The organism is Devosia sp. Leaf64, from assembly GCF_001421945.1.
GTDB lineage: Bacteria > Pseudomonadota > Alphaproteobacteria > Rhizobiales > Devosiaceae > Devosia.
Genome location: NZ_LMLO01000021.1, coordinates 288170 through 516662, shown reverse-complemented (window position 1 = coordinate 516662; position 228493 = coordinate 288170). Strand labels below are relative to the sequence as shown.

The 228493-nt window shown below is 60.6% G+C and carries 209 protein-coding genes, 2 tRNA genes and 2 riboswitches (1 of these 213 only partly in view); of the genes, 104 read left to right on the top strand and 107 right to left on the bottom strand.

From position 1 onward, the window contains the following. Positions 1-3: 3 nt before the first annotated feature. The 3 genes from rpsI to ASE94_RS15380 all read right to left on the bottom strand — a co-directional run bounded on the left by rpsI (position 4) and on the right by ASE94_RS15380 (position 2388). Positions 4-486 (bottom strand): 30S ribosomal protein S9, encoded by a 483-nt coding sequence (gene rpsI, locus ASE94_RS15390; RefSeq protein ID WP_061906984.1) that lies wholly within the window; start codon positions 484-486, stop codon positions 4-6. Between the two features lies 1 nt (position 487). Next, complete coding sequence (rplM, locus tag ASE94_RS15385; RefSeq protein ID WP_061906985.1) at positions 488-952, bottom strand: 50S ribosomal protein L13; 465 nt, start codon at positions 950-952, stop codon at positions 488-490. A 374-nt stretch (positions 953-1326) separates the two neighbouring features. After that, on the bottom strand, positions 1327-2388 hold the full coding sequence (locus tag ASE94_RS15380; protein WP_062631127.1) for a COX15/CtaA family protein: 1062 nt from the start codon (positions 2386-2388) through the stop codon (positions 1327-1329). Positions 2389-2466: 78 nt separating this feature from the next. Here ASE94_RS15380 and ASE94_RS15375 point away from each other — a divergent pair, with 78 nt between their 5' ends. Beyond that, on the top strand, positions 2467-2682 hold the full coding sequence (locus ASE94_RS15375; RefSeq protein WP_162236107.1) for a DUF2842 domain-containing protein: 216 nt from the start codon (positions 2467-2469) through the stop codon (positions 2680-2682). Positions 2683-2746: 64 nt separating this feature from the next. Here ASE94_RS15375 and ASE94_RS15370 read toward each other — a convergent pair whose 3' ends face one another. Then, positions 2747-3781, bottom strand: a complete 1035-nt coding sequence (locus ASE94_RS15370) for a polysaccharide deacetylase family protein (protein WP_062631125.1) — start codon at positions 3779-3781, stop codon at positions 2747-2749. 18 nt (positions 3782-3799) lie between these two features. Further along, a complete protein-coding gene (locus ASE94_RS15365) occupies positions 3800-6073 on the bottom strand; it encodes a GumC family protein (RefSeq protein ID WP_156352173.1) in 2274 nt (757 codons plus the stop codon). Positions 6074-6224: 151 nt separating this feature from the next. Between ASE94_RS15365 and ASE94_RS15360 the strand changes: the two genes are divergently transcribed. Genes ASE94_RS15360 through ASE94_RS15345 form a run of 4 tightly spaced genes read left to right on the top strand, consistent with a single transcriptional unit; the run spans position 6225 to position 10775 of the window. After that, the gene (locus ASE94_RS15360) at positions 6225-6776 is read left to right on the top strand and encodes a polysaccharide biosynthesis/export family protein (RefSeq protein WP_062631123.1); all 552 of its coding nucleotides are present in this window, start codon (positions 6225-6227) and stop codon (positions 6774-6776) included. A gap of 4 nt (positions 6777-6780) precedes the next feature. Next, positions 6781-7908 carry a glycosyltransferase family 4 protein gene (locus ASE94_RS15355; protein ID WP_062631122.1) on the top strand — a complete coding sequence of 376 codons (1128 nt, stop codon included), beginning with the start codon at positions 6781-6783 and terminating at the stop codon, positions 7906-7908. 54 nt (positions 7909-7962) lie between these two features. Next, the gene (locus ASE94_RS15350; protein ID WP_244484055.1) at positions 7963-9498 is read left to right on the top strand and encodes an undecaprenyl-phosphate glucose phosphotransferase; all 1536 of its coding nucleotides are present in this window, start codon (positions 7963-7965) and stop codon (positions 9496-9498) included. Positions 9499-9557: 59 nt separating this feature from the next. After that, complete coding sequence (locus ASE94_RS15345) at positions 9558-10775, top strand: O-antigen ligase family protein (protein ID WP_062631120.1); 1218 nt, start codon at positions 9558-9560, stop codon at positions 10773-10775. A 36-nt stretch (positions 10776-10811) separates the two neighbouring features. Here ASE94_RS15345 and ASE94_RS15340 read toward each other — a convergent pair. The 7 genes from ASE94_RS15340 to ASE94_RS15310 form a co-directional block, all read right to left on the bottom strand. Continuing rightward, a tRNA-Pro gene (locus tag ASE94_RS15340) sits at positions 10812-10888 on the bottom strand. Between the two features lie 171 nt (positions 10889-11059). Beyond that, a complete protein-coding gene (locus ASE94_RS15335; protein WP_062631119.1) occupies positions 11060-11806 on the bottom strand; it encodes a ribonuclease activity regulator RraA in 747 nt (248 codons plus the stop codon). A gap of 23 nt (positions 11807-11829) precedes the next feature. Then, positions 11830-12990 carry a mandelate racemase/muconate lactonizing enzyme family protein gene (locus ASE94_RS15330; RefSeq protein ID WP_062631118.1) on the bottom strand — a complete coding sequence of 387 codons (1161 nt, stop codon included), beginning with the start codon at positions 12988-12990 and terminating at the stop codon, positions 11830-11832. A 12-nt stretch (positions 12991-13002) separates the two neighbouring features. Beyond that, on the bottom strand, positions 13003-14100 hold the full coding sequence (locus tag ASE94_RS15325; RefSeq protein ID WP_062631117.1) for an ABC transporter ATP-binding protein: 1098 nt from the start codon (positions 14098-14100) through the stop codon (positions 13003-13005). Positions 14101-14111: 11 nt separating this feature from the next. Next, positions 14112-15005, bottom strand: coding sequence for a carbohydrate ABC transporter permease (locus tag ASE94_RS15320; RefSeq protein ID WP_062631116.1), 894 nt, complete (start codon positions 15003-15005; stop codon positions 14112-14114). Then, on the bottom strand, positions 15002-15943 hold the full coding sequence (locus ASE94_RS15315; protein ID WP_244484112.1) for a sugar ABC transporter permease: 942 nt from the start codon (positions 15941-15943) through the stop codon (positions 15002-15004). The genes ASE94_RS15320 and ASE94_RS15315 overlap by 4 nt, the downstream gene beginning before the upstream one ends. A gap of 93 nt (positions 15944-16036) precedes the next feature. Further along, positions 16037-17452, bottom strand: coding sequence for an extracellular solute-binding protein (locus tag ASE94_RS15310; protein WP_244484110.1), 1416 nt, complete (start codon positions 17450-17452; stop codon positions 16037-16039). 351 nt (positions 17453-17803) lie between these two features. Here ASE94_RS15310 and ASE94_RS15305 point away from each other — a divergent pair, with 351 nt between their 5' ends. The 4 genes from ASE94_RS15305 to ASE94_RS15290 all read left to right on the top strand — a co-directional run bounded on the left by ASE94_RS15305 (position 17804) and on the right by ASE94_RS15290 (position 22254). Next, positions 17804-18508 carry a GntR family transcriptional regulator gene (locus tag ASE94_RS15305; RefSeq protein WP_061906999.1) on the top strand — a complete coding sequence of 235 codons (705 nt, stop codon included), beginning with the start codon at positions 17804-17806 and terminating at the stop codon, positions 18506-18508. Between the two features lie 49 nt (positions 18509-18557). Further along, positions 18558-19919, top strand: coding sequence for a mandelate racemase/muconate lactonizing enzyme family protein (locus ASE94_RS15300; protein WP_062631115.1), 1362 nt, complete (start codon positions 18558-18560; stop codon positions 19917-19919). Between the two features lie 76 nt (positions 19920-19995). After that, positions 19996-21195, top strand: a complete 1200-nt coding sequence (locus ASE94_RS15295; protein WP_062631114.1) for a mandelate racemase/muconate lactonizing enzyme family protein — start codon at positions 19996-19998, stop codon at positions 21193-21195. Positions 21196-21207: 12 nt separating this feature from the next. Beyond that, complete coding sequence (locus ASE94_RS15290) at positions 21208-22254, top strand: aldo/keto reductase (RefSeq protein WP_062631113.1); 1047 nt, start codon at positions 21208-21210, stop codon at positions 22252-22254. Positions 22255-22274: 20 nt separating this feature from the next. Here the strand turns inward: ASE94_RS15290 and ASE94_RS15285 are convergent, their stop codons facing one another. Further along, complete coding sequence (locus ASE94_RS15285; protein WP_156352172.1) at positions 22275-22754, bottom strand: hypothetical protein; 480 nt, start codon at positions 22752-22754, stop codon at positions 22275-22277. A gap of 56 nt (positions 22755-22810) precedes the next feature. On the opposite strand from ASE94_RS15285, the gene ASE94_RS15280 reads away from it, so the two are divergent. The 3 genes from ASE94_RS15280 to ASE94_RS15270 are packed head-to-tail and all read left to right on the top strand — an operon-like array spanning position 22811 to position 24700. Beyond that, positions 22811-23572: a hypothetical protein gene (locus ASE94_RS15280; protein ID WP_156352171.1), complete on the top strand. Its 762-nt coding sequence runs from the start codon at positions 22811-22813 to the stop codon at positions 23570-23572. Next, the gene (locus ASE94_RS15275; RefSeq protein WP_062631110.1) at positions 23572-24132 is read left to right on the top strand and encodes a hypothetical protein; all 561 of its coding nucleotides are present in this window, start codon (positions 23572-23574) and stop codon (positions 24130-24132) included. The genes ASE94_RS15280 and ASE94_RS15275 overlap by 1 nt, the downstream gene beginning before the upstream one ends. Then, on the top strand, positions 24122-24700 hold the full coding sequence (locus tag ASE94_RS15270; RefSeq protein WP_062631109.1) for a hypothetical protein: 579 nt from the start codon (positions 24122-24124) through the stop codon (positions 24698-24700). The genes ASE94_RS15275 and ASE94_RS15270 overlap by 11 nt, the downstream gene beginning before the upstream one ends. Here the strand turns inward: ASE94_RS15270 and ASE94_RS15265 are convergent. Then, positions 24697-26013: a hypothetical protein gene (locus ASE94_RS15265; protein ID WP_156352170.1), complete on the bottom strand. Its 1317-nt coding sequence runs from the start codon at positions 26011-26013 to the stop codon at positions 24697-24699. The two genes, ASE94_RS15270 and ASE94_RS15265, sit on opposite strands and share 4 nt — an antisense overlap. Positions 26014-26168: 155 nt before the next feature. Here ASE94_RS15265 and ASE94_RS15260 point away from each other — a divergent pair, with 155 nt between their 5' ends. The 8 genes from ASE94_RS15260 (at position 26169) to ASE94_RS15225 (ending at position 33697) form a co-directional block, all read left to right on the top strand. Continuing rightward, complete coding sequence (locus ASE94_RS15260; RefSeq protein ID WP_061907008.1) at positions 26169-26438, top strand: DUF2312 domain-containing protein; 270 nt, start codon at positions 26169-26171, stop codon at positions 26436-26438. Positions 26439-26725: 287 nt separating this feature from the next. After that, positions 26726-27883, top strand: coding sequence for a diguanylate cyclase (locus ASE94_RS15255; RefSeq protein ID WP_062631107.1), 1158 nt, complete (start codon positions 26726-26728; stop codon positions 27881-27883). A 193-nt stretch (positions 27884-28076) separates the two neighbouring features. Continuing rightward, entirely contained in the window at positions 28077-29414 is a 1338-nt protein-coding gene (locus ASE94_RS15250) for an extracellular solute-binding protein (protein WP_062631106.1), read from the top strand. Between the two features lie 65 nt (positions 29415-29479). After that, the gene (locus ASE94_RS15245) at positions 29480-30364 is read left to right on the top strand and encodes an ABC transporter permease subunit (protein ID WP_061907011.1); all 885 of its coding nucleotides are present in this window, start codon (positions 29480-29482) and stop codon (positions 30362-30364) included. Between the two features lie 10 nt (positions 30365-30374). Continuing rightward, complete coding sequence (locus ASE94_RS15240) at positions 30375-31292, top strand: ABC transporter permease subunit (protein ID WP_062631105.1); 918 nt, start codon at positions 30375-30377, stop codon at positions 31290-31292. A gap of 7 nt (positions 31293-31299) precedes the next feature. Next, positions 31300-32412: a sn-glycerol-3-phosphate ABC transporter ATP-binding protein UgpC gene (gene ugpC / locus ASE94_RS15235; protein WP_062631104.1), complete on the top strand. Its 1113-nt coding sequence runs from the start codon at positions 31300-31302 to the stop codon at positions 32410-32412. 15 nt (positions 32413-32427) lie between these two features. Beyond that, complete coding sequence (locus tag ASE94_RS15230) at positions 32428-33339, top strand: TIM barrel protein (protein ID WP_062631103.1); 912 nt, start codon at positions 32428-32430, stop codon at positions 33337-33339. A 97-nt stretch (positions 33340-33436) separates the two neighbouring features. Then, complete coding sequence (locus ASE94_RS15225) at positions 33437-33697, top strand: hypothetical protein (protein ID WP_062631102.1); 261 nt, start codon at positions 33437-33439, stop codon at positions 33695-33697. Between the two features lie 298 nt (positions 33698-33995). Here ASE94_RS15225 and ASE94_RS15220 read toward each other — a convergent pair whose 3' ends face one another. Then, the gene (locus ASE94_RS15220; RefSeq protein ID WP_062631101.1) at positions 33996-34910 is read right to left on the bottom strand and encodes a helix-turn-helix domain-containing protein; all 915 of its coding nucleotides are present in this window, start codon (positions 34908-34910) and stop codon (positions 33996-33998) included. Positions 34911-35103: 193 nt separating this feature from the next. Between ASE94_RS15220 and ASE94_RS15215 the strand changes: the two genes are divergently transcribed. The 8 genes from ASE94_RS15215 (at position 35104) to iolB (ending at position 45725) form a co-directional block, all read left to right on the top strand. Beyond that, on the top strand, positions 35104-37107 hold the full coding sequence (locus ASE94_RS15215) for an aldo/keto reductase (RefSeq protein ID WP_062631100.1): 2004 nt from the start codon (positions 35104-35106) through the stop codon (positions 37105-37107). A 200-nt stretch (positions 37108-37307) separates the two neighbouring features. After that, a riboswitch (FMN riboswitch) is annotated at positions 37308-37453 on the top strand. A 95-nt stretch (positions 37454-37548) separates the two neighbouring features. Next, positions 37549-38520, top strand: coding sequence for a DMT family transporter (locus ASE94_RS15210; RefSeq protein WP_062631099.1), 972 nt, complete (start codon positions 37549-37551; stop codon positions 38518-38520). A gap of 98 nt (positions 38521-38618) precedes the next feature. After that, positions 38619-39449 carry a MurR/RpiR family transcriptional regulator gene (locus tag ASE94_RS15205; protein ID WP_244484054.1) on the top strand — a complete coding sequence of 277 codons (831 nt, stop codon included), beginning with the start codon at positions 38619-38621 and terminating at the stop codon, positions 39447-39449. Positions 39450-39533: 84 nt separating this feature from the next. Further along, positions 39534-41435, top strand: coding sequence for a 5-dehydro-2-deoxygluconokinase (iolC, locus tag ASE94_RS15200; RefSeq protein WP_244484053.1), 1902 nt, complete (start codon positions 39534-39536; stop codon positions 41433-41435). 210 nt (positions 41436-41645) lie between these two features. Then, positions 41646-43493 carry a 3D-(3,5/4)-trihydroxycyclohexane-1,2-dione acylhydrolase (decyclizing) gene (gene iolD / locus ASE94_RS15195; RefSeq protein WP_062631366.1) on the top strand — a complete coding sequence of 616 codons (1848 nt, stop codon included), beginning with the start codon at positions 41646-41648 and terminating at the stop codon, positions 43491-43493. Between the two features lie 278 nt (positions 43494-43771). Next, a complete protein-coding gene (iolE, locus tag ASE94_RS15190; protein ID WP_062631096.1) occupies positions 43772-44689 on the top strand; it encodes a myo-inosose-2 dehydratase in 918 nt (305 codons plus the stop codon). A gap of 39 nt (positions 44690-44728) precedes the next feature. Beyond that, positions 44729-44980: a hypothetical protein gene (locus ASE94_RS15185; RefSeq protein ID WP_061907022.1), complete on the top strand. Its 252-nt coding sequence runs from the start codon at positions 44729-44731 to the stop codon at positions 44978-44980. Then, complete coding sequence (iolB, locus tag ASE94_RS15180; protein WP_062631095.1) at positions 44925-45725, top strand: 5-deoxy-glucuronate isomerase; 801 nt, start codon at positions 44925-44927, stop codon at positions 45723-45725. The genes ASE94_RS15185 and iolB overlap by 56 nt, the downstream gene beginning before the upstream one ends. 102 nt (positions 45726-45827) lie before the next feature. Here the strand turns inward: iolB and ASE94_RS15175 are convergent, their stop codons facing one another. From ASE94_RS15175 to ASE94_RS15140, 8 genes are all read right to left on the bottom strand, one after another. Further along, on the bottom strand, positions 45828-46295 hold the full coding sequence (locus ASE94_RS15175; RefSeq protein ID WP_062631094.1) for a hypothetical protein: 468 nt from the start codon (positions 46293-46295) through the stop codon (positions 45828-45830). Positions 46296-46415: 120 nt separating this feature from the next. Continuing rightward, the gene (gene iolG, locus ASE94_RS15170) at positions 46416-47453 is read right to left on the bottom strand and encodes an inositol 2-dehydrogenase (RefSeq protein WP_062631093.1); all 1038 of its coding nucleotides are present in this window, start codon (positions 47451-47453) and stop codon (positions 46416-46418) included. A 430-nt stretch (positions 47454-47883) separates the two neighbouring features. Next, positions 47884-48339 (bottom strand): MerR family transcriptional regulator, encoded by a 456-nt coding sequence (locus tag ASE94_RS15165; RefSeq protein ID WP_061907026.1) that lies wholly within the window; start codon positions 48337-48339, stop codon positions 47884-47886. 27 nt (positions 48340-48366) lie between these two features. Further along, the gene (locus ASE94_RS15160) at positions 48367-48678 is read right to left on the bottom strand and encodes an integration host factor subunit alpha (RefSeq protein ID WP_061907027.1); all 312 of its coding nucleotides are present in this window, start codon (positions 48676-48678) and stop codon (positions 48367-48369) included. Positions 48679-48889: 211 nt separating this feature from the next. Further along, positions 48890-49867, bottom strand: coding sequence for a beta-ketoacyl-ACP synthase III (locus ASE94_RS15155; protein ID WP_062631092.1), 978 nt, complete (start codon positions 49865-49867; stop codon positions 48890-48892). Next, positions 49864-50934, bottom strand: coding sequence for a phosphate acyltransferase PlsX (gene plsX / locus ASE94_RS15150; protein WP_061907029.1), 1071 nt, complete (start codon positions 50932-50934; stop codon positions 49864-49866). The genes ASE94_RS15155 and plsX overlap by 4 nt, the downstream gene beginning before the upstream one ends. Positions 50935-51016: 82 nt before the next feature. Beyond that, positions 51017-51562, bottom strand: coding sequence for a YceD family protein (locus tag ASE94_RS15145; protein ID WP_062631091.1), 546 nt, complete (start codon positions 51560-51562; stop codon positions 51017-51019). After that, positions 51559-52083 (bottom strand): ubiquinol-cytochrome C chaperone family protein, encoded by a 525-nt coding sequence (locus ASE94_RS15140; protein ID WP_162236105.1) that lies wholly within the window; start codon positions 52081-52083, stop codon positions 51559-51561. Before ASE94_RS15140 ends, ASE94_RS15145 begins: the two co-directional genes overlap by 4 nt. 162 nt (positions 52084-52245) lie before the next feature. On the opposite strand from ASE94_RS15140, the gene bamE reads away from it, so the two are divergent. Continuing rightward, positions 52246-52695: an outer membrane protein assembly factor BamE gene (gene bamE / locus ASE94_RS15135; RefSeq protein ID WP_061907032.1), complete on the top strand. Its 450-nt coding sequence runs from the start codon at positions 52246-52248 to the stop codon at positions 52693-52695. A 111-nt stretch (positions 52696-52806) separates the two neighbouring features. Here the strand turns inward: bamE and ASE94_RS15130 are convergent, their stop codons facing one another. The 5 genes from ASE94_RS15130 to glyA form a co-directional block, all read right to left on the bottom strand. After that, positions 52807-54618, bottom strand: a complete 1812-nt coding sequence (locus tag ASE94_RS15130) for a hypothetical protein (RefSeq protein WP_156352169.1) — start codon at positions 54616-54618, stop codon at positions 52807-52809. A 582-nt stretch (positions 54619-55200) separates the two neighbouring features. After that, the gene (nusB, locus tag ASE94_RS15120; protein WP_061907035.1) at positions 55201-55695 is read right to left on the bottom strand and encodes a transcription antitermination factor NusB; all 495 of its coding nucleotides are present in this window, start codon (positions 55693-55695) and stop codon (positions 55201-55203) included. Between the two features lies 1 nt (position 55696). Then, positions 55697-56170, bottom strand: coding sequence for a 6,7-dimethyl-8-ribityllumazine synthase (gene ribH, locus ASE94_RS15115; RefSeq protein WP_062631087.1), 474 nt, complete (start codon positions 56168-56170; stop codon positions 55697-55699). A gap of 80 nt (positions 56171-56250) precedes the next feature. Next, on the bottom strand, positions 56251-56730 hold the full coding sequence (nrdR, locus tag ASE94_RS15110; protein WP_061907036.1) for a transcriptional regulator NrdR: 480 nt from the start codon (positions 56728-56730) through the stop codon (positions 56251-56253). Between the two features lie 63 nt (positions 56731-56793). Continuing rightward, complete coding sequence (gene glyA, locus ASE94_RS15105; RefSeq protein WP_061907037.1) at positions 56794-58092, bottom strand: serine hydroxymethyltransferase; 1299 nt, start codon at positions 58090-58092, stop codon at positions 56794-56796. Between the two features lie 119 nt (positions 58093-58211). Next, a riboswitch (ZMP/ZTP riboswitch) is annotated at positions 58212-58295 on the bottom strand. A gap of 160 nt (positions 58296-58455) precedes the next feature. Between glyA and ASE94_RS15100 the strand changes: the two genes are divergently transcribed. Further along, positions 58456-58911 (top strand): BA14K family protein, encoded by a 456-nt coding sequence (locus ASE94_RS15100; RefSeq protein ID WP_062631086.1) that lies wholly within the window; start codon positions 58456-58458, stop codon positions 58909-58911. Positions 58912-58941: 30 nt separating this feature from the next. Here ASE94_RS15100 and ASE94_RS15095 read toward each other — a convergent pair whose 3' ends face one another. From ASE94_RS15095 to ASE94_RS15080, 4 genes are all read right to left on the bottom strand, one after another. Then, positions 58942-59154 (bottom strand): hypothetical protein, encoded by a 213-nt coding sequence (locus tag ASE94_RS15095; RefSeq protein ID WP_062631085.1) that lies wholly within the window; start codon positions 59152-59154, stop codon positions 58942-58944. Positions 59155-59420: 266 nt separating this feature from the next. Continuing rightward, positions 59421-60629 carry a L,D-transpeptidase family protein gene (locus ASE94_RS15090; RefSeq protein ID WP_162236104.1) on the bottom strand — a complete coding sequence of 403 codons (1209 nt, stop codon included), beginning with the start codon at positions 60627-60629 and terminating at the stop codon, positions 59421-59423. Positions 60630-61013: 384 nt separating this feature from the next. Then, positions 61014-61523: a winged helix DNA-binding protein gene (locus ASE94_RS15085; RefSeq protein WP_061907041.1), complete on the bottom strand. Its 510-nt coding sequence runs from the start codon at positions 61521-61523 to the stop codon at positions 61014-61016. Between the two features lie 339 nt (positions 61524-61862). Then, positions 61863-62252 (bottom strand): hypothetical protein, encoded by a 390-nt coding sequence (locus ASE94_RS15080; protein ID WP_062631083.1) that lies wholly within the window; start codon positions 62250-62252, stop codon positions 61863-61865. Positions 62253-62453: 201 nt separating this feature from the next. Between ASE94_RS15080 and hemB the strand changes: the two genes are divergently transcribed. Next, positions 62454-63467 carry a porphobilinogen synthase gene (gene hemB, locus ASE94_RS15075; RefSeq protein WP_156352168.1) on the top strand — a complete coding sequence of 338 codons (1014 nt, stop codon included), beginning with the start codon at positions 62454-62456 and terminating at the stop codon, positions 63465-63467. Here hemB and ASE94_RS15070 read toward each other — a convergent pair. Both ASE94_RS15070 and ASE94_RS15065 read right to left on the bottom strand, forming a co-directional pair. Beyond that, positions 63464-64402 carry a DMT family transporter gene (locus ASE94_RS15070; protein ID WP_062631082.1) on the bottom strand — a complete coding sequence of 313 codons (939 nt, stop codon included), beginning with the start codon at positions 64400-64402 and terminating at the stop codon, positions 63464-63466. The genes hemB and ASE94_RS15070 overlap by 4 nt on opposite strands. A gap of 105 nt (positions 64403-64507) precedes the next feature. After that, positions 64508-65305 (bottom strand): class I SAM-dependent methyltransferase, encoded by a 798-nt coding sequence (locus tag ASE94_RS15065; RefSeq protein ID WP_062631081.1) that lies wholly within the window; start codon positions 65303-65305, stop codon positions 64508-64510. Between the two features lie 122 nt (positions 65306-65427). Here ASE94_RS15065 and ASE94_RS15060 point away from each other — a divergent pair, with 122 nt between their 5' ends. Next, entirely contained in the window at positions 65428-65937 is a 510-nt protein-coding gene (locus tag ASE94_RS15060) for an RDD family protein (protein ID WP_062631080.1), read from the top strand. 58 nt (positions 65938-65995) lie between these two features. Next, entirely contained in the window at positions 65996-66727 is a 732-nt protein-coding gene (locus tag ASE94_RS15055) for an arginyltransferase (RefSeq protein WP_062631079.1), read from the top strand. A gap of 19 nt (positions 66728-66746) precedes the next feature. Here ASE94_RS15055 and ASE94_RS15050 read toward each other — a convergent pair whose 3' ends face one another. The 11 genes from ASE94_RS15050 to rpoZ form a co-directional block, all read right to left on the bottom strand. Beyond that, the gene (locus ASE94_RS15050; protein WP_062631078.1) at positions 66747-67055 is read right to left on the bottom strand and encodes a Dabb family protein; all 309 of its coding nucleotides are present in this window, start codon (positions 67053-67055) and stop codon (positions 66747-66749) included. 237 nt (positions 67056-67292) lie between these two features. Then, entirely contained in the window at positions 67293-69593 is a 2301-nt protein-coding gene (gene parC, locus ASE94_RS15045; RefSeq protein WP_062631077.1) for a DNA topoisomerase IV subunit A, read from the bottom strand. Positions 69594-69813: 220 nt separating this feature from the next. Next, positions 69814-70524, bottom strand: coding sequence for a DNA repair protein RecO (gene recO / locus ASE94_RS15040; RefSeq protein WP_062631076.1), 711 nt, complete (start codon positions 70522-70524; stop codon positions 69814-69816). Positions 70525-70533: 9 nt separating this feature from the next. Next, the gene (locus ASE94_RS15035; RefSeq protein ID WP_062631075.1) at positions 70534-71139 is read right to left on the bottom strand and encodes a Pr6Pr family membrane protein; all 606 of its coding nucleotides are present in this window, start codon (positions 71137-71139) and stop codon (positions 70534-70536) included. Positions 71140-71157: 18 nt separating this feature from the next. Next, entirely contained in the window at positions 71158-72090 is a 933-nt protein-coding gene (era, locus tag ASE94_RS15030) for a GTPase Era (protein WP_061907050.1), read from the bottom strand. Next, the gene (rnc, locus tag ASE94_RS15025; RefSeq protein WP_062631074.1) at positions 72087-72794 is read right to left on the bottom strand and encodes a ribonuclease III; all 708 of its coding nucleotides are present in this window, start codon (positions 72792-72794) and stop codon (positions 72087-72089) included. Before rnc ends, era begins: the two co-directional genes overlap by 4 nt. After that, entirely contained in the window at positions 72791-73615 is an 825-nt protein-coding gene (lepB, locus tag ASE94_RS15020) for a signal peptidase I (RefSeq protein ID WP_061907052.1), read from the bottom strand. Before lepB ends, rnc begins: the two co-directional genes overlap by 4 nt. 30 nt (positions 73616-73645) lie before the next feature. Beyond that, complete coding sequence (gene acpS, locus ASE94_RS15015; protein WP_061907053.1) at positions 73646-74065, bottom strand: holo-ACP synthase; 420 nt, start codon at positions 74063-74065, stop codon at positions 73646-73648. A 179-nt stretch (positions 74066-74244) separates the two neighbouring features. Further along, complete coding sequence (gene pyrE, locus ASE94_RS15010; RefSeq protein ID WP_156352167.1) at positions 74245-74835, bottom strand: orotate phosphoribosyltransferase; 591 nt, start codon at positions 74833-74835, stop codon at positions 74245-74247. Further along, positions 74822-77107: a bifunctional (p)ppGpp synthetase/guanosine-3',5'-bis(diphosphate) 3'-pyrophosphohydrolase gene (locus tag ASE94_RS15005; RefSeq protein WP_062631072.1), complete on the bottom strand. Its 2286-nt coding sequence runs from the start codon at positions 77105-77107 to the stop codon at positions 74822-74824. Before ASE94_RS15005 ends, pyrE begins: the two co-directional genes overlap by 14 nt. 324 nt (positions 77108-77431) lie before the next feature. Next, positions 77432-77800: a DNA-directed RNA polymerase subunit omega gene (gene rpoZ / locus ASE94_RS15000; RefSeq protein ID WP_061907277.1), complete on the bottom strand. Its 369-nt coding sequence runs from the start codon at positions 77798-77800 to the stop codon at positions 77432-77434. 216 nt (positions 77801-78016) lie between these two features. Here rpoZ and ASE94_RS14995 point away from each other — a divergent pair, with 216 nt between their 5' ends. Further along, the gene (locus tag ASE94_RS14995) at positions 78017-78568 is read left to right on the top strand and encodes an NYN domain-containing protein (protein ID WP_061907056.1); all 552 of its coding nucleotides are present in this window, start codon (positions 78017-78019) and stop codon (positions 78566-78568) included. Between the two features lie 164 nt (positions 78569-78732). On the opposite strand, the gene smpB is transcribed toward ASE94_RS14995, so the two are convergent. Beyond that, complete coding sequence (smpB, locus tag ASE94_RS14990) at positions 78733-79233, bottom strand: SsrA-binding protein SmpB (protein ID WP_062631071.1); 501 nt, start codon at positions 79231-79233, stop codon at positions 78733-78735. A gap of 6 nt (positions 79234-79239) precedes the next feature. Then, the gene (gene dapA, locus ASE94_RS14985) at positions 79240-80115 is read right to left on the bottom strand and encodes a 4-hydroxy-tetrahydrodipicolinate synthase (protein WP_156352166.1); all 876 of its coding nucleotides are present in this window, start codon (positions 80113-80115) and stop codon (positions 79240-79242) included. A 224-nt stretch (positions 80116-80339) separates the two neighbouring features. On the opposite strand from dapA, the gene ASE94_RS14980 reads away from it, so the two are divergent. Further along, entirely contained in the window at positions 80340-81281 is a 942-nt protein-coding gene (locus tag ASE94_RS14980; RefSeq protein ID WP_162236103.1) for an alpha/beta hydrolase, read from the top strand. On the opposite strand, the gene ASE94_RS14975 is transcribed toward ASE94_RS14980, so the two are convergent. After that, positions 81282-82982 (bottom strand): OmpA family protein, encoded by a 1701-nt coding sequence (locus tag ASE94_RS14975; RefSeq protein WP_062631068.1) that lies wholly within the window; start codon positions 82980-82982, stop codon positions 81282-81284. It lies immediately after the preceding gene. Positions 82983-83127: 145 nt separating this feature from the next. Next, complete coding sequence (locus tag ASE94_RS14970) at positions 83128-84540, bottom strand: hypothetical protein (RefSeq protein WP_062631067.1); 1413 nt, start codon at positions 84538-84540, stop codon at positions 83128-83130. Positions 84541-84943: 403 nt separating this feature from the next. On the opposite strand from ASE94_RS14970, the gene ASE94_RS14965 reads away from it, so the two are divergent. After that, positions 84944-85684, top strand: a complete 741-nt coding sequence (locus ASE94_RS14965) for an SDR family oxidoreductase (protein ID WP_062631066.1) — start codon at positions 84944-84946, stop codon at positions 85682-85684. On the opposite strand, the gene nagA is transcribed toward ASE94_RS14965, so the two are convergent. From nagA to ASE94_RS14950, 3 genes are read right to left on the bottom strand one after another with little or no spacing between them, the layout of a single operon-like run. Next, entirely contained in the window at positions 85685-86845 is a 1161-nt protein-coding gene (gene nagA / locus ASE94_RS14960; RefSeq protein ID WP_062631065.1) for an N-acetylglucosamine-6-phosphate deacetylase, read from the bottom strand. Further along, the gene (locus ASE94_RS14955; RefSeq protein ID WP_062631064.1) at positions 86842-87870 is read right to left on the bottom strand and encodes an SIS domain-containing protein; all 1029 of its coding nucleotides are present in this window, start codon (positions 87868-87870) and stop codon (positions 86842-86844) included. The genes nagA and ASE94_RS14955 overlap by 4 nt, the downstream gene beginning before the upstream one ends. Beyond that, the gene (locus ASE94_RS14950) at positions 87867-88655 is read right to left on the bottom strand and encodes a GntR family transcriptional regulator (RefSeq protein ID WP_062631063.1); all 789 of its coding nucleotides are present in this window, start codon (positions 88653-88655) and stop codon (positions 87867-87869) included. The genes ASE94_RS14955 and ASE94_RS14950 overlap by 4 nt, the downstream gene beginning before the upstream one ends. Positions 88656-88846: 191 nt before the next feature. Here ASE94_RS14950 and ASE94_RS14945 point away from each other — a divergent pair, with 191 nt between their 5' ends. Continuing rightward, complete coding sequence (locus ASE94_RS14945; RefSeq protein WP_062631364.1) at positions 88847-89743, top strand: N-acetylmuramic acid 6-phosphate etherase; 897 nt, start codon at positions 88847-88849, stop codon at positions 89741-89743. Positions 89744-89902: 159 nt separating this feature from the next. On the opposite strand, the gene ASE94_RS14940 is transcribed toward ASE94_RS14945, so the two are convergent. Then, a complete protein-coding gene (locus tag ASE94_RS14940) occupies positions 89903-92323 on the bottom strand; it encodes a glycoside hydrolase family 2 protein (protein ID WP_244484052.1) in 2421 nt (806 codons plus the stop codon). A 138-nt stretch (positions 92324-92461) separates the two neighbouring features. Between ASE94_RS14940 and ASE94_RS14935 the strand changes: the two genes are divergently transcribed. Continuing rightward, entirely contained in the window at positions 92462-92935 is a 474-nt protein-coding gene (locus ASE94_RS14935) for an SRPBCC family protein (protein ID WP_062631061.1), read from the top strand. Positions 92936-93061: 126 nt separating this feature from the next. Here the strand turns inward: ASE94_RS14935 and ASE94_RS14930 are convergent, their stop codons facing one another. The 3 genes from ASE94_RS14930 to ASE94_RS14920 form a co-directional block, all read right to left on the bottom strand. Then, positions 93062-94162, bottom strand: coding sequence for a Xaa-Pro peptidase family protein (locus tag ASE94_RS14930; RefSeq protein WP_062631060.1), 1101 nt, complete (start codon positions 94160-94162; stop codon positions 93062-93064). Between the two features lie 134 nt (positions 94163-94296). After that, entirely contained in the window at positions 94297-95883 is a 1587-nt protein-coding gene (locus tag ASE94_RS14925; protein WP_062631059.1) for an ABC transporter substrate-binding protein, read from the bottom strand. Then, positions 95880-96554 (bottom strand): XRE family transcriptional regulator, encoded by a 675-nt coding sequence (locus ASE94_RS14920; RefSeq protein WP_062631058.1) that lies wholly within the window; start codon positions 96552-96554, stop codon positions 95880-95882. Before ASE94_RS14920 ends, ASE94_RS14925 begins: the two co-directional genes overlap by 4 nt. Positions 96555-96683: 129 nt before the next feature. On the opposite strand from ASE94_RS14920, the gene ASE94_RS14915 reads away from it, so the two are divergent. From ASE94_RS14915 to ASE94_RS14895, 5 genes are read left to right on the top strand one after another with little or no spacing between them, the layout of a single operon-like run. Then, positions 96684-97757 (top strand): ABC transporter permease, encoded by a 1074-nt coding sequence (locus ASE94_RS14915; RefSeq protein WP_062631057.1) that lies wholly within the window; start codon positions 96684-96686, stop codon positions 97755-97757. After that, positions 97757-98659 carry an ABC transporter permease gene (locus ASE94_RS14910; protein ID WP_062631056.1) on the top strand — a complete coding sequence of 301 codons (903 nt, stop codon included), beginning with the start codon at positions 97757-97759 and terminating at the stop codon, positions 98657-98659. The genes ASE94_RS14915 and ASE94_RS14910 overlap by 1 nt, the downstream gene beginning before the upstream one ends. Next, a complete protein-coding gene (locus ASE94_RS14905) occupies positions 98656-99492 on the top strand; it encodes an ABC transporter ATP-binding protein (RefSeq protein ID WP_061907073.1) in 837 nt (278 codons plus the stop codon). The genes ASE94_RS14910 and ASE94_RS14905 overlap by 4 nt, the downstream gene beginning before the upstream one ends. Next, positions 99489-100220, top strand: a complete 732-nt coding sequence (locus ASE94_RS14900) for an ABC transporter ATP-binding protein (RefSeq protein ID WP_062631363.1) — start codon at positions 99489-99491, stop codon at positions 100218-100220. The genes ASE94_RS14905 and ASE94_RS14900 overlap by 4 nt, the downstream gene beginning before the upstream one ends. 23 nt (positions 100221-100243) lie before the next feature. Then, entirely contained in the window at positions 100244-100735 is a 492-nt protein-coding gene (locus tag ASE94_RS14895; RefSeq protein WP_062631055.1) for a hypothetical protein, read from the top strand. A 57-nt stretch (positions 100736-100792) separates the two neighbouring features. Here ASE94_RS14895 and putA read toward each other — a convergent pair whose 3' ends face one another. Further along, a complete protein-coding gene (gene putA / locus ASE94_RS14890; RefSeq protein ID WP_062631054.1) occupies positions 100793-104164 on the bottom strand; it encodes a bifunctional proline dehydrogenase/L-glutamate gamma-semialdehyde dehydrogenase PutA in 3372 nt (1123 codons plus the stop codon). 119 nt (positions 104165-104283) lie between these two features. Here putA and ASE94_RS14885 point away from each other — a divergent pair, with 119 nt between their 5' ends. The 7 genes from ASE94_RS14885 to ASE94_RS14855 all read left to right on the top strand — a co-directional run bounded on the left by ASE94_RS14885 (position 104284) and on the right by ASE94_RS14855 (position 110989). Next, entirely contained in the window at positions 104284-104751 is a 468-nt protein-coding gene (locus ASE94_RS14885; RefSeq protein ID WP_062631053.1) for an Lrp/AsnC ligand binding domain-containing protein, read from the top strand. 117 nt (positions 104752-104868) lie between these two features. Continuing rightward, positions 104869-105903 (top strand): ABC transporter substrate-binding protein, encoded by a 1035-nt coding sequence (locus tag ASE94_RS14880; RefSeq protein WP_046141457.1) that lies wholly within the window; start codon positions 104869-104871, stop codon positions 105901-105903. 152 nt (positions 105904-106055) lie between these two features. After that, positions 106056-106880: an ABC transporter permease gene (locus ASE94_RS14875; protein WP_061907078.1), complete on the top strand. Its 825-nt coding sequence runs from the start codon at positions 106056-106058 to the stop codon at positions 106878-106880. Further along, on the top strand, positions 106877-107668 hold the full coding sequence (locus ASE94_RS14870) for an ABC transporter permease (RefSeq protein ID WP_062631052.1): 792 nt from the start codon (positions 106877-106879) through the stop codon (positions 107666-107668). The genes ASE94_RS14875 and ASE94_RS14870 overlap by 4 nt, the downstream gene beginning before the upstream one ends. Positions 107669-107677: 9 nt before the next feature. Further along, on the top strand, positions 107678-108739 hold the full coding sequence (locus ASE94_RS14865) for an ABC transporter ATP-binding protein (protein ID WP_062631051.1): 1062 nt from the start codon (positions 107678-107680) through the stop codon (positions 108737-108739). After that, positions 108736-110058 (top strand): amidohydrolase, encoded by a 1323-nt coding sequence (locus ASE94_RS14860; protein WP_062631050.1) that lies wholly within the window; start codon positions 108736-108738, stop codon positions 110056-110058. The genes ASE94_RS14865 and ASE94_RS14860 overlap by 4 nt, the downstream gene beginning before the upstream one ends. Before the next feature lie 37 nt (positions 110059-110095). After that, positions 110096-110989 carry a nucleoside hydrolase gene (locus ASE94_RS14855; protein WP_062631049.1) on the top strand — a complete coding sequence of 298 codons (894 nt, stop codon included), beginning with the start codon at positions 110096-110098 and terminating at the stop codon, positions 110987-110989. Here the strand turns inward: ASE94_RS14855 and ASE94_RS14850 are convergent, their stop codons facing one another. Beyond that, complete coding sequence (locus ASE94_RS14850; RefSeq protein ID WP_062631048.1) at positions 110990-112159, bottom strand: M20 aminoacylase family protein; 1170 nt, start codon at positions 112157-112159, stop codon at positions 110990-110992. It abuts the gene before it with no gap. A 55-nt stretch (positions 112160-112214) separates the two neighbouring features. On the opposite strand from ASE94_RS14850, the gene ASE94_RS14845 reads away from it, so the two are divergent. Next, the gene (locus ASE94_RS14845; protein ID WP_062631047.1) at positions 112215-112919 is read left to right on the top strand and encodes a phosphoribosyltransferase; all 705 of its coding nucleotides are present in this window, start codon (positions 112215-112217) and stop codon (positions 112917-112919) included. A 2-nt stretch (positions 112920-112921) separates the two neighbouring features. Here the strand turns inward: ASE94_RS14845 and ASE94_RS14840 are convergent, their stop codons facing one another. After that, entirely contained in the window at positions 112922-113713 is a 792-nt protein-coding gene (locus ASE94_RS14840) for a creatininase family protein (RefSeq protein ID WP_062631046.1), read from the bottom strand. A gap of 8 nt (positions 113714-113721) precedes the next feature. After that, positions 113722-114111 carry a RidA family protein gene (locus ASE94_RS14835; RefSeq protein WP_062631045.1) on the bottom strand — a complete coding sequence of 130 codons (390 nt, stop codon included), beginning with the start codon at positions 114109-114111 and terminating at the stop codon, positions 113722-113724. Positions 114112-114323: 212 nt separating this feature from the next. On the opposite strand from ASE94_RS14835, the gene ASE94_RS14830 reads away from it, so the two are divergent. The 11 genes from ASE94_RS14830 to ASE94_RS14775 all read left to right on the top strand — a co-directional run bounded on the left by ASE94_RS14830 (position 114324) and on the right by ASE94_RS14775 (position 126979). Then, the gene (locus ASE94_RS14830; protein ID WP_062631362.1) at positions 114324-115325 is read left to right on the top strand and encodes an ABC transporter substrate-binding protein; all 1002 of its coding nucleotides are present in this window, start codon (positions 114324-114326) and stop codon (positions 115323-115325) included. Positions 115326-115458: 133 nt separating this feature from the next. Continuing rightward, complete coding sequence (locus ASE94_RS14825; protein WP_062631044.1) at positions 115459-116223, top strand: ABC transporter ATP-binding protein; 765 nt, start codon at positions 115459-115461, stop codon at positions 116221-116223. Next, positions 116220-117089: an ABC transporter permease gene (locus ASE94_RS14820; RefSeq protein WP_082461231.1), complete on the top strand. Its 870-nt coding sequence runs from the start codon at positions 116220-116222 to the stop codon at positions 117087-117089. Before ASE94_RS14825 ends, ASE94_RS14820 begins: the two co-directional genes overlap by 4 nt. A 345-nt stretch (positions 117090-117434) precedes the next feature. Next, positions 117435-118748 carry a cytosine deaminase gene (locus ASE94_RS14810; protein ID WP_062631042.1) on the top strand — a complete coding sequence of 438 codons (1314 nt, stop codon included), beginning with the start codon at positions 117435-117437 and terminating at the stop codon, positions 118746-118748. Further along, the gene (locus ASE94_RS14805; protein WP_062631041.1) at positions 118745-120145 is read left to right on the top strand and encodes an FAD-binding oxidoreductase; all 1401 of its coding nucleotides are present in this window, start codon (positions 118745-118747) and stop codon (positions 120143-120145) included. Before ASE94_RS14810 ends, ASE94_RS14805 begins: the two co-directional genes overlap by 4 nt. Further along, positions 120145-120735, top strand: coding sequence for an NAD(P)H-dependent oxidoreductase (locus ASE94_RS14800; RefSeq protein WP_062631040.1), 591 nt, complete (start codon positions 120145-120147; stop codon positions 120733-120735). The genes ASE94_RS14805 and ASE94_RS14800 overlap by 1 nt, the downstream gene beginning before the upstream one ends. A 111-nt stretch (positions 120736-120846) precedes the next feature. Beyond that, complete coding sequence (locus ASE94_RS14795; protein ID WP_062631039.1) at positions 120847-121842, top strand: BMP family protein; 996 nt, start codon at positions 120847-120849, stop codon at positions 121840-121842. Positions 121843-121963: 121 nt separating this feature from the next. Further along, complete coding sequence (locus tag ASE94_RS14790) at positions 121964-123505, top strand: ABC transporter ATP-binding protein (RefSeq protein ID WP_062631038.1); 1542 nt, start codon at positions 121964-121966, stop codon at positions 123503-123505. Beyond that, positions 123502-124575, top strand: coding sequence for an ABC transporter permease (locus ASE94_RS14785; RefSeq protein WP_062631037.1), 1074 nt, complete (start codon positions 123502-123504; stop codon positions 124573-124575). The genes ASE94_RS14790 and ASE94_RS14785 overlap by 4 nt, the downstream gene beginning before the upstream one ends. Before the next feature lies 1 nt (position 124576). Beyond that, positions 124577-125524, top strand: coding sequence for an ABC transporter permease (locus ASE94_RS14780; RefSeq protein WP_062631036.1), 948 nt, complete (start codon positions 124577-124579; stop codon positions 125522-125524). Between the two features lie 165 nt (positions 125525-125689). After that, positions 125690-126979, top strand: a complete 1290-nt coding sequence (locus tag ASE94_RS14775) for an amidohydrolase family protein (RefSeq protein ID WP_062631360.1) — start codon at positions 125690-125692, stop codon at positions 126977-126979. 168 nt (positions 126980-127147) lie between these two features. Here ASE94_RS14775 and ASE94_RS14770 read toward each other — a convergent pair whose 3' ends face one another. From ASE94_RS14770 to ASE94_RS14730, 9 genes are all read right to left on the bottom strand, one after another. After that, positions 127148-127366, bottom strand: a complete 219-nt coding sequence (locus tag ASE94_RS14770) for a hypothetical protein (RefSeq protein WP_156352164.1) — start codon at positions 127364-127366, stop codon at positions 127148-127150. A 70-nt stretch (positions 127367-127436) separates the two neighbouring features. Beyond that, positions 127437-128459: a sulfate ABC transporter substrate-binding protein gene (locus tag ASE94_RS14765; RefSeq protein WP_062631034.1), complete on the bottom strand. Its 1023-nt coding sequence runs from the start codon at positions 128457-128459 to the stop codon at positions 127437-127439. Positions 128460-128607: 148 nt separating this feature from the next. Beyond that, entirely contained in the window at positions 128608-130800 is a 2193-nt protein-coding gene (locus ASE94_RS14760) for a bifunctional diguanylate cyclase/phosphodiesterase (RefSeq protein ID WP_062631033.1), read from the bottom strand. Positions 130801-130959: 159 nt separating this feature from the next. Then, positions 130960-131976, bottom strand: a complete 1017-nt coding sequence (locus ASE94_RS14755; RefSeq protein WP_062631032.1) for an ABC transporter ATP-binding protein — start codon at positions 131974-131976, stop codon at positions 130960-130962. Beyond that, entirely contained in the window at positions 131958-132929 is a 972-nt protein-coding gene (locus ASE94_RS14750; protein ID WP_062631031.1) for an ABC transporter ATP-binding protein, read from the bottom strand. Before ASE94_RS14750 ends, ASE94_RS14755 begins: the two co-directional genes overlap by 19 nt. After that, positions 132919-133956 carry an ABC transporter permease gene (locus ASE94_RS14745; protein ID WP_244484051.1) on the bottom strand — a complete coding sequence of 346 codons (1038 nt, stop codon included), beginning with the start codon at positions 133954-133956 and terminating at the stop codon, positions 132919-132921. Before ASE94_RS14745 ends, ASE94_RS14750 begins: the two co-directional genes overlap by 11 nt. A 3-nt stretch (positions 133957-133959) precedes the next feature. Continuing rightward, a complete protein-coding gene (locus ASE94_RS14740) occupies positions 133960-134934 on the bottom strand; it encodes an ABC transporter permease (protein ID WP_062631030.1) in 975 nt (324 codons plus the stop codon). Positions 134935-135075: 141 nt separating this feature from the next. After that, complete coding sequence (locus ASE94_RS14735; protein WP_162236102.1) at positions 135076-136668, bottom strand: ABC transporter substrate-binding protein; 1593 nt, start codon at positions 136666-136668, stop codon at positions 135076-135078. Positions 136669-136863: 195 nt separating this feature from the next. Then, entirely contained in the window at positions 136864-137886 is a 1023-nt protein-coding gene (locus tag ASE94_RS14730) for a LacI family DNA-binding transcriptional regulator (RefSeq protein ID WP_062631028.1), read from the bottom strand. A 630-nt stretch (positions 137887-138516) separates the two neighbouring features. Between ASE94_RS14730 and chvE the strand changes: the two genes are divergently transcribed. Beyond that, on the top strand, positions 138517-139587 hold the full coding sequence (gene chvE, locus ASE94_RS14720) for a multiple monosaccharide ABC transporter substrate-binding protein (protein ID WP_061907106.1): 1071 nt from the start codon (positions 138517-138519) through the stop codon (positions 139585-139587). A gap of 86 nt (positions 139588-139673) precedes the next feature. Here chvE and ASE94_RS14715 read toward each other — a convergent pair whose 3' ends face one another. Then, positions 139674-140705, bottom strand: coding sequence for a LacI family DNA-binding transcriptional regulator (locus ASE94_RS14715; RefSeq protein WP_061907107.1), 1032 nt, complete (start codon positions 140703-140705; stop codon positions 139674-139676). Positions 140706-140873: 168 nt separating this feature from the next. Between ASE94_RS14715 and ASE94_RS14710 the strand changes: the two genes are divergently transcribed. From ASE94_RS14710 to ASE94_RS14665, 10 genes are all read left to right on the top strand, one after another. Further along, a complete protein-coding gene (locus tag ASE94_RS14710) occupies positions 140874-143255 on the top strand; it encodes an alpha-L-rhamnosidase (RefSeq protein ID WP_062631026.1) in 2382 nt (793 codons plus the stop codon). A gap of 112 nt (positions 143256-143367) precedes the next feature. Next, positions 143368-144603: an extracellular solute-binding protein gene (locus ASE94_RS14705; RefSeq protein WP_244484106.1), complete on the top strand. Its 1236-nt coding sequence runs from the start codon at positions 143368-143370 to the stop codon at positions 144601-144603. 70 nt (positions 144604-144673) lie between these two features. Then, a complete protein-coding gene (locus tag ASE94_RS14700) occupies positions 144674-145564 on the top strand; it encodes a sugar ABC transporter permease (protein ID WP_062631024.1) in 891 nt (296 codons plus the stop codon). Continuing rightward, complete coding sequence (locus ASE94_RS14695; protein ID WP_061907111.1) at positions 145561-146391, top strand: carbohydrate ABC transporter permease; 831 nt, start codon at positions 145561-145563, stop codon at positions 146389-146391. Before ASE94_RS14700 ends, ASE94_RS14695 begins: the two co-directional genes overlap by 4 nt. A 44-nt stretch (positions 146392-146435) precedes the next feature. Then, positions 146436-147515 carry a sn-glycerol-3-phosphate ABC transporter ATP-binding protein UgpC gene (ugpC, locus tag ASE94_RS14690; protein ID WP_062631023.1) on the top strand — a complete coding sequence of 360 codons (1080 nt, stop codon included), beginning with the start codon at positions 146436-146438 and terminating at the stop codon, positions 147513-147515. Positions 147516-147599: 84 nt separating this feature from the next. Then, a complete protein-coding gene (locus tag ASE94_RS14685; protein ID WP_061907282.1) occupies positions 147600-147887 on the top strand; it encodes a PRC-barrel domain-containing protein in 288 nt (95 codons plus the stop codon). 227 nt (positions 147888-148114) lie between these two features. Further along, positions 148115-148882, top strand: a complete 768-nt coding sequence (locus ASE94_RS14680) for an amino acid ABC transporter substrate-binding protein (RefSeq protein WP_062631358.1) — start codon at positions 148115-148117, stop codon at positions 148880-148882. A 73-nt stretch (positions 148883-148955) separates the two neighbouring features. Next, positions 148956-149636: an amino acid ABC transporter permease gene (locus tag ASE94_RS14675; RefSeq protein WP_062631022.1), complete on the top strand. Its 681-nt coding sequence runs from the start codon at positions 148956-148958 to the stop codon at positions 149634-149636. Further along, positions 149633-150391: an amino acid ABC transporter ATP-binding protein gene (locus tag ASE94_RS14670; RefSeq protein WP_062631021.1), complete on the top strand. Its 759-nt coding sequence runs from the start codon at positions 149633-149635 to the stop codon at positions 150389-150391. The genes ASE94_RS14675 and ASE94_RS14670 overlap by 4 nt, the downstream gene beginning before the upstream one ends. A gap of 33 nt (positions 150392-150424) precedes the next feature. After that, positions 150425-151576 carry a M20 aminoacylase family protein gene (locus ASE94_RS14665; protein WP_062631020.1) on the top strand — a complete coding sequence of 384 codons (1152 nt, stop codon included), beginning with the start codon at positions 150425-150427 and terminating at the stop codon, positions 151574-151576. Position 151577: 1 nt separating this feature from the next. Here ASE94_RS14665 and ASE94_RS14660 read toward each other — a convergent pair whose 3' ends face one another. The 10 genes from ASE94_RS14660 to ASE94_RS14615 form a co-directional block, all read right to left on the bottom strand. Further along, positions 151578-152333, bottom strand: a complete 756-nt coding sequence (locus ASE94_RS14660) for an amino acid ABC transporter ATP-binding protein (RefSeq protein WP_062631019.1) — start codon at positions 152331-152333, stop codon at positions 151578-151580. Between the two features lie 66 nt (positions 152334-152399). Continuing rightward, a complete protein-coding gene (locus ASE94_RS14655) occupies positions 152400-153236 on the bottom strand; it encodes an amino acid ABC transporter permease (RefSeq protein WP_062631018.1) in 837 nt (278 codons plus the stop codon). Further along, complete coding sequence (locus tag ASE94_RS14650) at positions 153233-154057, bottom strand: ABC transporter substrate-binding protein (RefSeq protein WP_062631017.1); 825 nt, start codon at positions 154055-154057, stop codon at positions 153233-153235. Before ASE94_RS14650 ends, ASE94_RS14655 begins: the two co-directional genes overlap by 4 nt. 219 nt (positions 154058-154276) lie before the next feature. Beyond that, a complete protein-coding gene (locus ASE94_RS14645) occupies positions 154277-156076 on the bottom strand; it encodes an adenine deaminase C-terminal domain-containing protein (RefSeq protein ID WP_062631016.1) in 1800 nt (599 codons plus the stop codon). Positions 156077-156079: 3 nt separating this feature from the next. Then, positions 156080-157465, bottom strand: a complete 1386-nt coding sequence (locus ASE94_RS14640; RefSeq protein ID WP_062631015.1) for a M20/M25/M40 family metallo-hydrolase — start codon at positions 157463-157465, stop codon at positions 156080-156082. 103 nt (positions 157466-157568) lie between these two features. Continuing rightward, complete coding sequence (locus tag ASE94_RS14635; RefSeq protein WP_062631014.1) at positions 157569-157949, bottom strand: response regulator; 381 nt, start codon at positions 157947-157949, stop codon at positions 157569-157571. Between the two features lie 180 nt (positions 157950-158129). Continuing rightward, entirely contained in the window at positions 158130-160817 is a 2688-nt protein-coding gene (locus tag ASE94_RS14630) for a DUF4344 domain-containing metallopeptidase (protein ID WP_062631013.1), read from the bottom strand. Between the two features lie 233 nt (positions 160818-161050). Continuing rightward, the gene (locus tag ASE94_RS14625; protein ID WP_062631012.1) at positions 161051-161416 is read right to left on the bottom strand and encodes a YciI family protein; all 366 of its coding nucleotides are present in this window, start codon (positions 161414-161416) and stop codon (positions 161051-161053) included. 135 nt (positions 161417-161551) lie between these two features. Beyond that, entirely contained in the window at positions 161552-162532 is a 981-nt protein-coding gene (locus tag ASE94_RS14620; RefSeq protein ID WP_062631011.1) for an SDR family oxidoreductase, read from the bottom strand. A 99-nt stretch (positions 162533-162631) separates the two neighbouring features. Beyond that, positions 162632-162892: a hypothetical protein gene (locus ASE94_RS14615; RefSeq protein ID WP_062631010.1), complete on the bottom strand. Its 261-nt coding sequence runs from the start codon at positions 162890-162892 to the stop codon at positions 162632-162634. A gap of 236 nt (positions 162893-163128) precedes the next feature. Between ASE94_RS14615 and ASE94_RS14610 the strand changes: the two genes are divergently transcribed. Then, entirely contained in the window at positions 163129-165453 is a 2325-nt protein-coding gene (locus ASE94_RS14610; protein ID WP_062631009.1) for a glucose/quinate/shikimate family membrane-bound PQQ-dependent dehydrogenase, read from the top strand. A gap of 74 nt (positions 165454-165527) precedes the next feature. Here ASE94_RS14610 and ASE94_RS14605 read toward each other — a convergent pair whose 3' ends face one another. The 3 genes from ASE94_RS14605 to ASE94_RS14595 all read right to left on the bottom strand — a co-directional run bounded on the left by ASE94_RS14605 (position 165528) and on the right by ASE94_RS14595 (position 169232). Beyond that, the gene (locus ASE94_RS14605) at positions 165528-167822 is read right to left on the bottom strand and encodes an EAL domain-containing protein (protein WP_062631008.1); all 2295 of its coding nucleotides are present in this window, start codon (positions 167820-167822) and stop codon (positions 165528-165530) included. 32 nt (positions 167823-167854) lie between these two features. Then, entirely contained in the window at positions 167855-168928 is a 1074-nt protein-coding gene (locus ASE94_RS14600) for a FecR family protein (RefSeq protein ID WP_162236101.1), read from the bottom strand. 214 nt (positions 168929-169142) lie between these two features. Beyond that, positions 169143-169232, bottom strand: a tRNA-Ser gene (locus ASE94_RS14595). A 163-nt stretch (positions 169233-169395) separates the two neighbouring features. On the opposite strand from ASE94_RS14595, the gene ASE94_RS14590 reads away from it, so the two are divergent. Then, positions 169396-169929, top strand: coding sequence for a DUF2147 domain-containing protein (locus ASE94_RS14590; protein WP_062631006.1), 534 nt, complete (start codon positions 169396-169398; stop codon positions 169927-169929). A gap of 52 nt (positions 169930-169981) precedes the next feature. Here ASE94_RS14590 and ASE94_RS14585 read toward each other — a convergent pair whose 3' ends face one another. Both ASE94_RS14585 and ASE94_RS14580 read right to left on the bottom strand, forming a co-directional pair. Then, a complete protein-coding gene (locus ASE94_RS14585) occupies positions 169982-170686 on the bottom strand; it encodes a glutathione S-transferase N-terminal domain-containing protein (protein ID WP_062631005.1) in 705 nt (234 codons plus the stop codon). 107 nt (positions 170687-170793) lie between these two features. Beyond that, positions 170794-171234, bottom strand: coding sequence for a glyoxalase superfamily protein (locus tag ASE94_RS14580; protein WP_062631004.1), 441 nt, complete (start codon positions 171232-171234; stop codon positions 170794-170796). Positions 171235-171515: 281 nt separating this feature from the next. Between ASE94_RS14580 and ASE94_RS14575 the strand changes: the two genes are divergently transcribed. Next, positions 171516-172286 carry a sulfite exporter TauE/SafE family protein gene (locus tag ASE94_RS14575; RefSeq protein WP_061907131.1) on the top strand — a complete coding sequence of 257 codons (771 nt, stop codon included), beginning with the start codon at positions 171516-171518 and terminating at the stop codon, positions 172284-172286. Between the two features lie 469 nt (positions 172287-172755). Here ASE94_RS14575 and ASE94_RS14570 read toward each other — a convergent pair whose 3' ends face one another. The 3 genes from ASE94_RS14570 to ASE94_RS14560 form a co-directional block, all read right to left on the bottom strand. Then, complete coding sequence (locus ASE94_RS14570; RefSeq protein ID WP_062631003.1) at positions 172756-174849, bottom strand: molybdopterin-dependent oxidoreductase; 2094 nt, start codon at positions 174847-174849, stop codon at positions 172756-172758. Between the two features lie 322 nt (positions 174850-175171). After that, the gene (locus ASE94_RS14565; protein WP_156352163.1) at positions 175172-175789 is read right to left on the bottom strand and encodes a hypothetical protein; all 618 of its coding nucleotides are present in this window, start codon (positions 175787-175789) and stop codon (positions 175172-175174) included. Positions 175790-176059: 270 nt separating this feature from the next. Next, positions 176060-177634, bottom strand: coding sequence for an MDR family MFS transporter (locus ASE94_RS14560; RefSeq protein WP_062631001.1), 1575 nt, complete (start codon positions 177632-177634; stop codon positions 176060-176062). A gap of 139 nt (positions 177635-177773) precedes the next feature. Here ASE94_RS14560 and ASE94_RS14555 point away from each other — a divergent pair, with 139 nt between their 5' ends. Then, complete coding sequence (locus tag ASE94_RS14555) at positions 177774-178388, top strand: MarR family winged helix-turn-helix transcriptional regulator (protein WP_162236100.1); 615 nt, start codon at positions 177774-177776, stop codon at positions 178386-178388. Between the two features lie 76 nt (positions 178389-178464). Beyond that, on the top strand, positions 178465-179679 hold the full coding sequence (locus ASE94_RS14550; RefSeq protein WP_062630999.1) for an MFS transporter: 1215 nt from the start codon (positions 178465-178467) through the stop codon (positions 179677-179679). Positions 179680-179746: 67 nt separating this feature from the next. Here the strand turns inward: ASE94_RS14550 and ASE94_RS14545 are convergent, their stop codons facing one another. From ASE94_RS14545 to ASE94_RS14535, 3 genes are all read right to left on the bottom strand, one after another. Continuing rightward, complete coding sequence (locus ASE94_RS14545) at positions 179747-181651, bottom strand: DEAD/DEAH box helicase (RefSeq protein WP_062630998.1); 1905 nt, start codon at positions 181649-181651, stop codon at positions 179747-179749. A gap of 418 nt (positions 181652-182069) precedes the next feature. Continuing rightward, entirely contained in the window at positions 182070-182492 is a 423-nt protein-coding gene (gene ndk / locus ASE94_RS14540; protein ID WP_061907138.1) for a nucleoside-diphosphate kinase, read from the bottom strand. A gap of 208 nt (positions 182493-182700) precedes the next feature. Then, a complete protein-coding gene (locus tag ASE94_RS14535) occupies positions 182701-183081 on the bottom strand; it encodes a hypothetical protein (RefSeq protein ID WP_062630997.1) in 381 nt (126 codons plus the stop codon). 214 nt (positions 183082-183295) lie between these two features. Here ASE94_RS14535 and ASE94_RS14530 point away from each other — a divergent pair, with 214 nt between their 5' ends. From ASE94_RS14530 to ASE94_RS14520, 3 genes are all read left to right on the top strand, one after another. Continuing rightward, positions 183296-185167 carry an ABC-F family ATP-binding cassette domain-containing protein gene (locus ASE94_RS14530; RefSeq protein WP_062630996.1) on the top strand — a complete coding sequence of 624 codons (1872 nt, stop codon included), beginning with the start codon at positions 183296-183298 and terminating at the stop codon, positions 185165-185167. Further along, the gene (locus ASE94_RS14525; protein WP_062630995.1) at positions 185164-185592 is read left to right on the top strand and encodes a cupin domain-containing protein; all 429 of its coding nucleotides are present in this window, start codon (positions 185164-185166) and stop codon (positions 185590-185592) included. The genes ASE94_RS14530 and ASE94_RS14525 overlap by 4 nt, the downstream gene beginning before the upstream one ends. Positions 185593-185672: 80 nt before the next feature. Next, positions 185673-186524: a DUF4344 domain-containing metallopeptidase gene (locus ASE94_RS14520; protein ID WP_062630994.1), complete on the top strand. Its 852-nt coding sequence runs from the start codon at positions 185673-185675 to the stop codon at positions 186522-186524. A gap of 134 nt (positions 186525-186658) precedes the next feature. On the opposite strand, the gene ASE94_RS14515 is transcribed toward ASE94_RS14520, so the two are convergent. Together ASE94_RS14515 and ASE94_RS14510 are read right to left on the bottom strand one after the other, a co-directional pair. Then, positions 186659-187276 carry a YitT family protein gene (locus ASE94_RS14515; RefSeq protein WP_062630993.1) on the bottom strand — a complete coding sequence of 206 codons (618 nt, stop codon included), beginning with the start codon at positions 187274-187276 and terminating at the stop codon, positions 186659-186661. Further along, entirely contained in the window at positions 187273-187722 is a 450-nt protein-coding gene (locus ASE94_RS14510; RefSeq protein WP_061907144.1) for a DNA polymerase III subunit chi, read from the bottom strand. Before ASE94_RS14510 ends, ASE94_RS14515 begins: the two co-directional genes overlap by 4 nt. Before the next feature lie 237 nt (positions 187723-187959). Here ASE94_RS14510 and ASE94_RS14505 point away from each other — a divergent pair, with 237 nt between their 5' ends. The 7 genes from ASE94_RS14505 to ASE94_RS14475 all read left to right on the top strand — a co-directional run bounded on the left by ASE94_RS14505 (position 187960) and on the right by ASE94_RS14475 (position 196029). Then, positions 187960-189030, top strand: coding sequence for an LptF/LptG family permease (locus ASE94_RS14505; RefSeq protein ID WP_062630992.1), 1071 nt, complete (start codon positions 187960-187962; stop codon positions 189028-189030). Further along, positions 189027-190094: an LptF/LptG family permease gene (locus ASE94_RS14500; protein ID WP_062630991.1), complete on the top strand. Its 1068-nt coding sequence runs from the start codon at positions 189027-189029 to the stop codon at positions 190092-190094. Before ASE94_RS14505 ends, ASE94_RS14500 begins: the two co-directional genes overlap by 4 nt. 29 nt (positions 190095-190123) lie before the next feature. Then, a complete protein-coding gene (gene lptD / locus ASE94_RS14495; RefSeq protein WP_062630990.1) occupies positions 190124-192382 on the top strand; it encodes an LPS assembly protein LptD in 2259 nt (752 codons plus the stop codon). 96 nt (positions 192383-192478) lie between these two features. Further along, positions 192479-193375 (top strand): SurA N-terminal domain-containing protein, encoded by an 897-nt coding sequence (locus ASE94_RS14490; protein WP_162236099.1) that lies wholly within the window; start codon positions 192479-192481, stop codon positions 193373-193375. Between the two features lie 89 nt (positions 193376-193464). Further along, positions 193465-194463: a 4-hydroxythreonine-4-phosphate dehydrogenase PdxA gene (gene pdxA / locus ASE94_RS14485; RefSeq protein WP_062631357.1), complete on the top strand. Its 999-nt coding sequence runs from the start codon at positions 193465-193467 to the stop codon at positions 194461-194463. Beyond that, entirely contained in the window at positions 194460-195305 is an 846-nt protein-coding gene (gene rsmA / locus ASE94_RS14480) for a 16S rRNA (adenine(1518)-N(6)/adenine(1519)-N(6))-dimethyltransferase RsmA (protein WP_062630988.1), read from the top strand. The genes pdxA and rsmA overlap by 4 nt, the downstream gene beginning before the upstream one ends. Positions 195306-195390: 85 nt before the next feature. Continuing rightward, positions 195391-196029 (top strand): outer membrane beta-barrel protein, encoded by a 639-nt coding sequence (locus ASE94_RS14475; protein WP_062630987.1) that lies wholly within the window; start codon positions 195391-195393, stop codon positions 196027-196029. A 66-nt stretch (positions 196030-196095) separates the two neighbouring features. Here ASE94_RS14475 and ASE94_RS14470 read toward each other — a convergent pair whose 3' ends face one another. From ASE94_RS14470 to fabD, 8 genes are all read right to left on the bottom strand, one after another. Continuing rightward, entirely contained in the window at positions 196096-197328 is a 1233-nt protein-coding gene (locus tag ASE94_RS14470; RefSeq protein ID WP_062630986.1) for an MFS transporter, read from the bottom strand. A 2-nt stretch (positions 197329-197330) separates the two neighbouring features. Beyond that, positions 197331-197969, bottom strand: a complete 639-nt coding sequence (gmk, locus tag ASE94_RS14465) for a guanylate kinase (RefSeq protein WP_061907152.1) — start codon at positions 197967-197969, stop codon at positions 197331-197333. A 10-nt stretch (positions 197970-197979) separates the two neighbouring features. Beyond that, a complete protein-coding gene (locus ASE94_RS14460) occupies positions 197980-198864 on the bottom strand; it encodes a YicC/YloC family endoribonuclease (RefSeq protein ID WP_244484050.1) in 885 nt (294 codons plus the stop codon). Beyond that, the gene (mltG, locus tag ASE94_RS14455) at positions 198861-199979 is read right to left on the bottom strand and encodes an endolytic transglycosylase MltG (RefSeq protein WP_061907153.1); all 1119 of its coding nucleotides are present in this window, start codon (positions 199977-199979) and stop codon (positions 198861-198863) included. The genes ASE94_RS14460 and mltG overlap by 4 nt, the downstream gene beginning before the upstream one ends. 147 nt (positions 199980-200126) lie before the next feature. After that, the gene (gene fabF / locus ASE94_RS14450; RefSeq protein ID WP_062631356.1) at positions 200127-201389 is read right to left on the bottom strand and encodes a beta-ketoacyl-ACP synthase II; all 1263 of its coding nucleotides are present in this window, start codon (positions 201387-201389) and stop codon (positions 200127-200129) included. A gap of 27 nt (positions 201390-201416) precedes the next feature. Further along, positions 201417-201653, bottom strand: coding sequence for an acyl carrier protein (locus ASE94_RS14445; RefSeq protein ID WP_035083768.1), 237 nt, complete (start codon positions 201651-201653; stop codon positions 201417-201419). Between the two features lie 227 nt (positions 201654-201880). Then, a complete protein-coding gene (gene fabG, locus ASE94_RS14440) occupies positions 201881-202618 on the bottom strand; it encodes a 3-oxoacyl-[acyl-carrier-protein] reductase (protein ID WP_061907154.1) in 738 nt (245 codons plus the stop codon). A 30-nt stretch (positions 202619-202648) separates the two neighbouring features. Beyond that, positions 202649-203599 (bottom strand): ACP S-malonyltransferase, encoded by a 951-nt coding sequence (gene fabD, locus ASE94_RS14435; RefSeq protein WP_062630984.1) that lies wholly within the window; start codon positions 203597-203599, stop codon positions 202649-202651. Positions 203600-203823: 224 nt separating this feature from the next. On the opposite strand from fabD, the gene ASE94_RS14430 reads away from it, so the two are divergent. The 11 genes from ASE94_RS14430 to ASE94_RS14380 all read left to right on the top strand — a co-directional run bounded on the left by ASE94_RS14430 (position 203824) and on the right by ASE94_RS14380 (position 214847). Next, complete coding sequence (locus ASE94_RS14430) at positions 203824-205272, top strand: GGDEF domain-containing protein (RefSeq protein WP_062630983.1); 1449 nt, start codon at positions 203824-203826, stop codon at positions 205270-205272. Positions 205273-205527: 255 nt separating this feature from the next. Further along, the gene (gene rpsF / locus ASE94_RS14425) at positions 205528-205926 is read left to right on the top strand and encodes a 30S ribosomal protein S6 (RefSeq protein ID WP_061907157.1); all 399 of its coding nucleotides are present in this window, start codon (positions 205528-205530) and stop codon (positions 205924-205926) included. Between the two features lie 24 nt (positions 205927-205950). Continuing rightward, positions 205951-206199, top strand: coding sequence for a 30S ribosomal protein S18 (gene rpsR, locus ASE94_RS14420; protein WP_152565849.1), 249 nt, complete (start codon positions 205951-205953; stop codon positions 206197-206199). A gap of 214 nt (positions 206200-206413) precedes the next feature. Then, positions 206414-206980, top strand: a complete 567-nt coding sequence (gene rplI / locus ASE94_RS14415; protein WP_061907158.1) for a 50S ribosomal protein L9 — start codon at positions 206414-206416, stop codon at positions 206978-206980. Positions 206981-207117: 137 nt separating this feature from the next. Then, the gene (locus ASE94_RS14410; protein WP_062630982.1) at positions 207118-208272 is read left to right on the top strand and encodes a hypothetical protein; all 1155 of its coding nucleotides are present in this window, start codon (positions 207118-207120) and stop codon (positions 208270-208272) included. A 102-nt stretch (positions 208273-208374) separates the two neighbouring features. Next, positions 208375-209010, top strand: a complete 636-nt coding sequence (locus ASE94_RS14405) for a hypothetical protein (protein WP_156352162.1) — start codon at positions 208375-208377, stop codon at positions 209008-209010. A gap of 146 nt (positions 209011-209156) precedes the next feature. Further along, on the top strand, positions 209157-210641 hold the full coding sequence (locus ASE94_RS14400; protein WP_061907161.1) for a replicative DNA helicase: 1485 nt from the start codon (positions 209157-209159) through the stop codon (positions 210639-210641). A gap of 2 nt (positions 210642-210643) precedes the next feature. Next, the gene (alr, locus tag ASE94_RS14395) at positions 210644-211771 is read left to right on the top strand and encodes an alanine racemase (RefSeq protein WP_062630980.1); all 1128 of its coding nucleotides are present in this window, start codon (positions 210644-210646) and stop codon (positions 211769-211771) included. A 94-nt stretch (positions 211772-211865) separates the two neighbouring features. After that, the gene (locus tag ASE94_RS14390; RefSeq protein WP_162236098.1) at positions 211866-212396 is read left to right on the top strand and encodes a DUF1697 domain-containing protein; all 531 of its coding nucleotides are present in this window, start codon (positions 211866-211868) and stop codon (positions 212394-212396) included. A gap of 2 nt (positions 212397-212398) precedes the next feature. Next, entirely contained in the window at positions 212399-213799 is a 1401-nt protein-coding gene (gene radA, locus ASE94_RS14385) for a DNA repair protein RadA (RefSeq protein ID WP_062630978.1), read from the top strand. Positions 213800-214127: 328 nt separating this feature from the next. Beyond that, positions 214128-214847: a LuxR family transcriptional regulator gene (locus ASE94_RS14380; protein WP_062630977.1), complete on the top strand. Its 720-nt coding sequence runs from the start codon at positions 214128-214130 to the stop codon at positions 214845-214847. 10 nt (positions 214848-214857) lie between these two features. Here ASE94_RS14380 and ASE94_RS14375 read toward each other — a convergent pair whose 3' ends face one another. Both ASE94_RS14375 and ASE94_RS14370 read right to left on the bottom strand, forming a co-directional pair. After that, positions 214858-215736: a CheR family methyltransferase gene (locus ASE94_RS14375; RefSeq protein WP_062630976.1), complete on the bottom strand. Its 879-nt coding sequence runs from the start codon at positions 215734-215736 to the stop codon at positions 214858-214860. A 98-nt stretch (positions 215737-215834) separates the two neighbouring features. Then, positions 215835-217919, bottom strand: coding sequence for a methyl-accepting chemotaxis protein (locus ASE94_RS14370; RefSeq protein WP_244484049.1), 2085 nt, complete (start codon positions 217917-217919; stop codon positions 215835-215837). A gap of 576 nt (positions 217920-218495) precedes the next feature. On the opposite strand from ASE94_RS14370, the gene ASE94_RS14365 reads away from it, so the two are divergent. The 3 genes from ASE94_RS14365 to ASE94_RS14355 all read left to right on the top strand — a co-directional run bounded on the left by ASE94_RS14365 (position 218496) and on the right by ASE94_RS14355 (position 221501). Next, positions 218496-219128, top strand: a complete 633-nt coding sequence (locus ASE94_RS14365; protein WP_061907169.1) for a CvpA family protein — start codon at positions 218496-218498, stop codon at positions 219126-219128. Positions 219129-219276: 148 nt separating this feature from the next. Then, on the top strand, positions 219277-220767 hold the full coding sequence (gene purF, locus ASE94_RS14360) for an amidophosphoribosyltransferase (RefSeq protein ID WP_061907170.1): 1491 nt from the start codon (positions 219277-219279) through the stop codon (positions 220765-220767). Then, the gene (locus tag ASE94_RS14355) at positions 220767-221501 is read left to right on the top strand and encodes an SDR family NAD(P)-dependent oxidoreductase (RefSeq protein WP_062630974.1); all 735 of its coding nucleotides are present in this window, start codon (positions 220767-220769) and stop codon (positions 221499-221501) included. The genes purF and ASE94_RS14355 overlap by 1 nt, the downstream gene beginning before the upstream one ends. A 55-nt stretch (positions 221502-221556) precedes the next feature. On the opposite strand, the gene ASE94_RS14350 is transcribed toward ASE94_RS14355, so the two are convergent. The 3 genes from ASE94_RS14350 to ASE94_RS14340 all read right to left on the bottom strand — a co-directional run bounded on the left by ASE94_RS14350 (position 221557) and on the right by ASE94_RS14340 (position 225382). Then, positions 221557-222849, bottom strand: coding sequence for a hemolysin family protein (locus ASE94_RS14350; protein WP_082461226.1), 1293 nt, complete (start codon positions 222847-222849; stop codon positions 221557-221559). A 173-nt stretch (positions 222850-223022) separates the two neighbouring features. Continuing rightward, positions 223023-224468: a ribosome biogenesis GTPase Der gene (gene der / locus ASE94_RS14345; protein WP_062630973.1), complete on the bottom strand. Its 1446-nt coding sequence runs from the start codon at positions 224466-224468 to the stop codon at positions 223023-223025. Between the two features lie 23 nt (positions 224469-224491). After that, complete coding sequence (locus ASE94_RS14340; protein ID WP_062630972.1) at positions 224492-225382, bottom strand: tetratricopeptide repeat protein; 891 nt, start codon at positions 225380-225382, stop codon at positions 224492-224494. Between the two features lie 161 nt (positions 225383-225543). On the opposite strand from ASE94_RS14340, the gene ASE94_RS14335 reads away from it, so the two are divergent. Then, a complete protein-coding gene (locus tag ASE94_RS14335; RefSeq protein ID WP_062630971.1) occupies positions 225544-226806 on the top strand; it encodes an MFS transporter in 1263 nt (420 codons plus the stop codon). On the opposite strand, the gene ASE94_RS14330 is transcribed toward ASE94_RS14335, so the two are convergent. Next, on the bottom strand, positions 226796-227494 hold the full coding sequence (locus ASE94_RS14330; protein ID WP_244484048.1) for a hypothetical protein: 699 nt from the start codon (positions 227492-227494) through the stop codon (positions 226796-226798). The two genes, ASE94_RS14335 and ASE94_RS14330, sit on opposite strands and share 11 nt — an antisense overlap. Before the next feature lie 378 nt (positions 227495-227872). On the opposite strand from ASE94_RS14330, the gene ASE94_RS14325 reads away from it, so the two are divergent. Beyond that, positions 227873-228493, top strand: the 5' portion of a protein-coding gene (locus tag ASE94_RS14325) for an AraC family transcriptional regulator (RefSeq protein ID WP_062630970.1). The gene runs 333 nt beyond the window's last position; the window shows 621 of its 954 coding nt (coding positions 1-621); its start codon is at positions 227873-227875; its stop codon lies off the right edge, out of view.

The window sequence follows — 228493 nt, the reverse complement described above, 5'->3', positions numbered from 1 at the left end:
AGCTTAGCGCTTCGAGAACTGGAAGGAGCGGCGGGCCTTGGCCTTGCCGTACTTCTTACGTTCGACGACGCGGCTGTCGCGGGTCAGGAAGCCACCCTTCTTGAGGGTTGGGCGCAGGGCTGGCTCGAAGTAGTTCAGCGCCTTGGAGATACCGTGACGAACGGCACCGGCCTGACCCGAAAGACCACCACCGGCAACGGTGACGTTGACGTCGTACTGGTCGAGACGGTCGACAGCAACGATCGGCTGCTTGACGATCAGCTGGAGAACCGGACGCGCAAAGTAAGCGGCGAATTCGCGGCCATTGATCGTGACCTTGCCCTTGCCGGGCTTGATCCAGACACGGGCGACGGCGTTCTTGCGCTTGCCAGTGGCATAGGCGCGGCCGAGGGAATCAAGCTTCTGCACATGAACCGGAGCCGAGGAGGCAGCGGGAGCAGCGGCGGAAGTGCCCAGGGCTTCGAGAGAGTTGATGGTTTCAGCCATATTACTTCACCCGGACGTTCTTGGGGTTCATAGCGCCGACATCGAGCTTGCTCGGGTTCTGCGCTTCATGGGGGTGCTCGCCGCCAGCGTAAACGCGGAGGTTCTTGAGCTGAGCGCGGGTCAGCGGGCCGCCCGGCATCATGCGGCGAACGGCGTTTTCGAGGACGCGGTTCGGGAAACGGCCTTCGAGCAGTTCGCGAGCAGTGCGGTCCTTGATGCCACCGGGGTAGCCGGTATGCCAGTAGAAGCGGTGCTGGTCGAGCTTACGACCGGTCAGCTTCACCTTGTCGGCATTGATGACGATGATATTGTCACCCATGTCCATGTGAGGCGTGAAAGTGGCCTTGTGCTTGCCGCGCAGACGCGAAGCAATGATCGAAGCCAGACGACCCACGACAAGCCCTTCGGCGTCGATGAGGATCCACTGCTTTTCGATCTCGCTCGGTTTTGCCGAGTAAGTGGTCATTGTTGGAATTCCCTAGAAAAAGCTGGGATGCCATGCTCCCAAACGAGGGAAAACGGCATGTTCGGCGGCTCGTTTAGGGGGGATTCTAGCAGGCGTCAATAGGGTTGATTTAGGTCAACGAAATCAACACGTTACGAATGCGGTATCATATTACCGCAAAGTATTGCCCGCTTTTTCAGTGCGATAGGCGAAGAGCGCCTTAAAGAGCGGATAGCAGCTTGCCGCGATGATCGCACCACTCATCATCCACCCGATTGCGCCGCCACCCATGAGCTCCTGGCCAATATAGACGCCTATGACGGAGCCGATGATGGCAAGAACGGTCTACCTGATCCAAGCAGTCACCTTGCGGCTAACTCCTCAGCAAGCCGGACTCACCTGGCCCGGCGCATATCGGCAATATAGCCGAAAATCGAACCGGCGAGCATGAAAGCGAGGCACTGGTGGCCGACTGCGAGCGAGATCGGGACGCTGGTGAGCAGCGTGGCAATGCCGAGGGCAACCTGGAGGAGGACGAGGAAGCCGATGCGCGGCAGCCAGCCATGGACGCCGCCAAAGCCGCCATCCTTGTTCCGGCGCCAGATGAGATAAGCGACATAAGCGGTGATGCCATAGGCGATGCAGCGATGGATGAACTGCACCGTCAGGGCATTTTCGAAGAAATTGCGCCAGGCGGGGTCCATGACCAGGAGGCCTTTGGGGATGATCGCGCCATCCATCAGCGGCCAGGTGTTGTAGCCCATGCCGGCATCAAGACCGGCGACAAAGGCCCCTGCCCCGATCTGAATGATCAGCAGCACGCCGAGGATGACGCCTGTTACCAGATGCCAACGGGTAACGCGGCCAAGCACCCTCCCCGGCTCAAGGCTGCGCGCGACATAGATGAGCGCGACGAAGAGCAGCGAGGCGGCCGTGAGGTGGGCGGCGAGGCGGTATTGGGACACCGAGGTCAGTTCGGATAGGCCCGAGGAGACCATCCACCAGCCGAGCAGGCCCTGGAAGCCGCCGAGAATGAAGAGCGTGAACAGTGGCCAGGCGAGCTGGCGCGACAGACGCTTCTGGACGAGAAAAACCAGGAATGGGACGATGAAGATGAGGCCCAGTGTGCGGGCCAGCAGGCGATGCAGCCATTCCCAGAAGAAAATGTATTTGAAATCGCCCAGCGACATCCAGGAATTGAGCACAGTATATTGTGGGATCTGCTTATAGGCGTCGAATTCGGCCTGCCACTGCGCATCGTTGAGCGGGGGAATGATGCCGGAGATCGGCTTCCAGCTCGTGATCGAGAGCCCCGATTCCGTAAGGCGCGTGATCCCGCCGACGACGACAATCAGCAGGACGAAGCTCGCGAGCGCATAAAGCCAGATGCGGACGGGCCGCAGGAGGTCGCTGGCGTAGCTGATCTGGCCCGGTGCGGCATTGTGCTGGGTGGTCACGGTAATATTCCGGTATCGATGGGGCTGGCGGAGTGGTAATCCCCGCTTCGCTCCGTCGCAACAGTCCAGATGCCGCACATGACCCAACGTTCTCGCAAATTGATCGGCGCTTTCCTCTGCGTGATCTCCATTTTCGTCTGGGCGTGCATCGCGACCTCGATCTATTTGATGTTTCCCGAGGGGCTGCCGGGGCTGGTGTTGATCGTCTATTTCATCGTCGCGGGGATGGGCTGGGTGTTTCCGGCGATGTGGATCATTCGCTGGATGGCGCGGCCGGATGAGCGGGGGCTTTAAGGCCCCCTCACCCGGCGCTGCGCGCCGACCTCTCCCCCAGAGGAAGAGGTGAAGACATTCACATTCAGCCCGTCAGCTTGCCGATGGCGGTGAAGAGGCCGCCGCTGGCGAAGATGTCGACGTAACGACGTGATTGGAAATAGCCGTTGAGGGAGACGCGCGGCAGGGCTGTGGGGGTCTGCACATGGTGCGGGTAGAGGCCACCGGGGCGGGTGGTGACGGCGGTTTTGAAGCCGAGGTCGCGGACCATGTCGAACTCGCGCGAACCACAGGAGAGTGGGCCGCCGAGAGGATAGGAAAAGTGCTGTGGGCGTAGGCCGAACTGGGCTTCGATGACGTCGACGGACTGGGAGATTTCCTGGCGTGCGTCATCGGCGGAGAGTTTTGCCAATTCGTAATGGTGCACCGTGTGGGCGCCTATGGTGCAGAGCGGATCGCCGGCGAATAGCCGGAGCTCCTGCCAGGTCATGATCAGATCGCGGCACTGTTTTTCGAGATCGTAGCCGTAGTTTCTGCAGAACTCCGCGAGGAGGGCGCGGCGGGCGGCCTCGGGCATTTTGCGCATATGCCAATAGAGGCGCGAGAAGGCGTCCTTTTTCTTCGCCGTGGTCGAGGTGTCGACATATTCGACGTCGCCATTTTCGGTGAAGGCGACGGCTTCCTGGCGCGCAATGATGTCTTCGATCGCCTGCCACCAGATTTCGCCAACGCCATCGGCAAAGGCCGTGGGCACGTAGAGCGTGAATGGCGCTTCGTGGCCGCTGAGTATCGGCAGGGCATATTGGAGATTGTCGCGATAGGCATCGTCGAAGGTGAGGACGACGAAGGGGCGCGGCTTTTGAGGCGCGGCGAGGCGCTCCATGGCTTCATCGAGCGTAACGATGTCTATGCCCAGATCGCGAAGGCGCTCGATGGTGTAGTCGAGAAAGTCCGGCTCGATCTGGAGGATCGCATTCGGGGAGAAGGACGGGGGCGATTCAGGCAGGACGCGATGGAGCGTAAAAATGACGCCTCGGGACTTCGACAGCGCCCGCGAAAGCGATGGCAAGCGCGAGAGCCAGATCAGCTCGAAGGCGGCACGGATGGCGGCGTATTTCATTAGATCTCGCTCAGCGGATCAGGCTGCAACGGCATCGTCCACGGCGGAAATCTCGACCCGCGGCAGGCCAGCATCGATAAGCTGACGGCGGACGCTATCGGCTGAATCGATATCTTCGTCCTCGGCTGTGACCAGGACCACTCGACCGCCGAGATCGGCGAAGATGGGAAGTGTCGAGCGGCCGCCGACCTTGCCCGTGAGGACGAGAACGACTTCGTAGATATCGCCTAGGGCTTCGACCAGTGTCGATGGCTTGGTGGAGCTGCGCTCGATCGTTTCGCCCTGCCCCCAGGCAACTTCCGCATAGCTTTGGTCGGTAGATTTTTGCACGACATCGCCGAAGCCAGCGCGATTGAGGCTGAGATCGGAGAGGCCGGGGTTCTCGCCGACATAGCCGCTGCCGGCATCGATAAGGACGACGCTCAATCCCTTGCCAAGCGCGTCGGCGACGAGGGCGTCAGCCATGCGACGGCCGGGCTCGGCGCTGCCGTGATCGGCGAGCAGGAGCAGATGGGTCTTGCCGAGGACGAGGTCGGCCGCAAGATCGGAATAGCGGACGATGCCCGTGACCTGTTGGGTCTTGGGGCGCATGGTCGCGACTTCAGCAGCTTCTTCTTCGGACGATGTCGCGACGGCTGCACGGGCCGCTTCGCGCTCGGCGCGGCGTTCGGCGAGATCACGGAGAAGATTGCGGGCATTGGCGGAGGCGACAGCGGTTTGGTCGACCGGCTCGGGCTCGGCGACCGACGCAGCTTCATGGTCATTTTCCGCCGCGGCCTCGTCATAGGCGACCCCGGTTTGGACCGGTTCCTCGACAGGCTCAGGCGGAGCTGCGGCGCGGATAGGTTGCGTCACGACAGGGACCGGCTGCTGGGCAGCGGCGTAATAGGGCTCGATCGGGCGCAGCGCGCGGCCCGACATCAGCTCGCCAAAAACCACGGCGCCAAACTGGACTGAGAAGGTGACAATACCAATGCCGGCGAGAATGAGCGCGGTCTTGGGAAAGGCGGGGATGACCGAAGGCACCGCCTCCGTCACGACGCGGACGTCGGGCAGCGTCGAATTGGAGTCGACGCGCGATGAGGCTTCATTATAGCGCAGCAGGTAGGACTCGAGCAGATCGCGCTGGGCCTTGGCTTCGCGCTGCAGGCTATCGAGCGCGACAGTGTCCTGGGTTGCGGTCGACGCAGTCTGCTTGAACCGGGCAAGATCGGACTGCATGGACGCTTCGAGATCGGCCTCGACCTGGGCTTCGGCTTCGAGCGCCGCAGCGACGCGGTAGCCCTCCTGGTTGATGCGGGTATCGAGCTCGGCGATCTGCGCATTGAGCGCGCGTACCGTGGGGTGGTTGGAAAGCAGCGTTGCTGAAAGCTGGGCGAGCTGGCCCTGGAGCCGCGCTTTTTCCTGGCTCAGCTGCTGGATGACGGTCGAATTTCTCGCGTCAGCAATGCTCTCGATCGGCTGGCCACGCTCGAGCAGGCCACGGATAACAGCGGCGCGCGATTGCGCCGTGTTCTTGCGCTCCTGGGCAGAGGTGATCTGGGTGGTCAGCGTCGAGAGTTGCTGATCGAGTAGGGTGGTGTTGTTGGTACCGACGAAGAGGTCATTGTCGACGCGGTACTGGGCGACCTTGGATTCAGCGTCGCGCACGGCAATGCGCAGACGGTCGATTTCCTGATTGAGCCATTCCGAGGCCTCGGCGGTATCAGCCAGCGAAAGCTGGGCACGGCGGGCGACGTGAGCGGCAGCGACGGCATTGGCAATGTCGGCGGCCAGTTGCGGATCGGTCGAGCGCACGAGAATGGAGATGATGCGGGAATCGCGCTCCTGAATGACCGTCATACGATCATAAAGCGTGGTCATGACGCGCTCGTCGACGCTGACTGGTGTCGAGCTGCGGCCGATAAGCTGCATGATGACGCCAAGCGGCGAGAAGCCTGACTGACTGCCGTTGAATTCTGGTTTGGAGCGCAAATCGAGTTTGTCGATGACGCCAAGCAGGGTATCGCGCGATTTGATGAGTTCGATCTGGCTCGAGACGACGCTGGCATCGCCGGCCGTGCTCGACGGCGCCTGTTCGTTGGCGGCGCGCGCATAAACATTGGAGCGCGGTTCGACGAGAATAGATGCCGAGGATTCATAGAGCCGCGGCATCATCATCAAGACAAGAAAGGCCGCTGCCAAGACCAGCAAAGTTATGATGATGATGCGCGGCAGTCGCCGGCCGACGGCGGAAAAGACAGCAGCTACATCAATTCGCGCATCGCGCATCGTCGGGGCGTATTCGCTCACGGCAAATCCTCATCATCCGCCGCACTATCGGTGTTCGCTATCAAAATTCAGTTAATCGCAGGATCACATTCGAATTGCCCCGCAAGGACATAAGGGAAATCTTAACCATAAACGGGAAGACTGAGGGTCAATTCAAACGCGCGGATTCACCATGCGCTGGCTTCCCATACTCGCCGTCACATTGATGCTCCCCCTTGCTGCGTGCGCTACGACGCGGCCGGCCAGCTATTTCGTAGAGCCCTCCGGGCCCTATACGCTCGACACGGGCGATCTCGTACGGGTGACCGTCTACGGCGATCAGGAGCTGAGCAACAGCTACCGCGTCGGCGACAACGGCACGATATCCTTCCCGCTTGTGGGACAGGTGCAGGTGCGTGGACAGACCACTTCAGTCGCCGCCAACCGGCTCGCCGGGGCGCTGGCCAATGGCTATCTGCGCAATCCCAATGTAGCGGTGGAAGTGGCGCAATATCGCCCCTTCTTCATCCAGGGCGCTGTGCGGACATCGGGCCAGTTCGCCTATGTGCCGAACATGACGGTGCGCGCTGCGATCAGCACGGCCGGAGGCTATGGCGAAACGGCAAACCGCAATAATGTCACCGTCTATCGCCGCCAGGGCAATGAAATGGTGCGCGGTGACGTCGATCTCGACTTCCCGATCTATCCCGGTGACACTGTCGTCGTTTCCGAACGCTGGTTCTAACTCGATGACGAGGCCGCTGCGCATATTGCAGGTGATGCGCGCGCCTGTCGGCGGACTTTTTCGCCATGTGGCCGACCTCACCCGCATGCTCAATGCGCGCGGGCATAGCGTCGGGCTGATCGTCGATGCGCTCGCAAGCGATGCGCAGACGACGGCGCGTCTCGAAGCGCTGCGCGACCATGCGACGCTTGGCATTCATGCGATGCCTATGCCACGCGTGCTGGGCAAAGGCGATTTGACGGCGCCTTTTGCAGTGCGGCGGATCGCTCAGCGAGTTTCTGCCGATATTCTCCACGGGCACGGCGCCAAGGGCGGGCTTTATGCACGGCTGGCGCATTTGGGACGCAAGCTGCCAGCGGCGGTCTATACGCCGCATGGCGGGGTTCTGCACTTTTCGGCGCGCTCGCGGAGCGGGCAGGTGTTTCACTGGCTGGAGCGAAAGCTGCTGAACCAGACTGGCGCCATCGTCTTCGAAAGCCAATTTGCGCGCGACACCTATAGCCGGTTGATCGCGCCGCCCAGTTGCCGGACCGAGATCATCTATAATGGGCTCGATCGCGCTGAATTCGAGCCCGTTGCGAAGGTTGGCGATCCGGCTGATTTTGTGTTTGTTGGCGAGTTGCGCGAACTCAAGGGCATTTTCCCGCTTGTCGATGCGCTAAAGCAGTTGAAGCGGACAGACGGAAGGCCGGTGACGCTGGTGATGGCCGGTGATGGGCCACAGCGCGATGAGCTTGAAGCGTGTATTGCAGCACTCTCGTTGAAGGATCAGGTTCGACTGGTCGGATCGCAACCTGCGCGCAGTGTCTTTGCCATGGGCAATTATGCCGTAATCCCCTCCCTGGCGGAGTCCTTGCCCTATGTGGTGCTGGAGGCGACGGCTGCTGGACTTCCGGTGGTGACGACGCGGGTTGGCGGCATCCCGGAAATCTTTGCCGGCACTACAGAGACATTGGGTGAGCCGGGGAATGCAGACGCTCTGGCCGTGTCGATGCAGCGGATGCTCGATGAGCCGGGGGCTGCAATGGCTGAGCTTGCCACCCGGCGGCGGCGCGTCGAGACCGAATTTTCGCTCGACACCATGGCGACGCGCATCGAGGCGCTCTATCGCGATATCCTCTACAAAGCCTGAGCTTTCGTTTCATCGAGTATAAACCCCTTGGCCCCATGATGCAGCCGGGAGTAGGTGAGTACCGGTAGCATCATGTTTCGTGTCGATCCAAAGCAGGCCATCGCGGACCATGCCGCGCGCAAGCCCGAGGGGGATGGCGCGACGCTGTCGGCCGCTGCCGTCGAAATCGCGGCGCGCCCTGTCGAACGCACCTATTCCGGCACCGTTATCGTCGGCGTGGCGCAGGTCGCCGAAGCGCTGCTGCTGATTATTCTCGGCTACGGCATTCACGCGGTCTATGTGCCATCGGGACAGGAGGGCTTTTACCTCTCCGTTGTCGTCGGCACGTGCCTCGCGACCAATATCGGGCTCAACCTGATCCGCGCGCATCGCATCACCACCTATCGCCGCGTGGTCGGGCAGTTCGGCCAGGTATTGGCGGTGTGGCTTTGCGTGATGGCGGTGATGACCGCTGCCATCTTCTTTTTCAAGGCGGGGGACATGCTCTCCCGCGTCTGGCTGCTGACCTGGTTCATATCGGGCGCAGTGGTGCTCATCGCCTATCGGCTCATGCTGCGTTTTCTCGTCCTGCGCTGGACAGATCTCGGACGGTTGAAGCGCCGGGCCGTAATCGTCGGCGGTGGACGTGATGCGGAAATTCTCATCGAGCAGATTCAGAACGGCGCGGACAAAGACATTGAGCTGCTGGGGCTGTTTGACGATCGCTATGACTCGCGGTCGCCGGAATCGGTGGCGGGGCTGAGCAAGCTTGGCCGGGTGTCGACGCTGATCGATTTTGCGCGACTGACCCCGGTCGATCTCGTGATCGTGTCGATGCCGCTTTCGGCGGAAAAGCGCGTGCTTGATATGCTGACCCAGCTTTGGGTGCTGCCGGTGGACATCCGTCTCTCGGCTCACATGAGCAAGCTCAAGTTCACTGACCGGGCCTATTCCTATGTCGGTGGCGTGCCCGTGCTCGACATGGCCGATCGGCCGATCTCGGACTGGAATCTCGTTTTCAAGTGGGTGTTCGACAAAATCGTCGCAATCACGGCGCTGCTGTTGCTCTCGCCGGTAATGATCGTCGCCGCCATCGCCATCAAGCTCGAGAGCAAGGGGCCGGTCTTCTTTGTGCAGAACCGGCACGGCTTTAACAACCAGCTGATCCGCATCTACAAATTCCGCTCGATGCGGACCGACATGCTCGATGCCGGTGCCGCCAAGCTCGTGACCAAGAACGATCCGCGCGTGACACGCGTTGGCAAGTTCATCCGCAAGACCTCGATCGATGAATTGCCGCAGCTTTTCAACGTGTTGAAGGGTGAGCTTTCGGTAGTGGGCCCCCGCCCCCATGCGCTTCAGGCCAAGGCCGATAACCAGCTCTATTATGAGGCCGTCGAGGGTTATTTCGCGCGGCATCGCGTCAAGCCCGGGATGACCGGCTGGGCGCAGATCCACGGCTGGCGCGGGGAAACCGACACGATCGACAAGATCATGCAGCGCGTGAACCATGATCTCTATTATATCGAGAACTGGAGCCTCTTGCTCGATCTCTACATCGTCTTGATGACGCCGGTTTCGCTCATCGCCAAGAACGAGAATGCGTATTGAGTGTCTCTGGCACATTTGACCCAGGCCTTGTGAGGCCTAGTGTCTCGGGCCGGGATTATGTGCGGCAGCGCGCCGAGAAACTGCTCGATGTTGTCGTCGCCCTTTGGATCTTTGCCGGCGGCATCGTCATCATCGAGCCATCGCCCTACGAGGTGATGTTCCTGCTGGTATTGCCCGTGGCGGTCATGGCCGGGCTTGGGCTCTACCGATCAACGTTCGGGCTCCTCGCCATCATTCTGGGCTTCATACCCTTCGCCCTGATCGCGGCCATCCAGGTTCGGATAACGCCGATATCGGAAGCGATCATCTTCACGGCCGTGACCATCTTCCTGATGATCACGAGCTATTTCCTCGCAAATTATCTCGCCGAAGCGACCGAGCGGCGCATGCGCGTGATCATGCGCGCCTATACCTGGATTGCCGTGATCCTCGCGCTGGTCGGCACTCTCGCCTATCTCCGGGTTATGCCGGGCGGCAGCTTTTTCCTGATCTATGATCGCGCCAAGGCGACGTTCAAGGATCCCAACGTTTTCGCGCCGTTTCTCGTCCTGCCGGCGATGTTTGCGCTGCAGCGCATTCTCCTCGGGCGCGGCTGGCAGGTGATCCTCGCCTGCGCGGCCTATTTCATTCTGTTTCTGGGGGTCTTCGTCAGCTTCTCGCGTGGCGGCTGGGGGCATTTTGCGGCCTCGTCGCTGATCACGCTGGTGCTGGTCTTTCTGTTCGAAGCCAATGCGCGAGACAAGGTGCGCATTTTGCTGATGAGCCTGATCGGCGCGGGCCTTCTCGTCGTGGCGCTGGGCGGTTTGCTCTCGGTGCCGGCCGTAAGCAAATTCTTCGAGATGCGCGCCTCGGCCCAGCACTATGACGAGGGGGAGACCGGGCGCTTTGGCCGACAGGGATATGCGTTCGAGCTGGCGCTCGATCATCCATGGGGTATTGGGCCGGCAGAGTTCCGCCACCTGCGTGTCCGAGAAGAACCGCACAATGTTTATGTAACGGTGCTGCACGTCTATGGCTGGGGCGGCGGGCTCTTTTACTACCTGATGATCCTGCTGACCCTCTGGAAGGGCTTTGGGACGATCATGCGCCCCTCACCCTATCGGCTGATGGCCATTCCGGTCTTTGCGACATTCACCATGGTGGTCGCGGAATCAGCGATCATCGATTCCGATCACTGGCGGCATTTCTTCTTGCTGATCGGGCTCACCTGGGGCCTATCGAGCGCCATCAACAATGAGCGGCGTACGACAGCAAGCCGCGAGCGAATGCTGATCTGAAGATCAGCGTCGCATCACGCGCGGATTTTGGTGAAATGGTCGGAGCGACAGGATTTGAACCTGCGACCCTTTGTCCCCCAGACAAATGCGCTACCAAGCTGCGCTACGCCCCGACTGCGCGGAGACATAGAGAAACCGGGGTTTGGGTGCAACCCTCAATTTGGAGGGTTGTGTGAGCAAAGTGCAGATTTTTGCGCCACCCGATCTGAGCTGGCGCAGATGCTGGCGGTGAAACCCCGAGATTTTGAAGGGGTTTCACGCCTTTTTCCAAGGGCTTCAGGTGGTCAAGCCGGGTTGATCGGATTGAGTTTCCGCCAAGCTTGGTATTCGTCCTCGGCGTCGGGATGCAATGGATAGTACCGCTGTAGCGGTTCGCCCTGCATCAGCTTCATGCGCGAAAATTCTTCCCATTCAGCGTGCTTCTTGCCGTCTTCGATGACATGCTCAGCCATCGAGACCGGCACAACGACGGCGCCATCGTCATCGGCAACGATGATATCGCCCGGGACGACCGTGACGCCACCGCAGGCAATGGTGACGTTGACGGCATTGGGGAAGATGTCGGTCTGGACGTGATAGTTCGGCGACCACCCCTTGAGCCAAAGCGAGAGATCGAGCTTTTCGACATTGGGGCGATCGCGCATCACCCCATCAATGATCATGCCGGCGCCGCCGCGACCCTTGAAATAGGTGGACATCATGTCCCCGAAAATGCCCGAGCGCATGTCGCCGCGCGCATCGACCACGACCACGTCGCCATCCTGAACATGATAGAGCACATGCCGGTGGAGCTGGATTTCGGGATTGGCGTATTCGCCTTCGCTGAAGAGGTCTGGACGCTGTGGGAGGCACTGGAGGGTAAGCGCCGGGCCGCAGATCGACTTGCCCTTGGTCTGGGGCAGGATGCCGGTCATGTGCGGGTTCTTGAACCCCATGTGGCCGAGGGTGCCGGCAATGGTGGCGGCGCCGAGATTTTTGAGGCCCTCGATGAGGTGCTTGGACGGACGCGTGATGTCGTGTGTCTCGATCATGGTTTCTCCTCGGGGCCCTTGGCCTACCAGTTGGTCACCGAACCGTCGGTGCGTTTGAGATGGGGCGCTTCCCAGAACTTGAAACTTTGCTTGGCGAGCAGCGCCTCGTTGACTTCAACGCCCAGGCCCGGCGCATCGCTGACAGGATAGACCGCGCCCTCGAGTTTGAGCTGGACCGGGAAGAACTCGGAATTGTCAAAGCCGAGCGCAGTTTCAGGAGCGCGCGTTTCGAGCCAGGCGAAATTGGGGACGGCGGCCGCGAAGTGAACCGTGGCGGCGGTGCAGATCGGGCCGAGCGGGTTGTGGGGCATGAGGTCGACGTAGTGCGCCTCGCTCCAACCGGCGACTTTCATCGCTTCGGTGAGGCCGCCGACATTGCAGACGTCGAGGCGATTGAACTGATGGATGCCGCGCTCGATATAGGGAATGAATTGCCACTTGCTAGAGAATTCCTCGCCGATGGCGAAGGGAATGTCGGTCATGGTGCGGAGGGTTTCATAGGCTTCGGGCGCCTCGTCGCGGATCGGCTCTTCGAGGAAATCGAGGACGCCCTTGTCGAGCTTGTTGCAGAAGCTGGCAGCCTCGGCGACCGAAAGGCGATGGTGGTAATCGATACCGAGGACGACCTCGCTGCCGAGTTCTTCACGTGCTCGATTGAGAATGCGGGCGGTTGCGGCGATGGATTGGCGCGGCTCGAAGACGTCTCGACTGTCCTGCCCGATTGGGAAGAAGCGGATGGCATCAAAACCCATTGCGCGCAGTTCATGGGCGCGTTCGACGGCCCCCTCCCCCGCCGCATCGCCGGTTGAGGCAAAAGCGGGCACGACATTGCGCTGCTTGCCGCCAAGGAGTTCATAGACCGGCACGCCGAGCGCCTTGCCCTTGATGTCGTGGAGGGCGATATCGATGGCCGAGATGGCGGCCTGGAGTACGCGGCCGCCCTCGAAATACTGGCTGCGATACATTTCCTGCCAGATGCGGCCGATCTGCATGGCATCCTGGCCGATGAGGAATTTGGCATAATGCTCGATGGCGCCGGCCACCGCCTTCTCGCGGCCCGAAAGGCCGCTTTCGCCCCATCCGACAATCCCCTGATCGGTTTCGATCTTGAGAAGGAACTGATTTCGTATGCCGACCCATACGGGATAGGGCGTAATGGCGGTAATCTTGAGTTTTAAGGACATAATGATTTCTGGTTAGTCGGCGCGCAGGGCCATTTCGGTCTGGCCATCGAAGAGGTGAATGCGGTCCTGGTCGAATTCGAGCCAGACCTGTTCATCGGGCGCAACGACGACCGAAGGTGGAAAGCTGATATTGACGATGGCGCCGGAGAGGAAGGCTTGCACGAAGGTAATGTCGCCGGTGGGCTCGACCGTATAGACGCGCGCCGGGACGGTGCCGGGCATCTGAGACTTGTGTAGTTTGATGGTCGAGTGGCGGGCGCCGAGGACGACTTTGCTGGACGTGGCGCCGGCAACTTTTCGAGCGTTTTGTTCAGAGAGCGGCAGGCTCCAGCCTTCGGGGCTGGTAAGGACGCTCTGGCCATTGGCGGTCGAGAGTTCGAGCGGCACGAGGCTCATGGCGGGGCTGCCGACGAAGCTGGCGACGAACATGTTGACCGGATTGGCGAAGACGTCGGCCGGCGTGTCGTATTGCTGGAGAAGACCGCCATTCATCACTGCCATCTTGTCGGCCATGGTGACCGCTTCGAGCTGGTCGTGCGTGACATAGATGATGGTGGCTTTGAGATCCTGATGGAAACGCTTGATCTCTGAACGCATCTGCACGCGCAGTTTGGCGTCGAGATTGGAGAGTGGTTCGTCCATGAGAAAGACGGCAGGATCGCGGACCAGCGCACGGCCGAGGGCGACGCGCTGTTGCTGACCGCCCGAAAGTTCCCGCGGCTTGCGCTCGAGAAGATGGGTAATGTCGAGCACCCTGGCGGCTTCGCGCACCTTCCGGTCGATCTCATCCTTCGGGAGCTTCCGCATCATCAACGGGAACGCGAGGTTCTGGAACACCGTCTTTTGCGGATAGAGCGCGTAGTTTTGGAAAACCATGGCGATGTCCCGATCCTTGGGATCGAGATCGTTGACGACGCGATCGCCGATGACGATGTCGCCCGACGTGATCGGAATGAGCCCGGCAACGAGATTGAGCGTCGTCGTCTTACCGCAGCCGGAGGGGCCGACGAGAGCGACGAATTCGCCGTCATTGACCGTCAGCGACACGTCCTTGGCGGCATAGATGGAGCCGTAGGTCTTGACGAGATCCTTGAGAACCACTTGGGCCATGTGTACCCCCGTTAGTGTTTGACGGCGCCTTCGGTGAGGGCACGCACGAAGTATTTTTGCAGCACGAGGAACAGCACCACGACCGGCACGCTCATCAGGAAGGTGGCGGCCATCAGGCCCGGCCAATCGGTCGCGTTCTCCGAGAAGAAGCGTTGGATGCCGACCGGAAGCGTCATCTGATCGTGCCGCGTGAGGAACGTGTAGGCGTAGATGTATTCGTTCCAGGCGCCGATAAAGGAATAGATCGAGGTCGCGATGATCCCCGGGGTCGAGAGCGGCATGACGATATGGAAGAAGGCCTGGAACCGGGTCGCGCCATCGATGCGCGCAGCCTGTTCGAGCTGGATCGGGATATTGTCGTAAAAGCCCTTGAGCAGCCAAATGGCGAGCGGCAGACCAAAGGTTAGGTAGGTCAGGATCAGGGAGCCATGTGTGTTCACGAGGCCCAGAACCCGCATCAGGATAAAGAGAGGCACAAGGAACACGACCGCCGGAAACATGTTGCGCAAGAGAATAGCGAAGAACAGGAAGTTCCTGCCCGGAAACCGAAAGCGCGAGAACGCGTAGGCCGCCGGGACCGCGACGACAACGGCAATCACGGTCGTCGCTACGGACACGAACATGCTGTTCCAGAAATAGCGCAGGAAATCGCGGCCTACGCTGCCATTGGGATCGAGCAGCCGCCAGTAGTTGTCGAGTGTCGGCGCCGCCGGCCACCATTGCGGCGGATATTGCATGGCGGCAAAGCCGGTCTTGAGCGAGGTGATCACCATCCAGAACATCGGCATGATGGTGAAGCCGACCAGCAGCGTCAGGAAGATGCGGCCGGCCCAGCGCCAGCCGTCGATGCTGCGTCGTCGCGCCACCCGGATTGGTTCAGCGGCGGTTGTGATCTCGGAGGTCATGCGCCGGCCCTCGATTCATCGCCGCGGGTCAGTGCGCGGACATAGAAGTAGCCCAGCGTCATCATGATGATGAAGAGCAGGACGGCGTAAGCGGCGCCGACACCCCAGCGCTGGCGCAGGAAGGCGAGTTCGTAAATGTGGGTAATCCAGATCTGCGTCGAGCCAACTGGCCCACCCCCGGTCATAATGAAGGGGATGATGAACGAGTTGAAGTTCTGCACGACGAGCAGCAGGATCGTGACCGTCGACACGCCCGACAGATGCGGGAAGGTGACGTGCCAGAAACGTTGCCAAGGATTCGCGCCATCGACCTGGGCGGCCCGCAACAGCGAGTCCGGCACTGTCTGGAGGCCAGCCATCAGCATGATCATGGCAAAGGAAAACTCCTTCCAGACATTGACCACGATCAGCGAATACAGAGCGCTCGTCGAATTATCGATGAAGTTGATGGGCCTGTCGGTGATCCCAAGCTGCACCAGCGCCGCGCCGATCGCCCCGAAATCGGAATGGTAGAGCCATTTCCAGACATAGGAGGCGGCCACCGCACTGATCACCCAAGGGATAAGCAGCAAGCCACGCAAGAGCGCGCGCCCGACAAACTCGCGATGCAGTGCGAGCGCGGCACCCAGACCGAGCAGGAAGGCGAAAAGGGTCGAGAGCACAGTCCAGACAATCGTCTGCCAGGTCACTTTCCAGAAGACAGGACTGGTCAGAATTGTGACGTAATTGTCTATGCCGTTGAACTGCTTATCGGCCAGCGACAGGCTGGCTGGTGTGTTAAAGAAGCTCAGTTCGATAGTGTAGTAGATCGGATAGGCGATCACCACGATCATGGCCACAATGGCAGGCGCGACGTAGAGATAATCGGCGCGGCTCTTCCAGATTTTTTGACCTAGATTGGGTCGCTTGGGCACAACCCTAGGCACGTCGCGAAAGATGGCCTGCTTCTGAACGCTGCTCACCACATAACCCCTTTATACCGGCATCGCGGACCGGCAGCACGAGCTGCCGATCCTTGGAGTTGGTAGAGGTCAGAGGCCGCCGCCGCCGCCAATGATCGCTTCGATCTTGGTGGCCGCATCATCGGTTGCCTCGTCCACCGTCATGTTTTCCGTCAGAGCATTCTGCAGCATGTCCGGAACGATGATGTTCATGATCTCCGGCGCTTCCGGGATCACCGGGAACGGAATGCCGTTGGGCAGCATGGAGGTGGTGACATCCAGGAACTTGATGGTATCGAGACGTTCCTTCATGGCATCGGTGAGGAAGCCATTGATATTGCCGGGATTGGAGCCGACCCAAGCAAGCTTGGTGGACCATTCCGGGCTATTCCAGAAGCAGATCAGCGCCTTGACCGCCTGCTCGTCCGACTGTCCGCCTTCGACGAATTCGGGCTTGACCACATGGATGTTGGAGCCGCCGAACACGACGGCGCGCTTGCCATCGGGGCCCGTCGGCAGCAGGCCATAGCGCATATTGGCGACAACATCGTCGGCAACAGCCTTGTCTGCGCCGGTGGCCTTGGAAGCAAGGTCGACCATCTTGGCATATTCGGCAGGGTGGGCGATCATCATGCCGAGTTGCCCAGCGATGAACGGGGCCTGATTTTCCGCCTGAGTATTGGTCAGGGCCGAAACCGGGACGGATTTATCGACGACATACATCTGGTAGGCAGCCTCGAGTGCGGCCTTGGACCCGTCATTGTTGATCTCGACCGTGGTATAGGTCGGGTCAGCCGAGGTTTCGTCGAGCGCGCCGCCACCATAGGCCCAGAGCTGGGGCATGAAGCGGAACGGCGTATTGCCTGCATTCTGCTTGGCTACGAGGCCATAGCCGGCAATCCCAAGCTTGTCGTGGATGGTCTTGGAATAGGCCACCACGTCATCCCAGGTCGCTGGGGGATTTTCTGGATCGAGCCCGGCGTCCTCGAAAATCTTGGCGTTCCAGATCAGCGCCATGGTCTCGTTATTGGTAGGCAAGCCGTAGGTCGTGCCCTCGTAAGTGACAGACTTGAGAGCACCGGGCCAGAAATCGGCGGCCGTGTATCCGACATCCTCCGGCGCGAGCGGCTGCAGATAGCCTTTGGCGGCAAACTCGACGCCACCGAGGATCTGGAGGCGAATGACCATCGGAGCGGCATTGCCAAGTAGAGCCGTGCGGAACTTGTCGAGCAATTCGTTATAGGTAATCGACTGCACATCGGTCTGGATATTGGGATATGCTGCCTTGAAGGCTTCCCAGAATGCCTTGTCCTGATCGTGCGCGATCTGCGGATCTGCCTCGAATGGCCCGGTGTACCAGTAGCTGACCTTGCCAGCATAATCGTTGGGAACGACAGCGCCGCAATCCTTGGCGGCGTCGAACTGCTTCGTGCCGGCGATCGACTTGACGTAGTCTGGCGACCACTGGCTGAGATCGACGGTCTGAGCAAATGCGGTCGTCGACATCAGCGACGTAGTCGTCAGAGCTGCAACGGCATAGGCAACGGCCTGCCGACGAGTCAGCGAGCCCGGCCGCTGAGCGCGGCCCTGCATATTCGTCATCGATAGTCCTCCTCAAGCGGAAAGCCGCTCGACCCCATCGGTCTGACCTGGCTCTCCACGCAGCTTGCGCTGCGCCTCCTCTGCAGACGATCAGGTGGCGCCTGCTCCGGGGCCGGGCTTTTGCCCATGTCTCCCAAACAAGAACGTTACAGACGGGAAGTTGTGTGTCAAGCGCGCGAAAATCGTACATTATTTTGTGATTTATGCGTGCGAAGCAGCTTGGCTTACCGGTGAAAGGCGCATAAGACAGGCGCTATGACTGAGAGCAGCGCCACCCCTTCTTTGCCTGAAACGGCGAATGACCAGCCGGGCACTGTCTACGAATTGATCCGCGAGGATATCATTTCGGGACGGCTCGAGCCCAGTGCTCGCCTCAAGGTTGCCGACCTGGCCGCCACCTATAACACGTCGACCAACCCGGTGCGCGAGGCGCTGCAACAGCTGCGCGGCGAAGGGTTTGTAGTGATGGAAGCCAATCGCGGTGCGCGCGTGGTCGCCATCGACGAAGACTTCGTGCGCGACATCATCGAGATCGAAATGCTCATTGAGCCGGCGCTGACACGCTGGTTTGTCTCGATCGTCAGCGACGCCGACATTGCAGAACTCGAAGCCGCCCAAGCCGAAATCGAGGCGCTCAATTTTTCCGATCCGCGGCAGCATGGCAAGCTGGATACGAAATTCCATCAGCTCATTTACGACCGCCACTACAACAGGCACGCCGCTGAACTCTGGTGGAAGCATCGCGAGATCCTCCGCGCTATTAGCCGCCGTTTTCCGACTTCGCTGAGCCGTCGCGTTGCCGTGCTGAGCGAACATCGTGAGCTCATTGCCCGCATCAAGGCACAGGATGCCGACGGCGCTGCGGCTGTGGTTGCGCGGCATGTCGAAGGATCGGGACGTCACATCATCGAACAGATGGGCGTTGCCAAGCGCAATCTGGCGCGGAGGAGCGCCGGATAGAGCATCCGCACCGCTGGCGCGGTGAAAGCATAACAAGGGAGGGAGTTTCATGACCAGGGATTTGACCGCCGGCGAGCATATCGAAACCTATGTGCGCCGATCTTCCGCGCCAAGCGACTTGCGCATTACCGACCTGCGGGTCGCAGAGATCGTCGGCGCGCCCTTCACCTCAGCTTTGCTCAAGATCTACACCAACCAGGGCATTGTCGGCCTCGGCGAAATCCGCGACGGCGCGAGCGCGACCTATGCGCTGATGCTCAAAAGCCGGCTGCTGGGGGAAAATCCTTGCGACATCGATCGGCTCTTCCGCCGTATCAAGCAGTTTGGTGGCCATGGCCGGCAGGGCGGCGGGGTGTCAGCGATCGAGATTGCGCTCTGGGATCTTGCGGGCAAGGCCTATGGCGTGCCGATCTATCAGATGCTGGGCGGCAAGTTTCGCGACAAGGTCCGCTGCTACTGCGATACCGACGCCGACAAGCCAAGCGGCACCGAGACGGGCAAGCGGCTCAAGGCGCGCATGGATATGGGGTTCACCTTCCTCAAGATGGACCTGGGGCTGATGCAGATCGCCGATATTCCGGGGGCCGTGGTGTCGCCGGCGGGTTCGCTCGAAGCCTATCGCGTGCATCCCGATCGCGGGCCAGTGACGTCGATGGATGACCGCCGAGCGCGCAATGCGGTCTATGACACGCATAATGTGCGGCACCCATTCAGCGGACTCCATTTTACCGACAAGGGCATCGATCTCTTGGAGCAATATATCCACGAGGTGCGCGAGGTGATCGGCTACGAAGTGCCGCTCGCCATCGATCATGTGGGTCATATCTCGCTGCAGAACGGCATTCGGCTGGCCCGGCGGATCGAGAAATACGTCCCGGCCTGGCTCGAGGATGTCATCCCCTGGCAATATACCGAGCAATATCGGCAGCTTCAGGAAGCGACCACCGTGCCGATCTGCACGGGCGAGGACATCTACCTCAAAGAAGGGTTCGAGCCGCTCCTCAAGGCCGGGATTTCAGTGATCCATCCCGATCTTCTTACTTCGGGAGGCATCCTCGAAACCAAGAAGCTTGGAGATATGGCGCAGGATCATGGAGTGGCCATGGCCATCCACATGGCCGAGAGCCCGATCGCGGCAATGGCCGCCGCGCACGTGGCGGTGGCGACCGAGAATTTCATGGCGCTCGAATATCACTCGGTCGAAGTCGACTGGTGGGACGATATCGCCACGGGCCTGCCCAAGCCGTTGGTCAAGAACGGGTTTATCGAAGTGCCGGACAAGCCCGGGCTCGGGATCGACGATGTGGTGGATGAGGTCATCAGCCAGCACCTGCAGCCGGGTGTGAAGGGCATCTGGCAGCCGACGGATCATTGGGATCAGGAATATTCTTGGGATCGGACCTGGAGCTGACGTCTCTGGAAGGCCCCCTCACCCGACCTGCGGTCGACCTCTCCCCCAGAGGGAGAGGTGAAGAAAGGCAAAAGGCATGAAAATCACTGATCTGCGCTGTGCCGTTATTGGGCGGCATCCGATTGTTCGCATTGTTACCGATGAGGGATTGTATGGCTTGGGCGAGGTGGAGTTCACTAAGACCTATCTCAAACCCTGGGTGCTGCATTTCCGCGACGCACTGATCGGGGAAGACCCGACCGATGTCGAGCGATGCATGCTCAAAATCCGGCAGCGCGGGTCGTTCAAGCCCTATGGCGCGGCGGTGAGCGCCATCGAGCATGCGCTGTGGGACATTGCGGGCAAGGCGGCCAATGTGCCGGTCTATAAGCTCCTCGGCGGCAAGGTTCGGGACAAGGTGCGGGTTTACAATGGCTCGATCCGCCAGAAGCGCACCGGCGACCGACCGGAGGATTATGCGGCTGATGTGAAGTGGATGATGGAGCGGCCCGAAAAGTTCTTCATGGTGAAACAGGGCATCTCCTTCCACTCGAACATGAAGGATACGGTCGACGACTTCCACTATGGCGTGCGCCAGAACAAGGCCGGCTATCATGGCGCCATGGACCAGGGGCAGATTTCCGAGCGCGGGTTCAACCATATGCTCGACTGTGTTGCCGCGATGAAGGAAGTGCTGGGCGACAAGGTGAGCCTGGCGCTCGACTGTGGGCCGGGCTGGTTCCTCAATGACGCCATCCGCTTTGCGCGGGCTGTCGAGAAATATGATCTGATGTGGCTCGAAGATATGCTGACAGGGGACTATGTGCCTTGGATCAACCATCAGGCCTATCGCGAGCTGACCGTTTCGACCTCCACACCGATCCATACCGGGGAGCAGATTTACCTCCGGCACAATTTCAAGGAGCTGATCGAGACGCAATCGGTGCGGGTCGTCGGGCCAGACCCGGCCGATATCGGCGGGATCGCCGAGCTCAAATGGGTGGCGGAACACGCCTACATGCACTCGATCATGATGGCGCCGCATGGCACCGCCAATGGCCTTTTGGGGCTCGGGGCGCTGATCAATGTCTGCGCGACGCTGCCGGCCAACTACATCGCCTTCGAATATCCCAGCGCATCCGATCCGTGGTGGGAAGACATTGTCATCGGGCTACCGAAACAGATCGTCACCGATAGCCATGTCGATCTGCTCGAAGCGCCGGGCCTTGGGCTCGATATCGATGCCGAAGGCGCGAAAAAGTACCTGGCAGAAGAAGATGCCGGGTTCTTCGACTAGGAGGATTTCTCGATGAAGTATCGCTATCTCGGCCGCTCAGGGCTTTTGGTGTCGCGGCTCTGCCTTGGCACCATGACATTCGGCAATGCGCAATGGGGCTGCAACCAGGACGAGGCGAGCCGCATCGTCCGGCGGTTCGTCGAAGCGGGTGGCAATTTCATCGATACGGCGGACGGCTATAGCGGCGGCGAATCCGAGCGGATGTTGGGCACCGCGCTGAGCGAACTTAATCGAGACAACCTCATCATCGCAACCAAGTGCTGGTTTCCGACGGATCAGGCGGTGACGGCGCGGGGGCTTTCGCGAAAACACATCATCGAGGCCTGCGAGAAAAGCCTGAAGCGCCTGGGGCTCGACTATATCGACCTCTATCAGTTTCATGGGCCAGACCCTTACACACCGATCGAAGAAAGCCTGAGGGCCGCCGACGATCTCGTGCGGGCGGGTAAGGTGCGCTATCTCGGCTGCTCGAATTTCCACGGCTGGCAGATCGCCAAGGCGAATGCGCTTGCTGATGCGAAGGGGCATGAGCGGCTGATCTCGGCCCAACATCTCTACAATCTTATCCGCCGCGATGTTGAGCGCGAAATCTTGCCGGCCGCCGAAGATGCTGGCGTCGGGATGATCTGCTGGAGCCCGCTCGCAGCAGGCATGCTTTCGGGAAAATATCGCAATCAGTCGGCGCCGGACGCGCAATCGCGTATTGGCATTCAAGCCTCCGTCACCATGCCGCGCTACTGGTTCGATAATGCGCTGCGATTGATCGACAAGGTGGTCGAGGTTGCCGATCGGCAGGGACATACGCCGAGCCAGGTGGCGCTGAGTTGGCTCTTTGGCGATCGACGGGTGACTGCGGCGATCATCGGGGTGCGCACGGCGGAGCAGCTCGACGAAAATCTGGCCGCGGGCGACGTGGATTTGCCGCCTGACGCGAGGGACGAGCTGACGGAAGCTCTACCGTTTGCCTTGGGATATCCTGTCGAATGGACGGACAACAATCTCAAGGCCACATTCGGGAAGGCGGAGTTCGAGCCGAACCACCGCGTGCGTCTGCCGTGACCAGGCCGAATTGTGGGCGCCTAACCGCAGTCGGCGAGAACTTTGCCGATTGCTGCTGAGGAACCCACCGCGCCAAAACGATGACGATCGAAAAAATCCGGCCCGCCGCTGGCGGTGGATTTCACGAAGGCAAGTTCCATGGTTTCGCCGGCCTGCTGCGCGGTCCGTGCCCATTGCCGCGCTACCGGGCCGCGGATGATCAGCGAGCTGCCATCGTAGTGGATCATCGGAAAGTCTTGGGCGAAACTCGTATCTCCCCCGGCTGACACCCCGCCGCCTCGCGTGCTGATTGCAAGGCTGAGGGAAAGTGACTTGGCGACCGTCGCGCCGGGCTTACGCACCCAATACGCCATGGCCAGATCACCGCCGCGGCAGGCGAACTGGAACTGGGCCCCGCCATTGTCGGAATAGGCGATGGGCGTAGCGCCGCCTTCAAATTTCCAATCGGCAGCGATAGCTGGGGACGATAGCACTAAAACAAGCAACAACGCTCTGAGCATGGATCCATTCACGTTGGGAAAGGGCGCGTACGCAGTACTCGATCGCGCATCTCATCTTGGGCGATGATGGTGAATGGAATGATAAGATCGGCCATTGTGTCGACGAGCGTCAGCTCGCCCAGTCATTCAGTGCAGCACGGAAAATCGCAGTGTTGCAATGTCTTGGCCGTTCGGGGATGTTGCGCACGGCCAAAGCATCTGCACGCCTGAAGGAAATCAGCGGCTTGACGGAAGAAGATACAAAGACGGCCCGCAAGAGCTGGCGCACCAAGCTGTTGGCGGCTGTTGGTGGGGTATCGGCTGCGTTGCTTTCCCTGGGATATTCGGTATCTCAGCAGAAAGTGGCCACCGCAGTGCCTCAGGTGGACGTCGGCACTCCGATCTCTGCGGGTCGGTGGACCCTATCGGTTTTGAAGGCTCAAGTGACGTCTGAGCTACCCAATGGCCTGGCGGTGTCGCCAGACAAACGGGCGTTGGTCGTGGAGATGTCTTTGGAAAATATCTCGTCGGAAAGCTCAAATCTTTACGGCGACCTTCTCGTCCTCTCCGACATTCCCGATCTTCCAAAGCCTGATTTCTACCTTTTGCGGGACCGAAGCATATTGTGGGATTTGCAGCCCCGAATGCCTGAAACAGTCGCCGCGGTTTGGGAAGTGCCGGTGGATCTCCGACTGCCTGAGACGCTCACAGTTCATGTCCAGGGCGCCGCATTCAAACCGCGTGACAATCTCTATGCAGCGCCCGGCTGGTTCCCGACGGGTGACGTGGCGGAAGTCGTGTTTCCCCTTTCCGAGGTTGCCTCTGGGGATGGGAATTGATGGGGCACCTGCTGAGGATCTTTGCGCTGGGGATGACGGCGCTTGTGCTGGCCATGCTGCAAACGACGACGCCGCCCTATGCAATGCTGACCGGGCCAATCAAGACGGCGGGACCACAATCCGAGAGGGTGACGAGTGCGACGTTCGCCATCGACGTTGCCACGGTGAAGCAAGCGCGCGTCCTTGCCTATGATCAGTTCGGCAAGGCGGTGGAGCTGGACACCTCGGGGATGTGGGTAGTCGTTTCAGCCAAGCTGGAAGATTTCCGGCAGACCATGCCCGTTCGTGCAGCGACGCTTATCGGAGCCTCAGGCCGGCGTTATCGCCAATCGCAGCGGGCGGGAGGGGCGCCGGACGTTCTCGCTTCGAAAATCGTCCAGCCGGGGCTGCCGACGACGGGACTGTTCGTTTTCGAAATTCCCGAGGACGAACTGAGCAAGATGACCTTGGTCGTTTCCGAACAATACGACCCGCAACTTCAGGATGAAATTTCTGTCTCGCTCACTCCCCTCCCTGGTTCACCGCAAGACCGACTGGACATTGGCCCAGATGGCATCTGATCGCGAGAGAAAGATCCGATGGCTGTCGCTTGCAAGCCTTCCGGTGCTTGTCGCCGCGGCGATCGGTATCAATGCATGGCGCAATGTCGACGAATACCGGCATCGCATTGAAACCGATGTGCAGCCGGGGCCGACCGAACCTGACTATGCAGGCGCCACGTGGCGCATTGCGCAGGCACGCCTGATCGGCGACGGGAGAGACACGGAGGTTGTTCTTCCTGGCGAAATGCGACTTGTGATCGTACGGCTTTCAGCGACTGCAACGCAGACCATTGGCGAAGGATGGGGACAATGCGAAGTCAGCTTGGGCGACGGCACTGGTCGCCGCTGGCTGCCGCTCGACGTGGTTTTATCGGATGATCTCAGCCGGGATCTCGACCCGGTGGCCGAGCCGCTCGACGGCTGCGGCATCAAATCGCTCAACCCACCTGCTGCAAATGAGACTGCGACAATCGAAGAAAAGTTCGTTGTTCCTGCAAGTGCCGTTCCTGCGCTCTCCGTCACTCTAAGTGTCGGCGCCTTGAGGCCTGCAGCAATCGAGTTTCCGCTCGGCCTTGATCGCAGCTAGCCCACCGCTGGCGCTTGATTGCGGCCGCGCCATTGCCGGCCACGCGCGAAGCCAAGCTCCAATGTCGCGGCGAGGAGACAAATCTTGATCGGCGTCACCAAAAGGCCTTCGCCAGGATCACTCGGCGTGCCGATAAAAGGCGAGATGACCTGGGCGATGATTTGCCAAAGCGGCAGATCGTGCGGGCCGATAACTTGGGTGAGGCCATACCAGGCCCAGGCAGAGAGCCAGTCAAGAACGCGATATAGGACGATCGCGGTGACGATGAGCACAGAGCCTGATTTCAGCGTCAGTCCTATTCCTTCGGCAAGCGCTTGATAGCGCTTTACGGTTCCAGCACCGAAGCGCGCGATAAACTGGCGGACCGTCTTGGGAAGCGCCTTCCAGCGAGACACGACCCTTGCGAACCGCCCCTCTGCAATCGCGGGCGCAGCATTGATATCGTAGCCGTAGACAAGGGCAGCGATGGCGAGCCAGACCACGGGATAGAGGCTATAGAAAAAGAGGCTGATCAGCCGTGGGCCGGCCGGTGGCGATGCAAATTCAGGTGGCGTCGGAAGAACGGGCTGCGCCGCCGCTTCGCGAATGGGCGAGAGAGCGCCCAGGACCGAACCGATCATATCGGCCAATTGGCTGAACCAGGCGACAATGTCACCCTGCCACTGCGAAAGCGCGAAAATGCCGATGAAGGCCCAATTCGCCTCGCACAGCACTGTCAGCACCGGCCAAATCCGGGCCTTCGATCGTTTGTGCATGGCTTTGGCGAACCGTCGGACGGCCCAAGCGACCACGATGGGCACCGTCAACCAGGCACCACCAGTCACCTCCAAGAGGCTTTTTTGCTCACCGGCGAGAAAGAGGCTGAAGGCGAGGCGCGAATAATCGCGCAGCGTATCGCCCAGAAAGCCCCACGCAGCATAAAACGCAAAGAAGGGGACAAGGGTCAGCGTCAGTACGGTGATAAAATCTGTCGGTTCTTTGTCTTCGCTAGCGGTCTCAGCCCTCTGGTCCGCCACCGCCCTCGACGCTTTTTCAAGCGACGGCAGGGCCGGCCTCACCGTTTCAAAAAGCGCGACGATAATGATCAGCTTGAGCAGCACAACAACTGCTAGCACCGAAAGACCCGCCAGCGAATTCCAGCGCCCAAGCAGGGCGGCGAATTCATTCAACACGAGGTTGCCGATAAAGCCGAGCAGCCAGATTGCCGCGAGCTGAGGCCAGAAGCGCCACAGCAAAGCGGCCATCAGGCGAAACAGGTCTACCACGGTCTGAGCGCTGCCGCGGACAACGGCGGAGGAGTCTGGGTTAGGCATGGGAACTGGATAGCATTTAGCCAATGCACCACCAAGACCATCTCCGACGGCAAGGCCAATCCTGAACGAGCTGGTTCTGTGGATAGGCGAGGCAATTTTACCTTTCGTTTATCGGGCGACTTGATGATCTGCCTCGATTTAACAAAGGAGTCATCATGAGCGACGCAGGCATTGCAGGCGGCCGTATCCGGTCTTTCGTGGAACGCGTCGAGCAGATCGAGGCGGAGATCGCCGAGCTCAACGAGGGCAAGAAAGAGATCTTTGCCGAGGCAAAGGGCGAAGGCTTCGACATCAAGGTGATCAAGGAAATCATCAAGCTGCGCAAGCAAGACAGCAACGAACGCGACGAGCACGAAACGCTGCTCGACCTCTACATGCGCGCCATGGACAGTGCGCCAGACGGCGAGCAATCGAAGGCCGCCTAATCGAGATCAGACAGGAGCATCGCCAGACTAACGGCGGTGCTCGGACTAACTTTTGAATCCACCCAAATTCTGTGCCGGCACTTAAAACTTGTGTAGGCAAAGCATCCCGATGCCGTGCCACCTGCGCGTAGGCTCTTAACCGGGCATTGGGAAAATTCCGGATATAGATTGAAATTGCGCGAGCGGATTTTTGTCTCCGTCGCCCATGTTCGGTGTGTCGATCCGTGTTCGTCGATCAGTTCAGAGAGCAGGACTTTGAGCCGTCTCCTTTGGGAGATGCTCGTGCATTGACGCGCCTTGCTGCAGCGTTGGCTGTCGATGGCGCGGGCTTTGCCACGCCGGACGGTCAATGGCTCGCCTTTGGTGGCGCAGCGATTTTGCCCGTCCTTCCCGCTCTCGGTGAAGGCGTTCGCTGCTTCGACGTCGGCAAATCGACGGTCTTTGCAGCGCCCATCATGTCCTATGGCGATGCGGCGGACCGCTGGCTCGTGGTCTGGTTGACCAGGAAACCTCTGGCCACCAAGGCCGCGCAATTGCTCTTCAAGCTTGATGCTTTGACGGCGCAGATGTCATTGGCCCGCGTCCGCGCAGGGTCGATGGAGTATCGCCATAGGCTGCGGCGGGCGGCGAAGACGGCCGCGATCGGCTTCTGGTCTTGTGAGTTGCCGGGCGAGCAGATCGAATGGTCCGAAGGGGTTTACGAGCTTTTCGAATTGCCGGCGGGCTCTGCCGTGCCGCGTCAATTGATCCTCGAGATGTACGCGCCTGACTCGCGCTCGGCCATGGAGGCAGTCCGTCGCCAAGCGATCGAAACTGGTGGCTCGATGCGCTTTGACGCCAAGATAAAAACGGCCACCGGCAAGAAGCGTTGGATCCGGATTACCGGTACTGTCGATGTGGAAGACGGTAAGGCAACCCGCATCTTTGGCATCAAGCAGGACATCACCGAAGAAAAGGTGCTGGCGCAGGAAACGCGACGGCTGGCCAATACCGATCCCATGACCGGTCTAGCCAATCGCATGCATTTCCAGACCCGGCTCGAAGAGCCGGTCGGGGCGCTGCTTTTGCTCGATCTCGACGGATTCAAGGGTATCAACGACACGCTCGGCCACGCGGCGGGCGACGCGTGCCTGATCGAGACGGCTCAGCGCATGGCTGAGTGTTGTGGCCCCGACACGTTGATGGCCCGCATTGGCGGAGATGAATTTGCCGTGGTGCTCGATGACGAACGACCGGATGTGGCGCGCCTCCTCGCGCAGACGATCGTCGCGCGCTTGCAGGAGCCATACAGGTTCAACGGGACGACGCGAAAAGTGACAGCATCGGTCGGCATCGCCTATGGACACGTGTGCGTCGCCGATGAACTTTATGCCAGGGCTGATCAGGCGCTTTATGCTGCAAAGCGCGAAGGCCGCAATACCTGGCGCGAATTCACGCCAGCCTAAACTGCTATAAAACTTATATTTTTATGCCGAACACCCATGATCTGGGCTCGATTTTCGCGCTCAGTGAACACGTGCGCGTCATTGACCCGTCATAGAACTATTGGCGCCCCGTCATAATTCCGAAGTCTGATCGTCAAGGACCCGCTCTAGGACTCCGCCCGCCTCAGAAGGCCAAGTTCTCCGGAGCCCTACCATGACAAACATCAAGCTGCTGACTGCGGCTTCCTCGCTGACCCTCCTCGCGCTGGCCACTCCGGCTTTGGCGCAGACCAAGTTCGAATTCTGGTACGGCCTTTCGGGCGACCTGTCCGAGCGCGTGCAGGACATGTGCAAAGGCTTCAATGAATCGCAGACCGATTATGAGATCGTCTGCGTCAGCCAGGACAATTACGACGCCAACCTGCAGAACACGATTGCAGCGTACCGCGCCAACAAGCAGCCGACCGTTACCCAGATCTTCGACGCCGGCACGCTCGACCTGATGCTTTCGGGCGCCTATGTCCCCGTGCGCCAGCTGATGGAAGAAAACGGCTACCAGATCGATTGGGACAACTACCTCTCGGGTATCGCGTCCTACTTCTCGACCTCGAAGGGCGAGATGCTGTCGCTGCCCTTCAACAACTCGACCGCCGTCATCTATTACAATACCGACGCGCTCGAAAAGGTTGGCTTCGAAGGCACGCCCGAGACCTGGGAAGAAGTCGAAACCGTCGCCCGCGCCATGAAGGACGCTGGCTATGAATGCCCGATCGCGTTCGACCCGTCGGGCGCTTGGCAGTGGTTCGAGCAGTTCTCCGCCATCCACAACCAGCCGATCGCCACCAAGGGCAACGGCTTTGGCGGTCTCGATGCCGAAATGGTCGTGAGCCAGGGCAAGTTCGTCGATCAGCTCACCTGGATCAAGAAGATGTACGATGAAGGTATCATCGTTCACAAATCCAAGGATGCCGGCGAAACCGCCAACGACGCCTTCGTCAACGGCAAGTGCCAGATCACGTCGTCCTCGATCGCCGACCACGGCACTTTTGGCAAGCAGGCCGCCGAAGGCGTGCACTGGACCGACGCAATGCTGCCGATCTGGGCAGGCACCGAACGCACCAACTCGCTGGTGGGTGGCGCTTCGCTCTGGACCCTCAAGGGCAAGTCGGAAGAGGAATACAAGGGCGCTGCTGCGTTCTTCAACTACCTCGCCCAGCCAGAACAGGCCCAGACCTGGTCGACCATCACCGGCTACGTTCCCGTGACCATGGCTGGCTTTGAAGCCATGAAGGCCAATGGCTTCTATGACGAAGCCCCCTACAAGGGCCGCGAAGTCGCCATTGAATCGCTGACCTTCACCCCGCCGACCGAAAACAGCCGCGGTATCCGTCTTGGCAGCTATGCCTCGATCCGCGCCGAAATGGTCAAGACCATGCAGGACGTTCTCTTCAACGATCGTCCGGTTCTCGAAGCGCTCCAGGCGTTCGATGCCAAGGGCAACGAAATCCTTCGTCGCTTCGAGCAGACCTACAAGGGCGCCCAGCTCCCCTGATCGCTTGATCCGATTGCACGGGCGGCCCTCCGCCCGTGCTTTTTCTTTTTTCTTGGGAGACGGCGATGGAACGACGCGCCTATTACCGCAATGGGGTCCTGCCCTGGCTGTTGATCGGCCCGCAGCTCATCCTCGTCCTGGTTTTCTTCTACTGGCCGACATCGCAAGCGCTTTATTGGGCTTTTACGCTCGAACAGCCCTGGGGCGGCGGCAATAGCTGGATCTGGTTCGACAACTTCCTCGCGATCTTCCGGGATAGCGACTATTGGACGACCGTTGCGCGCAGTGCCTTTTATGCGCTTTGCACCACCGGCCTTTCGATGGCGGTTGCGCTCTTTCTCGCGTGCTTTGTCGATCGCTCGCTCAAGGGCACAAAGATCTTCCAATCGGTCTATGTCTGGCCATATGCGATTGCCGCGCCTGCTGCAGGGGTCGCCTTCCGGTTCATCTTCGCCCCGCAATCGGGGATCATCGGCTCGATCAACCAGATCTGGCCCGGCATTTGGGACCCGTCTACCAACGGCATGCACGCCCTTGCCATGATTATTATCTGCCACGCCTGGCTCGGCATCGGCTACAATTTCATCTTCTTCCTCGCCGCCCTGCAAATGATCCCACGCTCGATCACCGAGGCTGGGGCCATGGACGGCGCGCGGCCGGTTCGCCGCATGTTCGACCTGCAACTGCCGTTGATCGCGCCGACCGTCTTCTTTCTCCTGATCATGAACCTGATCTCGAGCTTCACCGACAGCTTTGGCCTCATCGACACGATGACCGAAGGTGGTCCGGTCGGCTCGACCGAGGTCATGGTCTACAAGATTTATTTCGACGGGTTCAAATCCCTCGACTATTCGGGCGCTGCGGCCCAGTCGATCGTCCTGATGCTCCTCGTCATTGCGCTCACTTTCGTCCAGTTCAAATGGGTCGAAAAGCGCGTTCATTACAATTGAGGGCGCCGAGATGATCGAACGTTCCCCCTTTTTCAATTTCGTCACTTATGCCGCGATGGTTCTGGGGCTGCTTGTGGTGCTGGTCCCGTTCTGGATCGTCATCGTGGCCGGCAGCCAATCGCTGCAGGAAGTCAGCCGAGTGCCCATCGTCCTCTGGCCCTCTTCCCACCTTTGGGAAAACGTCCAGGCGGCTTGGGCCCGGGCCGATCTTGGCCCGAAAATGCTCAATTCGCTCATCGTTGCGGTTGGCGTGACGACAGGCAAGATCGTGCTCGCCTCCCTTTCGGCTTTCGCCATCGTGTTCTTCAACTTCAAGGCACGCATGGTCTGCTTCTGGCTGATCTTCATCACCCTGATGCTGCCGCTCGAAGTGCGCATCGTGCCGACCTATGCGATCGCAGCTAACGCGCTGCTTCCGATGCAGGTCGTTCTCGATACGCTTGGGATCACCGGGCTCGTCGAGGCGGTTTCGAGCGTGCGCATCAGCCTCGAATGGAACCTCCTCAATTCCTATACGGGTCTGATCCTGCCGCTCGTTGCGACAGCCACCGGCACCTTCCTCTATCGCCAGTTCTTCATGACTATCCCGGATGAATTGGTGGAAGCCTCGAAGATGGATGGCGCCAGCCCGATCCGGTTCTTCTTCGATGTGCTCCTGCCACTCAGCCGCACCAATATGCTGGCGCTCGCGACCATCATGTTCGTGTCGAGTTGGAACCAATATCTCTGGCCCCTCCTCATCACAACCGACCGCGCCAATTACGGCACCGTCGTCATGCAATTGAAGGCCCTGATCCCGACCCAGAACGGTACGCCCGACTGGAACGTCACTATGGCAGGCGCCCTCATCATCATGCTGCCGCCGCTCCTCATCGTTGCCTTCATGCAGCGCTGGTTCGTGCGCGGCCTCATCACCAAGGACAAGTGAGACAACCATGGCTGCGATCAGCTTTTCCGGCGTGAAGAAGCGCTACCAGAAGAACGACGTGATCCATGGCGTCGATGTTGAAATCGAACCTGGCGAATTCGTCGTCATCCTCGGCCCCTCGGGCTGCGGCAAATCCACCCTGTTGCGCATGATTGCCGGGCTCGAAGAGATCTCGGACGGCACGATTGCCATCGACGGCAAAGTCGTCAACGAGCTCGAACCGCGCGAACGCGGCTGCGCCATGGTGTTCCAGAACTATGCGCTCTATCCGCATATGAGCGTGCGCCAGAACATCGGCTATGCGCTCAAGGTCGCGGGCATGCCAAAGGCCGAGCGCGAGGCCAAGGTGCTGAAGGTCGCAAAATCGGTCAGCCTCGACCCCTATCTCGACCGCAAGCCGGGCGAGCTTTCCGGTGGTCAGCGCCAGCGCGTCGCCATGGCCCGCGCCATGGTGCGTGAGCCGAAAGTGTTCCTCTTCGACGAGCCGTTCTCCAACCTTGACGCAAAACTCCGCGTCGCCATGCGCGCCGAAGTCCGCAACCTCCACCGCAGCCTGGGCGTCACCTCGGTGTTCGTGACTCACGATCAGACAGAAGCCATGACGCTGGCGGATCGGTTGATCGTCATGAACTCCGGCATAGTCGAGCAAGTCGGCAAGCCCTCCGAAGTCTATCATCACCCGGCGAGCCTTTTCGTCGCCGACTTCATCGGTTCGCCGGCCATGAATCTCGTGCGCGGCTTCTTTGCCGAAGACGGCTATTTCCGTCACGGCAATGGCGGGATGATCCGGTTGCCGGGCCTCGCGCCGCATCACCTCAGCCATGAAGTTTCCGTGGGCATTCGTCCCGAACTCGTGCGCCGGGTTGATGCCTCGCACAAGGACGCGATCCACGCGACCGTCGACTATACCGAAGAACTCGGCGCCTCACGCCTGATCTATGCCCGCGCCGATGGCAGCCAGATCATTGCCGTCGATACGCGCGGCGATGCGCTGGGCACCGGCATGCCGGTTCACTTCGCCTTCGACGAAGCCGATGTCCACGTTTTCAGCCACGACACCGGACGCCGCGTCGATGCGCCCGGCCGCACCCAACGCAGCTCCGCACCCGTTTCCGCCTGACCCCTGGAGATCATCTTGAGCAATATCATTGGTACCGGCTTCAATGTCGGCTCGACCGACGGCGAACTCGCCAGCTTCCACGACGACATGCGCGCCCTTGCCGATATGGGCGTCGATACGGTCGAACTGGGTCTCACCAGCCTAGACCTCATTTCGGGCGGCCGCATCATCCCCGAGCGCATGCAGCGGCTCGAAGCGATCACCAAGCAGTTCGACTTCCGCTACACCGTCCACGGTCTTGTCTCGTCGAACTTCATGGATCCGGTAACGCAACGGTACCAGATCGATGCCGCAAAGGCCCTGATCGAAGTCTGCGACCGCGTCGATGCCCGCGTCATCGTGCAGCACGGTGGATGCCTCCGCGCCGACCAGATCGCCGAGCGTAATGGTGCCGACCAGCGCGAACGCGAAGCCCTCACCGAACTCGCCGACTTCGCCCGCCCCTATGGCGTACGTATTGCGCTCGAGAACATTTTTACGACAGAACTCGGCCAGTATCGACAGACGCCGAGCCAGGTGGCCGAGACGGTCAAGGCCGTCAACCATCCGAACGTCGTGGCGCTGATTGACTTCAGCCACGCCTATATCGAGAGCACCTATCGTGGCCTCGATTTCTTCAGCGAAATCAGCGCCATGGCGCCGGTCACGGGCCATCTACACGTTCACGACAGTTTTGGTCGCCCACAGGGATTCTACAAGCCGTTCCATCCGCAGGAAAACACGGCCATGGGCATTGGCGATCTCCACATGCCACTTGGCTGGGGCGATATCGATTGGGATCGGATTTTCTCCGAACTCACCTTCCTGCCCGACACCGTCCTGATGATGGAAGTCGGCCATCGCTATCGCGCCGAGCAGCCGGAAAGCCTGCGCCGCGCGCGCGAACTGGCTGGGCTGGCGACGCCGGAAGCGGTTGCAGCGCAGTAAGCCCTTGGCGGGAGGGTGGTTTCCATCCTCCCAGCCTTTTCTCAGCCGTGTTTGTCCGGTTAATTCACGCCAGGACTTACAGCGCCTGGACCAGACCATGCCCATCACTATCCGCCCTGCCCGCGCCGCTGACCGGGATGCGATCATCGCCATGCATGTGGAGATGAGCCGCAAAGCCTATGGGCACATTCTCTCCGACTATTATTTCGCCGAAGTTTTGCAGGTGGAGAAGGACAAGCTCTGGACGGAGCGCTTTGCTGCGCCAGTCGACCCCAAGCGGCTATCGATCATGGTGGCGGATGCGGATGGTGTGCTGGCTGGATTTACCAGCGCCGTGTTCGACCCGAGCGACAAGTGAGGCACCTATCTGCACCACCTCTATGTCGGCACTGCCTTTCAGCGGCAGGGGCTGGCGCGGCGGCTTTGGCTTGCCATTCTCGACACCTTTCCTGCATCGTTCCAGGATGCGCCGATTTCCCTTCTTGCTCTTGAGGGCAATATGCCGGCACGGACGCTTTATGAGCGTGTGGGCGGCAGGGTTGAGGAGCGCATACTGGCACAGTATCCGGGCAGCCCGGATACGCCGGTGTTGCGATATACGTGGCCGCATCGCGATGTGTTGCGCCAAAGGCTTGCGCCACACACTGCTTGATCCCTCAGTTGTATGAAAGCGAGGCCGCGACCTTTGGCGGCAGGGCGGAAACGGGCCTTGAACGCAGATCGCGGCGGAAGTCGCTGGGGGACATGCCGGCGATCTTGCGGAAGAGCTTGTTGAAGGCGCTGAGCGAGCCGAAGCCGCTGTCCATGGCGATTTGCAGTACGTTTTCATCGTCGCGCATTAGCAGCGCCTGCGCGTAAGACAGGCGGATCAGGTTGACGTAGTCGTTGAGCGTCATACCCGTGCATTTCTTGAAGACGGTCATCGCATATTTGGGGTGCACGTCGGCTGCCACGGCGATGTCGACAGAGTCGATGTCCTCGCGGAAATTGTCGGCGATGAAATCGCAGATGCGCACAACGATCGGCGAAATATGCTGGTCGGTCGAGGAGCCGTCGGACTGGATTGGGTGGCTCGACAGCAGCTCATAAGGCGCGAAGCGGATGCGCTCGATCCGAAGGAGGAGTTCGTCCACTGCGACGCTGACGCGAAGCGGATCATTGGAGCGCACATAGTCGTTCCAGCGGGCGAAATTGAGCGTATCCGAAGGATCAGTTGCCTTGGTGACGAGAGAGGCGCCCTGCATCAGCCCAGCCTGGACGTCCTGCGGCAGGCGCAGGCGGAAGAAATGAACGAGCGGAAGATGGCCGCCTGTGTAAACGAGGTCGTCCGAGGCATCGTCGAGGCGATGGGGTTGGCCGCCCCAGAACAGGGCGAGATCGCCGGCGGAAAAGCGGACTTCGTAGCCGCTCATGGCATAATGCGCCCAGCCACGGACGATATAATTGACCTCGACCTGCGCATGCCAATGCGGCGTACGCATCAGCAGCGGAGACGCATGGAACATGTTGAGTTCGGTGGGGAGGCGTTCGACGCCATTGATTGACGGCTCATAAAAGCCGCGATCCACCATCTTACTATCCGCCAATTTGAAATACCCGATAAGAGCGACGGCTCTAATAGAGTCTCTAGCTTAGGTAGCGCTCGGCATAAGAGCAAGGGAGGAGAGAGCGCGGGGCCTTGTGTCAGCCGCGCCCACCTGATTCTGCCGACAGCAATAAGATCGAGCCAACCGGAAACGGGATGGCTCCTTGCGAGGAAAGAACATGACTGACAAGAAAATTCGCTGGGGCATTATTGGCCCAGGCAGCATCGCCAAGGCATTCCGCGGCGGCCTCGAGCATTCCAAGCATGGCGTTCTGGCAGCAATCGCTACCCGCGATCCAAGCAAGCCGAACCTGGTCGTAGATTTTCCGGGAGTGCGCGTGGTGAAGGGCTATGACGCCCTTCTCGCCGACAAGGACATCGACGCGGTCTATATCGCCGTGCCGCATACCGGCCACGCCGAATGGGCCATCAAGGCGGCGGAAGCCGGCAAACATGTGCTGGTCGAAAAGCCGCTGGCGCTTTCCGCTCATGAAATCGACGCCGTGTTCCATGCGCACAAGAAGGCCGGCACCTTTGCCGGCGAAGCCTTCATGTATCGCCTGCACCCGCAGGTGAAGCAGCTCCTCGACTTGATCAAATCCGGCGCCATCGGCGAAGTGCGGATGATTCAGTCGAGCTTTGGTTTCTCGATGGGCAAGTTCCAGCCGCAGCACCGCCTGTTCGCTTCGGAATTGGCTGGCGGCGGCATTCTGGACGTCGGCGGTTATCCGGTTTCCATGGCGCGGCTTATTGCCGGCGCGGCGCTCGGCAAACCGTTTGCTGATCCGGTTAAGGTGGCTGGCACGGCCAAGCTCAACGATGAAGGCACGGACGACTGGGCCGCGGCGCTGCTGACGTTCGAGAACGGTATCGTCGCGCAGGTGTCTTGCGCGGTGATGGCCAATCTCGACAATGTGCTGCGCATCCATGGCTCGGAAGGCCGGATCGAAGTGCCGGAATTCTGGTTTGCCAATGGCAACCGTGACCAGGGCCTTGGCCGCATCGACATCATCAAGGGCGGCAAGACCGAAACGGTTTCGGTCAATGAAACCGCCCATGTCTATTCGTTCGAAGCGGACGCCGCCTCGCTCGCCATTCTCGAAGGCAAGCAGGAATTCCCGGCGCCAGGCATGACCTGGGGCGATAGCCTTGGCAACGCACGCGTACTGGATCAGTGGCGTAAGGACGCCGGGATTGAGTACTCGGTCGAAAAATACACCAACCGTGTCAACACCTTGGACAATCGCAAGCTGGGACCGAACAGCGGCGTGATCACCAAGCGCTCGATTCCGGGGCTGAACAAGCCGGCTTCCGCAGTTGCCCTTGGCTTTGAAGATTTCCGCACCTTCTCCTCGGGCGCGATTCTGCTCGATGCGTTCTGGGAAAAGGGTGGCAATATCTTTGATACCGCCTTCATCTATGGCGGTGGCTACACCGAAAAGCTCTTTGGCGAATGGCAGAAGAGCCGCGGCGTGCGTGAAGACGCCGTGGTCATCGGCAAGGGCGCGCACTCGCCGCTCGTCTATCCCGACGTCATCGGCAAGCAGCTGACCCAGTCGCTCGATCGGCTTCAAACAGACTATGTCGACGTCTATTTCATGCACCGCGACAATACCGATGTGCCAGTGGGCGAATTCGTCGATGCCATGGATGCCGAGGTGAAGGCTGGCCGCATTCGTGGGCCGTTCGGTGGGTCGAACTGGACCAAAGAGCGTATGGACGAAGCAATTGCCTATGCCGAACGCACGGGCAAGGCCAAGCCACAGGCCCTAAGCAATAACTTTGCGCTGGCCGAAATGCTCGATCCGATCTGGGGCGGCTGCGTCACGTCATCGACGCCTGATTTCAAGCAGTGGCTGATCGACCGTCAGGTGACCAACTTCTCGTGGTCGAGCCAGGCTCGCGGGTTCTTCACCGACCTTGCTGGTCGCGACAAGACCGACAATGAGGAATTGGTTCGCGTTTGGTACAACGAGCAGAACTTTGGCCGTCGTGACCGGGCCATCGAGCTGGCCAATCAGATTGGCCACAACCCAATCCATGTGGCGCTGGCCTATGTGTTGGCCCAGCCTTTCCCCAGCGTACCGTTGATCGGGCCGCGTCGTCTGGTTGAGCTCGAAGACAGCGTCAAGGCTTTCGAGATCAAGCTGACGCCAGAACAGGTGAAATGGCTGGAAGGCTAAGCCTTAACAAAACCGAAACAGATCAAGGGGTCCGGCAACGGGCCCCTTTTTCAATGGCTGGAATGGCGTCGATAATTTCACACCGCCGCGTAGAGAATTCATCCGCGCTGTTCGGCGAAAGAAGACAGTTTGTGCCCTGAAGCGCGGTTGTCAGGTCAATTGGCCTGCCCTATGTTATCCATCGTGAGATTACGATCTCGCGCAATTCTCAGGGCGGGGTGCAATTCCCCACCGGCGGTAAGGCGGCGACGCCAAGCCCGCGAGCGCTTCCGGCTTCGGCTGGAGGGTCAGCAGATCCGGTTTGATTCCGGAGCCGACGGTATAGTCCGGATGAAAGAGAATGAGTTGGTAAGCGCTCGACGGCGCTCGCGTTTTTCCGCGAGCACTGTGTACGTCGCCTTCTCGTAACCCTGAGGAAACTGGTTACGGAAAGGACACCATATGAACCAGATTTCCTCTTCTAAATATGCCAGCGCCACTTCGGGCGCGCTTTTCATGCTCGTCGCGAGCTTGGCTTTTGCCGCTTCCAATACGCTACAATCCGTTTTGCCCACGCCGGTAGATTATGGCGGGTTTGGCATGAGCTCGACCGGCATGGCCTTCTGGCAATATGTCATTGCCTCCATTCTGGCGCTGCCGATCATCATGCGGATCGGCCTCAAGAATTTGCGCACCAGCTTCCCCCTTGCCCACGAAATTCGTGCATTCGCTTCGGCGCTCGGCGTGCATGTATTCGTCTATGGTTTCGCCTCGGGCGTGCCAATCTGGCAGATGGTGACGCTGCTCGCCACCGGGCCGCTATTCATCATTCTGGGATCGACGCTGCTTCTCGGCGAAAAGGCCTCCACGGCCCGGATTGGCGCCGCGCTGACCGGCTTTGCTGGAGCAATCATTGTATCGGGCATTGGGGCCGAAGGGTTTTCCTGGCAAACCCTTGTGCCGATTTTGGCGGCAGCGCTTTGGGCAACCACGGATATTCTAACCAAGTATTTGACGCATAAGGGCGAAAGCCCCGAGACGCTCACCATTTCACTGCTGGTGCTGATCACACCGAACCACCTTGCTATCCTGCTGCTGGTGACCGCCTTTTCCTGGGCGCTGCCGGTCGGTGCTGCTCCTGGCTTTCCGTTTGCCTTGCCGACGGGTACCGGTTTGCTCCTGCTTTTGTTGCTCGGTGCACTAACGGCCGCGGCGCAGTATCTGCTGAGCTTTGCCTATCGGGCCGCGGATGCAACCTTCCTCCAGCCATTCGGTGATTTGAAGGTCCCCCTGGGCGCGATCGTCGGCTGGATCGTGCTTGGTCAGGTGCCATCGGTATGGTTCTGGCCCGGTGCAGCGCTGATCATTCTGGCGTCGCTGTTCCTCTATCTTGTTGAAGGACGCGACCAAGGATCGAAATTCGTAGCGGCATAGCGTTCCGCGCGTAGAATAATTCTTCCAAATCGGGCGCCGGCAATGCGATATTGCCGGCGTTGCTATTTTGAGGGTGTTCGATGGACCGGGGAGAGATTTTGGCGGCGCCGAAAAATTTCGAGGCGCTGCGGGAGCTTATCCTTGAACGGCGGCGCGAACTGCCCAAGCGCCTGGCGCAGGTAGCGGCCTTTGCGCTTGATCATCCCGATGAGATCGCGTTTGGCACGGCGGCGAGTATCGCGCTCGCGGCGGAAGTGCAGCCATCTACGCTGGTTCGATTTTCGCAAGCCTTTGGTTTTGATGGCTTTTCGGCATTGCAGGCTGTGTTTCGTGAGCGGTTGCGAGAGCGAAATTCGAGCTATGAAGATCGCCTTGCAGAGCTTGAAAGCGGGGAATTGGCGCCGGCAGGATCGGCGGTCATCCTCAGTTCATTCATTGCTGCAGCCCATCGCAGCCTTGATAATCTGGGGACTGCAATCGACCCTAAACGCTTCGAATCTGCTACCATTACGTTAGCATCGGCGCGCACAATTCACCTTATTGCACGTCGGCGCAGTTATCCGATCGCGACCTACATGGCCTACGCGCTTTCGCAGCTCAAAATCCGCTGTCAGATCGCTGGGACCGCGTCGGGGATAGACGATGATCTGCTCGCAATGGCCGACCCGGGTGACGCGGCTTTTGCGATCAGCTTTTCATCTTATGCTCCGGAGACAATCGCGCAGGCATCGGCCTTGGCGGCGCGGGGTATCCCAGTCGTGTCGCTGACCGACTCAGCGTTCTCGCCGCTGGCGGAATGTTCGACGGTCTGGTTCGAACTGGTCGAAGCCGACCATGCCGGGTTCCGATCGTTATCTGCAAGCATGGCCTTTGCCATGGCGCTAGCGGTTGGCATTGCGGAAGAACGGCGGCGGACACAAATTTCATGAATGGAACAAGTATTCTATATTTGATCTGATTTAGAAGATGTGTTTCAATTCCTCCAACGATAAGCCGCCGCGGGAGGAATTTTGGTGAGCACGCAACAGACGCTCGATGTGATCACCATTGGCCGCGCCTCGGTGGACCTCTACGGCCAGCAGATCGGCACGCGACTGGAGGATATCGGTAGCTTCGCTAAATCCGTCGGCGGGTGCCCGACCAATATTTCTGTCGGCACGGCGCGGCTGGGGCTGAAGTCGGCGCTGATCACGCGGGTTGGCAATGAACAGATGGGCCGCTTCATTCGCGAGCAATTGCGGCGCGAGGGGGTAGAGACCCAGGGCGTTGTAACCGATCCCGAGCGGCTAACGGCGCTGGTGCTGCTTTCGGTCGAGAACGACAATTCGTTTCCGCTGATTTTCTATCGCGACAACTGCGCCGATTCTGCGCTGAATGAAGGCGACATCGACGAGGATTTTGTGCGCTCGGCCAAGGCGGTGCTGGTGACCGGCACGCACTTTGCCAAGCCCAATACAGACGCGGCGCAGCGCAAGGCAATGCGGATTGCCAAGGCGAATGGCGCCAAGGTTATCCTCGATATCGACTATCGGCCCAACCTTTGGGGGCTGGCGGGGCACGATGCGGGCGACAGCCGCTATATCGCGTCGGATGAAGTCTCCAAGCACATGCAGACCGTTTTGGCGGATTGCGATCTGATCGTCGGGACGGAAGAGGAAGTGCTTATCGCGTCGGGCGAGAGCGATCTGACAGCGGCGCTGAAGACCATTCGAAGCTTTTCGAGCGGGACCATTGTGCTCAAGCGCGGGCCGATGGGGTGCATCGTTTATGACGGGGCTATTCCGGATGATCTCGAGTACGGGATCGTCGGCAAGGGGTTTCCGATCGAAGTCTATAATGTGCTGGGGGCTGGCGACGCTTTCATGAGCGGATTTTTGCGCGGGTGGCTGCGCGGGGAACCGCATGCGACGAGTGCGACCTGGGCCAATGCTTGCGGCGCCTTTGCGGTGAGCCGGCTACTGTGTGCGCCGGAAATTCCGACCTGGACCGAACTCAACTACTTCCTCGATCATGGCAGCAAAGAGCGGGCGCTGCGCAAGGATGAGGCGATCAATCACGTGCACTGGGCGACGACGCGGCGGCGCGAAATCCCAAGCATGAAGGCGCTGGCAATCGACCATCGGCTCCAGATCGAAGAGATGGCAGCGGGCGACGCGGAAAAGCTCAAGCGCATTCCGGCGTTCAAGGTGCTGGCCGTGAAGGCAGCGGCGCAGGTGGCTGGTGGGCGCGACGGCTTTGGCATGCTGCTCGACGACAAATATGGGCGCGATGCGCTTTATGCAGCCAGCGCGATCGGCAATTTCTGGGTGGCAAAGCCTATTGAGTTGCCGGGGTCGCGGCCGCTGCAGTTTGAGTTTTCGCAGGATCTGGGATCGCGGCTGGTGGATTGGCCGGTGGATCACTGCATAAAGGTGCTGTGTTTCTATCATCCGGACGATGCGGCGGAATTGCGGGACGTGCAGATCGATAAGCTCCGCGCGGCTTATGATGCGGCGCGCAAAATCGGGCGCGAGCTATTGGTCGAGATCATTTCCAGCAAGCATGGCGCGCTGAGCGACGATACGGCGGCGCGGTCGATGCAAGCGGTATATGCGGCAGGGATCAAGCCGGATTGGTGGAAACTCGAGACGCAGCCGAGCGCGGAGGCTTGGCGCCAGATCGATGCCACGATCGAAGCGCATGATCCGCTTTGCCGGGGGGTCGTGCTGCTCGGGCTCGATGCGCCTGCGGAGCAGTTGATCGCTGGCTTTGCGGCGGCGAAGGCAGCAAAGTCGGTGAAGGGCTTTGCAGTCGGGCGGACGATTTTTGCTGATGCGGCGAGGGCTTGGCTCGATGGGCGCATTGGGGATGATGAAGCCGTGGCGATGATGGCGCAGCGGTTTGCGGGATTGGTTGAGGCTTGGGATGGGGCTTAAGCTCTAGGGAAACCTACCCTCCACCGCGTCATTCCCGCGAAAGCGGGAATCCCGGCTTCAGTGGCAGTGAGATTCCCGCTTTCGCGGGAATGACGCGGTGGGAAATGGATGGTGGCCCTCGGGGCAAGCCCGAGGGAAGCGCGGTGGCTTAACAGGCGGTAGCGCCACGAATTAGGGTCCGGCAAGGACCGAAAAATACGAGGAGTGGCCATGAGCCAGAAGACAGTTCGATTGACGATGGCTCAGGCTGTGGCGCGGTTTTTGACGGCGCAGAAGACTGTGATTGCCGGGGAGACGGTGCCGATCTTTGGCGGGGTTTTCGCCATCTTTGGGCATGGCAATGTGGCCGGGATCGGCGAGGCGCTTTATGGCGTCAAGGATACGCTGCCGACCTATCGCGGGCAGAACGAACAGGGCATGGCGCATGCGGCGATTGCCTATGCCAAGGCCAGCTTCCGGCGTCGGTTCATGGCGGTCACTAGCTCCATCGGGCCGGGCGCGCTGAACATGGTGACGGCGGCAGCGCTGGCGCATGTGAACAGGCTGCCGGTGCTTTTGCTGCCGGGCGATGTGTTTGCCAATCGTTTGCCCGATCCTGTCTTGCAGCAAGTGGAAGACTGGGGCGATGGCACGGTATCGGCCAATGACTGTTTTAGGCCCATCAGCCGCTATTTCGATCGGATCACGCGGCCGGAGCAGATCATTCCGGCGCTGCGGCGGGCCATGCAGGTGCTGACCGATCCGGCTGAATGCGGGCCGGTGACGCTGAGCTTGTGCCAGGATGTGCAGGCGGAAGCCTATGACTATCCCGAGAGTTTCTTTGCCGAGAAGGTGTGGGTACCGCGGCGGATCATGCCCGATGCGGACGAATTTGCGACGGCGGCGGCGACGCTGAAGCTGGCGAAGAAGCCGGTCATTATTGCGGGCGGCGGCGTGCTTTATTCGGAAGCGAGCGAGAGCCTGATGGCTTTTGCCGAGGAGCATGGCATCCCCGTTATGGAGACGCAGGCGGGCAAGAGCGCCCTGCCCCATGCGCATGAACTGAACATGGGCAGCGTGGGCGTGACGGGATCGTCAGCGTCAAACATTTTGGCTGGAGAGGCTGATGTGGTGCTGGCTGTCGGCACGCGGTTGCAGGATTTTACCACTGGGTCGTGGTCCCTGTTCAAGAACGAAGATCTCAAGATTATCGGACTCAATGTGCAGCCGTTTGATGCAGGGAAGCATGAGGCGCTGCCGCTGGTATCGGATGCTCGTGTAGGACTTGAAGCGCTGGATGCGGCGCTGCTCGGCTGGCAAGTCGATTCCGATTGGACGCATAAGGCTATGCGCGAAAAGGACAAATGGCTCCTGGATGCTGACGCAGCGACCGGGCCGACTAATGTGGAATTGCCGTCGGATGCGCAGGTGATCGGGGCGGTACAGCGGGCCCGGACCAAGGCGACGCTGGTTTGCGCGGCGGGCGGGTTGCCGGGCGAGTTGCACAAGCTCTGGAAGGCGGGTGCGCCGGGCAGCTATCATCTCGAATATGGTTTTTCGACCATGGGCTACGAGATTGCCGGCGGGCTTGGCGTGAAGCTGGCGCGGCCCGAGGACGACGTGGTCGTGATGGTTGGCGATGGCAGCTATATGATGCTGAACTCGGAGATTGTTTCGTCGATCATGCTGGGCGCCAAGCTGACGATCGTGCTGCTGGATAATGCGGGCTACGGCTGCATCAACCGGCTGCAGATGGCCACGGGCGGGGCGAATTTTAACAACCTGCTTAGGGATACGCATCACGTGACGCTGCCGGGCATCGACTTTGCGGCGCATGCAGCGGCGATGGGGGCGGTGAGCCGGAAGGTTGGGTCGATTGCCGAGCTTGAGACGGCGCTGATCGAGACGGCTGATGTCGAGCGGACGACGGTGATTGTGATTGATACCGATCCGCTGGTGACGACGGATGCTGGGGGAACCTGGTGGGATGTGGCGGTGCCGGAAGTGAGTGAGCGCGGGCAGGTGAATGCGGCGCGTGAGGGTTATGTGAAGGCGCTGATGGCGCAGCGGATTGGGTGAGGCATCCCCCTCACCGACTCGGCTTCGCCGAGCCACCTCTCGCCGATGGGGAGAGGAATAAGAGGGGCCGGACTATTCTTCTCCCCTTCGGGGAGAAGGTGGCGCGTAGCGCCGGATGAGGGGGTGGCCGAGTGATCCACAGACCCCTCTGCGGAGGATAGAACCCCTCACCCTGGAAATCTGCTGAACGCAGATTTCCTGTCCCTCTCCCGCAAGGGGCGAGGGAAGAGCGGTGGGTGGGGCGAGATTGGCGCGACGGCGCGGGAGAGACTAAAAGAATGAAAGCCAAACTTGGGATGTCGCCCATTGCGTGGTGGAACGACGATCTGGTGGAGTTGAGCGATGATGTGTCGCTCGAGGAGTGCCTGCGACAATCGCGGTCGGCTGGATTTACCGGGATGGAGAAGGGGCGGCGGTTTCCGGATGATCCGGAGGTGATGCTGCCGATCCTGCGCGCAGCCGACGTGACGCTGTGTGGCGGGTGGTTTTCGGGGACGCTAGTCGAGGAAGAGCTGGCGGCCAACAAGGACCGCATTCTGCCCATGATCGAGCTGTTCAAGGCCGTAAGCGCGCCTTGCATCGTTTATGGCGAAGTGGGCCGATCGGTGCAGGGCAAGCGCGAGATTCCGCTGGCGCAGAAGCCGAGGCTGACTGACGACGAGATGAAGGCTTATGGGCGGAAGGTGACCGAATTTGGCGAATGGTGCGCCGAGCAGGGCACGCCGCTGAGCTATCATCACCATATGGCGGCGGTGGTCGAGACCGAGGCGGAACTCGATGCGTTTATGGCGGCTTCGGGCGCGGGCATTCCGCTGCTGCTCGATGCGGGGCATCTGGCCTTTGCGGGCGGTGATCCACTGCGGGCGATTGATAAGCATCATGAGCGCATCAACCATGTGCATGTGAAGGATATTCGCCGGTCAGTCGTCGATGGACTCGATCGCTCCAAGCAGAGTTTCCTCGATGCCGTGGCACTTGGTGCTTTTACCGTGCCGGGTGATGGGTCGCTGGATTTTGGCGCCATCGTGCAGCGGCTGGCCGATCATGGCTATGAGGGGTGGTTTGTGGTCGAGGCCGAACAGGACCCGAAGGCCAATCCGCCGCTGAAAATGGCGCAGGTGGGCCACAAGGAGCTAATGCGCGTGATGACTGCGGCGGGTTACACCGTCGAGACGCAAGGTTTTCCGAACGCGTGAGTTTTGCTAGACCATGCGCCAACGAAGAAGGATTGGCGCATGGCTCTGAAAGAAAACGATCTCAACTGGTTCCGACCGCTTTGGCGCCGGGTGGCCATCGTGGTGTTTCTGGCGATCTGGCTTGCCTGGGAGGCGATCTGGACCAAGGAGACACTCTGGATCGTGCTGGTAGGCGCTGCGCTCGCCTATTCGCTCTGGAATTTCTTCTATGCCTTCCCCAAGGAGCAGCCCAAAAATGAGCAAATCCCCCCTGCTGGTCCGGTCGACGGCGACGAGCGGCAAGATCCATGATGTGACGCCGGCTTCGGCTGGCTGGACGCATGTCGGCTTCGGGCTGCATCGGCTCAAGCCGGGCGAGGCCTATGGCGAAGCGACGGGCGAGCGCGAGGTTTGCCTAGTGGTCGTTTCCGGCAAGGGGCGCTTTGCCGTCGATGGCGAGGATTTTGGCGAGCTTGGGGAGCGGATGAGCCCGTTCGAAGGGGCGCCATGGGCGCTCTATGTGCCGGCGGGGCGCGACTGGGCAGTCGATGCGACGACTGACCTGGAACTGGCTGTGTGCTCGGCGCCGGGCGGCGGGGATTTCCATACCCAAATCATACCGCCGGGGACGCACCCGCGGCTGAGCCGTGGCAAGGGCGCTAATGTGCGGCACGTCTACAATATCATGCCCGAGGATGACGGCTCGGCCAATGCGCTGCTGGTGGTGGAAGTAATCACGCCGCAGGGCAATACATCGTCCTATCCGCCGCACAAGCACGATCAGGACAATCTTCCGCACGAGAGTTTTCTGGAAGAGACCTATTATCACCGCATGAACCCGCCGCAGGGGTTTGCGTTTCAGCGGGTCTATACCGACGACCGGAGCCTTGATGAGGCGATGGCGGTCGAGGATGGCGATGTGACGCTGGTGCCGCGGGGATATCACCCGGTGGCGACCACGGCGGGGTATGATCTCTACTACCTCAACGTGATGGCCGGGCCGAAGCGCGTGTGGAAATTCCACAATGCGCCAGAGCATGAGTGGATGCTGAAGTAGGGTTTGTAGCCTTCCACTCCGTCATTGCCCGGCTTGTCCGGGCAATCCAGTTCCCGGTGGTGACGATGGAGTTGAGGCGTTCGAGCTTGACGCCGCGAAGTGCTAATCGAGCATATTTTCCGGCGGTGCGCCGTCGGTGAGCAAGGCGAACTTGTAGGTTTTGTCGGTGTCGTCGGTGGCTTCGCAGGTGTATTGCGCGGGGCCGGCGGTGGGGTCGCCGGCGAGCGTGCATTTTCCTGAGGCTTTGATCTCGACATTGTTGTTGCCACTGCCGTCCTTGCCTTCGGTGATCTGATCCACGGCGAGCGCGAGATTGCCGTTCTCGGCGCTGGCTGTGCCGCTGAGGACGAAGAAGCGGCCGGAGGGGGCGTCGGTCCAGATGGACAGGTCCATGCGGCTGTCGGTGTAAACCACTTGCATGACTTCGCCGGCGCAGAGGCTGGTGAGGTTTTCGGTGCCGACCAGAAAACTCTGGCAGGTGCCGCGGAGGGTGAAGACCGAATGGGGTTCGGCGCTTTGGGCGTTGGGGGACATCAGCAGAAGACCGGTTAGCAGGGGGAGGAATTTCATTGTGCCATCGGTGTTTGGGCTCGGACTAGACTAAACGAAAAAAGGGCGCCGTGGTGGCGCCCTTTTATTTTATAGACCTGAGGATGGGCCCCGGCTTTCGCCGGGGTGGATGGCTGAGGCTCAGCGGCCCTGGAAGACCGATTTGTCGGCCATGATGCCTGTGATTTCGCTGACTTTTACGGCGCGGCCCTCTTTGACGGATTTGAGGGCGGCGTCGGCGAGAGCGAGGGCGATGAGGCCGTCGGTGCCGCTGGGCGAAGCGGGAGTTTTGGATTCGACGAAGTCGATGAAGCTCGAGATTTCGCGGGCATAGGCTTCGGTGTAGCGGGTCATGAAGAAGTCGTGGAGCGGCGGGCGGGTGTAGCCGGCGGCGTTGGCAACTTCGATGGAAACCGGGCGCTGATTTTCGATGGCAACGGCGCCCTTGCTGCCATGGACTTCGACGCGCTGGTCATAGCCGTAAGTGGCGCGGCGCGAGTTGGAAATGGTGGCGTGCTTGCCCGAAGCGGTCGAGAGCATGACCGAGACGCTGTCATAGTCGCCGGCCTCGCCGATGGCGGGATCAACGAGGACCGAGCCCTGGGCGGTGACGGTTTCGATCTCTTCGCCGAGCATGAAGCGGGCCATGTCGAAATCGTGGATGGTCATATCGCGAAAAATGCCGCCGGAGCGCTTGATGTAGTCGACCGGGGGCGCACCGGGATCGCGAGAGGTGATGGTGACCATTTCGACGGTGCCGACCTGGCCTTCGTCGATCGCCTGCTTGACCGCCTGGAAGTGTGGATCGAAGCGGCGATTGAAGCCGACCATGAGGGTGGCGCCGGTTTCATCGACGACGCGAAGGCAGGCTTTGACGCGCTCGACGTCGAGGTCGACCGGCTTTTCGCAGAAGATGGCTTTGCCGGCGCGGGCAAAGCGTTCGATCAGGTCGGCATGGGTATCGGTTGGCGTGCAGACGACAACGGCGTCAATGTCAGCCGAGGTCAGGGTCGTATCGATCGTGCGGACTTCGGCGCCGTATTGGCTGGCGATGGCATTGGCGGCGTCAGCCATTGGGTCGGCGACAGCGACGAGCTTTGCCTTGGGATTGGAGCCAATGGCCTTGGCGTGAACCTTGCCAATGCGGCCGGCGCCGAGAAGGCCAAAACGAACGGTCATGAGGGTACCTCCACCCATAAAGTGTTGTGGAATGAATAGGCGATTTTTGGTGCGGATGGAATGAGAATTCTAGGTCATCATGCTGGGGTTTGTGCACTCATGGCACTTCGGATTTTGTCTTTGCCGAGTTTGGCCTAGCAATCCATATCGCCGCGCATGGACTACCCGGACAGACCGGGTAGTGACGACGGGGTGGAAGGTCGGGCCAAGGGTCCAAAAGACCACGGCATGCCGTCGTGCTTGCTGGCGGGCCCCCTCACCCGCCGCTTTGCGGCGACCTCTCCCCCAGAGGGAGAGGTGAAGATGGTGCCATGACCTAGCGGTTCGAGGCTTGCTGCGCAAGTACCTCACCATTACGGAGCAGGATTAGCAAAACAGAGATCCCCGCTTTCGCGGGGATGACGTTGTGAGTGCCTCGGCTTCTAAGAAACTAGTGCTCGCGCGCCCGCTCGAGGATGCGTTTGCATTCTAAAAGTTCGCGCAAAACTTCGGAGAGTTTTTCGCGCGATTCTTCGTCGAGGGCGGGGTCGGCCGTCATGACGGCTTCTTCGATCTCGGCTTCGTCGGCGGCGGCCTGCGCTTCTTCGATGAGGGGGATGATCTCGTCGAGGCCCTTGCCTTCGCCGACGGCGATGACATAGCGCGGGCCCTGATCCTTGAGGATCTTTTGGACGCCCTTGATGGTAAAGCCTTGATCGTAAAGGAGATGACGGATGCCGCGCAGCAGCATGACGTCTTCGGGGCGGTAATAGCGGCGGCCGCCACCGCGCTTGAGCGGTTTGATGGTGGCGAAGCGCGTCTCCCAGAATCGCAGGACGTGCTGAGGAAGATCGAGCTCTTCCGCGGCTTCAGATATCGTCCGGAATGCGTCTGGAGACTTGTCCAAACCGGTCGCCCCTCGAGTAAGAAAGCCTTACTTTTCAGCGGCAACCATAGACTTGTTGATTTTTGACTTCAACACATTGCTGGGTTTGAACACAAGAACCTGCCGGGGGGAAATAGGCACTTCCTCGCCGGTCTTCGGATTGCGGCCGATCCGCTCGTTTTTGGAGCGAACCTGGAATGATCCAAATGATGAGAGTTTGACATTGGCGCCGGTGATCAGCGCATCTGTGATGAGTTCTAGAACGCGTTCGACCAATTCGGCCGACTCGGTTCGCGACAGACCAACAGTGCCATAAACAGCCTCGGCAAGATCGGCCCGCGTTACCGTCTTCTGCGTCATTCGCACCCCCGTGGTTCAGAACTGATTTCCAAGCCAGCGTACTGTTTTTTTATTCCACTGTCGCCAGTTAGCAGTGCAAACCGGCAGGAAACCTTCCCTCGATCGACGCGGCCCTCGGAAATGCTCCGAAAAGGCCATTACGTCGGGCTTCTCCACCCAGGAAGGAGACTAACGCCTTGAAACGGTTGAGGTCAATCGGCTCAATCGCCGACTACCAGCGAATGAGCGAGGCTCCCCAAGTAAAACCGCCACCCATGGCTTCGAGCATGACGAGATCGCCCGACTTGATGCGCCCATCGGCGACGGCGACGCTCAAGGCGAGCGGCACGGAAGCGGCAGATGTATTGGCGTGAATATCGACGGTGGTGACGACCTTTTCGGGCGGCAGGCCGAGCTTGGCCCCTGCCCCATCGATGATGCGCTTATTGGCCTGGTGCGGCACGAACCAATCGAGATCGGCGACGGTGTGGCCGCTCTGTTCGAGCGTCGCGTAGACCACATCGGTGATCTTGCCGACGGCGTGGCGGAAGACTTCCGGGCCCTGCATATGGACATGGCCAGCCGTGCCTGTGGAGGACGGGCCGCCATCGACATAGAGCTTATCCCAATGATGTCCATCGGAGCGGAGAGCGGAGGCGATAATGCCGCGTTCTGGCTCGCCTTCGGCCAGTTCGGCACGCTCGAGAATCATGGCGCCGGCGCCATCGCCGAAGAGCACGCAGGTGGTGCGATCGGTCCAATCGAGAAGGCGGGTGAAGGTCTCGGCGCCGATGACCAGGGCGCGCTTAGCGAGGCCATTCTTGATGTAGCTATCGGCCGTCGTGACAGCATAGACAAAGCCGGAGCAGACTGCCTGGATATCGAAGGCGAAGCCATGGTGCATGCCAAGCTTCATCTGCACGAGCGCCGCCGCCGCGGGGAAGGTGTAATCGGGCGTGGTTGTCGCGACAATGATGAGGTCGATGTCTTCGGGCGTGAGACCGGCATTGTCGAGGGCAGCCTTGGCCGCGGCAACCGCGAGATCGGACGTGAACTCGCCCTCGGCAGCGATGTGCCTCTCCTTGATACCGACGCGCTGCTGGATCCACTCGTCCGACGTATCGACGGTCTTGGCCAATTCGGCATTGGTGACGACGTTTTGGGGAAGGTAGCTACCGACCCCGCGCACAATGGAACGAACTCTGCTCACGCGGACTTGGCCTCGGAATCGGAAGACGGCTCGGGAGCCGCTACAGTGACAGGGAAGCGCTGCATGGTGTCGCTGATCTTGTCGATCAGGCGGCTGCGCGCCATTTCATAGGCAAGGTTGAGTGCACTCTTGTAGCCCACTTCATCCGTGCCGCCATGCGATTTTATGACGATGCCATTGAGGCCCATGAAGACGCCGCCATTGACGGTGCGCGGGTCCATCTTGCGGCGCAGAGCATTGAGCGCGGACGAAGCGAAAAAGGCGCCGAGCATACTGACCCAATTGGCCTTGAGCGCCGAGCGCAAATAGGACGCGACTTGGCGGGCGGTGCCTTCGGCAGTCTTGAGCGCGACATTGCCGACAAAGCCTTCGGTGACGACGACGTCGACCGTGCCCTTGCCGATATCGGTGCCTTCGACAAAGCCGTGATAGGTGAAGCCGGCGCCGCTGGCCTGGCTCAGGATCTTGCCGGCATCCTTGATATAGTCGAGACCCTTGGCCTCTTCCGTGCCGATATTAAGAAGGCCAACGGTCGGCGACTCGGAATCAAACAGCGCGCGGGCGAGCGCGGAGCCGAGAATGGCGTAATCGACGAGCTGGCGGGCGTCGGCACCGATGGTGGCGCCCATATCGAGCACGATGATGTCGCTGCGGGTGGTCGGCCAGATGGCGGCGATGCCTGGACGGGAAATGCCTTCCATGGGGCGGAGGCAGAAGGTGGCCATCGCCATCAGCGCGCCGGTATTGCCGCCCGAAATGGCGACATCGGCCTCACCATCCTTCACGGCCTGGATGGCCATCCACATGGACGAGACGTTCTTGCCCTTGCGCAACGCCTGGCTGGGCTTTTCGTCCATGGCGATGACGGCTTCGCAATGGCGGACAGTGCACGCAGCCTTAAGCTTGGGGAATTCCTCGAGGAGCGGATCGATCTGCTCCTTACGCCCATGGAAGATGAAGCGGGTGTTCTTCCGCTCGCGAAGGGCCAGATCGGCCCCGTGGATGACTGCGCGCGGAGCGTGGTCGCCACCCATGGCATCCACGGAAATCGTTATAGTATCGGTCATTTCAGCCCGTTTTTCGGCCCGCTTGGGCAGGCATGACAACATATCCCATCAGGGGGTCGGTGCAAGCCCCGCCGGGAAAGGTTCAACTCTTGTCCTGGTCTTTGAGCTTGGCGAGCGCAGCAAAAGGGCCGCTTTCTTCGCCATCACCAATTGGTCCGAGCGCATTGAGATCTTCGCCTTCGCGCCGGGGATAGGGATCGATGGCGAGAGCAAGGGTTTCGAGGAGCAGCGCCGAAAGATCGACCTCGGGACCATCGATATGGTCAGGGAAATCATCGTCTTCAAGATCGATGAAGACTTCCGAGCCCGGCGCGGGCGCCTGATGGCCATGCGGAACGGGCAGGAAGACGCGATCGACTTCTTCGTCGATATCCTGGCTGATCGGTTCAAAGGTCACGACCGAGGGCTGCGTAATGCGGGCTTTCAACCAGCCTTGGGCGCGAAGGCCACCGCGCAGAGGCACGACGGTCAATTCGGCGACAAACCGTTCGACCGAGGTCAGCTTCATGTCTTTCGCGATCTTTTCGCGCGTCGATGCATCGGCATCAACGCTCACCGAGCGCCCGGAGGCGGGGAGTTTGTCGATGCGGACGATAGCGTCAAAAAGCGGTTCCGGCTGGTCTTTCATGCGGCGGGTCCGAAAGTGATGTTTCCGGCCGAAATATCGGCAGGCTGCTGGTCGGCGAGGGTCTGGTCCTGCTCGAACATATAGTCGGCGAGGATGCTGGAGTGTGAGAGGTCCGCGCCTTCGAAAAGATTGCGCGAGAGGACACCGGCGAGCGCCTCCCGATCGTTGCGATCCATCGCTTCATTGATGGCAGCAAGAAGGCCAAAAAAGAGATTGCCCATCTTCTGAATACGTTTTGGCACGCCAAGATCGCCCACGCCCATTTCGCGCAGCGAGCGGTCCATATCCTTGAAGAAGAGATCAAAGACAGCCTGGCTGAACTGACGCGTCGATTCCGTGCCGCGCATACGCCGGAACACCAGGGCCATATGCAAGCTAATCATATCAAAGCGCCCAGTGACCGTATCGGGCACCCCCCATTGTGCATAGAATACCGGCTGCCGGGATTGCGCCACAATGGCGTTATAGACGCCGTAAACGGCATCTGTGGCTGAGTTTTTGCGGAACAGAGACAAGATCATGGGATTGCGCTCAGCCTCGGGATGGGTCAAACACATGCATCGTTCGCCAACCCAATGTCAGCTTGCCACCGAGCCAAGTTGACAGCTAAACATTCCGGCGGCCAAGGGGCACGCGCCTTGTTGAGACGCCTATAGTCGAGAGCCATCGGGAAAGTCAAATTCATGCCCATGCGTATTGCTTCCGCTCCCATCGCACCGATCGCGGCTGCAGCCCTTCTGGCCGTGACCCTGGCGGCCTGTACGAGCAGCACATCGCTCGTGACCAAGCGGACCCAGGGCTACGAGATTTCCGATAGCGCGCTGCAGCAGATCCGCGTCGGCCAGAGCCAGGAGCTCGTGACGCTCGTGCTCGGCTCGCCACAGTCGACCAATACCTTCGGCGATCAAAGCGCCTGGTATTATGTGCAGACCAAGGTGCAGCAGACATCGTTTGGCATGACGACCGGCATGGAGCGCACGGTGCTCGCGGTCTACTTCGACAAGAACAAGAAGGTCGTCGACAAGGCGGTCTATTCGGCAGCCGACGGCAAGACGGTCGAAATCGAAAGCCGCCGTACGCCGTCCTTCGGCGAAGACCGCACGTTTATCGACCAGATCCTGCAGTCGTTCTGAGGTTTTTGGACGCAAAGAATTGGAAAAGCCCCGGTGCATGCCGGGGCTTTTTGTTTGTGCGGGGTACCCCCACCTAACCTCCCCCTGGTAGGGGGAGGAAGCGATCGAGCGTCAGGCGAAGCCGAGGCTTAGGGTGTAGGTCACCGGCGATTTGGCGGTGATGTAGACGCGGTGGCCTTTGAGGGTCAGGCTGCCATTGGTCCAGCTATATTGTTCGCCGGGACGCACCTCGATGAGGCCTTTGCCATTGCCGGGGCCGAAGGTGATCTTGTCCTGGCCGAGGGTGTAGGTCCCCTGCCCTTCGATCAGATGGAAGGTGCCATCTTCGAGGGCTTCGACGCCTGACAGTTCGCCGCCTTCGCGGAAGGTGAGTTCCCAGGTGAGTTCAACATCGTCTTCGCCCGAGACGTCAAAGGCGAGATCGAACCCATTTTCGGTTTCAGTGATGGCCACGTCGGTCTTGAGATCACGCGTTGAGACGGGGCGATTTTCGAAATCGAGCATGGAATTGAAGCGGCCATCCACAGAACGCGAAAGCGCATAGACGCCGTCGGGATCGCGGCGCTCTGGGGGCATGGGAAGGTAGTAAGGGACCTTGAGCTCATTGCCGAGCGTGATGGCGCCGTTGTCGTAGCCGATGCCGTTGGAGCGGAAATGGCCCATGGAGAAGAAGTTGGGCACGAGGCGCACGGCGTCGAGGATTGCAGCGCCGTTTGTGGCGCGGAAAAATGTGGGGTTTGTCGAGAGGCCAGAGCCGACAGTGTTGAAGAACTTGCTCTCTTGCCCGTTCACATACCAATCACTGCCGCCGAAGGCGGAGGCGGTAATTTTGCCGCGGCGGATGCGGACGAGGCCTGCGGTATTGTAGTGTTTCTTGAAATCGACGAGGGCTTCCTCGCTGGCCGGGAGGGCTGCGGCGAGTTCGGGACGTTCGATGAGATCGCCAAGATAATCGCCGAGTTCAGGGGCGAATTTTTCTTCGATAAGGCGGGCCATGGCAGCAAAACGGCCATTGGTATCGAGGAGAGCCAGTTCGCGGAACTGGACGTAGAAGGACTTTAGATTGGTGCCCTGCTGATGCTGATCCTGGCGGCGGGAGTGAACGGCTTCGATTTCGCCGTTCCGGTCAGCGTGCTCGATCGAGAGTTCGAGATTTTTGCGGACATAATCGAGGAGTTCTGGCCGATCGAGGACGTGGGCAACGACGAGCAGCGAAGGATTGGTGACCTCGGAATAGTAGATCGGGCTTCGCTCGGAATAGATGCCGTCTTCGTCGATATCCATGCCTTCGGCGAGCCATTGGTCTATGCGGGCAAGGTAGGATTTATCGCCAGTGACGTGGCTGATGCGCGCGAGGGCGGCGCAGATTTTCCAGCGGTGATTGGGCGTGTGGACGCCGCCGGTCGCGAGGCCTGGGCCGGCCTTGGTCAGGATGGCGCGGATCGTGTCAGCGATGGCGGCGCTATCGGCGTGATCATCAGCCTCAAGCAGCGAGACCATGAGACCGAAATCTTCGATGAGGAAGCCGGTATCGGGCGGGGAATGGCGATTGCCGACGCTGAAGGTGCCATCGTCATGCTGCGCCTGGCTGAGCTTTTCGAGCGCCTGGCGGATGTGGGGGAGCAGGGATTCGTCGTGGTGGTATTTCGAGTCCGCCCAGACAAAGGGCGTGACGAGGCGGCGAACCTGGCGCGTCAAGCCGCGTGGGGAACCGGTCATCGCCTCGGGCAGGCCCTCAATGGTCTTTTGGACCTGGCCGTCCGCGGATTTGGTAAGAAGAGCGAGACTAGCGGTATCGGCTTCGGCTGACATGGCGGTTCCTGTAAGACCAAGGGTGATGGCGGAGCCCGCGAGCCAGCGAGACTGGGCAACGGCTTGCGTGCAGAGCGCCGACGCGGCACCCAAGAAAAAACGGCGATTCATGATGTCCTCCTCAATGAGCGGAGGCCGGCGTTTATTATTGTACCGAAGGCTCAGCCGCTCTTGGTGATGATATGCAAATTCCACAATCGTAGATCGCGGAACAAACATTCCATCAGTCAGACGGAAACGTCAAGGCTAAGTAACCAGTTGGTGCATTGAATGCGGCTAGCGAGCTCACGGGATTACTTTGGCGAGCCGTTTTTGCCGAAGAGCTCTTGGAAGGCCGCCCTGGAGACAATGACCATGTTTTGCGATACCGGGCCCGACGGCGCTGACGCGACAGTAAGGGACTTCAGGACTGGGAACGCGCCGAGCGGGGGGCCGGTCCTTCCGGAGAGAGCAGATTCACGCTGTCGCCTTCAGTTACGCCGAGCGACAGTGGAACGTCGGGCGACAGCACAATGTCTTCGGCTGGAAGCTTGGCGTTCTTCGCGCTGCACTCGACGATGACGCCAACGCTCTCCGATGCCGTGCTCGCCAGCGCGTATTGTACTGGACACGGCGCCTCAGCCTGCACAGCAGGGGTCAACGCCATGGTTGCCAGCGGAAGGGCAGCAGGGTGGAGCGCTGTGCGGAAGGGGGTCAGGCCTTCTTTTCCATATCGACGCCGGCGGTGCGGGCGATGGAATCAAGGGCGGCGTTGACCATGCCGGAGGCGTCTTCTTCGAAGAAAGCGCGGGCAACATCGACATATTCGGTGATGACGACCCGGGGCGGGATATCGCGGCGGCGGAGCAGCTCGAAGGCAGCGGCGCGGAGGATGGCGCGGAGCGTCGAGTCGATGCGCTCCATCGGCCAGTCGTCAGCCAGAGCGGTATCGATCGCGGGGTCGATTTCGAGCTGGTTTTTGGTTACGCCACGAACGATCTGGCTGAAAAAATCGGCGTCGGCCGGGAGATATTGCTCGCCTTCGATCTCGCGGCCGAGATGAAAAGCGCCGAACTGGGCGAGCGTATCTTCAAGCGTCTGGCGGCCCACATCCATTTGATAAAGCGCCTGCACGGCGGCAAGGCGTGCAGCACCGCGCTGATTGGCGCTGCGTGCGGTCTGGGGTACGGGCTTCTGCGTGTCGTTCATACTATGCGTTCAACTTTGCCTTGAGAGCGGCGAGAGCGAGGGCGGCGCGGGCAGCATCGCCGCCACGGTCGCCATCATTGGTGCGGGCGCGGGCCCATGCCTGACCTTCATTCTCGACGGTAAGAATGCCGATGCCGAGAGGCAGTGCATCGACGACGGCCAATTCGGCCAGCGCGCGAATGCTCTCGCTGGCAACAGCGACGTAATGATTGGACTGGCCGCGGATGACACAGCCGAGGGCGACGAAGCCGTCATATCGTTCGGTTTCGAGCGCCATGGCGACGCCCACCGGAACTTCCATGGCGCCGGGGACGGCAATGACGTCGTAGGTCGCGCCAGCGGCGGTCAGCGCGGCAACGGCACCCGACTTCATTTCATCGGCAATGCCGGGATAAGCCCTACCCTCGACGATGAGGAAGTGGAGCCCAACTGCGGAATTGGCCTCGATGGGGAAACGTTCGCCGTAAGAATCCATTGCCGTCATCCTAAAACTTGCCAGCCAATCCCTTAGTCCGCCGGGCGAGTCCGCGCAACTGCAGGACTCCGGTGGGGAACTCAATCATCTTCGGGAGGCGGCGTATTGGCGTCGGCATCGAGGGTAGCAAGGAAATCCCGGAAATCGTCGGGACCGGCAAAGTTCTTGTAGACCGAGGCGAAGCGAACGAAGGCAACGTCATCGAGACCCTTGAGGCCCTCCATGACATACTCGCCGATCTGATCCGAGGTGATCTCCACATCGCCAAGGCTTTCAAGCTGGCGGACGATGCCCGAAATCATGCGCTCGACGCGTTCGGGATCGACAGAGCGCTTGCGGAGCGCTGTATTGACCGAGCGGGTGAGTTTTTCGCGATCGAAGGGGACTTTTCGGCCGGTTTTCTTGACCACGGTCAGATCACGCAACTGCACGCGCTCGAATGTGGTGAAGCGGCCGCCGCAGGCATTGCACACGCGGCGACGGCGGATAGCGCCCGAATCTTCAGTCGGGCGGCTATCCTTCACCTGGGTATCGTCATTGCCACAATAGGGGCAGCGCATTGGCTCTATGTCCTCTCATGGCAAAGAAGGGTTCCCGCTTGCGCGGGAATGACGAAGGGTGTTTTACCCGTAGATCGGGAAGCGGTCGGTCAGGGCTTTTACCTTGGCGCGGACTTCGGCTTCGACGGCACCATTGTTGTCGTCGCCATTGGTCTTAAGGCCATCGAGCACTTCGATGATCAGCTCGCCAATGGTCTGGAACTCGGCCGTGCCAAACCCGCGCGTCGTGCCCGCCGGAGTGCCGAGGCGGATGCCCGAGGTGATCGCCGGCTTTTCCGGATCGAAAGGCACGGCATTCTTGTTGCAGGTGATATGCGCGCGGCCGAGGGCATTTTCGGTCGCCTTGCCGGTGAGGCCCTTGGGACGGAGATCGACCAGCATTAGATGATTGTCGGTGCCGCCCGAAACGATATCGACGCCGCCCTTGACGAGGGTTTCGGCAAGAACCTGAGCATTGGCAACGACCTGAGCAGCGTATTGCTTGAACTCAGGCTGGAGCGCTTCCTTGAAGGCCACGGCCTTGGCCGCGATGACATGCATCAGCGGGCCGCCCTGGATGCCCGGGAAAATGGCCGAATTGATCTTCTTGGCGATGTCTTCATCGTTGGTAAGGATCAGGCCGCCACGCGGACCACGGAGGGTCTTGTGGGTGGTGGTCGATGCGACATGGGCATGGGGGAACGGGCTCGGATAAGCGCCGCCGGCAACGAGACCGGCCACGTGGGCCATATCGACGAACAGGATTGCGCCGACTTCGTCAGCGATCTGGCGGAACTCGGCCCAATCCATGACGCGCGAATAGGCCGAGAAACCGGCGACGATCATCTTGGGCTTGTGCTCGCGCGCGAGCTGGCGGACCTGGTCCATATCCACGCGGCCATCCTGCTTGCGGAGGCCATATTGGATGGCGTTGAACCACTTGCCGGACTGGTTGGGCTTGGCGCCATGGGTCAGGTGACCACCCGCGTCGAGCGACATGCCGAGGATGGTATCACCCGGCTGGATCAGGGCCTGATAGACGCCCTGGTTGGCCTGGGAACCGGAATTGGGCTGGACGTTGGCAAAAGCCACACCGAAAAGTTGCTTGGCGCGCTCGATCGCGAGGGTTTCGGCAACGTCGACATATTGGCAGCCGCCATAGTAGCGCTTGCCGGGATAGCCTTCGGCATACTTGTTGGTCAGCACCGAACCCTGAGCTTCGAGCACAGCCTGGGAGACGATGTTTTCCGAAGCGATCAGCTCGATTTCGTTCTGCTGGCGACCCAGTTCGTCCTGGATGGCCCGTGCGAGATCCGGATCCGTCTCGGCCACGGCGGCAGAGAAGAAATGCGGGAAGAGCGGAGTTGACGTTGCAGCGCTCATGGGAAGACTTCCTCAAAAAGGATCAGGTTGGCCGGCATGGCGGTGCCCATATCACGTCGAATGGCGCAAATAAAAGGCCGACAGACGGAAACGGGTGCATGGGGGCTCCCTTGATCGCGGATGGGTGCCCAGGCGAGCGGCTTCACAGAGGTTCGCGTTCCCCGGTGGTTGCCCACCTTTTCTCGCCAGTCGCGCGAACGGCACCCTTATGCCGCAAATGAGCGCCTGGGAAAAGAGGGCGCGTCACTCAACTGGGTGAAAGCACATATGAGGTGTTCATTATTTAGGCATCTCGCAACCAGTCGACAGGTCTCGACATTGTTTGCGCAAGGATCTTGTGGGCTGCGGCCCGGGAGTTGAGAAATGATGAACCTTGCACGTATCGTGAGTGGTGTGGCCCTGGGTGGCATGGCGATGCTGAGCGCCGCTGCCCCGACGCAGGCGCAATCGGTCAATCTAAGCTTTGGCCAGCGCTATAAGGTCGTCGAGACCTATTGCGACCGCAACCCATGGGACCGCGATTGCCGCGGCTTCTACAATGGTGGTTGGGACGATCGCGACTACTACAATTTTTACAATACCCGCCGCTCGTCGATCGACAATATCTCGGCCGGCATCTTCGGGATCGCTTTTGGTGCAGCGCTTGGCTCGATCATTGCCAATGGCGCGGCCAACAATAATCGCGGCGACGTGGTCGTCTATCGCGAAGGCAATGGCGGCGGGAACGTCAACGCGTGCTACGCCCGCTACAAATCCTATGATGAGCGGACCAATACCTACCTCGGCTATGATGGCATCCGCCACCAGTGCCGCCTTTGATTTCAGAGTAGCGCCGAGACCTTTCTGGTCTCAGGCATAACGTCCTGATGGACGCGGCGACGGCGGGGGCTCGGTTTCACCGAGTTTCCGCCGTAGCTTTGCGAGGGCCAAGCGTTCCATGTGAATGCGGGCAGCGTTGACCGGCGTGATGACGAAAACTTCCGTGCCGGTTTCTTCGTCGATGGCGGCGACACGCATGACCTGCCCCATCTGCACAAACTCGAAGAGAACCTTGCCCGCCATGGGACCTCCATTGATGGATGGAGTTTAGCAGGGATTTTCAGGCGGGGGAGTCGGAATAGATGGGACCGGCTGGCCGCATCGATGATCATCGATCAGCATCAACTCCGTTCGCCCAACTACGGCATCATTCCCGCGACAGCGGGAATCCATCTAAGGGGCAAGAGATTCCCGCTTTCGCGGGAATGACGCCGAGAGTGAGGGGAGAAAATTCAAAAACAAAAATCTCCGCTTTCGCGGGGATTTTTCGTATTTTCAGGACTTAACGCTTACGCATCAAAGCTCACTTTGCCCTGCTCGTCGAACTTGTAGACGTCGTCGCGGAAGCTGACGGTGCCCTGACGGTTGGCCCAGGCGGTGATGTAAGTCGTGTGGATCGGCACGCGGGCCTTGCACTCGACGTCGAGACGTTCAAGCGCTTCAAAGGTCGAGTCGACCTTGGTCTGGTCCCAATCGCCATTGTCGCGCAGCAGCCAATTGACCAACTGATTGACGCCATCGACGCGAACGCAGCCGGACGAGTGGAAACGAGCGTTTTCGCCGAAGAGGGCCTTGGACGGGGTGTCGTGCAGGTAGCAATCGTAGGGATTGTAGAAATTGATCTTGCAGTGACCCATGGAATTGGCCGCGCCAGGTTCCTGGCGATACATGTAATTCACCTGCTGATCGGTGATCGCGGCCCAGTTGATCGTCGAGGGATCAACCTTCTGACCCGAGCCGTCATAGATGAAAATGTTCTGTTCAGTCAGGTAGTTGGGGTTTTCCATCATGTACTTGGTCAGGTCCTGACGGACCAGCGACTTGGGCACATGCCAGTATGGGTTGAAGTTGATCTGGCTGATCTTGCTCGCCATGATCGGGGTGGCGCGCTCGACGCGGCCGACCACCGCGGTGTGGCGCTGCTCGACCATGCCGTCATTCACCGCTTCGATGGTCGCAGCCGGAATGTTGACGACGACATAGCGCGGGTTGAGATTGGCGGCCATGCTCTGGACGCGCGTGTAGTTGAGGTAAAGCTGCTGCAGGCGCTGTTGAGCCGGCACGGACATTGCGTACCAAGTGGCTTCATCGACCTGGCCGGTTACGACGAGACCATGGCGGGCCTGGAAAGCGCGGACGCCAGCATCGGTCTGTTCGTCGAAGACGTCGTTGACGTTTTCAACGAGCGCCATATCGCCCGAAGAAATCAGGCGGCGCTTGAGGGCAACGGCGGCGCGCGAAGACTTACCGAAGTTGAGGCCATAGGCTTCCTGCGGGATCTCTTCCCAGCCGCCGGCTGCGACGAATGGCTCGTATTGCGAGATGGCGAGCTGCAGGTTGTAGACCGTGTCGAACGACAGGATCGGCTCGTTTGTCGAAATGAGGGCTTCGGCAGCGGCGGTTGCCCCGCCCTTGGCAGCGTCGCCCAACACGCGATCGCGCGAGAACATGCCCCACATCGACTCGCTTTCCTGCGCCCGTGCCAAAGTCGGCAGCACTGCGGACGCGCCAACGAATGTCATGGATTGAAGAAAGGAACGTCGATTTACCCGCATATCGGTACCTCAGAAAAAGTCGCTCGCCACGTCATGGCGCGATATCACTGCTGAGGCGGATTCCACAACGGCTCTCAACGCCTTGTGAACCACGCTCGGCTCGACCTTGAATTAGCGAAAAATGGTTTAAAACCAGCAAAAATCGCTGCGCCCGGTTTGCGGCACAAATAAGAAAACGCCGGCTTGCGGCCGGCGTCTCTGCAAAGAGTGTGGCGTGGAGGCAACACATACCTACACCCGCATGCCATTTTCTTGATTCTGCGACGCACTGCCCCGCCCCGCATTTTTACGCGGTGACGGGTGCAGATCGCTTGCAAGGCTAAAGGATCAGAGCTTGTAGAGGATCTGGTCGACCCAGAAGCGCTCGAGACGGGCGAGTGCCTTATTGAGGTTGTCGAACTCTTCGTCGCCAAGGCCGCCGACCTTATCGATGGACTTGAGGTGACGATCATAGAGTTCGTCGATGACTTCCGCGACTTCCTCGCCCTTGGGGGTGAGGCGGATGCGGACCGAGCGACGATCGGTGCGCGAACGCTCCTGGAAGATGTAGCCGGTTTCGACCAGCTTCTTGAGATTATAGGAGACGTTCGAGCCAAGGTAGTAACCACGCGAACGCAGTTCGCCGGCGGTCAATTCGCTATCGCCGATGTTGAACATCAGCAGCGCCTGGACCGGGTTGATATCATCCCAGCCCATACGGTCGAACTCGTCCTTGATCAGATCGAGCAGACGGCGGTGCAGACGCTCCACGCGGGAGACGGCTTCGAGATAAAGGGGCTTCAGACTTTCCGGACGGTTCGGAACTAGGGTCTCAGCTGCGTTCGACTTGATTGCCATTTTTTGCCTCACTGTTTTTATCTGCGTGCGATTTTTCGCATCTCATGAGGCCAAACTACGACGGCCGGACTAAGATCCACCTAAGCAGCACGCTTAATGTCATCTTACTGGAAAGCAATGAGAATTTGGCTTAACGGATCGTCACACCGGTGCATAAAGTTGTAACCTTTCCGGGGCGTAAACGGCTTTGACGCAGGGTTGGGGCTGTTAGCGCGTTGGGCAAAAGTAGGGTCGTCGCGTAGACGGGCTGCGCGCCACGCACCCCTCCTTGCCTCATCGCAGCCACTGCGGACGGTTACCGCGATCCCAGCGATTTGAGCCGAATTGGAAGGCAAGAATTCAGTCCGCTGCCTGGGCGCGGGTGAAGCGGAAGCTGAGGGCAAAAATCACGAGAATGGCGACCAGCAGAATGACGCGGACGGCAAAGCCCGGAGCGGACATGTGGATATTGCCATTGCCGGCGAGATAAAGCGCGAGTTCGGCCGTGGTCGATCCAACGAGAAGCACGGCGCCCCAACTAGCCTTGAGCCAGAGCCCAACGCCCGCGAAAAGGCGCGAGAGCGAAAAGATCGCGAGAAATACAAAGCCCGATGAGCCAAGGACGGCGACGGGGCTGGTCGCACCAGAGTTGATGCCGAGAAGGCGCCCGGCATCGCTGAGCCCCAGAGCAAGGCTGAGCAGCGCGGTGATGCGGAGATAAAGACCGAGTTGGGGTGACTTGAACGACATGGCTTCTTACTATGCCATGGGACGGGGCTGCGACAAGCGGCGGCTTGGAGGCGATCACTCCGACTGTTATGACGCCCAAAGCCAAAGTGATTGTTGCCCCCTCCCAGCCGCCCCCATCACGGCGGAGGTGTCACCGAATTCGCTAGTGCGAATTCGGTTGGGTCCGGTGGATGCCTCCATCACGTAGCAAGGAATGAAAGAATGAGCGAAAGCTGGCCCAAACACGATATGTCCTTCCTCGCAGGCCGCAGGCCGCGGCGGTTGCGGCGGACGGGGTGGAGCCGGAACATGATGCGCGAGACGGAGCTCTTGCCGCGTGACCTGATCTGGCCGCTCTTTGCGATCGAGGGGCAGAACGAGCGGACGCAGATCAAGACCATGCCAGGCGTGGAGCGGCTTTCGATCGATCTCCTGGTTGAGGCGGCGAAGGCCGCACGCGATGCAGGCATTCCAGCGCTGGCGATTTTTCCCAATACGCCAGATCACCTGCGCAGCGAGAATGGGGCCGAGGCCTATAATCCGGACAATCTGATGTGCCGGGCGCTGACGGCGATCAAGTCCGCTGTGCCCGAGATCGGGCTGATTGCCGATGTGGCGCTCGACGAATATTCGAGCGACGGCCAGGATGGTCTGGTCCGGGACGGTCATATCCTCAACGATGAGACCGTGGCGGCGATGGTCAAATCGGCGCTGGTGCAGGCCAAGGCGGGCGCCGATATCATCGCGCCATCCGACATGATGGATGGGCGCGTTTCCGCTATCCGCACGGCGCTTGACGCCAATGGCTTCGAGGACGTGCAGATCATGTCTTATGCGGCCAAATATGCGTCCTGCTATTATGGTCCGTTCCGCGAGGCGGTGGGTTCGGGGAGCCGGTTGCGCGGCGACAAGCGCACCTATCAGATGGACTACGCCAATTCGGACGAGGCGCTGCGCGAGATCGAGCAGGATATCGCCGAGGGCGCCGATAGCGTCATGATCAAGCCGGGTCTGCCCTATCTCGACATCGTGCGGCGGACAAAGGACGCCTTCAACGTGCCGATCTATGTTTATCAGGTGAGCGGGGAATATGCGATGATCGAGCTGGCCGGGGCGGCCGGCGCAATCAACCGCGACGCGGCGGTGCTCGAAAGCCTTTGGGCGTTCAAGCGCGCCGGTGCGAATGGCATCCTTACCTATTATGCGCTCGAAATGGCGCGGAAGCTCGGGCGCTAAACCGACCCTTCCGGCGCGGCTGCAACTTCTTCCTTGGCGCGCGGGCTGCGGCGGCGCGCCATGGTCGCGCTGACGACGCCACCGCAGGCAACGAGCGCGATGCCGATCAGGGCGATCGAATCCGGGGCGTGGCCGAAGACCAGCCAGCCGAGCAGCGTTGCCCAGCCCAGGTGCAGATAGTTCATCGGCGCCAGAATGGCGGCGGGTGCATACCGATAGGACTGCGTAAAGAGATAGTGGCCCAGCCAAGCGGAGACGCCGAGACTGAGGAAGAGCACGATCTGCAATTGCGTGGGCGCAACGCCATAGAGTGTCCAAGGGAGAAGGATGCCGAACGCGATGGCGCCGATCAGCGCTGTATAGAACAGCATGGTGATGGTGCGCTCGGTGCGGGCGAGTACGCGCGAGAGCATGTTGTAGGCGACCGACACGACGACATTGCCGAGCGCAAAGGCAACGCCGAGCGGATCAAGCCCGCCGCCGGGACGCGCGATGAGCATCACGCCACCAAAGCCGAGCGCTGCTGCGAGCCAGGCGGCGGATCCAACCTTTTCATGAAGGATCGGGCCGGAGAGCAGGATGACTAGAACAGGGATGATGTAAACGATCGCCGTCGTCTCGGGGACAGGCATGCGTTGTAGCGCAAAGCCCATCAGGAGAGACGCCACCGCGAGGCAGGCGCCGCGGACGAGGACGAGACCGGTGCGCGTGGTTTTCACCATCTGCCGGCCGCGGAACGGCGCGACGAGCGCCAGCATCAGAAGTGTATGAGTGATGTAGCGAATGGCCGTGACCAGCGGCACGTTATATTCAGTGACCAGCAGTTTGTTGGTCGTGTCGTTGAGGGCGAAAAGCATCGTTGCCCCGATGATCAGGGCAAGGCCGCGCAATGGCTGATCGGTCAGCGGCGCGGGGGACGCAGAAGTGGTCGACATGGTTTAGTCCGAGGCGGCGAGCGCATCGGGGCGACTCGCAAATGGCAGGATTGGGTCGATAATAAGCACCAGGCCCCGCCAAGCCCAGCGGAAACGCCTCAATCGCTAAGCGGCTTTGCGGCTCACGACTAAGCCAACTTCCTTTGTAACGTCGACGCCACCGTTGCCGGCTTCGAAAGCGGAATGAATTGCAGCGCGGAAGGCGGCTTGCTGATCGGTCGGCGCGGTATCGCCGGGCGGATATGAAGTCATGGCGAGGTAGACGACTTCCGGATCGGTGACGCGCATGGTCGCGGGATAGATCTTGAGCGCGGCATTGCCGAACTGGGCTTTCAGAAGATGCTCGGCGCGGTCGAGGCCGAAGGCGTCGCCAGCGGGATCGCGCGGGGCGCTGCCGAAGACCGTGGTCAGGACATAGAGTTCGGCCATGTTGTTGCGGCCATTGGTGGTGACGAGAAGCGTCCCGCCTGGTTTGAGGACGCGATGGAACTCGGCGATGGCGGCAGCCTGGTCTTTGACATGGTAGAGCATGTGCATGGCGATGAGAGCGTCAAAGCTTTCATCGGCGAAGGGCAGGCTTGCGGCGTCGCCGACCTGGGTTGAGATGCTTGCGAAGGGTAGCGCGCGGCAGCGGGTTTCGGCTTCGGCCACCATGCCGGGGGATTGATCGAACAGTGTCACATCGAGGCCCTCTGGGAGCACCGACACGGCCTCCTGCCAGAACCAGGCGGGGCCGCAGCCAACGTCGAGGATTTTGGCGCCGGTAGAGACCGAAACATGTTGGGCAACCCAAGTGAACCACGGGACCTCCGCTTTGCTGAAGCCACCGGAGAGGCGAGCGCGGGCGGCGAGCTTTTCGCTATCGGAATATTGGCGATCCATGTCTTGGGTGATCTGGCTCATCGCGCCCTCCTCGTTTTTGGAAGGATAGGATGCTCGGGCGAGCGTGTCACCCTTGGCGCAGGCGGTTCCTTTTCTGTGCCTTGGGTCTTGCATTGCGGCGCAGGCGTGACAATTTCTGGACCATGACACAGGACCACGTTCGCCCCTATCTCCCAGACCCCGCCAACGCCCCCGAATTGTTCGAAGGCGTGTTGACGCGACGCGTCATGGCTTATTTCATCGACCTGATGATCATGGGCGCGCTGGTGCTGGCGGCGCTGATGATCGGCGGGGTGCTCGGCTTCTTTACCCTAGGGCTGGCCTGGATCGCCTTGCCGGCGGTGATTCCCGGCGCGATCGTCCTTTATTATGCTGCAACGCTCGGGTCGTCGCGACGAGCGACGGTCGGCATGCAGATGATGGATATCGTTTTGACGCCGACGCGGGGGCAGCCACTCGATGGCTGGATGGCTATTTTCCACGCGCTGCTCTTTTGGGTAAGCTTCTGGATTTCCTGGCCTATTTCGCTGCTCTTTGCGCTCTTCACGCCTCGACGGCAGATGATCCATGACCTGATCGTCGGCACACTGATGGTGCGTCGCTCGCCCATGGTGCGGCATTGGGGCGGTGCGCGCAGCGCGGCCTTTTCGTGAACATTGCGAGGCGACGGCTCTAAGGCTAGTATCGTCTGATTGCAGCAACGGGTCGTAGATGACCGACCAATCACCAGAGACAACGCAGCTTTTTCTGACTGCAGCCATGCCGTGTCCCTATTTGCCGGGCCACATGGAGCGGAAGCTCTTTACCCATTTGAGCGGGCGACGGGCCTCGGCGCTGCATCACGTGCTCAGCGACAATGGGTTTCGCCGCAGCCAGAACCTGATTTACCGGCCGGCCTGCGAGGGCTGCAATGCCTGCCAATCCGTGCGGATCGTGGCCGGTGAATTTGCAGCATCGAGCCGTTTTCGGCGCGTCTTGCGGAACAATGCGGATCTGTCCGTTACCGTCCGGCAGACGACCGCCACTAGCGAGCAATATGAGCTTTTCCGCCGCTATCTCGAATCCCGGCACGCGGGCGGCGGGATGACGCAGATGTCCTATCAGGACTATGAGTACATGGTGGAAGACACGCCAGTACAATCCATCCTGGTTGAATATCGTCTTCGTGACCACCCCGACGAGCAATTGGTCGCGGTGGCGCTCACCGATGTGATGCCCGATGGACTATCTATGGTCTATTCGTTTTATGACCCGGAACTGGCGCATCGCAGCCTCGGGACTTTTCTTATTCTCGACCACATCGCGCAGGTGCGCTCCTCGGCGCTGAACTACGTTTATCTTGGCTATTGGGTAAAGAACTCGCCCAAGATGGCCTATAAGGCGCAGTATCGGCCGCTGGAAGTGCAGCGCGGCCATGCCGGCTGGTGTCGGGTCGAGGATTGATACGACCGGCGTTTGCCGGTCACACAACCATATCGAACACGATCAGACCATCACGGCCGCCTTCGAGTGCCGCGACGAGTTTTGAGCCTGCGGCCTTATGGTCCGGGTGGACGAGGTAGGCGTCACGGGCCGCCTCATCCTCAAAATCCATGGTGAAGCCATCGACGAAGCCTTGATGGACGCCTTCGGGTGACACATTGGGGCCGGCGGACATGGCGAGAAAGCCGGGGACGACTTCACGCAATGATTCAAGTTCGGCGTAGAGCGCGGCGCGCTGCTCTTGCGTTACTTCAGGACCGAAACGGACGAGAACGCAGTGGCGGATCATTTTCGTGAGTCCTTCGAAGGGTTTGGGGTGGGAGCTTCATAAGCTTGTTGGTAATCCACCGCGCGTCATCCCGGCCTCGAGCCGGGATCCATCTTGAAATCTCAGGATGGGCCCGGCTTTCGCCGGGGTGGCAAGCGGTGGTCCGTGATGAGCACGTCCGGCCCTCGAGCATAGCTCTCCGGGCGTTCGGGCCTAAAATTGCTCCACTGGAGCAATTTTGCGCTGCGCGTTCGCCCCTCACCCAACAAACTTATTGTTCTTCGGGAAGCCAGTCGGGGGCTGACGGCCGGCGGTGGCGCGGTCGCTGAACCAGTCGGTGAGTTCTTCGGTGGGTTTGGAATAGGTGCGGCCCGAACTGTCTGTCCAGGTGAGACCGTCAGCGGCGTAGAAGGTTTTGATGTCGGAAATGCCGCCATCCTTATAGCGCTGGAGGCGGACGCCCTTGCCGCGGGACATCACGGCCAGTTGCGCCAAGGGGAAGACGAGGAGCTTGCGGTTTTCGCCGATGGTGGCCACGCGGTCGCCGTCGCAGGGGACGATGAGACGCGCTTCTTCGGGCAGGGAGACGTTGAGGATCTGCTTGCCCTTGCGGGTATTGGCAATGAGATCGTCTTCGGGAACGATGAAGCCATAACCGGCCGAGGAGGCGATGATGCGCTTGGCGCCGGGCTTGTAGACGAAGAGCGCAACGATATCCTGGCCTTCTTCCATATCGACCATGATGCGCACCGGCTCGCCCTGGCCGCGGCCGCCGGGGAGTTTGTCGACGCCGATGGTATAGACCTTGCCGCCAGTCGTCAGCATCAGGAGCTTGTCGGTGGTCTCGCAATTGATTGCAAGTTTCAGGCGGTCGCCGGTCTTGAAACCCTTCTCGTCGGCCGGGGCATTGTGGCCCTTGGGCGCGCGGATCCAGCCTTTTTCCGAGAGGATGACGGTGACCGGCTCGCGCTCGATGAAGGCTTCGGTGATTTCGGCGGCATCGGCGGTCGGCGCGTCGAAATAGATGGTGCGACGGGCGCCAAGGGCGTGGGGAGTCGTGCCATCGGCTTCGAAAAGCGGATAGGCCTTTTTCAGCGCTTCGACTTGCTTGGCGATTTCGCCCCACTGCTTCTTTTCGGAGGCCAGCAGCGCTTCGAGCTTGCCCTTTTCGGCCGTAAGGTTCCTGTGCTCCTTGCGGAGTTCGATTTCCTCGAGCTTGCGGAGAGACCGCAGGCGCATGTTGAGGATAGCTTCAGCCTGATTGTCCGTCAGGTCGAAGGTCGCCATCAGACTCTTTTTGGCATCGTCCTCCTCGCGGATGATGCGGATCACCTCGTCGAGGTTGAGATAGGCGACGATGTAGCCTTCGAGCACTTCGAGGCGATTGGCGATCTGTTCGAGCCGGTGCTCGGAGCGCCGGACAAGAACGATCTTGCGGTGATCGAGCCAGGCGCGCAACGCATCGGCAAGGCTCATGACCTTGGGCGTCGTGCCCTTGTCGAGAACGTTGAGATTGAGCGGGAAGCGCAGTTCGAGCTCGGTGAGCTTGAAGAGCTGTTCCATGAGAATGACGGCATCGACCGTGCCGGCGCGTGGTTCGAGGACGAGACGGATGTCGTCGGCGCTCTCGTCTCGTACGTCTTTCAGCAGCGGCAGCTTCTTGGCAAGGAGCAGCTCGGCGATCTTTTCGACGAGGCGGGACTTTTGCACGCCATAGGGAATCTGGGTGACGACGATCTGATAGACACCCCTGCCCTTTTCTTCCTTGGACCAGACGGCACGATGGCGGAAGGCGCCGCGGCCGGTTTCGTAGGAAAGGACGATGGAGGAGCGGGATTCAACCAGGTGCCCGCCGGTCGGAAAATCGGGGCCACGGACGAGGTCGTCCATGCTGGGCGGGGCCGAAAGATCGGCGTGGATCAGCTCTTCGGTCGTTGCCGCGGGATTGTGGATGAGCTTGAGCGCGGCATTGCAGAGTTCGACGACGTTGTGCGGGGGGACCGAGGTCGCCATGCCGACGGCAATGCCGGTCGAGCCATTGGCGAGAAGATTGGGGAAGTTGGACGGGAGCACGACGGGCTCTTCGTCTTCGCCGTCATAGGTCGGACGGAAGTCGATGGCGTTCTCGGTGATGCCTTCGAGAAGGCGCATCGAGACTTCGGTCATGCGGGATTCGGTGTAGCGCATGGCCGCGGCGCTATCGCCGTCGATATTGCCGAAATTGCCTTGGCCGTCGACGAGCGGGTAGCGCAGCGCAAAATCCTGCGCGAGGCGCACGAGGGCATCGTAGATCGACTGGTCGCCGTGGGGGTGGAACTTACCGATGACGTCGCCGACGATACGGGCAGACTTCTTGTAGCCCTGGCCGGGGTCGAGGCGCAGCAGGCGCATGGCGTGAATGATGCGGCGATGGACCGGTTTAAGACCATCTCGCGCGTCCGGCAGGGCGCGCTGCGTGATCGTCGAGAGGGCGTAGCTCAGATACCGTTCTTCGAGCGCCTGCTTGAGATCGACGATGCGCTGATCATCGGGTGGTGGCAGGGTATCGGCGTCGGACATGCGGTGCTCAGGTTCATGGAGAACGAATCAGGAAGACAGTATAGCGGGCGCGCGGGAAAGGGACAGGAAAGGCGCGGATTTCTTGGGGATTTCTGCCATTGGTTGCTCTGCGGAGGATGGACACCCCTCACCCGGGAATTTCTTCTGAACGAAGAAATTCCTGTCCCTCTCCCACAAGGGGCGAGGGGTCACCGAATTCGCCATGGCGAATTCGGCGGGGTCAGTGGCTCTCCTGGCTTAGGAGATCGATCAAGGACGCGCGAATGGCCGGTTGCTCCATGTCTCGGGCGGACCAGACGTGGCGGTCGAGAAAATGGCCGGTTAGCCGGAACGCGTTGCGGAGGTCGTCGGGGGAGGCGTTGCCGCGGGCGTTGAGGAAGCTTGGAAGTGGCAGGAGGCGGTCGCGATAGGGTTCGGCGGCGGTGCGGGAGACGGCTCGGCCGGATTTGGGGGAGACATGAGTCAGGTCGGTGGTGGCGCCAGTCGAAGCGCAGCTGGAGAGATCGAGGCCGAAGCCGAGTTCTTCGAGCAGGTTGAGTTCGAACCGCGCCAGCGCCACGCCATCGGGCGGATGGTCGAGCAACGACAGGGCCTGGCCCAGCAATCGATCATGGGGATCGCGCTCGGGCAGAAGGCGCAGGTGCTCGCAGACCAGTTGGGCGAGATAGAGCCGGGTCCGGTCGGTCATGAGGTCGGCGGCGCGGCCGCGCATCAATTCTACGGTGAAGGTACCCAGGTGGTCTTCGAGCCGGGCGCGCCAGGTGAGTTGGATCGTGTTGCCGACCTGGAGGGTCGGGGCGAGCTTTGACGAGCGGCCGCCGCGCACAAGGCCGATATTTCGCCCGCGCCCGGCGACCATGGCCTCGATAATGAGGCTGGTCTCGCCGTGGCGGCGGACGCCTATGAGAAGGGCTTCACCGGTCCATTCCATATGGGCTCGCTACCGTGCCAAACGCCGGTCGAGGAGGACCATCAGGGCGCCGACCGCGAGATAGGCCACGGTGATGACAATCACCGTCATCGTGACCTGCGGGATGCCATACTTAACGTAGTCGATGAACGGATAGGCGAAGTGGCCTTGGGCCGCGCCGCGGATGAGGGCGTAAAGGAGGTAGGCGATCGGATAGATCGCCCAGACGAGCGGATCGCGCATGTCGAGCGCGCCGCGCCGGACGCAGAACAGCCAGAATATCGGGACCAAGACCGGGGTAACCATGTGCAGCAGCACGTTGGCGACGGCCGCGCCTGCCGTCAGTTCGACAAGGCCGTGCAGCAGCAGGGCATAGATGACGCCGACCAAGGCAATGTTTATGGTGACGAAACCGAGGAGGCGCGGCCCCACGCCACCCTTGCGGAGGGCGTGGAGCGTGAAGGCCAGGGCCACGATCAGATTGGTCGTAACGGTGAAATAGTCGGCCAGCACCCAGAGCCCGCCAAGGAGCGAGCCGCTCAGGCGCCATTGGGCTCCGATGTGAATGCCGAGACCCACCCAGGCTATGGCGGCAATCACCGAGGAAAATAGCCTTACAACCGTAGCTGTCCGCATGCTTTCCTCGCGTTCGCCTTACTTTTTCTCGTGGGGAAATTCGAGGCCCATTTCCTGATAGCGCTCGGGGTCGTCGGCCCACTTTTCGCGGACTTTGACGAAGAGGAAGAGGTGGATCGGCACCTCATACATTTCCATCAGTTCCTTGCGGGCCTCCGCGCCGATCGCCTTGATGGTCTGGCCGCCGGCGCCAAGGACGATCTTCTTGTGGCTTTCGCGGGCGAGGTAGACCACCTGGTCGATCTTGTAGGAGCCATCTTTCTGGATCTTGAAACTCTCGGTCTCGACGGTCGAGGTATAGGGGATCTCGTCGTGAACGCGAAGGAAGAGCTTTTCGCGGGTCACTTCGGCGGCGGTGATGGCCATGGTGAGATCGGTGAGGTGATCTTCCGGGAAATGCCAGGGGCCGGGCGGCACGTGCTTGACGCACCAATCGATGAAATCGGTGACACCATCACCTTTGAGCGCTGAGAGCATGAAGGTGGCTTCGAAACGGAGACGCTCGTTGAGGTCCTGCGAAAGTTGGAGGAGCTTTTCGCGCTTAACCTGATCGATCTTGTTGAGAATCAGGACTTTTGGGTGCGGGATGTTATCGAGCCCTTCGATCAGAAGCTCGATATCGGGCGTGAGGCCGCGGTCGGCGTCGATGAGGAAGGCGACGATATCGGCATCCCCTGCCCCGCCCCAGGCGCTATCGACCATGGCGCGATCGAGCCGACGCTTGGGTGTGAAGACGCCGGGGGTATCGACGAAGACGAGCTGGGTCTGATCGAGCGTCAGGACGCCACGGACCTGGCTGCGAGTGGTCTGCGCCTTGTGCGTGACGATCGAGACCTTAGTGCCGACCAGCGAATTGAGCAGCGTCGACTTGCCGGCATTTGGTGCACCGACCAGAGCAATGAATCCGCAGGCGGTGTTGGCGAGATCGACGGGCGCGATTGGGTCGGTCATGAACGGTCCTTCCAAACATTCTGGCGCTTGAGGAAATCTTCGGCGGCCTTGTGTTCGGCTATTTTCTTGGATGGGCCAGTCGCCGAAATCCGCTCGAAACCGGCGAGATCTATGGCGATGGTAAATTCGGGGGCGTGGTCGGGGCCGGTGCGTTCGACGAGCGCATAGGTTGGCGGCTCAAGGCCGCGGGCCTGGGCCCATTCCTGCAGCGTGGTCTTGGCGTCGGCGCGATGGGTCTGGCCTTCGCCGATAAATTCTTCGAAATGCTTGCGCACGAAGTCCGCGGCGGGATCGAGGCCACCGTCGAGAAAAATTGCGCCGATGATGGCTTCGGTGACGTCGCCAAGAATGGCTTCCTTTTCGGCGCCGCCAGTGCGGGCCTCGCTTTCGCCAAGGATCATTTCCGGCCCGAGATTGAGCTGGCGGGCAATGATGGCGCAGGTTTCCTTACGCACGAGCGTGTTGAGCGTGCGGCTCAGCTCGCCCTCATTGGCCTTGGGGAAGCGGGCATAGAGCATATCCGCCACGACGAGGCCGAGGACGCGATCGCCCAGGAACTCAAGCCGCTGATAGGAGCGCTCGACGCGCTTGCCCGGCGAGACGGCGCTCGAATGGGTCAAGGCGCGCGAGAGAAGGTCCGGATCGGCAAAGTTATAGCCGAGACGGTTTTGAAGCTGTTCGTGGCTCTTGTCGCGCCGGCTCACGGGGCAGCCGTCGTGTCATATGGCGGGTTGCCATAGACGGACTGGAACATGCGATCCCAACGGACATTGGCCGGCCACTGCCATATCTGCCACGGCGGCAGGTTGTCGCGGATCGAGAAGAAGCGCGCTTCAGCCTTGGCGATCAGATTGACGGCAGGGACATAACCGACCTGGGAAAGGACGCGGCTATCGGCCGAGCGGTCGCGATTGTCGCCCATCATGAAATAATGGCCCGCGGGCACGACATATTCAGGCGTGTTGTCGAGCGGCGCGTTGTCCGAGATTTCCTGGATGATGTGGGTCGTGCCTTCGGGGAAGGTCTCGCGATAGACCTGGACCTCGCGGGCATCGCCCGTGCTGTCGGTATCGGTCGTCGTGCCAACCAGTTCGCGCTCGACCATGACGTCGTTGATGTAGAGACGCCCTTCCTTCATCTGGATGCGATCGCCCGGCAGGCCCACGACTCGCTTGATATATTCCTGGGTCTGCGGGACCGGACGGAACACGGCGATGTCGCCGCGGTTCGGTTCGCGACCAAGGATGCGATTGGAAATCGGCAACTCGAAATCGAGAAGGCTGAAATCGCCATAGCGGCCAAGCGAGAAGGAATGCTTGCCGTAACCCCAGACGAACTTGTTGGCGACGAAATAATCGCCGATCATCAGCGTCTGCTGCATGGATGCCGTCGGGATCGAAAACGGCTGATAGAGGAAAAAGCGCAGCACGATGGCGATCAGCAGCGCTTCAACAATGACCACGAAAGTATCCCACCACTCGCTGGCGGCTGATTTGTTCACTGTCTTATTGGCGGGTTGGGTCATTGCAATTCCAGTATAGCGCTGACGAGAGCGTTAGACGCTTGCCCGCGACGGGTCAATCGGCAGCGCTTCGATGATGACGAAAGCCTGCGCGAGGCCTGCATCGTCGGTGATGGTAATATGGATATGGGGCTCGTGGCCTGGCGGGATAAGGCGCTCAAGAGCGCGCAGGGCGCCATTGGTCAGTTTCATCGTGGGCTTGCCCGATGGCAGGTTTACGACGCCCATGTCGCGCCAATAAACGCCAAAACTAAGGCCGGTGCCAAGCGCCTTCGAGCACGCCTCCTTGGCGGCGAAACGCTTGGCATAAGAGGCGGCGCGCTGGGCCCGACGATCGGACTTTTTCCGCTCGAGCTCGGTGAAGCAGCGGTTGGTGAACCGATCGCCATAGCGCTCGATGGTGTTGGCGATGCGATGGATCTGTATGAGGTCGGAGCCGAGGCCGATGATCATTCTTTTGGCCTTTCTTCCTTCTCCCCTTGAGGGAGAAGGTGCCCGAAGGGCGGATGAGGGGTCTGCGAGCGCATTACATGCTCCTCTGCGGAGGATAGATACCCCTCACCTTGGATTTTTGCTGGACGCAAAATCCTGTCCCTCTCCCTCAAGGGGCGAGGGAAGAGAGGCTCCCAGGCTTATTTCACACCCTGAATACCACGGCTGCCTGGCTTTACTGCCGGGATCGCCGCCAGTTCGGGGGGAAGTTGATCTGCCGGATAGGCCGGGACCTTGAATTCGATCAGCGACACGAGCGGCACGCCGACATCGGCTTCGCCGCCTGAGCGGTCGATGAGGCAGGCGGCGGCCACGACATTGGCGCCAATGGCGCGGAGGGCTGCGACGCATTCGCGGATGGAAAGGCCCGTCGAGACGATGTCTTCGACGACGATCACCTTGTCATCGGGCGAGATCTCGAAGCCGCGGCGGAGTTCGAACTGACCTTCGACGCGCTCGGTGTAGAGAGCGGGGAGACCAAGTTGGCGCGCGGTTTCATAGCCGGGAATGATGCCACCGATGGCCGGCGAAACGACCTTGGTCACGCCGGGGACTTCGGCCTTGATCTTTTCGGCCAGCGCCTTGCAGAGCTTTTCGGTCTCGGCGGCGTATTGGAAGACTTTTGCTTTTTGCAGGAACAGCGGCGAGCGGAGGCCGGAGGACAGGATGAAGTGGCCTTCGAGCAGGGCCCCACATTTGCGGAAAATATCCAGCACTTCATCTTTCGTCACGGCGCGCACTCCTGTCGACTTTGCCATCCCATTCGAGGGTCGAAATCATGCTCGCTTCCCGAATGCCAGCCCGCTGGACGGCGGAAAGGCCGGGGCTGCGCTTGAGCGTTGCCAGAACATCGGTCAATTGCGCAAGATCGCGGACTTCGATTTCGAAAATCATCTGGTGGAAGTCGGGCGAAATCATCCGCATGACGAGATTGTTGATGTTGGCATCGCAGGCAGCGATGGCCGAGGAGATTTGGGCGAGGGAGCCGGGCTTATTGACCGATTCCATAGACACCACCGTCGCGTAGAGCCTATCCTCGGTGGCAGCGACATCCCAGCGGACATCGACCCAGGCGAGATCGCCATCGTGCTTTTCGATCAAAGCTTCCGAATGGATCGGATAGACCATGAGCGGAGCCTGTGGCTCAAGGATGCCAACCAGGCGATCGCCGGGCACGACGCCTTCACCCGAGATGGTGACTGGCGTGTGGAAATCGAGCTGGGCCAAGGCGGTCTTGGCTGCGGGGCCGGCGTGCTGACCACCGGGAACGCGGAACTTGAACTGATCGGTGGCGCGGAGGGCAAACCAGCCATCGGCAGTGTCAGCGACAGGCAGATCGAGCTTGCGGCGACGCTTGCGGATGCCTTTTACCTTGGCGAGCGCATTGCCAAGGTCTTCGCTGCCGATCTTCCCTTCGCCCACGGCGATGAGGAATTCGCGCTTGCCGGACTGACCCATCTCGTCGGCGAGCGTCTTTGTTTCGGAATCGTCGAGCATGACGCCTTCACGCTCGAGCATCATGTTGAGCACATGTTCGCCAAGCGCTAGTGCGCGCTGCATCGAGGATTGACGGACGGCACGGCGAATGGCGGCGCGGGCCTTGCCGGTGGCGGCGATGCCGATCCAGTTCGACGGCGGACGATGGTTCTGATCCCTAAGGATTTCTACCTCGTCGCCCGAGCGGAGCTGGGTAACGAGCGGCAGGATCAGGCCATTGATCTTGGCGCCGACACAGGTATCGCCGATGTCGGTATGGAGCGCATAGGCGAAGTCGATCGGCGTCGCGCCGCGCGGCAAGGCGATGAGGCGGCCGCGCGGGGTGAAGCAGAAGACCTGATCCTGAAACAGCTCAAGCTTGGTGTATTCAAGGAAATCCTCGGCCGAAATGCCCGAGGTCAGGTGGCTGATCGACTGACGCAGCGAGCCATAGGCATGGGACTCGTTTTCGATGCGCGTCAGGTTGGCCGAAGCGCCATCCTTATAAAGCGCATGTGCCGCGATGCCGAATTCGGCGATACGGTCCATTTCCTCGGTGCGGATTTGCAGCTCGACGCGCTGGCGGCTGGGGCCAACGATCGTCGTATGAATGGAGCGATAATCATTGTGCTTGGGGACAGAGATATAGTCCTTGAACCGCCCCGGCACGACCTTCCAGGTGGTGTGGACGAGCCCCACGGTGCGGTAGCACTGCTCCACGGAATTGACGATGACGCGGAAGCCGATCATGTCAGAGAGCTGTTCGAGCGCGATCGACTTTCGCTGTATCTTGGCAAAGATGGAATAGGGCGACTTGACCCGCGCCTTGACGCGAGTCGCGATCCCCTCGGCAGCAAGGCGCTCGGTTAGCTCGCGCGTGATGGTGTCGATGGCTTCCTTGTTCTCGGCCTGCAGAAAATTGAGGCGCTCGATGATCGCCTTGTAGTGGTCGGGCTGGAGAATGCGGAAGCTGAGATCTTCGAGCTCATTGCGCATATCCTGCATACCCATGCGACCGGCAAGCGGGGCATAGATATCCATGGTTTCCTGCGCAATGCGCTGCTGCTTGTCGGCGCGCATATATTGCAGGGTGCGCATATTGTGCAGGCGGTCGGCAAGCTTGACCAGGAGAACGCGGACGTCCTGGCTTATGGCGAGCAGAAGCTTACGCAGGTTTTCGGCCTGCGCCTCTTCGCGGCTGACGAGATTAAGGCGCTCGATCTTGGTCAGGCCATCAACGATGGTCGCGATCTCACCGCCAAAGATCTGATCGATTTCGGCGCGCGTCGCATCGGTATCCTCGACCGTGTCGTGCAAAAGGCCAACAGCGATCGAGGCATCATCGAGCTTGAGTTCGGTGAGGATGGCCGCGACTTCGAGCGGATGGTTGAAATAGGGGTCGCCGGAGGCGCGCTTTTGCGAGCCATGCTTTTGCATGGCGTAAACATAGGCCTTATTCAACAACTGCTCGTCGGCGTTCGGGTTATAGGCCTGAACGCGTTCAACGAGCTCATACTGACGCATCATGGAAGTCGCCGCTCTCGGAACAATCCATACTTAGCGCGTTGAATGGAAATGGGAAGGGCGCGCGTGAAGTATGTGCGCGTGAAGGCGATAGACCCCCACCTAGCCTCCCCCTGGTAGGGGGAGGGATCGAAGGGCGGCCCCACAAACAACTGAGTCAAACGCGACCAAGTGAGAGCTCAGTGCCCGCTAAAACAAACACCCCCGGCTTTCGCCGAGGGTTCTTTAATTCTATGCGCTTGGCTCGGCCATTCGAGCATAGCTCTCATGGCCTTCTCGCCTTAAATTGCTCCACCGGAGCAATTTCCCCTGCGGTACGGCTCGAAGTTAGTCGTCGCGACGTTCTGGCGGCGCAAGGCTCTCGATGCCGCGGAGAAGTTCTTCTTCGCTGATCGTGTCGAAATTCATGGAGTCATCGTCGCCCGAGCCTTCGAGCAGCGGAGCGGCATGGCTTTCGGGTTCGTCGACTTCGACATACTTCTGCAGCGAGTGGATCAGGTCCTCGTGCAGGTCATCAGGAGAGATGGTGCCATCGCCGATTTCACGCAGCGCAACGACAGGATTCTTGTCGTTGTCGCGCGAGACGGTGATCTGAGCGCCGGAGGAAATCATGCGCGCACGATGAGCGGCCATGAGGACGAGGTCGAAGCGATTGTCGACCTTCTCGATGCAGTCTTCAACGGTGACGCGTGCCACGAACGTCTCCAAACTTGTGGGGATGAACCGTCCGCATACACCAGGTTAACGCTGCTGGCAAGGGTAACGGGCATGGCCCGCTTGCATTGTTTCTCACCGAAAAATATATGAGGCCGATAATTAAACCTGGATTACCCTGCGCTCTAGCCTAAAACAGCTGCTGCGCCGTCGTATTTTCAAGACCATGTATTTTTTAATTTGGGGACATTTCAAATCATGACCGTAGATCCGCGGGAGAAAATTGCGCTCTTCATTGACGGTGCCAATCTCTATGCGACGTCCAAGGCGATCGGCATCGATATTGACTACCGCAAGCTCCTTACGGAATTCGGCAGCAAGGCCTATATGCTGCGCGCCAACTATTATACGGCGCTTGTGGAAGATCAGGAATATTCCTCGATCCGGCCACTGATCGATTGGCTCGACTATAACGGATATACCGTTGTCACCAAGCCGGCAAAAGAGTTCACTGACGCTCTCGGCCGCCGCAAGATCAAGGGCAATATGGACATCGAACTTTGCGTCGATGCGCTCGAACTGTCCCCATTCTTCGACCACCTGATCCTCTTTTCAGGCGACGGCGATTTTACCGCTCTCGTGGCTGCCCTGCAGCGCAAGGGCAAGCGGGTAACGGTCGTCTCGACGCTGACTACGTCCACGCCGATGATCTCGGACGATCTGCGCCGGCAGGCCGACTTTTTCCTTGATGTCGCGGACCTGGCAAAGACCGTTGGCCGGCCGCAGGTGCAGAGGCCGGTTGAGGTTTGAGCCTCTCCACACGCAACAATTCTCTCTTCGCGCCTTAATGCTGATGGGCGTGCCCACCCCGTCACAAATTCATTCTGCGTAAGCGAGAATTCGATTTGAAACAGAGATCCCCGCTTTCGCGGGGATGACGGGTGTTTGACGATATGGGGGGCGACGGCAGCAGCCTAACCGCGTCCGCCCTCTTTCATGATGCGAGACCTGTCGCGATTCCAGTCGCGATTCCTCTCGGTTTCGCGCTTGTCGTAGTTCTTCTTGCCCTTGCCGATGCCAATCAAAAGCTTGGCGCGGCCCTGGTCATTGAAGAACAGCTTTAGCGGTACGATGGTGTTGCCAGCGCGCGAAACTTCGGTTTCGAGGTGTGCCAACTGCTTTTTGGAAACCAGCAGCTTACGCGGGCGCTTTTCAACGTGGTTGAAGCGGTTGGCCTGCAGATATTCGGGGATGTGGCAATTGATGAGCCACAGTTCACCCTTTTCCGGCGACGCATAAGACTCGGTGATCTGCGCCTTACCCAAGCGGAGCGACTTGACCTCTGTGCCGGTTAGCACGAGGCCCGCTTCCATGGTTTCACCAATGGCGTAATCGTAGCGCGAGCGGCGGTTTTCAGCCACAAGGCCGTGGCTGATCACACCGTTTTTCTTCTTGTCGTTCTTTGCCTGTACCATGAGGGCTTAGATAAGACCTGCATGGGCAATTGCAAAGTCCATCGCGTCCTGCGTTGGCTTGCTGATAGGAGTCAAAGGCAGGCGCATTTCATTGGCGCAGAGATTCAAGCGATTTGCGACATATTTGGCCGGAGCGGGATTGGGCTCCATGAAAAGGTCCTTGTGAAGATAGGACAGCTTTTCATTGATGGCGCGCGCAGCCTTGAAATCGCCGGCCAGCGAAAATTCCTGCATCTGAGAACAGAGGCGCGGCGCAACATTGGCGGTGACCGAAATGCAGCCATTGCCGCCATGGGCGTTAAAACCGAGCGCGGTGCTATCATCGCCCGAGAGGAGGATGAAATCCTCGCCGAGCTTGACGCGCTCCATCGTCGCCCGCTCCAGACTGCCCGTCGCATCTTTGACGCCGATAATGTTGGAATGCGCATCGCGCAGGCGGACTATGGTGTCGACCGTCAGGTCCACCACTGTGCGCCCCGGCACACTGTAGAGAATGACCGGGATGCCGATGGCTTTGGCCACAGCGGAAAAATGCTGGAAGAGGCCTTCCTGGTTGGGCTTATTATAATAAGGCACGACAGACAGCACGGCATCAGCGCCGCACTTTTCCGCAAAGCGGGCGAGATCGACCGCTTCCGCGGTCGAATTGGAGCCGGCGCCGGCAACGACCGGCACGCGCTTGTTAGCGACTTCGACGCAGATTTCGACGACACGACGATGTTCTTCATGGCTTACGGTCGGGCTTTCGCCCGTCGTGCCGACGGGAACGAGGCCATGCGTGCCTTCGGCAATCTGCCACTCGACAAAGCTGGCGAAGGCTTTCTCATCCACAACCCCATCACGGAGGGGAGTGATGAGCGCCGTAATCGAACCTCGCAGCATTTTGTCGGTATTCCTCAAATTGCCCGGCCAATCCGGGTCTATCGCAGAGAGAGGCGTGCAGTTACCCCTCAGGACGCGCACCATACTTTCTGTTTCGCCGTGTCACAAGGCGCATGGCGGCGGTGTTTTAGCCATCCTAAAAAGCTGCTGCGCAAATGCATCAGCGACTTGCACGAGCGGTGCGAGCGGGCGCAAATGCGCCAGGTGTCGAAGAGGAGGTTGCATTGGCAAGGAAACGAGTGATCCCGGCAGATCACAAGCCTTTTGCGGCATTTCCGGTTCGACTTATCGAGACTCGCGCGGCCGGCGTCCATGCGGCTGTCCATGTCAGTGGCTCGTTTTCGAACACCGCCATGCCGCTTGTCTGTCTGCCTGGCCTCCAGCGCAACATGAGCGACTTCACCGACTTTGCCAGCTATTTCAATCGCGCCTCTGACAATGCGCGTGCGCTCGTTTTGATCGATCTTCCGGGACGCGGTCGAGCAGACGATAGGGCAAAAGCCGATGATTACAGCACCTTGGCCGATGCCAGAGACGTGGCCGATATTCTCGCAGCGCTTGGAATTCCGCGGGCGATTTTTCTGGGTCAGGGGCAAGGTGGGCAGGTCGTTCTATCGCTGGCCGCTAAGCATCCGCTGCTGATCGGGGGCGTGGTGCTGCTCGATTCTGGGCCCATGGTCGATTCTCGCGGAATCGTTCGACTTCGAAACAATCTTGCGCATCTTTCTGCGCTGAAGGGTAGCCAGCGCGTGGCGTCTGGCTTTCGGCGGATGCTCGCGGGCGATTATCCCGAGCTTGCCGAGGATGCCCTCGACGCGCTCGCCCTGCGCAGCCATTTCATCGACAAGCGCGGTCGCGCTCGACCACTTTTCGACGAAAAGCTCATGTCGCCGCTTGATACCATCGGCGTCGATGACGTTCTGACGCCGCACTGGCCTTTGTTCGACGCGCTGGCTTCGGTGCCGATGATGTTTCTCCGGACGCAACTCACCGACCAGTTGCGGCGCGAAACCTATGACGAAATGGTTCGACGCCGTCCCGATGCGCTGGCGTTGACGATCGCCGGCCAGGGATCCCCTGCCCTGTTCGATCAGCACGAAGAAATCGAGGCAGTGCTGCGCTTCATCACTGATGTGACGGCCATCAAGAAGAAGCGCGCCGCCTGATCACTGCGGCTGGCGTACGGATACCACGATGCGCCGGTTTTGAGCTTTGCCGGCCTGAGTATCGTTATCGGCAACAGGCTGCGCGTCACCGTAGCCGATGGCGTAAAGCCGGCTCGGATCAACACCCAATGCAATCAGGGCATTGATGACGGCTTCGGCGCGCGAGACGGACAGCGCCAAATTAGCTGATGCCACACCGTCGGAGTCCGTATGGCCGGCTACGTCGAGCGCTGCGCTGGGACACTGGTTGGCGGCAGTGGCCATCGCTTGAAGGATGACGTCAGTTCCTTCAGCGAGCACAGCCGCACCGGATTTGAACAGGATGCCGTTTTGCGCGGACAATTGGCTGAGCGACGCGCTGCAAGCCGCTATGTCGTCTGCATTCGAGACGGGCGGCGTCGTTGGAGCGACTGAGGTTGCGACCTCAACTTCCGGGATCGCGGGGATTGGTTCAGCAGTTGCGGTTGGCGTACTCGCTTCGGCATCAGCGGGTACAGGCTGATCTGCCGGGGCATCCGAATCTTGCATTGCCACGCTGGATACTGCTGGAGCACTCACTTCTATGGCCCAGCCATCAAAGGCGGCCAATGCTTGTGTAATCTGCTGATCCGCTTCCGAGCTATCGCCTTCACCGACGATCGACCACTTGCCGATTTCGTAAGAAACCGTGCCCGCATTCAGCAATGTCAGTGCGTCAGCAGCCGCGAGCGCCTCGGTGATAAAACCGTCCGGTGCGTTGTCAGCGATGGAAGCTTTATCTTGGAGTTGATTTCCCAGACGGAGAGCGACGACGCGTTTGAAGGCTTCCGTGGGGACAGCACCTGTCATTGTGATTGCGCCAGTGTCGTTTTTCTCAAGCCGCCAGTTGAATGCAGGCGCTTGAGGCGCCGGGTCACTCAAGGCAAGGCTCCAGCCGCCTTCTGCCATGCGATCATCGGAGAAACTGGTTCGTATGGCATTTGCTTCGGCGGCGCTTTTGGGTGTGCCTGAGATAAGCCACGACCCGTTTTCGAGCTTCACCTCACCCGTTTGAAGCAGATCAAGGAGAGACAGCGCCTCATCGACAGCGCGTTCGAAGTTGACAGGCTCACCCGAGGCGAAGCGGAGGGTTGAACTGGAGCGTGGGCCCACTGCAGCAAGAACGCGCTGCTCGAAACTGGGCTGGGGCACGAAACCGGAGGCGACAACGGACCCATTTCCCTGCTTGCGCACGCTGAAGGTATAGTTTTTTTCAAGAGGAGCGGTGACTTCGGACTTCGCAAGGATGAAGCCTGACGGCGGCTTTGGCGCCTGCGGTCCTGTCAGACCCAAAAAGTCCGCTTGAGTGGCAGCAATGCCGCTGATGGTTACGACATCGTCGCGGAGGGCAAAGCGTCCCTCGCTCATACGCTCGAGTGCCGAGAGACCAAAGGCAACCGCGGCGTCGTAACTGGCTGGAGCACCGCTACCAAGTTTCAAGAATGACACATCGGCCGACGGAGTTTGAGCAAAATTGTTGCGGGCAGCGTCGCTTGGCGCATATCCATCGAACACCAGTATTCCGTTTGGCTGCCGGGAAATACTAACCCAATAGTCCTGAACGATCGGCGGAGGAACAGTCACGACCGAAGACTGCGCGACAACAGGCGCCGCAGCCACAGCAAGAGCAAAACCGAGCGCAAGGATGCTAGGCGCCGCGAGGTGACGGATTTTGCTCTTCATGACGATTCCAATGAGTGACGCAACTGCCTGACGCTAAATCAATTACCCGCCCGGAAAAAGGCAGCGATCGGCAAAAGCGCAGACTTTCAAAAGCAGAAAGGCCCGGCTTGCGCCGGGCCTTTCCAATTGGAAACCCAGACTTCGATTATTCGAAGGACTTGGCAGCCTTGAAAGTGACCTTGTAGGCCGATTCCGAGTTGACTTCGCCCTTGACGGACGAGGTGAAACCGCCGCCTGGAGCCCAAGCGAGTTCAGCCGAACCGTAGAACACGTTGTCGTTTGCGAAAGCTGCGTTGTCAGCGATCGAGTTACCGAAGTAACCACCGACTTCACCAGTGACCTTGATGGTTTCGGTAACGGCAGCAACGATCTGAGCAGCAACCTGGTAGGTGTCGAGGCTATTCAGGCCGTCACGGAAGTAACGAGCGCCAAGGTTGATATCAACACCTTCGGTGACGTTCACGCCGATCGAACCACCAAAACCGTAGTCGGTGTAGTCGCCAACAGCAGAGTTGGTCACGTTGGCGACTTCACCCGACGCTGCGATCTTGAACAGATCGAACGTACCTTCAACACTGACGAGAGCGTTCAGGACGTCAGCAGTCGTGAACTTGAAGTTATCCCAGTACGAAACCGCACCACGGACCTTGAACGCGTCAAAGGTGCCGGTTGCGCCAGCGTGGATCGCCCACGATTCAATGTTGCCGTCGAGGAAACCAAAGCCGAGGCCGGTGACGTGAGCGGTGATGCCTTCACCAGCATACGACAGGACACCGACGAGGGTGCCAGCGCGGGCAGGGTTAACCGCACCTGTGCCCACCAAACCAGCAACGTTACCCAGAACGCTAGTGTCCACAGCAGTGTGCGGAGTGTCGTCATTCAGATTTTCGAGACCAGCACCGACGCGAACGCCGTTGCCGAGATCCGAAACGACCTGGATCGAGTGACCACCAAGACCGGTGTAGTCGCCGTCAACACCAACACCCTTGCCGTCGATGGCGTCGGAGTTGAAGAGGCCGAGGAAGTTGAACGGAGCATCATCACCGAGTTCGGCAATCGAGCTCTTCTTACCAGCCATCAGAACGGTGGTGTCACCGACGGAAACGTAGGCTTCGTCGATGTAGAGACCAACGCGTTCGCCGTCGTTGTCGACGATCGGAGCAGCACCAGCGTTATTGCGGACGCGGGTCAGGTCGACTTCCTTGATCTTGATCACAGCCTTGGCAGGACCGAAATCAGAGTCGGCGGTACCGACAGCCTTGAGCCAGGCTTCAACCTTGGTTGCCCAGTCAGCATCGCCGTCATCAACGGAGATGTTACGATTGCCGTCGAACGTGCGAGCAACCGGAACTTCGGTGCGGTAGTCGCCCCAGTTGAATTCATAGGAAACGCCGCCCGAGAGCTGCAGGCAGTTGGTTTCGGACGAGATGGTCAGGCCCGAAAGACCGAGAGCGTCGCAGACGTCCAGCGAGGTGAGGACGCCCAGATCGGCGGCAAAGCCAGCGGTCGAGAGACCAGCGGCGGCAACAGAACCGAGGATAAGGCTCTTGAGTTTCATTAGTTGACCTCCAAAGTCAGTCATTTTGGTGCCGGTTACCCAGCGGTTTGTCGTAACGCGACCACACTATTCGTGGTGCAGTGTGTTGCCGTCGCGTTGCGACCGACAAACGATCCCATGCATGGATTCGCAAGACCCACTCTACGCATGCCGGAATTGGACGCAATCGAACAAAACGCCATTTTGGCCGCCACAATATGGTTGCGTTTCGGATGTTGCAGATTCAGCACACAGATCGAAACCTTCTGTTAAGATTTGTGAACCTGTCGTTAAAAACCCCGGACTCTCGGGGGTTTGCAGCAAGAAACCCGAAACTTCTTGTACCCCGGACCCATGATTTGACAGAGCGGCCTTAGTCCATGAGACATGGCATAACCATGGCCGCTATGTGGAGAAGAGCGCGATGAGCACGACAGGAATTGCATTGGTTACCGGGGGCACATCAGGAATCGGGCGGGCGGTCGCCTCAGGCTTGGTCACTGCAGGTTGGCAGGTCATCATCTGCGGGCGGCGCACCGAGCTCGTCGAAACAGCGATGTCGGAAATACGCGTTGACGGTTTTGTCTGCGACGTTACGGACCCGGACGCGGTCGCAAGCATGTTCGCGGAGATTCGTCAGCGGCACGGGCGGCTTGATCTGGTCTTTAACAATGCCGGCCGCTTCGCTCCAGCCAAGATTTTCGGGGATCTCGACGTCGCAACCTGGCGCGAGATGATCGACACCAATCTCAACGGCGCCTTTTACGTTGCGCGCGAGGCGTTCCGACTGATGCGGGAGCAAACACCGCAAGGGGGGCGTATCATCAATAACGGATCAATCTCCGCACATGCGCCGCGCCCACAGGCCGCGTCATATACTGCATCCAAGCATGCCATCACGGGGCTCACCAAGGCGATATCGCTCGATGGTCGGACATTCGACATTGCCTGCGGGCAAATCGATATCGGTAACGCGGCAACCGACATGACGAGCCAGATGAATTCCGGCTCCTTGCAGCCAAACGGCGAAATGATGCCGGAGCCCACATTCGACCTCCAGCATGTGGTCGACGCCATTACCTATATGGCAAGCCTGCCGCTTTCCGCGAACGTTCAGTTCATGACGGTGATGGCGACCAAGATGCCCTATATCGGGCGCGGCTGATCAAGCTTGAAACGCTTTTACGCCATTGATCCAGGTCGAGCGGATTGAACGCTCCTCAGAAAGGTGAACGAAACTGCCGACGGCGCCCTTCAGAAGAGTGCCATGGGCATCTGCAATGTTCATAGATTCTGCGGGATAGAGCGAGGCCATTCGGAGCGCTTCGCTTGGATCCAGGCCGATTGTGTCGATCATGAAATTGACGGCATCGATCATGTCGAGGTCTGCGCCCGCCAGGGTGCCGTCGGCCAAGCGAAGCGCACCATCCGAGCGGGTGATGGTTCGTCCGTTGAGTGTCAGTGTTTGTATGTCGGTCCCGGTTTGCGACATGGCGTCGGTGACGAGAAAAATGCGCCCGTCTCCTCGCTTCCCGCGCAGGGCAATACCGATGCTGCCGGCGTGAACATGGATGCCGTCAGCGATCAATCCAGCGAAGATGTCGGGACGATCAAGCACGGCACCGACAAGACCCGGCTCGCGGTTGCCGATCTGGCTCATGGCATTGAAGAGATGCGTGGCCATGGTTGCGCCCGCGTCGAACGCGGCGATGGCCTCATTGTAGCTTGCGTCCGAATGGCCAAGACTAACGACGGCGCCGGCGTCGACCAGTTCCTTGATTTGTTCGGCGGGGACGGTTTCAGCAGCAACAGTGCAGAGAAGGTTCGGCAAATCTGCTGCCGCAGACTTGAGCCGAGCAAGGTCGGCATCCGTCATTGCCCGGATGAGCGCGGGGTCATGGGTGCCTTTACGCGAAATCGCGAGGTGTGGCCCTTCTAGATGAAGCCCCAGAAATCCAGGCACATGTGCTTGAGCCGCCGCCTTGCCCGCCGCTATAGCGGCCTCGTTGACCTCGACGGTATCCGTAATCACGGTCGGCAAAAGGCCAGTCGTGCCGAATTGCGCGTGCGCGGCACATATCGTGCGGATGCCGTCAATCGATGGATCGTTGTTGAGCAGGATGCCGCCACCGCCATTGACCTGCAGGTCAATGAAGCCCGGGACGATCATGCCCCCATCAAGCCGAACACGCTCCGCATTGGTCGGAATATCGCTTGCACGCGCGATGCCAGAGATGTAGCCAAACTCGATCAGCAGCGCAGCATCGTCATGCCAATCTCGGCTATCGAAGATGCGGGCGCCAGAAATGGCGAGAAGATCGCTCATACCGTTTCGGTCACCTTCTTCAGCGCCGGCGGCACGTCAGGGTTGAGACCACGATGTCGAGACAGGGCCTCGACGAAGCCATAGAACGAAACTATCAGCGACAGCGGATCAGTGATCGGATGTCCTGTTGCTGCGAATGGCAGACCCTTGGCTGCACCGGGTCGATCGCTGGTGAGGAAGGACAAGGCGCCCTGCCCGGCCAGTTTGTGAGCCATGTCAGCCACCGACACTTCGGCCGCATCGCGGGCGGCAAGCCCGAGCACGGGATAGCCGGGGGTAACGATGGCCACTGGACCATGCATGACTTCGGCGGCGCTGTAGGATTCTGCCTGAATGTTGCAGGTTTCCTTGAACTTGAGCGCGGCCTCATTGGCGATGGCAAAGCCTGGCCCGCGCCCAAGGACGTAGAGCGCATTGTGCCCGTCGAGGGCGCCGATGAGCTCAGACCAATCGCAGGCGACTGCCTTGGCGAGACTTTCCGGCAATGCATCGATCGCGCGAGACAGTTCGGCATCGCCGCTCCAGCGCGACACAAGCGCAAGCCCAGCCACCACGGACGTCACGAAAGTCTTGGTGGCCGCCACGCTCTGCTCGAGCCCGGCATGGAGATCAACGGTAAAATCGCTCGCTTCGGCGAGAGGCGAACCGGCCGTGTTGGTGATCGCGATTGCAGTTGCACCGCTGCGGCGCGCTGACTGCGCCATGCCGACGATATCGGGGCTCTTGCCGGATTGGGAAATGGCGATTGCGGCCGCGCTCGGAAGGCGCAGATCCTTGCCATAGATGGAGGCAATAGATGGACCGATGGAGGCGACTGGCAAGCCGAGGGTCAGTTCGATGGCGTATTTCAAATATGAGCAGGCGTGATCGGAGGAGCCTCGGGCGACGGTCACGACGACTGCTGGGTTTTCTTCGCGAAGGCGTTTTGCTGCGGCGTCGAGGGTGCCGGACGACTGGCTGAGGAAATTCGAAACGACCTGCGGAATCTCGTTTACTTCACGGCGCATGTGGGTCTGGGTGTTCATGGCTTGCTTGCTCCGTTCGGTGTGCCGTCGCCGAGCCGCAGTTCGGCGACAAAGTCATAGGTGTCGCCCCGGTAAATGGAGCGGGTAAATTCGATGACGCGACCCGATGGCAGATAGGACGTGCGCTCGATATTGAGCCCAGCCGATCCGACCGGCACCTGCAAGAGGTGTGCATCGTCTTCGCCGAGATTGGCGGCGCGAATGCGCTGGATGGCGCGCGTGGGCCGATTTCCAGAGAGATCGAGGTGCTTATAAAGAGAATCGCCAATTGCGACCGGTTCGGGAAGTATCGTTCCGGAGAGGCTGGCGCGTTCGATGGCGAGGGGCGTTTCTCCGGTGAGGCGCAAACGCGCGATCCGCGCCACCTTTTCGCCGGAGGACAGGCCAAGAATCACCGTTTCTTCGGGGGACGGCACGTAGAGACCGCGATCGAGCCACTCGGCATGCACTTCCATGCCCCGGCGCGCCATATCTTCGGTGAATGAGGTGAGCTGAGAGAGGGACTGTTCCACGCGCTGCGTGGGCGGGGCGACAAACGTGCCGGAGCCGTGGCGTTGAACCAGAACGCCTTCTTGGACTAGCTGCGTCACGGCCTTACGGACTGTGACCCGGGACACATCGACTTTTAGCGCTAGGTCGCGTTCAGACGGTAGAGCGTCGCCGGGGTTGATGGCGCCATTTTTTATGGCATCCTCGATCCAACGCTTGAGCTGGAGATAGAGTGGACCAGTCTGCGAAAGCGCAATGGGGCGATCAGAGAAGAAGGCTTCATAGGCTTCAGTCATGCTCCCCCCGGAAATTAAATACCAATGAAATACCATTGACAGAAGCTAGGCGCCGATCAGGTCGCCCCAAAGGTCGGACGCTCCATGATTTTGCTGCACAAGTTAAGCTAACGAGCCTTTGGCGTTATGCCAAGTGGACCACAACTGGACAAGTGGTATTTTTTTGGCATTATCCCGGCATGGAGCAATCAATGTCATCACGCCGCACCGAAAATCGTCATGCCGCCGCCCCGGGGCTCGACACTCGACCGCCAGAAGAGGTCTTGGATCTCTTGGCAGACGGGCAAGCCGAGGCTGCGCTGAGCGTGCGTTCGGCTGTAGCAGATTTGGCGCGCGCCGCCATACTCGCGGCGGAAACGATCGAGGCAGGTGGGAGGCTCGTCTACGCGGCGGCAGGCAGTTCGGGCCTGATGGCTTTGGCCGATGCACTGGAACTGCCTGGCACGTATGGAATCAGGCGAGAGCAGATCGTTGTCTTATTGGCTGGTGGGGCCGATGCGCTTGTGAACATGACAGGCGGCCCGGAGGACGACGGCGACGCAGCGCGACAGGCCATTGAGACATTGCAGCTCGATAGCCGGGATTGCGTGATCGGCGTTACTGCTAGTGGCCAGACACCCTACCCCGTTGAGGCATTGCTTACGGCGAAGACAAGCGGCGCGAAGACGATCGGCTTTGCCAATAATGCCGGGACGCGCATTCTCGAAATCGCAGATGTGGGTATCTGCCTGCCAACGCCGCCGGAGGTGATTGCCGGATCGACCCGCATGGGCGCGGGCACTGCGCAGAAGATCGCGCTCAATATGCTGTCGACGATGATGGCCATCCACCTCGGCCACGTGCATGACGGCTACATGGTCAATGTGGTGGCCGACAATATCAAGCTGCGAGAAAGAGCGAAGGGTATTGTTGCGGCGATTTCCGGGGCCAGTGCTGAACGCGCTGCGGCGGCGTTGGAGACGAGCGAGGGAGCGGTGAAACTGGCGGTATTGCTGGCCGCTGGCGCGGCAGATCTCGGCGCGGCCGAAGCGATGTTAGCTGAGCACCAGGGACATTTGCGGCCGGCTCTGGCTGCAGTGCAAGGCTGAGCCACTGCGTCCATTCAAATGGTCAAGTAGCCCTCATCCTGAGGTGCTCGCCACAGGCGAGCTTCGAAGGACGAGGGCGTGCACCGATATTTAAGTGCCACGCCCTCGTGGTTCGAGGCTTCGCTACGCTGCGCACCTCACCATGAGGACTGCTGAGGGCTACCTCAATTGATTGGCACACCGGAAGACGGGCACGCTCGACAGCGTCTTTGCGTCCAGCTCTATGAGCGATCGAACCATAAAGACATGCCCCTGCCCCGGCAGTAGTGTGACCAGCATATCGTCGATTTCTGCGTCCGGATGAAGGCGATCCACAAAGAGGCAGATGTCCTTGAGGAAGCTCTCGGCCGCCACTGTCACTTTCCAGCTTTCGTCCGCGCGTTCGACCGTTAGGCTGAACTTTGGTTCGGGCAGCGCGAGGTCGATGTCCTCGGTAAAATAGTAGAAGGCCGTGCTGTCGTGCATTGTGGCGACAAGCAGTTCGTTGGATTTGTCGCTGGGCGTCGCAACATCGGCGGGGATCGGGAGTTCGGCCGCTGAAAGACGATCTGCGCATAGGCGCCAGTGGGTCCATTCTGCGAGGACCGTGCCGTCGAAGCGGAGGCGCTTGATGGTAACGGGACCGCGCCAGAAGAGCGTGCGTTCGTTGACGGCAATGACGCTGAAGCCCTCGCCGCGTGGTTGGATGGTCAGCAGGTGCGGATGGTAGACGGCGCGGAGCGCGTACCAGAGCGGTTTCAGGCGCCCATAGCCGTCAATCGCGGCCCAAGAATTGACGGGCCAGCAGTCGTTCAATTGCCAGACGATGGCGCCCATATTGCGGCCGCGATGGCTGCGCATGTGTTCGATGCCGAACGTGATGGCGCGGGCCTGATTGAGCTGCGTGGCGAAGTGCCAATCATCCATATTTTGCGGTTCGGGCAGGTGGCCCTTGAGACCACGCAAAAGCTTGTCGTTGCCGATGGTCGCCTTTTGGTGATGCCAAACGCCGGGCGACGTCGGAGTCAGCGGATTGTCGTGGACCGATTGGATCAGCGTTGCCCACGTCGGCGGAGCTTGCCAGCCAAATTCGGAGCAGAAGCGCGGGACAGAGTCGGCGTAATGCTCGTAGCCTATCTCGTTCCAGACATCCCAAAGGTGGGTGCAGCCGTGGGCGGGATCATTGGGGTGGATGTCCATCGAACCCGAATAGGGGCTGCCAGCCCAATAGGGTCGCGTCGGGTCGAGTTCGGCGACGAGGCGCGGCAAGAGGTCGAGATAGTAGCCGAGGCCCCACGTTCGGCCATCAAGCGCTTCCTGCCAGCCCCAATCGAACCAGCCCCAGATATTCTCATTGTTGCCGTTCCAAAGCACCAGCGAGGGATGCGGCATGAGGCGGACTATGTTGTCGCGCGCTTCGGCTTCGATTTCGGCGGGGAGATCGCCTTCTTCCGGATAGGCGGCGCAGGCGAACAGAAAGTCTTGCCAGACAAGCATGCCCTGACGGTCGCATTCCTCGTAGAAGGCGTCAGTTTCATAGATGCCGCCACCCCAGACACGGAGCATGTTGATGTTGGCGTCCTTCGCCTCGGCGATCCGGGCGGCATAGCGCTCAGGCGTGACGCGCGGCAAGAAGCAATCGTCGGGAATCCAATTGGCGCCGCAGATATAGACGGGCACATCGTTGATGACGAAGGTGAATGGAGTACCTTCGTCATCAGGCGTGGTGTCGAGGCGGAGGGAGCGGAAACCGATCTTTCGCTGCCAGGTGTCCAAGACGGTATCACCAGCGAGCAGCTCAATCGCCAGGTCATAGAGCGGTTGATTGCCGAGACCGGTGGGCCACCAAAGTTGAGGGCTGGGAATGGTTAGTTCCGCAAAGCCGGCCGGCAACGTGACCGTTTCGCCAGCGACTGAGACGCGCAGCATCAGGTCGGAAGTTTCGCCTTCGATCTCGGCGTCGATGCCAACGTGGCCGTCGGCGCCTTTGAGGGTGATTTCCGGACGGATCGCGCCGAGACGCGCTGTTGACCAGGACTGTAGCGTAACGCCCTTCCAAAGACCGGTCGTAACCAGAGTCGGGCCCCAGTCCCAACCGAAATTGCAGGCCATCTTTCGCATGAGATTAGCCGGACCGGGATAGTTGTTCGGCCGTGGCTCATAGATCTTGTCGAGCGCTTCGCCGCGTGTCCAGGCGGATTCGAAGGTGACCGCGAGGTGGTTTTCGCCAGCACGCAGATGATCGCGAACAGCGAAACGGTAGGTCCGGTTCATGTTGGCGGTTTCGCCAAGTGTGACGCCGTTCAGCACGACGGTCGCAAAGGTGTCGAGGCCTCCGAAGACGAGGTCGACGTTTTCGGAGCCGTCATCTGTCCAATTAAATGTCTTCTCGAAGCGCCAGTCGCATTTGCCCACCCAGTCGACGGCGATTTCGTTGAGATCGAGATAGGGATCAGGAATGAGGCGAGCGGCGAGAAGATCGGTGTGGACGGTGCCCGGCACGGTAGCGCGGATCGTGCCCGGGAGGCCCGGTGTGGCACCTGGACCGCCGAGACAGGATAGGGTCCAACCGCTGTTTAGCACTTGTTCGTTTCGCGCCATGTCCGGCTCCTCACCCATTCGACGGCGCTTCCATACAACAGAAGTTTGGCGGTCCGGACGAAATTTTCAGTTGGAAATGTCGAAGCACCTGTGGCCCTTTCGTCGCCAGGGCAGATCCAACCCAATAGAGGGCATCAAATGAGCAATGACACTATCGATACCGACCGCGACCTGGTTCTGGCCCGCCTGATCGACGCGCCGCCGGAAGCTGTCTATCGCTGCTGGACCGAGCCAGCGCTGATGACGCAGTGGTTTGCGCCAAAGCCTTGGTCGACGCCACGGGCGACCGTCGATCTGCGGGTGGGCGGCGGAAATGTGGTGGTAATGGCTGATGAGGCGGGCAACGAATATCCCAATCCCGGTCAGTATCTGGAAATCGTGCCGAACAAGAAGCTCGTTTTCACCGACGCCTATGTCGGGGACTGGAAGCCTTCGGCCAAGCCGTTCTTTACCTGCACGCTGACCTTCGAGAACGAAGGTGGCAAGACGAGGTATACGGCAGTCGCGCGGCACTGGAATAAGGAAGACAAGGAGGCCCACGAGAAGATGGGTTTTCACGAGGGTTGGGGTTTGGTTGCCGCGCAGCTTGAGGAAGTCGCTAAGGGGCTTTGAGAAGCCCCCTCATCCGGCCCTGCGGGCCACCTTCTCCCCGAGAGGGAGAAGAACAACTGGTGCGCACCATTCCTCTCCCACTTGGGGAGAGGGTGGATCGCGCATAGCGCGAGACGGGTGAGGGTTTTACCCAGCCGCCACCGCTGTGCGCGGCATTTCCGAGAAAATCTCCGCCTTCCCGTCACGAATGATGACGATCTCTTCGAGCCGCAGGCCGAACTGGCCTTGTAGATAGATGCCGGGTTCGATGGAAAAGACCATGCCTTCGTCGAGCACGGTTTCGCTGGTGCCGGTGATATAGGGGGCTTCGTGGACGTCGATGCCGAGGCCGTGGCCGGTGCGGTGAAGGAAATTGGGACCATAGCCGGCATTGGTGATGACGTCGCGAGCCGCCTTGTCGACTTCGCTGGCTTTGGCACCGGGAACGGCGGCTGCGATGGCGGCTTCGACGGCGCGGTCGATGATCGAATGAATCTGGCCATAGCCTTCCGGCGCCGACTGGAAATAGCCCATGCGGGTCATGTCGGATGGATAGCCATCTAGGCGGCAGCCGGTATCGATCAGCACGGCATCTCCGGATTTGAGTTGGGTCGCGCCGGTGTGATGATGTGGGAAGGCGCCGTTGGGACCGAAGCAGACCGAGCAGAATTCGGTTGTGGCGCCATTGGCTTTGTAGAAATCACCAATGAAGGCGGCGACGTCGAGTTCGGTCATGCCGGGCTTTAGGGCGGCAAAGGCGGCAGCGACGGTGCGGTCGTTGAGAAGATGCGCGGCCTTGAGCCGCTTATATTCGTCTTCGTCCTTGCGCGAGCGGAGATAGCCAACCGTGTCCTGGGTGAAGCGGCGCTTGGCGCCCGGGAGCGCATCGAGCAGCAGCAGCGAAAAATCGGTGCGCATGGTTTCGTCGAGCACGATCGAGGGACTGACCCGCGAAATGCCTGTGGCGTCGATCAGTTGTTCGAGTGCGGCGCTGGGACCATCGGCATCGGCCCAAGGGAAGAAGGGCAGATCGGTGTGCTGGCGGGAGCTATCGACGTTCAGCGCTGGCATCAGGAAGCCGGCATAAGTCTGGCTCACGAGCAGCATGACCGGGCGCTCATCGCCATGGGGCGAGAGATCAGCAAGCCAACGCATGTGGCTCGAGGGGCCGATGGCAACGAGATCGGTCGAGGTCTCGGCCATGCGGCGGCGGAGATTGGCCATGCGGGTGGTGAGCGTGGGATTCATGACGGGCTCGCGAAGTTGGAAAAGATGGGCGGAGCCGAGCGGGAGGAGGATGCCCGACTCCGCAGGCGGCGGGAGGAGGGACTTGTCGCCGCCAAGGATGGTCGCGGAGTTTGGGCTCCGCGACGCCGTTCGGATTAGTTCTTGGTCACGAGGCGATAGTAGACGAAGTCCGAGGTCGCGCCGTTGACATAGCCTTCCACATTGTTCGCCATGGCAATCGTGAGGGCGGCCTGGAACATGATGACGATCGGGCTTTCGGCCTGAACCTTCTTCTGCAGATCGACATAGAGCTCGTTGCGCTTGGCCTGATCGGGCTCGGCGAGAGCAGCATTGACCTCGTCGTTCATTTCCTGGGGTACGGCCCAAGCGTTACGCCAGGTCGTCGTCGCGGTGTAGTTGTCGTCCGCATTGTTCGAATTATAAGCGAAAGCCTTGGCGTTCGAATGCGGGTCCATGAAATCCGGGCCCCAATAGAGCAGCATGGCCTGGTGGGTACGCTCACGATACTTCGTGATCACCTGAGCACCAGTACCGGGCAGGATTTCGAAGTTGATGCCGGCTTCGGCAAAGCCAGCCTGCAGCGACTGGGCAATGTCGGTGAACGGGGTCGAGTTGATCACGTCGAGAGTGACATTGATCGGGGTTTCGACACCTGCATCAGCCAGGATTTGCTTGGCCTTTTCGACGTCGTAGGTGAACGGAGTTTCGTCATAGGAACCCGGGAAACCCTTGGGCCAAAAAGCCTGGTGCTTTTCCATCTGGCCCTTGAGGAAGGTCTCGGTCATCCCGTCATAGTCGACGAGGTAACGTGCGGCTTCCCAGACGGCTGGATTGGTCAGCGAGTCGGTCTTCTGGTTGAACGAGAGGAAGTGGACGGCGGCCTGCGGATAGGTCTCGACCTTGACGGTATCATCCGGCAAGCCCGAGATCTGGTCCGGGGTCAGGTTCTTGGCGATATCGACGTCGCCCGAGGTCAGCAGAAGCTGCTGGGTGGCGGCTTCGGCGACGTGACGGATGAGGATCTGCTTCATGGCGGGGACGCCACGGAAGTAGTTCTCGTTGGCTGTGAGACGTACGAGTTCAGCCGGGCGGTAATCGGTCATCACGAACGGACCCGAACCAGCCGAGTTGGTGTTGAGCCAGGCATTGCCCCAGTCTTCGCCTTCGACATGCTGGGAGACCAGCGCTTCGTCGACGATCGAGGCCGGGCGGGCAGCGAGAACGTTGAGCACGAAAGCCGAGGCGAAATCGCCATCCCACTTCACGGTGACGGTGTTGCCGTCGACGGTCACCATGTCGTCGATATTGTCGACAGTCCAGCCAAGCTGGGTCAGGATGAAAGCAGGCGTCAGGTTGAGCGTGATGACGCGCTTGAAGGAATAGAGCACGTCTTCTGCGCGGACCGGATTGCCCGAGGCAAACTTGGCATCGCGAATGGTGAAGGTGATCGACTTATTAGCGTCGTCAGCTTCCCAGCTTTCGGCAATGCCGCCGACGAGAGTGGACGTGTCTTCGGCTTCGTACTGAACGAGGCGATCGTAGACATTGGTGTTGATCTCGCCGGCCGAAAATTCATAGGCCTGGGCGGGATCGAGCGCGACGATATCGTCGATGTTCTGGGCGATGACCAGGGCATCGGCCGGGGTGGCGGCATAGACGGCGCCCGCTGCCAGCGGCAGGCTGAGCGCAGTCGCCAACAGGGCGGCGCGGAAAATCTTCATGTGCGTTTCTCCTTTGGAATGACTTTTTTGCGGACCGGCTTGTTGGCGCCGGTTTTGGGTTTCGCTGCCACCTGGCGCGCCGGGCGCGCGGTAGAGCGGAAAAGAGCGAGCGTGCCGGTCCATAAGAGCTTCGCCGGCCGATCGGTGTGATTGGACCAAGAATGGGGCCGGTTGCCACGGAAATGAAGGCTATCGCCGGCGTTCATCACCATTTCCTCGCCATCGAGGCGCTGGGTGATCGCGCCTTCTAGCACGTAGAGGATTTCTTCCCCCTCGTGGGCGACGGTTTCAGACCGATAGCCCGGCGGCACGCTCAGGACGAAGCTGGACAATTGATTGCCGGGAAATTCGGCGCCAAGGCGCTCATAGACGATGGAAGAGCCATCGATTGAGAAGCGATTGCGCTCCCCTGCCCGCGTCAGCGCATTGTGCGGCGCCGGAGTTGCGACAAAGTAGTCGATGGAAACACCGAGCGCCCGCGAAATCTGGGCGAGCGTGCCGAGCGAGGGCGTGGCATGATCGCGCTCGACCTGACTGAGATAACCGACCGAAACTTCGGCGGCGGCGCCAAGATCCATCAGCGTCATTTGCTGCTGGCGGCGACGGGCACGGATGAGCGCACCCACTTTCGGGTGCCCCTCATCCTCTTTTGCCAAAGCGTTTTGCGCCATGCGTCCCACCAAAATTTTTTTGATATAAGCAAAGTTTCTTGTATGGTGGAAGTGAAATGTGAAGGTTTTGCAATCTGCAGGAGAGTCAGCCTGCGGCAATAAAACCTTGTTATTGCGAGAGGATTTCGCATGACAACTGACCAGTCGGCGTTACCCTCGCCCGCGCCTCGAAATTTTACCAGCAAGCGTACAAAGCGACGCGCGCTGGCCATTGGCGGCTTTCTCGTTACGCTTTTCCTCACCTTTTTGGGGCTGCTCGCCATCACCTTCTTCATCGGCCGGGTGATCCCGATCGATCCGGTGCTCGCAGTGGTTGGCGACCGGGCAACGCAGGCGCAATATGATGCCGCCAAGATCGCCATGGGCCTCGATCGGCCGCTTTATGAGCAGTTTTTCACCTATGTGGTGAACGTCTTTTCGGGTGATCTCGGGCGGTCAGTTTCGACGGGCCGGGCAGTTGCGGACGATCTCAGCCGGTTCTTTCCAGCCACCTTTGAAATGGCGACGCTCGGCATTCTGATCGGTGTTGCTCTCGGCGTGCCACTCGGTGTCACTGCCGCCTCGCGTCAGGGCTCCTGGCTCGATCAGGCCATTCGTGTCGTGGGTCTTCTCGGCTATTCGGTGCCCGCCTTCTGGCTCGGGCTCGTAGGCCTTGCCCTCTTCTACGCACGCCTACGCTGGGTGGGTGGCCCCGGCCGTCTCGATATTTTCTTCGATGGCCTCGTGACGCCGATCACCGGCATGATCCTGATCGACAGCCTCATCCAGGGCGAGTTCGAGATCTTCATGAATGCGCTCTGGCACATTGTCCTGCCGGCGTCGGTGCTGGGCTTTTTCAGCCTCGCCTATATCGCCCGTATGACGCGTAGCTTCATGCTCGATCAGTTGAGCCAGGAGTTCGTGACCACCGCCCGCGTCAAAGGCGTGCCGGAGCGGATCGTCATCTGGCGGCACGCTTTCAATCCGATCCGCGTGCCGCTGATCACGGTTATCGGCCTCTCCTATGCGGGCCTCCTTGAAGGCTCGGTCATGATCGAGACAGTGTTCTCCTGGCCCGGCATTGGCAATTATCTGACGACGGCCCTGCTCAATGCCGACATGAACGCGGTGCTCGGCTCGACGCTGGTCATCGGCGCCGTCTTCATCGTCATAAATAAAGTTTCGGACGTGCTCTACCGCGTCCTCGATCCGAGGGCTCGCTGATGGCTTCCCGTGACTGGCTTCTCGCCGATTCTCCCACCTCGCGCTGGCAGGCCAATGCCGGCCGGACCTATCGTGTCTTTACCGCCCTTCTCCGCAATCCGCTTTCGGTGCTGGGCGGGGTGATCATCCTCGTCCTCCTGCTGACGGCTCTGTTTGCCCCGTGGATTGCTCCATTTTCGCCAACCGGACAAAACCTCAGCCAGCGCCTCCTGCCGCCATCCGCCGTCAACTGGATGGGCACGGACGAACTCGGTCGCGATATCTTCTCCCGCGTCGTCTGGGGTTCGCAGATTACCCTCACCATTGTCTTGCTGGTTGCGCTGATCTCGGCGCCGCTGGGGCTGCTGATCGGAGCCGTCTCGGGATACTTTGGCGGCTGGGTGGATCGCATCCTGATGGGCTTCACCGACATCTTCCTGTCGCTGCCCAAGCTGATCCTCGCGCTGGCTTTTGTCGCGGCGCTTGGGCCTGGCATCAACAATGCCATCATCGCCATCGCCATCACCTCGTGGCCGGCCTATGCCCGCATCGCCCGTGCTGAAACGCTGACCATCCGCAATGCGGAATATATCTCGGCCGTACAGTTGGCCGGTGGCGGGCCGATCCGCGTGATCGTGCAGCACATCCTGCCGCTCTGTACCTCTTCGATGATCGTGCGCGTGACGCTCGACATGGCTGGGGTCATCCTGACCGCAGCAGGCCTTGGTTTTATCGGCCTTGGCGCACAACCGCCGCTGCCCGAATGGGGTGCGATGATTTCGCGTGGCCGTACCTTCATTCTCGATCAGTGGTGGGTCGCGACCATGCCCGGCTTTGCCATCATCATCGTCTCGCTCGGTTTTTGTTTTCTTGGCGATGGGTTGAGGGATGTGCTCGACCCAAAGAGCGAGGGCAAGTCATGAGTGCTCCCTTGCTAGAAGTCGAAAATCTCCGGGTTTCGTTTCCGACCCATTCGGGCCGCGTCGAAGTGGTGAAGGGGCTTTCCTTCACCCTCGGCCGCGAACGGCTGGGTATTGTGGGCGAGAGCGGTTCGGGCAAGTCGATGACGGGTCGTTCGATCCTCAAACTCATCCGCAAGCCGGGTGAAGTGACTGCCGACAAGCTGCGTTTTGAGGGGATCGATATCCTCGATCAGAACGAGAAGCAGATGCGCGCCATTCGCGGCGCCCGCATTTCGATGGTCATGCAAGACCCAAAGTTCTCGCTCAATCCGGTGATGACCGTGGGCGAGCAGATCGCCGAGGCGCTGGTGACGCACCAGAAACTCGGGCGCAAGGAAGTGCAGCAGCGCATTCTCGACATGCTTGTTGCCGTGCGCATCAACGATCCCGAGCGCGTGGCAAAACTCTATCCGCATGAAGTTTCAGGCGGCATGGGCCAGCGCATCATGATCGCCATGATGTTGATCCCTGAGCCGGAACTGCTCATCGCCGACGAGCCGACTTCGGCGCTCGACGTTTCGGTGCAGGCGCAGGTGCTCGACATCATCGACGATCTCGTGACCCGCAAGGGCATGGGGCTGATCCTGATCAGCCACGATCTGGCGCTGGTGAGCCGCTATTGCGACCGGATTCTGGTGATGAATTCGGGCCAGGTGGTTGAGGAATGCGCGGCGGGGCAGTTGGACCAGGCGCAGCACCCTTATACGCGAGGCCTGCTGGCGGCCATGCCAGTGATTGACGAAACACGCGACGAATTGCCGGTGCTCGACCGGACACAATGGGCGGGCACATGAGCGCACTTACCCTCAAGAACCTCGACATTTCCTATGGCGACACCAAGGTCGTGCATGGGGTGAACCTCGAAGTGCCGGAAGGCGAAAGTTTTGCCCTGGTGGGCGAAAGCGGCTCGGGCAAGTCGACGATCCTCCGCGCCATTGCCGGGCTCGCCCCGGAATGGACCGGCGAGATTTCGGTGCTGGGCAAGCCTCGCACCCATGGCGTTGACCGCAATGTGTCGCGCCAGGTGCAGATGGTGTTCCAGGACCCCTATGGGTCGCTGCATCCACGAAAAACCATCGACTCCGCTCTCGCAGAGCCGCTCGCCATTCACGGCATTGGCAATCGCGGCGAGCGGGTGGAAGCCGTGCTCAAGCAGGTTGGCCTCGACCAGCGTTTCCGCTTCCGTTTCCCGCACCAGCTTTCCGGCGGCCAGCGCCAACGCGTGGCCATTGCCCGGGCGCTGATGCTTGAACCAAAAGTGCTGCTGCTCGACGAGCCGACTTCGGCGCTCGACGTTTCGGTGCAGGCTGAGATTCTCAATCTCCTCAAGCGCCTGCGCCGGGAACAGAACCTCACCTTCCTGATGGTGACGCACAACCTGCCCGTCGTGAGCTTCCTCTGCGACCGCCTCGCCGTGATGCGGCATGGCCGGATCGTCGAGATTGCCGACGTCGCCCAGCTCAAGCAGGGCGACCTCAAGGAGCCCTATTCGCGCGAATTGCTCGCCGCGACGGCCGCCTGATTTTTAGACCAAGGACTATTGAAATGACTGACCATTCCGCCGCCCTCGCCGCATTTGATTCAGCTATTGCCGAGGCCAAGGGTGTCGAGGCGGCGTTTGCCGCGCTGCAGACGCTGACCGAAGCGACCGTGGGCGTGAAGCTTTTCACCTATATGACCGTCGACATGGAAAACGAACTAGCTCGCCGCGCCTATACGAGCGATGCCGTCAGCTACCCGACTTCGGGCACCAAGCCGATCCACTACGATGCCTGGTTCGACATCGTGCACAAGCAGCACGCTTACTTCGTCGCCAACACCATCGAAGACATCGCCAAGGTGTTTCCGGACTATGAGCTGATCAATTCGCTCGGCTGCCAGTCGGTGGTGAACATGCCGGTGATCCTCGGCGGCGAACTTGTCGGCACCGTCAACATGCTGCACGAAACGGATTTTTATACGCCAGAGCGCGTGGCGGAGATCAAGGCAGTGCTGTCGATCCCGGCGAAGCTCGCCGCGGCAGCTGCTGCGCGCTGAGCTTAAAGTTCACGTAGAGATTCAAGAGGCCCGCGATTATCGCGGGCCTCTTTTTCATTAGCTCGCTGTAGCGATCAGCGTGGCGTTGCCGCCGGCTGCGGTGGTGTCGATGCAGACGTGGCGCTCGTGCTGGAGGCGGCCGATGTCGTCGGTGCTGGTTAGCAAGGGCAGGATAGCGCCATCGCGGCCGGCGAGCGTCTTGCGGATCCGTGCCAGGGTGGCATCGTCGCCGAACCAGGCTATGGCGTCGAAATTGGTCGCGTTGGCCAGTTGGAAATTGTCAAGCGCGGCGACCATAGGGATGCAGCGGGCCTGATCGGCCATGACCTTTTGCGCCGCGATATCGGCTTCGTTGGGGCCAAGGCAGAGAAGTGTGCCGCGCGGCAGGACGTGGAGGACGTTGCTTTCGCCTGTGGGGCCCGGCAGGGTTTCGGCGCTTACCTGGAGAGGCGCAGGGCTCTTGGTAAAGCGCGGAAGATAGTTCGGACCACCTGCCTTGGGGCCGGTGCCGGAAAGGCCCTCACCGCCGAACGGCTGCGAGCCGACCACCGCACCGATCTGATTGCGGTTGATGTAGATATTGCCGGCGTGGACCGCGGCCGAGACCTTTTTCACGCGGCTCGAAATGCGGGTTTGCATACCGAAGGTTAGGCCATAGCCGGAGGCATTGATGGCATCTATGACGCGGTCGATCTCTTCAGCCTTAAAGGTTGCGACGTGGAGGACGGGCCCAAAAATTTCTTCGGGAATGTCCTCGATGCCGCCGACGCGGATGACGGTGGGTGCGACGAATGTGCCGGTGGCGGGCGCCTTCATGGCGTGGATGACCTTGGCGGCATGCTGATCCACGTAAGACTGGATTTTCTTGCGCGCCGGTTCATCGATGATCGGGCCGATATCGGTGGCGAGATCCCATGGATTGCCGATGGTCAACTCTTCCATCGCGCCCTTGAGCATGTCGATCGTGCGTTCGGCGGCGTCTTCCTGAACGTAGAGGATGCGGAGCGCGGAGCAGCGCTGGCCGGCGGACTGGAAAGCCGAAGCAAGGATATCGCGAACGGCCTGCTCGGGAAGCGCCGTCGAATCGACGATCATGGCGTTGAGGCCGCCGGTTTCGGCGATCAGGGGCGCTTTCGCGTCGACATGGTCGGCCATCGCGCGGTCGATGCGATGGGCCGTCGGCAGCGAGCCGGTGAAGGCGACCCCGGCGATGCGCGCATCGGAAGTCAGCGCGGTGCCGACATCGGGGCCGCCCGGCATGAGCTGGACAGCGTCGGTCGGGATGCCGGCTTCGTGCATCAACTGCACGGCGCGGAAGGCGATGAGCGGGGTCTGTGGCGCGGGTTTGGCCACGACAGGATTGCCGGCGACGAGTGCCGCGGCGATCTGGCCGGAGAAGATTGCCAGCGGGAAATTCCACGGCGAGATGGCAATGAAAGGACCGCGGGCGGCGCCAAGCGGCTTGGCTTCTGCCTCGGCTGCGTAATAGCGGAGGAAGTCGACCGCTTCGCGGACTTCGGCCACCGCGTCTGCCGAGGACTTTCCGGCTTCGCGGGCGAGGAGTGCGAAGAGTTCGGCGCCGTTGGCCTCGTAGAGGTCGGCGGTCTTGCGCAGAAGTTCAGCGCGGGTACCGACTGCGGTCTGGGGCCAAGTGCTGGCAACGGCCGCCGAGATCGCCGCAGTGACGCCTGCCGTGGACGCTGAGATGACCTGGCCGACAATGTCAGTGGGGTCAGCCGGATTGACAACAAGGGTCGTTTCGTTGGCAGCGTCGGCGAGCGGCAGAGGCGTGGCGAGCCACTTTGTCTGGCGGAAAGCTTCGCGGGTAGCATGCACTTCGCCGAGGGCGACGGGATCGGTCAGGTCAAGGCCGGCCGAATTGCGACGCGCGCCGAAGATGGCATCGGGCAGCGGGATGTTGGGGTTTGCGAAGGTGTCGAGGGCGAGCAGCTTGGCGATCGGGTCTTCGGCGACCTTGGCGGCCGGGATGTCTTCGTCGGCGATCTGATAGACGAAGGAGCCGTTGGCGCCATTTTCGAGAAGGCGGCGCACGAGATAGGCGAGGAGGTCCTTGTGCGGACCGACCGGTGCATAGATGCGCGTGCGGGTGCCGTGATTGGTGCGCAGCACTTCGTGGAGGCGCTCACCCATGCCATGGAGGCGCTGGAACTCCAAGGTATCGTTCATGCGGCCGGCTTCCGCCGCCAGATACAGGACAGCAGCAGCCGTGTGGGCATTGTGCGAGGCGAACTGGGGATAGATGCGCGACTTGGCGAGGAGCTTTTTGGCCGCGGCGATATAGCTGACGTCGGTGATGGCCTTGCGGGTGTAAACCGGGAAACCCGGCAGACCGAGGACCTGGGCACGCTTGATTTCGGCGTCCCAATAGGCGCCCTTCACGAGACGCACCATGATCTTGCGATCGTACTTTTCTGCCGTTGCTTCAAGCCAGTCGATCAACGGCAGCACGCGCTTGCCATAGGCCTGGACGACGACGCCAAAGCCTTCCCAGCCAGCGAGCTCGGGTGTGGCCAGCACGGCTTCGATGATTTCCATCGAGAGATCGAGCCGGTCGGCTTCTTCGGCGTCGATGTTGAAGCCCATATTGGCTTGCCGGGCCGCGAGAGCCAGCTTGCGGGTGGCATCAACCAGTTCGATCAGCACGCGCTCGCGCTGGGCATATTCGTAGCGCGGGTGCAGCGCCGAGAGTTTTACCGAAATGCCGGGATTGTCGCGCACGGCGGGAGAGGTGCAATGCGGGGCGAGTGTGGCGATGGCGTCGGCATAGGCCTTGAAATAGCGCTTGGCGTCTTCCGAGGTGCGAGCGGCTTCGCCGAGCATGTCATAGGAATAGCGGTAGCCTAGGGCTTCGGGCTTTTTCGCATTAGTGACGGCTTCGTCGATGGTGCGGCCGAAGACGAACTGGCTGCCAAGGAGGCGCATGGCCTGACCGACGGCGGTGCGGATGACCGGCTCGCCAAGCCGCGCGATGGCGCGATGGAGGGCGTTCTTGGGGCCCACTTCGGGATCGCCGAGCACGTCTGCAGTGAGGTTGAGGGCCCAGGACGAGAAATTGACCAGCGGACTGGAAGAGCCGCCGAAATGGCTAGCCCAATCGGAGCCGCCGACCTTGTCGTGGATCAGCGCGTCGACGGTTTCGGCGTCGGGTACGCGCAGCAGCGCTTCGGCCAGCGACATCAGGGCCACGCCTTCGTCGGTCGCTAGGCCATATTCAGCGAGGAAGCTTTCCATAAGGCCGAGCTTGTTGCCCGAGCGCACCGATGTCACCAGCTTTTCGGCATGCGCTGAGATCGTTTTGCGCGTGGCATCGTCGAGGCCGGTGGCTTCGATCAGTTCCGGGACGAGGGTGTTTTCATCCGTATAGATGCGGGCGCGCATGGCATCGCGAACGGCAGTGGTGTCGGTCATGGGGTGCACTCAAAAGCGTTGCCTCAAAATGCCAGAAGCACGAAAGGCGTTTCGCCTATTTTTCTGGCCGCCTCGTGACTGCCATGATAATTCGTGAGCGCAAGACAGGCGAATGAACCATGAAGACCGTACTTCTCGAAACTTTGGACCAGATTGACCGCCGAATACTCGATGAACTGGCACGTGATGGTCGCCTGAGCGTTGCCGAGCTCAGCCGAAGGGTCAATCTGTCGAAGACGCCGTGCCAGGCGCGGATCAAGCGACTGGAGACCGAGGGTTATATTCTCGGCTATCGGGCGGTGATCGATCCCGAGCGTTTGGGACTGCCGCATGTCGCCTTTGTCGAGGTCAAACTTTCGGACACGCGAAAGGCCGCGCTGGCTGCATTCAACAAGGCCGTGCGTGCACTGCCCGAGGTCGAACAAGCGCATATGATCGCGTCGAGCTTCGATTACCTGCTCAAGGTGCGCACCAAGGACATCGCAGCCTATCGCGAGGTATTGGGCGAGAAGATTTCCGCCCTGCCGCATGTCGCTCATACGAGCACACATGTGTCAATGGAAGCCGTGAAGGACGATGCCGACTAAAGTTGTGTGCGAAGCGAACCCTAGCCTAAAAATTGGACTTGTGCGGACTGCGCCGCAAAAATAGGCTCGCATTGCAATCACTAGAAGCCAGGAGCCCCGCCTGGCAAGGAACAAGACATGTCACGCACGATCAAAGCCGCCCTGCTCCTGGGCCTCGCTTCAGCCAGCCTTGCTACGCCAGCCTTCGCTCAGGGCAAGACGCTCACTATTTCCTGGTGGGGTTTTAATGGCGAAAAGCTCGAAGAATTCGTTCTCGCGCCCTTCCGCGAACAGTGTGGCTGCGAAATCCAGTTCGAAACCGGCAACAATGGCGAGCGCCTCAACAAGCTGCAGATCCGCAATGGTGCCGGCGTCGACGTCGCCTATTTCTCCGACAGCTTTTCGCAGCAGGGCATCGAGCTCGGCCTGTTCCAGCAGCTCGATCGCAGCAAGCTGACGAACCTCGATGGTCTTTACGACCTCGCCAAGGATCCGCAGGGCGGCTATGGCCCGGCCTATACGATCGGCCGCGTTGGCATCGTTTATGACTCGGCCAAGGTAACGACGCCGATCACCTCATGGAACGACCTGTGGCGCGAAGATCTCGCCTCGTCGCTGTCGCTGCCGGGCATCACGACCACGGCCGGTCCGATGGTTGTGGTCAAGGCCGGTGAGCACCAGGGCGTCGATGCCTTCGCCGATGCCGATGGCGCCTTTGCCGGCATTGAAGCACTGAAGCCGAACGTGGTGAAGAACTACAACACCGGCTCCGAGATGATCAACCTCTTCTCGACCGGCGAAGTGACCGCCGCCGTGGCGCAGGACTTCACACTCGGCCAGATCCAGGCTGCCGTGCCGTCCGTCGTCTGGGCCGATCTCTCGGAAGGCTCGATCGCGACGCTCAACACCGTCAATATTCCGAAGGGCGCTGCCGAGCCGGAACTGGCCTACCAGTTCATCAACTTCATCCTCTCCCCGGAAATCCAGCAGAAGCTGGCCGAGGAGGGCGTTGACGCGCCGGTGGTGAAGTCGGTCGAACTGACGCCAGAACAGGCTTCGCTGTGGACCTATGGCGCGGACGTGATCGCCGGCCTCCAGAGCATCGACTCCGCCAAGCTCAATGCTGCCAAGGGCGGCTGGGTGGATCGCTGGAACGAAATCTTCGGCATGTAAGATTTTGAGGTGTCGGGGTGTGCAAAACGCCCCGACACCCACTCTTTCATTCCCGGCGCGTCCGGAATGCCCTATGCACTGCCAGATAGAGATTCCCGTCCTTTGGGAATGAGCCGGTGGTTGAGGGACCACCGCAGCAAAGGCCAAGGCCAATGAAACGCTTAGCAGGTTGGACGCTCGCGTCGCCCGCCACTCTCCTCGTGCTCCTTGGGCTGGTCGCCCCGGTAGCGGCGACAATTTATACGACGTTCGGTACGCCCGGCGGTCCCCTCGCCACCTATCAGGCATTCTTTGCCAGTGGTTTCCGCCGCACTGTTTTACTGCGCACAATCAATGTGTCGCTGATTGTCACCGTCATCGCGCTGGTGATCGGGTTCATCACCGCCTATGTCGTGTCGCGCGCGCCAGGCTGGCTCAAATCCATCCTGATCGTCGCGGCGGTGTTTCCGCTGTTGACCGGTGTGGTCGTGCGCTCGTTCGCCTGGCTGATTATTTTGGGCAAGAACGGCATTCTCAATTCGTCGCTGATCAATCTCGGGATCATCAGCGAGCCGCTGCAGATGCTTTACACGCAGGGCTCCGTGATCGTCGCGATGGTCTATCTCTTCGTGCCGCTGATGGTTCTTACCCTCGTTGGCGTGCTCGAAGCCATTCCCGATGACCTGATCCAGGCGTCGGCTTCGCTTGGCGCCAATTCCTGGGCGACATTCACCCAGGTCATCCTGCCGCTCGCCGTGCCGGGCCTGATCGTCGGCGCCGTGCTTGTCTTTACCGGTAGCTTTACCTCTTACGCCACACCGCAATTGCTGGGCGGTGAGCAGGTGATGATGATGGGCACGCTGATGTATCAGCAGGCCATGGTGACCTTTGATTGGGTCAGCGCCTCGACCATCGCCGCCATCATGGTGGTGATCACCATCGCCATCGTGGCCGCCATGAATGCCGCAGCGCGGCGCCTCAACCCGATGACTGTATGATGCCGACAAAACTCCACCCTGCCCTGATCGGCTTCACCGTCCTCGTCTTCATTTTCCTTGTGGGGCCGCTGGTCATCGTCGTTGGCTCGGCGCTGAGCGACACGACCTATCTCACCTTCCCGCCGCAGGGCCTGAGCCTGCGCTGGTTTCAGAATATCTTTGAAATCGACGCGTTTCGGCGCACCATCCTGACCAGTCTGCAAGTTGCAGTGATTTCGACCTTCGTCGCTCTAATCATCGGCATTCCGGCATCCTATGCGATGAGCCGCTATCGCATCCAACTGCCGCGCTGGCTGTCGACGCTGTTCATTTTGCCGGTGCTGGTGCCCGAATTGGTTCTGGGCTTCTCGCTGCTCAAAAACCTGGCCTTCCAGTTCAATGCGCCGATCTACCTATCGCTGATCATTGGGCACACGATCCTGATCCTGCCCTATGTGATCCGGGTGATTTCGGCCTCGCTGGCCTCGTTCGATTTCTCCATCGAGGAAGCTGCGATCAGCCTAGGTTCGCCGCCGCTGAAGACTTTCTTCACGGTGCTCTTGCCCAATGTGCGGTCTGGGGTCATCGCGGCGTTCATTCTGGCCTTCATCACTTCAGTCAACGATGTGTCGATCTCGATCTTCCTGACCGGACCGGGCATTTCGACCCTGCCTATTCAGCTCCTTGCGCATATGGAGCAGTTTTTCGATCCTACCGTCGCTTCGGTTTCGGTCATGCTCATGGTGCTCACCGTGGCCGTGATGGCCACTGTCGAGCGCACGCTGGGCCTCACCTTCCTTGCCAAATAGAGGTCTGCCGTGACCAAGCCACTGTCCATTCGCAATATCACCGCCCACTACGGCCAGACCAAGGTGCTTGAGGACCTATCGCTCGATATCGGCGAGGGTGAGCTCGTTTCGCTTCTCGGTGCTTCCGGTTGCGGCAAGACGACGACGCTGCGTCTTGTTGCAGGCTTCCTGCAACCGACCTCAGGCACGATTACGCTTGGCGGCAAAGACCTGACGCGACTCCCTGCGCATCAGCGTGATATCGGACTCGTGTTCCAGAACTATGCGCTGTTCCCGCATCTCAGTGTCGCCGACAATGTCGGCTTTGGCCTCAAGCAGCGCGGCGTTTCCGGTGCGGACAAGACCAAGCGGGTCAATGCCATGCTCGAGCGCGTCGGTCTTGCCCATCTTGCCGAGCGCCTACCCGGTGCATTGTCCGGTGGGCAGAAGCAGCGCGTGGCGCTGGCGCGTGCATTGGTCATCGAGCCGCCTCTGCTGATGTTCGACGAGCCACTTTCAAACCTCGACGCCAAGCTGCGCGTCGATATGCGTGTTGAGATCCGTCAGTTGCAGCGCGCCAATGGCACGACCTCGGTTTATGTGACACACGACCAGGAAGAGGCGTTTTCGATCTCGGATCGTGTGGCGATCATGCATGCGGGCAAGATTATGCAGCTCGATACGCCTGAAAACCTCTACCAGCGCCCGGCCAATGCTTTCGTGGCGCGGTTTGTCGGCTTTGAAAACCTTGTCCCGATGAAGGTCGTGGCGCGCGATGGGGCGCAGGTGACAGCCGAAGCGGCGGGTGGGGTGAAACTGACGCTGGGGCTCGAGCATTTTGGCGAGATCCCCGATGCGTTCGTGCTCGCCTGCCGTGCCGATGGGCTTTCAGTCACCGACAACATGGCCGTCGAAGGCATTCCGACGACGCTGGGGCTGCGGACTTATCTCGGCCGCGCCTATCAGTATCAGAGCGAAACGGCGGCCGGCACCTTGGTGGCCAATGGTCCGCTGTCACGGCCGCTGGAGCCGGGCTCGGCGGCGAAGCTCGTGCCGGTGCCTGATCAGTGCACGATTCTGGCCGTGGAATGACCATCCTTCTGACCCATGCCTTGGTTGTCACCATGGACGATGACCTGACCGTTCATGAGAACGGCTGGGTTGAGATCGAAGGGCCGCTGATCAAGGCGCTGGGCTCGGGAACGCCGCCCAACGTGGCGGGCGCCGAGATCGTCGATTGCGGCGGCGATATCGTTATGCCGGGCATGGTGAATGCCCATTGCCACATGGCGATGTCGGTGTTTCGGGGTCTTGGTGAGGATGTCGACGATCGGCTTTATCGCTACATCCTGCCGCTCGAACGCAAATTCGTGTCGCCGGAAATGGTGCGCGCCGGATCGGCGCTGTCGGCTCTGGAGATGATCCAAGGTGGCGTGACGACGGTCGCGGATATGTATTACTTCGAAACCGAAGTGGGCGATGTTTGCGCCGAGGCGGGATTGCGCGCCATTGTCGGACAAACGCTCGCGGACTTCGATCCGCCGGATCACAAGAACTTCGAAGAGGGTTTTGCGCGCGTCGAACAACTGGTTGATCGGTACAAGGATCATCCATTGGTGACACCATCGATCGCGCCGCATGCGCCCTATTCGACCGGGCTCAAGACCATGGCGCAGGTGGCTGACTGGTCGGCGGCCCATCCCGATGTGCCGGTGCAGATGCACCTTGCTGAAAGTACTCTCGAGGTGAAATGGGCGCTCGACAATCATGGCAAGTCGAGCGTGGCGGTGATCGCGGAATCTGGGCTCCTCAAGCCAAACCTGATTTGCGCGCACTGTCTACAGCTTGATGATGCGGATATCCTGCAGATGTCGATCGAGCAGGTCTGCGTCGTCACCAATCCGCGTTCGAATGGCAAGGCGGGACGCGGGATCGCGCCAGTCGAGAAGATGCGCAATGCGGGCCTGCCTGCCGGGATCGGCAGCGATGGCGCGATGAGCGGCAATACGCTCGATCTCTTCAGCCAGTTTGCGCCGGTCTCGATGTTTGCCAAGCTCCTGGCCGGATCGCGCAAGCCGCTTCCGGCTGTCGAAGTCATTCGGATGGCAACGATCGAAGGGGCGCGGGCGCTGAGCCTCAACCTCAAGACCGGATCGCTCGAAGTCGGCAAGCAGGCGGACCTGATCCGCATTAGCCTTGCGGCGCCGCGTCTGCATCCGATGTACGATCCCTATTCGGCGCTGGTCTTTGCGGCCATGCCATCGGACGTGACCGACACGATGGTCGCGGGCCGTTGGTTGATGCGTGACCGGCAGATCCAAACTATGGATAAGAATAAGGTCGTTGCCGATGCAAATCAGATTGCGCGGCAATTCAAAGCCGAGATGGAAAGGATCGACCGCCTGAACTAGCGCGCAAAGCGCGGTGCGGTGGTTAAATGGTGCGATCATGAAGAAGCGCGTTATCATCGACACCGATCCCGGCCTCGACGATGCCCTGGCCATTCTGTTCGCTTTGGGGTGCGGTCGCTTCGAGGTGCTTGGGCTGACCACGGTCGGCGGCAATATCGGACTTGATCGGACAACGCTGAATGCAGGCGGCCTGCTGGCCGTTATGGAGCGTGGTGATATCCCGGTTATCCGCGGTTCCGATGTGCCGCTGACGCGCGAGCAGCAGGACATCATCGCCATTGTACATGGCGCGGATGGGCTCAAGGGTATCACCCTGCCCGAGCCTTTGGCTCCCGCATCTGACGGCGCTTCGGCCTGGATTGCCTCGACCTTGGCCGTGGCAGAGCCCGGCAGCATCGACATTCTGGCGCTGGGACCGCTGACCAATATCGCGCATCTCGTGACCGAACATCCCGAGGTCGTCGGCTTGATTGGCGAGATCATCGTCATGGGCGGGACGCTGAATGAGCCAGGCAATTCGGGACCGAATTCCGAGTTCAATTTTGCGACCGATCCGGAGGCGGTGTCGGTGGTGCTTGGTAGCGGCGCCAAGGTGACGGTCGTGCCGCTCGACGTAACCCGAAAGGTTCGGGCGCAATTGGACTATGTCGAGGCGCTGCCGGACACGCCGCATGGTACATTGGCGCGCGAAGTCCTGGGACAATATATGCAGGATGGCCGGCAAAGTCGGGCCCTCCACGATCCTTGCGTGATGCTCCTAGCGCTTGAGCCCGGCATCTTCCGGCTGGAAAAGCTCGCTCTCGATGTCGATCTCGGCGAGCCACCGGATGCCGGCCGACTGCTTTTGGACAAGCGCGGATCGCTGGTCAACGTCGCGCTGTGCGTGGATGCAGAGCGCGCCCTGGCGCTGTTGCGGACCGGTTTCGTCTGATCAGGCCGGAAGTTCCTGCTCTACGAGCGTCGTCCAGAAGTGTGCGCCAGTTGGGATCGCGTCGTCGTTGAAATCATAGCGCGAATTGTGATGCAGCGCGCCATCGACAGCGGGGCCATTGCCGAGCCAGACATAGGCGCCGGGGACTTCGGCGCTGAAAAAAGCAAAATCATCGCCGGCCGTGGATGGCGGGAAGTCTGTGACGACGGGGCGGCCAGTTGCTGCCGCGGCGGCGCGAAGAGCGCGGTGTGTCGCGTCGGGGTGATTGACCACAGGCGGGATGCGGCGGAGAAAATTGTAGTCGGCTTCGATGCCGAAGGTAGCCGCAATGCCTTGAGCTACAATGCCGATTTCCTTTTCAAGCAGGTCGCGCACCTCTGGCGTATAGGCGCGCGCGGTGCCGCCGATGCGCACGGTGTCGGGGATGACGTTGAGAGCCTTGAAGTCACCGGCGTCGAGCGCGCAGGCGCTGATTACGGCGGGCTGGAGTGGGTCGACGACACGAGCGACAATGGTGTGGACGGCGGCGAGGAAATGTCCTGCGGCGGTTATGGCATCGCGGCCGAGATGGGGCTTGGCGCCGTGGGTGCCTATGCCTTTGAAGGTCACGGTCCAGCTGTCCGATGATGCCAATTGCGGGCCGGCGACGACCGCCATCTCATCTGTCGCAAGTCCAGGCATATTGTGGAGGCCATAGACAGCGTCCACGGGGAACAGTTGCAAAAAGCCTTGGTCCAGCAGGGCCTTGGCGCCGCCCCTGCCCTCCTCTGCAGGCTGAAAGATGAAGTGGACGGTGCCTGAAAAATTGCGTGTGCGAGCGAGATGGCGTGCCGCGGCGAGGAGCATGACGGTGTGGCCATCGTGGCCGCAGGCGTGCATGGTGTTGGGCGTTTCCGACTTATAGGGACGGTCGGCAAGCTCGGGCATGGCAAGCGCATCCATGTCCGCACGCAGGGCGATGCGGCGGGTGCCGGTGCCGATTTTGAGCGTGCCGACGACACCGGTTTTGCCGAGGCCGCGATGGACTTCGATGCCCGCTTCACTGAGCTTTTCCGCGACTACGGCACTGGTGCGGACCTCTTCGAAGCCGAGTTCGGGGTGAGCGTGGAGATCGCGACGCAGCGCGGTCATGGCTTCGAGTTCGAAGGGATCGTTGCTGCCCAATTGCATTGGCCTTACCGTCTTGCGATAGAGTTCTGGGACATAGCTTGCGGGTTACACACCGATGAATCAAGGACTTGGCGCGAGTTTTGAGCCGCATGAATTCTGGCAGGCCTTTTCGGCGCCAGGCAGTTTCGAACCGGAGCCGGTGGATGGTCATCTCGGCTTTTATCCCGCGAAGATGGCGGACGGGCGGCAGCTCTGCTTGCCGCTACGGGTGCTGCCGGGTGATGGCAAATCGGTCGTCTCTTCGCTGATCTTGAACCAGGCGAGTTTTACCGTTGAGGACGGTTTGGCAGCGGCCCTTGTCATGCTGCTGCGGGCGAAGGCGCCGGAATTTATCATTGGCGTGCCGACACTTGGCTTGCCACTGGCGTCCAATGTGGCGCGGCGGCTGGGGCATACGCGGATGGTGCCGCTCGGGACGTCGCGGAAATTTTGGTACCGCGATGACCTCTCGGAGCCAATGAAATCGATCACCAGCCCGACCGCGGCAAAGACGCTCTATATCGATCCCCGTATGCTGCCGCTTTTGCGGGGTAAACGGGTGGCGGTGGTGGATGATGTGATCAGCTCGGGCCAGTCGATGGGCGCGGTTTTGCGGCTTTTGGCGAAGGCGGAGATCGAGCCGGTGGCGATCGGCTGCGCGATGTTGCAGGGGCGGCATTGGGAGGAGCCGCTGGCGGCGTGGCTCGACCGGATTGTTGCGCCGTTGCGGTCGCCGCGGTTTGTGCTCAATGAAAAAGAGCGTTGGGTGCCAGAGGTTTAGCTCTATCGCGTGCCGGGGAGAGGCATGGCTTCGATCTCTCTGAGGACTTCGATCATGCCGGCGACATTTGCTTCGGCGATGATTTTCCCCTTCTCGGCGGTGGCGAGGGAAGCGTCGCCGACGGCGCCGGATGGGTTGATGTCGGAGGCGATCCAGGCATAGGTGTGGCCGAAGGCGCCTGTTGGCCTAAGATATTGAAATTGCTGCTCGTCTCGCGCTGCGACGGAGACGAAATTCTCCGCTTTCGACATGTCCACAAGGTACGGTTTGAAGTGGAGGATGAGCGAGGTTTCGGCGTCGCCGCCGTGAATGCCGTGGCGGCGTTCAAGGTCGCTCAAAACGCCCGGTGGGGTGAAACGCCAGCCGCTTTTGACGGCGAGCATGCCGGCGCGGACGCGGAGTTCGCGGGCGACGATGCCCATGATTTCTTCGTTGCCGCCATGAGAGTTGATGAAAATCAACTTCTTAACCCCGACGCGGGCGACTTCGAGACCGATCTGGGTCCAGGCATCGATAAGGTTGGTGGCCGTGTGGGTGATGGTGCCCTTGGCCCAGATATGTTCGTTGGATTTGCCGATCTGCTGCACTGGCAGGATGCGGATATCGAGGTCGTTCGGGCAACATTCCGTTAACATCGAAAGCATGGAAGCGTTGATTATGCTGTCCGTGCCGACCGGCAGGTGCGGACCATGCTGCTCGACCGCCGCGATGGGCAGGATGGCGATGGTCTTCATAGGGTCGAGCCCTTCGAATTCGCTCGCCGAGAAATCGGTCCACCAGATTTTGCGCATCATAGAATTCCTCAGGCTGGGCCGGCGGCGATGACTTCGATCTCGATGACGAATTCGGGCCGGGCGAAGCCGGAGACGATCATCAGAGTCGAGGCGGGATAGGGCGCAGCAAAGAGCGCATTGCGGACGCCCATATAGTCGGGGAGATGCTCGCGCCCGGTGACATAGGCATTGATGCGGATGATGTGTTCGAGGCCGAGGCCGGCTTCGCGGAGGATGGCCGCGATGTTGTCGAAGCAGAGCTTGGTCTGACCTGAGCAATCGGGCGGGACGGTCTTATCAGCGGCGATGCCCAATTGGCCGGAGCAGAAGACGAGACGCTGGCCGGGCGGGACGACGATGCCGTGGCTATAGGGCGCGAAAGGCGGATGGATATCGGTCGGGTCTAGGACGGTGGTCATGGTTATCCAAAGCTTGCGAGGCGAATGCTAAGCCAAAGGTAAAGCGCTTGACCAGCCCTTTCAGATATAAATTGCACGCATAGCAGGCATTCACTTAAGCTGCCTATTTTTTGGGTTTTCATCTGCAGCCAAGTGCGGAAGGGTGGGCGCAGGGTGAAGGAGATCGCCCAATCAATCAGCTCCGCAACGATCGGAGCAAGGGAACGCAGCAGATGCACGCAACACTCAAGACGACCATCCTGGCCGCCATGGCCTTTGCCGCCACGCAGGTTTCGGCCCAGGAATTGGACAAGGTCACTTTCGCAACCAATTGGCTGGCCCAGGCGGAACATGGTGGCTACTACCAGGCGATCGCAGACGGCACCTATGAAAAGTACGGTCTCGATGTGACCATCATGCAAGGCGGGCCGCAATCGCCGGGCCGGCCGATGCTGGTTTCGGGCCAGGTACAATTCTACATGGGCGGCGCGACGGGCGCGATCAACGCGGTCAAGGAAGGCATTCCGACGATTACGCTCGCGGCGATTTTCCAGAAAGATCCGCAGATCCTGATGTCGCATCCGGGCAAGTTCGCGAGCTTTCCGGAGCTTGCCGGCGCCTCAAAATATATCCTCAGCGCCGATGGCTTTAGCGGCTACTTCACCTGGATGAAGTCGCAATGGCCCGAATTCGTCGATGAAAAATATGAGCCCTACCAGTTCAATCCGGCTTCGTTTCTGGCCGACGATATGGCGATCCAGCAGGGTTACCTGACCTCGGAGCCGCTCGCCATCGAGCGCGAAGCCGGCTTTGCGCCCGATGTGTGGCTGCTCGCCGACAGTGGCTACGCCCCTTATTCGACCACGATCGAAGCGATGAAGCCTTGGGTCGATGAGCACCCGGATATTGCCAAGCGCTTTGTGGAAGCGACGATCATCGGCTGGTCCAACTATCTTTATGGCGACAACAAAGCCGCCAACGACCTGATCAAGTCCGACAATCCGGAAATGACGGATGACCAGATCGCCTATGGCATCGAGAAGATGAAGGAATATGGGATTGCCGTCTCCGGCGATGCAGAAACCAAGGGGATCGGCTGCATGACCGATGCCGGCTGGAAGACCTTCTACGACTCGATGGTCACCGCAGGCGTCTTCGAAGCCGGGATCGACATTACCCAGGCCTATACGACCGAATATGTCTGCCAGGGCCTTGGCGTCGACCTCTTCAAGTAATTGTTCCGACACCGGCGCGGACACGACGTCCGCGCCGCTCCGACCCTAGAGTGGGCGATTTACTTTGACCGATTTGACGATTTCCGCGCCGGCGACAGCGGCGCCACCGAGTACTTCCAAACTTGTCGTGTCGATGCGGCATGTCAGCAAGCTCTTTTCCAACGGCACTTTGGCGCTCAAGGACATGTCGCTCGATGTGCAGCGCGGCGAGTTTTTGAGCCTGCTCGGGCCTTCGGGTTGCGGCAAATCCACCGCCTTGCGCATTATTGCCGGGCTGGGTGCGCCAAGCTCGGGCACGATCGACTGGCCCTCCTCGCAGATCAGCAAGAAGGGATTGCCGGAGGGCGATGTCGGCTTCGTCTTTCAGGAACCGACGCTGATGCCCTGGCAGACGGTTTGGGGCAATGTCTATCTGCCGCTGCGGCTGCGCGGCGTCTCCAAGGCCGATGCCAATCCGGCAATCATGGAAGTTCTGGCCTCGGTTGGCCTTGCCGATTTCACCAAGTCCTATCCCCGCGAGCTTTCGGGCGGGATGAAGATGCGCGTGTCGATCGCGCGGGCGCTAGTGACCAAGCCAAAGCTTTTGTTGATGGATGAGCCCTTTGCGGCGCTCGACGAGATCACGCGGCAAAAACTCAACGACGATGTGCTGCGCCTCTGGCGCGAGACCGGGATCACAGTGATCTTCGTGACGCATTCGGTGTTCGAGAGCGCCTTTCTGAGCAATCGCATCGTCGTCATGCGCTCCCGGCCGGGACAGGTCTATGCCGACCTGCCGCTCGAGACCTCGGCGGTGCGAGACGAGAACTATCGCACTTCGGAAGAATATCGCGTGACGACCGACACGGTGTCGCGCGCGCTTCAGGAAGCCATCATGCGGGGAGCCCAGGCGAAATGAGCGACGCCGTTTCTTTTGACAAGGCTTCGACCGAAGCCGGCACCGACAGCCAGGTCGTCATTCCGATCAGCCGATCGAGCACTGCCGAGCGTGTGCTTTCGATCGTCGTGCCAGTGTTTATGGTGCTGTTGGCGATTGCCGCCTGGCAGGCGCATGTCGTGATCAACCAAGTGCCGCGCTATATCATGCCAGCGCCGCTCGATGTGGTGAATGCACTCTTTACCGATTGGGGGACGCTGGCGCCATCGCTGCTAGTGACCCTGCGCATTACCGTCATGGCGCTCGGGATTGCGCTGGTCGGTGGGGTTGGGCTTGCGATCATTCTGGTGCAGAGCCGCTGGATCGAGCTGGCGCTGTTTCCCTTTGCGGTGATCCTGCAGGTGACGCCGATGATTGCCATCGCGCCGCTGCTCATCATCTACATGCCCGATACCCAATCGGCGCTGCTGACCTGCGCCTTTGTCGTGGCGTTCTTTCCGATCCTTTCCAACATGGTCGCGGGGCTGAAAAGCGTCGACCACAACCTCCTCAATCTCTTCGAGCTTTATGGCGCGAGCCGCTGGCAGACGCTGATCCATCTGAAATTGCCATCGTCCCTGCCCTATTTCGCGGCGGGGCTGCGGATTGGCGGGGGCCTGTCGCTGATCGCGGCAGTGGTGGCGGAATTTGCGGCGGGTTCGGCGGGTAAGGGTTCGGGACTGGCGTTCCGACTGCTCGAATCCGGCTATCGGCTGAATTATCCGCGGCTTTATGCGGCGCTGGTGCTGCTGATGATGACGGGTGTCGCGATCTTTGCGCTCACCTCGCTGATCTCTTGGGCGATGCTGCATCGCTGGCACGAAAGTGCGCTGAAGCGGGAGAATTGAGATGGGGGTGCAGGCGATTTTTATGGGCTGGGGCGCAGCACTGCCGATCCCGCCGGGTATGGATTTGCCATTTGGTATGGGAGGCCAAGAAAGGCCCCCTCACCCGCCGCTTCGCGTCGACCTCTCCCCCAGAGGGAGAGGTGAAGCGTGGTTCACCATCGCTGGAGTGCTCAAAGCGATCGCGACGTCATTCCCGCGGAAGCGGGAATCCCTTCCGCGTCGCAGAGATTCCCGCTTTCGCGGGAATGACGCGGTGAGTGGGGAAGCACGCGCTGGGTTTGAAGAAGCGTCGGAGCAGACAAGGCGGTTAAGGGAATACTGCCTGCTGCGCGGGAGGGTTGGGTTGTGAGTGTTTCGGTTCCGGCGGATGGCCATTATGCCGTGGTCAATGCCAATGTGCCGGCTTCGGTGCTGGGTGAGCCTGCCTCGGGTGCATTGAAGACCGTCGATATCACGATTGCCAATGGGGCGATTGCGTCGATCGGGCCGGCGGGGTCGGCGACTTTGCCGCAGAAGATCGATATACGCGGCGATATCGTGTTGCCGGCTTTTGTCGATCTGCACACGCATCTCGACAAGGGGCATATCTGGGCGCGGAAAGAAAATCCGGACGGCACCTGGATGGGGGCGCTCAAGGCAGTGCTCGCCGATCGCGAGGCCAATTGGGCGGCGAGTGATGTCGAGCGGCGCATGGATTTTTCGCTGCGCTGCGCTTTTGCGCATGGCACGGCGGCGATCCGCACCCATCTCGACATGGCGCCACCGCAGCATGAAATCACCTGGGACGTTTTCTCGGCCATGCGCGAGCGCTGGGCCGGGCGGATCGAACTGCAGGGCGCCGGGCTGATGGGGCCGGACACGATCCTCGATGCGGAGAAGCTTCGGGCAGTTGCGACCTCGACCAAGGCGGCCGGTGGGATTTTGGGTGGATCGACCGCGGTGCATCCGGACAATCCGCTGATCATGCGGAAACTGGTGGAGATTGCGGGCGAGCTGGGGCTCGATATCGATCTGCATACCGACGAAAGCCCGGATCCTGCAGCCAATGCGCTGGAGTGTCTGGCGGATGCGGTGATCGCAAGTGGATTTAACGGGTCGGTAACGGCGGGGCATTGCTGTTCGCTGGCGGTGCAGGACAGCGAGACCGCCAAGCGCGTAATCGACAAGGTGTCGCGGGCGGGGATTGCCGTCGTGTCGCTGCCGATGTGCAATATGTATCTGCAGGACCGGGACAATAGCGACGGCGTGCGGACGCCGCGCTGGCGCGGGGTGACGCTGCTCAATGAATTGAAGGCGGCGGGCGTCAAGGTTGCCATTGCCTCGGACAATACGCGCGACCCGTTTTATGCCTATGGCGATCTCGACGGGTTCGAGGTGTTTCGCGAGGGCGCGCGGATCTTGCAGTTCGATCATCCGCAGGCCGAGGCTTTGGCCTGGGCGCGGGCAGTTTCGGCGGATCCCGCTGCAATTGCCGGATTTGGCTATACCGGTGAGCTGGCGGCCGGGGCGCCGGCTGATCTCGTGCTCTTCAAGGGGCGGAGCTGGACCGAACTGATGTCGCGGCCGCAGGCCGACCGAACCGTGATCCGTGCCGGACAGGCGATCGACACCACTCTCCCCGATTACCGTGAACTCGACGACTTGATGGGCCAAGCATGAGCATTGCAGCATTCCGCGCCGAACTGGGCGACATTCCGCAAGAAGACAATCCGCGCATCGTGCAGCAGCGCAGCCGCGACCATTATTGGTATTCGCCCGTGCTCAAGGCCAAGCTCGATCATGTGACGGCCGAGGTGGTGGTTTCGCCGCGTAGCAATGAGGAAGTGAAGACCGTCTTGCGCGCCGCGTATAGGCATGGCGTGGCGATCACGCCACGCGGGGCGGGAACGGGCAATTATGGGCAGGCCATGCCGCTTTCGGGCGGGGCGATGCTCAACCTGATGAACATGGACAAGGTGCTCGAGATCAAGAAGGACCGGGTGCGGGCGCAAGCCGGTGCGGTGCTCGAAAAGCTCGATCATGAGACGAAAGCGGCCGTGGGTGGCGAATTGCGGTTTCATCCATCGACCTATCGGATGGCCTCGCTCGGCGGGTTTATCGCTGGTGGCTCGGGCGGGGTCGGGTCGATCCGCTGGGGCGGGTTGCGGGCGCTTGGGTCTATTCTTGGGCTAAAAATCATCACCTGTGAGGCGGAGCCGCGGGAGCTGGACCTTGTGGGCGAGGATATCCTCAAGGTCGCGCATGCCTATGGGACCAATGGCATTATCGTCGAAGCGGAAATGCCGTTGACCGAGGCGCATGACTGGATCGATGTGATGGTCGGGTTCGACGATTTCATCGAGGCGGCAGCGTTTTCGGAAAAGCTCGCGAAGCAAGACGGCATCCTGCTCAAGGAGCTTTCGCCCTGCGCGGCGCCTATTCCGCAGGCCTATTTCAACCGGCACAAGCCCTATATCAAGGATGGGCAATCGGTCGTCTTGATCATGGTAGCGCCGGTTTCGGTCGAGGCGCTGGCCCTGTTCGTCGGGCACCATGGGGGCGAGATGCTCTATCGCTCGGACAAGGCGAGCGAGGAGGAACTGAAGCGCCTGCCGCCGATCTATGAACTGGCCTGGAACCACACGACGCTGCGGGCGCTCAAGGTCGACCCGACGATCACCTATCTGCAGACGCGCTATCCGACGATCGAGCATGTGAAGAAGATCGTTGGGCTGCTCGGCGACGAATTGCCGATGCATATCGAGATGACGCGGCAGGATGGGCTGGTAACTTACGCCGGGCTGCCGATGGTGCGGTATACGAGTGAGGAGCGGCTTGAAGAGATCATCCGCATTCACGAAGAGAATGGCTGCGACGTGTTCAACCCGCATCGGTTCACGCTCGAAGAAGGCGGGATGAAGCGGACGGACCAGAAGCAATTGGCGTTCAAGCGCGAGGCTGATCCCAAGGGCATTCTCAACCCGGGCAAGATGATCGCCTGGGAGAACCCGGATTTCGACTTTTCCTCGGGCAAGGCCTGGCTCTTTGATGGGCTCAACCCGGTGCACGCGGCCTGATGCGCGTTCATGTCATTCACGCGCATCCGGTCGAGACAAGTTTCAACCGGGCGCTTTACGGGGCGGCGATCGAGGGGCTGAAGAGCGCGGGGCATGAGGTCGATGCGCTCAATCTCTATGACGAGGGGTTTTCGCCGGTTCTGACGCGGGAAGAACGGCTGAATTATCATGATGTGCCGGGGAATTTGACGCCGGCGATAAAACCCTATGCGGATCGGTTGCAGGCAGCGGATGCATTGGTCGTGGTGCATCCGGTTTGGAATTATGGGTATCCGGCGATCCTTAAGGGATATTTCGACCGGGTGTTTGTGCCGGGCGTGTCCTTTATCATGGAGGGCGGCGGGGATCGCGGGCGGCTCGTGCCGTGCCTCACCAATATCAAGAAGGTCGCGTTTGTGACGACCTATGGCGGCAATCGCTGGCGGACGTTCGTGATGGGTGATCCGCCGCGGCGGATTGCGATGCGCTGGGGTTGGGCAACGTTTCGGACGCGGCCGAAATATCTGGCGCTTTATGACATGAACAATGTTTCGCCAGCCGGGCTCGAAGGGTTTCTGGGCACGGTGCGGAGCGAGCTGGCGCGGTTCTGAGCCACTAAAGTTGAGTGCACAACGGATGCTGTGCGCTTGCATTGAAACCGGTTCTTGCTCAGAGAATGAGCAGCAGGGAAGCCGGATGAAGTTTTCGACACGAGGGATGATATGACAGAGAAATTCGTTGCCGGACGGCGCGTGTTCGTTTCGGTGCTGGCAGCCGGCATGGCGTTGGCGATGAGCGGCGTGAGCTTTGCGCAGGACCTGACCAAGGTCGCCGCGATCTGGACCGTGCCGGTGGAGCAGCAGTGGGCGAGCCGGTTGCACAATGCGCTGACGGCAGCCGATGAGCGCGGCGAGATCGAATATGTCTATTCGGAAAATATCTCCAACACCGACTATGAGCGCGTGATGCGCGAATATGCCGAGCAGGGCGTGAGCCTGATCGTCGGCGAGGCCTTCGGTGTCGAGCAGCCGGCGCGCGCCGTGGCTTCGGAATATCCCGAGATTTCGTTCCTCATGGGGTCGAGCCTGCCACCGGCAGAGCCGAACTTTGCGACCTTCGACAACTTCATCCACGAGCCGAGCTACCTGACCGGTATCGTTGCGGGCATGAAGACCGAGAGCAACAAGATCGGCATGGTCGGTGGCTATGCCATTCCCGAAGTGAACCGGTTGATGAACGCCTTCAAGGCGGGCGCGCTGTCGGTCAATCCGGACGTGACCTTCTCGGTGAGCTTCATCAACTCCTGGTATGATCCGCCGAAGGCCAAGGAAGCTGCTTTCGCCATGGTCGATGCGGGTGCTGACATTCTCTATGCCGAACGTTTCGGCGTTTCGGACGCAGCCAAGGAACGTGGCATTCTGGCGATCGGTAATGTGATCGATACGGCGGCGGATTATCCGGGCACGATCCTTGCGAGCGCGCTCTGGCATGGTGAGCCGATGATCGACAAGGCCATCGCCGATGTGAAGGCCGGTTCGTTCACCGCTTCGGATTATGGCATTTATGCCTTCATGGAATATGGCGGTTCGAGCGTCGTGATCGACGAGGCGCTGGCTGGGCCGGAAGCTGTTGCGGCGGCAAAGGCCAAGGAAGAAGAGATTTTGGCCAAGACTTTTACGGTCGAGATCGACGATAGCGAGCCGACGTCTTCGCAGTGAGCTTTTAGGGGTTTTACCCCCACCTAGCCTCCCCCTGATAGGGGGAGGGATAGCATCGAGTTTTGAGGCGGGCCTGGGCTCGCCTCAGGCTTATCTAGACCAAATGCGGAGCACCCCGACCATGACTGATGCCCCTGTGCTCCTGTCGCTGCAAAATATCACCAAGCGGTTTGGCGCCTTGACGGCGAATGATGGGATTTCGCTTGATCTGCATCGCGGAGAAATCCTGGCGCTGCTGGGGGAGAATGGGGCGGGCAAGACGACGCTGATGAATATTCTCTTCGGGCACTATGTGCAGGACGAAGGGGATGTGCGGGTTTTGGGCGATGGCGGACTGACCGCCCTGCCCCCCGGGTCGCCCGGCGCGGCGCTGAAGGCCGGGATTGGCATGGTGCATCAGCATTTTACGCTGGCGGAAAACCTGTCGGGGCTGGCCAATATCCGGCTTGGTACCGAGCCGCTTTTGTCGTTCGGGCGCGAGGGTACGGCGCGGGCAAAGGTGCGGAAGATCATTGCCGAGAGTGGGCTTGATGTCGATCTCGACCGGCGCGTGGCCGATCTGACGGTGGGCGAAAAGCAGCGGATTGAGATTTTGAAGGCGCTTTATCGCGATGCGAAAGTACTCATTCTCGACGAGCCTACGGCCGTGTTGACGCCGCAGGAGGCCGATGGGCTGTTTGTGGTCTTGCGGCGGCTGGCGGCGAATGGGCTCGGGGTGATTTTCATTTCGCATAAGCTCGGCGAAGTCTTGGCCGTGTCGCATCGCATTCTGGTGCTGCGCGGGGGCAAGAAGGCGGGTGAGCTGGTGACGGCCAATGCCGATCGGCGGGCGATTGCCGATCTGATGGTGGGCAAGGCCGTGGCGGCGGTGGTGCGGACGCCGGCGAGCCCAGGCGAGGTTTTGTTTGCGCTCGAAAATGTCTCGCTGCATGGGGCCGGTGGCCGATCGCTGAGCGGGGTCGATCTCAAATTACGCGCGAGTGAGGTCGTTGGACTTGCGGGCGTTTCGGGCAATGGGCAATCGGGGATTGCGGCGCTGATTTCGGGGCTGGCGGTGCCGACGGGTGGGACGATGCGCCTCTATGGTGAGACGGTGACGCGGGCCGATCCGCGGGCGCTTGTTTCCCATGGTGTGGCGCGCATGCCGGAGGATCGTCAGCATGATGGCGTGGTGGGCACGATGAGCGTGGCCGACAATATCGCCATCGAAGAGGTGCGCAGCGCTGCTTTTTCCAAAATGGGTTTTCTTGATCGCAAGGCGATGCGCGATCGGGCGACTGCGGCGATTGCGGGCTATGACGTGCGCTGCCAGGGGCCGGATGCGGAAGCGCGGTTGCTATCGGGCGGCAATGTGCAGAAGCTGATCCTGGCGCGTGTGCTTGAACGTGGGCCGCGGGTGATCCTTGCCAATCAGCCGACACGCGGGCTCGATGTCGGCGCGCAGGCGGAGGTGCATCGGCGCATTCTCGCGGCGCGGGATCGTGGTGCGGCGGTGCTGGTGATTTCGGAAGATCTGGACGAGCTTTTTGCGCTCGCCGACCGGTTCGTCGTGGTGCATGCGGGCGAGCTGCACGATGCGGGGCCGAGCGAAGGGCTCGATCGCGGCACGATCGGGTTGATGATGGCGGGGCAGAGCCACGCGCGGGCGGAGATGGCGTCATGACTATTCGGCTTGAACCGCGCGAGGATGCCGGGCTGGGTCTGAAAATCGGGGTGTCGCTGGCAGCGGGCCTCGCAGCGCTGCTGCTGGTCGCCATTCCGGTGCTGTTTGCCGGCGGATCGCCGCTGACGGCCTATGGCTTGATGATCCACGGCGCGTTCGGCTCGATGTTCGCGTTCAGCGAGACACTGAACCGGGCGACGCCGCTGATTTTGACGGGACTCGCCTGTGCCGTTGCGTTTCGCGCCAAACTTTGGAATATCGGTGCCGAGGGGCAGCTTTATATCGGAGCACTGGCAGCGGTGTGCGTCGGCAGTGGGCTCCTGCAATTGCCCCCTGCCCTGATGATCCCGACGGTGATGATCGCCGGATTTTTGGCCGGTGGGCTGATGATGGTCATTCCGACCGTGATCAAGCAGCGGTTTGGGGCCGACGAAGTGGTCATCACGCTGCTGCTCAACTTCGTCGTCATTCTCTTCATTCAGATGCTGGTCGAGGGGCCGCTCAAAGATCCGCTCTCGATGGGCTGGCCGCAATCGGTGCCGCTGATTGCCGAGGCGAAGCTGCCCAAGCTCTTGCCGCGGCTGCGGATGCATTGGGGGCTGATCGTGGGGCTCGTGGCGGCGCTGGTGCTCTGGCTTATGGTGCGCAAGACCGTGCTCGGCTTTGAAATCCGCGCGGTCGGCGAGAACAAGGCGGCGGCGAGGTTTGCCGGCATTCCGGTCGATGCGACCATGCTGAAAGTGGCGCTGATTTCTGGCGGGCTGGCGGGGCTGGCGGGCGTCGGTGAGGTGGCCGGGGTGAAGGGCTACCTTTCATCCGATCTGTCGCCGGGCTTTGGCTATTCGGGGATTGTGGTCGCCATGCTGGCGGGGCTTTCGCCGATCGGGACGGTGATCGCGGCGCTGTTCGTGGCCGCCGTTTTCGTGGGGGCGGATTCGATGAGCCGGGCGACGGGGATTTCGAGCTATATCGCCGATCTCGTGGTGGCGCTGTCGCTGCTCTGCGTGCTGGTTGGCAGCTTTTTCCTGCGGTTCCGCGTGAAGTGGGAACGCCAGAGCTTGGTGGCCTGAGATGGACGTTTTGTTCGACATTCTGGGCTCGGCCAATTTCTGGGCAGCCGCCATCCGCATCGCGACGCCGCTGATCTTCGGCGTGTTGGGCGCACTGATCTGCGAGCGCGCCGGGGTGCTCAACCTCGGGATCGAGGGGATTTTCGTTGCCGGGGCCATGGCGGGTTGGCTGGCGGTTTATCTCGGCGCGGGGCTATGGGGCGGCGTGCTGATCGCTGCGCTTGCCGGAGCGTTGTTTGGGCTGCTGCATGCGTTTCTGACGGTCATCTTGGGGCTGTCGCAGCATGTGTCCGGGATCGGGATTACGCTTCTCGCGACTAGCGTGAGCTATTTCACCTATCGCACTGCCCTGCCCGATGTGAGTTCGCCGCCGCGGATTGCGGCCTTCCAGCCGGTGTCGATACCGGGGCTGTCGGACCTGCCGTTTATCGGGCCGGCGCTATTTCAGCAGACGCCTCTTACTTTTTTGGCGCTGGTGTTTGTCGCGATGGTAGCACTCGTGCTGTATCGGACGCCGCTGGGGCTCGCCATTCGGGCGGTTGGGGACAATCCGGCTTCGGTCGAGGCGCAGGGGCTTTCGGTGGTCGGGTTGCGGGTTGGTGCCGTGGTTGTCGGGTCGGCGCTGATGGCGCTGGGCGGGGCATTTCTCACCATGTCGGCGTTCGATGCCTTCTTCTTTGGCATGGTCAATGGGCGCGGATGGATCTGTATTGCGCTCGTGGTGTTTGCCTCCTGGCAGCCGGGCAAGGCGCTGTTGGGGGCACTTCTCTTTGGGGCCTTCGATGCATTCCAGATCCGGTTGCAGGCGCAGATTGGGCAGGTGGTGCCGGGTCAGGTCTTCCTGATGATGCCGTATTTGCTCTCGATCGTGGCGCTGATCCTGGTGGCGAGACGTGCGGATTATCCGAGGGCGCTATTGCAGCCTTGGACCAAGGGGCAGCGCCATTAGGGCTAGGGGCGCTCGCTTGAGTTGGCGACTGCCCATTGACTGTCATCCCGGCCCTGAGCCGGGATCCACCTCAGATCTCAGGATGGGCCCCGGCCTACGCCGGGGTGACAATAGAATTTTTGGAGGCGCTTGAGCACAACCTCCGCACGCGACAAGGACCAAAAAATGTTCGAGCTGAAGATCACCAATGCGACGCTGACGGATGGGCGGAAGGGTGTCGATATCGGCGTTAGGAATGGACGGGTCGCGGCGATCGAGGCCAATTTGGGCGGTGAGGCTGGCGAGGTGATCGATGCGGATGGGCAATTGGTGTCGCCGCCGTTTGTCGATTGCCATTTTCATATGGATGCGACGCTGTCGCTGGGACAGCCGCGGTTCAATGAGAGCGGTCGGCTGCTGGAAGGCATTCAGATCTGGGGCGAGTTGAAGCCGCTTCTTACTCATGAAGCCGTGGTGGAGCGAGCGCTGGCTTATTGCGATCTGGCGGCGGCGCAGGGGCTGCTGGCGATCCGCACGCATGTCGATATTTGCGATGATCGGCTGCTGGGCGTCGAGGCTTTGCTCGAGGTCAGGAAGCGCGTGGCGCCCTATATCGATCTGCAGCTCGTGGCGTTTCCGCAGGATGGGTACTATCGCTCGCCGGGCGCGGTGGCATTGCTCGACCGGGCGCTCGATCTGGGCGTCGATGTGGTTGGCGGCATTCCGCATTTCGAGCGGACCATGGCGGACGGCGCGGCGAGCGTGAAGGCCCTCTGCGAGATTGCCGAGAAGCGCGGGCTTTTGGTCGATCTTCACTGCGACGAGACGGACGATCCGCTGAGCCGTCATATCGAGACGCTGACCTATGAGACACAGCGGCTAGGGCTGCAGGGGCGGGTCAATGGCTCGCACCTGACCTCGATGCATTCGATGGACAACTATTATGTCTCGAAGCTTCTGCCGCTGATGGCGGAGGCGGATGTTTCGGCGACGGCGAACCCCAATATCAATATCGGTATCCAGGGGCGGCACGACACTTATCCCAAGCGCCGCGGAATGACGCGGATTCCGGAAATGCTGACCTATGGGATCACCTGCGCCTTTGGGCAGGATTGCATGATGGACCCCTGGTATTCGCTCGGACAGGCAGACATGCTCGATGTTGCCTCTATGGGGCTGCATGTGGCGCAGATGACGAGCCGCGAGGCGATGCGGCAGTGTTTCGACGCGGTAACGACCGGACCGGCGAAAGTCATGCATCTCGAAGGCTATGGCGTCGAGGTGGGCAAGAAGGCCGATATGGTACTACTGCAGGCAACGGACACGATCGAAGCCATTCGGCTGCGGGCGACACGGATTGCGGTGATCAAGGGCGGGCGGGTGATCGCGCGGACGGCGCCGCGGCAGACGGCGTTGGCGCTGCCCGATCGGCCAACTCGGCTTGATCCCGCGCGGGTTGGGCCTAGCGCGAATTAAGCGGATTTAACCCCGGCAGAAAAAAGTTTGGGGCAGGCAAACTTTTTTTCGGAACCATGCTGCGGGATCTGCGTTTTGGTGATGCACAGACCTGTCCCCGGCTCGTGTATAAAGGCCTCGATCGTTCGCCCGATCGGGGCCTTTCCTTTACGCATGATGCCAGCGGCTTTAGTAGACCGGCTCCGGATCGTTTCTCGACGCGATTTCGTCGGGCTCTGGGGCTTTGCCGGCGAGGTAGCAGGCTTCGACTTCGGCGCGGCTGAGGGGAACGAGACCCCATGCCAGTTCGGGGCCGGCGCCGCCGAAGAAATTGGCCTTGCCCGGATTCTCATCGGCTGCGCGGCGCTTGAAGCGGCCGGGATCAAAAATTCCAAAGAAGTTCACCATGTCGTCCTCCATAGGGTTCTAGGGCTGAAAACAGGTGCGGCCGGCTTTGGAGCCGGCCGCTGGAGCGATGTTACTGAGTTGGGCCAGTGTAGATCTGATCGAACACGCCGCCGTCACCGAAGTACTTTGGCTGGGCTTCGCGCCAGCCGCCGAAATCGGCGATGGTCACGAGGTTGACGTCGCCGAAGCGGGCGATGTCTTCGGCGGCTGCCGCTTCCGGGCGGAAGGGGCGGTAGTAGTGCTTGGCAGCGATCGCCTGGCCCTCATCGGAATAGAGATATTCAAGATAGGCTTGGGCGAGATCGGTATTGCCCTTCTTCTCGGCATTGCCGGGGACAAGCGCGACCGGAGGTTCGGCGAGGATCGAGACCGAGGGGGTCACGATGTCGAAAGCGTCGGGGCCGAGTTCTTCTAGGGCGAGGTAGGCTTCGTTTTCCCAGGCGAGGAGAACGTCGCCGATGCCGCGCTGGACGAAAGTGGTCGTCGCGCCACGGGCGCCGGTATCGAGCACGGGGACGTGCTTGAAGAGGTTGGTCACATATTCCTGCGCCTTGGCGTCATCGCCACCATTGGCCTGACGGGCCCAAGCCCAGGCGGCGAGGAAATTCCAGCGGGCGCCGCCCGAGGTTTTGGGGTTTGGAGTGATGACTTCGACGCCATCACCGACGAGATCGCCCCAGTCCTTGATGTTCTTCGGATTGCCCTTGCGGACGAGGAAGACGATGGTCGAGGTATAGGGCGCGTTGTTGTTTTCGAGCGTGCCGCGCCAATCTTCTGGGATCAGGCCGGCATCGGCGATGGCGTTGATGTCGCTTTCAAGCGCGAGGGTGACGACGTCGGCTTCGAGCCCATCGATAACGGTGCGGGCCTGGGAGCCGGAGCCGCCATGGGTCACCTGCACGGCGACGGTCTCGCCCTTGGTTTCCTGCCAGTGCTTGATGAAGGCTTCGTTGTAATCGCGATAGAGTTCGCGGGTGGGGTCATAGGACACGTTGATCAACGTGCGGTCCTGCGCCTGGACGGTCGCGGCAAAGCCGAGGACCAAAGAGGCCGCTAGGGCGGTATAGGCAAAAAGCCTGGCAGTTCGGTTCATCGAAGGCTCCCTCATGAGACTGAACAAACCCTATCAACTCGGTAGTGATTGGGAAGGCGCGGGCTTGCTGGGGAGCTTAACGAATTAGAAAATATTTCTGAGGGCGGATGCCATCGCGCAAGGAAGCGCAAATCTATGCTGGCGACGGTCAGGCGATGAGGTGCGTGGGACGCTGGCTCTTACCACCTTCGGTCGTCAGGAGATCGGTCATCGCTTCGGGCGTCAGCGGGCGGGAATAGAGATAGCCCTGAAGATAGGTGCAGCCCATTTCAGTCATGGCGTCGCTCTGGAGCGTGTCCTCGACGCCTTCCGCCGTGACTTTCATGCCGAGCGCTGACGCCGTGCCGACGATGAGACGGACGATGTGGCCAATGGCGGGTTCGGCATCGATGCGCTGGACATAGGACTTGTCGATCTTGAGCTTATCGACGGCATAGCTGCGCAAATAGCTGATGGACGCATAGCCCGTGCCGAAATCGTCGAGCGCGACACTGATGCCGGCGCTGCGGAGTTCGCCGAGCGCAGCCTGCACTTCCTCAGAATTTTGAAGCAAGGTGCCTTCGGTAATTTCGACTTCAAGACGTTCTGGCGGGAGGCCCTCTTCGGCGAGGACCGCGAGGATGGTGGCCGGGAGCTTGGGATTGCGGAACTGGATGGGCGAGAAGTTGACGGCGACCTGCGGCAGGCCAGCCTCGAGCGCAAAACGGCAGGCGTGGCGAAGCACCCACTCACCCAACTGATCGATGATGCCGGTTTCCTCGGCAAGGGCGATGAACGCATCGGGAGTAAGGCGACCGTGGCGGGGATTATCCCAACGCACCAAGGCCTCGGCGCCTGCGATGGTCTTGCTCTTCGCGTCGTAGACGGGCTGGTAGGCGAGGTGCAGGCCTTCATTGGTGATGAGCGCGTTGCGCAGCTCAACCTCAAGGGCGCGGCGTTCGCGGCGGGTCCGGTCCATTTCCTCGTTATAGAGCGAGAAGCCGTCGCGGCCATCCTGCTTGGTGACGTAGAGAGCCACGTCGGCGCGGCGGAGCATTTCCTCGCCGCTCATTTCCTCGGCCTTTTCGAGCGCAGCACCGATGCTGAGCGTGATGGTGATGCGTTCGTTGCCGAGGACGATCGGGCTTTTGGTGCACTGGACAAGGCGCTGGCAGATCCAGCGGGCCTGGCCTTCGCTGATGATGCCAGGATGGATGACGGCGAATTCGTCGCCGCCGAGACGCGCGACAGTCGCGTCTTCCGGCATTTCGAGGGTTAGGCGGCGAGAGACTTCCTTGAGAATGATGTCGCCGGCAGCATGACCGAGCGTATCGTTGATCGATTTGAAATGATCGACGTCGACCGAGATGAGCAGCACCTTGGTCTCGGCAAGGAACTGATATTCCTTGGCCTCTCGCAGGCGGCGCTCGAACAGGGCGCGATTGGCGGTACCGGTCAGGGTATCGTGGAGCGAGAGATAGGTGGCTTGGGCGCGGCTGGCTTCGAGAACCAGGGTCGTTTTGTAGAGCCAGAGCAGAATGGCAATGAACATGCCGGCGCAGAAAGCAGCAAGCGTGATGAGCGCGGGGGCGGTTTCGCGCAGCAGGGCCTGGGCTGGCCGCGACGGCGTCCAGGTCAAATTGGCGACGGTCTTGCCGCTTGAATCCCGCAGGACGATCAGCGGGCTCGACGTCGGATCGGTGGTGCGATGGAGGTTGGCGACCTTGAGATCGGTGCCGAGCTTTTTGATGACGGCCTGATCGATCAGCTTGATCGAGACGAGAAGCAGTGAACTGCCGGGCTCGCTGCTGGGGCGATCAATGGGGCGAATGCTGATGAAACCCTGGTCGCCGTTCGAGAAGCCAACGGTTTCAAGGGCGGTTAGGCCAGTAGCATTGCCGCGCATCAGGCTCGGATCGTCGAATTGCATACGGGCCAATTTGAGCCGCAGCTCATCGATGATGGGTTTGAGGACGAAGGCGTCCGACATGAGAAGCGTGCGGCCCGCGAAGTGACCATCGACGGAGGCGCGCAGAATGCGGCCGCGAGGACCGATGATGTAAGCGCGATTGTGGCCGGCAACGGTCGTCAGACGGCGGTCGATATAGCCATTGCCGTCAAAGCCGATATCGCCATCAACGATGATTGCGGTGTTCTGATCTGTCGCAAGCTGGGTACGGATCTGAAAGATGCCGGTTTCAATCGCCGTGCGTTCTTCGTTGAGCCAGCGGCCATCGATGCTCTGGACGGCCCACCAGCCTGCAACCATGGCGACGGCGGCCATGCACAAGGCGAGAATGGCCGAGGTCCACACGATCTGTGCGGACGCGCCCCGATCAACGAAGGAAGATGAAACCGCCATGTTGCTGCCTCTGATCAGAGAGGTTGTAGGGCCATGCAAATGAGGAATTGGTTTAATTCGGAGAGAAAGAATGCAAAGCGCAGAGTTATTTGATCAAGAAAGTTGTCTCGGCGCTTTGCATCTGTTGCGCAAGTTAAGGCTGAACCTTAACCCACATCACTAGAGATGATGGCACCGTGCGATGTGGCCCGGGCCGACCGCGACGGGCGCCGGCATGTTCTCCTTGCAGATTGCAGTGGCGCGCGGACAGCGCGACACGAAGGGACAGCCGCGGCTATCGCGCGTCCATAATGGAATATCGGCAGCGCGGCGCTTGTTGCCTGTCGTGACTTTTCGCATCGGGTTGGGCACGGACTCGATGAGGAGCTGTGTGTAAGGATGCGAGGGGTTGTCGGTGATCGATGTGCTGGGCCCCTGCTCTACCACATGCCCGGCATACATGACGGCGGCGTCCTCGGAGAAGTAACGCGCCGTGGCAATGTCGTGCGTGATGTAGAGCGCGGCGAGATTGCGCTCTCGTTTCAATTCTTCGAGCAGATTGAGAATGCCGAGACGCACCGAGACGTCGAGCATGGAGGTGGGTTCGTCGGCGAGGAGGACTTGCGGGCGAACGGAAAGCGCGCGGGCGATGGCGACGCGCTGACGCTGCCCGCCGGAGAGTTCGTGGGGACGGCGGGTCAGATAATCAGCAGCGGGACGGAGACCGACGCCTTCGAGGAGGTGGAGCATTTCAGCCTTGATCGCCGCCTTGCCCTTGAGGTCGGGGCGGTGGAGGCGGATCGGGCGCTCCAGGTGATAGCCGATGCTTTGGGTGGGGTTGAGCGAGCCGAAGGGGTCCTGGAAAACCATCTGCACCTGCGAGCGATATTGCTGCATTCGGTCGCCGTGGAAGCTGGTTATGTCCTCGCCGTGGAAGCGGATGGAGCCGTTGGTGGGTTCATAGACGCGCGCGAGCATGCGGGCGCAGGTGGATTTGCCGGAGCCGGATTCACCGACCAGCGCCAAGGCGCGGCCGCGAGTCAGACGGAGCGAAACGCCGGAGAGCGCTTTCAAAAACGTCTGGTTGAGGAAGGCGCCGCCGAGGACGAATTCCTTATCAACATTGTCCATCTCGATGATGGCGGGCTCGGCGAGAGCGGATGTAGGGCTGGCCGTTTCTAGTTCAGCAAGTGACATGCAGCTTGGCTCCTGTGCTCGGGATAGAGACGCAGTTCGGGATTTTCGACGCGGCAAATGTCCATGGCGTGCGGGCAGCGCGGCGCGAACCGGCAGCCTTGCGGCAATGAGCGCAAATCGGGCGGGGAGCCTGGAATGCCCTCCATACGGAGTCGCGGGCCGGTCAGCGGCGGGAAGCTGTTGCCCAAGGCGCGCGTATAGGGATGGAGCGCATTGGTGAGGATGGCTTCGGACGGCGCGACTTCGACCAGCTCGCCCGAATACATGATGCCGATGCGATCGCAGAATTCGATCATCAGGCCGAGATCATGGGTGATGAAGAGCACTGAAAAGCCGAGCTTGGCCTTGAGATCGACGATCTGCTCGATGATGTCGCGCTGGACGACGACATCGAGGGCGGTGGTAGGCTCATCCATGATGATGAGGCGCGGATTGAGCGCGAGGGCAATGGCGATGCAGATGCGCTGGCGCATACCACCCGAGAACTGATGGGAGAAATCGCCGAGGCGGGCCGGCGGAATACCGACGAGCTCGAAGAGTTCTTCGGCGCGGGCTCGGGCGCCATCGGCGCCGAGGGCGGGATTGTGGGTTTCGATGACGTCGGTGATCTGCTCGGCGACGGGAATGACCGGATTGAGCGCGTTCATCGCCGACTGGAAAACAAAGCTGACTTCATTCCAGCGATACGCTTTGAGCCGCGCCTTATCGAATTTGAGGACATTTTCGCCATTCAGGCGGACTTCGCCGCCGGAGACGAGGCCGGGGAGACGGGTCAGCCGAGCCAAAGCAAAGGCGACGGTGGATTTGCCGCAACCGCTTTCGCCGGCGAGACCAAAGGCCTCGCCCTCGCGGATATCGAAGTCGATGCCATTGACGGCGCGGGCGATGGAATGTTCGCCGACATAGTCGACGGTGAGGTTTCGCACCTCGAGCAAAGCACGATCAGAAGACATCGGCGCTTCTCCCCCGGCTGCGCAGGAACCGCTTGATGCGGCCTATGCCGCGCGAGGCCTTGAGCTGCGGATTGGTGATTTCGTCTACGGCAAAATTGATCATCACAAGCGCGGCGCCCGTGAGCATGATGGCAACGGCAGGTGGCCAGATCTCCCACCAGGCGCCGGTCTGGAGCGCCATGTTGTTTTGGGCCCAATAGAGCATGGTGCCCCAGGTGACGGCATTGGGATCGCCGAGACCGATGAAGCTCAGGGCGGCTTCGGCCAGGATGGCCGAAATGGTGCCGAGCACGAGCCCGCCCATGAAGAAGCTCAGCATATTGGGGAAGATTTCCTTGAAGATGATCCGCCACTTTTTCTCACCCATGAGTTCGGCGGAGAGCACGAATTCGCGGGTGCGCAGCGAGAGGGTCTGCGTGCGGATGGTGCGGGCGGGCCAGCCCCAGCCTGTGAGGGCGAGGACAATGCCGATGACAAGGGGCCCTGCACTATCCACGAGACTGGCTATGACGATGATGAGGGGGAGGCCCGGCAGGACCAACACGACATTGACGAAGAAGGTGAGGATGTCGTCGACGCGGCCGCCGAAATAGCCGGCGGAAATGCCGATGGCGAGACCAATGACCGCGGCGGCGATGCCGGCACCGAAGCCGACGGCGAGGCTGATGCGGCCGCCATAGGCAACCTGGGTATATACGTCCTTGCCCATACGGGTGGTGCCGAGGACATGCTCATAGCCCGGCGCGACATGGGGTTTGCCGGCGCGGCGGTGCGGATTGTACTCGCTGAACATGGGCGCGAGGATCGAGAACAGGATCATGGCGAGGAGAATGATGACGCCAGCCATGCCCTTCTTGTTGGTAACGAAGGCGGCGACGGAGGGGGAGAGGCGGCTGGTCCAGCCTGGCTTTTGCTTGATGCGGAGTTCGCGCATCAGTTCGACCTGGCTGGGGGCGACGCTGGCAAGCGCGGCGTCGTCGAGGCGATCGAGCAAGGAACTGGAGGCGGTTTGGGTAATGTCGGCCATGGGTCAGCCCTTTCTCAAGCGCGGATCGAGAACGACGTTGGCAATGTCGGAGAGGAAATTGGCGACCAGCACCGACATGGTGAGCAGCAGCAACTGGGCCTGGATGAAGGAATAGTCGCGGCTTTCGATGGCGGTGACGGTGAACTTGCCGAGGCCGGGATAATTGAACACCTGTTCGGTGACGAGCGCGCCGCCGAGGAGGAAGCCGACCGAGAGAGCCAATGATGTGATCTGCGGCAGGATGGCGTTTCGGGCGACGTAGCGGTAGCGGACCCGGCGGTCGCTCAGGCCCTTGGCGCGGGCGAGGATGACAAAATCCTCGTTGAGGAGATTGATCATCACGTTACGCATGCCGAGGTGCCAGCCGCCGAAGCTGACGATGAGGATGGAAAGAACCGGCAAGGTCGCATGATAGAGGACGTTGCCGATGAACTCAAAACTCCAATTGGGCGAAAGGCCAGTCGAGTGGGCGCGGCCGAGGGGGAACCACTGGAGTTGGAGGGAGAAGGCATAAAAGAGGAGGAGCGCGACGACGGCGGGCGTGAAGGCATTGAGCATCACGTTGATTGGCGTGAAGACGCTGTCGAAAAAGCCGCCGCGGTTCCAGGCGGCGTGGATGCCCATCATCGTGCCGATAAGGAAGGCAAAGGTGATGGCAATGCCGACCAGAACCAGCGTCCAAGTGGCGCCATAGAACAGGAGCGACGAGGTCGGCTCGGGGAACTGAACGGTCGAGATGCCGAAATCCATCCGCATGACCTGACCGACATAGCCGAGATATTGCTCCCACATGGAGCCCGTGGTGCCATAGGAGGCGCGGATGGCTTCGATCTGCGCTTCGTTGAGGCGTCCCTGGAAGGACGCGATGATGCGCGCCGAAGGGTCGCCCGGCATGATGCGCGGGATAAAGAAGTTGAGCGTCACCGCCACAAAGAACGCGGCAAGGTAAAAGGCGACGCGCCGCAAGATGTAAAGCATCTGTCCAATCCTCGAAGGAGCCGGGCGGGACCGGGAGTGAACCCCGCCTCGGCCTGGGCAGCGTTCGCGCGGGACTTTATGGGTCTCGCGAGAACGCGCCTGTCGGGTCTGGTTCCTGCGGCGAGGCCGCAGGAGCGCAGGCTACTTGGCGATCGGCTTTAGTGAGAGAGCGTGGATGACGCGCTCACGGGTGCCTTCGAAGACGACGGGACGGACATAGGGATTTTCCTCGGTCACCCAGCCTTCGAAATTGCGGGTCGAATATTCGTACCAGGTCGGATTGGCGAAGAGGCCGATGACGGGCAGATTTTCGGCCACGGCGACGTGGATGTTCTTCATCTGCGTCATCTGCTCGGCGGGGTCAGCCGTGCTTCGGAAGGCGTCGAGCGCGGCTTCGACTTCGGGCAGGCGCATCTGGTGCATGGCCTGATAATCGACGCGGCCCTTTTCCATGTTCCGCGGATTGAACATGGGATTATAGGTGTTGTAGGGCGTCGGGCCGCCATTGGTCCACATGATGTAACTGTCGAAATCGCCCGTGCGAGCCTTATCGTTCCAGGCACCCTGATCCATAGTGCGGACGACGGCATTGACGCCGACATCCTGCAGGTTTTCCGAAATGGTCTGTCCGGTGTTGATCCAGTCGGTCCAGCCATTGGGGATGTTGATCTCAAAGGAGATCGGTGTGCCATCGGGATTGTCGCGGAAACCGTCACCATCGGTATCGACGAAGCCAGCGGCATCGAGCAGTTCGATCGCCTTGTCGGGATCGTATTGCATCAGCCAGGTATAGGGCTCGAGGGCGGCTTCATCGAACCAATTGGCATAGGTCTCGCCAGTGCCGACGGGGAAGCGTGTATGGGTCGTGAGGCCAAAGGTCGAGATATCGACGATGGTGTCGCGGTCGATGGCGACGGAAATGGCTTTGCGGAATTCGAGATCGTTGAAAGGCGCCTTGGTGGTGTTGATCTGTAGGTTCACATCGCCGCCGGGCGGGAGCCAATAATTGTTGAACTCGCTCTGGGGCGTGAAGGTGATCTCGGGATCGGTAAGGCCCGTGCCGAGCCAATCGACTTCGCCGGCCGACATGGCGGCGATGATCTGCTCATTGCCGTTGAGCTGCAGGAAGCGCAGGCAATCGATGGCGTTTTCTGCGCTGTAGCGGCTGGTCTCGTTGCGGCAGAGCTCGACCGAGGAGCGCGAGAAATTGGTGACTTCGGTCCAGGGCCCCGTGCCGACCGGCTTGGTATTGGCGTAGTTCTTGGGGTCTTCGATATCGGCCCAGATGTGCTGAGGCAGTGTATAGATGGCGCCGAGCGCGAACTTGGCGAGGGAGTCCGGTTCCTTGAGATTGAACTTGACAGTGAAGTCGTCGATTTTTTCGGCACTGACTACGGAGCCGGTATCGGTGTCCTCGACATAGACGTCGATGCCCATCGGGTAATCTTGATGAGCCTTGGCATAGTCGAAGGTAAAGACCACGTCGTCGGCGTTGAAATCCTCGCCGTCGCTCCACTTGACGCCTTCGCGCAGCTTGTAGGTGATCGACATCAGATCGTCGGCGATCTCGTAGGAGGTCGCGAGCGCGGGGTAATCCTTGTCCGGACTCCAGATATTGTCGATCCAGAGGGGCTCATAAGCGAAGTCGCGGACCATCTGCTGCGGGCCGGTGGGATTGTTGGGATTGAAATTTTCGACCAGGGCGTCGCTATCGATGGGGTGCAGGGTGAGCACGACCCTATCCTGAGCGAACGTTGGCATTGAAAGGGCCAAAGTGGCCGCGCCTGCGCCTAGAAGTGCCAGGGCTTTGATGGACTTCAGATTTTTAACCGCCAATTGATTCTCCTCCTCGTTGGCAGATATTCTGGGATCGATCCCACATTTGTCGGGCTAAGCCGGCTTCCTCCAAGTTGCCGGGCAGTCAGACGGTTACGCGACCTCCTTGATCGGTTGGACAGGCGCAACGCTAGTGCGGATGACGAGACTGGTCTCGACGCTGGCACTGAGAGGGCCAGAGGTCGGATCATCCATGAGGCGCAGCAAAAGGTTGGCCGCCTGCTGACCCAGTGCATCCACCTGCTGGCGGACGGTGCTGAGCGGTGGCGTCAGGTATTTGGCGAAGAACGCGTCATCGAACCCCATGACGGAGACATCGCCTGGAACGGAGCGGCCGAATTCACGCAGCGCCTCATAGACGCCGGCAGCGATATCGTCGTCGCCGGCGAAGATGGCGGTGAAGGCCCTGCCCTCTTCGATCAGCGTTCTGGTGGCGCCATAGCCGAACCGCTCGAGGAACATGCCGAAGACGACGTGAATGTTGTCCAAAGTCAGGTCGAAGGCTGCGAGCGCATCGGTGACGCCGCGCAGGCGCTCCTGGCTATCGCCGAGTGTAAGATTAGCAGAGAGATAGACGATGTCGCGGTGACCCTGCTCCAGCAGATGCGTCATTGCATCCCGGGCGCCCTGATAGTTCTCGAGCACGACATTGCCACGCGAGAGTGGACAATGATCCTTGCCGATGGAGACGACGGGGATGCGCGCCGCCCGCAGGATCTCGACCACATTGGGACGCATGGGATGCTCGAGATAGAGCACGATGCCATCGCAGGAGCGATCGATGAGTTCGAGGATGGCGCGGGATTCCTGGTCCTCGTCGGCATAGCCAGACGACACCATGAGCGACTTGCCGGAAGGACGGACGGCGCGCTGCACGCCAAAAATGATGCTGGCGAAATAGGGCGTTCCGATATCGACGACGACGGCGCCGATGACATTGGATCGATTGGACCGCAGCGCGCGGGCATGGGTGTTGGGCCGATAGCCCAAATCGGCGATGGCCTGCTCGATGGCCTTGCGCTTGGATTCGGAAACGTAGCCATTGCCGGCGACGACGCGCGACACGGTGGAACGGGAGACACCGGCGCGTCTCGATACGTCGTCAATCGTTGCCATGCTCTCCCTCCCTTCCACTGCCGAACCTCTATGGGACCGATCCCACCTATGGGATATCGATTTAAATTTCCTGTCAAGGCAGCGAGATAGAGGTGTGAACAAGGTCGCTGACTTTGGGGAAATACCGATGGCCTCGGCTTCATCGCCGTGTTTAGTCTCACTTCACACCGGTGTTTTGCTGTTTTTTATTCCGCGGCCAAGTCGGATCGGCCCTAGCGATGACGGCAATAGGCCAACGCCATCTGGAGTGGACCGCAGATGCATATCGATTAATTTCGATGATTAGAAAAAACTGCTGTTTCTCGGCACAGCGTCTTCACTCGTGAAGTCGTCGTCCTGTTGTTCTAAACCAGCAACTATCTGAAATACCACTATAAATTTCCGCTTCGGAAAGGGAGATGCGCCGTTCACTATTCGGGACGTACGTACCTCATGCCCTCTTGCGGACGAGGCGTTCTGCTCGTAGTCTCTTCTCGCTGGCTTGGGAGGGCCGGAGCGCAACGTCGCCGCGTTGAGATGACCAATCATCATCGTTCAAGTCGTCACCCGTAGGGCCCCGCGCCTCATGGGTCCGACTCGTCAGCAGCTTGGCCGCGACCTCCACCAGCATTGAAAACAGGGAGTGAAGACATGAACTTTTTGAAGTCTCTCGCAGCGACCGTCATGGTCAGCGCGCTTGCGCTGGGTGTGACCGCCGCCTCTGCGCAGGACAAGGGCACGATCGGTATCGCCATGCCGGAGCAGACGACGCTCCGGTGGAACTCGGACGGCGCCGAACTGAAGGCCGCGCTTGAAGCCAAGGGCTACACCGTCGACCTGCAATATGCCGGTGACGATATCCCCAACCAGCTCGCCCAGATCGAAAACATGATCACCAAGGGCTCCAAGGCCCTGATCATCGCCGCGCTCGACGGCACGACGCTCAGCGCTGCGCTCGAACAGGCTGGCGCTGCCGGCATCAAGGTCATCGCCTATGACCGCCTGATCCGCGACACGCCAAATGTCGACTACTACACCACTTTCGACAATTTCCAGGTCGGCGTGCTCCAGGCCAATTCGATCCTCAAGGGTCTCGGCTATCCGGAAAAGAAGGGTCCGTTCAATATCGAACTGTTCGGCGGTTCGCCGGACGATAACAACGCCTTCTTCTTCTACGATGGCGCCATGAGCGTGCTGCAGCCCCTGGTCGACAAGGGTGACCTGGTCATCAAGTCGGGCCAGAAGGGCATGGATCAGGTTGGTACGCTCCGTTGGGACGGTGCCACCGCACAGGCTCGCATGGATAACCTTCTTTCGGCCTACTATTCGGACGGCAGCCATGTCGACGCCGTTCTCGCACCGAACGACGGCGTTGCTCGCGGCATTCTCTCCTCGCTCAAGGGCATCGGCTATGGTTCCGCCGATCTCCCCTACCCGATCATTTCTGGCCAGGACGCCGAAGTCCCCTCGATCAAAGCGATCATTGCCGGCGAACAGTATTCGACCGTCTACAAGGACACCCGTGAACTGGCTCGCGTGACTGCCGACCTCGTCGACAACGTGCTCAATGGCCAGGAACCGGCTGATCTCGACACCACGACATACAACAACGGCGTCAAGGTTGTCCCCTCGCTGCTGCTGACCCCGTATGAAGTCGACAAGACCAATTACAAGGAACTGGTCGTCGACTCGGGCTACATCAAGGAATCCGATCTCCAGTAATTTCTGGAAATGCGAAATGGGGCTCCGCGTGCGCGCGGAGCCTTTTTTGTTTTTAGGGCTAGGTCGTTTTGCCGGGGGCAGCCGGCTTAGCGGCTCAAGCGCATCGAGCTTCGGCGCGATACCAGCCGTGGCGTGACGACGAAATGCTCTGCCTCTTGCCGCCCCTTGATCCGCTCGATCAGCAAGCGCGCGGACTGCAAGCCCAAGAGCTCACCAGACTGATCGATACTCGACAGACCATTCTGCGCCAGATCGCAATACATGGTATTGTCATAGCCAACGATGCCGACATCGCCGGGAATAGAGAGGCCCATTTCGGTCGCGACGCTGATCACTTCGAGCGCGATGAAATCGGTCCAGCAGAAGATCGCATCTGGCCGGTTTGGCCCTTCCAGCAAATGGCGGGCGGCGAGTTGAACGTCGCGCAGCGATTGGGATGACTGGATGATGTTGATGTTCTTGGCAATTCCAGCCTCGAGCATGGCGCGGCGATAGCCAAGTTCGCGCTCGGCCAGAATGGTCGAGGTGCCGCTGAAGAGGCTGAGCATGGCGATGTTCTTGTAGCCATTGGCCGCCAGGTGTCGCACCGCCAGCATGGCGCCCTGCTGATCGTTATTGTTGACCGTGTCGAAATGATCCGCTTGCGGGTCATGGTGTCCGATTGTCACCAAAGGCTTGAGGGCGGCGATCTTATCGTGATTGGCGCGATCCTCGGTCGAGCCAATGAGGATGATGCCATCCATCTGGCGATCGAGCATGGACTCGACGAGCGCCATTTCGGTGCGCACCGAGTTTTCGCTGATGCCCATCAGCGCACGATATTGCGTGCGCTCAAGGGCCTGGTTCACGCCCACCATGATATCGGCAAAGAACGGGTTGCGCAGATCGGGGATGATGAGCCCTAGCGTATAGGTCTGGCCGCGCATGCCTCGGGCGGCTGCGAGCGGCCGATAGCCCAGCCGATCCATCGAGACGCGCACCTTGGCGCGGAGAGTATCGGACACACCATAGGCATCGCGGAGCACCTTAGAGACGGCAGCTACGGAAACGCCTGCATCCTCAGCCACTTCGCGAATGGTGACGCGGCCCGTTTTTCGATCGCCATCGCTCGTCTTCATCGTGCTGTGACCCTTGGTTTTCGCCGCAACAGGATGATCTTCAGGCGCGGAAATCTATGCCCGACACTATCTGAAAAAAGTGGATTGCCAAAAAATGAAATCTGTAGAACGATACACGTAGAACATTCTACAAGACCGCATAGGCGGCAGATATATGGGAGGACAGGCGTGAACCACGCATCGGCACTTCGTACCCAGGATTCCGCACCGTTTAGCCGGGTGTGGACCGCTGACATCATCCGCCCCCTCGCCGATCAGGGACAAGGAACGCCTGCCAGTTTTGTAGCCAAGACTTTCTCGATCGATCAGGTTGGTGGCGGCGAGGTTTTGCATATCAGCGCTCTTGGCCTCTATCGTGCATTCATCAATGGGCAGCGCGTGGGCGACGATCTGCTGACGCCAGGTTGGACCGTCTATGACAAGCGGCTGTCATTCCAGAGCTACGAGGTCAGCGACCTCTTGAAGTCAGGTGAAAACCGGATCGAGATCTGGCTCGCGGACGGCTGGCTGCGCTCGCAGATGATGTGGGGCGAAGCGCCACTTTTCGATACCTGGGGCAAGCATATCGCTGCGATTGCCGAGCTGGTGGCGACGCCGGGCGATGACGCGCCGCTGCTTGTTACCGACAACACCTGGGAAAGCGGCGAGCTACCGATCCGCAAGTCCGGCATTTATTTCGGCGAAATTTTCGATGCGCGCGTCACCCAGAAGGTGACGGCGGGAACCGAAGTGTTGGCGTTCGATACGGCGGTGTTGATCCCGCATGAAACGACGCCCGTGCGAATGCTCGAGCCGCTCACGATGCAGAACTCCTGGACCGATGCCGAGGGTCGGACGGTTTATGATTTTGGCCAGAATGCGGGCGGCAATGTCGCCTTCACCGTGAAGGGTGAGGCGGGTGCCAAGGTCAGTGTCGAGCATGGCGAGGTGCTTGATAAGGATAAGCAGTTTTATAACGGCAATTACCGCACGGCGGCAGCACGGCTCGAATACATCCTCGCGGGCTCGGGCGAAGAGCATTACCGTCCGGTCTTTACCTTCCAAGGCTATCGCTATGTGAGGGTGACAATCGAGGGCGCAGCTAAGCTGCTCGACATCGTATCCGAACCGATCAGCTCGGTGACCGAGATCAAAGCCAGTTTTTCATCGGCCAATCCGCTGGTCGACCGGTTGTTCCTCAACACAGTCTGGTCGCAGCGCGCTAATTTCATCGAAGTGCCGACGGACTGTCCGCAGCGCGACGAGCGGCTGGGTTGGACAGGCGATGCGCAGGTCTTTGCGGGAACCGCGGCCTATCTTGGCGACGTGCACAGCTTCTTCCAGAAATGGACGCGCGATCTGATGGCGGATCAGCGCGAGGATGGGGCAGTGCCGCACGTCTGTCCTGATCCGACGCGCATGCAGCCGGAGCATTATCCGGGCTTTTATGGCTCGACCGGCTGGGGCGATGCGATCTACCAGATCCCTTGGCAGATGTATCTCCACTATGGCGATACGGCGCTGTTGCGCGAAGCCCTGCCCAATATGGTCAAGTGGGTCGACTTCGTCTGGTCGATCAGCGACGGTCCGATCGTCTCGCCGCCGCGCGAATGGGGCGCACGGGGTTTCTCGTTTGGTGACTGGCTGCAGCCCAAGGGTCCAAGCGCCAAGCCGCTGCCGACCATTGGCGACGATGCTGCAGCGACGATTTATCTTCATATCGCGGCCAGCCGCGTTGCAGAGATCGCCAGGATTGTTGGCGACACCGAAATCGCAACGCGTCTCGACACCATGGCCGAGGCGGTCAAGGCGGCTTTTGCCGGCGAGTTCATCACGGCTTCTGGCCGTCTCGCCTATGACGACCAGACATCTTATGCCCTCGCGATCGTCCATGACCTGATCCCGGCGGACAAGTTTGAGGCAGCCAATGGCTATTTCAAAAACACGATCGATCGCGCGGCGCGGCGGATCGGCACGGGCTTTATCGGCACACCAGCTCTGTTGCCGGCCCTGATCAAAATCGGCGAATGGGGTTTGGCCAGCGAAGTCTTCCTGCAGGAAGAGGTGCCGGGCTGGCTCTATCAGGTCAAGATGGGCGCAACGACGATCTGGGAGCGCTGGGACGCGATCCAGCCCGATGGCTCGATCTACAATCCGCAGATGAATTCCTACAATCACTATGCCTATGGCGCTGTGTGCCAATGGCTGCTCGAGGGCGTTGCCGGCTTCCGTCCCGACGAGAAGGATCCGGCCTTCAAGACGATCATCTTCGAACCGATCATTTTGCCCCAGCTCTCGCCGGTGAAGGCCGATCACGATAGCCCTGCAGGCAAGATCGCTGCAGCCTGGACGATCAACGGCGAGGCCGTGCGCTACGATATCGAAGTGCCAGCGCAAAGCCGGGGCGTGCTGCGTCTCGCCTCAGTCTACCGCGATGCGACGCTCGATGGCCAAGCCATCGGCCACGAGGACATCGCGCTGAGCCCCGGCAAACATACGATCACGTTCAATTACACCGCACCCAAGGCCGCCAAGCTCGAAAAGTCGCGGGTAAACGCCAACACGCCCTAAGGCGGTTTCGGCACATTCAACCGGGCCTCAAAAACAGGCCCATCAGGGAGGTAGACGCATGACCAAGACCAAATTATTTGCGCTGATGGGCGCCAGCACGATCGGCCTGCTGATGACGGCCAATGCCGTCAACGCGCAGCAATCGGGCAATCTGTCATTTCTGATCGACAATGGCCCGCAATCGGTAGCCGTTGCCGAAGCCTGGGTGGCTGCGTATACCGAGAAGAATCCTGATGTCACGATCGACATCGAAGTGCGCCCCGGCGGCGGCGAAGGCGACAATATCGTCAAGACGCGCCTTGCGACCGGCGCAATGTCCGATGTGTTCTTCTACAACTCGGGCTCGCTGTTCCAGGCGATCAATCCGGTGCAGAACCTCCTGCCGCTGACCAATGAGCCATTCCAGGCCAATGTGCAGGACAGTTTCAAATCGGTGGTTTCGGCCGGCGGCGAAGTCTATGGCGCGCCATTTGCGCCAGCAATGGGCGGCGGCATTTTCTACAACAAGCCGATCTATGAAGAACTGGGCCTTGAAATTCCCAAGACCTGGGACGAGTTCATGGCCAATAACGAAAAGATCAAGGCGGCGGGCAAGACGGCCGTGATCCAGACCTATGGGGACACCTGGAGCAGCCAGCTTTTCGTTCTCGCCGATTTCTACAATGTGCTGACCGAAGTGCCAGATTTCGCCGAGAAGTACACCGCGGGCGAAGCCAAATTCGCGACGACTCCGGCCGCTCTCCGTGGCTTCGAGAAACTGCAGGAAACGCACGACGCCGGCTTCTTCAATGCCGATTTCGGCGCGGCGACCTATCCCGATGGCCTGCGTATGGTCGCAACGGGTGAAGGCGCGCACTATCCCATGCTGACATTCGGGATCGGCGCCATTGCCGAAACCGTGCCTGACCATATCCAGGACGTCGGTTTCTTCGCCCAGCCTGGTGACAGCGCCGAGACCAATGGCCTGACGACCTGGATGCCTGACTCGATTTATGTCGCCAAGAGCACGGCCAACCCTGACCTTGCCAAGGACTTCGTCGCTTTCGTCGCTTCGCCCGAAGGCTGCGATGTTCGCAACGAAGCCGTCGGCGCCACCGGTCCCTATATGATCGCCGGCTGTGAGCTTCCTGCCGACGTGCCGCCCGCCGTTGCCGACATGCTGCCCTACTTCCAGGAAGGCGGCCACAATGGCCCGGCGCTCGAATTCCTCTCGCCGATCAAGGGCCCTGCTCTCGAGCAGATCACCGTCGAAGTCGGCTCGGGTATTCGTCCGGCAGCGGAAGGCGCCGCACTTTACGACGAAGACGTGCGCAAGCAGGCTCAACAGCTTGGCCTTGCCGGCTGGTAATCGTTTCTGACTTGCCGCGGCTCCGGAAGGCGAAAACCTTTCGGAGCCGCGAGGCATTTGCGAGGTTTCCATGACAGCATCGGCTGTTGCCACGCTCAAGACGCAGCGTCGGTCTCTTTATCCCGGCTGGTTCTACGCGCCGGCGGCAGTGGTTTATTCCGTGCTGTTTCTGGCGCCGACCTTTGCGTCGCTCTATTTCAGCCTGACGCGCTGGACGCTCTTTGACGCGACCTTTATCGGTTTCGATAATTTCGCGCAGTTTTTTCGCGAGCCATTTCTTATTCAGGGGCTCGTCAACACCGTCATCTATGCCGTGATTACCTCGGGCCTCAAGGTGGTGATCGGCATGCTGCTCGCGGTGATGCTGACCAGCCAGATCATGGCGCGCGGCTATCTGCGTTCGGTGATCTTCTTTCCGGTGCTGGTCTCGACCATTGGCGTCGGCATGACTTTTACGGTGCTGATGCACCCGACCATGGGCATGATCAACCAGACCCTTGCCATGATCGGCATCAAGGGGCCGGGCTGGCTCGTAGATCCGAAGCTCGCGCTGTTCTCCGTCGCGCTTGTCGATGTGTGGAAGGGTGTCGGCCTAGCGACGGTCATCTATATCGCCGGCCTCGTTGCCATTCCGAAGGACTATTACGAGGCAGCGCGGATCGATGGCGCGACCAAATTACAGAACTTTTTCTATGTGACGCTGCCGCTCAGCCGTCCGGCAACCGCGACAGTCATTACGCTCTCCTTCATCGGCGGGCTGCGCACCTTCGACCTCATCTGGGCCATGACCAAGGGCGGTCCCGGCTTTGCCTCCGACACGGTCGCCTCCGTGATCTACAAGCAATATCAGGCCGGGTTCTACGGGCTTTCGACCGCGGGCAATGTGGTGCTTTTCATCCTCATCGCGGTGCTGGTCGTGCCGCTGACCATGGTCCTCAATCGTAAGCAGGGTCACGAATGAAGACGTCGCGCGCTTCTCTTTTTGGCGGTTTTGCCGCCATCGCGGCCACGTTCGTGGTCTTCGTCATCCCGTTCCTGTTCATCATCCTGATGGCCTTCAAGGACAAACAGCAGTCTGCCCTGCGCGACTTCTCCTGGCCCAACGGCTTTCACCTCTTTGAAAACGTCTATGAAGTGGTCAAGACCCGCAACTGGATGATGATCACGGCCTTCATCAACTCGACGCTGATTACCGTCATCAGCGTCACGCTGCTGATTGTTCTTGCGGCGATGGTCGGGTTTGTCCTCGCGCGCCGCAAGACGCGCTGGAATGGGCTGATCGAGTTTTTGATCCTCGCGGGGCTCATGATCCCGCCGGCCGTCGTCCCTACGATCTGGCTGTTGCAGGGGCTCAAACTGTTCGGCACGCTCCATGGCATGATCCTGATCCAGGTGGCCTATAACCTGCCCTTCTCGATCATTCTTTATCGGGCCTTTATCGCCACCATTCCGCGCGAACTCGACGAAGCCGCGGTGATCGATGGCGCGCGCCCGCTCGATGTGTTTTTCCGCATCATCCTGCCTTTGCTCTGGCCGGTGACGGTGACCAATATCGTCGTGCAGTCGGTTGGTATTTTCAACGATTTCACCAACCCGCTCTATTATCTGCCGGGCAATCAGAATGCGACGGTGCAGCTGACGCTCTACAATTTCCAGAGCCAGTTCAGCACCGCCTACAACCTCCTTTTCACCAATATCCTGCTCATCACCATCCCGCCGCTCATCGTCTTCATGTTCTTCAACCGGCAGATCGTTGCCGGCATGACGGCCGGCGCGGTCAAGGGCTGACCCATGCGCATCTCAACGACATTTTTACGCGAGGAACTCTGACCATGGCCGGTTTGGAACTCAAAAATATCCAGAAGACCTATGGCCAGGTCGAGGTCATCAAGGGCGTCAATCTCAAGGTTGAGGACGGGGAATTCGTCGTCTTCGTTGGCCCCTCGGGCTGTGGCAAGTCCACGCTTCTCCGCATGATTGCAGGGCTCGAGGACATTACCGGAGGTGAGCTCTATATCGGGGACAAGCTCTGCAATGATGTTGAGCCGCGCGACCGATCCATCGCCATGGTGTTCCAGTCCTATGCGCTCTATCCGCACATGACCGTCTACGACAATGTCGGCTTTGGTCTGAAACTGGCGAAGACGCCGAAGGATGTGCGCGACCAGAAGATCCGCGAAGCGGCACGCATTCTCAAGATGGAGCACCTGCTCGATCGCAAGCCTGGCCAGCTTTCGGGCGGTCAACGCCAGCGCGTCGCTATCGGCCGCGCCATCGTGCGTCAGCCCGAAGTTTTTCTTTTCGACGAGCCGCTCTCTAACCTCGACGCCGCGCTGCGCGTCGACACGCGGATGGAAATTGCCAAGCTCCATGCCGACCTTGGCGCGACGATGATCTACGTAACCCACGATCAGGTTGAGGCGATGACGCTGGCCGACAAGATCGTCGTGCTCGATGCTGGCGTCGTGCAACAGGTCGGCTCCCCAATCGAGCTCTACCAGCGACCGGCGAACCTCTTTGTCGCTGGCTTCATCGGTTCGCCAAAGATGAATTTTGCGCCGGTCAAAGTCGATGCCATCGATGCCGATGGCGTAACGGTATCAGGCCAGGATGTGATCAACCTGCGGCTGCCGATCCAAACCAGCGGCGTCAACGTGGGTGATGCTTTGACCCTCGGCGTGCGGCCGCATGATCTTGCGATCGCCGCATCAGGCACGATCATCGGACGCGTGACGCTGACCGAGCGGCTCGGCAATGAGACCATCGTCAATGTCGAACTGCCCTCGGGCGCGTCATGGCTGGCGGTGCTCGCGGGCGACCATATTCTCAACCGCGGCGAGAGCCTGAGTTTTCATGCGGAGACGTCGAAGGCCGTTGTCTTCGACAAGAATGGTCAGTCGCTGGTTTCTTAAGACGAGACGAAAGGTGGCAGCGGACCCAATGGAACCGATCGCCCAACCGGCGGGTTGGAGTGGCTCAAACAAGGAGCCTTGATCATGGACCATACCAATCACGTCCGTCTGTCCACCGCCGAACTGACGCCATCGAACCTCGAAGGCGCCACGATTTATGGCGCTGACGACCACAAGGTCGGCAAGGTCGACCACGTTCATGGCCTCGATACCGTGATCATCGATGTCGGCGGCTTTCTCGGTCTAGGCGCCAAGCCGGTTGCCGTGCCGGTGAGCGATCTTGAATTCATGCGCGACGAAGATGGCGACATTCACGCCGTGACCTCGTGGACAAAGGATCAGCTCAAGCAGATGCCTGAGCACCACCACTAAGAAAAGAGCCCGGCCTAGCGCCGGGCTTCTTTTTTGCTCCGATAGAGTCCAATCGCGGTCTCTTTTCAGCAATAGGCGGCTCAGGAAATCGGCAAAAGAAGAACATGCCGACGGCCAAAGCCTCCAAACGAAAAACATCCATCCAAGCAATTGAAAGCCGCCTGGAAGATGGGCAAATTCCGCTGCAATTGCGGCCCGGACTGCGGGCTTGCGGACAGGAGAAATCGATGAAGTTTTCCAAAGTGCTCGTCGCCGTTGGTCTGTTGGCGCTTTCCACCCCGGCCTTCGCACAGACAGCGCTGGACCAGGTGAAGGAAGCCGGTGTGCTCAAGATCGGCACCGAAGGCACCTATGCTCCGTTCACCTTCCACGACGCTTCGGGAGCGCTGGTGGGCTTTGACGTCGAGATCGGCCAGGCTGTTGCCGAGCATCTGGGCGTGAAGGCCGAATTCGTCGAAGGTCCGTGGGATGGCCTGATCGCGGGTATCGACGCCAATCGCTATGACGTCGTGATCAACCAGGTCGGCATCAATGCGGACCGACAGGCGAAGTACGATTTCTCCGAGCCTTACATCGCTTCGAAGGCTGCTCTCGTCGTCAAGGAAGACAACACCGACATCACGAGCTTTGAAACGCTTAAGGGCAAGAAGTCGGCCCAGAGCCTGACCAGCAATTTTGGCAAGCTGGCCGAAAGTTTTGGTGCTGAACTCGTCGGCACCGAAGGCTTTGACCAGTCGATCGCCCTCGTCATTCAGGGCCGTGCCGATGCGACGATCAATGACAGCTTGTCGTTCTTCGATTTCAAGAAGCAGCAGCCGGACGCACCGGTGAAGGTTGTCGCCACCGCCGCTGACGCCGATTTCTCCGGCATCATCCTTGCCAAGGGCAAGCCGGAACTGCTGGCCGCGATCAATGAAGCGCTCGACGCCATCAAGGCCGACGGCACTTATGCGGAAATCTCGCAGAAGTACTTCGGCGAGGACGTCTCCCAGTAGTCTCAGACGCTTCGAATGTTTAGAAGGGATCGGTCGAGGATCGACCGGTCCCTTTTCATTGGCAGGATGATGCATGCCCCATTGGCTGAACCTGATGATCGAGTCCCTGCCCTCTTTGCTGTGGGCCTGTATCTCGTTCACCGTCCCCCTGACGCTGCTTTCCTTCGTGCTTGGGCTCAGTCTTGGTTTGCTCGCGGCCATCACGCGGCTCTTCGGGCCAAAGCCACTTGGGCTTGTGGTGCGGTTTTATGTCTGGATCATTCGCGGCACGCCGCTTCTGGTGCAGCTCTTCCTGATCTTCTATGGCTTGCCGAGCGTCGGGATCGTGCTGGATGCGTTTCCAGCCGCGCTCATCGGTTTCACGCTCAATATCGGCGCCTATACCTCGGAAATCATCCGGGCTGTGCTATTGGCCGTGCCCAAGGGACAGTGGGAGGCGGCCTATTCCGTTGGCATGACATGGGCGCAGGCGATGCGCCGCACCATCCTGCCGCAAGCGACGCGCATTGCCGTGCCGCCGCTTTCCAACACGTTCATTTCGCTCGTGAAGGATACTTCGCTAGCTGCCGCCATCACGGTGCCCGAGCTATTCCGAGCCGGGCAACGGATTGTCGCGACGAGTTATGAGCCGCTTATTCTTTATGTCGAAGTGGCGCTGATTTATCTCGTCGTCAGCTCGGCCCTTTCCAGTTTGCAGGGGTGGCTGGAAAAGCGCCTCTCCCGCTATGGCGGTTCTATCGAGGCTGCATCATGATCGCGCTGGACAGGATCGAAAAAAGCTTCGGCGACAACCACGTTCTCAAGGGCGTCAGCGTGGACGTGCCCGAGGGTCATGTCACCGCGCTGATCGGCGCTTCGGGAAGCGGCAAGAGCACGCTGCTTCGTTGCGTCAATCTGCTCGAAGTGCCGCAATCGGGCGAAGTGCGGATCGACGATACCTCTATCCGGTTCACACCCAACGGCAAGCCCGACCGCGCGACCATCCTTGCGCTGCGGCGCAAGACGGGGATGGTGTTCCAGAATTTCCAGCTTTTCCCGCACCAGAGCGTGGTGGAAAATGTGATGGAGGCGCTGGTCACCGTGCTGAAATGGCCAAAGGACCGCGCTCGGGCTCGCGCCATGGAACTGCTCGAAAAGGTTGGCATGACCTTCAAGGCCGATGCCTGGCCATCGAGCCTATCGGGCGGCCAGCAACAGCGTGTGGCGATTGCCCGGGCGCTCGCGCCGGCGCCCCGCGTGCTCCTTTGCGACGAGCCGACATCGGCGCTCGACCCGCAGCTTGCCATTGAGGTGGTGGAGGTGCTGGCGCAATTGGCGCGGGAGGGCACGACCATGCTGATCGCTACGCATGACCTCCGGCTGGCTGCCAGCATTGCCAGCAATGTCGTCTATCTTGATGCTGGGCAGGTGGTTGAGGCAGGGTCGTCCGCGGACGTTTTCGGCTCTCCCAAGGATGACCGGACGAAGCGGTTCATTTCGACCCTCAGTGGGCAGGCGGCGATTGAGTAAGCCTGCGCGAGCCGAGTGAGAGGCAATTCCGCGATGTCCCTGCCAAGCACGATCGATGATTTTGTGGCGCTGCGCCGTCGGCTTCATGCCGCTCCGGAGCTAGGGCGTGCGGAGGTCGCGACCAGCAAACTCGTGGCTGAGCTGCTCGAAGGCTGGGGCTATGAGGTGGCGACTGGGCTTGGCGTGACTGGTGTTGTCGGGACATTGCGGAACGGCGCCGGCGAGCGGGTGATCGGGCTACGCGCCGACATGGATGCCTTGCCGATTACCGAGGCAACCGGAGCGGATTATGCCAGCCAGACGCCGGGGGTGATGCATGCCTGCGGACATGATGGGCACACGACCATTCTGCTCGCCGCGGCGAAGGAGTTGGCGGCGCGGCGGAATTTTTCGGGCACCGTAAGGCTGATCTTCCAGCCAGCGGAAGAGACGGGCGGTGCGGTGCAGATGATCGAGGACGGTCTCTTCGAGCGCTTTCCGGTCGACGCTATTTTCGGGCTGCATAATTGGCCCGGCGTGCCAGCGGGCGAATTTCGTTTCATCGAGGGTCCGGCCATGGCATCGGTCGATCTCGTCATCATCACCATCAGAGGAAAGGGTGGGCACGGCGCCCTGCCCCACGAGACTGTCGACCCGATCGTCGCGGCATCGTCCCTGGTGATGGCGCTGCAATCGATCGTGTCGCGCAATGTCGACCCATTGGAAACCGCCGTAATCACTGTTGGCATGATGCATGGTGGCTCCATGCCCAATGTCATACCGGACAGTGTCGAACTGCAGATTACCGTACGCTCCTTTACCGACGTGGTGCGCGACCGCATCCGCGAGCGGATCAAGACATTGGCGGAGGCGCAAGCTGCGAGCTATGGGGCGGTCGCGGAGGTTTTCCATCCGCCCGGTTTTCCGGCTCTTCACAACGATGCCGAGGAAACCGCGTTCGCTCGGCAGGTAGCCATTCGCCATTTCGGCGACGCACAGGTCGGCACGCTCGCCCCGCTCCTGGTCAGCGAGGATTTTGCCTTCATGCTCGAAAAGCAGCGGGGCAGCTATCTCTTTATCGGCAATGGACCAAGCGCGGACCTCCATAGCCCTCGCTATGATTTCAATGACGCCATCATCGCGCCGGCAGCGCGCTATTGGGTGGCGCTGGTCGAGGATTTCCTCGCCGCCAACCGGCCGGCTTAGGTCAGGCCGAAGCGCCGAGACGACCCGACGCAATAATCCGCTCGAGGAATTTCTGCGTGCGCGGGTTTTCCGGGCTGGAGAACAGGCGCTGGGGGTGGGCCTCTTCGATGATGCGGCCGGCGTCGAGGAAGCAGACGCGATCGGCGACATCGCGGGCGAAGGCCATTTCGTGCGTGACGATGACCATGGTCATGCCTTGGGTCTTGAGATCGCGGATGATCTTCAAAACTTCGCCGATCAGTTCGGGATCGAGCGCTGCGGTCACTTCATCGAGCAGCAAAACTTCGGGATCGGTGGCGAGTGAGCGGATGACCGCGACGCGCTGCTGTTGCCCGCCGGAAAGCTGCTCGGGATAGGACTTGGCGTACTGGCCGAGACCAAAGAGATCGAGCAGCTTTCGTGCCGCATCCTCCGCTTCGGCGCGCTGGCGGCCATGAACTCGCACCGGGGCAAGGGTGATGTTGTCGAGAACCGTCAGGTGCGGGAAGAGATTGTAGGCCTGGAAGACAATGCCGATGCGCTTGTAAAGGCCGGTGCGGCCGAAGCTTTCGTCATAGATATCCATGCCATCGAGCCGGACGGCGCCCTCGTCGAACTCGGTCAGGCCGTTGATACAGCGGAGGAGGGTCGACTTGCCGGAGCCTGAGGCGCCGATGAGGCAGACGACCTCGTGGTGCGCAACAGAGAGGTCTATCCCATCCAGCACCAGACGCTCGCCATAGAACTTGGTGAGCTTGTCGATCTCGATACGGTTCATACAAGAGCGCTTTCAGAAAAAGTGCGAAGCGGTTTTTCGGTTCGAAAGCGCGACAAAACGAACATACTACAAGGCACTCTGGAGACGGCGTTGTCGATCGCGGCGGGCGACATAGTCGGTCAGCCGAGCCATCGGAATAGTGGCGAGGAGGAAGAGGATCGCGGCGACGACGAGGGATGAATAATTGAAGGTGCGCGCCGTATAAATCTGCGCCTCGCGGACCGCATCGCGAACGCCGAGGACGGAGAGCAGCGCGACGTCTTTTTGCAGAGCGACGACGAGATTGAGCATGGCCGGAACGACGTTGCGCAGCGCTTGCGGCAGGATGGCATAGCGCAGCGTCTGCCACTGTGTCAGCCCCAAGGCCTTGGCGGCCATGCCCTGCCCTTCGTGGACGGCTTCGATGCCGGAGCGATAAACCTCGGTGGCATAGGCAGAATAGCTCAGCACCAGCGCGACGCCGCCCCAGAAGAGACCATTATTGGGCAGGCCCGGCAGGTTGAGCGCTGGAATGCCGAAGCCGAACAGCAGCACGAGGAGCAAGGCGGGCAAACCGCGAAAAAGGTCGACATAAAGAATGGCGAAGATGCGCAGCGGGGCAAAATAGGGTCCGCCCATGGCGCGGAAAATCGCGAGGATCAGGGCCCAGATGCCAATGCAGATGAGACTGATGATCCAGATCTGGAGGCTGACCAAAAACCCGCGGGCCACGCTTGGCGCGGCTTCGAGCATTGCTTCGATGCTGAAAAACTGGCTCTGGATGCGCGGCCATTGTTCGGCAGAGCCGACGAAATAGGCGATGGCGCCGAAGACGATGATGACGCTGACCAAACTAATAAGGACCGGCGTGAGCCGATCCTTGAGAGCGATCGTCCGGCGTCCCTTGCCGGGTCGTCGTGTCATTCGTTGATCACCGGAATATTGGGATCGGCAACGAGATATTTCTGGACGAGTTCGTCGATCTTGCCGCTATCGCGGATGGCAGCAAGGCCTTCGTTGATCCAGGGTACAATCGGATTGCCTGAGGCGAAGAGGAGCGCGAGACCTTCATCCTTCGGGTCCTTGGGCAGGAGCGCCGTGATTTTCGCTTCCGGCACCTGGACGGCCGTGGCGTAGAGCGCAGTCGGCAAAGCGGCGATGGTCGCGTCGATCTGACCACCCTGCAGGGCCTGGAAGACGCCGGCCTGATCGTCATAGACGGCAGCATTGTCGATGCCGAGGACGTTGGTCACGTAGTCGAAATCGGTGGTGCCGACGGCAACGCCCCAGCGCGCCTGCTTAAGATCGGCGAAGGATTTTGCGCTGGCGACGGTCGAATCCGGCAGCGCGATGACGGCCTTGTCCGACTGATAATAGACGTCGGAGAAGGTCGCGACCTTGGCGCGATCGGGGGTGACCGAAATCTGCTGGATCGAGAAATCGTAGTTCTTGGGACCGGGCGCAATGGCGCCGTCGAAGGTCACATCGACCCAGACGACATCGTCGCGCTTGAAGCCAAGCTGCTCGGCGAGGGCATAGACGAGCGCCGCTTCAAAGCCTTCACCGGCTTCCGGATTGTTATCGAGCACCCAAGGCGGATAGCTCGGCTCGGAGGTGCTGACGGTCAGCTTGCCTGGCGTGAACAGGCGCGGATCGTTGGGCGTATTTTCCTGCGCCACGGCAGGCATCACCAGCGCGATCGCTGCCAGGAGGCCGGCCACGATCACATTATGCTTCTGAGCCATTCTGTACTCTCATCGAGTGGTGTTTTGCCCGGCAGTACGGACTTTCGCCCATTTTCGCCACCAAGCCCCGCGTTGAAATTTAACGACAAACGCCGATTGCGCCAGCCAGATAATTGCAAATTTGTGAACCCACGAGGTTGTTCATTGCACCTAGTGGCTTTCGCGTAAAAAAGCGATGGTTTTGCAAGACGATGGCGATTGTCGCATGTCCGGCCTCGACTAGTCGAATAGCGGCTGCAAAACCATCTCCGGCACTTTGACCAGACCCTTGTCGGTGATGCGGATTTCAGGGATCACCGAGAGAGGGATCAGGTTAAAGCCCATATAGGGAATGGTGCAGCCGACCTGCGCCCAGGCAGATTTGAGAAGCTGGTTTTCTGCGGCAACCTCGTGCACGCGCTTGTCGGACATAAGACCGGCGACTGGCAGGGCGACGAAGGCGAGCACTTTGCCCTCCTGCACCACAACCACGCCGCCGTTTGATGCTTCGATGGTGTCGAGGGCAAGTTGCATGTCGGCTTCATTGGTGCCGGCGAGAATGATGTTGTGGCTGTCGTGGCCGACGCTCGAGCCGACCGCGCCATTCTTGATGCCGAAATCGTGGAGGAGACCGTGGGCAATGCCGCCATTAGATTTGCCGTGGCGCTCGATGACGGTGACGAAGCTGAGATTGTCACGCTCGAGGATTGTCGCCCAATCGTTGGCCGGGGCGATTTCGACCTTGCGGTGCGGCAGGACGATGCCCGGCATTTCAATGCCGATGGCATTGGCGGTGACGCCGGCCGAGGGCAGCTCTGGCGTGAGCTTCAGGTTTTTGGGCAGGTGGACGGTGTTGTAGGCCGCCTCGGGATAGCGGTAGCGCTGGTTGAGGGTTTCTTCGAGCAAAGGCGTGATCTTGCGGTCCTCGACCATGAGTTCGCCGCCATACCAGGTATTGACCGGCTTTAGCTCATCGTCGAGCAAGACGAGATCAGCGCGGCGACCGCCGCCGAGGCCGCCGATGTCGTCGCCTAGGCCGAAGCGGGTGGCGCCGTGGAGCGAGCCCATAGACCAAGCTTGTTCGGGACTGACGCCGCAGCGGATGGCTTCGCGGACGACCCAATCGAGGCCGAAACTCAGGAGATCGTCGGCGTCGCGATCATCGGTGCAGACGCAGAAGCGCTTGTGGCTGGCGCCGAGTTCGGTGATCGGCTTGATGGCTTCGACGATGGAATTCCAGGGCGTTGCGGGATTGCCGCCGCGCAGGAAAACCCAGATGCCGGCTTCGACGAAATCTTCGGCGATGTCACGATCGATGGCTTCGTGCGTATCGGTGACCCCGGAGGCCGCATAGGGCGCGACGAAATCACGGCCATAGATGTGGCCCGAGACCGGGCGGCCGCGTTTGAGGGCTTCGGCGATGATGGCGTGGCTGCGCGGATCGCCCATGGCGACGGGCACGAAATCCATCTTTTCGCCGAGCGCGACGGCTTCCGGCCATTTGTCGAAGAGCGTGCCGATCTTTTCAGGCGTCAGGTCGCCACCGGCGGTTTCGAGTTCGGGCGAGGTGGCAGGAACGGTCGAGGGGACGGTGAGAAAGATCGAGAGCGGGGCGAGGCGCGCGTCCTCCAGCATGTCTTCGACCCCGGCGACGTCCATAACATTGCCGATCTCGTGGCTGTCGCAGAAGATCGTGGTCGTGCCGTTGAGCAGCGCCGCTTCGGCATAGGCGCAGGCGGTGACCATCGAGCTTTCGATGTGAATGTGCGGGTCGACGAGGCCGGGGGCGATGATGCCGCCCTTGGCGTAATAAAGCTTTTTGGGCGCGGGGCCGGATTTGTGCGCACCGGCCGGTTTGACGGCGGCGATGCGGCCGCCGGAGAGCCAGATTTCCTTATCGGCCAGAATGCGTTCGGAATAGGTCGAGAGCACGCGGGCGCCGGTGATGACGAGATCGGCTGGGGCGCGGCCACCTGCGACGGCGGCGAGCGTCGTGATTTGGCTATGGAGCGGGCTTACTGAAAAGCGGGTGATCGCCATGGGTCAGGCCTCAGAAAATGCGTGAAGGATGCGCACCCAGGAGCGGATGCCTTTGTGAAAGCTCGACAGGTCGTATTTCTCGTTGGGACTGTGGATGCGATTGTCGAAGCGGGCAAAGCCGATGAGGAGGCTGTCCATGCCCAAACGAACCTTGAATTCGCCGAGGATCGGAATGGAGCCGCCGGTGCCGGCGAGTGCGGTTTCGCGCTGCCACTCCTCGGTGAGAGCGTCCTTGGCTTTGGTCAGCAATTTGCTATCGAGCGGCATGGATTGGGCCGCGGCGGTGCCATAAGCCTTGAAGGTGACGCTGCAATCGGCCGGGATCATGGCGCGAACGAAGGTGCGGAAAAGCTCGCGGATACGGTGGGGGTCCTGCCCGGCGACGAGGCGGAAGGAAATTTTGGCGCCGGCTTTGGCGGGGATGACGGTTTTGAAACCGTCGCCGGAATAGCCGCCCCAGACGCCGTGGACTTCGGCGGTCGGGCGGGCCCAGACCTGTTCGAGAACGGAGCGACCAGCTTCGCCAGCGGGAATGGAGAGGCCGATATCGCCGAGGAATTTTTCGGCGTCGAAGGGTAGGCGTTCCCATTCGGCTTTGTTGGCGGCGGGGAGTTCCATCGCGCCATCATAAAAACCGGGGATGGCGACGCTGCCGTCTTCGTTGCGGAGGGCGCCGATGATGGTGCCGAGGAGCTGGACGGCGTTTCGGGCGGCGCTGCCGAACATGCCGGAATGAAGATCGCGATCGGCGGTCGTGACCTCGAACTCTTCGGAGACGAAGCCGCGCCACATGGTGGTGATGGCGGGGGTTTCGCGGTCCCACATATCGGTGTCGCAAACAAGGATCGTGTCAGCCTTGAGGTCTTCTGCATTGGCTTCGAGGAAGGGCCCGAGGGAGGGCGAACCGGCCTCTTCCTCGCCTTCGAAGAGCATCGAAACCTGGATCGGCAGACTGCCGGTGACGGTCTTCCAAGCGCGACAGGCTTCGATGAAGGTCAGCAACTGGCCTTTGTCGTCCGAGGCGCCGCGGCCGGTGATGAAGGTTTCGCCATCGGGCTGGGGGACGAGGGTGGGCTCGAATGGCGGTGTGTTCCAGAGGACCAGCGGATCGACCGGCTGGACGTCGTAGTGGCCATAAAAGAGCACGTGGGGACCGGCGACCTTGGGGCCGTGGCCGACGACCATTGGGTGGCCTGCCGTGTCGCGGACGCTGGCGTCGAAATCGAGGCTTGCCAGCTCATCGCGGAGCCATTCTGCAGCGCGTCGGCAATCGCCGGCATATTGGGGCTCGGTCGAAACCGATGGAATGCGGATGAACCCAAAGAGCCGTTCGAGGCTTTGGTCGAACTGGCTTTCGGCTTTGGCGAGTACGGTATCGAGATCGGTCATAGAAAAGGGAATCAACCTTGGAGCACCCACCGACACTGCGGCATCTTGGTGCAAAAGGTAAGGTTGATGACCTTTGCCAGTGTCGAGTACTGATAGCGGATTGCTAGGTCACGCTCTCCGCATGCTTTTCGAGAAGCGTTGCGAGAGCCCGTTCGACATCCTCGTACTGATAGGGCTTGCTCAGAAATAGACCGCCGGCCGGTAGATCGGCTTGTTGCAGCGGCTGTTTGCCGGAGGTGATGAGTATCCCGATATCAGGCAGGCGATCGCGGACGTCTTTGGCGAAGGCCAGACCGTCGGTGTCTCCCGGCATATGAATATCGGTGAAAATGAGCGCGATATCCGGCCGCGTTTCGAGCGCTGCCCAGGCATCGACTGCGGTCGCCGCCTCAAGCACCTCATATCCAGCCTCTTCCAATTGATCGATGAGCGCCATGCGGACGAGAAACTCGTCTTCGACAAGAAGGATTGGCAAGCGAGACATCGGTCATCTCCGTATTCGTCTTGGCTGGCGAAGTGACGTTCGCCGGCAGGCATGACATTTGAACGCGGGTATGCCGCAAACGATCCTCAGGGACGCTGTGAAGTCAACAGACCTGGAGCAGACCCTGAGGCTTGGTGCAGACTAATTTTGGGGGTCCAAGCAAGCCACAATGTTGGCGCCCTACTCCGTCTGCTCAGCCATTGGGAGATCATTGGCTTTCCAGGCTTCGATGCCACCGCGATACCAATAGGCTTTCCAGCCGAGATTGCCGGCACGCAAGGCGGCGTTGTAGGCCGAGCGATCCTGCATGCCGGATCCAAAGAAAATCACCGGCACGGATTTGTCGCCGCTGGTTTCTTCGGTCAGCCAGTCCTCGACGAGCTTTTGGAAACTGTCGGTCAGGCTGCCATCGCGCCCCGCATCAGCGACTGCGAAAGCGCCGGGCAAGGTTTCGGCGCCACCGCTCGTATCGACCAGAAGCCAATTGTCATTGGCGGTCACGAGGTCGACAACAGCCTTGGTGGTCAGCGTTTCAGCCCGAGTATGGGCGGCAGGCGTGGGACCGCGATAAGGCGCAGGGAACAGAACATTGGTGGCCGGGACACCATAATCGGCCAGCTCGTTCAGCGTGCCGGGCGCGACGGCCATGTCCGCATCGTCCATTGCCGCGCTCGATGCCTGCGGCGTTTCCGCGGGCGGCTCGGCGCCTGTGTCGCCGAGTTCGACATCGGCGATCATCACCACGAGGTGCTCGATCAGGTCGTAGCACATGGTGATAGTGCCCTCGTCGGGGCTGTACCATGCGTTCAGCTCGTCGCAATTGCGATAATTGACCGCAATGTCGCGCGGCAGGGCATAGGTCTTGCCCATATCGACGGCGAAACCACGGAGGGTATCGCCAAAGGTCTCGACGAGAAACTTGCTGATCGGCGTGGTCGGCTCTTCAAAGTTGACGGTGATCGCCGCCCCTGGTGCATCGGCGGCGAGCTGGCCATCTGGATGCCATTCACCGAGGCGGGTGTGAGGCGCAAGGATGGTGCGCCAAGCACGGTTCTGGCGGTTGAACTCCTCTTCGCAGCGATAAAGCGTGCGCTCTTCGAGCCCTACCTGCTCGGCGATATCGCCATAGAGACCGGGATTGCCGCCATAGATGACGCAGAATGTATTGCGGAAGCGGCGGAGATCGCCGGTATGCTCATCCTGCCAAGGAAGATCCTGACCGCTCTCGGCATTGATCATGCCGCCGTAATACCAAGGCAAAACGGAATAGAGCGCGACCTCACGGCCGATGAGATCGATGCCTTCATCGCCCGACGGATACATGGTCGGCTCGACGACGCGCAGCGCCGAGAAAATATCGACGGCGTCTTCCTCGGGGCCGGTCGAGGGGACCTGCAGCTCACCAATCAGCGCATGGCCGAACTCGTGCATGAAGATGCCGTTGGTGACCCCAAGATAGGCGCCGATGAGGCGCGATTCATGGCTGTTGATGAAGGGGATTTCTTCGCTTGCAGTACCATTTCCAGCGGCAGCGTCGTCGGCCGCTGCCGGCGTCGAGCCTTTGCTTTTGCCGCCGGCGGGAGCACCAGCAGGTGCGCCGGTGACCGAGACGGCGAAATCGCGGAAATAGAAATCGCCGCGCTCATAGGCGAGCACGCCGACATCGCCGCCGAGCACAGGATGATCTTCAAGCGTGGCGATGGCTTCGCCATTGAGGAAAAATGCAGCAATTCCGGGCTGCTCAACCCATTCGAGGAGATCGCTGCCATCGAGCTTGGCAGCGCCGGTCAGGCGACCCATTTCCTGCGATTTGCCATCTGCACCAAAGCAGAGGACCAGGCCATCTCCGCCGAGCGTAATCTCGCCAAGGCAGGAGTCATCGCCATTCTCGACGACAAGACCTGCAGCGGACAGCTTGAAATCTTGCGCTGTTTGGCCTTCCGGTGGCCTTACGCCGACATTGACGCGGGTGATGCGTTCGCCCGACTGCACCGGTCCGCCCATAGGCATGGTGAAGAAGTTTTCAGTGGAGGCGGCGGTCTGATTGACGAGGACGATCCAATCATCCTCAAAAAATAGATCCCAGCCTTCGAGCTTGTCCGCGTCCATGATGGAATCGGTCAGCGGGCCCATGATCGCCGCCATGCGGGTGGCAACGTCGGACGTCTCGGCGCCGGGGGCTTCTGCAGAGGTATCAACTTCGGTGTTTGTGGTCGCGCCACCGCGCGGCGGCAGACCGGAGCCCTGCTGCTGGGGCGCAGCATTGGTGTTGGTCGCGGGCAAGTCACTGATGGTAAAATCGGCCAGCCCGAACGTGCCGCGTTCATAGGCCATGACGCCCAGATCGGCCCCTAGCGCCTCCGTCGCAGAAATTTCGCCGAGCACTTCGCCATTGACGAGGAATGTCGCGCGCCCCGGCACTTCGATCATCTCAATGACGTCGCTGCCATCCAGTTTAGCCGCCTTGGGGAGCGTGGCGATGGACTCGAATTTTTCGTTGATTACGCAGAACAAATTGGCTTCGGCAGCAGCGGTGACCTCGGCAATGCAGGTGCCGTTCTGGGCGCTGTTGTTGGCAACAATACCGATTGCCGCCTTTGGCTGATCGGACTTAAGCGTAACGTTGACCGATACGTGGCGTCCGTTTTGGCTTGGGGGTCCGGCCGGGATGGTCAGCGTCTGTTCGGCGCCCTCGAGGCTGTCATTGCGCAGCACAAACCAGCCATCCTGCTCGCCGCCCTGCCACCCCTGCAGCAATTGCTGGTCGACCACACCATCGAGCGCACCAAGCACGGATTGGCCCAAGGCAGGCTGCAAAAGGGCTATGGTGGAGACGCAAAGCGAAACGACAAAACCAGATTTTTTCATGAACTGTCTGAACCTTACGATGGCAATGGCAGGCCCCCATGCCCACCGCCGCTCCTTCTAGGACGCCCTTCCCCATCAAATCCTTGGGTCGATCGCAAGATTTTTTGTGCGCGGCGCAAAAATAAGGTCAACCTAAGTTGATATCGTTGCACAAAATCCACGCTAAAAAGGCGCCACCCTTTGCGGAGTGGCGCCTGAATGTAGCGAGGTTCCGGTAAAGCGGAGCCGCAGATTTAGTAGTTCACGCCGCCGACGATTTCGCGCAGCTCAAGGACGATTTTCGGCACGCCATTGTCGATGTGAAGTTGCAGGAACTCACCAGCAAGAACCGAAGCCGCTTTCAAGTCCGCCGCTTCGAGAACGGCATAACCACCAAGGACTTCCTTGGCTTCGGCATAGGGACCGTCGGTCGGTGTGCCCGTGCCGTTCTCGCCCGATAGCCGGACGCCTTCAGCCTGCGGCTTGAGGCCAGCAGTCGAAACCAGGGAGCCATCGGCGAGGCACTTTTCCATCCAGGGGCCCATGGCGTCCATGAGCTGCTGCGGCACGTCCTCCGGCTTGAGGTCGGCAGGGGGAATGATGCTCATGAAATAGCGCATGTGATGTCTCCGAGTAACGCGGCTCGAACCGAACCTTACAGCGACACGACGAGCGGGCAGCGGCAGATTCGACAAGGCGGCGTCACTTTTCTGGAGAATTTTGCGGGGGCGCTTGGTCTGCCGCGGCTTTTTCGATCAGCCGAGCGCCGATTGTTCGCGGCAGATGCGGTCGACGAGCGCATCGAAATCACCACGGTCCGGGCGCTTGGTCGCGAGACGCTGCTTGAGGTGGCGGATTGGTTCTTCGAGAATAGTCTCGAGATCGGGGGCGCAGGTGAAGTCACCGGCGACTTTCTTGACCTTGGAATTGTCGAAGATCGCGCTCCAGGCCTTATCCCCGGTCAGCGGACCAACCCAATCAGGAATGTAGCGGACGAGCGTATCGGTCGGCACATGGACGATTTTGGCCTCTACCCCAAGGGCTCGGCCGATAGCCATCTGGATATCGTCCCAGATGTGGGCGCGATCATTGGTGATGTGGAAGATCTCGCCAAGGCTCGCCGCTTTGCCAAAGAGGCCGACGAATGGGACGGCGAAATCGGACGAGCGGGTCAAGGTCCATGGCGTATGGCCGTCGCCGGCGACGATCGTCGGTTCGCCATCGAGCATACGCCGCGCCATCACATCGGCGTCGCCGATCATGATGGGCAAGCCAGTGCGAACGGTGTGGCTGGGACGGACAATGGTCCAGTTTAGACCCTCAGCGCCTTTGAGCAGATTTTCGCAAGCGATCTTGTCCTGGCTGTAGCGCCAGTATGGATTGATAGCGGGTGTCTCCTCGGTGATAACATAGTGCCGAGCGGGCTTTTCGTAGACCGAGGCCGAGGAGATGAAGATATATTGGCCGCAATGGCCGCGGAAGGTGTCGATGTCCCGCTGCACCTGGTCGGGCGTGAAGGCGATGAACTGGGCAACGACGTCGAAGTTTTGTTTGGCGAGATCGGCATATTCCGTGCCATTGAAATCGCCTTGGACCGAGGTCACGCCGGCGGGCAAGGTGTCGACGCGTTTACCGCGATTGAACACCGTTACCTGATGGCCCTGGGCCACGGCACGTTCTACACAAGGGTAGGAAATCTGGCCGGTTCCACCGACGAACAACACGCGCAAAGACATTTCAACTCCTCAATTGCCCCTCAAGCCATTGGACGCGCTTGAGAGCGCGAGCGCAAGGCGTTGGAGGCAGATCTCGGACAGCGATGCTTTGTCGTTTGGTTATTTGACGTCAGAAGCCGCATTGGTTTCATCGGCGACTGGCTCGCCTTCTGCCGCGTAGGGGACGCGCGCAAGAAGGACACGGCCTTCGTCTTCGATGACGAATTCACCGCGCACCGGTTCATCGGCGAGAGCGACAGCGCCCTTGGCTGCAAACGCAGCTTCTTCAATAGCTTCATTGAGGGAGTTAAGTTTAAGGCCCTCGATATCAATCTCGTTCTTGTCGTCGGGCGTGAGATGATTGAAAAAAAACCGTGGCATTTGGGCGCTCCATGTATTTGCGTGGCGTATCTTGGCCAGCAAACGGCGCTTGCTGCGACGGAGTTCCCCACCCTCATGCTCAACTTTGCCATGCGCTGAGCGGGGGAATTGGCAGATAGGTCAGAGGTCTGATTTCGCGCGCAACCTTGACCATTGCCGCACGTTGCGGGAAGGTTCTGCCCGAGATAACGGCGAAGTCATTCGCTGGCGCGCGGATGTATTCCGGAGACACCACTATGCTCATCTTCCTCACGGCCCTCCTTCTTGCCCTTATGGGGTTAGCGCTGGGGGGACTGGGCGGATGGCTCGTCGTCCTTGGCGGCAGTTGGTATTATCTGATCACCGGCATCGGCTTTCTGATCACTGGATATCTCCTCTCCCGCCGCAAGGCCGAGGCGCTTTGGGTCTATTCGGCCATCCTCGTGGGGTCGATCATCTGGGCGATCTGGGAAGTCGGGTTCGACTGGTGGCAGTTGGGCGCGCGAGGCGGCATCATCGTGGTGCTCGGCATCTGGCTGTGGATGCCCTGGATAGGGAAGCGGCTCGAGGGCGGACGGCGCGGTGCTTCACTGATCCTTGCGGTGAGCAATGTGCTCGCCGTTGTCGTCGCTGTTTATTCGATGACGCAGGATCCGCAGGATATCTCGGGTACACTCAACACCGAACAGGTGGCCGCCAATCCCAATCTCGGCGGCGATTTCGAAGACGGCGATTGGCAGCAATATGGGCGCACCAATTATGGCCAGCGCTATTCGCCGCTCGACCAGATCACGACCCAAAATGTCGCGAGTCTCGTGCCAGCATGGACCTATCAGACGGGTGACGTGAAGCTGCCGCAAGATGTGGGCGAGACCACCTATCAGGTCACCCCGATCAAGATCGGCGACACGCTCTATATCTGCACGCCGCATAATCTTGCGATCGCGCTTGATGCTCAGACGGGCACGGAGAAGTGGCGGTTCGATGCGAATTCCGGGCTTAATCCGGACCGGCAGCACCAGACATGCCGCGGGGTGACCTATTGGGCCGACCCTGCAGCGGCTCCTGACGCTGCCTGTGCGGCACGCGTCTACCTGCCGACCGCCGATGCGCGATTGATTGCGCTCGATGCGGCCAATGGGCAGGTGTGTACGACATTTGCAGACGGCGGCACGCTACGACTCGAAGCTGGCATGAAGTATTCGCCGGCTGGATATTACTATTCCACGTCTCCGCCGGTTGCTGTCGACGGGAAGCTGATCATCGGCGGCGCCGTCAACGACAACTATTCGACCCAGTCGCAATCGGGCGTCATCCGTGCCTTCGATGCGCTCACGGGCGCGCTGATCTGGAATTGGGACTCGGGCAATCCGACGCAGACGGCGCCGATCGATATTGCAGGTGGCGAGACCTATACGACGAACTCGCCCAATAGCTGGTCGGTGTTCTCGGTCGATCCTGCCCTGGGTCTCGTCTATGTGCCGCTTGGCAACCAGGTGCCCGATCAGATTGGCATCGGGCGCAGCGAAAGCGTCGAGAAATACTCGTCGTCGATCGTGGCTCTCGATGTCGCGACGGGCCAAGATCGCTGGGTACAGCAGTTTGTGCACCACGATCTCTGGGACATGGACGTGCCGGCGCAGCCGGTACTGCTCGACCTGACAGGAGCCGATGGCCAGACCGTGCCGGCGCTCGTGGGACCAACGAAGCAGGGCGATATTTATGTGCTGAACCGGCAGACCGGCACGCCGATCCTGCCGATCACCGAGGAGCCAGCGCCGCAGGGAACGATCGAGGGCGATTTCGCCTCGCCGACCCAACCCACATCTGCCCTCAGCTTCAAGCCTGCATCGCTGCAGGAGAAGGACATGTGGGGCATCACCATGTTCGATCAGCTGATGTGCCGCATCTCGCTGCATCAGCATCGCTACGAGGGCCGTTACACGCCGCCATCGCTCAAGGGCACGATCGTCTATCCGGGCAATTTCGGGACGTTCAATTGGGGTTCGGTTGCGGTCGATCCGGAACGGCAAGTGATGTTCGGGATGCCGACCTATCTGGCCTTCGCCTCGCGCCTCGTGCCCGCTGACGAAATCCCGCCCAAGGGCGAGGACGAAAAGGCGAGCGAGCAAGGCCTGAACCGCAATGAGGGCGCGCCCTATGGTGTCTTCATGGGCCCGTTCCTCAGCCCACTTGGCGTTCCATGCCAGGCTCCAGGCTGGGGCTTTGTGGCCGGTGCCGATCTGCGGACCGGCGAAATCGCCTATAAGCATCGCAACGGAACAGTGCGCGACATGACGCCCCTGCCCTTGCCATTCAAGGTGGGCGTCCCCGGGATCGGCGGTCCGATCATCACCAAGGGCGGCGTAGCGTTCCTTGGAGCAGCGGTCGACGACTTCTTCCGCGCTTATGATCTGACGACTGGTCAGCAACTGTGGGAAGCCCGTTTGCCCGCCGGCGGCCAATCGACCCCGATGACTTATACCGTCGATGGGAAGCAATATGTGGTGATCGTGGCCGGCGGGCACGGGTCGATTGGCACGAAAGCCGGCGACTATGTTCTGGCCTATATGCTGCCCTAGGGCGGGCTCAAAAGGGGACGTCTGCGTTGCCCGCCAATGCAGACGTACGTGATGGCGAGTACCGGCCGTAGGGGTCAGGCGGCTTCCGAGCCGCACTCAAGGTCTGTGGGTAAATCGCCAGGCTTGCCGAAGAGAAAGCCTTGCACAATATCGCAGTCGATCGCTGCGAGGAGGGCCAGCTCCTCCTCTGTTTCCACGCCCTCAACGATCGTTTGGAGGCCAAGCGAAGCGCCTAGGGACGCGATCGATTTGATCACCTGGCCACCTTTGGGCGTCGCCATTTGACGGGCGAAGGATTGGTCGATCTTGAGCTTGTCCACCGGCAGCGTCGCGAGATAACTGAGCGACGAGTGACCGGTGCCGAAATCGTCGATCGCGATGGACACGCCCAATTCGCGAAGATGCTGCAGTGTCTCGACGATGGACAAATGACCATCGGCGACAAGGCTTTCCGTAATCTCCACATCCAGGCGATCTGCAGGAAATCCACTTCGCTGCAACGCCGATTGAATCATGACGAAAACATCGGACCCAGCGAACTGCACCGGCGCCACATTGATCGATAGCCGGCCCATCCAGCCGCTCTCGATCGCACGTCGGCACGCTTCGTGAGCCACCCAGTTGCCGAGCTGGATGATGGTACCGTTTTCCTCAGCGAGAGGAATGAATTCGGCTGGCGAAACTGGGCCCAGCGCCGCCGAGTGCCAGCGCAGGAGCGCCTCGACACCAAGGGTCTGCCTCGTTCTGCCATCGACCTGCCGCTGGAAAACTAAACTCAGTTCGCCCTTCTCCACCGCGGTGCGCAGCGCAATATCGATTTGACGGCGTCGTTCGAACTGCGCTTCGAAATCGGGCGCGTAGACACATCCGGTGAGACGCGTTCGACGCGCCATGGCGAGAGCCGTCCGAGCTTCCTGCAACAGGACCTCAGAGGATTTTCCGGCGCCCGGAGCGCTCCGTCCCCAAAGCAATTTCAGCTCGATCCGATGCCCTTCGACATCGTAGGGCAGTTCCAGTTTTTCGATCAGCCTCTGGAGGGCAGTGTCGCTCAAGCCAGCGTCTAGACCAATGGCGAAGACCTGACTTTCGATGCGGGCGACCGGACCTCCGACAGACAAAGAGAGGCGGTCATGAAACTGCCGGATCACTTGATCGGCAACATGAAAACCAAGGCTGGCGCCGGCGCTCTCGGCCTGTTCAACGCGGAGGAGAAGAGCACCGGCGGTCTCAGATTCGTTACTCGCATCAAGTGCATCGCACCAGGCGCGCTCCGACAAGGCTCCGGTGTCATCATCATGTGTTGCGAGGAAGACCAGCCTCTTATGCTGTTCGCGCAATTGGCGGCGGCGGAGGATGCGGTCCTCGACAAGTTGAACCACGAGTGCTCCGGCAGCCAGCGCATGGAAACCAACGGTGTCGAATTGGAGCGCTGCTAGCGCATAAGCAACGAAGGCGGCGGCTTCAAAGACCATCATCGCGGTCAAAGCGACAGCGATTGCGAGGCCCAAGCGGCGCCTTGGAAGAAGTGCGCTTCCGAGGAGGAAAAGCGCGCCCCATATCAAAGCCGGCCATGTACCGACCTCAGTGAGAGCGCGGTTGAGCTTGAGTGTTTCGGCCGCAGCAATCTGGACAATTGCACCCGGGACAACGCCGAAACGCGGCACCATGATCAGGTCATGCAGCTCTATGGCACTTGCCCCAACAACAACCTGCTTATTTTCGAGAAGTGCGGGATCAACTGTTCCATCGAGCACGGAGACGGCGGGCACGCGCACGATCTGACCAAGATCAATGGCGTAATCCATGCGCAGGGTCGGCGGGATCGGTTGGCCAGGGCTGAACTGGACAGGGATGGATTTAATGCCGGTATCGGCATCCTTGCCCGGTAGCGACCAGATCAGGCCCGCTTTAAGCCCGTCGATATTGACGAGGGCTTCTTCCGCGTGGGCTGCGAACTCCGGAAGGGGGCGGCTCCAAATTTCATCGCCGGATGCGGCCCGTTGGCGAAATGCGGCGAGATAAGCGTATCCGCCGGCCGCTTCGAGGCTTTTCGCGAAGACCGCGTCTTCCGACGGGTTGGAGCGGGTGCTGAAGTCGATATCGAACGCTATCTCATAGGCACCCATGGCCAGCAAGCGATCGAGCAACCCAGCGTGCAGCGACCGCGGCCACGGCCAGGTGCCGATTTCAGCAAGACTTGCGGCATCGATATCGACGAAGACAATGTCTCCGCTCGGTGCACGATCGGCGGCAGCAAATCGGATATCCCACAATTTGGCGTCGGCGGGCGCCCAAATGCCAAGGGTTGCCGTCGCTGCAAGAAACGACAACAGGCAGATCGTAACGACGATACGCACCGCCTTCGGCATGGCCGCTCCTTTAGTCGGCTGAACGCAGCGGACTAATTGTTCTTGCCATTGCCATTGCCGTTTCCGTTGCCGTTCCCGTTTCCGTTGCCATTGTTACCGTTATTGCCATTGCCGCCCCCCTCGCCGCTTTTGCCGTTGTTGTCGCCCTTGCCGCTATTTTCCTGGCTTCCGTTGCCGTTATTTCCGTTGTTGCCGTTTCCGTTGCCGTTATTTCCGTTGTTCCCGTTGCTGGTACCGTTGTTTACGCCGTCGTCGCTGCCTTTGTTGCCGTTGCCATTCCCGTTTCCATTGTTCCCGTTGTTACCATTTCCGTTGCCGTTATTGCCGTTATTGCCGCCCTCGCCATTTCCGTTGCCGTTGTTGCCATTGCCGTTACCCCCGCCATTGCCTTTCCCCGAATTTCCCGACCCGTCGCCGCCGTTATTTCCCTTACCATTGCCATTGCCATTGCCGTCATTGCCGGTTCCAGGCCCATTGCCGCGGCCGTTATTGCCATTTTCGCCGGATTGCTTGGTAACAGGAGGCTGGCCGCTTCCATCTGCCGAGGCATCAGTGGCCGGTTTTGTTTCCCTGTTTCCGCTGCTGCTGACGAGGACGCCGTCCGAGGTGTAGATCGCGGCCGCACCCATGCCTTCGACCTGAAGCGGAGCTTCGGCGGTGACCGCAGCTTCCTGTCCCGGCCTGACGTCGGCCACGAGATCATTTGAGCTGTCCTGCACCTGGACGACCCCTCGATCGACATCGACAAAAGATCCGCTACCATCGGAGGTGACGGTGAATTTGGTGCCTTTGACGACGGCGGCGAGAAAGGGCGTTTGTACCGAAAAGTGCTGCACGTTGCGCCGCTCAACATCCACAGAGACGACGCCTGCGGCCTGGATGACGGAGGTCATCAGATCGGGGCCGGCGTCTCTGATTTGGACGACGGTGTTGGACCCAAGCGAAAAATGATCGTTGCCCCGGCTGAAGTCCACACGCGCATTGGCGCCGGTCTTGAGACTTGAGCCATCACCGATCTCGAGGCCCCTCGTCACCGGCTGCCAACTGCCATCTGCCTCGACCAAAACCTCGCCTCTTACCCGGTCGGCGGTCCAGGCAGCTGCCATGGCGGCAGACGAAAGCGAAAACAGCAGAGCTGCAACAAGCATGCGAAACATTAGAGGCCTCCAGATCAGGCACTCTCTCACATGCTGAACATCGTGGAGTTACTTAGGTTAAACCCACAGATCACAGCTATCGAACTGGTGAACCAAAGCTTTCGCCAAACAGGGCGTCGACGAGCTGCATGCGCTGCTAGGCAATTTGGCAAATGAGGGAAAGTGGCGGAGAGGAAGGGATTCGAACCCTCGAGACCGTTCCCGATCTGCACCCTTAGCAGGGGTGTGCCTTCGACCACTCGGCCACCTCTCCGGCGGGGTTGGGTCTAGCGAGCGGCGGGGGGGATGGCAAGCGGTTTTTGGACCGGTGCCGGCGAAAGGCTGGGATGGCAGGGTTTCTGTCCATGGCGATTGGCGAGAAGCGCGGCGGGGTCTAGCTTTGACCTCATAATCGAATCGAGAAGGTGGGATGGCGCATGATGATGCGTGGACGGGTCACGGCCATTCTTCGGCTGAGTGCGATTCTCACCGGGCTGTCGGTCGGAGCGGCCGTGTCGCAGGAAATACCTTTGTCGCCAATTGAGGGTGTTTGGCGGGCCGAGCCGCAATCAGAGATCACCATTGCGCCCTGTGAGCTCGGATTTTGCGGCTATCTTAGCAAGATAGTGGTGCCCGAGGATATCTTGAGTGCCGAGGAAGCGGAAGCTGCGGCGAAGATGAGCCCGGAGCAGTTTTTCGACAAGCGCAATGAGGACCCTGCCCTGCGCAATCGGCCGATGCTGGGCCTCCATATGCTGACACTGCGACCGGGCGAGCGGCCGACAGTGTTCGATGGCGAGGTCTATAATCCGCAGGATGGAAAGACCTATTCGGGTTATGTCGAACTGCTCGGGCCCGATGCGCTGCGCCTCAATGGCTGCGTGCTTTATAACGTGATCTGCCGGGGCGAGGATTGGGTGCGGGTGCCGCAGGGGGAGCTCGATGCGCGGGCGGCGGCGGAAGCGCAGTAAGGCGCCTCATCACAACTGGGGAGTTGGGAAGGCCGATGGCCTTCCCGAGTGTTCAGCGGGCGCGCTGGTTGAAGAGGATCTTTTGCGCTTCCTTGTCATCAGCGAGGCTTTTGCCCTGGACGTCCTTGCCCCAGTTGAGGCCGCTCTGGACAGCAGGACGACCACCGACGCGGTCGATCCAGGCGAGCGCATTGGGGAATTCGTCGCGCGTAATTCCATAGCGCTCCCACGACTGGGCCCAGCCGATGGAAGCGATATCGGCGATGGAATAATCACCGGCGATATAATCCTGGCCTTCGAGCTGCTTGTTGAGGACGCCGAAGAGACGGTGGGTCTCGTCGCTATAGCGCTTGATGGCGTAGGGGATTTTTTCGGGGGCATAGACCGAGAAGTGATTGTTCTGGCCGAGCATCGGGCCAAAGCCTCCGACCTGCCAAAAGAGCCACTCGTCGACCTTGACCTGAGCGCGAGTGTCGGTCGGGTAGAACTGGCCGAATTTCAGGCCGAGATATTTCAGGATCGCGCCGGATTCAAAGATCGAGATCGGTTCGCCGCCCGGGCCTTCGGGATCGATGATGGCGGGGATCTTGTTGTTGGGCGAGATGGCCAGGAATTCGGGCGTGAACTGCTCACCCTTGCCGATATCGATGCGGTGATAGTTCCACGGCACGCCCAGCTCTTCGAGCATGATGTGGACCTTCTGCCCGTTCGGCGTGGGCAGGGAGAATGCTTCGATCGGCTTGGTCTGGGTGGTCATAAGGCACCGTCCTGTTTCTGGATGCGATAGGTATATCGGTGTTTTACGATGGTGAGCAATGGGCGGCGGGGAGAGGATCACCCGCCGCACCGGGCCGCCACAGAATACTATTCTCGCATCAGGCGCATTTGGGGCGCACCACTGCCGCGAAGGGCTGGCGAGACGCCGTGGATATCGACCGTGGCCGTGACACGCTGCCGGGTGGCGGCGAACATGAAGTGCGGCGTGACGTTGACTGGTTCATCGAACTGGATGGTCACCTTGTGGTGCTGCATGTCGCTCGAGAGTTGGAGGCCGATGAGGAGGCCACGGAACGGCTGCTCGAGATAATAGCCCTTGACGCGCATGCCGACCTGGAAGGGGACGGCGACGCGATCGGGCAGGCTGGCGCGGGCGGTGTTCCAATCACGGAAGCCATGGGTGCGGGCGATCTCTTCGAGCGCGGCGCCATGCGTGATCGGCTGATTGGCCCGAGCACGCTCTTCGCGCAGGTTCTTGGCTTCGGATTTGAGGGTTTGGGCGGATGGGGTATCGAGGGAAAAAGCCATCGGGTCATCTCCTTGAGGAGGCGACTGGTCCATGGGGGCTCGCTTTGCCATGATGCGCCTCGGAGGAACCGAAGGGTCGTCAGGTCTTCTCAGGCTGGGCTTCACCATGGACATGTGTCCGCGAGCGGCGGGCGCCAGCAACCGGATGCGTCAATGCGCCTTGGCGATGCGGAAGTCAAGACGCGCGGATCACTAGCCGTGATAGAGCGGATCAGACAATTGCGTTGGGCGAATGTCGGCGTTCGGTCTAGGAACAGGTGTTTCCCCTTCGCGGAATTGTCATGACCGAACTTCTGCTTTTCATCGCCGGCCTTTTGGGTGGCGCCGTCAATTCGCTGGCTGGCGGGGGCTCGTTCATCGTTTTTCCGGCTCTGCTGGTTGCAGGCGTGCCGCCAGTTCTCGCCAATGCGTCGAACACATATGCCGCCCTGCCCGGCTATGTCAGCGGCGCGGCAGGCTATTGGAAGTCGGTGGCGCCCTATAAGGACCGGTTGCTGATCTATGGGATCATCGCGGCCGTGTTTGGCTTTGTCGGCGCGGAACTGCTGCTGGTGGTTTCGGACGCGCAGTTTTCGCTGGTCGTGCCCTGGCTGATGGCTTTTGCGGTCGCGCTGTTCATTTTCGGCAATCGGATCAACGGGGCGCTACGCTCGCGCGGTGGCAGACGGTCGGGGATGAAGGCGCTGGGGGCGGTGCTGATCCTCGTGCTGCTCGCCGGGGTGTCGGTCTATGGCGGGTTCTTCAATGCTGGGCTCGGCATTCTGCTCCTGGCATTCCTGGCGCTGGCAGGGATGAGCGACATGCATGCGATGAACGGGCTGAAGCTCTTCATCTCCTCGACCATCGCGCTGGTGGCAGTGGTGCGGTTTGTCTTCAACGGCACGATCGACTGGTATCACGGCTCGATCGCGCTTGTTGGGGTAACGATCGGCGGCTATGTCGCGGCGCGACTGGCGCAGCATATTCCGACGCAGTGGATCCGTGTTGGGGTCATCGTTTATGGGATCGCGATGACAGGGTATTTTTTCTGGCGGGCTTATGGGCAGGGGTGAGCGCCGGACGGCGGTGAGCCTCCGGATATGCGTGGACGGGCTCCCGAGGCTCTCACGCCCCTAGAGTGTGTGAAAAAAGTGAGGCGTGTAAGCCTCGGGAGCGCCTTTTTTCGGACAGGTCTCACAGCGCCTCTTTGATCGCTCGTCGCGAGGCGGCCAGTCCCGAACGCGTCTGGGAGACGAAACCCGACGAAGGCCCTCCCCGCTCCTGTCGTCTGCAGACCGTCCGTGCGGGGATGGATGGGCAGAGGATAGCGGAGGTTTTGGGGCCGGGGATAAGGGGCATAAGATTGGTGCTGGTACTGCCAGACGCGCGATGTAACCCCGGCGGAGGCCGGGGGCCATCCTGAGTTGGCTGGGCGCTATCAATTTATCTGGGCTCACCCATGTCCGGCGATGGGCCCCGGCATTCGCCGGGGTGACAGCAGGTGGCTCAGTAAGATGGTACCAAACATCTGGCCCAATGGCGCTAGTCGGACTTCCTAATCCACACCGCTGCGTCGTGGAACGGTACGCCGCCAAATGGAGGGGCGGGTTGGGCGGAGGTGAGCATGTTGATACCCTGCCCGCCGCGATGGGCCTTATTGCGGTGGAGGCCTTCGGCGATGAGGGTGCCGGTGGGGAGGCCCGGGAAGATGCGGGCTGTCAGGTGAACTTCGCCGCGCTGATTGCCGAGGGTGACGGCGTCTCCATCGGATATCGTCAGGCGGGCGGCGTCTTCAGGATGGATGAAGACGGAGGGTTCACCCTCGCGCTTGAGGCTGCCGGCGGTCTGGTTGAAGGACGAATTGAGGAAGGCACGGGCCGGGCTAGTCGCGAGCTTGAACGGATGCTCGGCATCGGTCTTTTCGGTAATGTCCCAATGATCGGCGAAGCGGGGCATGATCGATGGATCGCAGACCCAGCGATAACCTTTCCGGCGCGCGACTTCATCCCAATCGGGCTTGAACCGATAGCGGCCATCGGCCCAGCCAAAGCCCTTGGCAAAGCGAGCGACGTCGTCGGGGCGCTCCTTGTCGATGAAACCGGTTTTTTCGACTTCTTCGAGCGTCGGCAGACCTGAGCGGGCAAAGGTATCCGCGACGACTTCGCGATCGGTGGTTGTGAAGGTCGGGTCGGTATTGCCGAGGCGGAGAGCCAGGGCGTTGATGACCTCGTGGTTGGAACGCGCCTCGCCGGGCGCCTCGACGACTGCGGGGCCGTAGAGAATGCGAGTGTGGCCGCCGCGGGTGTAATAATCGTTGTGTTCGAGGAACATGGTGGCGGGCAGGACGATATCGGCCAGTTCCGCCGTTTCGGTCATGAACTGCTCGTGGACGACGAGGAAGAGATCGTCGCGCATCAGACCCTGGCGCACCAAAGCCTGATCGGGAGCGACGCAGGCGGGATTGGTGTTTTGGACGATAATGGCATGGACCGGCGCACCATTCTGGAGCGCGGCGGCATTGCCCGTGAGGATCGGGCCAATCTCGGACATGTCGAGGACGCGGGGCGTGCCCTTTTGCAGGTGCGTGCCTTCAAGGCGCGATTTGTCGAGATTCCAGGTGCCGGAATTGGAATGGAACGCGCCGCCGCCGCGATGCTGCCAAGAGCCGAGCATGGCGGGGAGCGACAGCGCCGCGTGCATGGCCGTGGCGCCATTGGTCTGGCGGGAGAAGCCATAGCCAAGTCGGAAGAAGGTTTTTGGCGTTTTGCCGATGAGGTGGGCAAATTCCTCGATTTCGGCGACGGTGAGGCCGGTGATCTCGGCGGCCCATTCGGGCGTGCGGGTCGCGAGATGGGCTTCGAATTCGGGCGAGAAATCGGTGAACTCGGCCATATAAGCGCGGTCGGCGAGGCCATCGCGCAAGAGGACGTGCATCGTCGCGACAGCGAGGGCGCCATCGGTGCCGGGGCGAAGGACGATGCCGAGATCGGCCTGTTCCATGGTGGCATTGCGATAGATATCGACGACCACGATTTTTGCCGCGCGGGTTTTGCGGGCGCGCATGGCGTGGGTCATGACGTTGACCTGGGTATGCACCGCATTGGTGCCCCAGATGACGACGCAGTCGCTCTCAGCCATCTGCTCGGGATTTACCCCGCCGAGAAGGCCGGTGCCGGCAATATAGCCGGGCCAGGCGAGGCCGGTGCAGATGGTGTCGTATTGATGCGAATAGCCGCGGACGGCGCGGAGGCGCTCGATGCCATCGCGATGCACATGGCCCATGGTGCCGGCATAAAAATAGGGCCAGATGGCTTCTGGGCCGTGCTGCGCTTCGATGTCTAGGAAGCGGGCGGCGATTTCGTCCAGCGCTTCATCCCAGGAAATGCGCTGCCACTGCCCTGCCCCCTTGGGACCGGTGCGGCGCATGGGGTGGGTCAGGCGCTCGGGATGATGGATGCGCTCGGCATAGCGGGCGACTTTTTCGCAGATGACGCCGGCCGTGTAGGGATCGTCCTTGGCGCCGCGGACGCGGCCGACCGTGCCATCGGCGAGGATATCGACATCGAGGGCGCAGACCGACGGGCAGTCATGCGGGCAAACGGAGCGGATGGTGCGCGGGGGGATCTGGGCGTTCATGACGCCAAGGTATTAGAGGCCGCGCGCCTCGACAATCGCATTGTGGTTATGGGTGTGATTTGTGAGCGTGATGGCGCCCCCACCTAGCATCTCTTGGCTAGGTACTTGGCACGCATCTGGCCAACCCACCTGGCTTCCCTCGGGCCTGACCCGAGGGTCACTCGCCCACGCCTAGGCGCTTGTGGCTCTAGCACAGGCCCTCGGGTCAAGCCCGAGGGAAAGCGCGGTGGGTGGTATAGAAGGAGAGGAGGACAAAATGTCCTCACACTTCAACGGTCCAGATTGATCAGTCCGCTAGCAGGCGGCGGGAACCGTTGATGGCTCAGGCAGCGAAAGCCTTGGTGGCGGTTTCGGCGTTGCGCATGGCCCGGGTCGCGGCGTGCTTGGCGAGCTGGGAGGCGCCGCCATGGAACTGGGAGAAGGTGATGCGGCCAGTGGTGCCGGTGATGGTGATGCCGCGCCAGTTGGGGCGGACCGAATGGACCTCGGACCAGTCGAGGCTGGTTTCGCGACCCATGGCGGTACGATGGGTGACCTGACGGTTGTCCCAGCGGGTGTTGGTAAAGAGGCCAACCATGCCGATGCCGGCGGCGCCTGCACCGAGGAGAAGGACGGCGATATAGGTGGCGATGAGCTGGGTCGTGTCGGCAGCGCTGCTCATGAAGATCACGGCGAAAAGCAGAACGGCGGCGAGCGCGGCGGCGCCGTAGCAGGCAAAGTACTCGACGAGCGAGGGACGGAGTTCGGCCCAGCCGCCCTCAATGGTAATGCCATCTTCAGGCTGCACCAGACGGAGCGCGAGAAACGCAGCATAGCCGAAGGCCACAACACCAGCGGCGCGCGACAGCGGTAGATGCGCTGTGAGCGGCAGGTATTTCAGAGCAATGAGCACGGTAATCACGAACAGTGGCAAAGCCACTTCCTGCCAACGCAAGGGCACGCTTGTTTCTCCAGATGTCCGGGGCCGGCGACGCTATTTCGGCGAGTGATATCGTGAAGAGTACAGGGATAAAGTGATTTGACCATTCACAAATCCGCAAGGAGCGGCCGCGCTGCAATGGCCGGTAGCGAGTGTTGCTAAAGCGCCACCTCGTCTATTTGAAGAAGCGGCTCCAGCAGTGATTCAACGGCATGCAGAGTTGCATCCGCATGCCGTCCTAAGTCTTTCAGATATCTGCACTTATTGGCCTCGCGGACCAATTTCCGCCGTTTAGCGGGCAGCCAGAGCCGGGGCGCCCACCATGGCGGCGGTTGCGGCTTCCTCCGCTTCGATTTCGGCGGCGGGCGCCTGACGAAGTGTGTTGGCGAGAGGCCGTTCTTCGAGGAGCCAAGCGAGCGCGAAGGCGAGGATGGCGGCACCCGCAGCGGTGTAGAACACCGGATGCAGCGCGCTGGCGAAGGCTTCGAGCACACGCTCACGAACTTCCGGCGGGAGGGCCGCAACGGCGCTGGCGCTGAAGCTTGTGCCGCTACCTTCGGGCATGACATCGCCGAGGCGCGCGGCAAGGCCGCTCGAGAAGATGGCGCCGAAGACCGACACACCGATCGAACCGCCGATCTGCCGGAAGAGTGTGACACCCGCTGTGGCGGCACCGACGATGTCGCGGGAAACCGCGTTCTGGGTTGCCGTAACGCTGACGTTGTTGACGGGGCCAATGCCGGCGCCGACGAGGAACATATAGGCCGCGATCTGCACCGAGGGCGTATCGAGCTGCATATTGGCGAGGGCAAGGAGGCCGATCACCAGAACGAAAGTCGAGGCCAGCGGCAGCATCTTATAGCGGCCCGTGCGGGTCATGATGAAGCCCGAGGCCGTCGAGGCGCCGATGAGGCCGATCATCATGGGCACGAGCTGCAGGGCGGAATCGGTCGGCGAGACGCCCTTGGCGAGCTGGAGATACATGGGCAGGAAGGTGATCGAGCCGAACATGGCCATGCCGACGAGGAAGCCGACGGCGCTCGTCACCGCGAAGGTATTGTTGCGGAAAAGATCGAGCGGCAGGACCGGTTCGGCGGCCCGGCTTTCAACCCAGACAAAGGCGCCGAGGAAGACCAGAGCGCCGACGACGAGGCCGATGATCTGGAGCGAGAACCAGCCGAAGGTGTTACCGCCGAGCGAGGTGGCAAGCACGAATGCAGTCAGGCCGCCCGAGAGCAGGACGAAGCCGGCATAGTCGATCGAATGCTTGACGCGTTCGGCGCGGGGCTTGAGAGCCACGGCGATGACGGCGAGCGCAAGTACCCCGACCGGCAAGTTGATGAGGAAAATCCACTGCCAGGAGAGGTGTTCGACGATAAAGCCGCCGAGCAGCGGGCCGACGACCGTGGCGACGCCGAAGACGGCGCCGAAAAGGCCCTGGACCTTGCCGCGCTGACGCGGGGGAATGATGTCCGCCACGACAGTCATGGCGACGACCATGAGGCCACCGCCGCCGAGACCCTGAATGGCGCGGGCAGCAATCAGGAAGGTCATGGAGGTCGCCATGGCCGAGAGCACGGCGCCGCCGAGGAAGATGACGATGGCGGCTTGCAACACGATCTTGCGGCCGAAGAGATCGCCCAACTTGCCGTAGATGGGGGCAACCACGGTCGAGCTCAGGAGATAGGCGATGACCACCCAGGTGAGGTGATCGAGGCCACCGAGCTGGCCAACAATGGAGGGCAAAGCGGTCGAGACGATGGTCTGGCCAAGCGAGGCGAGGAGAAGGGTGACGGCGACGGCCCCGATGACCAGCTTGGTCGATGGGTCCTGCATCGCATCGTCCAGTTGAATGGGGTCCGGCATTGAGGCAATCCTTAAAACAAGCGGGGCCGGGATTGAGCCGGCCCTTGCGAAACGATATTTGAAAGCATACATGTGCCTCAAGCAATTACATGTCAATAGCATGCAATTGACTTAAGCATGCGATTTTATGGAAGCTGCCATGCCTCTGAGCGCCAAGACCGAATTGAACGCCCTGCTGCTAAAGGCCGGCATCGCCCATGACACCGCGGAGGCGGTTATGGATATCGACGCATTGATGCAGAAATGGCGGCGCCGCGCGATGAAGCGCGAACTGGGGAACCGAGCCCTTGTGGATCTGCGGATCGGCATCGACCTGGCGCAACTCGACGTGCTGTTTGCCATCGACGGCCCCTCCTCCGAGTTCGATAACGAGGCGTCGGGTGAGACGATGGTCGCGACTGTGGCCGAGCGGCTCAATATCGATCCGTCGCGGGCGAGCCGGCTTGTCGGCGATATGGTGGACGAGAGATTTGCCCGGCGGGCGGTCAGCCAAGCGGATGCGCGGCGGACGATCATCGAACTGACGCCGAAGGGCAAGGCCGTGGTCGATGCGGTGCGCGCCTACAAATATCTAATCATGGGCGACTTTTTGGGGAGCTGGGAGAAGGCGGAGGTGGATGCCTTCGTGCCGCTGCTCAAGCGGTTCGGCAGCTGGATGGACAGGATCGAGCCCGCAACCGAAAAGCATAGCGCAGAGATTGCGGCGATTGCCGAGACAATCGCTGAAGATGTCACGCAATCCGAAAATGTGTAATGGGCTTCATGAAAACGATTTAATGGACGTTTTCGGCTAGCCACGTTACGTCTTTCCCTTCTCGGGGGAGGATGAGATGGCGGGGACTTCGCATGTGCCGGTGACGGCATTGCTTGGATTGAACATGTTCTTTTCAGGCGTGACCTATGCCGCGACCATGCCCTATGCGTCGCTGGTTGGCGTCGACACGCTGGGGCTGACGCCGGGCTGGTTCGCCTCAATCATGAGCCTCGGCGCGGTGCTCGGGACGTTTGTTTCGCTCGGGCTCGGCTTTCTCTCGGACAAATTGCGCGATCGAAGGCTGCTGGTTTTGATCACCGCAGCGGCAGGCGTTTTGGCGCATGGATTGATCTACGCGTTTCCAGCGCAGTGGAGCTTTGCCGTTGCCATGGGCCTGATCATGCCTCTGGCGGGCGCCTGTTATGGGCAGTGCTTTGGCTATATCCGCGTCTTCTACGTGACGCGCGATCCGAAGCGGGCGGACTTTATGGTCACGGCGCTGCGGACGGTGTTCACGCTGGCCTGGATCGTGGTGCCGCCAGTGGCCGGTTGGGTCGCCGGCCAATTCAGCATTTTCTACGTCTATCTCGCCTCGTCACTGAGCTACGGGGCGATTGCGCTGATCTTTGCGGCGCTGATGACCAATGAGGCGACAGCGGTTCAGATCAATGCGCCGAAGCGCGCCGAGGGTGCATCACTGCTCTCGACCTTTGCTCTGCCGTTTGGAACGCTTGCCGGCCTTGTCGGGCTGATCGTGATGACGGCGGCCATGCGCATTCTGACGTTTACGATTGCACTTTTCATCGTCAGCGATCTCGGCGGATCGGTGGGCGACGTCGGGTTTTATGCCGGGATAACCGCGGCAGTCGAGGCGCCGTGCATGTTGCTGCTGGCCTATCTCACGACCCAGCTGACCAAGGAAACGCTGCTCGCCTTGGCGGGCGTGGTGATGGCGGTGTTTATCGGCATGGTCAGTATTTTGACCGAGATTTCAGCGCTCTATTGGCTATTGATCCTCAACGGCCTCGGGACCGCGGCCCTGATGAGCGTCAATATCGCCTATGTCCAAGACGCGATCAAAGGCCGGGTGGGGCTATCGACGTCGCTGATGGATGTCGTGGCTATCGCAGCCAATCTGCTCGGCGCGACGGCATTTGGCCTTCTCACAACCGGGGGAGACTATCGCTTCGCGCTGATGGTGGGGGCAATCGTGTCGCTACTGGGTGCTGCGATCATGGCTTTCGGCAATTTGTCCCGGCTTGGCACGCCAAGACCAGTTGAAGCCGCATAGGCTGTTTTTGACTGAAAGAATAAATCCCCGCCCGGAGGCGGGGATAGATAGGCGATGGGCTTGAGGGTTAGTCCTGAGCGCGGACCTTTTTGTGGTCCTTGACCTTGGGGCGCTTGGGCGGCTGGGCGTCGCCTTCGAGCGTGGGCTTGGACCACTTTGGCTTGCCCTTGTTCTTGTCGAAGGGCTTGGCTTCCTTGGGCTTGCGCGGCTTTGGGGCGCTTTCCGTGGCCGGGGCAAAATCGTCGGCGCGGAGGTTGGACGAGCCGTAACGCTGCTTGCGGTCGGCTTTTTCCGGGCGGGGAGCGGCGGGATCGTAGGCAACCGGTGGGCCGGGCGGGCGGCGCTTGGATTGCGGGCGTTCCGAACGTTCGCCGGGGCCATCGACCGCCGAGATATAGACACCCTTTTCGCCGGTGCCGTTCTTTCCGACGCTCTTGATGAAGCTATCGACCTTATCGGCGGCGACTTCGAAAATGGTTTCGGTATCGAAGATACGGATCGAGCCCACGGCCGACTTGGTGACGCCACCGGCCTTGCAGATCATGGGCAGGAGCCAACGTGGCTCGGCGCGCTGCTTGCGGCCGACCGTGACCTTGAACCAGCTACCGCCGGCGAAAGATTCGCGCGTGCGCGGCTCGCGCTTGTCGAAATCGGTGACGGGGATAGATGAGACGTCTTCGGGGATCGGACGGGCGGCCAACTGCATGCGGAGATAGGCTGCAGCCAGGGCTTCCGGCGCCCATTTCGTTAACAATCCGGTAACACTGACCTGCTCGTCTTCGGTGATCGGGTCACTGAGGAGCGTGTTGGTCAGGATCGACTCGCGATAGCGCGCATCGATGGACTCGGCGGTCGGCGGTGCGGTGAGTTCAGCCTCGATTTTCGCGGTGCGGAGGATCGATTGCGCGACCCGCTTGCGATGGGCGGGAGAAATGACGACGCAGGTGCCTTGGCGCCCTGCCCGGCCGGTGCGGCCCGAACGGTGCAACAGGGTTTCGGCATTCATCGGCAGTTCGGCATGGATGACGAGATCGAGATTAGGGAGATCGATGCCGCGCGCGGCAACGTCGGTCGCAACGCAAATGCGGGCGCGGCCATCGCGCATGGCCTGGAGCGCGTTGGTGCGCTCGGCCTGGGTCAGTTCGCCGGAGAGCGTCACGACATCGAAGCCGCGATTGTGGAGGCGGGCCGAGAGGTGCTTCACTGCTTCGCGGGTCGAAGCGAAGACGATCGTGTTGGTGCTTTCGTACCAAAGGAGCGTGTTGATGACGGCGTTTTCGCGCTCGTCGGCCGGTACGACCATGAGCTTGTAGTCGATATCGGCATGCTGCTCGCCGGACGAGGTGGCGGTGATCCGCAGAGCATTGCGCTGGAAGGTTTCGGCCAGCTTGGCGATGGGCTTGGCGACCGTCGCCGAGAACAGCAGCGTGCGGCGTTCTTCGGGGGCGGCGGCGAGAATGAATTCGAGGTCTTCGCGGAAGCCGAGGTCAAGCATTTCGTCGGCTTCGTCGAGAACGACGGCGCGGAGCGAGGACATATCGAGGGCGCCGCGGGTGATGTGATCGCGAAGACGGCCCGGCGTGCCGACGACGATGTGGGCGCCATGCTGAAGCGCGCGACGCTCAGTGCGGGCATCCATGCCGCCGACACAGGAGACGATGCGGGCCCCCATCTGGGCATAGAGCCATTCAAGCTCGCGTTGCACCTGCATGGCCAGTTCGCGCGTCGGGGCGATGACGAGGCCACGGGGCAGTTCGGCGCGCGGGAGGACTTCGGCGCCATCGAGAAGGGTCGGCGCGATCGCCATGCCGAAGGCAACGGTTTTGCCCGAGCCGGTCTGGGCGGAAACCAGGAGATCGCGGCCTTCGGCCTCGTCTTCGATGACGGCGGACTGGACGGGGGTGAGGTTCTCATAGCCCTTGGCCGCAAGGGTTGCGGCGATCGGGGCGAAAATCGTTTCAGGCAGGGCCATCTTTGGCTTTCAAGACAAGCAGCCAAAGAGCGGTCGTTCCTCAAGTGCAAGTGGAACATTCCCGTTCGAAACGGCTGACAATTTTTGGGTTCCCGCTTTGGCGGGAGCGGAACCGTGGCGCGAGGTGGATCGCATCACGGAATAGGAAAAGGCCGCCTCGCGAGACGGCCTCGATAATGGGCTTTTAGAGATTGGGCCTCGGAAGCGCAAGGCTAGCCGGTGCATGAGGGGCACCGGCCGATCGCATGGCTTGGGGCGAGACCCCCTCACCGACCCGGCTGCGCCGGGCCACCTCTCCCCGAGAGGGAGAGGTGAAAGGAAGAGGCGGCAACCAGCCCTTCGCGGGGCTCAGGGCGTAAGTTGCTCAAATCGCTCCACCGGAGCGATTGGCCGGCTGGCTAAAGCCAGCCGTCGCAACTTACCCAACCAGCTCTTCGTCCTTGAAGAAGTACTTGATTTCTTCGGCAGCGGTTTCCGGAGCGTCGGAGCCGTGGACCGAGTTTTCGCCGACGGAAAGAGCGAATTCCTTGCGGATGGTGCCTTCAGCAGCGTTGGCTGGGTTGGTTGCGCCCATGATTTCGCGGTTCTTGAGAATGGCGCCTTCGCCTTCGAGGACCTGAACGACGACTGGCGAAGCAATCATCTGCTCGACGAGTTCGCCGAAGAAGGGGCGTTCCTTGTGGACCGCGTAGAAGCCTTCGGCCTGAGCGCGCGTCATGTGGATCTTCTTGAATGCGATCGGGCGGAGACCGGCTTCTTCGAACTTGGTCACGATCTTGCCGATGAGGTTACGACGGACGGCATCGGGCTTGATGATGGAGAAGGTGCGTTCAATCGCCATGGCGGAGAAGATCCTGCATTTGCGTGGGAAAGGTCGCGCCTTTTAGCGGGAGAGTTTGACGGAGGCAAGACGGGGCATTTGTCGCCTTGCTATGGTGCCGGGAGGATTAACGATGTCACCCCGGCGGAGGCCGGGGCCCATCCTGAGATCCCAAGATGGATCCCGGCTCAAGGCCGGGATGACGGCCGGTGGCGGGCGTGAAAAGAGTTCAGTCGTGGTCGACGTCTGTTGTGCCGGTGGCGATGACGGAGCCATCGGGGGCGGTCAGGGTGACGTCGATGCGTGAGATGATGTTTTCGGCCTGGATGGTCTGTTCGACTTCGATTTCCTGGATCTGCTGGGTGCAAACTTCGGCGGTCGAGATCGTCGGGAAGGTCACGGCGAGCGTGCCATCGAAGAGGTCGCCGATTTCGGCGGGGCCGACCTGTTCGCAGGCGCTGCCATCATAGTCGAAATCAATGGTGATCTGATTTGGATTGATGCGAGTGGCATCAAGATCGTCGAGGGTCTTGCCGGTCTGTTGCGCAAAAGCTGGGGCGGCAAGGCCGATGGATGCAACAAGGGCGAGGGCGATACGGGCGTCTAACATGGGGCGTCCTTTCTGGCTCGAAGTGATGCAGGAATGTCCTAAAGCGCGATAAGATGCATGAAATGTGCCGACAGAATGTCGCGGCGGGACGCAAGCCGGTTGCGTTGGCCGGATCGGGACTTTATCCAGCAGCCAGATACTTTGCTGCCGTCCCCTGCCCTATCCTGGGGTCTGGCCTGCGCCTTTTCCAATTTCGGATCGATATCTCCCCGCCATGCTGAACATCACCAATATTACCTATCGCATCGAGGGCCGGGAGCTGTTCGAGGACGCATCGGTGGTCATTCCGACGGGCTCGAAGACCGGCTTTGTGGGCAAGAATGGCACCGGCAAGACGACGCTGTTTCACCTGATCCAGGGCCATATCAATCTTGATGCCGGTAGTATCGAACTGAACAAGAAGGCGCGGATCGGCGGGGTGGCGCAGGAAGCGCCGGCCGGGGACGAGAGCGTGCTCGACGTGGTGCTGGCGGCCGACAAGGAGCGCACGGCGCTGCTCGCGGAAGCGGAAACCGCGACGGACCCGGACCGGATCGCGGAAGTCTATACGCGGCTGGCCGATATCGATGCCTATTCGGCCGATGCGCGGGCTTCATCCATTCTGAAGGGGCTCGGGTTCGAGCAGGATCGGCAAAACGGGCCGACGCGGGAGCTTTCGGGCGGGTGGCGCATGCGTGTGGCGCTGGCAGCGGTGTTGTTCAGCCAGCCCGACCTGTTGCTGCTCGACGAACCGACCAACTACCTCGATCTCGAGGGTACGTTATGGCTCGAAAAGTACCTTGCCACCTATCCCTATACCGTCTTCATGATCAGCCACGATCGTGACCTTCTCAACAAGTCGGTCAATTCGATCGTGCATCTCGAGCATCGGAAACTGACCTTCTACAAGGGCAATTACGACACGTTCGAGAGCACGCGCCGGATGCAGATGGAGCTCCATAACAAGAGCCGCGACAAGGCGCTGGACCAAGTGGCGCATCTGCAAAAGTTCGTCGATCGCTTCAAGGCGAAGGCCACCAAGGCCAAGCAGGCGCAATCGCGCATGAAGATGATCGAAAAGCTCAAGCCACCGGCGGCTTTGTTCGATGAATTCTCGGCGCCGTTCAAATTCCAGCAGCCCAAAGCCGAGGCGGCGACGCCGATGTTGACGCTCGATGGCGTTTCGGCCGGCTATGGCGACAAGACCATTTTGCGCAATATCAATATGCGCATCGATCCCGATGACCGGATCGCGCTGATCGGCGTCAATGGCAACGGCAAATCGACTTTTGCCAAACTTTTGGCCGGCGATATCGAGCCGATGGCTGGACAATTGCGGAAGGGCAAGAAGCTCGAAATCGCGCACTTTGCGCAGCACCAGATGGATAAGCTCAGGCCCGAATGGACGCCCTTCGAGCATGTGGTCGACATGATGCCGACCGACACCGAAGCCAAGCGCCGGAGCCGGTTGAGCCAAATGGGGCTAACCAAATCGCGCATGGACACCAAGGCGAAGAACCTTTCGGGTGGCGAGCGCGCGCGTCTCCTCATGGGTCTCATCACTTTTGGCGGGCCGGGGATGATGATCCTCGACGAACCGACCAACCACCTCGACATCGATAGCCGCGATGCGCTGGTGCATGCGCTCAATGATTATGAGGGCGCTGTGCTGATCATCAGCCACGATCGCCATTTGATCGAGGCGACCTGCGATACGCTCTGGATTGCCGAAGGCGGCACGATCAAGGAGCTGGACGAAGACCTCGACAGCTACCAGCGCAGCATTACCTCGGGCAAGGAAGGCAAATCCTCAGGCCCGGGCGGCACGGGGGCGCGAAAGCTATCCAAGCAGGAGGCTGCAGCACGTCGCGCGGAACTGGCGCCGCTCAAATCCTCGATTAAGGATGCGGAAACCAAGATTTCCCGTTTGAAGGTGGAAATTGCCAAAATCGAGAGCCAACTCGCCGACCCCAAAGTTTACAACGGGGCGGCCGATCGCGTGATCGCGCTCGGCAAGGACAAGGCGCGCTTTGGCGCTGATCTCGAAACCACCGAAGAGCAATGGCTGGCGCTCAGCGCCGAGCTGGAGGACGCGGAGCGCGCATGAGCAAGCTGACGGCGCAGGATGTCATCTTTACGCTCGAGATGGAGCGGCACCCCGAAGGCGGCTGGTATGCCCAGACTTTTGTCGATGTGGGCGGTGAAAGCGGCCGTGCGCAATCGACGGCGATCTATTATCTGCTCGAAGCTGGCGACCGCTCGCATTGGCACAAGGTCGACGCGATCGAGGTGTGGCATTATTACGCCGGAGCTGCACTCGAATTGCAGCTTTCCGACGGGGTGACGACCGATCCGCATGTGTTGGGATCGGACCTCGCAGCGGGGCAAAGGCCTCAGGTCGTGGTGCCGCGCGATGTGTGGCAAGCGGCCAAAACGCTGGGGGATTGGACACTGGTGGGCTGCACCGTCGCGCCCGGCTTTGAGTTTTCCGGGTTCGAACTGGCGCTGCCCGACTGGCATCCGGGTCGTTAACCTGGGACCACCCAATGCGTTGACAGGTCTGCCCGATTGGCATCTGCTGGCGCCGATTTCACTGGATCTGCAGGCAGTTCATGCGGCGTTTTGCGGTTGCTGTTTCCCTCGTCCTGTCACTCCTCGCGCCGCCTGCCATGGCGCAGGATCTGACGGGGATTACCAAGCAGCAGCGCAACGATATGATTGGCTTTGCCGCCAATAACAGCCTCTTTGTGCTCTATCATGAGGTGGGGCATCTGCTGATCGACCAGCTCAGCCTGCCGGTGCTGGGGCGCGAGGAAGACGCGGCAGACAATATGGCGACCTGGACGCTGCTCAACGAGCACACCCCTGAGGCCAACAAAGCGCTGGAGGACGCGGCCGAGGGATGGCTGCTGACGGGGGCGGCCTATAATAGCGGCAAATATGAAGAGGATTTTGCGGCAGCGCATAGCCTTGATAAGCAGCGTGCCTATCAGATCGTCTGCATGATGGTGGGGAGTGACGATACCTCCTTCCGGCCCATTGCCAATCAATATGCCATCGGCCGCGACCGGCAGGACAGTTGCTTTTGGGATTTCGACCTTGTTGATCGGAGCCTGAGGAGCGTGCTCTCCGAGCATGTGGCGGAAAATGACGAGGGCACCACGGTCAACGTGACCTATCACGATGCCGGGGGGAAGCTGCGGCTGGCGGCCGACGCGTTCCGCTCGAGTGGGGTGTTCGATAAGGTCGCGGCTAACCTGCGCAAGAGCTACAACATCCGCCGGCCGGTGCGCTTCAATGCCAAGCGCTGTGGCGAGGCCAACGCGTTTTACGATCCGGACACGACCGAAATCATCTTCTGCTACGAGCTGATGAAGGATTTCATGGAGCTTTATGCGGCGGAACTGCCGGAGCCGGACGGGCCGCCAAAATCGGGCGCCGGGAAGGTCAAGAGCGGGGATTGAAGAGCGTAGTATCGCGCTTTCGACTGAGTTGACCTCGCGCGTCATCCCCGCGCAGGCGGGGATCCATCTTGGGGTCTCAGGATGGGCCCCGGCCTTCGCCGGGGTGACATTCGGTGGCGATGATGTCTTTCAGTCTAACTAAAACCCACATAGCGACCGGGCTTGTGGTTGAGGGCAATGATGAGGTTGAGGACCAGCGCGCCCAGGACGGAATAGAGCACGCTCTCCAAAGGCAGGATGAAGAAGGCGGCGAGGAGGATGCAGGCGTCGACGCCGAGCTGGAAATAACCGGCGCGGATACCGAAATTATCCTGCAGATAGAGGGCGAGAATATTGATGCCGCCCACGCTCGCCTTATGTCGGAAGAGCGAGAGAATGCCGAGGCCGATGAGGCCACCGCCGACGAGCGCGGCAAAGAGCGGATGGATCTGGTCGATGCCGATCCAGCCCGGAATTTGGCTCGTGAACAAGGACACTAGCGCCACGCAAAGGATCGTCTTGACGGCGAAGGGCCAGCCCATACGCAGGAACGCGAGGACATAGAACGGCAGGTTGATGCAGAAGAACAGCACGCCAAAGGGAATGCCGGTGACATATTGGATGAGCAGCGCGAGGCCGGCGCTGCTGCCTGTGGTCAGTTGGACTTCGGAATAAAAGGCGATGCCGAGCGAGACCAGCATGGTGCCGATCAGCATGGCGAAGAGGTCTTCGGGCAGCGTGTGGCGGCTGGGGGTCGCAAGGTCCGGCGTCATGCCTTTTTCACCCAGCGGCCGTCGGCTTCCTGCTGCCAATAGGTGACCTCGTTGCCGTTCCGGAGCGTGCGCCAGGCGTTGCGGGCTTCGGCGACGGCGTCGGGATCGTGGCCGGAGAACATATAGACGATGCGTTTGTAGCCATCGGCGGATTGCGGCACGGCGCGATCGACGAAGAAGCGGACCACAGCCTCATTGGGATTGGCGGCGGGATCGTCTGTCAGAAGGATGGGTTGATGGGCGTCAGTTTCTTCGCCGCCAAGGCCATGGGGCAGGAAAGAATCGTCGCGATAGATCCAGAGCATGGCATCGAGCGCTTCGGCGCGGTCGCGGCTGCCGGTTTCGACCACGGCGCGCCAGCCGCGCTCGAGCGTCTTTTCGAGAAGCTGCGGCAGCACGGATTCGAGGGGGCGGACTTCGAGATGATAGAAGAGGACTTCGGCCATGTTTTCACCCTAGCTGGCCGATGGCCGAAGCGCTAGGAGCGGCAAGCGGGCAACAGGTTTGCAAGAACAAGGCTTTGCGCGCGCAGAGCAATTGCGACGAATCCAGCTTTGCACCATGGTGCGAAAAGCTCTTTGTTTTAGCGCATGTCTTTGTCCCGAAACCGGTACTCACTTTCGGGAGACATGCTTTGGGTCGCCGGCCATGGTTGCGACGCAGAAGGATGACAGCCTGACGGCATGAGACGCCTGACGACCTATCTCGCCCGCCTCTTTGCGACGGACGCGCTGATTCTGACGGGAATCGTGTGCCTCCTGCTTTGGCTGGTCAATTGCCTCAGGCAGTTTGAGCTGGTTTCCATCAAGGGCCAGGGCTTTGGCACGCTTGCCGTGCAGGCGCTTTATACGATGCCGCCGCTGCTGCTGGCCTTCTTCTATATCTGCGTCGGGATCGGGATGATCCGGGCGCTCAATGCCATCGGGCTCAGCCGGGAACTCCACATTATCCACGCAACGCGCGGTACCAGCGGGATCTGGCGCGCGGCGGTGTTGGTAATGGGCGGTGCGGTGGCGGTGGTACTGCTACTGGCCCATGTTATCGAGCCGATGGCGAACCGGAAATTTGCCGATTTGACGGCGGAAGTCGCGGCCGATCTCGTGAGTTCGACGCTGCGGCCGGGACGGTTTACGCAGGTGACGCCGGGCGTGATCCTGCTTATTGGCGGGCGACAGCCGGGCGGGGAAATCGTCGACTTCTTTGCCGATGATCGCCGGACGCCGGAATCGCGCCGGACCTATATCGCCGAGAGCGCGCGGGTTTCGAGCGATGGGCAGAACTACGTGCTCGAATTGCGCAATGGCGTGCTGCAATATCTAGAGGATGACGGGCGCTATTCCGAAGTGCGGTTCAGCCGCTATGACGTGAGCGTCGATAGCCTCGCCCAACCGATCGCGGGCGGAGACAATCTCGGTGAACGCGACAGTTTTGATCTTCTAAGCCAAGCGATGGGAAATGGGTTTGCCGAGCCCGAGGTCGTGCAGCGATTGCTGGATCGCTCGGCCGAAGCCCTGCGGGTGATTGCGCTGGGGCTGTTCACGCTGGCGCTGGGTGCATTTCCGAGTGGAAAGCGCGCACGCATTCCGCTGCCGCTCGAGGCTATCGTCTTGCTGGTCGGCTTTGCCGAGCGTGGGGTTGGGACGTACAGCCCGCTCGGCATCGGTACGGGATCGGTGCTGCTTATCCTCCTCTCCGCCGCCGTACTAACAGTCCGGCTCTGGCCGCGCCGACCGATTCCCATGGTGAACGCATGACGCGGATCGATTGGCTGGTGCTCAAGCGGCTGGGGAGCCGCATCGGCGCGACGGTTTTCATTTTCTATGGGCTGATCGCGCTCGTCGAATCGCTCGATGCGTGGCGGTTCACCGTGGTTTCCGAGCAGGCCGGGACATTCATGGCCATGGTCATGGTGGCGATGAGCGCGGTGCGCTGGACCATCAAGACCTTGCCAGTGACGGTCTTGATGGGTGCCATCCTCGGGCTCGCCGATCTCAAGGCGCGGCATGAGCTGACGGTCATCAAGGCGAGCGGCATTTCGATCTGGCGCGCGGTGCGGGCGCCGACGATTGCCATGGTGCTGATCAGCTTTGTCATTGCGCTTGGGGCAGAAACGGCGAGCACAGAGATCAATCGTGGCCTCTACCCGACCCCGCCGGGCCAAGCCGCGCTCCTGACGCCGCCGGGGGAAATCTGGATCGAACAGGAAGGCGATGGGCAGCGCTATGTGCTTTTGGCGCGATCAATGTCGCCGGGCGGCACGGAACTGACCGATGTGACCCTGTTCCGTTCGGGCGATGGCATTCCGCGGCTCGAAGCGCCGACAGCGATTCTCGAGAGCGGACACTGGCGCATGCCGCAGGCGACGGCCAGAACGCCGGAAGCGCCGCCGCGCGTGCTCTATGATTATCAGGTGCCGACCGATTCCACGCCGCAGGAAATCAGCCTCAAGCTGGCATCAACGGAAGACATGACTTTTTTCGATCTGGCCGAGCTTTTGCAGACCGGCGTGGCCGATCCCTTGGTGCGGGCGGCGGCGACAATGCGGCTCTTCAAGCTGCTCTCGCTGCCACTTGTGCTTTGCGGTTCGCTGTTCATTGCCTTTGCGTTTACCGCAGGTTATCGAAGGGACACTAGTCTAGGTCCAGCGGTCCTTTATGGCATCGTGCTCGGATTTGTTGTGTTCGTGATTACCGAGATGGCCGACCGCGCTGGTTCGACAGGCGTTCTCGACCCCACGTTCGCAGCAGTCGGCCCGGCTCTGGTCGCCATCGTGATTGGTGTAACAGTGCTGCTGCACAAGGAAGACGGACGAACGTGAAGCAGAACGGGGGACAGAGCGCGGGTTTTATGCGTGCCGTTTTGCTCGGCGCGTCGCTTTGCGTTTTCACCCTGCCCGCGCTGGCGCAGAATCTCGTACCGACAGATTTCTTCAACGCTCCGGTCGATCCGGCGGCACCGACGGGCGTCGAGGCCGCGACGCTGACATTTGATATCGCCAAAAACACCGTCACCGCTTCGGGCAATGTGATCCTGAAATCGAGCGGCTATATCGTCACCGGCGACACCCTTACCTATGACCGCGGCACCAACAAGGTGATCATGCTGGGCGCAGTGACGGTGACCGATCCATCCGGAAACGTGATGGAGACGACCGATCTCGACATTACTGGCGGGCTGCGAGCGGAATTTTTGAATGCGCTGACAATCACCTCCTATGACGGATCGCGCATTACGGCTGACAGCGCCGACTATAATTCGGCCGTCGAAACGATCCTGACCAATGCCGCTTATGCACCCTGCGGGGAGTGTATCGACGACAAGGGCCGCCGGATCGGCTGGTCGGTCAAGGCCACGCGGATCGTTCAGAACGCCGAAGACAATTCGGTGACGCTGGAGCAACCGAGCCTAGCGCTGCTGGGCGTTCCGGTTTTGTGGCTGCCGTACCTCTGGCTGCCGGATCTGAGCGGCACAGTTCTCGACAATGCACCGAAGCCGGTTTTCAGTTTTGATGACCAGACAGGGTTTGGGATCGGCGTCGATGTGACGGCCTATTCCAGCAAGTGGACCGATGTGATCCTCAGCCCGCGCTACTTTTCGCGGCAGGGCCTGTTGCTGGGCGCCGAATGGGTGCAGCGGTTCGACAATGGCTCGTTCCAGATCAAGGCCACGGGTCTGCGCCAGGGTGATCCAGGCGCTTATGCCGGCGAAGTCGGCAATATCGAGTGGCGCGGTGCCGTGCAGACGTCGGGGGTTTTTACCCCGATCGAGGAATGGGAAGCGGGCTGGTCCTATACGGCCTTTACTGATGCCAATTATCTCAGCGACTATGCGCTGACTGCGGCCAAGTCTTCGGTGAACCAGGTCTATGCGACGCATGTGAACCGGGACACCTATTTCGATATTCGCGCGCAGCAGTTCAACCAGCTCGGCAATGTGACCCAAGCGAGCCAGGATCAGCAGGGCGCGAACCTGCCGGTGGCGCGGTTTGAAAAGACAATCGACCTGGCCGACGATATGGGTCGCGTCACCGTCGAAGGGCATTTGCGCAATGTCACGCGGCAGGCGGATTCGCCGCTCGCGGCGGTCGGCGCACGATATGGCTATCAGGGCGCAAAGACCCATGCCATGGTGCAAGCGAGCTGGCAGAAGCAGTTCATCGGGGCCGGCGGGCTGGTCTTCACGCCCTATTTCGGCGGGCGAACCGATTTTTCCTATTATGATGGGCGCAGCGCGCTCTTGCCGGGCGAGACGAGCCTTTTCAGCGCGACGCCGATCGCGGCCATGGATGTGCGCTATCCGCTGATTGCGCGGCAGGCGGAAGTGACGCATATCGTCGAGCCAATTGCGCAATTGGTCTATCGCGGCTCGGACACGACGCGGGTCGGCATCACCAATGACGATGCGCAGAGCTTCGTTTTCGACGACACCAACCTCTTCAGCTACAATCGCTTCTCGGGATATGACCGGCAGGAAACGGGGCTGCGGCTCAATGTCGGCGGGCGATATCAGGCCAATTTCGATGGCGGCAGCTATCTCGAACTCGTCGGTGGACAGTCTTTCCATCTGGCTGGGGTGAACGCGTTTACCGCGCCTGATCAGGCGAACACTGCGGTCGGCAGCGGGCTCGATACGGCGGCCTCTTATGGCGTGCTCGGAGCCTATGGCTCTTTCATGCCGGGGCTGGTCGTGGGCGGCAAGGCGCAGGTCGATACCAGCGCCTGGACCTTGGCGCGGGCGAGCCTTGGCGCGAGTTACAGCAATGAAGGCTATGGCGCGACGCTCGACTATCGTTTCATCGAAGCCAATCTGGGTCTCGGGCAAGTGCGCGACCAGCACGAAATCGTCGGCTCTCTGACAGTGCCGGTGGCCGATTACTGGAGCATCCGGAGTGGCGCGGCCTGGGATATCGGCGCCAATAGCTGGCTGCAGGTGAGCGGCGGCGTGGTCTATGACGATGGTTACCTGACCTTTGGCGCCAATGCGGCGCGCAACGGGCCGACCCATACATCGCCCAATTCGACCAGCGTACTGGCGACCTTTGCCATCAAGGCGCCGGCGGGGCTCAACCTTGGTTACAGCGGCGCGGTGCCCGTCCCGTCGTTCTGATCTTTTCCGCCCGGATTTTGGCCGCAATTTTTGGTCAATTGACAGGGCAAGTTTAGGGTCGCATTGATGCGGCTCAATTTAAACGCGGACCTGACGATGACCTTTGCATTTCTGCGACGCGCCACCGGCGCCCTGTTTCTTGGCCTCGCGGTGACCGCGGCATCGGTCATGCCCAGCTTTGCGGCGACCGTCGTGACCGTCAATGGCATCACCATTACCGACGTGCAGGTCGACCAGCGTTCTCGGCTTTTCCGCATGGAAGGCAATCAGGGCGGGCGCAAGGGCGCAACCGATCAGCTCATTACCGAAGCCATCCAGATGAGCGAAGCGAAAAAGCTCGGCATCGACGTGTCGAATGCGCAGATCGACGAGGCTTTCCTCCAGATTGCGCGTAACCTTAAGATGAGCCAGGACAAGCTGAACCAGGTGCTGGCGCAGGGTGGCGTCAGCCAGGAAACGCTGCGCGATCGTCTGCGCGCTTCGATCGCCTGGAACGCTGTGGGTCAGCAGGCCGTGGTGCCGAATGTACAGATTTCGGATCTGGAGCTCGACCAACGCGCGGCATCGCAGGTCGCGGACTACCAGAAGTTCGACTATATCCTCAAAGAGATCATCTTTGTCGGTCAGGGCGCCAGCGGGCGCACGGCGCAGGCGAACAAGTTCCGTTCGAGTTTTGCCGGCTGCGATAGCGCCGTTCAGCTTTCGCTCGGCTATACCGATGCAGCCGTGGTCGATATCGGCCGCCGCCATGCGACGCAAATGCCCGAAGCCATGGCCAAGGAACTGGCTGGCATGAATGTCGGCGGGATCACCAAGCCACGCGTGGTCGAAACGGGCGTGTCGATGCTGGCGATCTGCGAAAAGAGCCAGGCCGAAGACCTGACCTTCGTCAAGGACGAGCTGCGCAACGAAGTTGGCGGCGAGACCATGCAGAAGGAAGCCGACGCCTATCTCGCGCGCCTCCGCCAGGAAGCCAAGATCATCTATAACTGAGTTTTCAGGCGCGGCGTTTGCCGCAGTGACAACCACTTTGCGGAGCCGCATCCTTACCGATGCGCCTCCGTTTTGCTTTGGGGGCAAGCATGGCACCGCTAGCGATCAGCATGGGTGAACCCGCCGGGATCGGGCCCGATATCATCTTGACGCTTTATGCGCAGCGGGAGGCGCTGGGACTGAAGCCGTTTGTGGTTTTCGGGCATACGGAGTTTCTCAAGGCGCGGGCGCGGCGGCTGGGGCTTGAGGTCGAGGTTGTTGCTGCGACGCCAGGTGACGCAGAGGATGTGTTTGCGACTGCGCTCCCTGTGACGGATATCCTCGGCGATGTGCCGGACCAGCCGGGCAAGCCGCATGGCGCCGCGGCGCCTGTGGTGATTGCAGCGATCGAGCAGGCGGTGGCGGCGGTCAAAGTGGCAGCCTGCAGCGGAATTGTGACGGCGCCAATTCACAAAGGCGCGCTTTATGAGGCGGGGTTCCGGCATCCGGGGCATACCGAATTCTTGGCGGCGCTTTGTGCGGAAAATGGCGTCGAGCCGCTGCCGGTGATGATGCTGGCGCATGAGGATTTGCGGACGGTGCCGCTGACCATTCACGTGCCGATCAAGGATGTGCCGGGGCTGATCTCGGTCGAGTTGATCCTTGAGACGCTACGCGTGATGGATCGGGACCTTCGGGCACGGTTCGGGATTGCGCGGCCACGGGTTGCTGTGTCGGGGCTCAATCCGCATGCGGGCGAAGGCGGGGCGATTGGGCGCGAGGAAATCGAGACGATCATTCCGGCGCTGGACGCCGCTCGGGGGGAAGGCCTTGATGTCGTAGGTCCCCTGCCCGGCGATACGCTGTTTTTCCCAAGGCACTGGCGGCAATATGATGCCGTGCTCGCCATGTATCATGATCAGGCACTGATCCCGATCAAGACCGTGGCGTTCGATGCCGGGGTCAATGTGACGCTGGGCCTGCCGATCGTGCGGACATCCCCCGACCATGGCACGGCATTCGACCTCGCCGGGACCGGAAAGGCCTCGACATCAAGCTTTTTGGCGGCCATAGCCATGGCGGAACACATGACGACCAGGACCCGATGAGCCAGATCGACAATCTTCCGCCGCTGCGCGACGTCATTGCCACCCATGGCCTGCGCGCCAAGAAAGAGTTGGGGCAGAACTTTTTGTTCGACCTCAACCTGACGGCGCGCATTGCCCGCGTAGGTGGTTCGCTCGAGGGCGTGCGTGTGATCGAGGTTGGGCCGGGACCTGGCGGGCTGACACGGGCGCTGCTGGCCGAAGGTGCGCGCGAAGTGATCGCCATCGAGCGGGATGCGCGGGCGCTGCCAGCGTTGGCGGAAATTTCGGAGGCTTATCCCGGCCGGCTGACGGTGATCGCGGGCGATGCGATGGAAATCGACTATCGCACGCTGGCCGATGGGCCGACGCGGATCATCGCCAACCTGCCCTATAATATCGGCACGCAGCTTCTTACTGGCTGGCTGACCATGGAGCCGTGGCCGCCGTTCTTCGAGAGCATGACGCTGATGTTTCAGCGGGAAGTCGCGGAACGCATCTGCGCCAAGCCGAGTGAAGATCCCTATGGCAGGCTCGGGGTTTTGGCCGGGTGGCGGAGCGAGGCGCGGATCGCGTTTAATGTCGGGAAGCAGGCCTTCGTGCCGCCGCCGAATGTTACATCGGCTGTGGTGCATCTGATGCCAAAGCCCGTCGAAGAAGGCTTGCCAGTTCGCCATGTCGAGCAGGTGACCAAGGCGGCGTTCGGACAGCGGCGGAAGATGGTGCGGCAATCGCTGAAGTCGCTGGGCGTGCCGGTGGAGGGGCTGCTGGCGGCGGCTGAGCTCAAGGGCGATGAGCGGGCCGAGGATTTGCCGATCAGTGCATTTTTGGCCATGGCGCGTGCTTTGCCGGGGCTGAGAAGCTAGGCACACGATCACGTTAGACTATCCCGTAAGACAGCATTAACCATGTTCGTTCAGATTTCCCTCACCATATTTGAGGGTAGTTTGAATGAATCGTCACACCGCAGCTTTTGCAGCAGCCCTGTTCGCTGCTGGCAGTTCGTCGTTCGCCCTCGCGGCCGATTTCGTCACCGAAATGCCGATACCGGATGTAAATTACGGTCTTCAGGTCGGGAACTGGGACGGCCCATTTGTCGGTGTCTTCGGCGGATATGAACGCGGCACTGTCACCTCGCCGACTACGTTCGATCTCAACGGTGCGCTTTTGGGCGTTAATGCCGGTACCAATTTCACGCTCGAGAATGGCGTCGTGATCGGCGTCGTCGGCGATATCGCCTGGTCAAATGCTACCGATCCGGACTTTTTCGCCCCACCCAGCGCGTTCGACCTGAACTGGTTTGGCAGCGTCCGCGGTAAGGTTGGCTATGATGCGGGCGCCTTCATGCCTTACGTGACGGGCGGTCTGGCGATTGCTGGTGGCAAGCTGACGGCAATCACGGGCGATGTCGTTGCCTCGAACGCGCACTATGGCTGGACCGTGGGCGCGGGCGTCGAGGTCAAGGCGACCGACACTATCGGGATCGATCTTTCCTATCGCTATTCCGACTATGCGGCGCGCACCTATGGCCTCACCGATTGGAAATTTGCGACCCATCAGGTGACTGCCGGCGTGAACTGGCACTTCTGAGCGTTTTTCGCTCCGACAGTACAAAACGCCTGCCCTTCGCTTGGGTGGGCGTTTCGCTTTTGGGGCTTACTGCGCCAAAGGCGCTTGCGCCGGTTGTTCTGGTTCTAGGAGCGGCGGGATGAAGGCGAGCCGGATGGCGACGAGCAAAGCCAGGACGGTTGCCGTGCCGCAGACGAGGAGGACGCCGGGCCAGTTCCAGGCGGTCCAGGCGTAGCCGCCGAGCGTGCCAAGCGATGAGGCACCGAGATAATAAGCGACGAGATAGAGGGCGGAGGCTTGAGCCTTGCCGGTGCGGGCGCGGCGGGTGACCCAGGCGCTAGCGACGCCATGGGCGGCAAAGAAGCCCATGGTGGCGATGGCGAGACCCAGGATTGTGATGACGGTGCTGTCGAAGGCTGTGAGCGCCATGCCAGAGCCCATCAGTGTAACGAGCGCCCAGAAGACCTTGCGACGGCCGAGGCGCTGGGAGAGGCCACCGGCCCAGGTGGAACTGAGACTGCCCAACAAATAGACGAGAAAAATGGCAGCGATGGCCGAATGGCTAAGGAGGAAGGGCGGCAGGGCCAGACGAAAGCCGGCATAGTTATAGAGCGTGACGAAGGCGCCCATGAGGAGGAAAGAGCTGGCGAAAAGCCAGGGAAGCGCGGCGTCAGAAAAGCTGGCGCGGCAGCGGCGCCAGAGTTCGGGCAGGCGGATGGGGTCACGGACGGAGCGGCGGGGCTGTGGCAACAGGATGATTACGGCGAGGACCGCGGCCATAATGAGGGCGGCGAGGATGCCGGTGCCGAGGCGCCAGCCGAGAAGATCGGACAGGATGCCGGAGATGACGCGGCCGGCCATGCCGCCTATGGCGGTGCCGCCGATGTAGAGCCCCATAGAGAAGCCGAGGCCGTCGGCGTCCATTTCCTCAGACAGGTAGACCATGGCGACGGCTGGGATACCGGCGAGGGAGAGGCCCATGGCGGTGCGGAGGGCGATGAGCTGCCACCAGGTCTGCGCGAGGGGCAGTAGCAGTCCGAGAAGTGCTGTGACGGTCAGGGCGCCGACCATGAGGCGACGGCGGCCGAGGCGATCCGAGAGGAAGCTTGCGGGGATGAGCGCCACGGCCATGGTGGCCGTGGTGACCGAGAGGGCGAGCGAGGCAGTGCCGGCGTCACGGACCCAATATTGGGCGAACATGGGCAGCAGAGGCTGCACCGAATAGAGCGAGGCGAAAACGGAGAAGGCCGAGAGGAAGAAGGCGATATTGGCGCGGAGGAATTCGGGCGTGCCGCGACGAATGCCGGGCACGGGCGGCATGATCAGGCCGGGCCGATCTGGTTTTGCAGATCGCGCACGAAACTATCGAGATCGCTCTGACGCTTGCGATCGAGACGGGCCGACGCGAGGATGGCGCGGACGCGGGCGACGGAAAGTTCGAGGTCTTCATTGACGAGGACGTAGTCGTACTCGTTGTAATGATCCATCTCACGGCGCGCGTTCTTGAGGCGCTTGTCGATGGTGCCGACGCTGTCCTGCGCGCGGCGTTCGAGGCGGGCGCGCAATTCCTTGATCGAGGGCGGCAGGATGAAGACCGTCACCATATCGGCGCGGCACTTTTCATAGAGCTGCAGCGTGCCCTGATAGTCGATATCGAAGAGGATATCGTTGCCGGCGGAGAGCTGTTCTTCGACGCGGGCGCGCGGAGTGCCGTAGAAATTGCCGTGGACTTCGGCGGATTCGAGGAGGCCATCATCGCGGCGCATCTGCTCGAAGGTCGGCACATCGATGAAGTGGTAGTGCTTGCCGTCGATCTCGTCCGTGCGGCGGGCGCGGGTCGTGACCGAGACCGAGAGCTTGATATTGGGATCGGCGCCAAAGAGGGCGCGGGAGATCGATGACTTTCCGGCGCCTGAAGGCGAGGCGAGGACAAGCATGACGCCGCGGCGCTGAAAATCCATGACAGGCACTCTATTCGATGTTTTGGACTTGCTCGCGTAGTTGATCGATCGCCGCCTTGAGGTCAAGGCCGATGGCGGTCAGTTCCACGGCGTTCGATTTCGAACAAAGGGTATTGGCCTCGCGGTTGAATTCCTGAGCGAGGAAATCGAGGCGGCGGCCGACCGCACCAGCGGTCGCAAGCAGCGCCCGGGCGCCAGCGATGTGAGCGCGAAGACGGTCGATCTCTTCCTGGATATCGGCCTTGGTGGCGAGGACGAGAGCTTCCTGAGCGAGACGCTCGGGCGAAATGTCCGCCTCCTGGCGGAGCGACTGGACCTGCTGGCTGAGGCGAGCAGCGATGACGTCACGCGAGCGGGCGGGATGAGCATCGGCCTGATCGACCAGCGCGGCGATGGCATCGACCTGGGCAACAAGGATTTGGGCGATGCGCGCGCCTTCGTCGAGGCGGGATTTGATGAGGCCGGCAATCGCTTCGCGGACAGCCGCCATGAGGACGGGCTCAAGCCCCTCTTCGTCGAGGCCCCTGCTCTCTTCGACGGCGAGTACGCCGGGCAGCGACAGGATGCCATCGAGAGTTGGGCGCTGGGCATCGACGCGATGGGCGAGACTGTCTATGGCAGCAAGAACGGTTTCAAGCGCAGCCTGATTGACGGAGACGGCGCCCGACGTGCCCTGGCGATCAAAGCTTATGGCGAGATTGACGGAGCCGCGGGACAAGGACTGGCTGAGGAGTTGGCGTAGCGGAATATCGAACGCGTCGAGACCGGGCGCGAGGCGCGAGCGGATATCGAGACCGCGTCCATTGACGGATTTGAGTTCGACGCGGAGCCGCGTGGAGCCGAATGCGGCCTCGGACCGGGCATAGCCGGTCATGCTCGCAAGGCGCGAAGTCACTGACTTGCGCCCTCAGCAGCAGGCGTTTCCGGGGCTTGTTCGGCTTCCTCAGCCTCCAAAGCCTTGCGGGCGGCTTCCGCATCGCGATCGGCGGCAGCCTCGATCTCGCGATAACGGGCGACGTTTTGCTGATGCTCGGCATAGGTTTCGGCAAAAACGTGACCATCGCGCGGCGAAGCGCCCTTGGCGACGAAGTAGAGGTAATTGTGGTCGTCGGGGTGAGCGACAGCCTCAAGGGCCTCGATGCCGGGATTGGCGATCGGCGTCGGTGGGAGGCCATCGATCTGATAGGTATTATAGGGCGTTGCCTTATCGATTTCCGAGCGGCGCAGACCGCGATCGAGCGTCGATTGGCCGAGGGTGATGCCGTAGATGATGGTCGGATCGGACTGCAGGCGCATGCCTTCGCGCAAGCGATTGACGAAGACGGCGGCAACCTGCGGGCGCTCCTCGGCGACGCCGGTTTCGCGTTCGACGATGGAGGCAAGAATCAGCATCTGCGCGGGCGATTCGAGCGGTAGATCCGGTTCGCGCGCTTCCCAGACTTCGTTGAGCGCCTTGGTCATGGCCGCCTGCATGCGATCAACGACCGACTGACGCGTGTCGCCGGGGAGGTAATCGTAGCTGCCGGGGAGGATCGAGCCTTCGGGCGGCAGGGTATCAATGGTACCGGTGAGGCGATCATCGGCATTGACGCGCTGCACGACCTGCCAGGAGGTCCAGCCTTCGGGAATGGTGACGGCGTAGCGGATCGGCGTGCCGGTCGTCAGTTCGTTCAGAATATCGGACATGCTGGCGCGCGCGGGAATGGTGAAATCGCCGGCCTTGACCGTCGTCTTATCGGCAACCCGGCTGCCGAACTGGCTGAAAATCAGCGAATTGGAGATAAAGCCCTGCTCTTCGAGACGGCTGGCCGTGGTCGAGAGCGCATTGCCGGTTTCGACGCGGAAGACGCGATCTTCAGGCAGGGGACCATCGCCATAATATTGCGAGGCAACGAAGAGGAAACCGCCACCAACGACGACGAGGCCGATGACAAGCAAGGTCAGGAGCGCGTTGAGCACATCGACAAGACCATTGGACGAGCGGCGGCGGCGTTTACGTCGTTCGTTCATCGTCGGGAATCACCTTTCGGCCAGTGGGCAAATCATCGTGTCGCCACACCGTGGCGAAGCGGCGGCATTGTTTGCAATGGATTTGAATAAAAACAAGGGGGGCACGTTGCCTGCTCTGGCAACGTGCCCCCCTTGCATGCGAAAAAATCAGGCGACCTTGCGCATCACCAGCGTGGCATTGGTGCCGCCAAAGCCGAAGCTGTTGGAGAGCGCCACGTTGATTTCCTTCTTGAGCGCCACCTTGGGAACAAGGTTGATCGGCGTTTCGACGGAAGGATTATCGAGGTTGAGGGTCGGCGGTGCGATGCCATCGCGCATGGCGAGAAGGCAGAAAATGGCTTCGACCGAGCCTGCGGCACCCAGGAGGTGCCCGATGGCCGACTTGGTCGAGCTCATGACGCGACCTTCGGCAGCGTCGCCGAGAACGCGGGTAACGGCGCCGAGTTCGATTTCGTCGCCGAGTGGCGTCGAGGTGCCGTGGGCGTTGATATAGTCGATCTCGGAGGCCGAGATACCGGCGCGCTTGACGGCAGCGCTCATGGCGCGGAAGCCACCATCGCCATCCGGCGCGGGCGCCGTGATGTGGTAGGCATCGCCGGAAAGGCCATAACCGATGATTTCGCCATAGATCTTGGCGCCGCGAGCCTTGGCGCGCTCATAGTCTTCGAGCACGACGATGCCGGCGCCTTCGCCCATGACGAAGCCATCACGATCCCGATCATAGGGGCGCGACGCAGCGGTTGGATTGTCGTTAAAGCCGGTCGAGAGCGCGCGGGCTGCAGCGAAGCCGGCGAGCGACAAACGATTGACGCAGCTTTCCGCGCCACCTGCCACCATCACATCGGCATCGCCGAACGCGATCAGGCGGGCCGCATCGCCGATGGCATGCGCACCGGTCGAGCAGGCGGTAACGACGGAATGGTTCGGACCCTTGAGGCCGAAACGGATCGAGACATGGCCCGAGGCCAGGTTGATCAGACGGCCGGGAATGAAGAAGGGGCTGATGCGGCGCGGGCCCTTTTCGTGCAGCGTAACGGAGGCATCATAGATGCCACCGATGCCGCCGATACCCGAGCCGATCAGGACGCCGGAGCGCTCCTGCTCTTCCTGGGTCTTGGGTTCCACACCCGCATCCTGGATGGCCTGGGTGGCAGCGGCCATGGCGTAGACGATGAAATCGTCGACCTTGCGCTGTTCCTTGGTTTCCATCCACTCGTCGGGATTGTATTTGCCCTCGGCATAATCCCCGAGGGGCAGCCGATGGGCGATTTGGCAGGCGATATCATCGACCTGGAAGTCGTCGATACGCTTGGCTCCACTCTTGCCTGCGATAATATTGGCCCAGGTGGCCTCAACTCCGCAACCAAGGGGCGTGACAAGCCCCATTCCGGTGACGACGACTCGACGCAGTTCCATGTCTAACCCTGCCCGGCCAGCTTAGCTGGTGGCCTTGGTCAGGAAGGAGACAGCGTCGCCGAAGGTCTGGATCGACTCAGCAGCGTCATCCGGGATCTCGACCGAGAATTCTTCTTCGAAAGCCATCACCAGCTCGACCTGATCGAGCGAGTCAGCGCCCAGATCGTCGATGAAGCTGGCCTTTTCAACGACCTTCTCGGCGTCCACATTGAGGTGTTCCACAACGATCTTGCGGACCCGATCAGCGACATCGCTCATATTTGACTTCCCTTTTTAGAAATCGACGTTTCGTTTCGCTTCTTATTGGCGCTAGGCCAATTCAGCAAGCTCGGTTTTGACTTGCCGGGGCTCAGTGTAAGCGGCCTTTCAGGCGCTCGCAAGGGAACCGGCAAGAGTTAACGCGGCGGCGAGTAACACGTTTCATTTCGCTTTGCCAGCCGCGTGAACCTTGGTTTCCAAGGGTTTTGGCCCCTTGAAACCAGGATTTAGATCATCGCCATGCCGCCGTTGACGTTCAGCGTGTGACCCGTGATGTAGCCGGCAGCGTCGCTGGCAAGAAATACCGCGCAAGCGGCAACTTCCTGGGCGCTGCCCAGGCGATTGGCCGGAATGGTCGACAAAATCGTCTCGCGCTGCTTGTCGTTGAGCTCATCGGTCATGGCCGATGAGATGAAGCCAGGGGCGATGGAATTGACCGTGATATTGCGGCTGGCGACTTCGTGGGCGAGCGCCTTGTTCATGCCGATGAGGCCAGCTTTTGAGGCAGCGTAGTTCCCCTGCCCCGGATTGCCCATGACGCCGACGACGGAGGAAACGCCGATGATGCGGCCCCAGCGCTGCTTCATCATTCCGCGTAGGACCGCGCGATTGAGGTGGAAGGCGGCGGTGAGATTGACTGCGATCACCTCGTCCCACTCTTCATCCTTCATGCGCATGAAGAGATTGTCGCGCGTCATGCCGGCATTGTTGACGAGGATATCGAGGCCACCCATGGCCGCTTCCGCGGCGGGGACGAGCTTATCGACGTCGTCGAGCTTGGAGAGATTGCAGGGCAGTATCGGGCATTCCTTGCCGATTTCCTTGGCAGTATCTTCAAGGGCGCCCACACGGGTGCCCGAGAGGGCCACAGTGGCGCCTGCTGCTGCCAGCGCCTTGGCGATCTCGCGGCCAATGCCGCCACTGGCGCCAGTGACAAGAGCGCGCTTACCGGTCAAATCGAACATTTTTATTCCTCAGGTCCAGCGGTCTCGGGTTCAAACGGTGACGGCAGTCAGGAAGGCGTCGATATCGGCGGCCCCGGAGATCGACTGGGTCGCAACATCGGGCGCGATGCGCTTGGCAAGGCCCGAAAGAACCTTGCCGGTGCCGAGTTCGACCAGCTGGGTGACACCACCCTCGCCGGCAAGCCAGGTGACGGTTTCGGTCCAGCGGACGACGCCGGTGACCTGCTCAACGAGGCGCTGGCGGATTTCGGCGGGGTCGGAAATGGGAGCGGCGAGCACATTGGCAACAAGCGGCACGACCGGCGTCTTCATCTCGACTTCGGCGAGCGCAGCGGCCATGGCATCGGCAGCGGGCTGCATGAGCGAGCAATGGAAGGGGGCGCTGACGGGCAGCAGCAGAGCGCGCTTGGCGCCTTTGCCCTTGGCAATCTCCAAAGCGCGTTCCACTGCGGAGACGGCGCCGGAGACGACGACCTGGCCCGGTGCATTGTCATTGGCAACCTGGCAGACTTCACCCTGCGCGGCTTCTTCGGCAACGGCGCGGGCGGCGTCGAGATCAAGCCCGAGAAGCGCAGCCATGGCGCCGTGACCGACGGGAACGGCCTTCTGCATGGCCTGGCCGCGTGTGCGCAGCAGTCGGGCTGTATCGGAGAGCGAGAATGTGCCGGCGGCGCATAGGGCAGAATACTCGCCGAGCGAATGGCCAGCGACGAATTTTGCGGTCTTGGCCAAGCTGAGGCCGCGCGTTTCGAGAACGCGGAGGACAGCAATGCTCGACGCCATCAATGCCGGCTGAGCGTTTTCGGTCAGACGCAGAACATCCTCGGGACCTTCGAACATGATCTGGGACAGCTTTTCACCCAGAGCGGCGTCCACCTCGTCAAAGACGGCACGGGCTTCGGGAAAGGTCTCGGCCAATTCCTTGCCCATGCCTACGGCCTGGCTACCCTGGCCGGGGAAGGTGAAAGCGATGCTGGACATGTTGTCTCCGGGGTTGCGGAACAGTGCGTGGCGTTTGCCGAGTGTATTTAGCTGAGTCAAGCAATCTCTCTTAAGGACTTTTGCGGGAGAATTGCGGCCAAGCGTGATCTCTGTGCCATTTAGCGGATCAGGATCCGCACGTATTCGTTCTGTCGCGTTTCTCAAATTTATGGCTGCTAGGAATTCCGCGCAGCTTTTGTGGAATGCGAGAATCTGGAGGCGCCATGGACAATTCTACCGCAGTGGGATCGACCAAGCGCCTATCCCCCAAGCAGATCATTCTCGGCTTGATGGTCGCCGGCAGCACGCTTTTATGGTGCGTCGCAGGGCTGCAACTTCAGGCCGTGGCGCCCGATGTCGGCATTTGGCCGGCGAACGCGATATTGCTGGGGATATTGGCTGCCAACCGCCGCGCCAATACGCCGGTGACCTGGATCCTCTCGGCACTGGCCTATGTGCTGGCCGCCCTGCTGATGGGGCGCAGCCTTGGGCAGGCCGTGCTGTTCATGATCGAAAATGCGAGCGGCATTTTCGTGGGTCTGCTGCTCATTCATCGCTATTCCGCGCGACTGACGCCGATCACGGACCCGGCCGGGCTTGTGACCATGTTCGGCATCTTGCTAGCCGCATCGCTAACCCACGGGCTCGTGGGCGATCTGATCGCGCCTTCGGGCTTTGACATCGCCCTGCTCGAAGGCTTTTTCCTGCGCAGTGTTACGGAATTCCTGAACCTGACGATCTTCCTGCCGCTGGTGGCGGCGCAGCGGATGATCCGCGGACCGCTCAAGCAAAAAGCAGGACCGGGTCGCCGCAGGTTCGTGCTCCACAGCGTTTCGCTGGTCTGCCTGGTTGCCGCTTTTGCCGGCATGGCCATCATCGGCGGGCCGGGAGCGCCGGCGTTTTATCTGCCGGGCTTGATCTGGTGCGTAACGCGCGTCCGGTCGCTGGTCGGCTTTATACTTGCGGCTATCGGCGCCGTTTGGACGTTGGTGTCGGTGCAAACCGGGATTGTGTCGCTCTATGCCGAGCATCTCCATGTCGAAACGCAGCTCGACCTTGCGTCCTTCCGGCTGGGTGTTGCGTCCATTACGCTCAGCGCCCTCGCCGTCGTGGCGCTCAACGCCTTCTGGCGACGGTCAGCGCAGGAAGACAAGCAACGCGCCGACCATGACGCGCTGACGGGATTGCTGACGCGAAAACAGTTTTACGAGAGTGCCAACTATTCACTTGGTCAGCTCAAGCCAGAGACCAACAGCATTGCCATTGCCATCGAGATCGACCGGTTCCGATCCATCAGCCACGGGCGCGGGCAGGACACGGGCGACCAGGTGGTGCTGACCGTGTCGGAGCTTTTGACGGCCAATATCCGCCGGGGCGACATTCTCGGGCGGCTTGGCGGCGAGGAATTTGCGATTCTCTTGCCCGGAGCAGGCCTCGAAGAGGGCAATCGGGTTGCCGAACGCATGCGCGCTTCGATTGCCGCCGAACCGTTCCGGCATGACGGGTCGGATTTTAGTACCAGCGTCAGTATCGGGCTCGTCGAATTCAAGACCCCTGCCAATTTCTCGCGCATGCTGAGCCTTGCCGACGAAGCGCTTTATGAGGCCAAGAGCGCCGGGCGCAATCGCGTCGTCGCCTATCGCAATGACGGGTCGGACGAAAACGCCGCCTGAGGCGCGAAGGGGCAATTTGCTTGCATTGAGGGCGCGTTGCTCTTATAGGGCACCCAGCAATTCGTTTGGCCGGGGGCTGAACGGAGGGTTTTTCCTTTGCAAGGCTATCTAGGCTTTGCGTCGGGAAAGATAGGATCGTCAGACGTCCGGCCTCCCGTGTTCCCGCTCTTTGCAAGACTGCTTTGACGCCTTTCCCGGCTTCGAAGGGGCTCCGCGCCAACGGACTGTATGACAACTGAAAGGAAGGCGCACTTCATGGCCCTTTACGAACACATCTTCCTGGCGCGCCAGGACGTTTCCCAGCAGCAGGTTGAAGAACTGACCGCTGCGCTGACCGAGATCCTGTCCCAGGGTGGCGGCAAGGTTACCAAGAACGAATATTGGGGCCTCAAGGGTCTCTCCTACCGCATCCGCAAGAACCGCAAGGCTCACTACACGCTGCTCAACATCGACGCTTCGGCTCCTGCCGTTGCCGAAATGGAACGCCAGATGCGCATCAATGAAGACGTTCTCCGCTTCATGACCGTGCGCGTCGACGAGCTGGAAGAAGGCCCGTCCGCGATGATGCAGAAGCGCGATCGCGACGATCGTGATGGTGGTGGCCGTGGCGATCGTGGTGGCCCGTCGGGCGACCGTCGTCCGCGCCGCTTCTAAGATAAGGAACGCATAGCCATGGCTATTAAAGACCTCACCACTTCCCAGGCCCGTCGTCCGTTCCAGCGCCGCCGCAAGACCTGCCCGTTCTCGGGTGAAGGCGCGCCAAAGATCGACTACAAGGACGTCCGCCTGCTCTCGCGCTACGTTTCCGAGCGCGGCAAGATCGTCCCAAGCCGCATCACCGCCGTTTCTGCCAAGAAGCAGCGTGAACTGGCTCGCGCGATCAAGCGTGCCCGCTTCATCGGCATCATGCCGTATGCCGTCAAGTAAGCTCGCTGGGCAGGCGATCTAGCGGCGGTCCGCTGCGCTTCCGGTGCTCACGTACTTAGGTACGCTCCGCTCCGGTTCTCGCGGATCACCACTATCTCATCCCCCCAACGGCTTCCTTTGGCATACCAGTGCCAAACCAAAATACCCGCTGGGGTTGCGGATGGTCTGCAACTCCTAACCGTCTTAACGACGGGACAGCCAAAGGAATAAAAGAATGAAAGTCATTCTCCTCGAGCGTATCGGTCGCACCGGCACCATCGGCGACGAAGTCACTGTGAAGGACGGCTTTGCCCGTAACTTCCTCCTGCCCCAGGGCAAGGCTCTGCGCGCCACCGAAGCCAACCGCAAGCGTTTCGAAAACGACCGCGCGCACATCGAACAGCGCAACGAAGAGCGCCGCAACGCTGCTGCCGGTATCGCCGAAGGCCTCAATGGCCGCACCGTGGTGATCATCCGTCAGGCTGGCGAAACCGGCCAGCTCTATGGTTCGGTTGCTGCTCGCGACGTCGTGGAAGCCCTGGCCAACGATGGTTTCATCGTCCAGCGAAACCAGGTCGACCTTGCCGATCCGATCAAGTCGGTCGGCGTGCACACCGTGCCGCTCAACCTCCACGCTGAAGTTGCTGTGACGATCACTGTGAACGTTGCTCGTTCGGCTGACGAAGCCGAGCGCCAGTCCTCGGGTGAAGACGTTACCGTCCACACCTTCGAAGACGACGAAAACAGCGACTTCGCCGCTGGCCAGAAGGACGCTGCTTCGGACGACCGTTTCGAAGAGTAGTTTTTTCAACGCTGCACTTTTCGAAAGGCCGGGCTCACGCTCGGCCTTTTGCTTTGGCGTAGTAAAGGCCTGATGCGTCACGTTTCGGTCACAGGCCACGGCTCTAGTCAAATCCGACCAGATCGGAGAAAGACCAGATGCGCTTGACCGCCTGCCTGACTTTGACCGCCCTTCTCGTGGCCGCGTCCCCTGCCCTCGCGCAGAAAACCAAAACCGTCAGCTTCATCGATAGTCTCAACCAGGCAACGGCGACCGAAGCGGTCGAGAGCTTTGTCGATGCGATGGAAGCGCAGGATTTCTTCTCGGCCTATTATTACCTTTCGCCCGAAGCCAAGGACGGGACCTATCAGACGCTGGCGTCGCTGCAGTTCGGCAAACTCTTGCCGGGAACAGACCCGTTCAAAATGGAAGGCTCGGTGATCGGCGACCGCACACTGCCGGCGGTGCTGCAGGAGGACCTGACCGAAGGCGCGCAGATTTTCGACGATCTCATGCAAGGGGCACTGGTCTCGGGCCATGCGCCATTCACCTTCGAAGATGCCGAGGTGATGTCGATTACCGAAGGCGACGCCGAGGGAATGGCAGAAGTTGCCGTGAGCAAGGGGCCAAGCCCGCTCAAACTATCGCTTGAAAAGACCGAATGGGGCGATTGGCGGGTGGACGAGATCACCTGGGAGGGTTCGGCTGAAGGCAAACCATGGGACGCAGGCGAGAGTGCGCCGGTCGAAGGGGCGACACGGGCCGAGGGTCCACGGACCATCCTCGACACCCTGACGACCGAAACGCCTGAAGACGTGGCGGAAGCGTTCGTCAATGCTTTCGCTGCAGGAGATTACTATCAGGCGCATCTGCTCATGAGCCCGGCCGCGAAACGCGCGCTGCTCGATCCGATGCGGCCCATCATGATGATGCAGTTCCTGCCCGGGCTCGACGAGGCCGATTTGCCGGGAACGGGGCTATTTCGCCAAGTCCAGCGGGCGGACGCCTTGGCATTCGACACGATGCGCGATCCGGCAGTGGTGATGCACCGGTTGCTGACCGCAGCGGAGAGGCAGGGCGTCATGCCATTCAGTCTCGATGGTGCTGAGATCGAAGGCGTTGGTCACGTCACAGAGCCAAGTGAGCCTGACACGGGCATAGTGGCCGAGACGATTGCAACGGTGAAGACATCAGGCGATCCAGACAGAATCACGCTTCATCTGGTGCAATTGCCCAACGACCAATGGCGTGTGGATCGACTTTCCTGGGTGGGATCGCTGGACAAGCTGCGACCATGGGGTGTGCCGATTTAAGCGGCGGCCACCAAAATTGGTGGTATCGGCAGGTGCGCGCGTTTTAGCTTTGGCGCGCAAGCACTTGGCCCTATAATGCCATGACTTCTGGGGGACAGAACCATGCGATTTGCTGCAGCCGCGCTGACAGCGCTAGTCTTGTGCGTGCCGGCCATGGCGCAAGAAGGCCGGACTTTCGTCGACCGCTTACCGATGGACACGCCGCAGAGAACGGCCAAAGCCTTTATCGACGCGTTCAACGCCAAGGACTTCGTGACCGCTTATTACATGCTGTCGCCCGAAGCCAAGCGCACCTTTGTCGATAGCTATTATGCCTATACGGCCGGCCGCTATTTCACCGTCGGCGAGACCGGCTTGGTCGAGGGCTCACTGCTGTCCGATGCGACGCTTTCGGACGATGAGCTGGCCGAGGTCGGCGACGACACCGCGTTGATCTTCGACAATCTCGTGTTTCACGCCGATGCCAATGGCGAGATGCCATTTAGCCTTGCAAATGCCGAGCCGGCACTGGTTGAGCCTACGGGTGAAAAGACGGCCCTCATCACAGTCGAAGGAGGGCAGCCGGCGACGATCCTGATGGATGCTGAGCTGCTCTATAATGGCGATTGGCGGATCGATCGAATCCACTGGGCCGGATCCGATGCCGCGCTGAAGCCATGGGGCCTCACCACCGGCAAGGTGAAGAAGCATGAGACAGCCCCGGAAGCGGAAGACGCGCCTGCCCCGACTCAGCCATGATCGTGTGCAACACTGGAGATCTCTACAATCCCCGTTGTTCACAGTCTTCACAGCCTGCGGAGTTTATTAAGCCTTAGCCTCGTAGGTGATGTGAGACTCTAGCTGCGCTTGCGTGGTTAGAAAGGTTAACACACCCGAGGACACCAATGGCTGAGATCGCGCGGCTGCACCCGGCCGAAGACAAGTCGTTTCGCTTAGCGCCCCACAATGTGGAGGCCGAGCAGGCGCTGTTGGGCGCTATCCTCATCAACAACGAAGCCTTTTATCGCGTCTCGGATTTTCTCGAGCCGGAGCATTTTTACGAGCCGGTTCACCGCGATATCTATGACATCACCAGCAAGGTAATCCGCGCCGGCAAGTCGGCTGATCCGACGACCATCAAGACCCACCTGCCCGATCAGCTTCTGCCCGAAATGACGATGTCGCAATATCTGGCGCGTCTGGCGGCGGAAGCGACCACGGTCATCAATGCGGGCGACTATGGCCAGGCGATCTACGACCTCGCGATCCGCCGCAACCTGATCCTCGTCGGCGAGGAAATGGTTTCGGTCGCCTATGAGTCGGAAGTCGAAATGACGCCGACCAAGCAGATCGAAAAAGTCGAAGGCGAGCTGTTCCAGCTTGCGGAAAAGGGCCGCTACGATGGCGGCTTCCAGGCTTTTGGCGCCGCGCTCAGCGCCTCCATCCGCATGGCAGGCGAAGCCTTTCAGCGCGATGGCGGACTTTCGGGCGTCGCAACGGCACTGCACGATCTCGACCGGCAGATGGGTGGTTTGCAGCGCTCGGACTTGATCATCATCGCTGGCCGCCCCGCCATGGGCAAGACGTCGCTCGTGACCAATATCGCCTATAACGTCGCCAAGGCCTGGCGCGGAGAAGTGACGCCCGAAGGCCACAACAAGACCGTCGATGGCGGCGTCGTGGGCTTCTTCAGCCTCGAAATGAGTTCGGAACAGCTCGCGACGCGTATTCTCGCCGAACAGGCAGAGATTTCATCGTCGGACATTCGCCGCGGCCGCATCCACGACAGCCAATTTTCCAAGCTGGTCGATGTGTCCAATATGATGAGCAAGGTGCCGCTCTATATCGACGACACGGGCGGCATTTCGGTGGCGCAGCTTGCGGCGCGCGCGCGACGACTGAAGCGGCAGAAGGGGCTCGACCTCCTGATCGTCGACTATCTCCAGCTGCTTTCGGGCTCATCGAAGGCATCGAGCCAGAACCGCGTGCAGGAACTGACCGAAATCACGACGACGCTGAAGGCGCTGGCCAAGGAACTGGAAGTGCCCGTCATCGCGCTCTCCCAGCTTTCCCGTCAGGTCGAAGCGCGCGACGATAAACATCCTCAGCTAGCAGATTTGCGCGAATCGGGTTCTATCGAGCAGGACGCCGACGTGGTGATGTTCGTTTACCGCGAAGAGTACTATCTGAAGAACAAGGAACCCAAAGAGGGCACGCCAGAGCACATCACCTGGCAAGGGGAAATGGAGCAGGTGCACGGCAAGGCGGAAGTCATCATTGCCAAGCAGCGCCACGGCCCCACCGGCACTGTGCAATTGAGCTTTGAAGCCCAGTTCACCCGCTTTGGAAATCTCGCAAGGGCAGACTACCTGCCCGAACGCATGGAATAGGCATGAAGCTGACGTCTGGCCTTGGAGGCCAATTGACTGTCGACCTGGGGGCACTCGCCCGAAACTGGCGCGCACTCGACAAGGTGAGCCAGGGCGCGCTGACGGCTGCCGTGGTAAAGGCCGATGCCTATGGTACCGGGATTGAAATGGCCGCAACGGCGCTTTATGCGGCCGGCGCGCGGTTCTTCTTTGTCGCGACACCGGACGAAGGCGCTGCGGTGCGCACATCCCTCCCCGAAGCGCATATTTTTGTGCTGGACGGGCTCTATCCCGGCGCGGCGAACTTTTATATCCGACAGAACCTGATGCCGGTCATTTCCTCGATGGAGATGCTCGAAGAGTGGCTCGCCAAATGCGTCGAGCGGAACGAGGGCTATCCGAGCGCCTTCCACTTCGACACCGGCATGAACCGGCTGGGTTTCCGGCTCAACGAGTCGGTCGCGGTGCGTGAACGCATTTCGCGGCTTGGCTATGCGCCGCAGATGGTCATGAGCCACCTCGCCTGCGCCGATGTGCCCAACCACGAGAAAAACCGCACGCAACTCGCGCTGTTCAGTTCGGTGCTCAACCAGTTTCCGGGGATCCCCGCCTCGCTCGCCAATTCGGCAGGGCTGATGACGGGGCGCGATTATCATTTCCAGATGGTCCGACCCGGGATTGCGCTCTATGGCGGCCGCGCCGTCATCGGGCGCAAAAACCCGATGGCCAATGTGGTCACGCTGCATGCGCCAATCCTGCAGGTACGCGAAGCGCGGACGGGCGAGACCGTCGGCTATGGCGCTGCCTATTCCCTCTCGCGCGACAGCCGCTTGGCTGTGATCGGCCATGGCTACGCCGATGGATTTCAGCGCAGTCTCTCGTCCAACAATACGCGGCCGGGCGGCAAGGTGTTCGTACGCGGCAAACTCTGCCCGATCCTCGGCAAGATTTCGATGGACCTGACCATCGTCGATATCACCGAGCTTGGGCCCGATATTCCCAAGCCCGGCGAGGGCGTCGAAATATTCGGCCCCAATATCAGCGTAGACGATCAGGCAGATGTTGCAGGCACGATCGGCTATGAAATGTTGACCTCGCTCAAGGGGCGATATTCGCGCAATTATGTGGGCAATGGTTATCTGCAGGAATAGCGTTCAGTTCTCTATTTGTTCTTGTCGTGCTTGATATCGCTTGCTAGTGTCGCGGCAGCGAGCGGCGGGCGAGATGGCTGGACAGACAAGGACTTTGGCAATTCTTCTGCGAGCCATCGGGCCGGTAACGCATAAGCTCATGTCCATGACCCAATGGCGCGCGGCGTCGGAGGCTGCCGGATTCCTTGCGCCGGAAACGCTGGTCAATACTGGCAATATGCTGGCGGAGTTTGACGGCTCCGATGTGGCGGCTGTCGAAAAGATGACGGCTGTGCTGCGCGGGTTTGGGCTTAGCGAAAACGTGGTGCCGATCGTGCGGCGGCCGGAACTGCTCAATGCGTTGATGGCGGCCAATCCTATCGAAGCAGCGGCGGAGCGGGCGGATCAGACCGGGGTCTATTTATTTGCAGCAGACGAGCCGCATCTCGGCTGGCTCGAAGGCCATGACGGGCCGGAGAAGATCCACGTGCTCCAGCGGCATCTCGTCATCGATTTTGGGCCTAGTGTCGCGCAATCGGCGCGGCTGATGCGGCTCATCGACAAGCGTTGCGGGACCAATACCGTGCGCAACTGGAACAGCGTCCGACGCATCGCGGAGCGGTGCCGTCTACGAGAGAAAGTCTAGCCTTGGCCAAACTCAAATCCAATTTCGTCTGCCAGGCCTGTGGCGCGGTCTCGACCCGTTGGCAGGGGCGGTGCGATGCCTGCGGCGAGTGGAACACCATTGTCGAGGAGCTGATCGACAGCGGGATTGGCGCGGGGCCGAAGGCAGCGAAATCGGGCGGGCGGCCAACGAACCTGCTGCCCCTCGCCGGCGAAACCGAAGGCGCGGCGCGGGTCGTCACCGGCATCTCGGAGCTCGACCGCGTGACCGGCGGGGGCTTTGTCAAAGGCTCGGCCCTCTTGGTGGGCGGCGACCCGGGTATCGGGAAGTCGACGCTGCTGCTGCAATCGGCAGCAGCTTTGGCCAATCGCGGCAAGCGCGTCATCTATGTTTCGGGCGAAGAGGCGATTGCGCAGGTGCGTTTGCGCGCGCAGCGGCTGGGATTGGGCGAGGCCAGCGTGCTGCTCGCGGCCGAGACCAATGTCGAGATCATTCTGGCGACGCTCGAAAACGGACCGCCACCGGATCTCGTCATCATCGATTCCATCCAGACGCTTTGGACCGATCGGGTCGAAAGCGCCCCGGGGACGGTAACGCAGGTGCGGACCTCCGCCCAGGCGTTGACGCGGCTGGCGAAGAAGACTGGCGCGGCCGTCGTTTTGGTGGGTCACGTGACCAAGGACGGGCAGATCGCAGGGCCGCGCGTCGTCGAGCATATGGTCGATGCCGTGCTCTATTTCGAAGGGGATTCGAGCCACACCTTCCGTATTTTGCGCGGCGTAAAAAACCGTTATGGCGCGACGGACGAGATCGGCGTTTTTGCCATGACCGAGCGCGGGCTCGAGCAGGTGGCCAATCCTTCGGCGCTGTTTCTCGATCAGCGCGATCAGGACGCGGCGGGCTCGGCGGTGTTCGCCGGCATGGAGGGAACGCGCCCGATCCTCATCGAAATTCAGGCGCTGGTGGCCCCTTCCCCGCTTGGTACGCCGCGACGTGCTGTGGTCGGATGGGATTCGTCACGGCTGTCGATGGTGCTGGCCGTGCTCGAGACGCGCTGTGGTGTTCGCATCGGGGCGAACGATATTTATCTCAATGTCGCGGGCGGGCTAAAAATCAATGAGCCGGCCGCAGATCTGGCCGTGGCGGCGGCGCTGATTTCCTCGCTGACTGGATCGCCCTTGCCCAAGGAGGCCGTCTATTTTGGGGAAATTTCGCTCGCCGGCGGCGTGCGGCCAGTGGTGCATGCGGGGCTGAGACTACGCGAAGCACAGAAGCTGGGCTTCCAGTCGGTGATGACCGGACGAATGAACACCGTCGATCGCGCCGGAGATTTTGCGGTCAACGAATTTACCCAGCTATCGGAAATGGTCAGCCGGATTGCGGCGAACGGGAAGAAGCCGGTGGCTGAGCCAGAGGGCTGGTGAGCGGAGAACAGCGCTGTCTAGTACTCGGTGAAGTGCTCAGCTGCGCAAGATGCCCGCCTTAAACACCGAAGAAGTCGTATGACTTTGCAGCGAAGGTCGGAGCGAGTTGACTATAGAACTCAAGATCACAGATTTTTGAACGACTTTGGGTGGCGGGGAGGCATCTATAGCGCTTTGGAAATCTGGGAATTTCGAACCGCCAATTATCCCTGTTTATTAGTTCAGACAAACCTAGGTTATTGTTGCGCACGGTCTGACTCCAGACCATAAGCGGAGGCCCCAAATTCTATGTGCCCGAGTAGCTTCGGGCCAAAAGCTAGGCCTACCAATGTTCATGATGATCCTGCTTGTCGATCGCATCCGGCAGAGCGAGGACAAGGCGGCGCTCCTCGCCAATTTCCAGCTTTCGATGGCGGAGCTGGGCTTTAACTGGTCCAATCTTTCCATCGCCATGAACATGGCAGAGGTTGGCTACGAGGTTCTCGTCAGCAATTGGCCGGAAACGGTGCGGCTGAAATTTCACGAGAAGACGAGGGTGGATAGCGGGTTTGCCGCGCAGCTTCCGCCCGCCGGCATGAGTTTCACCTGGAACGATGTGACCCTTGCGGGTCACCGGGAAGATAGCTTCATCTCGGTGCTGCTGGCGCATGGCATCAAGACGGGTGCGTTTGCCTCGCTGACGGATTTTAACGGACAGCCCTACAAACTGGTGGTTGGCGCCGAATCCGGGCATCCGCTGGTCGAGGACTTGGTCGCGCAAGTCATTATTCTCGCGACCATAACCCTGTTGCGGCTTGATAGTCTGGCCTATGCAGAGGCGGCGGCTGATCCCGGACCGGCGGCAGCGACGCTCAATCTCTCCGAGACGCAGCACGAGATCCTAAAATGGGCGGCGGCGGGCAAGTCGAATAGCGATATCGCGGCAATTCTCGAACTCAGTACGTCGGCGGTGTCCTATCATCTGGCGCGGATTTACAAGATCCTAGGCGTTGCGACGAAACTGCAGGCTGTGGCGCTTCTTACCGACGCGGGCGCTCGCGGCGGCTGAACGGGCGCCTCTAGATCTTTTGGAAAGTGGCCGTCGCGACCTGGCGCACGGCTTCGCATTTGCCGGCCATCGGCTCTGAATGTCCGAGGAGGAGATAGCCGCCGGGGCGCAGGTGGGACACGAGCTTGTCGATGACCTTGGCCTGGTCGTCCTTGCTGAAGTAAATGAGGACATTGCGCAGGAAGATGACGTCGACGTCCCGATCGACCGGGTAGTGCTGGTCCATCAGGTTGAGATAATTGAAATTGGTGTGGCGTCGCAGTTCGGGGACGATGCGAACCTCGGACGGCTGGGCCTCGCGGCGCGACCAGAGCAGATATTTGAACTGCATGTCTTGCGGGACAGGCGCGATCTGCTGGGTCGGGTAGATGCCGATGCGGGCTTGCTGGAGCACTTCGGTCGAGACATCGGTGCCAAGGATCGAATAGCGGAAAGCGCCAGTCTTTTCGGCCATGTTGGCAAGCACCATGGCGGTCGTGTAGGCTTCAGCGCCAGTCGAACAGGCCGCGCTCCAGACCTTGATGGTGGGTAGCCGCTCCATTCGACGCGAGGCCAGAAGGTCTTTGACGATCGTTGAGCGGAGCAGGTCGAAGTGTTGCGGCTCGCGGAAGAAGTCGGTCTTGTTGGTGGTCAGGACGTTGACGAGATGCGGCAGTTCCGTTTCGAGCCCTGCGCGGCGAAAGAGAAGATCGCTATATTCGGCAAAGCTCGTCATTTGCAAATCGCGCAGCCTCCGGCGCAGACGCGCTTCGACCATGGATTGTTTGGTGGAATGCAGCCGCACGCCGATTTCGGCGCCAATGAGATCGACTATGCGGGTGAAGTCCCGGTGTGAAAGCTGGTCGACGGTCGCTTGCGGGCTGAAACTCGTTGGTTGAGCGAACTGCACTTGAGATCTCCGGGGCGGTTCGCCTCCCCCAGACGCGAACCACGGACTAGCTTTGCATGTGGGCGACGGCGCCCCGGATCGAGGCGCCGTCGTTTAGGTTACGCCGCACCGCGGCGCATGAAATCGCCGTCGAGACTGTCATTGCCGTCATCAAGGTCGAGGTCAAAACCGCCCGACAGTGGCCTCGACTTGCCTGGTTTTGAAAAGTGCGGCGCAGAGGCCATGACGGCGGAGCGGAGATCACGCTTCATCGGCGTTTCGGCCGCGACACGTAGCGCCGGGGCGGCGTCACCATCGACGCGGAAGTAGCTGATGGCCGCCTGGAGTTGCTCGGCCTGGCTCGCGAGCTCTTCGGCAGTTGAAGACATTTCCTCGGCTGCCGAGGTGTTCTGTTGGGTGACCTTGTCGAGCTGCTGAATGGCGGTGTTGATCTGGGATGCGCCGGCATTCTGCTCGCGGCTGCCAGCAGAGATTTCTTCCACCAGTTCGGCGGTGCGCTGGATATCGGGGACGAGCTTTTCGAGCATGTCGCCGGCGGAGCGGGCCGCTTTGACGGTGGTCGCAGAGAGCGTCGAGATTTCGGCGGCAGCGGATTGTGAGCGTTCGGCGAGCTTGCGCACTTCGGAGGCGACTACGGCAAAGCCGCGACCATGTTCGCCGGCACGAGCGGCTTCGACGGCGGCGTTCAGCGCGAGAAGGTCGGTTTGCCGGGCGATTTCCTGCACGACCATGATCTTCTCCGCGATCGTCTGCATGGCGGAAACCGCGTTGTTGACCGCCTGACCCGACAGAAGGGCATCGGCGGCGGACTGGCGGGCGATGCGTTCGGTTTGCGTCGCGTTGTCGGCCGACTGCTTGATGGTCGCCGTCATTTCTTCCATCGATGCCGAGGCTTCCTCGGTCGACGAGGCCTGCTCGGTCGCGCCCTGGCTCAACTGCTCGGCCGTGGCCGACATTTCCTGGCTGCCGGAAGCTACGTTGCGGGTTGCGGCCGTCACTTCCGAGACGACGTCGCGTAGCTTGCCGGTCATGGCGTTGAGCACTTTTACGAGGTCGCTGAGTTCATCATCGCCCTTGGTAGCGGCAGACGCATTGAGATCGCCGCCTGCAACATCATTGGCAAGCTGGACCACGGTATTCAAAGATCGCGAGATCGATGTGACGATGAGGGTCGCGGCAAGAGCGGCAATAATTGACGAGCCAGCGAGGATGGCGAGCAGCAACAGGCGGCCTTGCTCGTAGAGCGTCGTTGCCGCGGCATTTTGCTCGGCGAGGTTTTCGACGCTGGCGGCGACGATGGCGTCCACGAGTTTGGTGATCTCCGCACGCAGGGGAGCGGCCTGCTTTGAGGCAATTTCGGTCGCTTGATAGGTGCCGCGCTGGAGCGAAATGTCATTGACGGTCTGCATGCTAGCGAAGAACGCTTGCATTTCCGAGGCGATGGCGTTGGCGTCCCTTGCTTCGGCGGAGGATAGTACACGAGTTAGCCGATCGGCTTCGGCGCCGGCCTTTGCGGTCGTTTCGGTAAAGTCGGCCTGATATTTGTCCTGCTCGGTCGGGTTCTCGTCGGACAAGAGCAGGTTGCGGTGTTGACGGTAGGCCTTGGATACCAAGGCCTCAAGCTGCGTGACGCCGATGTAGGCGTCCGTCGCAGAGGGATCTCCCGCCATCAGACGGCGGCGAGCCGCATCGGACAGGGCGCTCAGCTTTTCCTCGAGGCTCCGGTTGGCTTCGGTGATGACGCCGGTTGTCATCTCATAGGCCCGAGCATTGCTGTTCTTGCTGGCCTCGTCAGCAACGTCGGCAGTCGCAGAGCGGTAAGATCCAAGAAGATTGGAGATCTGTTCGATGCTTTCGTTGTTGGCCGCAACGGAGAACGTGCCCTTGAGCTGATCGGCCGTGACGCTTGCCCCCGCCAGCATCTCGCTGACCGAACGCGCCATCGCAGCAATCTCGGCATCGTCGCTCGAGATGATCATCTGCCGCATGTTGGACGCCGCGGTCGCGAGATCGGCCTGGATCTTGCGCACGGAAAGCGAACGCTCGACGGGGCCGGTGACGATGGTGTCAATCTTGTCGTTGAGGGTGCCAAGGTTTTGGATGGCGTAGAACATGCCGCCGGCGGAAAGCACCATGACCGCGGTGAAAGTCGCGGCCAGCTTTGCCTTGATCGTCAATCTCATTGTGCAGGCTCTTTTTCTGATGCTGCTGCAGGCGGCTCCTGCCGCCGGCATTTGAAAAAACATGCGTTTGCGGCGCGACCGGATTTGAACCGCAGATATCGGCGCGCTCAAAATTCCCAGTGACCTACGAGGGGACTGCAGGGTCACTGGGGATCTTTTTGAGGCGCAGCAGGCAGAGGGGCGCTTCAAACCACCCTGCCCTTGCGCATTCCGCCCATGACAAATGCGAGAAAAGGGGAGGCAAGCAAACCAACCAGGTAACTAGTTGCTAAGACCTATGTGATTGGGTGAATTGGCAGCACTACATCCTCGATTCCGCCGCCAAGCGGCCAGCACCGCCTTTGTCTCCAGGCCGATGGATGCGGCGCTTACGGTCGCTGCAATCGTGCCGCTTTTTTAGGTCAGACAGTGCGCGCGGTGTTGACGAGCGATGATTTGAACCTGACGCATCAGCACAGATGTTAAGAAACTCTGAAAGATCACGTGCTTGCGCCCCTGTTGGCCTTGGCACGGGAGCACAAAGCCGCTAATGGTCCCGCAACAGGCCAAGGCGGCAACTGGAGACAGGCAAAACATATGCTGACAGCGTTCGACGTTGGTGTGGGTGTCTTGGTTTTGATCTCGGCGATCCTGGCGACCGCCCGAGGCCTGACGCGCGAAGTGCTTTCGCTGGCAACGTGGGCCGGCTCTGCCGCCATTGCCATCTATATGTATCTCTACCATCCCGATATCGCGCAGCAGTATATCGCTGAAGAGATCGTGGCCAATATTGCAACCGTGGTGGTGAGCTTCATCGTCTCGCTCATCGTGCTGCACCTGCTTACTATGCGCATCGCCGATTTCGTGGTCGATAGCCGCATTGGGCCGATCGACCGGACCCTCGGCTTTGTGTTCGGCGTGCTGCGCGGCATTCTGATTGCCATCGTCATCACCATTTTCGGTACGTGGCTCCTCGGCACCAACCTGCCGGAATGGGCGCGTAATTCGCAGTCGCTGCCGCAGCTCCAGAATATGGGCACGACGCTGATCTCGATGCTGCCTGAAGGGCTTGAGCAGCAGGTCAATGATGTCATCAAGGGTGGCGGCGCCGATCTGACCGCCGATCCTGAAGCCCAGACCACGCCGCAGGAAACCGTTCCTGTCGATCCGACCATCGACGGCACCGTCGACCCGACCGACGCTCCGGTTGCCGGCGAAACCCAGACTTGATCTGAAGCGGGCGTCTTCGTCCACATCAGGCCCAACCCCCAAATCTGTCATTGGTGGTGGGCAGGCAAATGCGCTATTGGCGTGAACCAGAAACCATCACTGTCCGCAGGCCAGCGGAGGGTGAGCCTAAAGTTCATGGAGAAGTTCGGTGACCCACCCGAGCGACGACGATTTCGATCTTGAAAGCGACACGCTGCATGAAGAGTGCGGCGTGTTTGGCATTTTGGGGCATAGCGATGCTTCGACGCTGACGGCGCTGGGGCTTCACGCCCTGCAGCACCGCGGCCAGGAAGCGGCGGGGATCGTCAGCTTCGACGGGCGCCAGTTCTACCAGGAAAAGCGCATGGGTCTGGTGGGCGACCACTACACCGACCCGGCCGTGCTCGCCAAACTGCCTGGCACGATGTCCATCGGCCATACGCGCTATTCGACGACCGGCGAAGTGGCGCTGCGCAATGTGCAGCCGCTGTTTGCCGAGCTGGAAGTCGGCGGCATTGCGATTGCGCATAATGGCAATTTCACAAATGGCCTGACGCTGCGCAAGCAGATCATTGCGACCGGTGCCATCTGCCAATCGACCTCGGACACCGAAGTCGTGTTGCACCTGATCGCCCGCTCGCGGCACTCTTCGACCACCGACCGCTTCATCGACGCCATCCGGCAGATGGAAGGCGGCTATGCCATGGTGGCGCTGACGCGCACCAAGTTGATCGCGGCGCGCGACCCGGTGGGTATCCGTCCGCTGGTGATGGGCGAACTCGACGGCAAGCCGATCTTCTGCTCGGAAACCTGCGCCCTCGACATCATCGGCGCGAAATATATCCGCGACGTTGAAAATGGTGAAGTGATCATCTGCGAGATCCAACCAGACGGTTCGATCAGCATCGAAGAGCGGAAGCCAGCACGCAATACACCCGAGCGTCCCTGCCTCTTTGAATATGTGTACTTTGCCCGTCCTGACTCGGTTGTTTCGGGCCGCAGCGTCTATACGGCGCGCAAGCGCGCGGGCATGAACCTTGCTAAGGAAGCGCCTGTCGAGGCCGATGTGGTGGTGCCGGTGCCCGATGGCGGCACGCCGGCGGCAATCGGCTTTGCGCAGCAGAGCGGCATTCCGTTCGAGCTCGGGATTATCCGCAACCACTATGTGGGCCGCACCTTCATCGAGCCGACGCAGCAGATCCGCGCCTTTGGCGTGCGCCTGAAGCACTCGGCCAATCGTGCCGAGATTGCCGGCAAGCGCGTGGTGCTGATCGACGATTCCATCGTGCGCGGCACGACCTCGATCAAGATCGTGCAGATGATCCGTGATGCCGGCGCGACGGAAGTGCATATCCGCGTCGCGAGCCCGATGATTTTCCACTCCGACTATTACGGGATCGATACGCCGGACCCGGAAAAGCTGCTGGCCAACCAGTATCATGACATCGACGCCATGTGCCGGTACATCGGCGCGGATTCGCTGGCTTTTCTCACCATCGACGGCCTCTATGAAGCCGTGGGCGGGGAAAAGCGCAATGCGCAGGCGCCGCAATTTACCGATCATTATTTCACGGGCGATTACCCCACTATCCTGACCGATCTGCACGGTCATTCGTCGAACAATCCCAAGCAGGTCTCACTGCTCAAGGAAGCGGGTTAATGACTGAAAATACCGAACTGACCGGCAAGGTCGTGCTGGTCACCGGCGCTTCGCGTGGCATCGGCTACGCGGCAGCGCTCGAAGCGGCCAAGCGCGGCGCGCATGTGATCGCCGTTGCCCGCACCGTGGGCGGGCTCGAAGAACTCGACGATGCCATCCAGGAAGTCGGCGGCTCTTCGACCTTGGTGCCATTCGACCTGCGGGATGGTGACGCGATCGACCGCCTCGGCGCGGCAATATTCGAGCGCTGGGGGCATCTCGATGGGCTCATTGCCAATGCTGGCATGCTTGGGACACTGAGCCCGGTTGCGCATCTGAAGCCTGACGAATTCGAAAAGGTGATGGCGCTGAACGTCACCTCGAACTTCCGCCTGTTGCGCTCGCTCGACCTGCTTTTGCGCCAGGCGACGGCTGGGCGCGCGGTATTCGTCTCGTCGAGCGCGGCGCGGTCTGCCCGCCCCTTCTGGGGCCTCTATGCCGCGAGCAAGGCGGCACTCGACGCCATGGTCAAATCCTATGCCGGCGAGTTGAGCAATACCGAGGTCAAGACCAACATTTTCTATCCCGGCGCGGTGCGCACAGCGATGCGGGCCAAGGCGATGCCGGGAGAAGATCCCGAAACGCTGCCGCAGCCTGCAGACATCGCGCCAAAGCTGATCGACCTCTTGAGCGATCGCGTCACGGAGAATGGACGCGTGTTCAATGTCGCGACGGATATGTTCGAGGACCTTTGAGGCCGATAGGTCCAGTAAAACAAAAAGGCCCCGGATCGCTCCGGGGCCTTTGTTTTTAGGCAGCTTCGACATCTGCCAATTTTGAGATCAGAACCTTATCGATGCGGCGACCATCGAGGTCGATGACCTCAAAATGCCAGCCATCGCGATCGAATGTCTCGCCCGTCGCGGGAAGATGGTTGAGGCAGGCAAGGATATAGCCGGCCACGGTTTCGTAGCGCGCATCCTTTGGGACGGTGATCTTGAACCGCTCCGAGAAGTCGTCGACCGGCATCCAGCCAGCGACCAACCACGAGCCATCCTGACGCTGCAAAATGGCGGGATCGTCGCCTGGCTCTTCGTTGTAGACGCCGGTGATCACTTCGAGCACATCGCCAAAGGTGACGATGCCTTCGAAGTGGCCGTATTCGTCGACAACCAGAACCATTTTCACCGGCGCCTGGCGGATCGCCTCGACCACGTCGAGAGCGTCGGCATGCTCCATAATCACTGGCAGCGATTTAACGAGCTTGCGCAGGTCCGGCTGCTGACCAGTAGCGAGAGCGGGAAGCAGATCTGCAAGCGCGAGAACGCCGAGGATGGAATCGGCATTGCCTTCCTGAACCAAGACCTGGGAATGCGAGGTGTTGAGGATGATCTTGAGGTTTTCCTCAAAGCTGTCCTCGACATCGATCGAAACGACGTCCAGACGCGGGGTCATCAGGCCGCGCGCCGAGCGATCGGCAAGCCGCATGACGCCCGAGAGCATCGAGTGCTCTTCGGTTTCGAAAACGCCCGCACTGGTGGCTTCAGCGAGGATCGTCCGGACTTCTTCCTCGGTGACCTGCTCTTCGTTTTGGCCACTCTGGCCGAGAAGACGCAGAACCAGCTTGCCCGAGACATCAAGCAGCCAGACGATGGGCGAGCCGACGAGAGCGACGATCGCCATCGGCTGGGCCACATAGGAGGCCACATTTTCGGGGTTACGCAAGGCGATTTGCTTTGGCACCAATTCGCCGAGAATCAGCGAACCATAGGTGATCAGGACGACGACGAGACCGACGCCGCCGACATCGGCGATATTGGCCGGCAAGCCGATTTCAGCTAGCCAGACGCTGAGGCGCGAGCCGAGCGTGGCACCCGAAAAGGCACCTGACAAAATACCAACGAGGGTAATGCCGATCTGCACGGATGAAAGGAATTTGCCCGGATCTTCGGCAAGCCTGATGGCGGTGGCTGCACCTTTGTTTCCTTGATCGGCAAGGACTTTTAGACGCGCGGGACGGGAAGAGACGACGGCCAGTTCTGACATGGCCAAGGCGCCGTTCACGAGAATCAGAACGACGACGATGAGGATTTCTGTAAGCAACAAAGTGCAATGTTGACACGCCGCGACCAATGGCGGGGTGCTACGACCCGTCCACTATAGGGCAAGCCCCGGCAATGTGAATAGGCCAATGGACGCATTTGCTGGGGAGGAATGTCTCCCCAGCGTGCGTGGGAGTGAGCCACGCAAAGCAAGAGGCGCGGTAAACCGGCGCCTCAGTCCTTATTGGCGTATGGGTTCTTGCCGCCGCGGAGCCAGAGGCGGATCGGGGTTCCGGGCATATCAAAGGACTGGCGCAGACCATTGATCAGATAGCGCTGGTAGGACATCGGCACGACATCGGGGCGCGACGCGAAGACGATGAAGCTCGGAGGCCTGGTTTTCGCCTGCGTCATGTAGCGCATTTTGAGCCGGCGACCCGAGACGGCCGGAGGCGGATGGCTCTCGGTCATGGCGATGAGCCAGCGATTGAGCTTGGCGGTCGAAACGTGCGCATTCCAGGTGCGCTCGACATCGAAGACCGCCTGCATCAGCTTATCGATGTTGCGCCCGGTGAGGCCGGAGAGCGTCACAAGCGGAATACCGCGAAGCTGCGGCAGCAGACGTTCGCATTCCGCGCGGAGCTCCGCGAGCTTGGCGTTCTTGTCCTCGATCAGGTCCCACTTGTTGAGGGCAATGACCATGGAACGGCCTTCGCGCTCGACGAGATCGGCGAGCGCCAGATCCTGCTTTTCGAACGGAATGGTCGCGTCGAGCAGCAGGACGACGACTTCGGCATATTGGATGGAGCGAAGGCTATCGCCCACCGCCAACTTTTCGAGCTTTTCGGTGACGCGGGCACGGCGGCGAATACCGGCGGTATCAACGAGGTTGATGGCGCGGCCTTCCCACTCCCAAGGCACGAGAATGGAATCGCGCGTGATGCCAGCCTCGGGACCAACGAGGACGCGATCTTCCCCAACCATCCGGTTGACGAGGGTCGACTTCCCCGCGTTCGGCCGGCCGACAATGGCGACGTTGAGATAGCGGCGTGGATTCCAGCGGAGGGTCGCTTCTTCGCCTTCGCCTTCCAGCATATCGGGCGTGATATCGACATCGACTTCGGGCAGTTCGTCGAGATCGCCGTCGAACTCACTCGCAGCTTCCGCGGCCTTCTTTTCCGCAGCTGTGTCGATGGCGGCCGAAACGATGGAATAGAGTTCGGACAGCCCGAGGCCATGCTCGGCCGACAGGGCGATCGGTTCGCCGAAGCCGAGCTTGAAAGCTTCGACCAAGCCATGCTCGGCAGATTTGCTTTCGGCCTTGTTGCCGACGAGGTGCACGTCCTTGCCGGCCTTGCGCAGAACCTGGGCAAAGCGCTCGTCGAGCGGCACAACGCCAGCGCGCGCGTCGATCATGAACAGGATGACGTCTGCGTCGCGGATGGCGAGCTCGGTCTGCTGGCGCATGCGGTCTTCGAGCGAGCCGTCCTTGACGTCCTCATAGCCTGCCGTATCAAGGACCTTGAATGTCAGGTCGGCGATATGGCCCTCGGCTTCGCGACGGTCGCGGGTCACGCCGGGCGTGTCATCGACCAGCGCGATCTTGCGGCCGACCAGGCGATTGAACAGGGTCGACTTGCCGACATTGGGGCGGCCGACAATGGCTACGGTGACCGTCATGGCCGCTCCTCGATTGGTTCAGTTTACTGCGTTGCCGGCGGAGTTGTCGTACCGGCAGCAGGCGCTGCAGGCTCAGCGGCCGGCGTTTCGGCAGCGGGTGTGGTCGTCGTCGCTGGCGCGTCAGGGGTCGTGGTTTCCGCAGGCGTGGTTGCTTCGGCTGGAGCAGCATCGGAAGCTGGTGCCGCGACTTCGTCGCCCTGGATGATCGAATCGACCGCATCGGCTGCGGTGCTCGCGTCGGCAGGCGCCTCTGGTGCAATCGCGCCATTGGAGGTCATGGCTGCGAGATAGTAGGCAACGCGGTTGCGGATGCCGTCCTGGGCCAGCGGGTCGTTCAGCACGGCTTCAAAGCTGGCCTTGGCCGCTTCGTTGTCGCCGGCCTTGAACTGGGCGAGCCCGATCAGCTCGCGCGCAACGCGGCGCATCGGATTGTCGTCAGTTGCGATGGAGCCAACGCGGGTTTCGACATCGGCGAGCGTGCCGGTATCGACGAGGATGCTGGCCGCCTGAAGCAATGCCAGTTCGCGCAGGCGCACATTGGACTGATCATTGGCGAGCGTATCGTAAGCGGCCACCGCGCCAGCGCTATCGCCGCTCTTGGCGAGAAGCGAGGCTTTGGCAAATTCGGCCAGCACCGGATAGCCACCGCTGCCATTGGCAGCGAGCGTATCGAGCTCGGCTTGGGCCGCAGGCAGGTCATCCTTGTTGGCGCTGTCGAGCGCTGCGTAAAGCTCCTGGGACGACTGGGCGGACTTGCTGTTGCTGTACCAAGCCCAACCTTCGTTTACCGCCACAATGGCCACAATGGCCACGGCCGCGCCGATGACGAAAGGCGCAATGCGACGCCAAAGCGCGCGCATGCGATCGGAGCGGAGCTCCTCGTCAACTTCACGGAAAATATTGTCCTCGGCCATGGCGGTCTCTGGGTCTCACGCAATTTCGCGCGTGTTTAGCACGCTACCCCCGGAATGCAAATTGGATGGGCGTTTGACAGGCGGAAATCGGCGGATGAAGGCCACTTCTCATGTGCAATTAGGAGGATATAGGGTGCGGCGGGTCGGAGGGGACGGCGTTCATGGCTTTGGCACAAGCCCAAAAGGCGGATTTCAGTTTGCCGGCATTGGTCTTTGCGCAGGCACTGAGCACCTTCAACCACAGCCTACTCCGCTCCGCGATGCTGGCGCTCCTAACGTTTCGCGGGCTGACTGCGTTTGGCCTCGGCAATGAGGCGCTGATTGCCATCAGCACAGTCGTGATCGTCTTGCCCTATGTGCTGTTGTCGCTTCCGGCCGGACGGTTGGCCGACCGGTACTCCAAGACTGCCCTGGTGCGGGCGATGATGGGTTTGGATGTGCTGATCGTTTCTGCTGGGGCGATCGGGTTTGCGACCGGGAACACCCTGCTGATTCTCGTTGTTTTACTGTTTGCCGGAATCCAGGCGGCACTTCTGGGTCCGGCCAAGTTTGCCATATTGCCCGAATTGGCCGGTGAAGACCGGCTGCTTAACGCGAATGGGTGGATGAGCGCGACCGGAACAGTGGCCGTCATGTTGGGCCTGACGCTCGGTAGTTTTCTGGCTCTCGATAGTGCCGGGTTTTGGTCGATGCTTTTCGGTGCGCCAGCGCTGGCCGCACTAGGTTGGTTTGCCAGTCAAAGAATTGAGGAGGTCGGACCCAAGGCCCCTGCCCTTTCGCTCGCCACTGCGGCATTTGCGGGAGACTTCGTCGACAGCTTCAGGAAATTGAGCGCATCGACGTATCTCACTTGGCCGCTGATCGGGTCGTGCTGGTTTTGGTTTCAGGGAACAGCGCTGACAGCACTCTTGCCGATTTACGTGTCGGAGACAGGCGGGCCGGATCAAACGGCCTCGCTACTCTTCCTCGTTACGACCGTCGGTGTCGCCGTTGGGGCGCTGACGGCAAGCCAATTGATCCGTCGGTTCAATCCGACTGTTCTGATCGCCGGGATGCTGGCGGTGATTATTTTGCCGATGCTCGACCTGGCACTGTTGCCGCATGGCTGGGACTTATGGGGCATTGCGCGGGTATCGAACGATTTGACGCTGACATCTGCAGGAGCCGGATTTTTCCTTGTGCCGCTGACGGCGGCAATCCAGCGCCTGACGCAAGCAGAAGAACGGGCACGATTTGTGGGCATCAGCCACACACTGAGCGGCTTTGCCATGTGCCTCGGCGGCGTCACCATTTTCGTCTTTCCGATGACCGGACTAGCGGCGGGGCAGATGTTTGTGGTTTTGTCGGTACCGACTGGATTGATCGGTGCGCTATCCTTGAGCGCCACCCCGATGCGTCGGGACCGGCACGTCTTTAGCGGTTGAAGGCGCGCTCGCAGGCGGCATCGATGATAGCGAGTTTTGCGGCCTGGTAGCTGATGACCTCGTCGACAAATCCGGCTGAAACCCACATGGGCGACCCGCCCCGCTTGCCGCTCCAGCCCATGCTTCCCATAGTCTCGGCTTCGCGCAACTTGCGGGTGAGATGAGTGCGCGAGATGTGAATCCAATCAGCGATCTCGGAAATCGAGGTTATGGACGTGATATAGGTCTGCTGGTCCGTGGATTGACCCGTGATGCAGGTGATCAACCAATCCATGACGATCCCGCCATTGTTGAACCAGGTGAAAAGCGAGACGGCGCCCTCCGGCTCCCGCATGCCTATGGCGGTCATGAAACTGGACGCCACCTCGATCTCAATCGCAGCGAAGGCCATGGGAACCGTTTTGAGGCTTTCCAACCGTAGGCCGTGATCGATGGCATCAAGCGTGGTGAGGTGCGTCGAAAGCCAGCGATGCAACATGTCGAGGGGCGCAGGCGAGACGATAAGCGGCTTTTCGCGCCGGTCATCGGGATTTTCGATGGCCATCGCATAGTGATAGTGCATCATCTCCTTGATGAAGGCGTCGGCAGTGTTGCGACTGGCGATGCCATATCGCTCCACTTCATCGAGAAACCGGGAAAGCGTCAGCCGAGGTGACGTTGCGCCGCCTTGCCTGAAGGCCAGAGCCATGGCGGCATGCGCGAGCAGCCATCTTTGCTGCGTAGCAAAGACCGAACTAATGCGCGGATTAAGATGAAAAGCACTAATCAGGGCACCTGACTGGCGCTGAATAAGCAGCAAAACTTCCGGGTGGCCAATTATGTCAGAAGAAGTCAGCGCCAACGCATTCACCCTCCTCCGACTTTCCAACGAAAGAAACGGTAAAGCACCGCGAGCGCTCGAATTTATGGCCGCTCCGGCGCCGACGTAATAATACTATTTAGTTCTTGCCGTACAGTATTACCCCCAAACAAAGTCAGCTTAGCTGACTATCTCAATCCAGAAATCTCCGGCAGCATTCGCGCACCAGTCATCCGGCTGCATGTATGGACAGCAAGCAGGTTTCAAATGATAGGGTTTGCCACGGATAGTATTGCCCCCGAGCATCGCTTTGAGCACTGGCGCGAATTGCGCGCCAAACATGTGCTGGGCGTGACGCTCGAATTGCCAATCGAGCGGAGGCGCGCCTTTCAGGGTCGCTTTCGCTCCAGAACCGTAGGCAGTGCCACGGTGACATCCATTCGCGCCTCGGCCTATGTGGTCAAGCGCACCGAAAGCGACATTGCCCGTCTTGCGGGGAACAGCATCTGTATCGGTCACCAGATCGAGGGACCCGGGCATCTCGAGACCGCCGGGGGCGTCGAAAAGATCAATACGGGCGACATGACCATCGGGTTCAGCGATGCTCCATTTGTCGCAACGCCCACTGGCGACAAGGCTTTTCACTACAGGATGACCCGCATTCCGCCGACGGCGGGATTGGCCATGGGCGCCGCCATCGACGACATGCAATCGGCGCGAGTGGACACCTCGTCCACGGCCGTTCGGCCTCTGCAGGCTCTGTTCAAAGCCATTCATGGAAGCGCCTTGGCGTCAAACATGGAGGATGCCGCGGGGACCGATCTCGGTCGACTTGCGCTGGCGGTCAGGGGCTTGCTGCCCATCGGCATCCCGGAAATTCGCAGGGCG

Excerpts from the sequence above, each read along its gene's own strand:
- gmk (WP_061907152.1), bottom strand. The coding sequence starts at position 197,969 with ATGGATTTTCAGCGCCGCGGCGTCATGCTTGTCCTCGCCTCGCCTTCA.
- ASE94_RS14505 (WP_062630992.1), top strand. The coding sequence starts at position 187,960 with ATGAGACGCCTGACGACCTATCTCGCCCGCCTCTTTGCGACGGACGCG.
- ASE94_RS14935 (WP_062631061.1), top strand. The coding sequence starts at position 92,462 with ATGAGCAATGACACTATCGATACCGACCGCGACCTGGTTCTGGCCCGC.
- ASE94_RS15300 (WP_062631115.1), top strand. The coding sequence starts at position 18,558 with ATGACCAGGGATTTGACCGCCGGCGAGCATATCGAAACCTATGTGCGC.
- chvE (WP_061907106.1), top strand. The coding sequence starts at position 138,517 with ATGAACTTTTTGAAGTCTCTCGCAGCGACCGTCATGGTCAGCGCGCTT.
- ASE94_RS15260 (WP_061907008.1), top strand. The coding sequence starts at position 26,169 with ATGAGCGACGCAGGCATTGCAGGCGGCCGTATCCGGTCTTTCGTGGAA.
- ASE94_RS15215 (WP_062631100.1), top strand. The coding sequence starts at position 35,104 with ATGACTGACAAGAAAATTCGCTGGGGCATTATTGGCCCAGGCAGCATC.
- ASE94_RS14730 (WP_062631028.1), bottom strand. The coding sequence starts at position 137,886 with ATGGCAACGATTGACGACGTATCGAGACGCGCCGGTGTCTCCCGTTCC.
- ASE94_RS14515 (WP_062630993.1), bottom strand. The coding sequence starts at position 187,276 with ATGACGCCGGACCTTGCGACCCCCAGCCGCCACACGCTGCCCGAAGAC.
- ASE94_RS14340 (WP_062630972.1), bottom strand. The coding sequence starts at position 225,382 with ATGGCCGAGGACAATATTTTCCGTGAAGTTGACGAGGAGCTCCGCTCC.
- ASE94_RS14535 (WP_062630997.1), bottom strand. The coding sequence starts at position 183,081 with ATGTTAGACGCCCGTATCGCCCTCGCCCTTGTTGCATCCATCGGCCTT.
- ASE94_RS14830 (WP_062631362.1), top strand. The coding sequence starts at position 114,324 with ATGCACGCAACACTCAAGACGACCATCCTGGCCGCCATGGCCTTTGCC.
- ASE94_RS14965 (WP_062631066.1), top strand. The coding sequence starts at position 84,944 with ATGAGCACGACAGGAATTGCATTGGTTACCGGGGGCACATCAGGAATC.
- ASE94_RS15085 (WP_061907041.1), bottom strand. The coding sequence starts at position 61,523 with ATGGCAATCAAGTCGAACGCAGCTGAGACCCTAGTTCCGAACCGTCCG.
- glyA (WP_061907037.1), bottom strand. The coding sequence starts at position 58,092 with ATGAGCGCTGCAACGTCAACTCCGCTCTTCCCGCATTTCTTCTCTGCC.
- ASE94_RS14760 (WP_062631033.1), bottom strand. The coding sequence starts at position 130,800 with ATGGCGGTTTCATCTTCCTTCGTTGATCGGGGCGCGTCCGCACAGATC.
- ASE94_RS14855 (WP_062631049.1), top strand. The coding sequence starts at position 110,096 with ATGAAGAAGCGCGTTATCATCGACACCGATCCCGGCCTCGACGATGCC.
- smpB (WP_062631071.1), bottom strand. The coding sequence starts at position 79,233 with ATGGTACAGGCAAAGAACGACAAGAAGAAAAACGGTGTGATCAGCCAC.
- parC (WP_062631077.1), bottom strand. The coding sequence starts at position 69,593 with ATGTCCGACGCCGATACCCTGCCACCACCCGATGATCAGCGCATCGTC.
- ASE94_RS14695 (WP_061907111.1), top strand. The coding sequence starts at position 145,561 with ATGAAGACGTCGCGCGCTTCTCTTTTTGGCGGTTTTGCCGCCATCGCG.
- fabD (WP_062630984.1), bottom strand. The coding sequence starts at position 203,599 with ATGTCCAGCATCGCTTTCACCTTCCCCGGCCAGGGTAGCCAGGCCGTA.
- hemB (WP_156352168.1), top strand. The coding sequence starts at position 62,454 with ATGAGCGAAAGCTGGCCCAAACACGATATGTCCTTCCTCGCAGGCCGC.
- rpsI (WP_061906984.1), bottom strand. The coding sequence starts at position 486 with ATGGCTGAAACCATCAACTCTCTCGAAGCCCTGGGCACTTCCGCCGCT.
- ASE94_RS15375 (WP_162236107.1), top strand. The coding sequence starts at position 2,467 with ATGACCCAACGTTCTCGCAAATTGATCGGCGCTTTCCTCTGCGTGATC.
- ASE94_RS15005 (WP_062631072.1), bottom strand. The coding sequence starts at position 77,107 with ATGATGCGTCAGTATGAGCTCGTTGAACGCGTTCAGGCCTATAACCCG.
- ASE94_RS15160 (WP_061907027.1), bottom strand. The coding sequence starts at position 48,678 with ATGACGCAGAAGACGGTAACGCGGGCCGATCTTGCCGAGGCTGTTTAT.
- ASE94_RS14780 (WP_062631036.1), top strand. The coding sequence starts at position 124,577 with ATGGACGTTTTGTTCGACATTCTGGGCTCGGCCAATTTCTGGGCAGCC.
- ASE94_RS14915 (WP_062631057.1), top strand. The coding sequence starts at position 96,684 with ATGACAACTGACCAGTCGGCGTTACCCTCGCCCGCGCCTCGAAATTTT.
- ASE94_RS14520 (WP_062630994.1), top strand. The coding sequence starts at position 185,673 with ATGCGGCGTTTTGCGGTTGCTGTTTCCCTCGTCCTGTCACTCCTCGCG.
- ASE94_RS15065 (WP_062631081.1), bottom strand. The coding sequence starts at position 65,305 with ATGAGCCAGATCACCCAAGACATGGATCGCCAATATTCCGATAGCGAA.
- ASE94_RS14940 (WP_244484052.1), bottom strand. The coding sequence starts at position 92,323 with ATGGCGCGAAACGAACAAGTGCTAAACAGCGGTTGGACCCTATCCTGT.
- iolE (WP_062631096.1), top strand. The coding sequence starts at position 43,772 with ATGAAAGCCAAACTTGGGATGTCGCCCATTGCGTGGTGGAACGACGAT.
- ASE94_RS14600 (WP_162236101.1), bottom strand. The coding sequence starts at position 168,928 with ATGGCAGCTGCCTGGACCGCCGACCGGGTAAGAGGCGAGGTTTTGGTC.
- ASE94_RS14875 (WP_061907078.1), top strand. The coding sequence starts at position 106,056 with ATGAAACGCTTAGCAGGTTGGACGCTCGCGTCGCCCGCCACTCTCCTC.
- ASE94_RS14920 (WP_062631058.1), bottom strand. The coding sequence starts at position 96,554 with ATGGCGCAAAACGCTTTGGCAAAAGAGGATGAGGGGCACCCGAAAGTG.
- nagA (WP_062631065.1), bottom strand. The coding sequence starts at position 86,845 with ATGAGCGATCTTCTCGCCATTTCTGGCGCCCGCATCTTCGATAGCCGA.
- ASE94_RS14930 (WP_062631060.1), bottom strand. The coding sequence starts at position 94,162 with ATGAATCCCACGCTCACCACCCGCATGGCCAATCTCCGCCGCCGCATG.
- ASE94_RS14510 (WP_061907144.1), bottom strand. The coding sequence starts at position 187,722 with ATGGCCGAAGTCCTCTTCTATCATCTCGAAGTCCGCCCCCTCGAATCC.
- ASE94_RS15100 (WP_062631086.1), top strand. The coding sequence starts at position 58,456 with ATGATGAACCTTGCACGTATCGTGAGTGGTGTGGCCCTGGGTGGCATG.
- ASE94_RS14685 (WP_061907282.1), top strand. The coding sequence starts at position 147,600 with ATGGACCATACCAATCACGTCCGTCTGTCCACCGCCGAACTGACGCCA.
- ASE94_RS14705 (WP_244484106.1), top strand. The coding sequence starts at position 143,368 with ATGACGGCCAATGCCGTCAACGCGCAGCAATCGGGCAATCTGTCATTT.
- ASE94_RS14370 (WP_244484049.1), bottom strand. The coding sequence starts at position 217,919 with ATGAGATTGACGATCAAGGCAAAGCTGGCCGCGACTTTCACCGCGGTC.
- ASE94_RS15370 (WP_062631125.1), bottom strand. The coding sequence starts at position 3,781 with ATGAAATACGCCGCCATCCGTGCCGCCTTCGAGCTGATCTGGCTCTCG.
- ASE94_RS14410 (WP_062630982.1), top strand. The coding sequence starts at position 207,118 with ATGCGCTTGACCGCCTGCCTGACTTTGACCGCCCTTCTCGTGGCCGCG.
- ASE94_RS14635 (WP_062631014.1), bottom strand. The coding sequence starts at position 157,949 with ATGTCTCGCTTGCCAATCCTTCTTGTCGAAGACGAGTTTCTCGTCCGC.
- ASE94_RS14885 (WP_062631053.1), top strand. The coding sequence starts at position 104,284 with ATGAAGACCGTACTTCTCGAAACTTTGGACCAGATTGACCGCCGAATA.
- ASE94_RS14820 (WP_082461231.1), top strand. The coding sequence starts at position 116,220 with ATGAGCGACGCCGTTTCTTTTGACAAGGCTTCGACCGAAGCCGGCACC.
- ASE94_RS14570 (WP_062631003.1), bottom strand. The coding sequence starts at position 174,849 with ATGAACGCCCAGATCCCCCCGCGCACCATCCGCTCCGTTTGCCCGCAT.
- iolG (WP_062631093.1), bottom strand. The coding sequence starts at position 47,453 with ATGACCGTTCGTTTTGGCCTTCTCGGCGCCGGCCGCATTGGCAAGGTT.
- ASE94_RS14625 (WP_062631012.1), bottom strand. The coding sequence starts at position 161,416 with ATGCGCTATTTCATGAGCATCATTCCCCCTGCCGACCTCAAGCCGGAG.
- ASE94_RS14740 (WP_062631030.1), bottom strand. The coding sequence starts at position 134,934 with ATGCTTTACATCTTGCGGCGCGTCGCCTTTTACCTTGCCGCGTTCTTT.
- ASE94_RS15290 (WP_062631113.1), top strand. The coding sequence starts at position 21,208 with ATGAAGTATCGCTATCTCGGCCGCTCAGGGCTTTTGGTGTCGCGGCTC.
- ASE94_RS15220 (WP_062631101.1), bottom strand. The coding sequence starts at position 34,910 with ATGGTGGATCGCGGCTTTTATGAGCCGTCAATCAATGGCGTCGAACGC.
- ASE94_RS15305 (WP_061906999.1), top strand. The coding sequence starts at position 17,804 with ATGACTGAGAGCAGCGCCACCCCTTCTTTGCCTGAAACGGCGAATGAC.
- ASE94_RS14800 (WP_062631040.1), top strand. The coding sequence starts at position 120,145 with ATGCGCGTTCATGTCATTCACGCGCATCCGGTCGAGACAAGTTTCAAC.
- ASE94_RS14490 (WP_162236099.1), top strand. The coding sequence starts at position 192,479 with ATGACCTTTGCATTTCTGCGACGCGCCACCGGCGCCCTGTTTCTTGGC.
- ASE94_RS14790 (WP_062631038.1), top strand. The coding sequence starts at position 121,964 with ATGACTGATGCCCCTGTGCTCCTGTCGCTGCAAAATATCACCAAGCGG.
- ASE94_RS14620 (WP_062631011.1), bottom strand. The coding sequence starts at position 162,532 with ATGTCTTTGCGCGTGTTGTTCGTCGGTGGAACCGGCCAGATTTCCTAC.
- ASE94_RS14355 (WP_062630974.1), top strand. The coding sequence starts at position 220,767 with ATGACTGAAAATACCGAACTGACCGGCAAGGTCGTGCTGGTCACCGGC.
- ASE94_RS15310 (WP_244484110.1), bottom strand. The coding sequence starts at position 17,452 with ATGTCGACGACCGCATTTGCTCAGACCGTCGATCTCAGCCAGTGGTCG.
- ASE94_RS14400 (WP_061907161.1), top strand. The coding sequence starts at position 209,157 with ATGGCTGAGATCGCGCGGCTGCACCCGGCCGAAGACAAGTCGTTTCGC.
- ASE94_RS14445 (WP_035083768.1), bottom strand. The coding sequence starts at position 201,653 with ATGAGCGATGTCGCTGATCGGGTCCGCAAGATCGTTGTGGAACACCTC.
- ASE94_RS14470 (WP_062630986.1), bottom strand. The coding sequence starts at position 197,328 with ATGCCGCCCGTGCCCGGCATTCGTCGCGGCACGCCCGAATTCCTCCGC.
- ASE94_RS14750 (WP_062631031.1), bottom strand. The coding sequence starts at position 132,929 with ATGTCTTCTGATCGTGCTTTGCTCGAGGTGCGAAACCTCACCGTCGAC.
- ASE94_RS15140 (WP_162236105.1), bottom strand. The coding sequence starts at position 52,083 with ATGATCTTGTCTCTGTTCCGCAAAAACTCAGCCACAGATGCCGTTTAC.
- ASE94_RS14680 (WP_062631358.1), top strand. The coding sequence starts at position 148,115 with ATGAAGTTTTCCAAAGTGCTCGTCGCCGTTGGTCTGTTGGCGCTTTCC.
- plsX (WP_061907029.1), bottom strand. The coding sequence starts at position 50,934 with ATGACCGATACTATAACGATTTCCGTGGATGCCATGGGTGGCGACCAC.
- acpS (WP_061907053.1), bottom strand. The coding sequence starts at position 74,065 with ATGATCATCGGCCTCGGCTCCGACCTCATACAGATCCATCGCATCGCC.
- ASE94_RS15265 (WP_156352170.1), bottom strand. The coding sequence starts at position 26,013 with ATGCCTAACCCAGACTCCTCCGCCGTTGTCCGCGGCAGCGCTCAGACC.
- ASE94_RS14590 (WP_062631006.1), top strand. The coding sequence starts at position 169,396 with ATGATGATGCGTGGACGGGTCACGGCCATTCTTCGGCTGAGTGCGATT.
- ASE94_RS15060 (WP_062631080.1), top strand. The coding sequence starts at position 65,428 with ATGACACAGGACCACGTTCGCCCCTATCTCCCAGACCCCGCCAACGCC.
- alr (WP_062630980.1), top strand. The coding sequence starts at position 210,644 with ATGAAGCTGACGTCTGGCCTTGGAGGCCAATTGACTGTCGACCTGGGG.
- ndk (WP_061907138.1), bottom strand. The coding sequence starts at position 182,492 with ATGGCGATTGAACGCACCTTCTCCATCATCAAGCCCGATGCCGTCCGT.
- ASE94_RS15360 (WP_062631123.1), top strand. The coding sequence starts at position 6,225 with ATGCGCTGGCTTCCCATACTCGCCGTCACATTGATGCTCCCCCTTGCT.
- ASE94_RS14335 (WP_062630971.1), top strand. The coding sequence starts at position 225,544 with ATGGCTTTGGCACAAGCCCAAAAGGCGGATTTCAGTTTGCCGGCATTG.
- ASE94_RS14610 (WP_062631009.1), top strand. The coding sequence starts at position 163,129 with ATGCTCATCTTCCTCACGGCCCTCCTTCTTGCCCTTATGGGGTTAGCG.
- iolD (WP_062631366.1), top strand. The coding sequence starts at position 41,646 with ATGAGCCAGAAGACAGTTCGATTGACGATGGCTCAGGCTGTGGCGCGG.
- iolB (WP_062631095.1), top strand. The coding sequence starts at position 44,925 with ATGAGCAAATCCCCCCTGCTGGTCCGGTCGACGGCGACGAGCGGCAAG.
- der (WP_062630973.1), bottom strand. The coding sequence starts at position 224,468 with ATGACGGTCACCGTAGCCATTGTCGGCCGCCCCAATGTCGGCAAGTCG.
- ribH (WP_062631087.1), bottom strand. The coding sequence starts at position 56,170 with ATGGATTCTTACGGCGAACGTTTCCCCATCGAGGCCAATTCCGCAGTT.
- lptD (WP_062630990.1), top strand. The coding sequence starts at position 190,124 with ATGCGTGCCGTTTTGCTCGGCGCGTCGCTTTGCGTTTTCACCCTGCCC.
- ASE94_RS15330 (WP_062631118.1), bottom strand. The coding sequence starts at position 12,990 with ATGTCCTTAAAACTCAAGATTACCGCCATTACGCCCTATCCCGTATGG.
- ASE94_RS15185 (WP_061907022.1), top strand. The coding sequence starts at position 44,729 with ATGGCTCTGAAAGAAAACGATCTCAACTGGTTCCGACCGCTTTGGCGC.
- ASE94_RS14530 (WP_062630996.1), top strand. The coding sequence starts at position 183,296 with ATGCTGAACATCACCAATATTACCTATCGCATCGAGGGCCGGGAGCTG.
- bamE (WP_061907032.1), top strand. The coding sequence starts at position 52,246 with ATGCCCATGCGTATTGCTTCCGCTCCCATCGCACCGATCGCGGCTGCA.
- ASE94_RS15250 (WP_062631106.1), top strand. The coding sequence starts at position 28,077 with ATGACAAACATCAAGCTGCTGACTGCGGCTTCCTCGCTGACCCTCCTC.
- ASE94_RS15175 (WP_062631094.1), bottom strand. The coding sequence starts at position 46,295 with ATGAAATTCCTCCCCCTGCTAACCGGTCTTCTGCTGATGTCCCCCAAC.
- mltG (WP_061907153.1), bottom strand. The coding sequence starts at position 199,979 with ATGAACGAACGACGTAAACGCCGCCGCCGCTCGTCCAATGGTCTTGTC.
- rplI (WP_061907158.1), top strand. The coding sequence starts at position 206,414 with ATGAAAGTCATTCTCCTCGAGCGTATCGGTCGCACCGGCACCATCGGC.
- ugpC (WP_062631104.1), top strand. The coding sequence starts at position 31,300 with ATGGCTGCGATCAGCTTTTCCGGCGTGAAGAAGCGCTACCAGAAGAAC.
- ASE94_RS15335 (WP_062631119.1), bottom strand. The coding sequence starts at position 11,806 with ATGATCGAGACACACGACATCACGCGTCCGTCCAAGCACCTCATCGAG.
- dapA (WP_156352166.1), bottom strand. The coding sequence starts at position 80,115 with ATGCTGCGAGGTTCGATTACGGCGCTCATCACTCCCCTCCGTGATGGG.
- ASE94_RS14660 (WP_062631019.1), bottom strand. The coding sequence starts at position 152,333 with ATGAACCGTATCGAGATCGACAAGCTCACCAAGTTCTATGGCGAGCGT.
- ASE94_RS14845 (WP_062631047.1), top strand. The coding sequence starts at position 112,215 with ATGAATCAAGGACTTGGCGCGAGTTTTGAGCCGCATGAATTCTGGCAG.
- ASE94_RS14805 (WP_062631041.1), top strand. The coding sequence starts at position 118,745 with ATGAGCATTGCAGCATTCCGCGCCGAACTGGGCGACATTCCGCAAGAA.
- ASE94_RS14850 (WP_062631048.1), bottom strand. The coding sequence starts at position 112,159 with ATGCAATTGGGCAGCAACGATCCCTTCGAACTCGAAGCCATGACCGCG.
- ASE94_RS15095 (WP_062631085.1), bottom strand. The coding sequence starts at position 59,154 with ATGGCGGGCAAGGTTCTCTTCGAGTTTGTGCAGATGGGGCAGGTCATG.
- ASE94_RS14700 (WP_062631024.1), top strand. The coding sequence starts at position 144,674 with ATGACAGCATCGGCTGTTGCCACGCTCAAGACGCAGCGTCGGTCTCTT.
- ASE94_RS14365 (WP_061907169.1), top strand. The coding sequence starts at position 218,496 with ATGCTGACAGCGTTCGACGTTGGTGTGGGTGTCTTGGTTTTGATCTCG.
- ASE94_RS14615 (WP_062631010.1), bottom strand. The coding sequence starts at position 162,892 with ATGCCACGGTTTTTTTTCAATCATCTCACGCCCGACGACAAGAACGAG.
- ASE94_RS14765 (WP_062631034.1), bottom strand. The coding sequence starts at position 128,459 with ATGAACCGAACTGCCAGGCTTTTTGCCTATACCGCCCTAGCGGCCTCT.
- ASE94_RS14785 (WP_062631037.1), top strand. The coding sequence starts at position 123,502 with ATGACTATTCGGCTTGAACCGCGCGAGGATGCCGGGCTGGGTCTGAAA.
- ASE94_RS14950 (WP_062631063.1), bottom strand. The coding sequence starts at position 88,655 with ATGACTGAAGCCTATGAAGCCTTCTTCTCTGATCGCCCCATTGCGCTT.
- ASE94_RS14775 (WP_062631360.1), top strand. The coding sequence starts at position 125,690 with ATGTTCGAGCTGAAGATCACCAATGCGACGCTGACGGATGGGCGGAAG.
- fabG (WP_061907154.1), bottom strand. The coding sequence starts at position 202,618 with ATGTTCGATTTGACCGGTAAGCGCGCTCTTGTCACTGGCGCCAGTGGC.
- ASE94_RS15210 (WP_062631099.1), top strand. The coding sequence starts at position 37,549 with ATGAACCAGATTTCCTCTTCTAAATATGCCAGCGCCACTTCGGGCGCG.
- ASE94_RS14825 (WP_062631044.1), top strand. The coding sequence starts at position 115,459 with ATGCGGCATGTCAGCAAGCTCTTTTCCAACGGCACTTTGGCGCTCAAG.
- ASE94_RS15225 (WP_062631102.1), top strand. The coding sequence starts at position 33,437 with ATGCCCATCACTATCCGCCCTGCCCGCGCCGCTGACCGGGATGCGATC.
- ASE94_RS14870 (WP_062631052.1), top strand. The coding sequence starts at position 106,877 with ATGATGCCGACAAAACTCCACCCTGCCCTGATCGGCTTCACCGTCCTC.
- rsmA (WP_062630988.1), top strand. The coding sequence starts at position 194,460 with ATGAGCCAGATCGACAATCTTCCGCCGCTGCGCGACGTCATTGCCACC.
- ASE94_RS14665 (WP_062631020.1), top strand. The coding sequence starts at position 150,425 with ATGTCCCTGCCAAGCACGATCGATGATTTTGTGGCGCTGCGCCGTCGG.
- ASE94_RS14405 (WP_156352162.1), top strand. The coding sequence starts at position 208,375 with ATGCGATTTGCTGCAGCCGCGCTGACAGCGCTAGTCTTGTGCGTGCCG.
- ASE94_RS14910 (WP_062631056.1), top strand. The coding sequence starts at position 97,757 with ATGGCTTCCCGTGACTGGCTTCTCGCCGATTCTCCCACCTCGCGCTGG.
- ASE94_RS14860 (WP_062631050.1), top strand. The coding sequence starts at position 108,736 with ATGACCATCCTTCTGACCCATGCCTTGGTTGTCACCATGGACGATGAC.
- ASE94_RS14430 (WP_062630983.1), top strand. The coding sequence starts at position 203,824 with ATGGACAATTCTACCGCAGTGGGATCGACCAAGCGCCTATCCCCCAAG.
- ASE94_RS14330 (WP_244484048.1), bottom strand. The coding sequence starts at position 227,494 with ATGGCTCTGGCCTTCAGGCAAGGCGGCGCAACGTCACCTCGGCTGACG.
- ASE94_RS14795 (WP_062631039.1), top strand. The coding sequence starts at position 120,847 with ATGACAGAGAAATTCGTTGCCGGACGGCGCGTGTTCGTTTCGGTGCTG.
- ASE94_RS14895 (WP_062631055.1), top strand. The coding sequence starts at position 100,244 with ATGACTGACCATTCCGCCGCCCTCGCCGCATTTGATTCAGCTATTGCC.
- ASE94_RS14745 (WP_244484051.1), bottom strand. The coding sequence starts at position 133,956 with ATGGCCGACATTACCCAAACCGCCTCCAGTTCCTTGCTCGATCGCCTC.
- recO (WP_062631076.1), bottom strand. The coding sequence starts at position 70,524 with ATGGAATGGACCGGTGAAGCCCTTCTCATAGGCGTCCGCCGCCACGGC.
- ASE94_RS15050 (WP_062631078.1), bottom strand. The coding sequence starts at position 67,055 with ATGATCCGCCACTGCGTTCTCGTCCGTTTCGGTCCTGAAGTAACGCAA.
- lepB (WP_061907052.1), bottom strand. The coding sequence starts at position 73,615 with ATGACCCAACCCGCCAATAAGACAGTGAACAAATCAGCCGCCAGCGAG.
- ASE94_RS15355 (WP_062631122.1), top strand. The coding sequence starts at position 6,781 with ATGACGAGGCCGCTGCGCATATTGCAGGTGATGCGCGCGCCTGTCGGC.
- ASE94_RS14880 (WP_046141457.1), top strand. The coding sequence starts at position 104,869 with ATGTCACGCACGATCAAAGCCGCCCTGCTCCTGGGCCTCGCTTCAGCC.
- ASE94_RS14835 (WP_062631045.1), bottom strand. The coding sequence starts at position 114,111 with ATGACCACCGTCCTAGACCCGACCGATATCCATCCGCCTTTCGCGCCC.
- ASE94_RS15035 (WP_062631075.1), bottom strand. The coding sequence starts at position 71,139 with ATGCGGACAGCTACGGTTGTAAGGCTATTTTCCTCGGTGATTGCCGCC.
- ASE94_RS14555 (WP_162236100.1), top strand. The coding sequence starts at position 177,774 with ATGCCTCTGAGCGCCAAGACCGAATTGAACGCCCTGCTGCTAAAGGCC.
- ASE94_RS15145 (WP_062631091.1), bottom strand. The coding sequence starts at position 51,562 with ATGAAAGACCAGCCGGAACCGCTTTTTGACGCTATCGTCCGCATCGAC.
- era (WP_061907050.1), bottom strand. The coding sequence starts at position 72,090 with ATGACCGACCCAATCGCGCCCGTCGATCTCGCCAACACCGCCTGCGGA.
- ASE94_RS14545 (WP_062630998.1), bottom strand. The coding sequence starts at position 181,651 with ATGGCCCTGCCTGAAACGATTTTCGCCCCGATCGCCGCAACCCTTGCG.
- ASE94_RS14560 (WP_062631001.1), bottom strand. The coding sequence starts at position 177,634 with ATGCCGGACCCCATTCAACTGGACGATGCGATGCAGGACCCATCGACC.
- ASE94_RS14945 (WP_062631364.1), top strand. The coding sequence starts at position 88,847 with ATGTCATCACGCCGCACCGAAAATCGTCATGCCGCCGCCCCGGGGCTC.
- ASE94_RS14715 (WP_061907107.1), bottom strand. The coding sequence starts at position 140,705 with ATGAAGACGAGCGATGGCGATCGAAAAACGGGCCGCGTCACCATTCGC.
- ASE94_RS14380 (WP_062630977.1), top strand. The coding sequence starts at position 214,128 with ATGTTCATGATGATCCTGCTTGTCGATCGCATCCGGCAGAGCGAGGAC.
- ASE94_RS14975 (WP_062631068.1), bottom strand. The coding sequence starts at position 82,982 with ATGAAGAGCAAAATCCGTCACCTCGCGGCGCCTAGCATCCTTGCGCTC.
- putA (WP_062631054.1), bottom strand. The coding sequence starts at position 104,164 with ATGACCGACACCACTGCCGTTCGCGATGCCATGCGCGCCCGCATCTAT.
- ASE94_RS15055 (WP_062631079.1), top strand. The coding sequence starts at position 65,996 with ATGACCGACCAATCACCAGAGACAACGCAGCTTTTTCTGACTGCAGCC.
- rplM (WP_061906985.1), bottom strand. The coding sequence starts at position 952 with ATGACCACTTACTCGGCAAAACCGAGCGAGATCGAAAAGCAGTGGATC.
- ASE94_RS15270 (WP_062631109.1), top strand. The coding sequence starts at position 24,122 with ATGGCATCTGATCGCGAGAGAAAGATCCGATGGCTGTCGCTTGCAAGC.
- ASE94_RS14585 (WP_062631005.1), bottom strand. The coding sequence starts at position 170,686 with ATGACCACCCAGACCAAGCCGATCGAAGCATTCTCCCTGCCCACGCCG.
- pdxA (WP_062631357.1), top strand. The coding sequence starts at position 193,465 with ATGGCACCGCTAGCGATCAGCATGGGTGAACCCGCCGGGATCGGGCCC.
- ASE94_RS15325 (WP_062631117.1), bottom strand. The coding sequence starts at position 14,100 with ATGGCCCAAGTGGTTCTCAAGGATCTCGTCAAGACCTACGGCTCCATC.
- ASE94_RS14905 (WP_061907073.1), top strand. The coding sequence starts at position 98,656 with ATGAGTGCTCCCTTGCTAGAAGTCGAAAATCTCCGGGTTTCGTTTCCG.
- ASE94_RS14840 (WP_062631046.1), bottom strand. The coding sequence starts at position 113,713 with ATGATGCGCAAAATCTGGTGGACCGATTTCTCGGCGAGCGAATTCGAA.
- nusB (WP_061907035.1), bottom strand. The coding sequence starts at position 55,695 with ATGAACGACACGCAGAAGCCCGTACCCCAGACCGCACGCAGCGCCAAT.
- ASE94_RS14675 (WP_062631022.1), top strand. The coding sequence starts at position 148,956 with ATGCCCCATTGGCTGAACCTGATGATCGAGTCCCTGCCCTCTTTGCTG.
- ASE94_RS14970 (WP_062631067.1), bottom strand. The coding sequence starts at position 84,540 with ATGAAACTCAAGAGCCTTATCCTCGGTTCTGTTGCCGCCGCTGGTCTC.
- ASE94_RS14770 (WP_156352164.1), bottom strand. The coding sequence starts at position 127,366 with ATGGTGAACTTCTTTGGAATTTTTGATCCCGGCCGCTTCAAGCGCCGC.
- ASE94_RS14580 (WP_062631004.1), bottom strand. The coding sequence starts at position 171,234 with ATGGCTTTTTCCCTCGATACCCCATCCGCCCAAACCCTCAAATCCGAA.
- ASE94_RS14900 (WP_062631363.1), top strand. The coding sequence starts at position 99,489 with ATGAGCGCACTTACCCTCAAGAACCTCGACATTTCCTATGGCGACACC.
- ASE94_RS14605 (WP_062631008.1), bottom strand. The coding sequence starts at position 167,822 with ATGCCGAAGGCGGTGCGTATCGTCGTTACGATCTGCCTGTTGTCGTTT.
- ASE94_RS14670 (WP_062631021.1), top strand. The coding sequence starts at position 149,633 with ATGATCGCGCTGGACAGGATCGAAAAAAGCTTCGGCGACAACCACGTT.
- ASE94_RS15080 (WP_062631083.1), bottom strand. The coding sequence starts at position 62,252 with ATGTCGTTCAAGTCACCCCAACTCGGTCTTTATCTCCGCATCACCGCG.
- ASE94_RS14755 (WP_062631032.1), bottom strand. The coding sequence starts at position 131,976 with ATGTCACTTGCTGAACTAGAAACGGCCAGCCCTACATCCGCTCTCGCC.
- ASE94_RS14630 (WP_062631013.1), bottom strand. The coding sequence starts at position 160,817 with ATGAAAAAATCTGGTTTTGTCGTTTCGCTTTGCGTCTCCACCATAGCC.
- ASE94_RS15245 (WP_061907011.1), top strand. The coding sequence starts at position 29,480 with ATGGAACGACGCGCCTATTACCGCAATGGGGTCCTGCCCTGGCTGTTG.
- ASE94_RS14995 (WP_061907056.1), top strand. The coding sequence starts at position 78,017 with ATGACCGTAGATCCGCGGGAGAAAATTGCGCTCTTCATTGACGGTGCC.
- ASE94_RS14955 (WP_062631064.1), bottom strand. The coding sequence starts at position 87,870 with ATGAACACCCAGACCCACATGCGCCGTGAAGTAAACGAGATTCCGCAG.
- ASE94_RS14550 (WP_062630999.1), top strand. The coding sequence starts at position 178,465 with ATGGCGGGGACTTCGCATGTGCCGGTGACGGCATTGCTTGGATTGAAC.
- ASE94_RS15130 (WP_156352169.1), bottom strand. The coding sequence starts at position 54,618 with ATGAATCGCCGTTTTTTCTTGGGTGCCGCGTCGGCGCTCTGCACGCAA.
- ASE94_RS14640 (WP_062631015.1), bottom strand. The coding sequence starts at position 157,465 with ATGACCGATCTCGATACCGTACTCGCCAAAGCCGAAAGCCAGTTCGAC.
- ASE94_RS15275 (WP_062631110.1), top strand. The coding sequence starts at position 23,572 with ATGGGGCACCTGCTGAGGATCTTTGCGCTGGGGATGACGGCGCTTGTG.
- ASE94_RS15240 (WP_062631105.1), top strand. The coding sequence starts at position 30,375 with ATGATCGAACGTTCCCCCTTTTTCAATTTCGTCACTTATGCCGCGATG.
- ASE94_RS14925 (WP_062631059.1), bottom strand. The coding sequence starts at position 95,883 with ATGAAGATTTTCCGCGCCGCCCTGTTGGCGACTGCGCTCAGCCTGCCG.
- ASE94_RS14475 (WP_062630987.1), top strand. The coding sequence starts at position 195,391 with ATGAATCGTCACACCGCAGCTTTTGCAGCAGCCCTGTTCGCTGCTGGC.
- ASE94_RS15070 (WP_062631082.1), bottom strand. The coding sequence starts at position 64,402 with ATGTCGACCACTTCTGCGTCCCCCGCGCCGCTGACCGATCAGCCATTG.
- ASE94_RS14525 (WP_062630995.1), top strand. The coding sequence starts at position 185,164 with ATGAGCAAGCTGACGGCGCAGGATGTCATCTTTACGCTCGAGATGGAG.
- ASE94_RS14500 (WP_062630991.1), top strand. The coding sequence starts at position 189,027 with ATGACGCGGATCGATTGGCTGGTGCTCAAGCGGCTGGGGAGCCGCATC.
- ugpC (WP_062631023.1), top strand. The coding sequence starts at position 146,436 with ATGGCCGGTTTGGAACTCAAAAATATCCAGAAGACCTATGGCCAGGTC.
- ASE94_RS14650 (WP_062631017.1), bottom strand. The coding sequence starts at position 154,057 with ATGGCTCAGAAGCATAATGTGATCGTGGCCGGCCTCCTGGCAGCGATC.
- ASE94_RS15285 (WP_156352172.1), bottom strand. The coding sequence starts at position 22,754 with ATGCTCAGAGCGTTGTTGCTTGTTTTAGTGCTATCGTCCCCAGCTATC.
- ASE94_RS14645 (WP_062631016.1), bottom strand. The coding sequence starts at position 156,076 with ATGGCGATCACCCGCTTTTCAGTAAGCCCGCTCCATAGCCAAATCACG.
- ASE94_RS14655 (WP_062631018.1), bottom strand. The coding sequence starts at position 153,236 with ATGACACGACGACCCGGCAAGGGACGCCGGACGATCGCTCTCAAGGAT.
- rpsF (WP_061907157.1), top strand. The coding sequence starts at position 205,528 with ATGGCCCTTTACGAACACATCTTCCTGGCGCGCCAGGACGTTTCCCAG.
- nrdR (WP_061907036.1), bottom strand. The coding sequence starts at position 56,730 with ATGCGCTGCCCCTATTGTGGCAATGACGATACCCAGGTGAAGGATAGC.
- ASE94_RS15295 (WP_062631114.1), top strand. The coding sequence starts at position 19,996 with ATGAAAATCACTGATCTGCGCTGTGCCGTTATTGGGCGGCATCCGATT.
- ASE94_RS15320 (WP_062631116.1), bottom strand. The coding sequence starts at position 15,005 with ATGACCTCCGAGATCACAACCGCCGCTGAACCAATCCGGGTGGCGCGA.
- ASE94_RS14575 (WP_061907131.1), top strand. The coding sequence starts at position 171,516 with ATGACCGAACTTCTGCTTTTCATCGCCGGCCTTTTGGGTGGCGCCGTC.